The following is a 230,686-nucleotide window of genomic DNA, read 5'->3' on the forward strand; positions in this document are numbered from 1 at the left end:
GCCCCACCTGTTCCCATGCCGAACACAGCAGTTAAGCTCTCCAGCGCCGATGGTAGTTGGACTGACGTCCCGTGAGAGTAGGACGCCGCCGGGCAGTATACAATTTAATATTAAATGGAGAATTAGCTCAGCTGGGAGAGCATCTGCCTTACAAGCAGAGGGTCGGCGGTTCGAACCCGTCATTCTCCACCATTTAAATGCCGGTCTAGCTCAATTGGCAGAGCAACTGACTTGTAATCAGTAGGTTGGGGGTTCGATTCCTCTGGCCGGCACCATTTAATCAATATGATGAGCCATTAGCTCAGTTGGTAGAGCATCTGACTTTTAATCAGAGGGTCAGAGGTTCGAATCCTCTATGGCTCACATACGCGGGTGTGGCGGAACTGGCAGACGCACTAGATTTAGGATCTAGCGCCTTCGGGCGTGGGGGTTCGACTCCCTTCACCCGCATTATTTGCGGAAGTAGTTCAGTGGTAGAACACCACCTTGCCAAGGTGGGGGTCGCGGGTTCGAATCCCGTCTTCCGCTCCATTATTTCGCCGGGGTGGCGGAACTGGCAGACGCACAGGACTTAAAATCCTGCGGTAAGTAATTACCGTACCGGTTCGATTCCGGTCCTCGGCACCAGTATAGGAACATATCATAATGCGCCCGTAGCTCAATTGGATAGAGCGTTTGACTACGGATCAAGAGGTTAGGGGTTCGACTCCTCTCGGGCGCGCTTTATTACTTACGGGAAGTAGCTCAGCTTGGTAGAGCACTTGGTTTGGGACCAAGGGGTCGCAGGTTCGAATCCTGTCTTCCCGACTCTTAAGAAAAAAATGGGGGCTTAGCTCAGCTGGGAGAGCGCCTGCTTTGCACGCAGGAGGTCAGCGGTTCGATCCCGCTAGTCTCCACCATTTTACTTAAAACTATATTTTTCATGGCGGTGTAGCTCAGCTGGCTAGAGCGTACGGTTCATACCCGTGAGGTCGGGGGTTCGATCCCCTCCGCCGCCATATTGGACCTTTAGCTCAGTTGGTCAGAGCAAACGGCTCATAACCGTTGGGTCGCAGGTTCGAGTCCTGCAAGGTCCACCATCGTTTTATTTTCATATCATACGGAGGAATACCCAAGTCTGGCTGAAGGGATCGGTCTTGAAAACCGACAGGGGCTTAACGGCCCGCGGGGGTTCGAATCCCTCTTCCTCCGCCATTATTATTATCGCGGGATAGAGCAGTCTGGTAGCTCGTCGGGCTCATAACCCGGAGGTCGGTGGTTCAAATCCACCTCCCGCAATTTATTTTATTTATAAGTGGTCCCGTGGTGTAGCGGTTAACATGCCTGCCTGTCACGCAGGAGATCGCGGGTTCGATTCCCGTCGGGACCGCCATTTAAAATTCAAGTGGTTCAGTAGCTCAGTCGGTAGAGCATGTGATTGAAGCTCACAGTGTCGGCGGTTCGATTCCGTCCTGAACCACCATTTGTGTTGCCGGTCTAGCTCAATTGGCAGAGCAACTGACTTGTAATCAGTAGGTTGGGGGTTCGATTCCTCTGGCCGGCACCATTTTTTGCGGTATCATGGAGGGGTAGCGAAGTGGCTAAACGCGGCGGACTGTAAATCCGCTCCTTCGGGTTCGGCAGTTCGAATCTGCCCCCCTCCATATATAGGGGTATAGTTCAATGGTAGAATAGAGGTCTCCAAAACCTTTGATGTGGGTTCAATTCCTACTACCCCTGCCAATATGGCGGTTGTGGTGAAGTGGTTAACACACCGGATTGTGGTTCCGGCATTCGTGGGTTCGATCCCCATCAGCCGCCCCATTTTATTGGGCTATCGCCAAGCGGTAAGGCAACGGTTTTTGGTACCGTCATGCGCAGGTTCGAATCCTGCTAGCCCAGCTTCAAGGCGCCATAGCCAAGGGGTAAGGCCGAGGACTGCAAATCCTCTATCACCGGTTCAAATCCGGTTGGCGCCTCCATTTTCTTATTCCCATGCGGAAGTAGTTCAGTGTTCAGAACATGCTTCTACCTGAAGCAAGACATAGGTTCAAATCCTATCTTCCGCTTTATAATTTTATTAATACTGGGCCACCGTGGCGGAATTGGCAGACGCGCTGGACTCAAAATCCAGTTCCCATTGCGGGAGTGTCGGTTCGATCCCGACCGGTGGTATAACTTGTTTTCCAAAACAATATAAATGATATGTTTAATAATTGCCCGAAGGCAGTCAGAATGAATCATTTCATCTGGCTGCTTTTTTGCGTCCCAACAATACGAGGAGGAGATAGTACGAGTAACAACGACAAGACCAAGAACGTTGCAGTTCTTGTAAAAGAAATACTGCAGAGGAGATAATACCTTCCTCAACAGCAACCAACAACTAAAGAAGCCCTGCACTTCAATTTTCCTGAAGTGCGGGGCTTCTTTTACTCCCTGTAGATTACCAGGGCAGCGTATGAACTGCCATTGGAGAACTTGATGTCGAGGATCTCCAGCTGATGATTTTCATCGAGGAATGCATTCACTTTCTTTTCGAGACCCTTCTCCGTCATCGCGCTCAGTGTCTTGACTTTCATAATGGGATGCTCCCTTCATTAGTATTTGTCCCCATTATCATCCAAAGTTGACAGAAAAGTCGCTTAATATAGTAGAATGGGATGAAAGTCATAGATAAAGGGGAAAACATGATGGGGACATTCACCAAATATATGAATCTGAAATACAGTAGGGAAGAGAAGGCATTATACTTCATAAGCTGTGAAAGCGGCATGCACCAGCTGTGGAAGTACAATCCGTCAACAGGCAGGAAAATGCAGCTCACCAGGTTCGAACAGAACGTCAAGAACTATTGGCTTGAAGATGGACACATTACAATCGCAGCGGACTACCATGGAAACGAGCGGAACCAGTTCCACATGATGGATGGCGAGGACATCGGGACGCTGATTGAAGATCTCGACTACTTCCACCATTACGGGGAATATGATGATGATCAGAACATATATACCATGGTCCGCAACCACCATGAATCCTCCAATTTTGACCTTTGCCTTGTCCATGCCAAAGGTTCTGTCAGAGTGCTTCGAACTTTTGATGGACCAGTCCATTTCATTTCCGAACTCCCTGGGGACAGACTGCTGCTGTCGAAAGATGTGAATAACATTGATGAAGCGCTGATGATCTATGATATGGATAAGGATGAAATGGAGGATGTACCGTTGACCGAAGCCCGATTCTCCGCCTTCAAGTTCCATGAAGACAGGTGCCTGTGCCTCAGCGACATGCATGATGGATACATGAACGTCCATGAAATCAACGTGGAAGAGGGCAGTCATAGGCGACTCACCGCATTCGAATGGGACGTTGAACATTTCAAAGTATCCGCAGACAAGACGGAAGCAATTCTTTCGTGCAATGAGAATGGACAATCCGTACTCTATCGGATGGATCTTGAAACATCGTCGACCGAGAAACTGGAGGTCATAGACGATGGTGTCGTGCATTCTTTGGCCTACGGAGAAGGGCGTGAGCTGTTCCTGATCCATTCCTCGGTCGACCAGCCGCATCGTATATGCCGCCATTCACTTGAAACCGGTGAGATGGAAACTGTGCTCGGAAACACTGATCAGGCATCGGAAGTTTCGTGGCGCATATCATCCTACCGTTCATTTGACGATCTGGAAGTGCCATATTTCATATATGAGACGGACCAGGAAGGGAAGAAGACCGTCATCCATATACATGGAGGCCCGGAATCGCAGGCCAGACCGGAATTCAATGCGCTCTATTACCAGCTGAACAGAGCAGGTTTCCAGGTCGTTGTGCCGAATATCAGGGGCAGCAAGGGCTATGGTCGCAGCTATCTTAAAGCTGATGACAAGGAGAAGCGCCTGGATGCGATGAAGGATGTCATCGAACTGAGGCGTCATCTGATGGAGGGTGGAATGGCCGAAGACTCCCGAATCTCGGTGATGGGCAGGAGCTATGGCGGGCTGATGACGCTTCTTCTGGTTACCCATCATTCCGAACTTTGGGCCTCTGCAGTGGATATCGTCGGCATCTCGCACCTCAGGACCTTCCTAGATCATACACCGCCATGGAGAAGGGCGCTGCGTGCTGCAGAATATGGCTCGATAGAAGAATCAGGTGCGTTTCTGGACGACATCTCGCCCCTCTCGAGAAGCAAGGATATATCGGTGCCGCTGATGGTCTTCCACAGCCACCACGACGCCCGTGTCCCATACAGCGAATCGGTCCAGATGGTGGAGGCGATGAAGGAGAACGGGCAGTATGTCGGGTTCACGGCATATGAAAACGAGGGGCATACCTACATGCATCAGGAGAACATCGATGACATGAACAGCAAGATACTCGAATTCTTCAACCGGACATTACAGCATCCATAAAAATAAGGCCCTCAACGGGGCCTTATTTCTATTCTTCCAGAAGTTTCTCTGCAAGCGATACGATATATTCAAGCTTCTTCCACTGGGCATCTTCAGTAAGTTCATTGCCGTGGTGTGTAGAGGCGAAACCGCATTGGGGACTCAGGCAGAGCTGATCTTTGGAAACATATTTCGATGCTTCCGCAACGCGTTCCCTTATCACATCTTCATCCTCGAGCTCACCATGCTTTGAGGTGAACAGTCCAAGGACGACCCGCGGGCCTTCTTTAGGAATGTAGGAGAGCGGTTCGAAGTCTCCGGAACGGTCATCGTCATATTCGAGGAAGAATCCGTCAACCTTCTCTTTGGCAAAGAGCACGGGGGCGATTTTGGCGTAGCTGCCCTCGAATGCCCATTTCGACCTGTAATTTCCGCGGCATAAATGTGTGGTGATGACCATGTCCTCAGGTTTCTTTTCAAGTACGCCGTTCAGCACCCTCAGTGCCAGATGGATCAGGGATTCCCTGTCATAGCCGCTGTCATTGAATGGGATCTCCGGCGCATTGAGTCCGGCAATGTATACATCATCGAACTGGAGATAGCGGCACCCTGCATCATAGAACGCCTGTACCGCATCCTGATAGGCCTTGATGACGTCCTTGGCATATGCTTCGACATCGGGATATATATCCTGGTTCCGTATGCCGGCATTGAACATCTGGTTCGGGCTTGGAATCGTCTGTTTAGGTACCGCCCGGTCGCCCACGATCTCCTTGAATTCGATGAAGTCCTTTATATGCGGATGCTCTTTATTGAATGCGATTTTTTCTGTGACACGTACATCATACCGTTCGGTCTCGATGCCGTCGAACTGGAAGCCTGTATCGGGCACATATCCTTCCACGCCGTCCAGGTGTTCAAGGAAATCGGTATGCCAGAAGCGCCTTCTGAATTCGCCGTCGGTGACCGCCTTGAGTCCCACTTCAATCTGCTTGTCGACCACTTTCCTGATCTCTTCGGTCTCGATTTCCCTCAGCTGTTTATAGGAGATCCTGTCCTCCTGATGGTCTTTGCGCGCCCTATGTATGCTGTCGGGCCGCAGCAGGCTCCCCACGTGATCTGCCCTGAATGGTGCTTCGACTGCCGTTTTCGTCATGCTGATCCCTCTTTCCAATAATATTAATATAATAAAATCCCCAATTGTCCGAAGTGGATAAATTGGGGATGATGATCATCCATTCATCTCATCTTCGAGCAGTGCTCCTGGAATTAGCACGGTACCTGGGGTCCGCTGCTGAGGTTTCATCGGGCCAGTCCCTCCACCTCTCTCGATAAGAGTATCAATTATTATATTACATCATACTCTAAAGGATAAAGAATTTTCTGTCAAGTATCCTCCTGAGATCATTATTATATATATTTAATAATTAACTTGCATAAAGTAAGTAAGTGGTGTAAAATATAATTATCTTGAATTAGAGATAATATTATTGGAGGTTTTTAATGATGACAACGTTCGTAACAGATCCAGCCCACTCCGAAGTGGGATTCCAGGTAAAGCACATGATGGTATCAAAGGTGAAGGGGCACTTCGAAGATTTTCATTTTGAAGTGAAAACAAACAATCTCGAAACTTTCGAGGATGCCGAAGTTCATGCAGAAATAGATGTAAACAGCATAAGCACCAAAAATGAAGACCGGGACGCACATTTGAAATCAGAAGATTTCTTCAATGTGGAAAAGAATCCGAAAATCACGTTCAAATCGAGTAATGTCACTAAGTCCGGGGATACTGTATCGGTGACGGGTGAGACGACGATGAACGGCATCACGAAGGAAATGACAATCGACCTCCAGTACAACGGTAAGGGTACAAACCCCTGGGGCCAGGAAGTCCATGGCTTCGAAGCCGAGTTCACAATCAACCGTGAAGCATTCGGACTGACATGGAACCAGCAGCTGGAAACAGGCGGTGTACTGGTGAGCAAGGATGTAAAGGCACAGCTTGAGCTCCAGTTCTCCGAAAAAAGTGAATAGGCATAGAAGATGAAGATATTCCTTTCAGACCGGTCTGGAGCCAACTATTGGCTCCAGACCGTTTTTTCATAGTGAGAAGGTCGATATTGTAATTTACTATATATGCAAGCATTGCTATAATTTATGGGAATACATATATAAAGGAGATGAACTATGCCTTTCCATTATCGTAATATGGCCGCCGTTATCCTGGCCGCCACATTACTGATGCTCGCAGGATGCAGCAGCCCGGCCGAAAAGGCACAGACATCATTGTCAGACATAGAGGAACTGCAGACGTCAGTCATGGAATCATTCACACAGCTGGCTGATTTGGAAAATCGTCTGCAGACGGAATTTGAAGCCGCATTGACTGAAGATGAAAGTTTAAGCACATTATCTGATGGTTCTGCCGAGGTTCATGCAAATATAGAAGAAAGGCGGGAATTATTGGAAAAGCTGTCAGAAAGCAATGAAGAAACCCTCAGCCAGCACGAAGAGATGCTGCAGATCGACAATGATGAAATGCCAGCGGAGGCGTTCAACGGTGTGCTCGGTTCCCTCGACTCCATGACGGAATCACTTGATGCATTCACGGAGTCCTATGGAGCACAACTGGATTCCGAAAAGACATATTTTGAATCGCTGGGTCAGGACGAAGCGGACTATGAAACATTCCAGGATGGAATTGAACGCGTCAATGATGAAATGGAAGGCACCCGGGAAATCCGGAGGGAACTCGACCAGGCGTTCGTGGAACTGGAGGAAGCCCGCAATATGCTGAATGCACAGTTGGAGGAAGAAGCTGATGAATAGAATGAGCGATAGGGAGGCACAAGATGTTTAAACAGGGATTTATAGTGACCGTGCTATGCAGCAGCATGCTATTGGCCGGCTGCCGGGATGGTGGGGAAGCGGACATTGCGGATTCAGCTGAACAGGATGAAATTCAACGGGAACAAACGGTACAGGAGGAACAGGCTCCAGCATCGGATGACGGGATGGAAGAAGCAGAAGCGACACAGAAAGAAGAAGATGCTGAAGCGCCCGATTTCCAATACGAAGTCAACCCGGATACATATGCCATCCAGCCGATTGAAGGCAGCGGTGCAGACCCGCAGGTTGCCCTCCTGACCTATGATGATGCACCGGATGGCCACGCCGTGCAGATAGCAGAAATTCTTGCGGAACATGAGGCCCCTGCGATATTCTTCGTCAACGGGATGTACCTCGAATCGGATGAAGGTCAGGAAGCCCTCCGTAAAATCCATGGGATGGGTTTTGAAATAGGGAACCATACCGAGACGCATGCAAGCCTTCCCGAGCTGTCTGTTGAAGCGCAGCGTGAAGAGATTACAGCTACAAGTGAACGGGTTGAAGCGATTATAGGTGAGCGCCCCCGCTTCTTCCGGGCACCATTCGGGCAGAACACGGAAGCCTCCCGGGAAATCGCAGAGGAGGCCGGAATGAAACTTATGAACTGGACATACGGATATGATTGGGAATCGGAATACCAGGATGCTCCGGCATTGGCGGACATCATGGTCAATACCGAATACCTGAACCACGGAGCAAACCTCCTGATGCATGACCGCGCCTGGACACGGGATGCGTCGGCACAGATAGTGGAGGGCCTCAGGGATAAAGGCTATGCACTTGTCGATCCCGAGACCATTGCTTCCTCAGAGAAGGAGGCCGCACAATGAGACGGAAGATTTTCATCATCGGCCTCATCTATATGGCCGTTGCACTCCTCTTCCCCTCTGGAGCGTCAGCCGAAGAGACGCAGTTCATCAAGCTGAGTGACGCTCCATTGTTGAGCATGCCCGAGGAACTGCCGGACAAGTTCACATACGATGACGGTGTCGACATCGCCTATCCGGACGAAGGCGTCAAAGGCATCTACGTGTCCGGTTATTCAGCCGGTGGGGAAAGGATGGCGGATCTGACGGCACTTTTGGACGAGACGGAACTGAATGCGATGGTCATTGATGTCAAGGAGGACCATGGCAACATGATGATGGACCTCAATTCGGATATGGAAATGGTCCAGAATGCCTCCCTTGACCATATCGACCCTACAGTTCTGATGGAAAAAATGGAGGCGGCCCAGATCTATCCGATCGCGCGGGTCGTCGTATTCAAGGATTCACTGCTTGCCGCAGAACGGCCGGATCTTTCATTTACACATCCTGATGGCACCGTATGGAAGAACGGACGCGGAGAGAGCTTCGTCAATCCATTTTCCAGGGAAGTGTGGGACTACAATGTGGAAGTGGGCAAACAGGCTGCAAAACTCGGATTCAAGGAGATACAGTTCGACTACGTCCGCTTCCCGGAAGGGTTCGAACACCGTGCGGATACACTGGAATATACACGCGGCGGCTATGATGAGGGCGGCCAGGACGGCATCCAGCAGCGTGTCGATGCAGTGACCGATTTCGTCGCCTATGCCAAGGAGGCACTCAGACCATATGATGTGGATGTATCCGTGGATATATTCGGCTATGCTGCCACACAGGAGGAGGCACCCGGCATCGGCCAGAATTTCTCGAGGATATCGGAGAACGTTGACGTCATCTCCTCGATGATCTACCCGAGTCACTGGGGAGACGGCTACTTCGGAGCGGAAAAGCCCGATCTTGACCCTTACCGGGTCATCTCCGGCTATGCCCAGGTGGAGAATGAAGTGCTGGATGCGCTCGAAGACCCGCCGGTCTCGAGGCCATGGCTTCAGGACTTCACGGCTTCATATCTCGGCAGTGGGAACTACAAGCCATATGGGGCGGCTGAAGTGGAGGCGCAGGTACAGGCGCTCTATGATAATGGAATAGAGGAATTTCTGCTGTGGGATGCCTCCAACCGGTATTCACGCGGGGTGGACTATTCCAAGGAATAGTTCCGCTGTTCATTTCAAAACGGGATACGATGCTTTGGCATTGTTCCCGTTTTTTGTGGGACAACCCGGCACCGCAATCATGATATAATAGCCGGTGAATGAACCACTGCAGGTTCCAGCATGAAATTTGAAAAGGAGCATGGATTATGGATCACCACAGCATCATCGAAGAAGCAAAGGCACGGGTATATGAATTCCACGATTCGGACAGTACGGGACATGACTATTGGCATGTCATGCGTGTATATAATAATGCACGGATGCTCCAGGCAGAAGAGGGGGGAGACCGCTTCATAATAGAGGTGGCGGCCCTTTTCCATGACATGATCGACTATAAGCTGACTGATGACGAACATGCACAGATTGATGCCATAAAGGCATTCCTCGAAGCGCGCGGAGTCGGAGCAGATGTGATCGAACGCATCATCCACGCCATGCAGGCGGTCTCCTACAAGGGCGGGAACAATACCGTCGAAGTCGCCACTGTAGAGGATGCGATCGTGCAGGACGCCGACCGCCTTGATGCGCTCGGTGCTGTCGGTATTGCACGCACTTTCATATATGGCGGCAATAAGCGGCATGCACTCTATGACCCGGACCGGGCTGCACGCGAGGAGCTGACGTTCGAACAGTACAGCAGGGAAGATAATACAATGATCAACCATTTCTATGAAAAGCTGCTCAAGCTGAAGGGTCTGATGCATACGGACGCTGCAAAACGGGTGGCGGAAGCGCGCCATCAGTTCATGGAAATGTATCTGGAGCAGTTTTATGAGGAATGGGAAGGCAGGCGGTGACCTGCCGATCAAAGCAATGAAAGGAGGAAGACAAGTGAGAGTAGAACTGACCAAATTCAAGGTGAAGGCAAATAAAAGCCACAAAGTGGATGAATGGATGAAGTATATAGAGGAGAATATGGACGATGCGCTCCTTACGCTCGAGGGCGAGAAGATGTATGTAGAGACGATATTCAGGGAACAGGAAGGCAACCATGAATACCTCTACTGGTACAGTGTGCAGGAGAGTGATATGGAAGATGATGAAGATCTCAAGATCAACCAGCAACTGGTCGATTTCTTTGACGAGTGCATCGATAAGACTTTCCAGCCGCTCGACCTCGATGCATCCGTCGTGATGATGCCGAAGCGCATCAGAAATGCCATGTTCAACAGTGGACAGGAGGATGATTATGAAGAACCGGTTGATTGATCAGCATCCGATCATCGGCCAGATGGCTGCCGGCGAGTCGGTGTTCTGGAAGAATGAATACTATACGGCATTCGAAACGGATGCTCCAGACGCCTTTCTGAAGCGCGAAGACATCATGGAGGCAGACAGGCGGTTGAGCCGTTTTGCACGTTTCATGGAATCTGCCTTTCCGGAGACGAAAGCGCAGGACGGCATCATCGAGTCGCCATTGGTACATGCAGATGGGATGAAGGATTTTCTTGGCGAAAGGTATGGGACGTCCATAGCTGGACCGCTCTACATCAAGGCGGATGACAGTCTTACGGTGTCGGGCTCCGTAAAGGCGCGCGGCGGCATCTATGAAGTGCTGAAGCATGCCGAAGACCTTGCCCTGGAGCACGGGATCATCGACCAGACTCAAGACTATGCACAATTTGATTCAGAGAAGTTCAGGAAGTTCTTTTCGGAATACACCATCGTCTGCGGATCGACCGGGAATCTCGGCCTCTCCATCGGCATCATCGGTGCGGCCCTTGGATTCAAGGTCGTCATCCACATGTCGAGTGATGCGAAGCAGTGGAAGAAGGACATGCTGCGCCACAATGGCGTAAAAGTGGTCGAGCATGAGGACGACTACAGCAGAGCGGTGGAAGAGGGACGGGAAGAAGCCCTGCGGGATGATAAGGGCTATTTTGTCGACGATGAAGATTCAGAACCGCTCTTCCTCGGCTACGCTGTGGCCGCACTGCGTCTTGAAAAGCAGCTTGAGGCACAGGGCATCACTGTGGATGAAGCACATCCGCTCTATGTATATCTCCCATGCGGGGTTGGAAGCGCACCGGGAGGCATCAGCTTCGGCCTGAAGCATGTATTCGGTGATGCGGTCCACCCAGTGTTCGCCGAACCGGTACAGTCCCCATGCATGATGCTTGGAATGATCACGGGGATGCATGATGAAGTATCGGTGCGCGATATCGGCCTCGACAACAGGACCATTGCGGACGGGCTCGCAGTCGGGAGACCTTCAAAGTTTGCAGGGAAGCTTCTCTCAGGCAGCATCCACTCTTTCTATACCGTCCAGGATGCTGAAATGTACACGCTTCTGGCCGAACTGTACGACCGTGAGGGCATGAAGGTCGAGCCGTCTGCAGCAGCTGGCCTGCCAGGTCCTGCCATCCTCCACCAGAATACGGGGCGTCCTGGAATCCGGAACGCCACACATATCGTCTGGAGCACGGGCGGCAGCATGGTGCCTGAAGAGGAATGGCGGAAGGACTACTTGAGGGGCAGCCGCGGCTGATTGTCAAAAAGCGGGGCAGGTAGTATAATATCTAGTTGAATTTGGCTGCGGCCGAAGTTTTGAAAGCAGGTGAAGAGATGGAACGGTCCGAATTCAAAAAGAAAGTGGTCGACTATGCGCATTCGATAGGGATAGATCAGATCGGCTTCACCCATGCGGAACCTTTCACGGAATTCAGGGAGAAGCTCATCGACTATCACAGGAGGGGATATGCTTCCGGTTTCGAGAAGGGGTCGGTGGATGAACGGACGGAGCCCCGCCTCTCGCTCGGCTCGGCAAGGAGCATCATCTCCATTGCGGTCGGGTATCCGAACCGGCTGCCGGATGCACCCAAGAGCAGGAAGGGGGAGCGCCGCGGCATGTTCGCCCGGGCTTCATGGGGTGTCGATTACCATACATTGCTCAACAGAAGGCTCGCCAGACTGGAAGATTATATAAAATCGCTGGATCCTTCCATCGAGTGCAGGTCCATGGTGGATACAGGTGTGCTCAGCGACCGCGAAGTGGCGCGGCGCAGCGGCCTCGGCTACATCGGCAAGAATGGCTTTGTGATCAACCCGGAGCTCGGTACATACTCCTATCTTGGTGAAATGATCACGAGCTACCCCTTCCCACCCGACGAAGAGCTGATCGATTCCTGCGGCGACTGCAACCTGTGCGTCGACCGGTGCCCCACGGGAGCACTTGTCGGAAACGGTCAGCTGGATTCGCAGAAGTGCATCTCCTTCCTCACCCAGACGAAGGGATTCCTGCCGGATGAATACCGCGGCAAGATCGGCAACCGGCTGTACGGCTGCGACACTTGCCAGCAGGTCTGCCCGAGGAACAAGGGCATCAATACGGACCATCATGCCGACATTGTGCTCGAACCCGAAATATTGAAGCCTGAACTGACTGGCCTGCTTGAGATATCCAACAGGGATTTCAAAGAGACATACGGTCATTTGGCCGGTGTGTGGCGGGGGAAGAAGCCGATCCAGCGCAATGCCATCATCGCACTCGCCCATTTCAGGGAGGAGTCGGCTGTCGACACGCTGAAGCGTGTGGCGGAGAATGATCCGCGTCCGGTCATAAAAGGGACGGCATATTGGGCGATCGGGCGGATCCTCGGGGATCGCGCGCTTGATTATATAAGTGAAAGATATAAAATGGAGACGGACGAAGCAGTCAGGGATGAAATGCTGAAGGGCGTCCAGGAAGTCGCCTAGGAGGTTACAATGGCAAACCATATTGTTCTATACCAACCAGAAATACCATCGAATACAGGGAATATAGGCCGCACGTGTGCGGCCACGAATACCACACTTCATCTGATCAGACCACTTGGGTTCTCGACTGATGATAAAATGCTCAAAAGGGCGGGCCTCGATTACTGGCCCCATATCAATGTCGTCTATCATGATTCTGTGGAGGATTTTTTCGAAGCCACGGAGGGCACCTACTACCTGCTTACGAAATTCGCAGAAAAATCCTATGCGGACATGGATTTCAGCAGCCGTGAAGCGGAACACTACTTCATCTTCGGCAAAGAGACGTCCGGACTCCCGGACTGGATGAAGGAGAAGTACCGGGAAACGCTCCTGAAGGTGCCGATGAGCGGGAAAGTCAGGTCCCTCAATCTGGCCAACACCGCAGCCATTCTGATATACGAGGCGCTGAAACAGCAGGATTTTCCACAACTAAATTAGGAGGCAATACAATGAACCAAGTGATAGATCTATTGAAGAACCACCGTTCCATCCGCAAGTTCAAGGATGAGCAACTGGATCAGGATACAATCCGGGAACTGGTCACCGCCGCCCAGGCGGCGAGTACATCAAGCTATGTACAGGCCTACAGCATCCTCGGCGTCACGGATCCCGACAAGAAGGCGGCGCTCAGGGAGATCAGCACCCAGCCGTATGTGGAGCACAACGGGCACCTGTTCGTCTTCCTGATGGACTACAATCGTCATGTCGAACTTTCCAAGGAGAAGGGGACGCCGATCGATCATGACAAGACCGAGCAGCTCATCGTGGGCACTGTCGATGCGACACTCGCTGCCCAGAACCTCGCGGTGGCAGCTGAAAGCATGGGACTCGGCATGTGCTACATCGGCTCACTGAGGAATGATATGGCACGCGTCATAGAGATTCTGGAACTGCCGAAAGGAGTCGTCCCCCTGTTCGGTATGGTGGTCGGCATACCCGATCAGGAAGGCAGCCAGAAGGAAAGGCTGCCATTCGAAGCGGTCTACCACGAGAATACCTATACACCGGTCGCAGAGGTGAAGGATGCGATCGACAGTTATGACGCACGCATCAGTGCGTACTATAAGGAGCGCTCAGGCGGCAAGCGGGATGATTCCTGGAGCGACCAGGTCATCGGCATGCTCAGCAAGAAGCAGCGCCTTGATGTGGATCAGGTCCTCAAAGGACAGGGATTCCTCGGACAATAAAAAATAAAGCCATGCGGGATATCCCGCATGGCTTTATTTCTATTGACTGAGCTTTTCATCTCCGTCATCCTTGTAGCCCCATTCGGAGTCACGGCTTGAAGAGAGGATGGCGGTGATGAAGGATATGCTTACCATGAGTATCAGAAATGCTTTCATAAACTAGCGCCTCCTATATTTCCATACATATACACATTATAAACCATATGCTGAAAAGAAAAAAGCTGAAAAGGGGGAAAAGTTTTGTTAGAAATAGTTCCGATGAGGGTAGAATATAAAAGACATTGAGAAATCTAGGAGGAATCAACATGGCAATGAACTTTAAGATCTTCAAGGACAAGGAACTGGTCAGCATCTATCTTGCTGATATCATCAGAAAGCAGGTCCATAATAATCCAACCAGCGTGATGGGTCTTGAAATGAATGAAGAACTGGATTGGACCTACCAGAAATTTGTCGGCGAATCCAAACAGCATCCGGCTGATTTCTCACAGATATACCTCGTGACCATCAACAAGGATGGGGACACGGAAATATTCGAAAAACTGGATATCCCGGATAATCAGCTGAAGCGTGACGGTTCTGTGGATTCGATGAAAAAGGTGCTGGACGACAAGGACCAGCTGAATCTTGCAGTCCTCTCGATCGGTGCGAACAAGAATCTCGGCTACAATGATTCAGACGGCAACGACCACCTGTTCGACTCAAGGGAACTCATCCTTGTGGCTACAGGCAACGACAAGGCGGATGCCATCAGGGATCTTTATGATGCGGTCGAGAATGACAAGGATGACTTCGGCAAAGTGAAGAAGCACCGCATGGTGACGGTGGTCATGGATACTGAAGCGGCGTCCCGGCTCGACCAGGACATCGTCGACTACTACACTTCCGAATTCGCCTAGGAACGGGGGAGAACATGAAAAAGGACAAGGATATCGACTACAGGAACGACATTGAACCGGACGAAAATGAGATGACTGAAGATATGGAAGATGTGAAGGCGCTGGGGAAGGAAATGGAACAGCTTTCCCAGAACGCGGACTATCCGATTGATTCTTCCGATGATGAATCGCATGGTATGGAACCGGAAGACGGGGAAAATAATGAATAACAGATGAATCCTTCTGTAAATTAGTATAAAATATTCTATGAATACTAATTTTTCAGGAGGTTTTTTAATTGTCATATAGAATAGAGAAAGATACGATCGGTGAAATTAAAGTTCCTGGTGACAAATACTGGGCTGCACAGACGGAGAGGAGCAGACAGAACTTCCCAGTGGGCAAGGAGAAGATGCCGATCGAGGTCATCGTAGCATTCGCCCATCTGAAGAAGGCGGCTGCCGTATCGAACCATGATCTCGGAAAGCTTTCAGCAGACAAGAAGGAAGCGATCGTCCATGCCTGCGACAGGATCATCGCACGTGAACTAGACGAGCACTTCCCACTTGTCGTATGGCAGACGGGGAGCGGGACGCAGAGCAACATGAACGTCAACGAAGTGGTCAGCTATGTGGCAAATGAATATCTCGAGGAAAAGGGGAGTGGCGAAAAAGTCCACCCGAATGATGACGTGAACAAATCCCAGAGTTCCAACGACACCTACCCGACAGCAATGCATGTCGCGCTGTATCAGGCGGTCGAGGAGCAGCTTGTACCTGCACTCGGTGTACTCCGTTCGACCTTCGCGGACAAAGAGGCGCAGTTCAGGGACATCATCAAAATCGGCCGGACACACCTGCAGGATGCGACACCGTTGACGCTCGGCCAGGAAATCAGTGGATGGAGATACATGCTCGAGAAGTGTGAGACACTGGTGAACGAATCCAAGAGACAGCTTACAAACCTCGCAATCGGCGGTACGGCAGTCGGTACAGGCATCAACGCACATCCGGAATTCGGCGACCGCGTGGCTAAGGAGATCTCGAAGCAGACAGGCTATGAATTCGTCTCATCCGAGAACAAGTTCCATGCGCTTACTGCACATGATGAAGTGGTCTATCTCCATGGGGCGCTCAAGGCACTGGCGGCAGATTTGATGAAGATCGCCAATGACGTCAGATGGCTCGCCTCCGGCCCGAGGGCCGGCATCGCAGAAATTGAAATCCCTGCAAATGAGCCGGGTTCCTCGATCATGCCGGGCAAAGTCAACCCGACCCAGTCCGAAATGCTCACGATGGTCGCGACCCAGGTGTTCGGAAATGATGCAACCGTCGGATTCGCAGCCTCCCAGGGCAACTTCGAACTGAATGTCTTCAAGCCGGTCATCCTTTTCAACACACTCCAGTCGATCTATCTGCTGGCGGATGGCATGAACACGTTTAACGACAAGTGTGCAGTGGGAATAGAACCAATAGAAGAGAACATTGAACGCTTCCTGAACAATTCACTGATGCTGGTGACTGCACTCAACCCGCATATCGGCTATGAGAATGCAGCCAAGATTGCGAAGAATGCCCATGAAAAGGGGATTACACTCAAAGAGTCGGCAGTCGAATCCGGCCATCTCACTGAAGCGCAGTTTGATGAATGGATCAATCCGGAAGATATGATCCAATCCAAAGATTAGGAGCTTACTTATGAAAAGAATCGGACTTGTGGATATCGGTTCCAACACTGTACGCCTTGTACTTTTCGAATACAATGAAGAGACCGGACTGAAGGAGCTGCAGAACATCAAGACGCCTGCCAGGCTGGCCAGATATCTGGATGAAGACAATGTGATGGCCGAGGAGGGGATCGACAACCTCCTTTCCATCCTCGGCAGCTTCCAGAAGATCAGCGAGAAGTATGATGTGACGGAAATCTATCCTGTGGCGACGGCAGCGATCAGGCAGTCGGTCAACGTCGAGGATATTCTGGAGCGGACGAAAAACGAGGTCGGCATGGAGATCAAAGTCATTACCGGCAAGGAAGAGGCCTACTATGGCTACCATGCCGTCGTCCATACGATCAGCAACATGGATGCAGTGACGATTGATATAGGCGGGGGGAGCACCGAGCTTAACTTCTTCGAGAACAAGGAGCTCATCCATTCCGTCAGCCTGCCTTTCGGGGTCGTCACGTTGAAGTCCATGTTCTTCGAGGGCAAGGATCATAACGATGAAGATGCGCTTGAAGAGACCGAGAAGTATGTCAAGGAGCAGCTGAGATCGGTCAAATGGTTGGCCAAAAGAAGGGTGCCGATCCTGGCGATCGGCGGTAGTGCGCGTAACATTGCGCGCATCCACCAATCCTCCGTCAACTATCCGATCGCAGGCGTCCATGGGTATTCGATGGACCGCAATGACCTGCAGGATGTATACGACCTGCTGGAAAGCACCAAAGGCGACGACCTTGACGACATCGACGGCCTCAGCAAGGACAGGAGCGACATCATCCTGCCGAGTGCCATCGTCTTCAAGTCACTCTATGACCTCGTCAGGGCGGAAGAGTTCAAGTTCAGTCGCCAGGGGCTGCGTGAGGGTCTGGCCATGTCAATCATATCGAAGGATTATCCGGCCGCCTTCAACAAATACCATATTTTCAGGGATTCGCTGATGGAACTGGCGAGTGATTTCCATATCCTGAGAAGCGAAGGTGAAAAGCGGCAGGAGATTGCAGAGCGCATCTACCATGAACTTGCACGCTTCGATTTCATAAAAACGGGCAAGCATGAGAAGTATCTGATGAAGAATGCAGCGCATATCTTTTATCTTGGCGCATTCATCGACCGTGATGCGACGAGTCAGCACACGTATTATATAATTTCCAACAGCAACATCAACGGCATCGTACACGAGGATAGGGTCAGGCTTGCCCTGATGGCGAGCTTCAAGAACAAGACGCTGCTCAAGTTCTATGCCGAGGAGTCAGGGTGGTTCGACAGCAGCGACCTCGATGTACTGCTGACGCTCGGAAGCATATTGAAGTTCTCCAATGCATTGAACGTCTCCAACACGGGCATCGTCCAGGACCTCTACCTGGAAGAGGAGGGGGATGATATGGTCATGACGGTCAAATATAAAGGAGATCCGATTGCCGAGGAGTATCAGGCGACCAGACAGAAGAAGCATATAGAGAAAATTATGGATAAAGATTTGGATATAAGGTTCGTAGAAGTTTAATATTCATCTTTAATTTAGAGGGAGTAGGAGAATAGTGATGGCATATCGATTGAATAATAAGGAGTACTACAACAATCGAGAGTTGAGCTGGCTCAGATTCAATTACAGGGTCATTGAAGAAGCGGCGGACCCCAACAATCCGCTGCTTGAGAAATTGAAGTTTCTGGCGATAACCAGCTCGAATCTCGACGAGTTCTTCATGGTTCGGGTGGCTGGTCTGAAGGACCAGGTGAAGATGAACTACCATGAGCCGGATACTAAGACGCAGATGACCCCAGGGGAGCAGCTTGAGGGCATCAGTGAGCTGAACCGCGAGAACAGTGCTGTCCAGTACGATTATTTCCATCGTCTCATGGCTGAGCTGGAAACGTATGACATCTATCTGAAGCGGCCGTATGAACTCCCGGAGCATCTTCAGGATGAACTTGAAGAAATATTCGATACAGAAATATTTCCGTCTCTTACCCCTCTCGGAATCGACGCCTACCGTCCGTTCCCCAAGCTGATGAATAAAAAGATAAACATATTCATAAACCTGTCGAACGAATTGGGTGAGCAGGCTGCCATCGTCCAGCTGCCTACAGTCATCAGGCGCTATTATGAACTTGAAGATGCAGGCAGGACCTATATCGTACTGGCTGAAGACATCATTGAAGCACACATCAACAAGCTGTTCAAAGGGTATAGGATCGACCGGACATTCCCTTTCAGGATAACAAGGAATGCCGATTTGACGATACATGAAGAAGGAGCCGCGGACCTGCTGATCGAAATCGAAAGGTTCCTCAAGGAGCGGACGAAGGGGGCGGCAGTACGGCTTGAAATCGATATAAGCAGAAATGACACCATCAATGGTTCATTCCTGCGCAATGAGCTGGGGTTGTATGAGCAGGATGTCTACAAGTTCCACGGTCCGCTTGATCTGACTTTCCTGTTCGGGCTGACCGCCTCACTCGGCGACAGGTTCCCGCATTTGACGTACCCGCCGTTCACCCCCCAGGAGCCGAAATTCCTTTCCGGGGCGAACATATATGACAAGGCGCTGAAGGAGGACATATTCTTCCATCATCCTTTCGAAAGCTTCCAGCCGATCGTCGAATTCATGCGTGAAGCAGCCGAGAACCCCGATGTTCTCGCAATCAAGCAGACACTCTACCGTGTATCGAGCGATTCACCGATCATCGAAGCGCTGAAGCGGGCTGCAGAGAATGGCAAGCAGGTGACGGTGCTTGTTGAACTGAAGGCGCGTTTTGATGAGAAGAACAACGTGCAGTGGGCGAAGGAGCTTGAAGATGCGGGATGCCATGTCATATACGGCATGCATTACTTGAAGACGCACAGCAAGATCACGCTTGTGGTCAAACGGGTCGGCAAGAAGCTCGTCAGATATGTTCATCTGGGCACCGGAAACTACAACGATTCGACCGCGAAACTCTACACCGACATGGGTCTCGTGACGACCGATGAGGATATCGGTAATGATGCGATCAACTTCTTCAACTACTTGAGCGGCTATTCGCTGAAGCCGGACTACGAGTCATTGTATGTGGCGCCTTTCGACATACGCGATCTTTTTGCGGAATATATCGACAAGGAGATTGAACTGCACAGGATGCATGGCAAGGGCTATATATTCGCCAAGATGAACTCGCTGACCGACAAGAAGATCATCAACAAGCTGATGCAGGCTTCCCAGGAGGGCGTGAAGGTCGATCTTGTGATCCGGGGCATCTGCTGTCTGAAGTCGGGCATTGAAGGTGTAAGCGATAATATCCGGGTCATCAGCATCGTGGGCAGATTCCTGGAGCATTCCAGAATCTACTACTTCCATCACAACGGTGAAGAGAAGATGTTCCTCTCCTCCGCAGATATGATGACCCGCAACATGATCAAGCGGGTGGAGATCCTCTTCCCGATCAAGAGTACGGCAATCCTTGAAGAGATAAAGTCCATCAACAGGCTCTATCTGATGGACAACATCAAAGCACGTGTACAGAAGCCGGATGGCACCTATGAATATGTCGATAATGAGCATGAACCGAACAGCGCCCAGGTCGAACTGATGCGCCGCGCCGAGAGGAGCGGCAGGGAGCAGCTCGTCCAGAAGGAGAATCAGCTGCTGCTCAAAGTGAAGGACCGCTTCAAACGAAGAAAATAGAATGGATTTGAGCCGGGGACGGAAGTCTCCGGCCTCTTTGCAATTGACTTTGTTTTCTGAATTGTTTAGACTGTCTAGATATAACTAAAATAATGAGGTGAAGATATGACCACGTATGAGGAATTTTTGAAGGATGCCGGGAATCACCGCACTGTACCGGTGATCGAATCGTTCAGCACCGACCTGCTGACGCCTGTACAGATGTTTCATTCTTTGAAGGATGAGGCAGTCTATATGCTGGAAAGTCAGGAACCTGAATCAGCGTGGTCTAACTTCTCCTTCATCGGACTGGACCCGATGGTCGAAATCAGGGAAACCGGACGCCAATTCACCGTCCATGACCTTGAGCGGGGGAGCCGTCTGACGCTGCCTTCGTTCAAGGAGGCATTCGAAGAGACGCTCGGCCGTCTCGAGGTGAAGATACCCGAGATGGATATTCCCTTCAAAGGCGGCGGGGTAGGCTATATCAGCTATGATGCGATATCCGACTACGAACCGGTGCCTAGGGCACCGGAGGAGGCGGTGCAGATTGCGAACTACCACCTGCTCTTCTGCCGATCGCTGCTCGTATACAACCATAATTCAAAAGAGATCCACATCATCCATTTCGCCAGGGTCGATGACGACAGGGACAACGGAGAGATCTACGAGGAATCGATGGAGACGATCGAGCGCATCAGGACGCACCTTCTGCACGACAGCGACCTGTCCGATCTGCTGCTTCCCACTGCGCTGCCGATGACATCCGCCTTCGATCTTGAAAGCAACTACGAAAAGGGAAAGTTCCTATCCGACGTCGAAAAGATCAAGGAGTACATCGAAGCGGGGGACATACTGCAGGCGGTCCTCTCCCAGCGTTTCCACAAGAAGACGGAAAGAAGCGGCTTTGAACTCTACCGTGTGCTGAGGAAGGTCAACCCTTCGCCGTATATGTACTATTTGAAATTCAACGGGCTCGAAGTGATCGGCAGCTCCCCGGAACGGCAGCTGCAGGTACAGGACGGAAACCTTGAGATCCACCCGATTGCCGGCACGAGAAAAAGGGGTGCTACTAAAGAGGAGGACGACAGGCTTGCCAGGGAGCTGCTTGAAGATGAGAAGGAAATCGCCGAGCACCGTATGCTGGTGGACCTTGCGCGGAATGACATCGGCAGGGTCGCCGAATACGGTTCAGTGTCCGTCAGCGAGTATATGGTGATCGGCCGCTTCTCACGCGTGATGCACATCATCAGCAAGGTCAGGGGCAGGCTCAAGACGGGGGTTTCCCCGATAGACGCATTCATCTCCTCCTTCCCGGCCGGTACACTGTCAGGCGCCCCGAAAGTACGGGCGATGCAGATCCTGAGGGAACTTGAGCCGACAGCGCGGAACTTGTATGGCGGGAGCATCCTCTATCTTGGCTTCGATGGGAACATCGACTCCTGCATCACCATCCGCACGATGACATTGGTGGACCAGAACCTCTACATCCAGGCGGGGGCAGGTGTGGTTGCGGATTCGGATCCGGAGTCGGAATATCAGGAGACGATCAACAAGGCGAGCGCACTCGAGCAGACGGTGCACCTGACTGAAAAGATATTCAGCGATGGAAATATACTGAAAGTATAGGGGGAAGGAAAATGATATATATGATCGACCACTTTGATTCCTTCACCTATAATATCGTGCAGGCACTTGGCGAGATGGGTGAGGAAATCGTTGTGAGAAGAAACGATGCAATAGATTTCGACGAGATCGACAGGCTTGCACCGGACCTGATCTTCCTGTCACCGGGACCAAAGCGTCCTGAAGATACGGGGATGACCATGGAGGTCGTCCGCCGCTACAGTGGACAGATACCGATATTCGGCGTATGTCTGGGCCACCAGACCATCGCCCACGTGTTCGGGGGGAGTGTCAGACGGACAGGGAAACTGATGCATGGCAAGACCTCGGAACTCCATCACGGGGACACGGACATATACGCCGGAATATCCCAGGGGTCCGAAGTGATGAACTACCATTCCCTCGTCGTGGATGAAGCGACGCTGCCTGAGTGCATCGTGGTGACGGCGCAGTCGGAACTTGGAGAAATCCTCGGCATCAGGCATGAGTCCCTGCCGGTGGAAGGTGTGCAGTTCCATCCTGAATCCATCGGATCAGCAGAAGGACTGACACTGCTCCGGAATGTTCTGGAAAAGTATTGCAGAAACACAAAAACACCGCTGAAACAATGAAGTTTCAGCGGTGTTTTCTGATTTATAGTGTCTCCTTGTCCAGTTCCACACGTACCGTTTTCTGGAGCAGCGGGTGGATGAACTCTATCCTGTAGCTGAAGAGCTGGAGGTCCCTTAATGTCGAATTTCCATACAGCGGATCTCCGATGACCGGAAAGCCGACATGTGCAAGGTGCACACGGATCTGGTGGGTCCGGCCGGTCTCAAGTTCAATCTCAAGCTCACAGTATTCCGGTGTGACCCTCGATTCGATGACATGCGTGACGGCCGCCTTTCCTTTGGAGGTCACATGATACTTGTTGCGCTCCTTCGGGTTTTTGGCGATCGGTGCATCAATCGTCTGGGGCTCGAGCCGTTTCTTTGTATCCACCCTTGCGATGTAGGTGCGCTTGATGTCCCGTTCACTCAGCATATGGTCGAGCATCTTCTTGACAAGCGGGTTTTTGGCGATCAGGATCACGCCCTTGGTCTCCTGATCGAGCCGGTGTACAGGTTCCAGATAATCCGATTCGATCGTGTATACCGCATGGTTCATGAGCGTGTTCGTCTCGTTCATCTGGTTCGGGTGGGTCTTCACACCCCTCGGCTTGAAGAGCACGGCGAGGTACCTGTCTTCATAAAGTACATCACAGGTGCGGTAGCTCGGCTTGTACTGGCTCTCGGCTCCGGTGTCGGGCAGGACGACCGCATCCCCTGTGTGGATGGGTGCATTAAGTGGGGCCTGTTCCCCATTGATCGTGATGTCCTTCGACATGCGCAGGAAATGGAGCTCCTTCTTTGGAACGTGGAGTGACTTCAGCATGTCTTCAAGTGTCATGCCATCAAAATTTTCGTGGATGTTCACCTTCATCTATTCATCACCAGTCATGCTATTGATGAATTCCACGTAGTCGTCGGCATTGCCCGGGTTGCCCGTCAGCCGGTCGACTTCTTCGCCGTCCTCGAAGTAGGCGAGCGTCGGTGTGGCTTCAATGGCGTATTCGTTCCATGCCTGATCATATTCCAGTATGTTCAGCTGGGTCACTTCCTCGCCAGTCTCATCAAATGCATCCGTCAGGAATGGTGTGGCTGCGATGCAGTGTACACATGTCGGGCTCCAGAAGTAGACGAATTCTCCTTCGCCGCCATCTATGATCTCCTGGGTCTCGTCGAAAGTCTTGTTGTAGTGGTAGTTCTCGTCATCAAGCTTGTCGATCGTCGCACCTTCAAGTTCTTCCGGGTCCTTGTCCGTATACGGATAGTAGCCGGAGTCGCTCAAGTTTTCCGGATCGTTTGAAGCACTGTTCATATAGATGAAGATGCCGACGAAAGCGACGATGATCAGTGCGATGATGCCATAAAATAGTTTATTGCCCATGATTGAATCTCCTTTTTATTTTCTTTTTATCATAAATGATAATATAAAGATGAGTATGAAAGCAATGAGGGAGAGTAATGGTATCGTGATGAAGCCGAATATGTTGATGTACTGGACGGTGCAGGACACGCCCGTACATGCTGCGAAATTATCTCCCAGGAAACTGACCTTCTGCAGTGCATAGTGGTAGGAGGCAAGCAGTATGCCGAGTCCGCTCATAACGCGGATGTAGTATTTTGCTCCGTGGTCGTCACGGATGAATCCGATGATCGAGATGATGACGAGTGGGTACATCAGTATGCGCTGGTACCAGCAGAACTCGCAGGGGACGTACTGTCTGATCTCACTGAAATACAGGGAGCCGAGTGTGGCGACCAATGCAGTGAGGAAGATGAGCTGCATGAAAAGTTTATTGTTGGCCATGCCATCCCTCCTGTTTGCTTTTTTATTTCAAGGTCATACTATATCATTATAAGTGATAATGATATATGGATGGAAACGATTAATTTACAAAGTTATTAACTTTTTACAGAAAGGGTGTCACGATGAAGAGCAAACTGCAGCTTTTGAAGGATATCGCCGAGTTCCTCAATGAAGAAACCGACCGCAGCACGATGATCTACGGCGCCCTCAAGCTACTGATCGATTATTCGGAATTCGATACGGGCTGGATCTTCTTCATCAACAGTGAGGGCCAGCATGAACTGAGCGCACACTACCGGCTGCCGCCGTCGCTCGAAAAGGAGCAGTATCATCACCTGTGCGACGGAAAATGCTGGTGTGTGAACAAATACAACAACCGTGAACTCAAGACGGCGACGAATATATTCGTCTGTTCCAGGCTCGAGAAGGCAAGGATGGATTATCCCGGTGAGAACATGGGCATCACCCATCACGCGACGGTGCCGCTCATATCCGGTGAGGAATCATTCGGCCTCCTGAACGTCGCCAGCCCCTACAGGGAACAGTTCACACAGGATGAACTGGACCTGCTGGAATCCGTCGCATTCCAGATCGGTTCAACGCTAAAGCGCATAGAACTGACGGCGCAGGAGCAGGAGAACATGATCATCCGTGAGCGGCAGCGCCTTGCACGGGACCTCCATGATTCGGTGAATCAGATGCTATTCTCGATCGGCATCACCTCCCATGCGGCCAAATCCCTCGATGATCAGGGGAAGGTGCAGGATGCGTTCCAGTCGATCGAGCATACGTCGAAGCATGCGATGAAGGAGATGAAGGCGCTGATCTGGCAGCTCAAGCCGATCGGCCTTGAAAATGGCATCATCGATGCGGTAGAGAAGTACGCGGACATACTGGATCTCGGCATCACCATACAGGTCGACGGCTTCTACAATGTCTCCGACCGTGTGGAAATCGGCCTCTACAGGGTCATACAGGAAAGCCTCAACAACATCCGCAAGCACTCCGGCACGAATGCGGCCCGGATTGAAATGGTTGCGGGAACCGACATGCTGGAGGTTACAATAGTGGATGAGGGCCGGGGCTTTGAGATCGATGAAAGCAAGGGCTACAGCTATGGTCTTGCAAACATGAGGGAACGGATGCACAAGCTTGGCGGCAGTTTCGACATCATTACAAGAAAAGGCGGGGGCACGAAGATCGTGGTCAGCGTCCCGATGAAGGAGTGAGCATATGTACAGCATCATATTGGTGGACGACCATCACATCGTCAGGGAGGGGATGAAATTCCTCCTATCCACGACAGAAAGCATCGACGTGCTTGAGGATTTCGGTACCGGGCGGGAAGTATTGGACTATCTGGATGAAAAGCACCCGCAGGTGGATCTTGTACTGCTGGACCTCGTGATGCCCGAGATGGACGGCATCGAGGTGACCCGGGAGATCAAAAGCCATTACCCCGGCATCAAGGTGCTCGTGCTCTCCAGCTATACGAGTGAGGAGTACATCCGTCCGGTGTTTGCAGCACATGCCGATGGCTACATCATCAAAGAGATGGAGGCCGAGGAGCTGATCGATTCCATCATAAAGGTGATCGAAGGGGAGAAGGTGATCCACCCGAACATCCTGGAGGTGATCGACCGGGAGGGGGACATGCCCCACGAGAAGAATGCACTTTCGGCCCGGGAAGTTGAAGTACTGCGCGAAATCGTCAAAGGGAAATCCAATAAGGAGATCGGAGAGGCGCTGTATGTCAGCGAAAAGACGGTGAAGACCCACGTCAGCCATATCCTGAACAAACTTGAAGTTTCCGACCGCACACAGGCTGTCATCTATGCCATCAAATACAATATCGTGGAACTTTAGGAAAGTATAGATGACGCTGAGTAAACCGGTTACAAATAGCAGTTTACAAAAACTGTTACGAGGAAGTATAATGAATCAAGGAGTTTCAAAGTCTGGAGGGGTAATATGAAAGTGGGAAATAAACTGACAATACAGATCATCATCGCCCTGATCCTCGGCATCATCGTGGGCTCGGTGCTCAGTCCGATGGCTGATCAGAGCTGGGTGCAATGGGTTGACCAGTACATATTCAACCTGGTGGGGCAGCTGTTCCTGAACATGATCTTCATGATGGTGGTGCCGGTTGTGTTCATCTCCATCGTGCTCGGGGTCGTCAATGTCGGTGACCCGAAGATGCTCGGCGGCATCGGTCTCAAGACACTCGCATTCTATCTGGCGACTACAGCAATCGCCATCACCATCGCGATGATTGTGGCGAACGTCCTGAATCCTGGAGAGGGGCAGTCCCAGCTTCTGGATTCGCAAGAGGTGTCGGACTACCGTGAATCAGAGCTTGAAGGCGGTTCAACCGGTGAGGCTCTGCAGCAGGGATTCGACCAGACGGTCATCAACCTGATTCCGACGAACATCATCGAAGCGATGGGTACGCAGAACATGCTTCAGATCATCGCCTTTGCGATCTTCATCGGTGTCGCCATCATTGCGGGCAAGGAAAAGTCGGCACGGCTGACAGCACTATTCGAAGAGGCGAATGATGTCGTGATGTGGATTGTCATGGCCATCATGAAATACTTTGCGGCGATCGGCGCCTTCGGCCTCGTGGCCACTGCATTCGTGCAGGCTGGTTTCGGTGCCATCCAGCAGCTCGGCATGTACTTCATCTGTGTGCTGCTTGCACTGTTCATACATCTCGCACTTGTATATGGTTCAACCGTCCAGTTCCTGGCAAAGAAAAGCTTCGTATGGTTCATCAAGAACTTTGCGCCGGCGATGGGTGTGGCGTTCAGTACATCATCCTCAAGTGCGGTGCTGCCGATTTCACTCGAGACGGCACAGGATAACCTGAAGATACGAAAAAGTATATCCAGCTTCGTGCAGCCGCTCGGAGCGACCATAAACATGGACGGTACGGCGATCATGCAGGGTGTGGCGACGGTGTTCATCGCGCAGCTCTCCGGCATCGACCTGACGCTCATGCAGATGATTACAGTGGTCATCATTGCAGTGGTGGCGAGCATCGGTACTGCCGGTGTGCCGGGTGTCGGCCTTGTAATGCTGGCCATGGTATTGACGGCAGTCGGCCTCGATCCGGCGGCGATCGGTATCATCATTGGTATCGACAGGCTGCTTGATATGACCCGTACGATGGTCAACATCACGGGGGATGCTGCAATTGCGCTCGTCATCAACGAGCAGCAGACGCGTCGCGAAGAAACTGCAAAAGCTGAATCGTAAAGCTTTTCAGGCATTAAAACTGAATAGGGCATATATTGAACACTTGGTGAAATTCAATATATGCCCTTTTAATTTTAGCCGATCTATATTATTATATTAAAAGTGTATTATTATCGCATTTAAATTTTACAATACCCGATTTGAGTGAAAGGAAGAAAAGAATGGATAAACAGACTTTTACGGAGATGCTCCAGTCGAAGTTCAAGATGGTCAGGACGGAAGCTGGTTATACGCAGGACTCCATGAGTCAGACGATAGGGCTGTCTAAAAAGACCCTTGTGCAGATCGAAAAAGAACGCATCCTTCCGAACTGGACAACATGCATCTCCCTGTGTGCACTCTTCAGGGATAGTGAAGTCCTGACGAATTCATTCGGAGGTGATCCCCTTGAACTTGCCCAGGTGATATCCAGAGGGCATTGTGTCTACCCGAATTATGATGGCGAAGCGGTATATTGGGAGGATCTCGACAGAAAGAATGGTTTCCGTCTGCAATATAATAAAAGCAACAAAATATATAGAGTACTGAACGATTCGAACCGTCCAGTCCATGCCTCATATATTGAACGCGAAATCAGGACTTACTTCATGAGACAGACGGATCTGCAGCCTGTCTGATAAAACAGAAGCACCGTAAGGTGCTTTTTCTTTTGCATTGTTGTAGGATTAACGACAAGAGAAGGAGGGCTTTTCCTTGAACGATGGTTTTCAGATAATACTCATGGCCATAATCGGGGCGTTGATCGGCGGCCTGACGAATATGCTCGCCATACGCATGCTCTTCCGGCCGTATGAAACAAAATATCTCTTCGGCAGACGCCTCCCCCTGACGCCGGGCGTGATCCCACGGCGGCGCGAGGAGGCTTCCATAAAGATGGGTGAGATCGTCACCAGGCACCTGTTGACGCCTGACGCCTTCATCGAGAAGATAAAGAGCCGCGAAACCCAGAACTTCATCATGCTGTTCATCGACAGGCAGATCGAGACGATCGAATCCGAAAAGCTGACATTGCGCTATTTCCTTGAACGCATCAACGAAGGGCTGTCCGACAAGGTGGTCAAGGGCTTCAATGCCCAGTTGTCCGACAAGGTGACGGCGGAAGGCGCCAGGCTCTACCAGCAGGAGATCAGGAACCTCGTCCCGACGGATGCCATGGCGACGCTTGATGGGAAAATTGACACCCTGCAGCCGCAGATTACGCAGAAGATAGAGGAATACATCAATTCCGAGAAGGGCTACCAGGACCTCTACACGATGACCGACGAGTTCGTCGAGCATCGGGGGAGACTTGCCCGCTCGTTGAAGTATCTGATGTCGAAGGAGACGATTGTACAGAATATACGCAATGAGCTGAACAAGCTGATCCATCACCCGAAAATGACGGAGATACAGGTCCGCATCATCAATGATGAGTATGAACGGATCAAAAACAGCCGGGTGGATACCCTGATTTCCGAAAGGGACCAGCAGAGGCTGATAGACAGCGTCTATGATGTACTCAGGGAAAGGATAGACATCGAAGGCATACTCGATTATCCGATCGAGGACTTCAACCGTGAAATGTTCGAGTCATTCAAAACGCGCGGGAAGTACCAGCTCCGCGACAACATCATAGAATACCTCGGACAGAATACAGGAAGGATCGTCGAAAAGCTCCAGCTTGCCCAGGTGGTCAAAAAGCAGATCGACAGTTTCGAGCTCAGCCATATAGAAGATCTGGTGATGGAGATCTCGAGCAAGGAGTTCCGTATGATCACACTCCTCGGCTTTTTCCTTGGGGGTATGATAGGAATCGTACAGGGGCTCATCGTTGTGTTTTTATAAGTCGCGGTTTTATGTTACAGTAGATATATCTTTATAAAGGGAGTTTTTCAATAATGGCAGTTAATGTATACGATCAGGCGAATGCATTGGAAGATGCACTCCGCAACTCAGATGAATTTCAAAATATGAAGGATCTTTATGGTAAAGTGAATTCCAATCCGGAATCCAAGCAGCTGTTCGAAGAGTTCAGGGAAGTACAGATGGACTTGCAGCAGAAACAGATGCAGGGTGAGGAAATCAATGAAGAAGATGTTCAGAAAGCACAGAAATCAGCAGAAGATATAGAGAAGGACGAAAATATCAAATCACTGATGGAAGCAGAACAGAAAATGAGCGAACTCATTCAGGACCTGAACCGCGTCATCATGAAACCTATAGAAGAGCTTTATGGTCTGAACAACCAGAATTAATTACTGAAGAGGTCTATTATAGGCCTCTTTCTTTTGTGTTTTTTGGTATACTGAAAATATAATGCCCAGGAAAAGTCAGGTGAAATATATGGTTAAATTTATCCACAGCGCAGATCTGCATCTGGACAGTCCTTTCAAGTCCAGGTCCAAAATGCCTTCAGGCATATTGGATGTGCTCATGGAAAGTACATACAATAGTGTCACGAGGATGATGGATCATGCCATTGAAGAAAAAGTCGACTTCATCATAATTGCCGGGGATGTCTTCGATCAGGCGAACCGCACATTGAAATCCGAGATATTCATGAAACGCCAGTTCGAAAGGCTCAGGGAGGCCGGCATATTCGCCTACGTCATCCATGGGAACCATGACCCCCTGACGGACGGCATCAGGACCTCCTGGCCGGACAACGTCACGGTCTTTGGTGAGAATGTAGAAAGCTATGAGATGATCAGCGCGAAGGGGGAGAGTGTATTCCTTCACGGTTTCAGCTATTTCCTGGATGATACATACGAGAACAAGCTCGAGGATTATCCGGTGAATACGATGAATGACGGAATACATATCGGCATCCTGCACGGCACCTATTCGAAGAGCCAGTATGGCCAGGAGCGCTATACGGAATTCAATCTGGAAGTGCTGAACGAGAAATTGTACCATTACTGGGCGCTGGGCCACATCCATCAGCGGGAACAGCTCAGCGACCTGCCGCCGATTCATTATTCTGGGAACATACAGGGGCGGCACAAGAATGAATATGGGGAGAAAGGCTTTCTGATGGTGGAAGGGGATGATGTCTACCTCACCTCCCGTTTCGTGCCGGTCCAGGAACTCATCTTTTCGGAATACGACCTGGAAGTCCAGTCGCTCGCCAAACAGGACCTCTACCAGACGATCGTCGAATTCAAGCATCGTCTGAGGGAGAAGGGGCGACATATCATACAGCTCAATCTCGTGTATGATGGCGAAGAGGTGATATCGGACGCCGATTTCACTGAAGTGGTCGAGCTGTTGAAGGAGGACGAGAGGGATCTGAAGCAGTTCATATGGATCGACGACCTCCGCCTCAAATATCTCACCCAGGACAACATCGCCCTGCTCAATGATATAAAGGCGACCCATTCCGGAAACAGGGAGCTGTTCAAGGAAGCGGTCAATGCGCTTTATATGGATCCGAGGCTGAACAGATACTTGGAGCCCATCCAGGACATCGACCAGGAAGCGCTGCTCAAAGAAGGCGAAGAGCGCCTAAGAATGCTGATGAGGAAGTAGTGGACATATGAAGATAATTGCTCTGAACATATATGGATATGGAAAGATAACAGAAACTGAAATAGATGCCGACCAGCAGTTCATCCAGTTCTTCGGTGAGAACGAAGCGGGCAAATCCACGATGCAGTCGTTCATCCATTCGATCCTGTTCGGCTTTCCGACCAGGAAGGAACAGGAGCCGAGAAGGGAGCCGCGCATGCACAACCTGTATGGCGGGAAGATCACGGTGGAATTCCCGGATGAAGCGGGACCTGTGGAGATCGAACGCATAAAGGGGAAGGTCCAGGGCGACGTAAAGGTCTATCTGGCGGATGGTACCGTCAGAGGCGAAGACTGGCTGATCAAGAAGCTGAACTTCATCGACAAGAAGACATACAGGTCGATCTTCTCCTTTGATGTGCTGGGGCTCCAGGATATCCATAAGAATATGACCGAAGACAAGCTGCAGGAATACCTGCTCCGTGCAGGTGCCCTCGGCTCGCATGAGTATGATGAGATGCTCAGTGCCATAGATGCCGAGATGAAATCCATCTATAAGAAGAATGGCACGAATCCGGAACTGAACCAGGAAATGGATGAAATTTCCGGACTCAGTGAGAAGATCAGGGTGCTTGAACAGACGGAGGAGCGCTACAAGACGCTCATCAACGAAAAGATCAAGACCGAAGACAGTCTGAATGCGAAGCAGGATGCCTTGTTCCAGCTGGATATGGTCCGCAAGCAGAAGATGAAGGAAGTCATGTACCATAAGGACATCAAGGAATGGAAGACGCTTGAGGACAAGCTGAACATTGAACCCGTGGTCTTTCCGGAGCAGGGAATCGAAAGGTATGAGAAGCTGAGGCATCAGGTCCAGCAGACCGACCGCGACATCGCCCTGCGCACCGAGAAGCTCAAAGTCCTCAAAAATGAAATGGACGGTGTGACCCTGCCCGACAAGGACCGGCTCGCCTACCTGGAGGGCATCCAGAAGCGGGAGCCGGACATCAAGCAGAAGAATATGGAGCATTCCAGGCTCTCCGCTTCGATGGAGGCGCTGGAGGAGGAGATCGCCCAACTCAGGCGGGATATCGGCTGGCAGCAGGAGCACCATGAAGTCGATGATTCGAACATCGTCAAGGAGTCTGTGCAGACGGTCCTTTCGAAGCTGGACGAAGTCACTCTGGAAGAGCAGTTCCTCATCCGCGAGATCGATCAGCTGAAGAGTGACCTCAAGCAGTTCGACCAGGACATAGAGCGTCTCGAGCAGGAACAGATCAGCGACGAACGCATCCGTGTGAAGAAGGAAGTCATGGAACGGGAATTTGAACTGAAGGAAAAAGAGAAGATGTTCAGGCTCATCGAGAAGGATTATGAACGTGAGAAAAGGGAGCGGAACCGGGTCAAAAAAGGCCAGTCGACCCTCATCATAGGCATCAGTGTCCTCGCCCTCCTGATTGGCCTGTTCTACCTGATCAGCACCAATTGGCTGATGGGCGGCATCTTCACCGTGATCGGCGCGGTCACGCTGCTCCTCCTGATACTCACCAACCAGCGTGAAGAAGATGGACTGAAGAACGACTACCAGGATGAAGTCCGCGAACTCAAGGACGCGATCGAGACGATAAAGCGGAACAACAACGTCAATTTCGATCTGAATGATGCCAGGGACCTGAAGATGGATCTGAAGACCCAGCGGACGAAGCGGATCTCCACGAATGTCAGGCTGGAAGAATTGAAGGATACGCTCGCACTCAAGGAAACGCAGCATGATTCATTGAATACCCAGCTCGCTGCCATCAAGGAGGACCTGAAGGTCAATCCGGATATTGAAAATAAAAGCATCGTGGATGCCATCCACACGATCAGGGAAATCAAGCAGAAGCGGAACCAGATCAACAGGCACAGGATCGAGATGGACAACATCAACCGTGAACTCCAGCAGTTCAAGAAGACGGTCAAGGAAGATGTGGCGGCGTTCGGCATACATTATGACGACAGCACGATCTTCTATGATGTCAAAAGCCTGGTATCCGGCATGTATAAGGATGAAGCCCACTACAATAGGCTGAAGGATCAGATCAACCTGCTCGAGAATGAGATCAAGGTGCTGGCCGAAAGGAACGAAGCCGCCAGGCAGGAAACCGTACAGCTGCTCGACTATGTGGAGGCTGAAGACGAGGAAGAATATTACTACTACGCAAGGAAATACAAAGAGTACCAGGAGCACATGGAACGCTTCAAGGAACTGAGTGAAAAGCTTGAGGAGGAACACTTCGACTATGATGCAAGGAGTGAACTCTCCACCTATCTCCTCGCGGACCTGAAGGAGGAGGAAGAGGGCGTTGCTGAACAGATGGAGGCATTCAACAGCGAGCTGCAGCAGGAGCAGAAGACTCTTGCGGAGCTGAACTCCGAAATCAGCACCCTTGAAAGCGATGGGAAACTGAGTGAGGTCAACCACAAGTTCGAGATGAAGAAAACACTGATCCAGAACCTCTCAAAGGAATACATGTCGCTCAATTATATCCGCATCCTCATTGAAACCCATATCAAAGCCATCAAAGACGAAAGGCTGCCTGTGGTTATAGAAGAGGCGAGGAGCATTTTCGAGAAAGTGACAAGAGGACGCTACATCAATGTCACCTATGACGACAACGGCATCACGGTAAGGCATGTGAATGGCCAGCTCTTCCATCCGCTGGAACTCTCCCAATCGACGAAGGAGATGCTGTACATCAGCCTCAGGCTGAGCCTGATCAAAGCGCTGAAGGGTTACTATCAGCTACCGCTGATTATAGACGATGCATTCGTCCACTTCGACAAGGAGCGCAAGAAGATCATCATCGACTACCTGCGCAACGAAGTGGATGATCAGGTAATGTACTTCACATGCAATCTGGACAGCACCATCCCGTCCTCGCAGACAGTCAAACTTAAAGAAAGAGTAAAATGAGGTGACTATACTTGAATAACATATCGAAATTGAAACCAGGAGATTCGGTGGAAGCCTTCTACCTGATCAAAAGAAGCCAGCAGGGCGTGACATCCCAGGGAAAGCCCTATATGACACTGTTCCTGCAGGACCGCACAGGGGAGATCGAAGCCAAGCTCTGGACCGTATCGAAAGAAGATATGGAAGTCCTGAAGCCGGAAGTGCTCATCAAGGTCAAAGGGGACGTAATCGACTACCGCAACAAGAAGCAGATGAAGATCGCCGCGTTCAGGACAGCAACCGACTCCGACGGGCTGAATGCCAAGGACTTCGTAGAGAAGGCACCGATCGATGAAGAGACATTGTACGAGAGCATCATGGACTATGTCATCAAGATCGAGAACGGCAGCCTGCAGCGGATCGTCCGTCAGCTGCTCGGCAAGTACAGGAAGGAATTCCTGAGCTTCCCGGCGGCGATGACGAACCACCACGATTTCGTTTCGGGGCTGGCGTATCATGTGCACTATATGCTCAGGACAGCAGAGGCGTTGTGTGACATCTATCCGTCACTGAACCGCAGCCTGCTCTACAGCAGCATCATCCTCCATGATATCGGGAAGGTCAAGGAACTGTCCGGCCCGGTGGGGACGACGTATACGGTCGAAGGGAATCTGATCGGCCATATCGTCATCGCCAGTGAAGAGATTACGAGGGTCGCCCAGGAGCTGAACATCGATGGGGAAGAGGTCATGCTGCTCAAGCACATGATACTGAGCCATCACGGAAAACTGGAATACGGTTCCCCGAAGCCGCCGATGCTGAAGGAAGCCGAAATCCTCCATTTCATCGACAATATCGATGCGCGCATGATGATGATGGACAAGCATACATCGAAAGCGGAGAAGGGACAGTTTACAGAGCGGATCTTCCCGCTTGAGAGCCGCTTCTTCTACCGTCCGGAATCGCTGGATTAGGACTGGAGACATGAAAAAAGGACTTGTGAGTGCAACTCACAAGTCCTTTTTTCTTCTATTCGGCTGATTCTTCAGTGGATTCTTCTGTAGATTCTTCTGTAGATTCTTCAGTGGATTCTTCTGTAGATTCTTCAGTGGATTCCTCTGCAGATTCCTCATCACCACTGTTCAGATATGTTTCTTCAATGTATGTGCGGATCTCTTCATTTTCAAATTCGACATTGTACTCTTCGAGAAGATCATTATAGAATCCGAGCACCTGATCCTGGTTTTCCTGGATCTTCTGGCTCACGACCTGGCGTTTGACGCTATCCAGCTCTTCATCGATGTTCTCTTCTTCATGTCTTTTGATGATATGGTAGCCGAAGTCGGATTTGACCACATCGGATACCTCTCCTTTTTCAAGAGCAAATAGGGCCTCTTCGAATGGTTCCACCATCTCACCACGCTGAACGTAGCCGAGTTGGCCATTGTTTTCGGCACTGCCCGTATCATCTGATTCTTCAGCTGCGAGCTCACCGAAATCAGCACCATCTTCTATCTCCTGGTGGAGGGATTCAGCCTTCTTCTTCGCTTCTTCGTCGCTCAGGCCATCCTCCTCTTCGGAGACTTCGACTAGGATATGTGATGCTTCACGTACAGATTCTTTCGCCTCTTCATCCGTCACTTCGAATTTTTCAGCAAAGAATTTGTCGTGGTAGGCATTGTTGATGCGCTGTTCCTTATACTGCTCTACTGTCATGCCAGGCTGCTGCTGTTGGAGCATCATTGCGAACTGGTCTTCTCCGCCCATGCCCTCGATCTCTTCATCAATTTGGGACTCAATCTCTTTACGGTCGATTTCGTCACTGTATTTATCCTGAAGTATGGAATCCAGTGTCAGCTGGAAAGTACGGTTTGCGATGTTGTCCGTACCGAGTTCATTAAGTATATCGTCAGTGGTGACTTCTCCGGCATCGCTCGTTGCGAGCACATCACCGTATTCCGTTTCACCATTTTCACTGCCTGAGCCGTTTTCGCTGCTGCCGTCATCTGAACATCCAGCAAGACCGATGAGGCCCAGACCGACCACTATTGGCGCTAATTTTTTTCTCATTTCACAATTCTCCTTTAAATTTGGCTACAGGAAATAATATATCACACAAAAGTAGCGGGGTACAAATGATTGTACACCCGCTATCAAATGGTTATCAGTCTTTTGTGAATGTATTCTGAACTTCTTCAACCCTGTTCTGTATGTTTTCCACATTCTCCTGAATGTGCTCGATGTTCGGGTTGATGTCGGCCTTGTAGTTGCTGATCATCGTCTTGACTTCATCACCGAGCGTCTTGAACACTTCCTGCGATTCATGCTTAGTCTTCAGGAATGAGGATTTCACTTCATTGGCCTCTATCTTGAGCTGGTCCATCTGGGCCTTCATGTCCCCGGAACTGGATTTCAGCGAGGATTGCAGTTCACTTCCGGATTTCGGTGCATTCATCAGTGAGATCATTGTCCCTCCCGCTGCACCAACGAGAAAACCGACTGCAAAATTCTTGAACTTCATATCATGTCACTTCCTTTTTAATATACCAATACCCTGGTGTCCGGCAGGTTATGCATCCAGACGGGTGCGGATCGCATTTTCAATCTCCGCCTTCTCTTCGTCCGTGCGTTTCTTATCATCCTGCTCCCACTTGTAGCCGAAGCCATCATATTCTTCCTTGTAGCGTGGGATCAGGTGGAAGTGGATGTGATACACGGACTGGGAAGCGAATGCGCCGTTATTCTGTACAACGTTCAACCCTTCCGGTGAGAAGGCATCCCTGAGGGCATTGGCCACTTTCGTGACGACCTTCATCAGGTGGGCGCCTGTCTCCTCATCGAGGTCATAGATGTTTTCGATCGGCTTCCTCGGCACGACGAGCGTATGGCCCTTCGCCAGGGGGAAAGCGTCCATGAATGCAATGCAGACATCATCTTCATAGACGATGTTTGCTGGGATTTCACCATCTGCGATCTGTTCAAAAATAGTTTTACTCATTCGTTGTACCTCCATTGTTCTGTTATGATATATTTACTTAGTACAAGTATACAAATAATATATATTAAATAAAAGGAAGTCGAATATGGTACTCCAAATAGATGGACTGACAGGTGGATATTCAAAGACACCGGTAATACATGATATCTCCTTCAATATCGGGCATGGGGAAATCGTCGGGCTCATCGGCCTGAACGGGGCCGGCAAAAGTACGACGATCAAGCATATACTCGGACTGCTGCGTCCCCATTCGGGAGAGATCAGGGTAGGGGGGCTGACGGCTTCGGAGGATATCGAATCCTACCGGCGGCAGCTTGCCTATATCCCAGAAACACCGATACTATATGAAGAACTGACGCTGAAGGAGCACATCCAGATGACGGCGATGGCCTATGGCATCGATGAAGCCACGGCGATGTCACGTGCGGAGCGGCTCCTGAAGATATTCAGGCTCGAAACGAAAGTGGACATGTTCCCGACGCACTTCTCCAAAGGGATGAAGCAGAAGGTGATGCTCATCTGCGCATTCCTTTCGCATCCCGACCTCTACATCATAGATGAACCGTTCCTCGGCCTCGATCCACTCGGCATCGAATCACTGATCGAGCTGATGGTCGAAGAGAAGCGCAATGGCCGCTCGATACTGATGAGTACGCATATACTGGCGACGGCAGAACGGTACTGCGACCGGTTCGCGATCATCGATGACGGCCGCCTGATTGCGATCGGCAGCCTTGAAGCGCTCCGGGAGGAATTCGATATGCCGGGGGCCACATTGGATGAAGTGTACCTCATGATTACAGGGGGCGGCGTCACTCATGACTGAACGACTATTCAGGGAGAGAATGAATGCGGATATAGAAAGAAGAAGCTATTACGGCAAATTCATCTTCAACAGCCATTTCCTCATTTTCCTGACGATCGCCTCAGGTTTCTTCCTCTATTCACTGCTCAGCCTCGTCCAGACACTCGAGCCCTCCCTGTGGCAGGACATCGCTGCTGCACTTCTGGTGAGCGTCACGATCGTTCCTGCGTACCGGACGCTCCTGAAGCGGGCGGATGGCGTGTTCCTGCTGCCCTATGAGGCGAAGTTCGACAAGTATATGATTTCAGCCGACAGGTATTCCCTCACCCTCGGCCTTGCGAAACCGGCCATCGGCGGCATCGTTGCAGCCCTGCTCCTTACGGTGGGGCACGGCGTCGTCGAGATTGCGGTCTTCATTGCAGCCGGCATCATCTTCTATGTAATGAACTACCACATCAAGAAGGCCGCAATCCATTCGGAACTGTCCAATGCGGCAGTCATCGCCGGGATGATGCTTTTGAGCTTCGTATCCCTGCTGCTGATCCTCCAGCACCTGCTGTGGGCCATCCCAGCTGTAGCCGCCGTCTACATGGTGATGGGATACATGAAGAAGCGGCGGCATGACCAGCTGGACTGGAGTACACTGATCGATTATGAGGAAGCCCAGCTCAACAGGTACTATCAGAACGTGGCGCTGTTCACGAATGTCAGCCACATCGATAAGCAGTTCAAGCGGCGGAGGTACCTGGACCCATTCCTATGGAAGCCTAAGGGCGATGCCTTCGGCAAGGAACGGATGTACGAATACCTCTTCTACAGGACATTTGCCCGGGACCATGATCTGCCGATGATCGTCCTGCGGCTGATTCTGCTCTTCGGCATCGTGATGGTCTGGATCGGGAACCTCTACCTCTCCGTCATCATCGTGCTGTTCGGCATCTACATCATCGTCCTGCAGATGTCGCAGATCTATACGGCCCAGGCCTATCTGCTCTGGCCGAAAGTCTGGCCGGTGGACCGGCGCTTCATCCAGAAGAGCTATGTCACATACTCCCACAAGCTCGTCTTTGTGATTGCGGTCATCTTCAGCCTCATCTTCCTGGCGGTGCATATCGGGCACTTCTATCTGGTGCTGCTGTTCCCGCTGTGGGGCTACATCATCAACAGGACCTTGAGCAGAACCGTATATAAAAAGGAACAGCAATTAAGCGACTGAAATGTTCAGTCGCTTAAAATTCGTCTTCCGGATCTTCTTCATTGTCCTTGAGCGGCAGATAGAGCTTTGAGGAGATTGATTTGTGGAACAGCGATTCCGCCGTGCGGTACTTGGCGAGCGCCTCTGTGCTCAAATAGTTCTTATAGCTGTTCGTCTGCTTGAAGTCGTTGTAGGTCGATGTCTGTGCCCATTGGATGACTACGATGTATGCATCCTCACCCAGTGCTTCACCTATGCGGTGGGACTGGACACCCCGCGTTCCGAGCAGTATTTCATTCACGTCGGCAAGGTGGCCGTGAAGCGGTCCCTTCCGTTCATCCGGCACGGGGATGAAGTGCATCGATGTCGGATTGTTTTCGTCCAATGTGCCGGATGTGTACTGCACATCATAGGAATTCCGGGAACTGAAGATGCTGTCGGCACTGTCGCTTTCATAGTACAGGACGGCATCCTGGCCCATGGCGCCGATCTTGACGTCCCTGTGCTCCTTTTTCAGTCCCTGCATGTAGGTTATCGTACCTGTCGTCAAATGTAGTTTCATCATGTTCACCTCGTAAGTAGTCTTAATAGGTGTATACCTTAAAGCAGATAGGGGTAAACGTGCAAAAAATGAATCAAATTTTTGACATTGTGCCACTTATTAATAATTACTATCATCAATGTGTTAGAATATTGATGGATATTAAAAATTGGAGGAAAAAATTGTGTTCAATGATACGATAATTAAAGCGGCAAGAGGAGAAAAGACCGATTATACTCCTGTATGGTTCATGAGACAGGTCGGAAGAAGCCAGCCGGAATATAATAAGGTCAAAGAAAAGTACTCCCTGATGGAGATCACGCATCAGCCGGAACTGACTGCCTATCTCACTGCAACGCCAGTGGATAATTATGATGTGGACGCGGCTGTGCTGTACAAGGACATCGTCTCTCCTCTGGCGCCCCTCGGCGTTGATGTGGACATCAAACCAGGTGTCGGTCCTGTAATACAGAACCCGATCCGTGACATCAAGGACGTGGAGAAGCTGGGGGAACTCGATCCCTACAAGGATCTCGACTACATCTACAAGACGATCGAGATACTGACGAAGGAAAAATTGAACGTTCCGCTCATCGGCTTCTGCGGGGCACCTTTCACCGTAGCCAGCTATATGATCGAAGGCGGCCCGTCGAAGAACTACCACAAGACGAAGAAGATGATGTACAACCAGCCTGAAACCTGGTTCAGGCTGATGGATAAGCTGACCGACATGAGCATCCAGTATCTGCGGGCACAGGTCGAGTCGGGGGCGAGCCTCATCCAGATATTCGATTCGTGGGGCGGCGCATTGAGCCGTGAGGACTACGCCTATTACCTGTCCCCTTCAATGAACAGGATCATCAATAGTGTCAGGGAGATGGATACGCCGGTCATCGTATTCGGCATCGGCGCCTCCCATCTGATTCCGGAGTGGAACACACTCGATATGGATGTCATCGGTCTCGATTGGAGGACTTCAATTGATCAGGCGAGGGAGCTCGGCGTCAAGAAGGCGCTCCAGGGCAACCTTGATCCTGCATTGCTCCTGGCCGACTGGCAGGTGATCGAGGACCGGACGAAGGCCATCCTCGACCAGGGCAGGAACGAAGCCCACATATTCAACCTCGGGCACGGGGTCTTCCCTGAAGTGGACCCGGCCACACTCAAGCGATTGACTTCATTTGTACATGAATACAGTAAAGGAAAGTGATAGGAATGAAAGAGAAAAAAGGTCTACTCGTAATGGCGTATGGCACGCCGTATAAAGAAGAGGATATCGAACCATACTACACCCACATCCGCAGGGGCAGGAAGCCTTCAGAGGAGGCACTCCAGGATCTGAAGGACCGGTATGAGGCGATCGGCGGCATTTCTCCGCTGGCTGATACGACAAAGCGCCAGGCGGAAGCACTGGTAAGCCAGCTGAACCAATCCCAGGACGGAGTCGAGTATGAGCTGTTCATCGGGCTCAAGCACATCGATCCATTCATCGAAGACGCAGTCGAGGCGATGAATGACCACGGCATCAAGGAAGCGGTATCGGTCGTATTGGCACCGCACTATTCCAACTTCTCCGTCGGCTCCTACAACAAGCGGGCGAAAGAGGAGGCCGACAAGTACGGCATCACGATCAAATCAGTAGAATCATATTATGAGCAGCAGCCGTTCATCGATTTCTGGACGGAAGCGGTCAATTCCTCCCTCAGTGAAGTTCCGGAAACGGAGCGTGACGAGACGGCAGTCGTCGTAAGTGCACACAGCCTGCCGGAGAAGATCAAGGAGCATAATGATCCGTACCCGGATCAGCTCGAGGAGACGGCACAGCTCATCAAAGAGAATGCCGACCTCAAGAACGTCCATATCGGATGGCAGTCGGAAGGCAATACACCGGATCCATGGCTCGGCCCGGACGTGCAGGACCTGACGAAGGATCTGTATGACGAAAAAGGCTACAAGCACTTCATCTACCTCCCGGTAGGGTTCGTCTGCGAACACCTCGAAGTCCTCTACGACAATGATGTCGAGTGCAAGGATGTATGTGATGAAGTGGGCGCCGGATACCACAGACCGACGATGCCGAACACGGATGAGCGTTTCATCCAGGCAATGATCAACGAAATAAACAGACTGTAGTAAAGAAGGCTGATTATAGTGAAAAAGGTAGCAATCATAGGCGCAGGGATAACAGGATTATCCGCAGCCCATTACATGTCAAAGCAGGAAGATGTCGAAGTGGACCTCTTCGAGCAGAGTGACAGGGCAGGCGGCAAGATCAGGACGCACCAGCAGGACGGCTATACGATCGAACTCGGTCCCGAATCGTATCTCGCCCGAAAGAAGATACTCACTGAACTGGCCGAAGAGATCGGCCTCGGTGATGACCTCGTCCGCAACCAGACGGGGACTTCATACATCTATGTGAACAAAAAGCTGTCGCCCCTCCCGAAAGGGGCAGTGCTCGGCATGCCGACAGAACTGGTGCCTTTCCTGACGACGGACCTCATTTCAGCGCGGGCCAAGCTCAGGGCCGGCCTTGATTTCGTCAAGAAGCCGGTCAAAGTGCACACCGACATCTCCGTCGGTGAGTTCTTCCGGAGCAGGCTCGGTGATGAAGTGCTCGAGAACATCGTCGAACCATTGTTGTCGGGCATCTACAGTACAAACATCGATGAACTGAGCCTGCTGTCCACATTCCCGAACTTCAAGGATATGGAAGAGGAGCACGGCAGCCTCATAAAAGGTGTCTATCACCAGAAGAACAGTGCACCCAAAACTGCGCCGGGCAAGAAGCAGGGGCAGTTCCTCCAATTCAGGAACGGCCTGCAGTCGTTCATAGACAGGCTCCTCGAAGTGATCCGGGAGAACGGCGTATCGGTGAATTTCAACCATGATGTGACCGCCATCGACAAAGAGGACGGGAAATATACGCTCACCGTCAATGGTGAAACACGCACGTACGACAATGTCATCGTCACCACGCCGCACTTCCAGTACAAGAGATGGTTCCAGGATATGCCGCTCGAGTACTTCAAGCATATGAAAGCCACCAGCGTCGCAACGGTCGTGATGGCGTTCGACGGCCATCAGGTGGAGAATGAGATCGATGGTACAGGCTTCGTCGTAAGCAGGAAGATGGATACATCGATCACCGCATGCACATGGACCAACAAGAAGTGGGCCCATGCTGCACCGGAAGGAAAGACGCTTCTGCGTGCATATGTCGGCAGGCCGGGGGAATACATCGTTCAGGAGAAGGATGACGATGAGATCGTCCGCCTTGCCCGCAAGGACCTGGACAAGATCATGACGATCAATGGAGAACCTGAGTTCACCATCGTGACGAAGCTGAAGCATTCCATGCCGCAATACAAGGTGGGCCATAAGGAAATGATCCGCGGCATCCATGAGTATATGGCAGAACACTATCCAGGTGTTGTGCTGACAGGTGCCTCACACAGCGGCGTCGGTCTGCCGGACTGTGTCAGACAGGCCAAGGAAGCAGTGGAATCAATTACAGAATAGATGGAAAACCATGCCCTGAATGTTATCATATATAATATCAGGGCATTTTTTTAAGGAGGCTTTTATCAATGAAGTTCATTTCAAACAATAATATCACCGACCCGATGATCAACCTGGCAATGGAAGAGTACGTCCTGCGTGAAATCCCGACAGACGACTCGTACTTCCTGTTCTATGTGAACCAGCCATCCATCATCATCGGCAAGAACCAGAATACGATAGAGGAGATCAACGAATCGTATATCCGGGAGAACAACATCAAAGTCGTCCGCCGCGTCTCAGGCGGCGGCGCCGTCTATCATGACGAAGGCAACCTGAATTTCAGCTTCATCACGGAAGACGACGGGGAGAGCTTCCACAACTTCAGGAAATTCACCCAGCCGATCGTCGACGTGCTGCAGGATATGGGCGTCAATGCAGAACTTTCCGGCAGGAACGACCTTGAGATCGATGGCAAGAAGGTATCCGGAAACGCGATGTTCAGCCAGAAGGGCAGGATGTTCTCACATGGGACACTCATGCTCGACAGTGACATCTCCGAAGTGCAGAACGCACTGAAGGTGAATCCGAAGAAGATCGAATCCAAAGGCGTCAAATCCGTAAGGGGACGCGTCGGCAACATCAATGACTTCATGGATGAGGATCTCGATATCGATACGTTCAAGCAGAAGATTCTGGAATACATCTTCGGTGGCAGGGAGAACATCGAGGAGTATGTATTGACGGAGGAAGACTGGGAGAAAATATACAAGCTGTCTGAAGAGAAGTATCAGACTTGGGATTGGAACTACGGAAAAAACCCGAAATACAACTTCAATGCCTCCCATAAATTCGATGCCGGACTGCTTGATGTCAGACTCGATGTCAAAAAGGGCCGCATCCAGAATGCGAAGATATTCGGGGACTTCTTCGGTGTAGGGGAAGTCGATGTCATCGAGGAGAAACTGATCGGTGTCGAACACAACAGAGAAGCGATAGACAAGGCGCTCGAAGACGTCGACATCAGCTTCTACCTGGGCAGGATTACCAGGGAAGAATTCCTCGACCTCATTGCATAAAACATAAAAAATAGGCTGACCTTCAACTGTATGTACAATGTACAAGTTGAAAGTCAGCCTTTTTCACGTATATTAAGCGGCATCTTCATCTTCATCAGTCAATTCCTTTAGCAGTGATGTGTAGGTCATGAACTTCTCCTCGTCCTTTTCAATGAGGGCTTCTTCCACCTTTTCGGTGTATTGCTTACGATTATATTCATCCATGGCCTCTTGGAGCAATAGTTCAGCGGAAAGATCGTTTATCGTGTTGATGAAGACTCGCAACTGGTTAACCGGGTATACTTGTTTGTTCATCCCTAAATCCCCCTTCATCATTTGGTTGTTACAAATTATATAACACGAAAAGCACCAGGTCAAACTAAGTTTTGAATATTTAGACAATTTATTGTTGTAAATTTACATTTCATTAGTTTTAATTAACATTATTTAAAAATTAATTAACAAAATAATAAACATGTGATATAGTGTGAATATTGGAATATTTAAAAGGGGGAAGCACATGAACAGACTGCATTATCAGATTCATGAGGAGACGATGTACATCGTTCCGGTCAACAATGGCGGCTACATCGAGAGCAGGGTGGGGGAAACATATGGCGGAGGGATCGACTGCAGGCTCAATCCGAATAAATTGATCGAACGCAACTGCCGCAACCATTCACAGAACTATGCAGCACGGAAGGACCTCACCAAGACACTCACCGGCATCACCAGCAAACTGCCCGTCATCGTCGATCTTTTCGGCGCCTACATATACTTCTGCACCCATTCCGACCGGATCGCAGAGAACAACTGGTTCAACATCAGGCACGTGCAGTCCTACTGGAACGACGGCGGAATGACACGGGTGCAGTTCTCGAATAATGAAGAACGCATCATCGACATCTCCTACGCTTCCTTCAACAACCAGTATCTGAACGCACTCAAGCTGCACTACAAGTTCAACCAGCAGAAGGAGAAGTATCAGAAGAAGGAGATGAATATGCACTTCCAGTACCCCACACTCGGCAGGGGAGAAGTGGCTCAGATCAACGAAACCATCTACCATTCCTACATTAATTATATAAACGGACTGCAAATCAAGGATGAAGTGTAAATTTAACTTAAAACATGTTTAGAAACGGTTGAAAAAACGTGTGGAATTGTTATAATTGTAAATGTTCGATTGAAAACAACATTATTCCACAGTAGCTCAGTGGTAGAGCTATCGGCTGTTAACCGATCGGTCGTAGGTTCGAATCCTACCTGTGGAGCCATGGAGATGTACTCAAGTGGCTGAAGAGGCGCCCCTGCTAAGGGTGTAGGTCGTTCTGCGGCGCGAGGGTTCAAATCCCTCCATCTCCGTTATTTATCCCGTAACCTTTTAGGTTGCGGGATTTTTTGTTTTGAGATAGTTATAAACTTTTAATGTTTTATGTAGCAGGGGAGCCAGGCTCTTTCTGATTGCTAAATCTAAGTTTGCAACGCTAATGGCTATTTAGAGATGTAACGTTTATGGGTCTTGAACATAATTCCATCGCTACGTTAATATCGTGAAACTCGTACAGTCATAGCTTCTCTCCTTTTAGGAGAAAACGAACATTTTCCACGTCTAGCTATACTAAGCACTTCCTGGACATACGCACTAAATATTAAGAAGTGCAATTGCTTAGTTCCTACTATGACTATTATGCTAAGTGTTTAAACAAGAGTATAAGTTTTGTGTACTGATGAAATTATGATCTAATTTTGTATAAATCATAACTTTTGAGCTTTGTATAATTTCCTTCTTGAATTATCTATAAAACTTTTCATCACTGAGTTATCTAGACAGTCACCTTTTCTCGATATATTTTGACACACCTAATACTTTGAAAGTCATCTACTACAATTGGTGAATGGAAAACCAACCAATATGATACACAGTGGATTGAAGGTCGCGGTACCTTTACTGTCGGTGGTACACGAATCATGCCCTGTTTCGGTAGTTCATTCCTGTCAGACCGGAAGACGGCTACACAAAACCAGACTGGTCCATAGAGTGTGTAAAGATCATGCGACAGGATGGGCATATTTAGATAGGTTAGTATGTGAATGGTAACTATAAAACGCTACCGATTAAAATTTGGGAGAGAACGAGTGGTGAGGTGTTTGAAGACTGGAGTACATTTAGTTAGTAGAAATAAAATACCTCCCTCATTGAGGGAGGATACATGTAAAGAGTATTATTTTTTATTGTATTGTGAAACCAAATCATCCAGTATGTCTAGGAAGTTTTCAGGTATATTGTTGTTTTTTAGAATGAGTTGGTATACTTTATAGTTCTTTTCAGCTAACTTAGTAAATATTGTCCTTATTTCATTAATGAATCTACTGCGAACAGTGTTTCTGTGAGTAAACAAAATTGTAAGAGACATGAACAACCCGAGCAAGTCCCTGTGTCCAATTTTCTTCTCAAACATTTTCTTATTGTATACTCTTCCGTTAACGTACGAACAAAAGCTATGTTTATCCAATGGTTTTACCTGATCATAATTAGGTTCAAAATGAATAACTCTTTTATTATGGGCTATTTCATTGCGATAACAGTGGACCATATCTATTGCATAATTAAATGTTTTAATTGGGATTTCCGGATTTCCTTTTTCCTTATAAAACAAAAACCATTTAACTACTTCTAATTTTAAACTAACATCCTTCACGGGTCTTAATAGTCCATATAAATATTTTTTTGTACTCAAAGATAAAGAACCGCATACAACCCAAGGAGGAACATCTCCGTGTTTTTCCCGATAGTGTTTCATGGGTTGGTCAGTAGACTCGTTCTTTTCTTCTATGACTTTAATGGTGTGTTCATTTTGATATAAACCATTTCTTAGTTTATTGCCACGATTGTATTTATTGACGTTAAGATATTCAGATTCCAAATATCCATAATTCTTAGAGATAGTGTAACTCAAAGCGTTATTGAATGTGCCTTCGATGTTGAGTATATACTTAAAAAGAATATTTTTAAGTTCTTTATCGAAATCATAGACATCGTGTAGATCCTCGAAGAAGTTAGCCTGGTAATCGTCTTCTTCATCTTCATTAGTTTTTTCTTTTATAAAAAAATCCTTATATCCATTTATCAAACTGTAATATGTAATATTGCGTAGAACATAGTAAGCGTTGTGTTCGTCTTTGAATTTAAGGTTCCTAGTTTTTAATAATTCAATCTGTTCTTCGATTGTCCTAAAATATTTGGGCGACGACATAGAGACCTCCATATTATAAAAGCTCCCTCATTATAAATGGGGAGCCTCGCCACGTAGGGCCTAATGTTTTATACACTAATTATATACCCAAATTTATTGACAGTAAAGATATTTATGGAAACTTTTAAAGAAATATATGTTACTTATATCGTATATAAAATGAATTCATTGATAAATTACACTTTTTCATTTGAACAACGAAGAACCATGGAAACTTTTTGGGGAACGTATGTTTGCCATAGGTTAAGTTTTGCCGTATAATTAAAGTGTGTAGTCGAGTTGCCAGAGTTTCTCCGCTGGCGGTTCTTTTTAATCTAGCATTGCCTATTATAGTTAATATCTGTAATATTTAGATAACTACACATTATGAAATGGAGGATGAACTATGAGTAATGATAGAAGAGAAGTGAAATACAGAAAGGTTTCCTTTCAATTATTCTTCACTTGTTCTTATTTGTCTGATGCAGATGACGAGTACCCTGCTTATGAAAATATAAAACCATTATTTGATGAAATAAACGAATTGTATAAAAACGACAATACGTTTAAAGAAGTCTACAATTATAATATGGATCCTATAAGAATCAAAGAATTAACAGATGATGATATAAATGGTTATTACCATATTGTAATTGAAAGGTTAGATGATACTGTCCTATCAAAAACTACTATTTATGGAGAATCGGAAGACTTGCCTTTAGATGAAGAGGAATATATAGGTCATGAAATAAATATACTGTACGATTACCATAATGACCTGATGTTATTACAAAATAATGTAAGTTCATTGAGTAGAAAGGGTATTGAATTATTCATCAACTCTCTATTATTTAATTACAAAAAAGATGAAGATCTTGATATATACTTTTCATTAGTGCCAGCAATTGATAAGAATTCCTTTAGAAAAGCTAAAGATAAACAAGTATTCAGTACGTTAGGGGTTGAAATCACTGGTAAAGAAGACAATGAGTATGGATTGTTTAGCTTAGAGGAAGAGTTTGAAAACATTGGTAGTATTGAAATCACTATTAAATCCAAATCAAAAAAAGAACCACTAAAAAGAGAAACCACTGTAGATTTACTAGAAAGATGGTCTGGGTCAGAAATTCCAAAAAAGCTCTGGATAAAAGGGCGAGATGATGAAGATGATCAATTAGAACTTATAAACCTTTTAAAGCAAACCGTTAAATTTTATCATGACTTTGAATATGAAAAGGGTATAAGATTAAGTTCAAATAGTATATATTACGAAATGAAGAGAATGTATGATGAGTTCAAGGTTAATCTTGGTGATTTAAATTAAAAAATAAATGATGTGATAATAATGAAATTGGCCACTAATCCCAAATCAATTTTTGGTATAATTATAATTTTTAGTATAGGGATAAGTTTATTTGCGTATAAAAAAATACCTGATGACACCACTCTTCAAATTTTAATGAATGAAAACATTTTTGATAAAATTTTGAATTTAATTGGAATTACTTTTGGTTTTTTTAGTACAATTCTTGCCATTCTATTAAGTAATGAAAACATTTTAGTAAAAAGATTAAGGACGAGTAAAAATGTCAAAATAGAATTTTATGTTTTAATTTCATATATTATTTTTTCTTCCTTAGGAAATATGGTTATAATTGTTTTGCTTCAAATACTCAATTCTTTTGAACTTGAATGCACGATTATATTTCCTGTAATTTTATACCTTGTGTTTTCCTTTTACTTAAGTTTGATTATGTTCCTTTACGTTTTTGTAAATGTTATAAGTAGTAACGGTGATAGAAAGAAAAATAGAAGGACTATGGGAAAATATTAAAACTGTTTAAAGGAGGAGTAGAAATGATTCTTAAATAGAAAGAATTAGTAAGTTACCTAGGTGGTCTGTTTCTGAAGTAAGAACATACGTTCTATATAATCATCTTAAGAGGTGATGTCCATGGGACTAGACTATAGAGAAATGGACATATCAGAACTGGATTCGAACCTTCCGCAAGGTCGCAGCATAATTAAATGGTAGCCGTTTGCTACTATGCCGGAGCAGTATGAGCGTATTGCCCAGATGATTGATAGAAATTTGAAGTGCAATCCGCCTTCATTCGACAATGAAGTACGGTCGGTCACGCTCGAGGAGCGACTGCGCCAATCAATAGGGGAGACGGTCGTATTAAGTTACTGGAACGATGGATCTGCCGACACTGTATCAATTTCAATTTAAATGATTGGGAGTAAGTCCTTTTGGTCATCCCTGCCCTTAAGCCGTTCACACCATTTTGCTTGAATTGCGCCACCCAAGGCCTGATCAGACTGTGATGGATACACTATTTTCGCTAACAAGCGATGACGGTCGTTTCCATTTAAAGCTTCATCTGTGATTCTTAATTTAAAGTCTAATGAATGTTTCTTATTCATATTTGTTTAAGAGAATATTTGGCCCATTATTCATCCATTTACATTAAAAATATCATCCTACATATTTATGGCATGTTCTGTATCACTTGAAAACACTGATGTCATAGTTTATATATTTAAGAGAAAATCGCTTATCAAGATTCCCTCCACCTCAGTTATTTATCCCGTAACCATTATGGTTACGGGATTTTTATTATTTATTGGTATACTGAAGCCTATCATCGTTGATGAGGTCTTTGGTTATTGAACTAATTCATACAATTTTTAGTGCACACACTTTTAAGTAAACTTTTTTCAATTGAAAAATTAAGTTAAACACATAAGAAGAGCCACTCGTGATACACTCAAAATGAATTTTCGAATAAAGAAATCATAGGAGTGATCACGAATGAACTACACCCATCTTAGCACGGAAGAACTTGTTCTGATAGAATCCTACTTCCATCAGAACATCTCTGTATAGCAGAGTTTGAAACTGATTGGCTGTGCATGGTATACATCCATAAACTCGTCCCCTAGCTGAGAGGCAGCCATACAGCAATTGACTATTACCGTCGGTACAGGAAGAATAAAAAGCACTGCGCCCGGAAACAGACTGAACAGCCCGCAGACCAGTGTGCCTACGTGAAAGACAAAGTCGCTCAAGAGTGAACACCAGATGTGATTGTCGGTCGTCGTGAGCGTCATATCAACTGTTCCGGGCGGACATTGTATCGCATGTTCAGACGCAATGCTTTTGATATCTGCATGCTGCCGATGAAAGGCAAAAGAAAACCAAACGGTCATAAGGAACGCCAGGGCAGACAATCATTTACACGAAATATCTCGGAACGGGAGACGGATTACCCAGAATTCGGTCATATTGAGGGAGATTTCATTGTCGAGGTCCATCACAAAATTGTGGTCATCACGCTGTTGGAGTGTCTTTCCAAAGTCATCATCACACTCAATTCTGAAGGCAGGAGGGCGAAGGACATAGAAACAGCCATGAACCGCTGGTTCCATTCCGTACCGAGAAACCTGTTCAAGTACATCACATTTGACTGTGGCGAGGAATTCTCCAACTGACTGACCATTAGCAATGTGAATGATGTTTCGATCTACTTTGCTGACCCCGGTACATCTTCTCAGCGGAGATTACCTGCGGGGATTGATTAAACATTCCAATGGACTGTTTCGACAGGATGGGCTGCTCAAGGAAATGGATTTTAATCAAGTAGATCAGACATTCATCTCCTCAGTGTCAGCCAGAAGAAACTATCTCTCGAGAACATTTCTGGACCATCGCAGACCACTGGAAGTATTTTTGAGTTATGTAGGGATGGATAGTCTGTCTAGCTTATTTTGACAAATGAATGATAGAAATGGAGAACCCTACTTAGAATATCATCATGTGGACTAGTTTAGTCAGGGTGGAGAAAACAGTATAGATAATGCAGGGGCCCTTGATTATTTTTGTCATCGCAAGATGCATGAATTAGATTTGCAATTCGAAGTGAATTTCTTGAAATTAAAAATAGAAGAGTTTCGTAATATAGAGTAGTAAATTAATCTAGTATGGAAGAATATTCATATTTAGTTCTATTATAAGTAGTAGGTGTTAATAATAGTAAAGAAATTTGAGAGAATCAGGAGGAGAGATTTAATGGAGTCTAGGAAGGTTAGCATTCCAGTATTTATAGGTATAATAATTATCAGTATATTTATGTTCTTGTATAATATTGGTTGGGTTACAGTAACCACATTCTATGAGGATGCTAAAATCGGTAAGATCTTTATGATGGGGGTTGGACTGAGTGGGATAATATGGTCGTTCTTGGGACTGATGATAGCAATTTTAGGACAACAAAGATTTAATAATGGGATATATCTTAGAATGATAATACGAGGGATTTTTTACACACCATTATTATCATTTCCTATTGTATACGTATTCATTAATCATACTCCAGAAACAATATTAGAAACTGGTATTTTGGTTGTGGTTGTAACTTCCGTTGTGAAATTAATAATTAAAATTGATGAAAAAGTCATAGGCTTATATGGTTAACTTCCGGATATACTTTTCATAAACCACATCATGTAGTGATACTCTAAGAATAATCTTAAACTAAATATAAACGTACAATTTTCCCCTGAATTTGACAAAATACTGCTGAAACCATTCAAAATCTTATTCCAATAGTGTAAAATGATGTAAATTGCATGTATTGGAGGGGAATCAGTGGGAACTTTTGTAGGATTATTAATGTTTTTAGGTGTGGTTGCAACTATCACTCTTTTCGTGCTTGGTTTAATCCGGGAGAACAGAGGACAAGCGTATTATAGTACATGGAAAGCGGCACTTTATTCCTTCGTGGCGACTTGTCTGCTTGTGGTCCTTTTGGGGATAGTAAGCAGTGAGTATTCCTTGGCGGATATGGTTGGGATACTATGGTTTTTTGTATCAATTGTGATGTTTGTCTTCATTGCTCTGGCATTGAGGTCCAAGTCTAAAAACCAGAACCCCCGCAGGCATTTCAGAAGGGCGGGCATCGCATTTGTGACAGGTTTGGCATTGTTCTTCGTGACTGTTGCTGTCACGGATGAAGTGGAGGAGCCTGTCGACCAGACCGCTTCAGCGGATGAGGATGCTGAAAAGGTGACGGAAGAAGCGACAGAGGAAGAGATTGAAGAGGAATCGAAAGAGGATTCAGAAGAAGAGGAGGCAGCAGCTGAGGCGGAGAAGGAAAAAGAGGAATCCATCGAAGCTGAGAAAGAGGCCTCCATTGAAGCGGCTGAAAAAGAGAAGGAAGAGTCGATTGAAGCCGAAAGGGAGAAAGAGGAGTCGATCGAGGAAGCGTCCATAGAGGCTGAGAAGGAAAAGGAAGAATCCATTGAAGCTGAAAAAGAGGCTTCCATAGAAGCGAAGGAAGAATCGATTGAGAAGGCTGAAGCTGAGAAGGAAAAGTCCATCGAGGAAGCGGAGGCGAAAGCCGAAGCTGAAGAGGAACCGGTGGAGGAACCTGTAGCTTCCAAGGATGGCCTCATACCGGTCTCCCTCTATCGTGTAGTCGATGGGGATACGGTTAATGTCATTGATGACTCCGGCCAGGAATTGAAGCTGCGGCTGCTTCTGATCGACACGCCTGAAACGGTCCATCCGAATAAACCGGTGGAACCATATGGCAAGGAAGCGTCTGCAAGACTCACCGAACTGCTGAATGCGGCAGACCAGCTGTATATTGAATACGACAGCGGTGATAAGACGGATCACTATGACAGGCATCTGGTCTATCTGTACGCGGATGATGTGAGTGTCCACGAAGTGCTGCTTAAAGAAGGTCTTGCACGCGTGGGCTACATCTATGAACAGCAACGTTACCTGTCCGAATTCCGTGCAGCGGAACAGTACGCCAAGGATCGTGGGCTTGGCATCTGGTCCATCCCGGGCTATGTGAATGAAGGCGGGGAAGGATTCAACAGTGAAGAACCGGAACCTGAGCCGGAACCGACGAGCGAGCCGGCTACAAGTGAACCGGCCACTTCAGAACCGCAGCAGACGACTGAAAACTTCCAGAACTGCACAGAGCTGAAGAAGGTCTATCCGGACGGTGTGGCTTCTGACCATGCAGCGTACCAGTCAAAGATGGACAGGGATAAGGACAACTGGGCTTGTGAGTAGCAGGCAGCCATTTAATATGAAGAAACATGTTCTGGAGATATTGGCATCTCCGCGAGAGCTCCGCAGCCAGAATGGCTGTGGAGTTTTTGTGTTTGATGGAACATGAAAAGGCGCAGCTGAATTTAGCTGCGCTGGTGATTCATTATTGGATTCAATTTAATGTCTGTCGAGGAACTGTTCCTCTTCATCATCATGCTTCTTGAAGTACTCCTGTTCATCCTCTGTGACCATATCCGGGTTGTTGTCCTCGACTTCGAACATCGTACGGACGCCGGTGTTCACATCGACGACTTCCGTATCATATTCATCCCTCGGAACGACGTTGGTACCCTTCTCACTGGCTGTATCCTTGTTGGGAGAGTCTGTATCTTCCTGGTGGAGTCCTTCGAAGATGATGACTTCATCATTTTCATAGTGGTTCATGAGGTTCTTCTTGCTGCCTTCATCAAAGTCCAGCTTATCGATGTCACGGTCGGGATGATCGACGCTCCCATCGATGATCTTCAGGTCTTCAAACTTCGATTTGAGGCCAGAAAGGTCCTGCTTGGATATGACGACATAATTTTTAAGGTCGATGTAGTTGTCCAGATAGATTTCTGCATCTCGTTCAGTCTTGAATGGTTTGTATTGATTCTTATACATGTACTTATGACCCCCGTTTTTTAAATAGTTATTCCCTTTGGGGCAGGATTCAAACTAAAAAACCCGCAATACATGTATCGCGGGTTTTGAGGAATCATTCTGTTGTCAGGATTGCCTTGTTGCCTGAAGGGTCGTAGGAGACGGTTGTTCCATCTTTGGAAATGACTTCGTGGCCCAGGTCCTCAAGCCGTTTGGCAGCAGCATTGAGGGAAGCTTCATCAGGGTAGTTCATGATGAATTCGTTGAGGCCGACACTGCCAGGTTCGGGTTGCGGGGCACCGATGCCGTTCCATACATTGACGGCGATGTGGTGGTGATAGTCTTTAGAAGACATGAATGCAGCCTGTCCCGGGAATTCAGCTACAACCTTGAGCCCGAGCCCTTCCGTATAGAACTTCACAGCAGAAGGCATATCGGAGACGTGCAGGTGCAGGTGCCCCATGACCGTGCCTTCTGGCATGCCCTGCCATTCCTGGCCTTCCTCCAGTGATTCGACGAGATTTTCGAAATCCAGCGGATCGGTCGTCATTTCCACACGTGAACCATTCCAGCTCCATTCTTCGGGTTCCCGGTCCCGGTATACTTCGATGCCGTTCCCGTCAGGATCATTGAAGTAGAGGGCTTCACTGACGAGATGGTCGGAAGCACCGAGCCTTACATCATTTTTGGCGAGATGGATGGTGATTGCGGCGAGGTCTGCACGCTCAGGCAGAAGGATCGCGAAGTGGAACAATCCGGATGTGCGTTTCTTCTCGATGGGATTTTCCGGCTCATGAAGCGAAAGGATGCTTGTCTTATCGTCTGCCGTGAGCTGCACATCCTTCCCGTTCTGTTCGAGGACCTTGAAGCCCAGCAGTCCGGTATAGAAGTTCAGGGCCTCCTTCATGTCCGATACGTTGATCTTGACATGGGAGACATGTGTTGCGGGTGATTTATGGAAGTTCATAATTGCCTCCTAATAAAAGTTACTTTATGTAACTAAGTTTATATTAATAATTTATATATGTAAAGTAAAATCATATCTTTATGTTTAATGGTAACATATGGTATAATTACATTAAGGATGTGATACACGTTGAAACAATCTATTCTTTGTCCTAAATTCGAAAAGGCAGTATCACTGCTCAGCCAGAGATGGACGGCACTGGTCATCTATCAGATGCTCGAGTCACCACAGCGTTTTGGAGAAATACAGGCCGCAATCGGCATCAGCGGCAAAGTGCTTTCCGACCGGCTTAAGGATATGGAACAGGAAGGGCTCATAAAAAGGGATGTATACCCCGAGACGCCTGTAGTCATAGAATATTCACTTACAGAAAAAGGATGTTCCCTTGAAACTGTATTGAGAGATATTGAAAACTGGTCCCAGGACTGGATCGAAATCGATCGGCAGAGTGAAACGGGTTCCTAGCATATAAAAAGTGGGACGGAGGTCATAAGTGACCTCCGTCCCACTTTCATTTTCATCAGGCTATTTGTTCATGGCCTTTGCATTAACCGTAACCGGACGCCTGACCGGAACGGTTCTTTTCTGCTTTGTTCTCGGCTCATAAAGGTAGTCTTCCTTGTCGATGTCATCGACCTCATTTTTAAGGTAGTATTTTCCTTTTGTCAGAACAGCCATGAGTACTGTGAGTGCCGCTGCAAGTGCTGCTGCAAAGAAGGCTGCAGTATTCTCGAGGAATGTGCCCATGTAACCAAGTGCAGCTACGGTACCGAGAGAACTGGAGACGATGAGTGCCACGACGCCGACCGGATTCCACTTGTACAGGTTCTCTTGGCGGGCTTCATAGAATGCAGGGCCGATCTTGAGCATCATCTTGACGATGAGGGCGTCGGTAATCAGCACGGCGGCCCATGCCAGCAGGAACACACCCTGGAAGATCAATGCTGCATCCAGATGATCCACGATGCCGCCGAGCATGAGGACCATTGCAGTGACGCCTGCAACGACGATCCAGAACCTGCGCCCCGGTGTGAAACGGAACACATTTTCAAAGAAGTTCGATAGGGATAGGGAACTGCTGTAGATGTTCGTCACATTGATGCGGATCTGCGTGAGCATCGTGAATAGTGCACCGCCGATGCCGAGCAGCTGGACGATGTAGACGCCAGGATTCGGTTCCGCAAGGCGGACACCGAACCATATGCCGAGGCCGCCCATGACGCCGTAACAGAAGATCTGCGGGATGACACCGATCATGACGGATCCGACCTTAAGATGTTCCGGTTTCAGGAACCGTGCGTAGTCGGATGCGAGCAGTGCAGTCAGTCCCATGATTCCGTGCTGCATGCCGATGCACATCAGAAGTGCAGTGCCGCCGATCTGCACACCTTCGGGCATGTAGGTCCAGAAGCGGCCATCATATAGTGATGTAGTGAACAGTGCAACAGTAATTGCTGCGATAAGGAAAGCAAAGAATATCGGCAGAGACCATTTCTGCAGTTTATCCAGCTGCTTGATTCCGAACCAGTTCAATGGAATGACAAGTGTACCGAATACGACGATCAGCAGCCAAAGCGGAATGGCCGGGAAGAATTCATGTACAGCGTACACAAGGATCATGCCTTCGAACGCACAGTACATGATGAAGTTGGATGCGTAGATCAGGGAAGTCAATGAAGCGCCTATGTACCCGAATCCGCCGCCTCGCGACATCAGGTTGACGTTCATCCCGGATCTTGCAGATAAGTAGGAAATAATCGTACCCATGATACCTGCTACAATAATGGCATAACCAGCGGATATGAGCGCGTTCACTGCACCGAATTGAAGTGCCATGACACTGCCCAGCTGGAAGTAGAAGATTGCAGTTGCGATACCAAAGGTTATGTTGGTGATGCTGAACCAGCCCATGTTCCTTTCTTTGTAAGGAACTTTGTCCAAGGAGTAGTCATCTTCCTGTTCTTCAATCTCATGATCAATCTTTTGATCTGTCGCTTTCACAGATCCCATACATATCCTCTCCATTTCTATGAAATTTTCAAATTGCATGACTTTTACACTGTATACTTAATAGCCGAAAGAATCAACCTTTGCACCGCTTTATGCGACTAATATTGTGATTGAAAGCACTTTCTTTTATACATTTTTACCTTAATAAAATGAAACTATATTTAATTTTTATATGAAAATTAACTACATTAGTTTGATGGATTTGAAGGATGTGTACCCTTTGTGGGAGAAGGGGAGCCGACGGTTTGGGTGGGAATTTTGTCTGGATGAAAGAAGGCCTTCTAAATTATTCGGGCATAAAATAACACGGATGAATAACGAAGGGTAATCATTATTCATCCGTGTTTTGATAATTTTTTTATTTTTTTATGGTTCCATCAAAATGTAATCGCGTTAAACAGGAACGTTAATGCTATTCGTCATCCGTTTTTTTAATTTCCACATCAAGGTCTTCTGTAGCCGGTCCTTCGATGACATTACCTTTGAAGTTGAAGCGGGAGCCATGGCATGGGCAGTCCCATGTCCTGTCCTCCTGGTTCCAGCTCAGGCTGCATCCCATATGGGTACAGCGGTTGTCCACGACCAGGTACTCATTGCTGTCATCATCGCGGTACAGCCCTTTCTTCATTATGCCATCCTGGACGACTGCCCCTTCACCTGCAGAAAGGTTCGTCTCATTGATGTCCGGATAGTTCTTCAGCATATTCTTCGCTTCGACGCCGAGGCTCTCCAACGGTGTTGTGGCGAACTGCTTGAGCTGGGCGAATGTACCCTTCTTACGGTGTGGGCTGACCATATCATGATACCTGTTCTCATTGCCCGCGATCAGGTCGCTGATGATCATGGAGGAGAGGACGCCGTTGGTCATGCCGTATTTGTTGAATCCGGATGCGACGAACCGGTTGTCATGCTTCTGATCGAAATACCCGATGTAGGGGAGGGAGTCCACCGTCATCTGATCCTGTGCGCGGAAGGCATACAACCGCTCGTGGTTGGTCGTCTTCTGATCGGCGTAGAGCCTGAGTTTCTCCAACTGCCCGGTCATATCCTGTTCGTCATAGGACATATGCCCAAGTCCGCCAAAGAGGACGGTAGGGAGTTCCTTGTCCGGGTTGACAATATTCCTTGTCGTCAGCCCGGGACCATCGAACCCGTTCAATGACAGATCTTCGGATGGCGGGGTGGACGTCGTGACGACGAGGCCATAGGACCGGTTGATCTTGAAACTGTTGAAGTAGAACCCCTGATAATCGAGGAACGGGAAGTGGGTGGCGACGACGAGATGTTCGAAATCGATGCTTATCCCTTCCGATGTCTTCAATGTATTGCCTTCGACACCTTTGCCCATCACATGTTCATATATTTCGACGCCTTTCTCTTCGAGGACTTCCAGTATGCCCTTCAGGAACTTCAACGGATGGAATTCCCCCTGGTTCCTCATGACAAGCTGGGCGACGGTTTCAAAGGGGAGATCGAACTGTTCCTTCAATAGGGAGCCGTCGATATCGAGGTCCTCATAGACCTTGGCCTCTTTTTCCAGTTCTTTGACCGAGCTTTCATTTTCAGCATACATGACCCCGTCGACCCTTCTGAAGTCGCAGTCTATGTTGTGCTTTCTGCTGATCGATTCAATTTCATCTATGGCCGCCATCTGGGATTCATAATAGAGGCGGGCGGTCTCCTTGTCCTGCTGCTTGCTGATCTGGCTGTAGAGCGGACCCTGCTGTGCCATGAGGCGGGCAGTTGTATTCGCTGTCGTACCGGTGAGTACCTTATTGGCCTCAAGTACCATAACTTGGCGGCCCTGCATGGCAAGCTTATATGCATTCATCAGGCCGGTGATTCCGGCACCGACGACAAGCACCTCAGTACTCGTATCGTTTTCCAGCGTAGGGTAAGAGGGCAGGTCGACAGTATCAGTCCAAAAAGAGATGTTGTCATTGTTGAATTCGCTCATCAATTATCCTCCTCAAACATTTTTATATCTTTTACCCTCATTCCATATGAAATACTTATGGACAGCAAATTTTGTCCAAAGTGTAAATTTTACGTAACGAAATTAAAAAAACCGCTTGAAAATATTTCATAAAACGTATAGTATATGTATCAGGCGTTGAAAGCGCACAATAATATTACCGCGGGGTAGAGCAGTCTGGTAGCTCGTCGGGCTCATAACCCGGAGGTCGATGGTTCAAATCCATCCCCCGCAATATTTTTACATACAGGTCCCGTGGTGTAGCGGTTAACATGCCTGCCTGTCACGCAGGAGATCGCGGGTTCGATTCCCGTCGGGACCGCCATTATTTTTTTTTGACTATACATACCAAGGTTCAGTAGCTCAGTCGGTAGAGCATGTGATTGAAGCTCACAGTGTCGGCGGTTCGATTCCGTCCTGAACCATTCTAATAATATGGCGGTTGTGGTGAAGTGGTTAACACACCGGATTGTGGTTCCGGCATTCGTGGGTTCGATCCCCATCAGCCGCCCTTATTGGTTATGCGGGTGTAGTTAAATGGTATAACCCCAGCCTTCCAAGCTGATGTCGTGGGTTCGATTCCCATCACCCGCTCCATTTTATTATTCCACAGTAGCTCAGTGGTAGAGCTATCGGCTGTTAACCGATCGGTCGTAGGTTCGAATCCTACCTGTGGAGCCATGGCCCGTTGGTCAAGTGGTTAAGACACCGCCCTTTCACGGCGGTAACACGGGTTCGAATCCCGTACGGGTCATAACAGAAGTGAGCCTGCTCACTTCTTTTTCAATCATGGACAGTTGGCCGAGCGGCTTAAGGCGCACGCCTGGAACGCGTGTATACGGCAACCCCGTATCGAGGGTTCGAATCCCTCACTGTCCGTACTCACCCCTTGAAACCAGAAGGTTTCGAGGGGCTTTTTTATGATGATTTTAACCATATTATCGATGTCGTTAAACAATTACGGCATAATGAAACTGATTACGGGTAATTAATGGAATGAAGAGAAGTATATTTTATCCGCAATTTTGGTGCGTCTTAGGAGGATAAGATGGAAAGTTTGCTTACCTATATCATTAATAATTTCGGCCGTCTCGGCATCGCCTTTTTGATGGCTTTAGAAAATGTTTTCCCGCCCCTCCCATCAGAAGTGGTGCTGAGTTTCGGTGGTTTCATGACGACCCAGTCGAGTTTGGGGATGACCGGTGTCGTCATTTCAGCGACCATCGGTTCCGTGGGTGGCGCCACTGTCCTGTACTACTTCGGCAAGTTTCAAGCTCAGAAGCGGATGGAAAAGATCGTCGACAAGTGGGGGCATATCCTACCGATAGATAAGGAAGATATCTATAAAACCAATGACTGGTTTAGTAAATTTCAATCAGTGGCTGTGTTCATATGCCGCTTCATTCCTGTGATGCGCAGCATCATATCAATCCCTGCAGGGATGGTACACATGAACATCCTGTTGTTTCTTACATTGACTACAGTAGGTACTTTGATTTGGAATACTGTCCTCGTATACCTCGGTGCTTCTGCCGGTGGCTCGTGGCAGACAATTGTGGGATATATGGATATCTATTCAAAGATCATGTATGGCATTCTCATTGCAGTGGTGATCATCCTCATTTTCCTACTAATAAAGAAAAAGAAACGATGATTTCATCAATGTCATTAACTTAAGTGTCTTGACACTATTTAATAAGCAGACATTCATGTAAATGAACTATAACCCGAATAATGGACAGTTAATAAAAAACGTCCATTGTTCGGGTTTTTCTATGCCTACTCGATGATCTTGTTTATAAGTTTCATTCAATGACGCCGGCTGATTCTGTTTCTTTAAGGAAGCATCTATTAATCCACTACTTCAAATTCTGCTGATAACCAAATTGTTTCGGAGGTGGCTTCGTTGTTGAAGGCTTTGGCGATCCTGTATTTGCCAGGGTCAAAGGTGAATGCGTAGTTGCTCAGCACCAAGGTTTCTTCTCTACTTTCTCCGGGAGCGAGTCTGTATCCGTAGTTGTCGAATGATGAGAAGTCATTGAAATTGGAATCTTCGATTTCAAGCATGTACCATGTGTCTTCGACTACTTTTTCGATATAGAAGAACTCACCGAATGTATAGTAACTGGTTCCAGTATTGGTGATGTTGAGGTTCACTTTGTCTATAGGGAGAGAGTGGGTGGTCTGGGCTAGTGAAAATGTAATGTCTTCCGACTGAGGAAGTTCCTGTCTGGGTGAGGGGTCATCAAGCAGGTCGGGTGATGCAGGATGAAAGAAGGAGGGTTATGAAGGCTATTATGACAAATATGGAATTCTTGCTCATGGTAGGCACCTCCTTAATAGGAGGAAATATAAAAAGACAGGAGACTCATGGTTGGATGAGACTCCTGCCTGATGAAGGGCATTTTGATTATGCAGCATTTCTGCACGCTTCTGCACATTTGAAGCATGCTTCTGCACATTTCTGGCAGTGGTCATGGTCGTGCTTTTCACATTCCTTACCGCATGCTTCACAGATTGTTGCACATACGCCGGCGATTTCTTTTACAAATGGTGAATTCCTTGAAATTGCCTGTTCAAGATAACCGCACATATCCGCACATTCCCTGTCGAGGCGGATGCATTCGGCCATCATCTTGACGTCGTCTTCCTTGAGGCAGGCGTCGAAACAGTGGTTGCATTCTTCCATGCATTCATGCAGCGTTTCGAGCAGCTGTTGATGCTGTTCGTGTGCCATCAATGATCACTCCTAGGAATATTTTTATCTACATCTTTTTTATTCCCAGTCTCGGTCTCATTAAACATGGACTGCATCTTATCGCACAGCCTCATCCTGCACATCGATATACCCATAATGGAAGAGACTGGTCTTCCGCTTCACCTGCGTGAATCCAAGTTCACTGAATTTCGGGCTCTTCCAATGGTCCTTCATGACCACACGCCTTCTGGCGACGCGCCGGGCTTCGATGATGGTTTCCACATTGAGTCCGGACTGTTCGGTCTGATGGTGGATGGTGCGGATGGCGTTCGAGTTGTCGATGGCTTCACTGAACATGGGATCGAAGTAGATGATGTCATATGAATCATCGGGCTCTGATGCGAGGAATGCATGGTGTTCTGCGTTCATGGTGACAATACGGCGCATGGCTTCATTGATTTCCTGGTTCGAGGCAGGGAAGGACTGCAGTCCTTCTGCTGAAAGCAGGTGGAGCAGGGGGTCGGCTTCAAGGGCTGTGACCTGGCCTTCAGCTCCAGTGGCGAGACTGGCGATGATGCTGTCTGAGGCAAGGCCCATGGTGCAGTCGAGCACATGCATCCCGGGGGCGATTCCTGCAGTTTGAATCAAGGGGTCGGTCTCTCCACTCAGCATCCTTTTGGCGCGTACCATCGCCATGTTCGGATGGAATGTGAGCGGTTCCTCCTGGGAGAGGGGGTGGATGGCGATGCCGTTCCTGCTGACGACGATGATGTCTTCCTGGTAACTTTCCTTCAATTTGGTGATGGACCGCTTCGCCCGTTCGATATAGGGGGAATCATATGCTTCCGAGAGTGTCCGGGCATGGTCTATGGTCCGCTGATCGGTTCTTCCGCCTGTTGTGACTATCATGATATGCTCCTTAAATGAAATGACCCTGAACATTTTGTCAGGGTCATGATGGTGATATTATTCTTCAGAATCTTCCTCTGTTTCCTCTTCACTCGTCTCCTCTTCGGAGGATTCGGTGCTTTCGAGTTCAATCGTGTGGTCGAGTGGTTCGATCTCCTCTTCGGCCATCGGATTGTCGCGGCTCTGGAGGACGGTCTCAAGTTCAGGGTCGACCGGTCCATATGCGAGGACTGCAGTTGCCGTTTCACCTGGCTCGATCATTTCGGATGCGGCAGCTGCTTCCTCACTTTTTTCGTAGTCTTCAGGGAGATCCATCGTCAAGTTTTCGAGTGTGGTTTCCCCACCCTCCATGATCTGTCTGACGGCAAGGTCAAGACCGAACGCCTCCTGCGGTGCAGTGGCTACATCGGAGTTGTTCGTGAATTCGAATTCGATGGTGACGACTTCAGTCGGCTGAGGTTCTTCTGCCCCTTCCTCAGTCTCCTCCTCAGTCGTCTCCTCTTCGGATTCTTCCGGCTCGATTGTATACTGGCTGAATTCCGTCACCGTGTAGTCCCCGTATTCACCGGAATGGGTGACTTCGCCGTCTTCGGAGGAACCGCTGTCGGATTCTTCTGTCGACTCTTCTTCAGCCGTTGCGTCTTCACTTGTGTTTTCGGAATCCTCCTGGGCAGTTTCTTCTTCCGATGTTTCCTCTTCAGAACCGCCATCTCCACCACATGCTCCCAGAACAAGTACTGTTGACAGGCCGCCGGCGAGCAGATATTTTTTTAATGTCATGTGAAATTTCCCCCTATAAATATAAAGATACATGTCAATTATAGTGTAATTTTGAAAATAATCAATATTATTTCTATTCTCGAAATAATTTTTACGTATTTCTATTTTTATTGAAATTAATGTTGAACTCATATAAAATGAAGAAAACACTATGGGAAATACGGGGAAAACATATGATAGCCTATAATCATGTAAATGAATACTTGAATAATATAGAATTACCACGAAGTATAGAAGAGGTTCTCTCGGTCGAGCATGAACTTGACGGCAAGGAGCTCGAGTTCCTTCAAGTGGCGAAGCGCTTTCTTAAAGAAAACATCGATTTCGAGAGCTACCGTTTCAAGCAGGTCCACTGCATCGGGACATGCAAGATCAATCTCACGCGTACGGCGCTCTATTTCCTGCTGGATGACGAGATCATCAGTGTACATAAGTCCATCCTTAAGGATTTCAACGAGGAGGCGGACTGGACGATCACCCAATTCCGGCTGGATGAAATCAAGAACATGGACTTCGACAATGATGAATCAGGGGCCTCAAGGTATGAAACAGGGGTACTCTTCATGAAGATCCTGAACGAAAGGGGTGCTGTACGCAACCGTACACTGCGCCATCTGAATACGAATCATTTCCAGTGCTTCCGTGATTTCTATACAAATATGCAGCAGAATAGAATGGTTTAAAAAAGCTCTGGCGGTTTCGCCAGAGCTTTTATATTCCCGTAATCCCGTACAGCAGCAGGCCGATGGTCAGCAGCAGGCCGAACATGGTGTTCAGCTTACCCATGGATGCCATGGCCGGAATGAGCTCCTGGGGTGTACTGCCTTTCCACATCAGCTTGACTGTGCGTATGAAGATCGGCAGGGAGAGGAATGTCAGGATCATGAAGATGGAGCCGTAGGGTTTGAAGAAGGCGACCCATCCGATGAAGATGTATGAGAACAGGAGCAGCGCCGCAGTGGTGATGACGGCAATCGGTTTTCCGACCAGGATGACGAATGTCTTCCTGCCGCTTTCCTTGTCCTTTTTCCGGTCCCTTATATTATTCGCCATGTTCAGCAGGCCGATCGTTATGGCGATGGGTACCGACATCAGAAGCGGAAAGTAGTGCAGGATGCCCGTGTGGATGTAGAATGTGATCATGATGATTACGGTGCCCATGAAGAAGCCGGCGAAAATTTCACCGAATGGCGTCCATGAGATGGGGAAGGGCCCCCCTGTATAGAGGTATCCGACAGCCATTGAGATGATGCCGGCGACGAGCACCCATAAGGAGCTGTTCAATGTGATGTAGATGCCGATGAGCGCAGCAAAGATATAGAAGGTGACGGCGATATTGAGCACAGCCCGGGGCGACATGCCGTTCCGTACGATGGCGCCTGCAATCCCGACGGACTCCCGGCTGTCGAGCCCCTTCTTATAGTCGAAGTATTCGTTGAACATGTTTGTTGCGGACTGGATCAGCAGGGTGGCGATCAGCATCGCAAAAAACATATCCCATCTGATCGATGAGAACAGCAGTACACTTGCTGTGCCGACGAGCACCGGTACAAAGCCCGCAGTCAGGGTATGCGGCCGGGTGAGGCTTATATATTTTTTGATGCCTGTGTGTGTATCTGTTCCTTGCATGGCGATCTTCCTTTTCAAATGATGATGATAACAATTTTAGCACATTTGATTATATATCATACACAGGTAAATGAATAAATGATAAAATAGTATTAATTATGCGGAAAGAAGTGTGTAGTAATGAATTTGGAAGCATATCAAAACGTTCTGGATGATGTCAGGCTGGATTCGGACAGAGCCTACCTCAGTCTGCAGCTGCCCATTGATGGATATGATATAGATGAACAGAAGATATTTTCATATTTTCAGAAGGCGCAGGGGTCAAGGTACTGGTTCCGTTCCAAAGATGACAGGTATAATACCGTCGGTATCGAATACCTGGAAAGCATCAAAAGGGACAAGTACTCCTCCAAGGCGCTGGCCACCCAGAAATCCACATTGTATGACAAAATCCAGAAAGTACCGCTGGAAGAGGGGATGAAATCCTCCCTCAACCTGTTTGGAGGCACACGCTTCGATGACAAGGACACTTCTGACGAATGGAATGACTTCACCATGGTGGAATTCCATCTTCCGAAGTGGCAGTTCGACCTGGTCAATAAGGAGCTGTTCTATTCGGTTCCGCTCGCAGATGTGGACATGTCCACCATCCTTGGGACCATAACGGGCGAGCTTGAGAACATTTCAGCAGTTGAAGCCAAAGAATTTGAAGCACCCCAGATCAATATGGAGAAGGACATCTTTCCAGAGGAGTGGAAGTCCCTTGTCGATCATGCAGTAAGTGTATTGGATGACACGGAGTTCAGGAAAGTGGTGCTGGCAAGACAGCGGCTCCTGACATTCAAATCAACGATCGACCCGCTTTTCCTATTGAAGAGATTGAATGATGAGACCGGCACTTATACGATCTATTACGAAAAAGGGAAGTCCCTTTTCGTATCGAAGTCGCCTGAAAAGCTCTTCGATGTCCAGGGGGACACTTTGAGGACGAATGCGATAGCAGGGTCTTCCGAACGTACAGGGGACGTGGAGAAGGATGAAATGCAGAAGTCATTCCTTCTGAATGATGAAAAGAACCGGTATGAACATGAACTTGTCAGGGAGTCCATCGTCAGCGACCTCGAACCCTTCACGGACTGGGTGGAGTTCGGGCCGGAGCCCAACATACTGGAAAACAGATATATCTATCATCTTCATACGCCGATCAAAGCCGAGCTTTCAGATGATTCGGGCATATTCGAACTGCTGGATGCCATCCATCCGACGCCGGCTGTGGGCGGTATGCCGAAGGAACGGGCACAACAGTACATCATGGAGGAGGAGTACGGCACAAGAGGACTCTATGCCGCACCGATCGGCCTCATCCATGAAGACAATGAGAGTGAGTTCGTCGTGGCCATAAGATCCATGCTGCTGCACGCAAACAGTGCCACACTGTTTGCGGGATGCGGCATCGTCAAAGGGTCTTCCAGCGAGAAGGAATTTGAAGAGACGCGTGTCAAATTCACACCGATGCTTAATGTACTGGGGGTAGAGAACAGATGAATCCATCAGATCATCAGGAAGCATTGACGTACCAGGTATTTACGCTCATGGATCTGCTGCAGTCCTACGGGGTGCAGGAGATCGTCATCAGCCCGGGCTCGCGTTCTACGCCGCTCGCCCTGGCAGCAGAGCTTCACCCGGACATCCACACACATATCCACCCGGATGAAAGGAGTGCGGGCTTCTTTGCTTTGGGGCTGGCCAAGCTGGAACATACTCCTGTAGGGCTCATATGCACTTCCGGTACGGCTGCGGCAAACTATCTGCCGGCAATCGCTGAAGCGGATCTCAGCCATATTCCACTCGTCGCACTGACTGCAGACCGGCCACACGAGCTCCGGGATGTGGGGGCGCCCCAGGCGATCAACCAACAGAACATGTACCGCAATTATGTACGGTATTATACTGAGCTTCCGATTGCGGATGTACATGAATCGCATCCGAATCTGCTCGAAACGAAAGTCATGCAGTGTGTGCAGTATCTCAAGGGGGCGGAAATGGGCCCGGTGCACATCAACGTGCCGATCAGGGAGCCGCTCATGCCCGACATGACACGCACGGACTACTTCTTCAGGTCCGAGAAAGGGATGCAGCAGTACAGTATTGTGCCGGATGGGGACATCCACCTTGAAGGCCACGGCATCGTCCTGATCGGGGAGACGGTCGAATCGCTCGATTGCATCACGCCGATCCTCGACCGGGAAAATCTGACTGTGATTGCAGACCCCCGCCAGCATATCCGCCGGGATATGACCGGGGTCATCACACATCAGGATCTGATCTTCAACAGCATGGATGCGGACCAGTTCGACCGTCTTGAGCGTGAAGCCGACTTCATCGTGCGCATCGGCGAGCCACTCACTTCAAAGGCGACCAATAAGTTTCTGGCGCGGACGGGGATACCGCAATATGTGATCAGCGAGCACCAGGCACTGAAGACTTTCCCTGTGGCTCCAAAGGAAGCATATGTGGGCACCATCAGTGCCATCATGAAGTCGATCAGATTCACTTCCGCTGGCCGCGGCCCCAAGGAATGGCTGACGGCGCTTGATGGAAGGATCAGCAGGAGGATCGAAAAATATATCTCAGACTATGATGATGAAGGCCGCTTCATGTATGAGATCATGAGGCATACACCGGCACAGCGTGCACTATTCCTCTCCAACAGCATGCCGATCAGGGACGGGGAACGCTATGATCTGGAGAATACACAGCGTATATATGCCAACCGGGGTGCAAACGGTATAGACGGCGTGGTCTCCACGGCGCTCGGCATGGCGGTGAAGACGCCGCTCACCCTCGTCATCGGGGACATTGCACTCTACCATGATATGAACGGCCTGATCATGTCGAAGCTTGAAGACATCGACATCAACATCATCGTCTTCAACAACAATGGCGGCGGAATATTCAGCTTCCTGCCCCAGAACGACAACCAGGAGCACTTCGAGCGGCTTTTCGGGACACCGCTGGACCTCGACTTCAAACATGCTGCAGCACTTTACAACTTCAACTACATGCATACGGATAAGGTCGAAGACATCACAGACGGTCTCATGAACCGCAAGGGACGCAACATCATAGAAATAAAGACGGACAGGGTGGCAAATGCCGCATCCCACCAGGATCTGCGCAGACAGATTGAAGATGTGGTGAAATCCGTTGAAATTTAACCACCGGTTCGCAGATGACGGCAAGAGCCGGACGCTTCTGCTGCTCCACGGCTTCCTGTCGGATATGACGAGCATGGACAGGGTGGCGGGAGAGCTGTCGCCCCACTACAATATCCTTGCGGTCGACCTTCCGGGCTTCGGGGGGACACCAAGCGCCGGCATCGACTACGGCATGGAGGACATTGCAGAGGGTCTCCGCGAGCTCCTCGCATCTTTGGACCTCGATCAGGTGGATGTACTCGGCTATTCGATGGGGGGCAGGGCAGCCCTCTCCTTCATTGCGAACCATCCCGAATGCGTCGGACGCGCCGTGCTGGAGAGCACTTCCCCGGGCATCGCTTCGGAGAATGAGCGGGAGAAGCGGCGGAGTGTGGATGCTGCCAGGGCAGCGCACATCAATGAAGACTTCAAAGGATTCATTGCCGGCTGGGAGGACATGGGATTGTTCAGCAGCCAGCAGGCACTGTCTGAAAAGGTGCGGGAGCAGCAGCGGCTAAACCGCCTTTCCCAGCAGCCGGAAGAAGCTGCGGACAGCCTGGTGAAGTACGGCACGGGCGTCCAGCCTTCCTATTGGGAGGCACTCCGGCGCATCGACTGTCCCGTCCTGCTGCTGGCAGGAAAACGGGATGAAAAGTTCGTAGGAATCAACTCCAGGATGTCGGAACTGCTCCCGGATGCCCGTCTTGAAATCATCGATGGGGCGGGGCACAACATTCATATGGAAGCACCACAAAAATTTGTTACAATAGTGTTAGATTTTCTATTAGGAGGATAAAGCATGTCAAGAAAATGGGAAACAATCAAAGAATATAGAGAGATCAAGTATGAGTTCTACAACGGCATCGCCAAAGTGACGATCAACCGTCCGGAAGTACGGAATGCATTCACCCCGCTTACGGTCACTGAAATGATCGATGCCTTCACACGTGCGCGCGACGACCAGAATGTCGGGGTCATCGTCCTGGCTGGTGAAGGGGATATGGCGTTCTGCTCCGGCGGCGACCAGAAGGTGCGCGGCCATGGCGGCTATGTCGGTGAAGATGAGGTTCCTAGACTGAACGTACTGGATCTTCAGCGCCTCATCCGCGTCATCCCGAAACCTGTCGTAGCCATGGTATCCGGCTATGCAATCGGCGGCGGCCACGTCCTGCATGTCGTATGCGACCTGACGATCGCTGCAGATAATGCACGCTTCGGCCAGACCGGCCCTAAAGTCGGCTCCTTCGATGCCGGTTATGGCGCAGGCTATCTGGCACGTATCGTGGGCCACAAGAAGGCGCGCGAAATCTGGTACCTGTGCAGACAGTATAATGCGGATGAAGCACTCGAAATGGGTCTCGTGAATACGGTAGTCCCACTCGACGAGCTTGAAGACGAGACGGTCCAATGGTGTGAAGAGATGATGCAGCATTCACCTACAGCGCTGCGCATGCTGAAGGCGGGCATGAACGCAGACACGGATGGTCTTGCAGGCCTGCAGCAGATGGCAGGGGATGCAACACTGCTCTACTACACTACAGACGAAGCGAAAGAAGGCAGGGAAGCGTTCAAGGAAAAGAGGAAGCCTGACTTCGGACAGTTCCCAAGATTCCCATAAGCATTTATCAGCCCATCATCTGATGGGCTTTTTTAAAGGTGGAAGAGACTATGTACAATTGGTTGGAATCCCGGGCCCGGGAGATGCCTGAAAAACCGGCAGTCATATTCGAAGGCAAGGCGGTCACCTTCTTTGAGCTGCACGAAACGGCAGTTGAAATGAAGGGGCGCCTCATGGCGCTGGACCGGAGGCGCATAGCATTCTTCATCGGCAATACGCTGGATGCAGTATATGCAATCCATGGAGCCATGCTGGCCGGCATCGAAATTGTGATGATCAATACCCGTCTGACCGGGCGGGAGATCGCAGCCCAGCTGGATGGCATCGATGTGGATACGGTCGTGGCCACCGAGCCTGTCGTACTGGAAGGGTACAGGGTGTACACATGGGAGGATATCCGGAACATGGCGCCCGTTTCCGGCAGAAGCGGGGCATCATCCGGCAGTGGTATCCTGTCGATCATGTTCACATCCGGCACGACGGGCCGGGCGAAGGCCGTCACCCAGAGCTATGACAACCACTATGCTTCAGCGCTCGGCTGTGAGGACCGCTTCGGCTACACGGAGGACAGCATGTGGATGAACATCAATCCCATCTACCACATTTCAGGGTTCTCCGTGCTGCTGCGTTCGGTCATACGGGGCTGCACCATGGTGCTCATCGAAAAGTTTGAAGAGGAGAAGATCTGGCGGACCATTTCTGAATATGGTGTGACCCACACCAGCATGGTGCCGATCATGCTGAAGCGGCTGATGGACCATGAGATTCCGGACCACCGTCTGGAGGGCGTCCTCCTCGGCGGAGCCGGCGTCACGAGCGATATACTGCGCCGTGCACTTTCCATGGGACTGCCGGTCTACAACTCCTTCGGCATGACCGAAACTTGCTCCCAGATCGTCTCCATCGCCCCGGACGACCCGAAGATCCTCGACGGTACAGTAGGGAAGCCGCTCGGCAACATCGACATCAAGATCGATGACAGCAGTGATGGTGAACTGCTCGTGCGTGGCGGCCCCGTTACAGGGGGATACCTGAATGCCGGAATGGAAGTGTCTGACGGGTATTTCAGGACCGGCGACATGGGCCGGATCGATGAGGCGGGCTACCTCTATATATTGGACAGGCGTAAGGATCTGATCATCAGCGGTGGCGAGAATGTCTATCCGAAAGAGATAGAGGATGCCATCAACACCCATCCCGGCGTAGCGAATGCCGCAGCCGTCAAACGGAAGGACCCCGAGTGGGGGGAGGTTCCGATACTGCTTGTGGAACCCGTTGAAGGGTCGGTACTGAAGACTGCCGACCTGTTTGCCCATCTCGGCGAGAGGCTTGCCAGATACAAGCTGCCGAAGGAGATCCATCATGTCGACCGTATCATCATGACGTCGACGGGCAAAGTATCGAGGGCGCAGAACCAGCACGCCTATAATACGAAAAGGAGCAGCAACCATTAGGTCACTGCTCCTTTTTCTCATAGTTCTTCGGATTCAGCGGGACGGGGTCATATCCCCCCGGATGGAAGGGGTGGCACTTGAGGATGCGCTTGACGGCCATGAAGCTGCCCTTCAACGCCCCGTGTTCCTGCACGGCTTCAATCCCGTAGTTGGAGCATGTCGGGTAGAAGCGGCAGCTCGGCGGAAACATGGGGGAGATGGCCTTCTGGTAGAACCGCATCATATATAAAACCACTGTTTTCATTATTTATCACCCTATAGCATTTATAAGCATAATGATATAGGGTACACTGGATTTAAGCAAATTTGGAGATGATGCGATGCTTGAATTTAAAGACCAGAGCGGCCGAAAAGTGACGCTCGAATTCGAATATACAAACGACATGGATCATATCCTTGCCATCTGCATGATGGACGGCAAATATCTCTTCACCGACCACAAGGTGCGGGGCATAGAATTCCCGGGTGGAAAGATAGAGTCCGGGGAGAGTGCTGAGGAAGCGGTGCATAGGGAAGTCTTCGAAGAGACGGGCGCAAGCATCGGAAATATGCAGTTCATCGGAGTCTATACCGTCCATGATGAAGTCAGGCCTTTTGTTAAAGGGGTCTATCTTGCTGAAGTGGCGGACATGTTCTTCAAATGCGAATATATGGAGACATATGGGCCGGCCCTGTACAAGGCGGTCGAAGACATACCCGAGGAGCGCCGGAGCTTCCTCCTCGATGATCCATGCATCGACTATCTGTATCAGAAGAGTCGGAATGAAGACCAATTCAAATAAGGTAGCCGGACATCAGTGTACTGATGTCCGGCTACCTTGAAATTTTATTCCGTTATAGGATGAATCCGCCCTTTTTGGCGATGTCTTCGGATTCGGTACCGAACTTCTTGAAGTTTTCGATGAATGCTTCCTTGAGCTTAAGGGCCTTCTCATCGTAAGCTTCCTCAGACACCCATGTATTGCGTGGGTTCAGTATTTCCTTCGGCACACCGGCAACTGAAGTCGGGATGCTGAGGCCGAATGCGGTGTCCTCCTCGAATGCATTGAGGGCGAGTTCTCCACTGATGGCACGTCTTACCATGGACCGTGTGTACTTGAGGTCCATGCGTTTGCCGACACCGTATTCGCCGCCGCTCCAGCCGGTGTTGACGAGGTATACATTCACATTATGCTTGTCGATCAGGCCGCCGAGCATATCTGCATATGTCTTGGCATGCAGCGGCAGGAATGGTGAACCGAAGCATGTCGAGAATACAGGCTGTGGTGTCGTGATGCCGCGTTCCGTACCGGCAAGCTTTGAAGTGAAGCCGCTCAGGAAGTGGTACATCGCCTGCTCCCTGGTCAGCTTGGAGATTGGCGGCAGCACACCGAATGCATCTGCCGTCAGGAAGATGATCGTATTCGGATGTCCGGCGACGGATGGGATGCGTGCATTATCGATATGGTCGAGCGGGTAGGCGGCACGTGTGTTTTCCGTCAGGGAGCCATCATCATAGTCCGGCTTTCCCTCATCGTCGAGAGCGACGTTCTCCAGAACGGAGCCGAACTTGATCGCTTTGAAGATTTCAGGCTCCTTCTCGGGGGAGAGGTTGATCGTCTTCGCGTAGCAGCCGCCTTCGATGTTGAATACACCGTCTTCATTCCAGCCATGCTCATCATCGCCGATGAGTTCGCGCTGTGCATCGGCAGACAATGTCGTCTTGCCCGTGCCGGAGAGGCCGAAGAACAGGGCAACGTCCTTGTTTTCCCCTACGTTGGCGGAGCAGTGCATGCTCATTACACCCTGTTCTGGCAGCAGGTAGTTCATGATGGAGAAGATGGACTTCTTCATTTCTCCTGCATACTCCGTACCGCCGATCAGGATGATGCCCTTCTCGAGGGATACGATGACGAATGCTTCCGACTTCGTGCCGTCGGTTTCCGGGTCGGCCTTGAAGGTCGGTGCAGAAACGATCGTGAACTGCGCATCCATGCCGAGGGCTTCTTCCTTCGTTTCCGGACGGATGAACATCGTGCGTGCGAACATGCTGTGCCAGCTGAACTCGGTCACCACGCTGAGGTTGAGGCGCGTCTTCTCGTCAGCACCGGCATAGCCGTTGAAGACGAAGACTTCCTCCTTCTGTCCAAGGTAGTCGATGACCTTCGTGAACAGGTTGTCGAAGACTTCTTCGGAAATGGGCTGGTTGACCTCACCCCAGTCTACCTTGTCCTTTGAGGTGCCATCTTCGACGATGAAGCGGTCCTTCGGGCTGCGTCCGGTATATTTTCCGGTTTCAGCACGGAGCGCACCCGTCTCCGTCAATCTGCCTTCTCCCCTTTTCAAAGACTTTTCAACAAGCTGAGCAGTGGAAAGCTGGACATGCGAAGTATCCTTAGCCACCAGATTTTGAATGCTTTCGGAATGGTTTACCATAATTATTGCCCCCGTTTTATGTAGTATACAAAGTAATTGGTACTTTCACGAATTAGTATAACACATTGATAATTAATGTGACATAATAATTGTAAAATAATATTACCTTGATTTGAAACCCATCATCTAGTATATTATATGTTAAGTTATCTCTTATCAAGAGCCGGTGGAGGGAACATACCCGACGAAACCCAGCAACCTCTTTTCAACAAAGAAAGGTGCTAAAGGATGCAGAAGTTATTCTGATCGATAAGGGGAAGAGCGGAGCCTTTTCTCGTATTATTGGGAAAAGGCTTTATTTTTTGCTACTGGGAGATAGCTAATAATCATAAAGGAGATTTAATTAATGGCAGAGCGTAGACTTTTCACTTCCGAATCTGTAACGGAAGGTCATCCGGATAAGATCGCAGATCAGATATCCGATGCAATACTGGACGAAATACTGAAGGGGGATCCGCACGCACGGGTCGCCTGTGAAACTGTAGTGAATACCGGCATGGCATTGATCGTTGGAGAAATAAGCACAAACACCTATGTGGACATCCCGAAGATAGTGCGGGAGACGGTGAAGGATATCGGTTATGTCCTTGCCAAATACGGCTACGACTATAAGACGATGTCGGTCCTGACGGGCATAGATGAGCAGTCCTCGGATATCGCCCAGGGGGTGAACAACGCAGTTGAGACGCGGGAGACCGAGGCGGTCTCCACCGGAGCAGGGGACCAGGGTCTGATGTTCGGCTTTGCGTGTGATGAGACTGAAGAGCTGATGCCTCTGCCGATCGCCCTTGCCCACAAGCTTTCAAGGCGCCTCACTGAAGCGCGCAAGGAGAATATCATCGACTACCTGAGGCCGGACGGCAAGACGCAGGTCACCGTCGAATATGACGAGAATGACGAGGTCAAGCGGGTGGATACGATCGTCATCTCGACGCAGCACCATGAAGAGGTGGAGAAGGAGACGATCCAGCGTGATCTGATCGAGCACGTCATCCGTGAGGTCGTTCCGGCTGAACTGCTTGATGAAGAAACGAAATATATCATCAATCCGACAGGGCGCTTCGTCATCGGCGGCCCGCAGGGCGACGCCGGACTGACTGGAAGGAAGATCATCGTGGATACCTACGGCGGCTACGCACGCCACGGCGGGGGAGCCTTCAGCGGCAAGGACCCGACCAAGGTCGACCGCTCTGCAGCCTATGCAGCACGGTACATCGCCAAGAACATCGTGGCTGCAGGCATTGCTTCGAAATGCGAAATCCAGCTGGCATATGCAATCGGGGTCAGCGAACCCGTTTCAATATCCGTGGATACATTCGGCACCTCCTCCTACAGCGAGGCGGACATCGTCACGGTCATCAGAAGGCTCTTCAACCTTTCACCGGACGGCATCATAGACATGCTCGACCTGCGCCGTCCGATATACAGGAATACTGCAAGCTACGGCCACTTCGGCCGCGAAGATCATGATTTCCCGTGGGAAAAGCTGGATAAGGCAGCGCAGCTGAAAGAGGAACTCTCGACGATTAAGGTGAACTAGATACAACAAAGGCTCCGGAATATTCCGGAGCCTTTTTATGCATGATCTGCTACTCTGTATCCTGTTCTGTCGTGACTTCATCTTCCATCGTGGTTTCTTCCATCGTTTCTTCTTCCATTGTTGTTTCTTCAGTGGTGGTTTCTTCTTCCATCGTGTCCTCTTCGGCAGAGTCACCGCCGCATGCGCCCAGTACGAGAACTGAAGCAAATCCGCCGGCCATTAGATACTTTCTGAGTTCCATGATAAACCCTCCTGATTTCTAATAGTCTGCATGTTGGATTGCCTGCCAGTTTCTCTCTCTGCCCGGCAAGTTAATATATACTTACCCGGGGTGTGGATGGTAAAACCTATCAGGAGACAATATGCACTGAATTTCGAGTGCCGGGAGGCCTGGGAATTATAATGCATATTGTAGATTCACACGGATATGATAGATGGCAAATAGATTTTCATTAAAATATTTGTTTTTGACCGTAAACATATATTATTTTGGTATAATGAACAAAGTCTTAGGCAAGACGACAAAATTATAATATGGAAGGGAATTGAGAAGGAGCTATGAATACGGAAATTTTCACTGACCCAATCGTCATTGCGCTGGCGGTACTGCTGCTTGCCATTGCCATCGCTTTCCTGGTCTATTACCTCAAGCATAGAAACAGGGTCAACGCGCTCAAAGAGGAGTATGGCAAGGAAAAGGAAAGCCTCGTAGAGAAGTATGAATCCGACAATGAAGAGCAGCGTCTCGAGTATAGGAAGGAAGTATCTTCGCTGAACGAAAAGTACCATAATGATACGACCCTGCTCAACAACAAGCTCTCCAGCCTGCGTCAGTTCACGGTGGACAAGGGGGAGTACCTGACCGACCTCTCGCTGATCCAATTGAAAGATCGTCTTGTACGTGATGAGAAGATCAGGGAAACGGACATGTATATACTGTCCAACGTCTATCTGCCATCAAGGAACTATACAAATACACGCAAGATCGACCATCTAGTGCTTACACGCACCGGCATCTATCTGATCGATTCCAAGTATTGGAAGGGTCATATACTGCACGGCGTGGATGAAAGCAACTTCGAGCAGCTGCCATATATCGAGTCGTTCTTCGACCTTCTGGATCTCGACAAGTCGAAGGAGCAGACGCTGATCTTCGAAAAGTCGGATGATAAGAATGTATCGGTCAACTACTATAATGACACCATAGAAGAGACGAAGATTTCGGCCGAGAAGCTGAAGAACGTCTTCAAGCTCGAATATGATGTCGTGCCGATGCTGTACTTCAATCCGCAGGACAACGGAAACTACTCCATCAGCAACTACTCCAATGATCCATCCATAAAAGTCCTTGTCGGTGAGGAGGAGCTCGAGAACTTCTTCCTGAAGTATGTCTTCCATGGAAGGTTCCAGTACACCGTCAAAGATCTGGATGAGATTGCAGAGGCGATCTTCCAACTGAATCCGTAATCGTATTCTTTGTCTTGAATATGAAAAAGCCCTATAATTTTTTTATAGGGTTTTTATTTATTCCAAGGAGGCGTAGCAATGTCTGAAGAAATAATCGTGATGAACCCGGCTACCGGGGAAGAGGTTGATCGGGTCAAGAAGGAAAGCAGGGAAGACATCGAAAGGAAGATCGACAAAGCGCACGAGATGTTCAAGCAGTACAGGAAGAAGAATGCGCATGACCGCAGTGCACTGCTGGTCAGGTGGGCTGAACTCATCAGGGAGAATAAAGACGAAATCGCAGAATTGATCACAAAGGAGAACGGCAAGCCGCTCAAGGAAGCTGCAGGAGAAGTGGAGTATGCATGCAGCTATATCGACTACTATGCCGAAGAGGGGAAAAGGGTGTATGGCCGGACGATTCCACAGCACGAAGATGATGTCCGCCTGGTCGTCACCAAACAGCCGATCGGCGTGGTTGCAGCCATTACGCCATGGAACTTCCCCGTCGCTATGATGGCCAGGAAAGCCGCGCCGGCGGTGGCGGCAGGATGTACATTCATCGTCAAGCCCGCCAGTGAAACGCCGCTGTCCGCCATCAGATTCCTCGACCTTGCACTGGAGGCGGGCTTCGAGGAAGGGGTCATCCAGTATGTGACGGCATCCGGCAAGGACGTCGGAGAGGTATTCTCCCACTCGGAAAAAATTATGAAGCTGACATTCACAGGCTCGACCGCCGTCGGCAAGACACTGATGGAGGGCGCGGCATCCACAGTGAAGAACATCACGATGGAACTCGGCGGCCACGCCCCGCTTGTAGTCAACAAGGATGCAGACCTCGATATGGCTGTTGAGCACGCGGTGGCCACGAAGTTCAGGAATTCCGGGCAGACATGTGTCTGTGCCAACAGGTTCTATGTGCATGAAGATGTCGCAGAAGCATTCAGCCAGAAGTTTGCGGACCGTGTGAAGACGCTCAAGGTCGGCAATGGACTCGACGAAGGTGTTGAAGTGGGGCCGATGATCAATGAGGATGGTTACGATAAGGTCATGAGGCACATCAGTGATGCGAAGGATAAAGGCGGTCAGGTCACAGCCGGCGGCGAAGGCAGCAAGGATGCCGGATACTTCATCGAACCGACGGTCATTACAGGCGCTACGGACGATATGCTCATCATGAACGAGGAAACGTTCGGGCCTGTCGCGCCGATCCAGACATTCGCGACCCTCGATGAGGCAATAGAGAAGGCTAATGATACCGAATACGGCCTCGCGGCATACTTCTTCACTGAGAGCTACCGTGATGGCATCAGGTTGCAGGAAGGCCTTGATTTCGGTGTGCTCGGATGGAATAACGGGAAGCCGAGCGCAGCACACATTCCGTTCGGCGGCCTGAAGGAAAGCGGCATCGGCCGTGAAGGCGGACCGGAAGGCATCGAGCCGTATCTTGAAACAAAAATCACTTCAATGAAGATATAGAACATAATAAAGCCTGTATCATCGGATACAGGCTTTTTTTGATGGGATCAGAGGGAGACTCCGACCAGCAGTCCCAGTGCGAGGGCGACAAGGCAGAAAAACATCATCATGAAAGTGTATTTGATGAGCTTCCTGAATGCCTTCGCTTCGAACAGTCTGAGCTGGTCGAGGGTAAAGGCGGAGTAGGTGGTCAGCCCGCCCAGGAATCCGAATATGACCATGAAGTAGAGCAGACTGCCCTGTATGATGAGGGGCATGCTGAGCCCCATCAGAAATGCTCCGACGACATTGACGGTGAAAGTCCCATAAGGCAGGCTGAAGCGTTCGAATATCTTCAAAGAGACGATATAGGCCCTCACTGCAACACCAAGCGCGGCACCCAAGGCAAGGAGTATGATACCGATCATCTGGAGCCACCTGCCTTCCAGCCCAACAGGGCAAGACTGAATCCGCCGACGATATTTATGGTAAGGTAGGTGAGGAAGATGTAGTATTCTCCATAGGAGAGCAGCAGGTACTGCTCATAGGTCAGCATTGAGAATGTTGTGAAGCTGCCCAAAAGCCCGGTGATGAGGAAGTCGCGTAGATGCCCCTCCCTGGCATGGTACTTTCTGAGCACGACCCCGGCAATGAATGCCCCGAGCATGTTCACGATCAGCGTGCCCATGAAGAATGGACTGGCGGCAGCCATCGCAGCATAGGATATGGAGAATCTCAGCAGTGCCCCGATCATGGCGCCCAGTGATATGTATAGATACTTCTTCAATATGTGTCCTCCTTCGGAAATGGTTGGAGTATAATGCAAAAATCAAAAGATGTCTTTATAATATTAACATAAGAAAAGTTGGGAAGAGAGTGTGGACTGATGGAGAAAAGGCAGAATATAGCAATCATCGGCGGCGGAGTCTCATCCGTCTCCATATTGAATCATATGGTACATAACCCGGAGTTCGGTGAAGAACTCAGGATCGATATATATGATACGGAAAGGATGATGGGCAGGGGACCGGCCTATCAGGCAGACAGCAGGCATCTGCTGATCAATGTACCCACGGAGGAGATGTCACTCGGGAATGGCCACCCTTCCTACAGGGAATGGCTCGAATCCAATTCGCATGAACCCGTCACCTATACCAGCAGGCATCTGTTCGGGGAATACATGCGGGAACTGATGACATCGGTCGCAAAAGCGCATGACAATGTCCATCTGCATCATACCCTGGCGGATGACATCCAGTATGATTCGGAAAACGGCCGTTTCACCCTCCATTCGGGGGACGAAGTGAAAATCTACGACCAGCTGTTTTTGACGATCGGCCAGCTGAACTATTTGGACCCATACCAGTTGAAAGCCTCTGAAGGCTACATCTATGATCCCTATCCCCTGGATGAAGGTCTGTCCGATGTCGACGATGACAGGATTGGAATCGTCGGCTCGGGACTGTCGGCCATAGACTGCATCCGCTACCTGCTGATCGAGAGGGGAGTGCCGGAAGTCCATGCCTTTTCAAGAAGCGGTGACATGCCTTCCGTGAGGGGGACGCCGACTGATGTTGAGCTCTCGCATTTCACTTATGAAAAGCTCGAATCATTGAAGGTGAATGATGAAATCAGCCTGGAGTCCATCAAGGAGCTCTTCAGGAAGGAACTCGCGCATCAGGGTGTTGATGAAGCCCTGCTCGACCGGCGTACCGGGAATACACTCGCCGACCTTCGCTTCGATGTCAGCCATCTCGATGAAATCGGCCGCCTGCAGTATGTGATCATCAGCGTGAACCCCATATTCAGTGATGTCTACCAATATCTCTCCCGTTCCGACAAGGTTGAATTTCTGGACAAATATCATCCTCTAATAGAAGAAAACCATTCGCCGATGCCTCTCGAGGTTGCTGAAGACCTCATCAAATGGGCGGAGGCGGGGCAGCTCCATATTGTGGACGGAACCCGCAGCATAGAGAAGGAGGATGAATTCATTGTTTCAACAGATGAGGAGGAACAGTACTTCATCCGTACACTCATCAATGCGACGGGTCCGGAGAAGGACGTCAGGCAGGACGACACCGGCATCATCGGTGCACTCCTCAACCATCAGATTATTGCACCAAGTGAATTCGGCGGCATATTGGTCGATCAGAAGCGGCATGTCATCAGTCCCAAGACCGGGACGATTGAAAACATGTTCGTCCTCGGATCTTTGACGACCGGTGCCGATTACCTGTCCAATTCAGTACAGCTGCTGAACAGGAATGCACAAAAGATTGTGGGTCAGTTCTACAATCAGCTGAAATGAAAAAAGCGCAACTTGAAAAGTTGCGCTTTTAATATTGTCCGATCTATTTTCTTGTAAAGAATTTCAGGGCGGCGATTCCAATGGTCAATGCTCCTGCCGCTGCAGCACCGGCCTGGACTGTTGGGTCCTTGCTGAGGGATTTGACGACCAGATTGATGTTCTGCGGACGTTCCGCCAGTCTTCTCATGAAGTAGGCGTACCAGTCGGTGCCGAATGGGATGTAGACACATACATTGTATCCCCTGTCGACAAGCTCCCTCTGGAGTTCCTTGCGGAATCCGAAGAGCATCTGGAACTCGAACCTGTCGTTTGGAATATCGTTTTCCTTTATGAAGTCTATCATGTCTTCGATGATGTTGTGGTCATGGGTGGCTATGGAAGTGAAGCCGTCCCCTTTGGTCAGATGGAGCCTGATCAGCAGTTCCAGCGCCTTGTCGATATCCTCCTTGCTCTGGAGGGCGACCTGCGGCGACTCCTTATAGGCACCTTTGACAAAGCGGATCCGTCTGTCCTTGTATTTGTAGACATCGTCTTTCGCGGTGAACAGATAGGACTGAAGCACCGTGCCCACGTTGTCGTATTCCTCCATGAGCTGGTCGACGATGCGGATGGTATCGTCATAGGCTGCATAGTTCTCCATGTCGATGTTGACGAACATATTCTGCGCCTTTGCAGCATCCATGATTTCCCTGATATTGTCCATGCAGAAATCAAAGTCGATGTTGAGGCCGATCTGTGAAAGTTTGATGGAGGCTGAGGCATCCACACCTTCCTCCCCAATGGCCTGTATCATCTTCAGGATGAGGTTCTTTTCTTTTATGGCATCGGTCTTATTGGTGACGAATTCGCCAAGGTTGTCGAAGCTGACGCTCATACCCTGGGAATTGACATCCTTTATACGTTCGATCGTCTCTTCTACTGTAATGCCGCCGACCACTTTGTTGGCCCCGAACTTCAGGCCAATCTTCTTGCTGGCGTCGTTCAATACTGCATTTTCCGATAGTGCGATGAATACATCTCTTAATAATGGCATAATTTACCTCCCGAATCTTCGTAACAGTCTTGTACCCTTAATTCTTTCTTTTAGACATTAAATTCATGCAGTAACCATAATTTATTTGTAGTGCGGAATATGGTTGACATAGGTTTCATTGATTCTCTTCATTTCTTCCAGATCTTCATCGGTCAGGTCTCTGACGACTCTTGCCGGTCGGCCGAATGCCATCGTATTGGCAGGTATTTCAGTGCCGGGCGTTACGAGACTGCCTGCACCGATGAAGGCGTTCTCCCCAATCACTGCACCATCAAGCACAGTGGAATCCATGCCGATCAATGCATTTTCCCTTATTGTGCAGCTGTGGAGCGTCACCTTGTGTCCGACGGTCACATTGTCTTCGATGACAAGCGGCATATCCGGGGTTTCATGCAGGATCGAAAGATCCTGTATGTTCGTATGGCTGCCGATGCGGATGGGTGCAATATCCCCCCGCAGCACTGTGCCGAACCACACGGATGACTGCTCACCGATCTCTACATCACCGATCACTGTAGCATTCGGAGCGATAAAAGCGCTTTCATGAATCTGCGGCGTACTGCCTTTGTAGTCAAGTATCATTTCTCATGTCCTTTCTTCTAATGGATTGTTATAATAAGTTTATCATATAAGAATGAATTACAGTATGTTAGGAGCATTGCAATGTGGAAATGGGAAACGGACAAGCAGGCCAGGGGTGCAGTCGTCGTCATACATGACATGATGGAGCATCATGAATACTATGCGCAAGTGATATCCCAGCTGAGGAATTCAGGGTATCACGTCATCACGGGGGACCTCCCGGGCCACGGCCAGACCACACGCATGAATAAGGGGCACATCACTGATTTCACACAGTACCTGGACCGTGTCCACGAGTGGCACGAAGTAGCGCGGGCCTACCGGCTGCCGACGTTCGTGCTCGGCCAGGGTCTTGGCGGATTGATAGCGATCGAAGCTGTGCGGCAGAACCTGATCATGACCGATGGTCTGATCCTGCTGAATCCGCTGCTGGCATTCAAACAGTCCTTCATAAACAGAAAGAACACCATACGGACAAGCGTCCGGACATCGAGTGATGCTTCGCGGTTCGACCCGGGCATCCACTTCAGCTATTTGACCGAAGACAGGAAATTTCGGGACCAGTACGAAAATGACGAGATGCTTGTGCGCAAAGTCAGCTACCACTGGTACCGGACGGTGATCAACCAGATGAAATCAACGGCGGAGTCCATGGATGACTTCCCGGATGTACCGGTGCTGGCAATGCTGAGCAGGGAGAATGACATCATCGAACCCCATCTTACTGCAAAATACATCAAACAGATGAATACCGGAGAGCTCTCCTTCCATATGCTGGGAGGCATCGAACACAGCATCTTCCAGAGGGAACAGACTGCCGTTCCCTATTACCACCTGGAGCGCTTCCTCAGTGCCCAGCTGTTCAGGATCGGCCTCCTGAGATAGACAGACACGCCTGGCTTCAGGCGTGTCTGTTCTTTTCTATGCATAATAGGAACGGGGCATCGTTCTTCTGGTTGATGAACTGGTACTTGAGCACCTGTGCCTCCTTTTGGGACCACTGCGAAAGCTGCTCCATCAGCACATCCCGTTCAACCTTGCCGCCCGGATGTCCATGGTAGACGACGATGATGATGCGGCCGCCATCCACAAGGCGGTCGAAAAGCTTTTGTATGGCAAGTATCGTGGAGTCGGGCGTCGTCGTAATCGATTTGTCGCCCTTTGGGAGATAACCGAGGTTGAACATGGCAGCCTTCAATGCCCTGTCGCCGGTATAGCTGTCGACATCTCCATGTGAATCCAATATGAATTCTATATTATCATGGCCGCTGCACAGCGTGCGGGCATTCTCGATCGCTTCTGCCTGTATATCGAAGCTGTAGACCTTGCCTTCTGCACCGACGAGGCCGGCAAGAAACTTCGTGTCATGCCCGTTGCCGCATGTCGCATCGACTACAGCATCCCCCTCCTGTATGATCGCTTCAGCAAACGCCTTCGCCTGCGGGAGTACACGTCTAAGCATTGATCTTCTCCTTGTATCTGATTCCCTGGTGGGTATTTCTTCTTTTCAGCTCCGCGTCGATGCTGTTGAGCACATTCCACTTATCCGTGCTCCACATCGGGCCGATGAGCTGGTCGATCGGGCCATCACCTGTAATGCGGTGGATGATCATATCCTCTGGGAGAATCTCAAGCTGGTCGCACACGAGATTGACGTAGTCCGCCTGGTCCAGAAAGGAGACGAGCCCCTTTTCATACTGCTTGACCATAGGTGTGCCCTTCAGGAGGTGGAGCAGATGGATCTTGATGCCCTGTACGTCCATGCCTGCAACAGCTTCAGCAGTCTCCATCATCATTTTACGGTCCTCCTGGGGGAGCCCGTTGATGATATGGCTGCAGACATTGATGTCATGCTTCCTCAGCTTCTCAACACCCTCGAGGTAGCAGTCCAGGTCATGGGCACGGTTGATCAGCTTTGAAGTGCTGTCATGCACCGTCTGGAGACCAAGTTCGACCCAGAGGTAGGTACGTGTGTTCAGTTCCGCCAGGTATTCCACGACATCATCCGGCAGGCAGTCCGGGCGTGTGCCGATGGAGAGCCCGATTACGCCGTCTATTTCAAGCGCCGCTTCGAATTTTTCACGCAGCACTTCAAGGGGCGCATGTGTGTTGGTGAATGATTGGAAGTAGGCGATGTATCTGCCGTTCTTCCATTTTCGGCTCTGCATGTTGGATCTGATCTTTTCAAACTGTACGGAGATCGGGTCGACCCGGTCCCCGGCAAAATCACCGCTGCCGGCAACCGAGCAGAATGTACACCCGCCGTAGGAGACGGTGCCGTCCCTGTTTGGGCAGTCGAATCCGGCATCCAGGGCGACCTTGAAAATCTTTTCATTGAATGTATTCTTAAGATGATAGTTCAGCGTGTGGTAACGCTTATCATCAAAACTGTATTTGAAATCCGTCATATTCTTCACCTCTTGTTCATATTTGGCATTGTACCATATCACGGCGGGGGAATCGCATGTAGATTTGATGGACGGGGCGTCCCCCGGAAACTTTTCTGCCGGGTGCTGTTTGATGTATGATGGAGGAAGGAAAAAGTTTATGTGAGGCAGGGGATAATATGATCAAAGTGGACCGGTTGGGCAAGAGATACGGCACACACGAAGCAGTGAAGGATCTCGATTTTTCGGTGGGGGAAGGGGAACTGTTCGCCTTCATCGGACCGAACGGATCGGGGAAGTCGACGACCATCCGGATGATGACCGGGCTGCTCAAGCCGACCTCGGGGGCGGTTGAGCTTTTCGGGGAGGAGATGGGGATGGAGAGGATCCATCTTAAGAAGCGGATCAGCTTCGTCCCTGATACACCGGACCTCATCGGCAAGCTCACCGGGCGGGAATACCTCAACTTCATCTCCAGTGCCTACCGTATGGATGAGGCGGATTTCAGGGAGGAGCAGCAGAAGCTTGTGGAAATGTTCGAACTTGAAGGGAAACTCGACACGCTGGTCGAGGAATACTCCCACGGCATGAGGCAGAAGGTGGCGCTCATCGGCGCCCTGGTGCACAAGCCGGATATCCTTTTCCTCGATGAACCGACCGTGGGTCTCGACCCGAAAAGCAACAGGAACTTGAAGAACTATCTGCGCGACTACATCAAGCAGGGGAAGACGGTCTTCCTGACCACGCACAACCTTGCGCTTGCTGAAGAGATCGCGACGGATATACTGATCATATATAATGGAGAGAATCTGGCGCACGGCTCCCTGGGTGAGCTGAGGAGCCGCATTAAAGAACCGGATGCGACGCTTGAGGACATCTTCCTGAAATTGACTGGGGGGAGCTGATCATGGTCCGTCTGATACTAAAGACAGAACTGCGGTCCCTCTTCAACTATTGGAAGTCGCTCGGGGAGACGAAGATGGTGCTCTACATCATTCTCGGACTCCTGCTGCTGCTGTTTCCGCTGCCGATGCTCGTTTCCGTGGTGTTTTCCCTCACCCTCTCTGTCGAGGAAAGCATGCTGGATGGGTATATGCTGCTGCTGTCGATCACCGCTGCTATCATTCTGCTGCTGCTGTCGGTCCATTTCATCATCAAGGATCTGATACTGGATCGGAATGTGCAGCTCTACCTGTCATTCCCCATATCCTCAGCCGCACTGTTCTTTGCAAAGTTCATCAAACATGGCCTCATTTATACTGCATCCATCCTGATGCCCCTGGGAGTGGTCATTGGGATGGCGTTGTCGATAAGGTTCGGACAGTGGCTGCTGCTCGCAGACAGTCTGGTCTACTTTCTTGTACTGTCCACCGTCATCACCGCTTCGGCATATGCCTTCATCTTCCTGACGGCGAACATCCTCCCCGTCAGGAAAGTCAGTGAAATACTTTCGTTCCTCGGCGGCATTTCATTCATCCTGGTATATTTAGTATTGCTCCAGGTGGGAGGGTCTCTGGGCGGCGTACTGTCATTCCTGGCAGATCTGCCCATTACATTCAGCGGGTTCCTGTACGGCTATGAAGTGCTCCCGGGCACCATCGCTGCGGTGCTTCTCATTGCGGCTGCCGTGCTGGCCCTGAAGGCAGCCGAACTTGTATCGGTGCGCGCTCTTTCCCGTGGATGGGAAGCGGGCGGCCGCTCAGGCAGAAAGCACAGGATGACGGATGGCCGTGTGCGCCATCCCATCGGCTCACTCATGCAGAAGGACTTGAAGCTCACGACCCGGAACTTCAAGGAGATTGCCGCATTGCTGCCGTATTACCTGATGCCGCTGCTCTTCATCTACTTTTCCACCTCGGTGGATACCGGATCAGCTACGGAGGCGATCGGGGCAAGCCAGCTTCTTGTTACGGCGATAGGGGGGACGCTCGTCATCTCCCTCTTCATCGGCGCATACAATACCGCCCGGGATGCAGAGCATTTTGCGATGCTGAAGGCTTTGCCGCTCTCCGGGAGGCATATCGCCGGTGCAAAATATGGCTTCACCCTCCTCACGACCGCTCCCGTAGTAATGGCGGCCTTCACCGTCGCCTGGCTTTTTTCATCCGCAGGCATCGGGGTCCTGCTCCAGCTGCTGGTCTTCATCATCCTTATGTCGATGGCCGCAGTGCCTGTGGGGATGTATATCGGCAGTGCCAATCCGGTCGTCAGCAGCAAGAACCCGGTGAAAAGGCTGGACACTGCAAGCAACATTGTGATCACCATCGTAATCTTTGTTGTTCTAGTGCTGACCGCCATCATCCTGGGTGTAATCGGCGACGACGGGGTTTCAGCCATCCAGCTGCTTACAGCAGGGGGCATACTGCTTGTGATGGCCCTCTCGTCACTGTGGATGCTCAGGAAAGTCGGTGCACGCTATGACCAGGGATTTAAAATCACCTATAAGGACTGATAGATATGAAGGAAACCTATATTATGCAGACGCCGATCGGATGTCTCAAAATCGTTTCTGACGCAGACACCATCATCGTACTGGATCATGCTGATGAAGCCGCTGTCGTGGAAGGGGTTGATGGTCCCGAAGAAGCTTCCGGGGTCATCCGCCAGTGTGTCCGGGAGCTTGAGGAATACTTCGCCGGCAGCCGCCGGGATTTCGAGGTGCCGATCAGCCTGGAACATGAGGGGACGGCATTCCAGAGGAAGGTGTGGGACAGGCTCAGGGACATCCCGTACGGGGAGACGATCAGCTACAAGACACTCGCTGCCGACTGCGGCGGGCCGAACCACTCGCGTGCTGTGGCGAATGCGAACGGCAGGAACCCGATTTCCATCATCGTGCCCTGCCATCGGGTGATCGCCTCCGACGGGACGCTCGGCGGATATACGGGTGGTGTAGGGAAGAAACGGCTGCTGCTTGAGCTCGAAGGGCTCGATATCCGTCCGAAATGAATATACAGCTTGCTTATTGCCTGAATATATTCTATATTTATAAGTGTTGGAAATAGTAGTATGCGAGTCCATTCCAAGAGAGCTGGTGGATGCTGTGAACCAGTAGTGGATCCATATGAACTCATCCGGACTGAACTGAATCCCATCGAACGAAGTTGCACTTAACGGTGAATGCGGGTGGTACCGCGGTCGTATACATATATGATCGTCCCATGCTTATACAGGCATGGGATTATTTATATTCAAGGAGGATTTTTATGGCGTTCAATCATATGGACATCGAAAGAAAATGGCAAACCCACTGGGAGAACGAAAAGATATTCAAGACGGAGGACGAAATCGGCAAGAAGAAATTCTATGCACTCGACATGTTCCCTTACCCTTCAGGCGCCGGTCTGCACGTCGGGCACCCGGAAGGCTACACGGCAACGGACATCATTTCACGCATGAAAAGGATGCAGGGATATAATGTACTGCACCCGATGGGCTGGGATGCATTCGGGCTGCCGGCCGAGCAGTATGCCATCGATACGGGCAATGACATCAGGGCCTTCAATGAAAAGAACATCGACAATTTCCGCCGTCAGATCAAGGAGCTCGGATTCAGCTATGACTGGGACCGCGAAATCAACACGACGGATCCCGAATACTACAAATGGACACAGTGGATCTTCATCCAGCTGTACAACAAAGGCCTCGCCTATATTGATGAAGTGCCGGTGAACTGGTGTGAAGCGCTCGGTACGGTTCTCGCCAATGAAGAAGTCATCGACGGCCTCTCCGAGCGTGGCGGGCATCCTGTCGTCAGGAAGCCGATGAAGCAGTGGATGCTCAAGATCACGGAATATGCAGACCGCCTGCTGGAGGACCTGGATGATCTGGACTGGCCGGAATCCCTCAAGGATATGCAGAGGAACTGGATCGGCAAATCCGAAGGGGCGAACATCCGCTTTGAAATAGAAGGTACTGGAGAATCGTTCACGGCATTCACGACCCGCCCTGATACGATCCACGGTGCGACATATGCGGTGCTGTCTCCGGAGCATGAGCTGATCGATGTCATCACGACGGATGACCATCGTTCTGAAATCGAAGCCTATCAGGAAAAGGCCGCAAGGAAGAGCGAGCTTGAACGTACCGATCTCGCCAAGGAGAAGACGGGCGTATTCACAGGTGCCTACGCCGTCAATCCATTGTCGGGTGAAAAGATGCCGATATGGATTGCGGATTATGTACTGGCTTCCTATGGTACGGGAGCAATCATGGCCGTACCGGCCCATGATGAGCGTGACTATGAATTTGCACAGGAATACGACCTGCCGATCAAAGAAGTGGTTGCAGGCGGAGACGTTTCAGAAGAAGCCTATACGGGTGACGGGGAACACGTCAATTCCGGTGAACTGGACGGCCTCGGCAAGGAGGCGGCGATCGAGAAGTCGATCCGCATCCTGGAAGAGAAGGGTGCAGGGGAGCAGAAGACGACATACAAACTCCGTGACTGGCTGTTCTCACGCCAGCGCTACTGGGGCGAGCCGATTCCCGTCATCCATTGGGAAGACGGCACGATGAGCGTCGTGGATGAATCCGAACTGCCGCTGATGCTGCCTGAAATGGAGCAGATCAAGCCGTCGGGTACAGGAGAATCCCCGCTTGCCAACAACGAGGACTGGATAACGGTCGTCAGGGAAGATGGCGTGAAGGGCCGCAGGGAGACCAATACGATGCCGCAATGGGCTGGCAGCTGCTGGTACTACTTGAGGTTCATCGATCCGCACAATACGGAGGCCCTGGCATCAAAAGAGAAGATCGACCACTGGATGCCTGTGGACCTCTATATCGGCGGCGCGGAGCATGCGGTGCTCCACCTGCTCTATGCAAGGTTCTGGCACAAGGTGCTCTACGATATCGGCGTGGTCGATACGCAGGAGCCTTTCCAGAAGCTGTTCAACCAGGGGATGATCCTTGGTGAGGGCAACGAGAAGATGAGCAAGTCGAAGGGCAACGTCATCAATCCGGATGACATCGTCCGCTCCCATGGTGCAGATACGCTGCGCCTCTATGAGATGTTCATGGGGCCGCTCGAAGCGTCCGTCGCTTGGAACGACAACGGACTAGACGGTGCCCGCCGCTTCCTCGACCGCGTATGGAGGCTGCTCGTCGATGAAGAGGGCAGACTGAAGGGGAATGTGGCTGCACAGGAGACGCCGGCGCTCGATAAGGTCTATCATGAGACTGTCAAGAAAGTGACAGAGGACTTCGAATCGCTGAACTTCAATACGGCCATCTCCCAGCTCATGGTCTTCATCAATGAATGCTACAAGCAGGAGGCACTCGGCAGATCCCATATCGAAGGGTTCGTCAAACTCCTCGCTCCGGTAGCCCCTCATGTGGCAGAGGAACTGTGGGAGAAGCTCGGACATAATGAAACGCTTGCATATGAAGCATGGCCGCAGTTCGATGAATCCAAACTGGTCGAGAACGAGGTCGAAATCGTCATCCAGGTCAACGGCAAGGTAAAGGAAAAGATGAATGTGCCGACCGAAGCGACGAAGGATGATCTTGAACGCATTGCGATTGAATCCGACAGGGTGCAGGAAGCAATCCGTGAGAAGACCGTCCGGAAAGTCATCGTCGTACCGAACAAACTCGTCAATATCGTAGCAAACTAGAAGAACACCTCCCGTCAGGCTGTGTATCAGCCCATGGGAGGTGTTCTTTTGTGCATGCGTCCTAAAGCGTGGTGCTGTGCCCTGCCACGTAACCCGTGACGAGTGCGCTCGTTATATTGTAGCCGCCCGTATATCCATGTATATCAAGGACCTCTCCGGCAAAATAAAGCCCCGACACTTTGCGGCTCTCCATCGTCTGCGGTGTGATCTCCGAAAGCTTTACACCACCGCCGGTGACGAATGCCTTTTCAATCGATTGGGTGCCGTCGACATTGAACTCGAAAGCCTTCAGGAACTGGACGATCTTTTCGATATTCCCTCTGGATACATGGTGGCCGCTTGTTGCACCATCTATATCCAGGTGATCCAGCATGAAGAGGACAAGCCGTTCCTGCAGGAAGGTCTTCAGTGTATTCTTCAGGGAGCGGTCCCGGTTTGCACCGATGCTCTCTTCTATCATCGCACGGAGCGCCCCGGCACTTTCATCCGGAAAGAAGTCGAGGGACATGAGGATGCTTGCCTTCTTCTGCTTCTGCTTTTCCTTATGGACGAACTGGCTGCACCGGAGGGCGGCGGGGCCGCTGATGCCGAAGTGGGTGAAGATCATATCCATCCGATGGGCCACCCTCGGTTTCCCGTTCTTCTTCAGTACCGAAAGGGAGACGTCGGAGAGGCTCAGGCCCTTGAGGCGGCCTTCCTTTATGAAAGGCTCGGGGGAGGTGATGGGCACCTCGGTCGGGAACAGTTCCGTAATCGTATGGCCGGCGGATTCGGCAAAGCGGTGGCCGTCGCCTGTAGAACCGGTCTGGGGCACGCTCCTGCCTCCTGTGGTGACGATGACATTATCCGCCCGGATCATCGTTCCATCCGCCAGTTCCACGCCCTCAGCATGGCCATCCTCCACAAGCACCTGCCTGACGATGGTCTCCTTCCGGATTTCAACTGTGTTCCTTTCAAGGGCATCCAGGAATACGGTGAGGATGTCCTGTGCCCGGTCGGTGACGGGGAACATCCTGCCATGGTCCTCCTCCTTGAGGGAGACGCCCCGGGACTCGACGAATTGTATGATGCTTTCGTTGTCGAAGGTGCTGAAGGGGCCATAGAGGAATTTGCCGTTGCCCGGGATGTGGCTTATGATCTCCTCATAGGGAAGCCTGTTCGTGACATTGCACCGTCCGCCGCCCGAGATAAGCAGCTTCTTTCCGAGGGATTTATTCTTTTCTATGAGCAGGACGCGGCTGCCGTTTTCGGAAGCGGCATAGGCGGCCATGAGCCCGCTTACACCGCCGCCGACTACTATCGTATGGTACATGGGATGTTCTCCTTTTTGTTTAAAACTGATATGCTTTCGATTATAATGGATATTATTCTTAAAGTAAGAGGGTTATAAAATGTCTGATTCAAATAATCTGGTACGGGGTACGTTCCTGCTGACCATCGCAACATTCATCACGAAGCTTCTTGGAATGCTTTACCTCATTCCATTTTACAGCATAATGGGCGGCGAGGAAAACCTCGCCCTCTACGGATATGCCTATACACCATACACCATCATGCTGTCGATTGCAGCAGCGGGTGTGCCGGGGGCCGTATCCAAATATGTATCGAAATATAATGCGCTTGGGGCCTATGCCACAAGTCAGAAGCTCTACCGGTCGAGCCTGCTTGTGATGCTCGGCTCAGGTGTCATCGCCTTTCTCGCGCTCTTCATGGCTGCACCGTTCATTGCCGAACTGCAGATGCTCGCAGCTGGGGACGGCGCCCACCGCTGGTCGACTGAAGATGTCACGCGCATCATCAGGGTCGTCAGCGTAGCCGTCATCGTCGTGCCGTTCATGGCGACGTGGCGCGGCATATTCCAGGGATTCGAATCGTTCGGCCCGACAAGCGTCTCCGCAGTCATCGAACAGCTGATCCGGATCATTTTCCTGCTGGGTGGCGCATTCATCGTCATCTATATTCTGGATGGTACTGTCCAGACGGCAAATGAAGTGGCAGTCTTCGCCGCATTCGTGGGTGTCCTTGCCGCCATGGGAACGCTCTGGTATTTCTGGAGGAAACGGAAGGGGCATATCGACCGCATGATGGCGACGGATGACACCGATTATGATTTTTCATACCGTGAAATGTACTCAGAGATCATCCGCTACGGCATCCCGTTCATCATCGTGGGCATCAGCATTCCGCTGACGATGTTCATCGACCAGCTGACCCACAACAACGGCCTTGCCCTCGGCGGTGTGCCGGAGCAGTACCATGATGCATGGTTCGGCATGCTGAACTTGACGACGCACAAGCTGGTCATGATCCCGACGGCTTTCGCATCTGCATTTGCGATCACCATACTGCCATTCATCACGAAGAATTACCAGCGCGGCAAAATGGGGGATGTGCACGAGCAGATCAAGATGATGGTGCTCATGCTGCTCTTCTTCGTCATTCCGGCAGCCATCGGCATGATGATCCTCTCTGCACCGCTCTATACATCATTCTACAGCTACAATGAAATGGGCATAAAGATCCTGCTCTTCTATGCACCGGTGAGCATCGCAATCTCATTGTTCACGATCACATGCTCGATCGTCCAGGGCATCGACAAGCAGAACCTGACCCTGTACGTGGTCCTGATCATGCTGGCGATCAAGGCGGCGATCAACATTCCGCTCATCATGCAGTTCCAGACTGTCGGTGCTGTGATGGGGACGGGCATCGCACTCAGCATCGGCGTGCTGATCAACTTCATGATCATCAAGAAGTACGGGGAATTCCGCTTCAGGCCGCTCATAAGGCCGCTGGCTGAAATTGTAGTGTACAGCCTCGTCATGCTGCTCGTGGTGGAAATCATCTATTATATACTCATGTTCAATGTGGACATCTCCAGCAAAACCGGTGCAATCATCCTCATGGCGGTGGCCGTACCGATCGGTGGTCTGGTGTACATGCTGCTGTCATTCAAGACCGGGCTTGCCGATGAGATACTCGGCAGCCGGGCGGACAAGATCAGGAAGAGATTGAAGGTGCTTTAGATGAGACTGGACAAATATTTGGCGAATGCCGGGGCCGGCAGCCGCAGTGAAGTGAAGAACATGATAAAGAAGAAGCGGATCACAGTGGAGGGTGAAACCGTCACGGACCCGAAGACCAGGGTCTCCGCGGAAGATGATGTCCTGCTCGACGGCGGCCCTGTAGTGCTGGAGGAGGAAATCTACATCATGCTCAACAAGCCGCAGGGCGTCATCTCATCGACCGAGAAGGGTCCGACTCCGACGGTGATCGACCTGATCGACCACCCCCAGAAGGATCAGCTGTTTCCAGTCGGCAGGCTGGACAAGGATACTACCGGCCTGCTGCTCATCACCAACGACGGGAAGCTTGCACATGAACTGCTGAGCCCCAGGAGCAGGATAGGCAAGACATATGTTGCCGAACTCGAGAAGGAAGTGGCGGAAGCGGATATCTCACAGCTTGAATCCGGGATTCCCCTGAAGGAGTTCACGACAGCCCCGGCATCTGCAAAGAGGCTGGGCCCCCGCGAGGTGGAGCTGACGATTACGGAAGGGAAGTTCCACCAGGTCAAGCGGATGTTCCACCACGTGGGCAACGAAGTCACTGCACTCCACCGCATCAGGTTCGGAAATCTCGCACTCGATGAACACCTTGCACCCGGGGATTACAGAAGATTAGGTGAAAATGAAATCAAGTTGATCAAAAAGGTTTAAGGGTAATCTGATAGGGTAAATATGAATCAGATATCAAAACAAAATACTTAATAAGAGGTGTTGGAAATGGCTAGAAAAACTGGAGGACTACTGAAAGTCGCGGCTATGCTCGGGCTGGCAGTCGCTGCTAAGCAATTGTCCAAAAAAGAGAACCGTGATGTCGTCAAGAATGAATACAATAAAGTTAAGGAAGACCCTAAATCCTATGCTCAGAATGTTCAGGACAAATTGTCCCAGCAGGCTGGAGAGTATCAGGAAAAGGCGAAGAGTGAATATGACAGGGTGAAGCAGGATCCGAAAGGCTATGCTCAGAACGTCCAGGAGAAAGTGACCAAACAGGCGAGCGAGTATCAGGAAAAAGTGACGAAGCAGGCCGGAGAATATCAGGAAAAGGCTAAATCCGAGTTCAACAAAGCCAAGGAAGATCCAAAAGGCTACGCACAATCTGCACAGGAGAAGGCCAAATCCAGAATGGATAAGAACAACCAGAATGACAAGGTCTCCCCAAGCCAGGGCAAGAGCAGCGTGGACAGTGAGGGTGAGCATACCACCAAACCTGACAGGATGGATGCTGAAGGACAGCTCACTGCAGAACAGATGAACAATGAATGGATTTCAGAGGGCGGCCTCCATCCGGAAGAGCATCTGCAGGACGATGTTTCCTTTGGTGAACTGAATAAGGACCAAGCAAAGGACATTGATGTTGTGGACGACGAGGGTGAAAAGGACGGCAACCATAATATCCATGTCGTTACAGATGATGACGATTCAAACAAAAAGAAATAGAAGATATTTAATGAGGATAGGGCTGTTATTGCCCTATCCTCTTGTTTTTATGTCAATTTTTCTTTATTATTGAAAAAAAGATTCTGTTACATATGATGGGAGAGCATGCTCATGAATTATAAAGCGCTGGTTGAAGACTACAGGGAGCGCCTGATCGATGATCTGATGGGACTTCTGGAAATTGAAAGTGTAAAAGGCGAGCCGACCGGCAGCGCGCCGGTCGGCGCCGGACCGAAGGCGGCACTGGACTACATGCTGGAACTCGGCGCCCGTGACGGCATGGCCATAAAGGATGTGGACAACATTGCAGGCCATATCGAAGCAGGCGAAGGGGATAGGCTCTTCGGTGTATTGGGCCATGTGGATGTGGTGCCTCCCGGCAAGGGATGGGATACGGATCCCTTCGTCCCGGAAATAGTCGATGGGGAGATCGTGGCCCGTGGTGTACAGGACGATAAGGGGCCGACGATCGCGGCCTATTATGCGATGAAGATACTCCATGAAGAAGGGCTGCCCTTCAAATACCGGACCCGTCTGATTGTCGGAACTGACGAAGAATCCGATTGGCAGTGCACCGAGGCCTACTTCAAATCTGAGGAGATGCCTGATGCCGGCTTTGCGCCGGATGCGGCTTTTCCTTTGATCCATGGTGAAAAGGGCATTTCCACATTCAATTTCGTGCAGAAGCCGATGGCGCTTGATGAACATGAACCGAAAATAGAGCTGAAAGTGCTGATTTCCGGCGAACGGTACAATATGGTTCCGGAAGATGCAGAAGCGAAATTGAAAGTTCAGCAGAACATGAGTGAAGTGATCCAGTCATATGAAGATTTCCTGAGGGAAGTGGAGGCCGATGGGGCATACGAAGTGGACAACGGCTTCCTCAAGCTGAGTATGCAGGGCAGAAGTGCGCATGGCTCGACCCCGGAGGTCGGCGTGAACGCCGGTCTCATCCTCATACGCTTCCTGAACGGCCTGGCACTCGACAACAACGCTGCAGCCTTCACGGAATTTGCGATGGAGCGGCTCGTCGGCAGCACAGACGGCTCACTGCTTGGAATGGACTTTTCCCACCCAGAAATGGGGGAGACAAGCGTGAATGTCGGTATGATCAACTACACTGAAGTGGACGGCGGCATATTCGGAGTCAACTTGAGATACCCGAAGGGGCTCGACTTCGAATCGGGCATGACAGGCCTCAAGGAAGAAGTGTATGGACAGGGATTCACCGTCGAAGACCTCGACTACCAGCCACCCCATTATGTGGACAGGGAAGACCCGCTGGTGGACATATTGACCGATGCCTACCGCAACCATGTTGAAGATGATACGGAGCCGTTCACGATCGGCGGTGGGACATATGCCCGCACCTTGAAAAAGGGTGTTGCCTTTGGGGCGATGTTCAAGGATACTGTAGATACGATGCACCAGAAGAATGAACGCATGAAAATTGATGAACTGCTCATGGCAACCGAGATCTACCTTGAAGCACTGCATAGAATCTGTATAAAGGGTGAGATGGATGAAGATAAGCTACTATAATGGAGAATTCAAAAGTGACGACGAAATTTCAGTAGACTACAACGACCGTGCCTTCTACTTCGGGGATGGCGTGTATGAAGTGGTCAGAGTATACGACAACGCGTTCTTTACGCTCGATGAACACATGGACCGGCTGGTCAGGAGCGCATCGGAAATCGAAATCAACGGTCTTGACCGCGAGAAGCTCATCGACATCATCACCGAATTGAAGGAACAGAACAGCATCGAAAACGGATCCATCTACATCCAGGTGTCAAGGGGCATCAATCCGAGGAACCATGCCTATCCTGCAGGTGCCGAGCCGGTCATCCTCGCCTATATGAATGAAATGGCGCGTCCCTCCCATCAGATGGACAATGGCGTCGAGGTCATCACGGCAAACGACTACAGGTGGCTGAAGTGCCATGTCAAAAGTCTGAACCTGCTGGCGAACGTCATGGAGAAGGAGCGTGCAGTGCGTGCCGGTGCCCATGAAACACTGCTGCATCGAGATGGTGTGGTGACTGAAGGGTCCTCCACGAATGTATTCATCGTCAGTGATGGTGTGCTCAGGACCCATCCTGCAAACCACCTGATACTGAACGGCATCACCAGGCAGGAAGTGCTGAAGATTGCAGAGGCGCAGGGCTTGGAATATGCGGAGAAGGCCTTCACACTTGATGAACTGAAGTCGGCGGATGAAGTATTCATCACAAGCACTACACAGGAAGTGACGCCTGTATCACATGTCGACGGGGAAAAGGTCGGCGATGGTGCGAAGGGCAGCATCACACAGAAGATACAGGAAGAATTCGACCAGAGGATCCATGAATTAAATCTGGTTAAATAATGTTAACCTGAAAAATTACCCAAATAAATTTTAGCGGCTTCAACGCTTACACTGTATGGTTTCTTGAGTACGCAACGCGTGGTTGTCATGAAATCTGTGGATAATAGTCCTTGAAATAAACCTCAAAACCCTATAAAATTTATAACACGAACAGAAACTGGCGCTATCTTATTTTTAAATATTTAGCGCTTTTTTCTTTGATGACGAAAAGAGGTGTGGAATTTGGAGCATTTCTATCAGCTCGGCTGGACACTCGACCCCGTTGGTGGAGCATCTGGCGAAGCCTATAAGGCAGAGCAAGATGGCAGGAAGCTGTTCCTGAAACGTAATGCCAGCCCTTTCCTTGCAGCGCTGTCCGCTGAAGGTATTGTGCCGAAACTGGTCTGGACCAAGAGAATAGAGACCGGAGAAGTAGTGACAGCACAGCATTGGAAAAATGGCCGGGAGCTGACCCGTGAAGAAATGTGCTCGGAGAGGGTAGCCTCACTGATGAAGAAAATCCATACATCAGGTCCTCTTCTCACTATGCTGAAAAAACTCGGCATGAAGCCCATGCTGCCGGATCTGTTGCTTAACAAGATACAGACCTCACTATCCCCGAAAGTCAATGCCCATCATACAGTCCGCTCTGCAATCCAATACCTGGAAAATGAGATGCCCCTGATCGACGAAGCTTTCTGCACGGTGTGCCACGGTGATGTCAATCATAACAATTGGCTGCTTTCCGACCAGGATGAACTGTATCTGGTGGATTGGGAAGGCGCAATGATTGCGGACCCTGCGATAGACCTGGGTATGATCCTCTACACCTATGTGGAACCGGATGACTGGAAAGGATGGCTCGAAGATTACGGCAAGCCGCTCGACAGGAATCTGATGAAGCGCATGAAGTGGTATACGCTTGTACAGGCGATCACGATGATCCAATGGTATGAGGACCATAAGCGTTTCAAGGATATGAATGACTGGATCATCTTCCTCAACAAAGTAATACAGAGGGACCGTTTTATATAACATCAAATATTAAAGTGATATGAGTAACAGGTGGGAAACTTAAATGAGAATGCGCAACAAGCCCTGGGCAATGGAATTTCTGAATGAAAACAGCAATATCGTGGATACGGATGGGAGCTATTCCGGGAGGATCGGTGACTTCTTTCCCGAAAGCAGGCCACTTCATATAGAAGTCGGTACGGGGATGGGCACCTTCATAACGGAGCTTGCCGCCCGCAACCCGCATATCAACTATGTGGGCATAGAGCTGGACAAGAATGTGATGATACGTGTCGTGGAGAAGATCTTGGAGGCGGAGCTTCATAATGTCAGGCTTCTGCTGCTCGATGCACGTGAGATAGATACGTATTTCCACAAGGACGAAGTGGAAAGGATCTACCTCAATTTTTCCGATCCATGGCCGAAGAACCGGCATGAGAAGCGCCGTCTGACCCATGAAACGTTCCTTTCTAAGTACCGTTCCATCCTGGCCGAAGAGGGGCTCGTCCAGTTCAAGACGGATAACAGGGGGCTGTTCGAGTACAGCCTCGGGAGCCTGAACAACTTCGGCATGGTCTTCCATGAAGTGAAGCTCGATCTTCATGCAGGCGAACCGGAAGACAACATAAGGACGGAGTACGAAGACAAGTTTTCAGCCAAGGGAAATAAAATATACAGACTCAAAGCATCTTTCTGAAGGTGCTTTTTTTATGTCATGTATTTCACCCGGAAAGAATGATAAAATATACTTGGACAATATAAATTCTGGTCAGTTTGGAGGAGATCACTTGAGCAGTTTTGACTTCAATAGGCACACGACGAGGGAAGGTACATACAGCGTCCAGTACGAAGGGACGGAAAAGCTTTTCGGGACGGACGGTCTCGAGCCGTTCTGGATTGCAGACATGGACATCGAAACACCGGGGGCAGTCCAGGAAGCGATGAAAAGGCGGATCGACAACGGCATCTTCGGTTATACGAAGTGGCAGAATCCGAAGTTCTACGAAGCGGTGAAAGGCTGGTGGCATCGGAGGTACGGCATTGTCCTTGAGGATGATGAGATCCATTATGCGCCTTCCGTGATGTTCACGGTGGGTGAAGCGGTCAGACAGTTTTCGGAAGAAGGGGAGGGCGTCATCCTGACCATGCCCTCCTATAACGCATTCATAGGAATGGTGAAGGGGAACGGACGGAAGATCTTCGACTGCCCCCTGCTCGAAAATGATGATGGCTGGCAGTTCGACTTCGATCATTTCGAAGCTCTGTGCAGCCGGGAGGACGTTAAAGTATACATCCACTGCAATCCGCACAATCCCACAGGACGGGTGTGGAAGCGTGATGAACTGGAGAAGATCCGGGAAATCTGCCTCAGGACGGGCGTCTTTCTGGTCAGCGATGAAATCCATATGGATTTTGTGCGACCGAAAGGACAGTTCGTTTCGATGGTGGAACTGATGGCGGACGGTGACCCGATGCTGGTGACGACAGGACTTGGGAAGACCTTCAACCTCGCCAGCATCCCGCACTCCTATTTCATTACGAGGGATAAGGCGCTCCAAAAGAAGATCGCCCGCAACATTGCATCCAGATACGGCATGGGGGCTGCAAACAGCCTGGCGCTCGAAGCGATCCATGCTGCATATACGGAATGCGGGGCGTGGGTGGACGGGCTGAACAGCCACATCGAAGAGAACATGCAGCTCGTCGAAGACTACATCACTGCACACATGTCCGAATGGCTTGATTTCAAAAAGCCCGAGGCGACCTACCTGGCATGGATCAGCTTTGAAAAGAGCGGCCTTGCGGATGAGGAAGTACATAAGGCCCTAATCGACATCGGCGGTATCGCGGTGTCTCCTGGACACATATACGACATGAAAAAGAACCGGCATTTCCGGTTCAATGTCGCTTCAAGCCGTCATAGGGTCGAAGATGGGCTGGAGAGGATACACCGTACATTCAAAAAAATCACGAAATCTACAGTTCAGTAGCTTCCATGATTTCTCCAGTATATGCATCAGCGGTGAATTTATAGCGCTTCTTACCCGCATTTTCGTGCGTATGGAAGCGGCCTGTGAATACTTCGCGTTCAATGCCAAGGAACCTGTTCCTGTTGGCATGGTAGTCGATAGAAACGAATGAGATATCTTCATACTGCCTGTACAGCCGGTCGATGACCGTCTGGGGATGGATTGGCCTGTTCAGCCTGAACCAGACGACTACCGGAAGCAGGATGACTGATGAGATGAGCAGTGCTCTGACGATTTTGGATAGCATGTCATGACCTCCTTATCGCAATCAGTTTAACATATTTTATCAGTAGAAGGATTACAAAAAGGAGGATTTGAATGAAAATTGAAAAAAACACATTGGAAAGAATGAAGACTCTAACGGAACTCCATGGCGCACCCGGTTTTGAGGACCAGGTCCGCGACTATATGAGGAAAGAGATGGAACCCTTTGCGGATGAAATACTGCAGGATGGCCTCGGGGGCATCTTTGCGCTCAAGAAATCCAAAGTTGAAGGCGCTCCAAAAGTCATGATTGCCGGCCATATGGATGAAGTGGGCTTCATGGTCACGCAATTGACCGAAAATGGCATGATCAAATTCACCCCTCTCGGCGGCTGGTCGAATGATGTCCTGCTGAGCCACAAATTCAAGGTCAGGACGGCAGAAGACAGGCAGATTACCGGAATCATCGGAAGCGTACCCGTCCATTTCAGAAAAGGCGAGGGCAAGAACAAGTCGGTGGAATTGGATGATATGCTCCTCGATGTCGGGGCCGACAGCAGGGAAGACCTCGAGGCCATGGGAATCCGCCCGGGTGATTCCATCGTACCGGATGTCGAATTCGAAGTGCTGGAGCAGGAGAACAAGCTGCTCGCAAAAGCATGGGACAACCGCTATGGCTGTCTGATCGCCATAGAGACGCTGGAGGCCCTCGCTGATGTGGACCTGGGATGCGACCTCTATGTCGGGGCCAATGTCCAGGAGGAAGTGGGGCTCAGGGGGGCAAAAGTGAGTTCCAACCTGATAAAGCCGGATGTCGCATTTGCAGTCGACTGCTCCCCGGCAAATGATATGCTGGGCAAGAAGGATGACATCGGCAGGATCGGTGGAGGGACGCTCGTCCGCATCATGGACCGGACGATGATCCTGTCCAAGCCGATGCGTGACTATATGCTTGAGACGGCGGAGCAGCATGACGTCAAATACCAGTACTACCAGTCCCCGGGCGGCACGGATGCAGGCAGCATCCATGTTTCCAATGAAGGGGTGGTCAGTGCTGTTGTGGGCATCGTGGCCCGCTATATCCATACGAGCCACTCGATCATCAACTCCGAGGACTACATGCATGCGAAGAAGATGCTGATGGAACTCGTTAAAGGCATCGATGCCGACAGGGTCGAGCAGTTGAGGGGCCGTTGATGAGGCGCCTACTTAGAAGATGGTTCATTGATGGCATGAGCTTCATGGCACTCGGTCTGTTTTCTTCCCTCATCATCGGCCTCATCATTGATACGGTCGGGACTTATGTTCCCTACCTTGAAAGCCTGAAGGAGGTCGGAGCGGTGGCGATGGGCATGACGGGGGCGGCAATCGGTGCCGCCATCGCATATGGCCTGAAAGCCTCGCCGCTCGTCATATTTTCTGTAGTTGTCGTAAGCTACGCCGCCTACGATATGGGCGGAGCAGCCGGCAGCTACATCGCAAGCATCATCGCAATTGAAGTCGCACGCCTGTATGCGGGAAGGACCAAGATCGACATCATCGTCACCCCTTTCCTGACGATCGTGCTGGGCTATATCGTCGCCCGGTTCATCGGACCTGTCATCGGCGATTTCATGACGAGCATGGGCGAAGTGATCATCTTTGCGACAGAGCAGAGACCTTTCATAATGGGGATGCTCGTGGCAGTCATTTTCGGCATCACATTGACGGCGCCGCTCTCAAGCGCAGCACTTGCACTGATGCTCGACCTGAGTGGACTTGCCGCAGGCGCGGCAGTCATCGGCTGCTGCTGCCATATGGTAGGATTGGCTGTAACGGGGTATAGGGATAATGGATTTTCCGGATTGATATCCATCGGCATCGGCACTTCCATGCTGCAGGTCCCGAACGTACTTCTGAATCCATTCATCATCCTGCCGCCTGTTTTGGCAAGTGCCGTCATCGCTCCCATCATGACGGTCTTCTTCCCGATGGAAAACAATGCCGCCGGCGCGGGAATGGGCACAAGTGGCCTGGTCGGACAGATCATGACCATCGAAACGATGGGGCCTTCGCTCGAAGTATGGCTGCTCATCCTCGTGTTCCAAATCGTTTTACCTGCCCTGATAACTCTGTTATTCTATACTTTGCTGAAACGCGCAGGCCTGATCAAAGATGGCGATCAGAAACTAAGAATTGGTGCGAAAGAATAGAACTGGAGGCAATCTGATGAATATTTTCCAGCTAAAAAATAGAATCATAGAGAAGCTCAATGAAAAGCGCAATGATTTCCAGACTTCCTTTGACCGGGAAGAGGAGATGCTCAGGGTGGAACGCAATGATAACGGCAAAGGTCTCGACATCGCCCTGTCGAAAGCCGTGGATAAGGTCAAAAAAGACGAGAATTTCATAGAGGAAGTCGTCTACTATATAGATGAGACGCTTGAACGCATGAAGGAGGAGGAGATCTCCCTGGATGCATCGGCCGTCTATCCCGTCATCCGCTCTTCAAGCTTCCACAGGAAGAACAAGAAGGGGGACGCATTCGTCACGGATGACCATACGAATGAGACGCGCATATATTATGCAGTGGACTTCAAGAACAGCTACAGGCTGATTGATGAGCCACTCCTCAAGACGCTGGGGCTCGACAAGGAGGCATTGCGGAAGCTGGCGGATGAAAACATGAAGCGCCTTCCCGTCTCCTATAAGAAGGAGTCTATCCAGGAGAACGATTTCTATTTCATCAACCATAATGACGGCTATGATGCGACGCGGATCCTGAATACGCAGCTTCTTGATGAAATGCATGACGACTTCGATGGGGAAATGATGGTCGGACTGCCGCACCAGGATGTATTGATCATCGCCAATGTGAGGAACAGCGTAGGCTATGACATCATGGCACAGATGATGATGCAGTACTTCGCTGAAGGGCTGACACCGATCACTTCCCTCTCGTTTTCATACCGGGAAAAGAAACTGGAACCAGTGTTCATACTGGGCAAACAAAAGAATCATAAAAGAGGTAGAGATGAATGAAACTGACTTATAATTACCAGCACGTTGGAGATGTACTGCTCGTCACTTTGAAGAAAGCTGAAAACCCTGAATATGAATTCCATGAAGGTCTGACAGTGATCAGGGACGGTGACGAAATCATCGGCCTGAACATTTTTGAGGCCTCAAAGCACATCGAACTGCCGGATGCAGTGAATATCGAGGCGGATGAAAAGATTCTCGGAAGCATAAATGCACTGCTCGCGAGCAGGGGCGTCGCGAAAATTGATCCGGACCTGTCCCCGAAGTTCGTCGTCGGAAAAGTGACGGAGAAATCAAAGCATCCGGATGCCGACAAACTGAATGTCTGTAAGGTCGATGTCGGTGAAGAAGAGCTGCAGATCGTATGTGGGGCTCCGAATGTGGATTCGGGCCAGCATGTCGTTGTGGCAAAGGTCGGTGCGATCATGCCTGATGGCCTCTATATCAAGCCTTCTACGCTGAGAGGTGTGGACTCTGAGGGTATGATCTGTTCAAGGAAGGAACTGAACCTTGAAGATGACGGTGTAAAAGGCATTTATGTACTGGATGACAGTTATGAAGTAGCGCAACCATTTGAAGTGAAGTAAGGGTGAGGCGGATGGATAGATCAAGAAGGAGAAGACAATTCAATCGTAATCTTGAAGAGGGGCGTACCGGCAGGGAACGCTTCAGGTTTCCATTGGATATGGATGAAAAGGATGGCAGGGAAGCGCCTGCCAAGCCTGCCGAAAGGTCAGGGAAGACCCCTGAAGACAGCGACCTGATAAGAAGAGAGCAGCAGAAGTCACTGCTCGGGGAGAGCCGCTATTCCAGGAAGAGGCCGAGGAGGAACACGATCAGCAAGGCGCGGGCTGTGCCTTCCGCAATCCACGGTTCGAAAGGGAACCCGGATTCTGCAAGCCGGGATGAGACGGAATCCTCCTCCGGAGATCAGAAATCCGGATATTCATCACCAATTGTAGAGGAACTGAAAAGGGAGAGGGCCCAGCGGGAAAGAAAACAGCGGGAGCGTATGGAGAAAAGGGCAGAGGAGGCGGAAGCCGAACGATCTATCGGGGTCGTTACCGGCCAATCCGGCAAGGCGAAGTTGGAGCAGGAAATTGAGGCTGAAACCGATGCTGAAATCGATACCCAGGAGTCCGTCACCGATGCCCAGGAATCCGGCACCGGCAAGAAATCGACTTCCCCCTTCAATGTCATGATGACCCCCTACGATAAGAACAAGTACAGGGCGAAAACCAAGGCCCAGGCAAAACGCAGCGGGCCAAAAAACACTTTGCCGCCCCTACATATACTGGGGGACGGCCAGGACGGCAGCTATGACAGCGTGGATGAAGCGCTCGCTGATGAAGTGGCTGCAGCCTTCGACGCCATCGGTGTGCCCGTCAGGGTAGTTGCATACAGGACCAATGGCATCGTCGGCCGCTTTGAGCTCTCCATGAAGAGGAACTTCAGGCTGAATGTGGTAGGAAAGCTGAAAGAGCACCTGCTTTCTGTGATGCCGTTCGAAGACTTCAAACTGATTGTGCCCATTGCCGGGACGAGCAACATCGGTGTGGAGTTCATCCTGCCCGAGCCATACCCGATACCTTTCAGTACACTCTTCTCCTCCAGCAGCCTCAAGCTCAGAAAGAACGACTTCAAGTTTGTGGTGGGAAAAACAGTGGATGACCAGATCTTCAGCTTCCCGCTGAAGAAGGCCGGTCAAATACTGGTCTACGGTGGAGCGGAGGAATATTCATCTGCAGTGGTCGACAATATCCTCTTCTCCCTCATGATGAACCATAATCCAAGGGAGCTCCAGATCATGATTGCTTCCGACAAAGCCCATTACAGGGAATATGAAGGGCTGCCGCATATGTTCAGTACATCCAGGTCCATCACCGACAAGCATGTACTGAAGGATATCCTCGAAGAGCTGAACAACAGGCACAACCAATTCAGAAGGGCGCATGTACGCAATCTGGACAGCTTCAACCAACGGGTCGGCAATGACTCCAAAAAGAGTGTCATTGTTGTCGTCATCGACGACCTCGCAGACCTGTTCGAACATAATAATCCAGAAGCGATACGGGCCATCGTCCAGATCCTGAAGAAGGGAAAACCCCTCGGCGTACACCTCATCATGAACCATTCAAGGGACGACGTGGGCCTCCGTTTCGAACTGCTCCAGATGATGCAGACGCGCATCTCGTTCAAAGACGGCAAGTCCAAGGTCGTCGATGGGGCCAAGGAGCTTACTGAAGGCAACGACATGATGATCCAGATTCCAACATCCAATAAACCGCTCCGGGTGAACGCCGGGGTGCTGACTCAAAAAATCAAGGAAGATGTTCTTTCCCATCTGAAAGGGATATTCCGATGAATCCATTTTATGAAAGTATGGTGAGCCCATGGAAAAATATCATTTTATAGGAATAAAGGGCGCAGGCATGAGTGCGCTGGCCCAGGTGCTTCACGACCTTGGTAATGAAGTCCAGGGGTCCGACATAGAAAAGGAAGTGTTCACTGAGCACCAGCTCCGCGACAAGGGGATAAGCATCCTGCCCTTTGATGAGGCGAACATCGTTGAAGGTTATACCTATATTGCCGGCAATGCTTTTGGTGACGACCATCTCGAAATCAGTGCAGCAAGGGAAAAAGGCTATCCGGTCATACGCTATCATGAGTTCCTCTCACAATTCATGTCCCAGTTCACTTCCATAGCGGTCACGGGTGCGCATGGGAAGACCTCCACCACGGGTCTGCTCAGCCACGTGATGAATGGGGACGTGGACACGACATTCCTCATCGGGGACGGCACAGGATTCGGTCTTGAGGACAGCAAGTACTTCACTTTCGAGTCATGTGAATACAAGCGGCATTTCCTGAGCTACCATCCCGATTATGCCATCATCACCAATATAGATTTTGACCATCCGGACTATTTCAGGGACCTGCAGGATGTCATCGATGCATTCACTGAAATGGCCGGCCAGGTCAAAAAGGCGGTGATCGCCTATGGCGGGGACAGCCATACAAGAAAAATGTCCTATAATGTGCCGGTCTATTTCTATGGCATCGGCGAGGGATATGACATCAGTGCCTCCAACATTGAAGTCCTGTCGAAGGGGACACGCTTTGACGTCAGTGTGGAAGGGGAGCATCTGGACACGTTCACCATACCGATGTACGGCGACCATCATGTGCTGAACTCCCTTGCGGTGATAGCAGTGGGCTATCTGGAAGACCTTGATATGGGAAACATCAAGAAGGCATTCATGACCTTCGGCGGAGTGAAGCGCCGGTTCAGCGAAACTTTCAGGAACGGCATGGTCATCGTTGATGATTATGCACATCATCCGAAAGAGATACAGGCAACCCTGGAGACCGCACGGAAGAAATACAATGGTAGGGAAATCGTCACCGTTTTCCAGCCCCATACATTCTCCAGGACCGAAAAGTTCCTGAACGAGTTTGCAGAAGCCCTCTCCGGGTCGGATAAGGCGTACATCGTGGACATCTTCGGTTCGGCGAGGGAGGACGCAGGCGCCCTGACCAGCCGGGATCTGGTGGATCTGATACCGGACGCTGAACTGCTTGCAGAAGGAGATATCGAAAAGCTCAATTCACATGAAGAAGCCGTCATCATATTCATGGGGGCCGGAGACATCCAGAAATACGAGAAAAGATTTACCGAGCTATTATCCTGATAAAATGTTTATACCATAACCATTTGGGTTAATTTAAAGAGTGAATAACAAATAAAGATATAGATGGAGGCGTTAAAATGGATTGGCAAATAATTTTGTATATTGCCGCAGGTGTCGCTGCTATTGCCTTCCTGATTCTTTGTATCGCTTTGGCGGTCGTACTGTTCTCAGTCAAAAAGAATCTGGATCATGTAGCGAAGACACTTGATGGAGTAGAAGGACAAATTCAAGGTATCACAAGAGAGTCGACAGACCTCCTGCATAAGACGAACCGTCTTGCAGAGGATGTGCAGGGTAAATCTGCAAAACTCAATTCCGTTGTGGATGCTGTACAAGGTATCGGACATTCCATGAATAACTTGAACTCTTCTGTAGATAGGGTGACGAATTCAATCACTCACAACATATCACAGAATGAAGATAAGATTTCCCAAGTTGTACAATGGTCCAATGTTGCAATGGAAGTTGCCGACAAATGGCAGATGAGACAGAAGCGCAACAGTGCTTTCAACACCAAGTATTCCACAACAGCTGAAAATGATCCGGATAATCTGCCGGTAGCTGTAAACCAGTCGGTGACGACGAACGATAATCTTGATGAAGATCGTGTGAACGCCGGACTCGACAACGACAGCAAATAAGGGGAGGTTCTTACATGGAAACCTATAACCGTGACAGGCACCTTCATGGTGTCGAAGAATACGAGGAACAGGTCAATCAGACGACCGGAAGGGATTTCTCCATCGGTCTCGCCATTGGCCTGCTTATCGGAACGGTCGGCGGCCTGCTGCTTGCACCGAAATCCGGGGATGCGCTGAGGGATGATATTACAGAGCAGACCCAGAAGCTGTCCAAGAGCAAAGATGGCGGCAGCAGAGAAGGTGCAAACTTCAAGGAGAAGGTCCAGGAAAAGACCGATCAGCTGCGTGATAAGATGGAAGACAAGAAAGGCGACATTTCAGCCAAGAAGGGTGAAATGGATGAGAAGAAGAGGGTTAAATCCCTCGATGAATCTGCAGTCAAGGCTCAGAAGGATGCGATCCAGGAAGAAGTCAAGGAACCGCAGACCGATGACCCGAGAACTGTAGATATGTCGAAATACGCCGAAAAGCTTGACGACGACAAGAAATAGTAATAAAATGATATCATTATTTTTCAACCACATGCTCCGGCATGTGGTTGATTTTGTGAGGTGGACGCTATGACCGGAAATGATGGTTTGGACAGGGAAAAACTGATGGAGATCGATACGGCCCTACTGGAGCTCCTGGATTCGAGGGCTGCAGTAACCGGTCCTGTCGAGAAGAGGGTGGACAACGCAGAATACTACAGTAGGCTGCTTGATGAGTACGAAGGCGCATACGATACTGCTTTCATACAGGCGCTGCTGGAGGGTCTGACGGATGCATCGTCCAAGCAGGCTGATGCGGAAGAACCGCCGCCCCTGCTCGTGTCGAGAGCACATCAGAGTGCGGATACAATCGTCAGGATAGGAGAAGCCGAAATAGGCGGGGACGAACCTGCACATATATTCGGCCCCTGTTCAGTGGAATCCTACAATCAGGTTGCGGAAGTGGCGTCAGACCTTAAACGGAAGGGCTTGAAGATGATCAGGGGCGGGGCATTCAAACCCCGCACTTCGCCATACGACTTCCAGGGGCTGGGGAAGGAAGGCCTCGAAATACTGCTGGAAATAAAAAAGGCGCATGACCTTGCAGTAGTAAGTGAAATCGTTGCTCCGGAACACGTCAACCTGGCAGAGGCCCATCTGGATGCATTCCAGATCGGCGCCAGAAATATGCAGAATTTTGAACTGCTCAAGGCAGTCGGACGCTCCAGCAAGCCGGTGATACTGAAGCGGGGCATGAGTGCCACGATAGAAGAGTTCCTCTATGCCGCCGAGTATATACTGGCTGAAGGCAATGGCAATGTAGTCTTTTGTGAGCGGGGTATACGGACATATGAGAAGAGTACAAGAAATACGCTGGACATCTCGGCTGTGCCGCTGCTCAAGCAGGCGAGCCACTTGCCTGTCCTGGTGGATGTCACACATTCCACAGGCAGGAAGGAAATCATGGCCGACTGCGCCAAGGCAGCGCTTGCAGCAGGTGCTGACGGCATAATGGCCGAAGTCCATCCGGATCCGCCCACAGCTCTGAGTGACAAGGCCCAGCAGATGACCCTTGAGGAATTCGATAAATTTCATTTAAGTATCATTTAAGAATGACGAAACTTTGGTATTCATGTTATTATAGTACAAAAAGCGCTTTCAAAAAGCGTGCGGGGGTGCAATATGACGGTTACCATATATGATGTTGCCAGAGAGGCAAAAGTATCCATGGCAACAGTTTCCAGAGTGCTTAACGGGAATCCCAACGTGAAGCCGGAAACAAGAAAAAAAGTTAAAGATGTTATAGAAAGGCTGGACTATCGTCCAAATGCTGTGGCCCGCGGCCTGGCGAGCAAGAAGACGACTACTGTCGGCGTCATCATTCCCGACATTTCAAACTTGTATTATTCCTCCCTGGCCCGCGGCCTGGATGATATTGCAGAGATGTACAACTATCAGACCATCATTACGAACACAGACAATGACCCTGAAAAGGAAAGAGATGCCTTCCTTGGCCTCGTCAGCAAGCAGGTCGACGGTATCGTCTTCCTGGGTGGGGCATTGAATGAAGAGACGCTCAATGATATCAAGAGCTCACATCTTCCTGTAGTCATATGCGGCACCAGCGAAAAGGATGAAAACTTGCCGTCGGTGAACATCGACTACTTCGAAGCCATCAAGGAAGCTGCGTCCAAATTCCTTGAGGAAGGAGCTGAAAAAATCGCCTTCGTCAAAGCTTCATATTCGGAACAGCTGGAACGACACATCGAAGAAGGCATAAAAGCAGCCTATAAGGATCAAGGCAGGGAGTTCGATGAACAGTATCTCCTCTCTGCACCGGCAGACTACCAGGCCGGTAAATCCCTGTTCTCCCAAATTCGTGGGCTGAAGGCGGATGTCGTCGTTACAATGAGCGATGAAACAGCAATCGGAGTCCTGCACGGCGCGATGGACAACAATGTCCAGGTGCCCGAGGAACTGCAGATCATGAGCTGCAGCAATACAAGGTTTGTGAATATGGTGCGGCCACCGCTTTCCAGTGTAGCACTGCCGCTGTATGACATTGGTGCTGTCGGCATGCGTCTGCTGACCAAATACATGAATGAAGAGACTGTGGAAGAGGCGAATGTCATCCTTCCATACAAAATCGAATATCGTGCGACAACGAAATAGAAAAAGACGGACTCTGCAGAGTCCGTCTTTTTCTGTTTGCCATATTCTGGTGATCACTGCTCCTCCAGATGGAGCATGGCCCGAGTAAGCATGCTGCGGTTTTTTTCACTGATTTCCTCACGTCGGGGGATATCGTTGTAGTCCGTCAGCACATCCTCCCAATTTCGAGGAAAGTCCACGGGGCTTTTTGGACCATACTGATCCATGAAAGCTTCCGGCAGAGGACCCCGGGGAGCAGGTATGCCCTTCATGCTGAGCCATATCTGTGACCACATGCGGGGGACGACCTGCCATATGTTATAGCCGCCTCCGCCGACGGCAATCCATTTGCCATCCGTATATTTGTCCGCCATCTCATTGACGAAACGGGGGATCTCCTCGAACGTCCTGGAAGTCAGTGCGAGGTGCGTCATCGGATCCCTGAAATGTGCATCGACGCCATTCTGGCTGAATATCACATCCGGCTGGAATTTCCTGATTGCCGCCTCGAATGTCTCCTTGAATATCTCCAGGAAGGATTCATCTTCAGTAAAGGCATCGACGGGGAGGTTGACGGCGAATCCAAATCCTTCTTCGGTGCCCCTTTCAGTCAGGCTGCCTGTGCCGGGGAACAGATAGCGTCCTGTTTCGTGGATGGAGTAGGTCATGACTTCGTTCGTATCATAGAAGATCCATTGCACACCGTCGCCATGATGGGCATCCGTATCTATATAGAGTACGCGTTTGCCATACTTCTTCCGGATGTGCTCTATGGCGACGGCTGAATCATTGTAGATGCAGAAACCGCTTGCGCGTCCACTGAAGCCATGATGCAGGCCTCCGGCAAGGCTCAGTGCCTTATCCGTCCGTCCGTCCATTACAGCCTCCACAGCGCTCAATGTGGCGCCTACAAGCATGCGGCTCTTCTCATGCATCCCTTCGAAACTCGGGGTGTCCTCCGTATTGAGGCCGTAGCTCTCCATCTTTTCTTCAGACAGCTTTCCCTCACCCGCAAGCTTTACCGCTTCAATGAAGTCACTTTTGTGGACGAGTTCGAGCTCCTCGTCAGTCGCTTCGCGCGGTTTGATGATGTCAGAAGCGCTGAGATGACCCGACGCCATCAGTAGATCGGTCGTCATCTTCAGCCGCATCTGATTGAAGGGGTGTTTGGAATGGAACCGGTATTTGAGCAATGAATCATCATATACATAAAGTGGACTGGTCATTGGCCCATCTGCGAAGGTTCGAGTACGGTGAACCCTCTATCTTTGAGTGTATCGATGGCTTTTCTCGGATTCATCGCCTGTACCCGCAGTACGATCGTCTTGAACCCCTTCTTCTCCTTGTTCCTATAGACGGAGATGCTGACTATCTTAATGTTGAGCTCCTTGAAGACCCTGCCGATATCATAGATGACGCCGGTGCGGTCCTCCACCTCAACTTCTATCATCGAACCGGGCTCGGTAATTCCCGTCAGTTCCAGATAGGTGTTGAGCATATCCTTCTGGGTGATGATGCCTACAATCTTGCCGTTCCTGAGCACGGGTATCGCGCCGATTGCATAGTGATAGAAATCAAGAGCAATTTCTTCGACGAAATCCAGAGGGTGGCAATAGGTCACCCGCTTGCGCATGATCCTGGATATGGGCACCTTCAGTGTGAAATCGGGATCGTCATCCGAGAGTACAGAAGGCAGTGTCAGTTTTATGTCCCTGTCGGAGACGATGCCGACCAGGTTCTCCTCATCATCAACAAGCGGGATGTGGCGGAAAGAGTAGGTACTCATCATATTCAATGCATCTTCAATCGTGTGTTCGGGTGTCAGTGTCCTGACCGGACTGGTCATGATTCTTTCAACTAGCATTTCTCTCCTCCTAGAAAAAAAAGCGGTTTTTAAATCTCAGCTTATCAAAAGCTATCATCTGTTCCTCTTTGATGTTCCTGCCTATGCGTGCCATGAGTGTATTGGCGGGGTGGCCGGTGATTTCCGGGTCGTTCGTCTGAAAGACCTCGAATCCGACGCTTGCCATCAGCCTGATCATCAGATCTTTATATTCATACACATCGAGACCGCTGTTCTTAAGATCCCAATGCCAGTAGTATTCTGTTGTGATAATGATGTAATTTTCCATGAACGCATCCTGCATGGAAAGGCTCAGCAGGCGTTTGCCGAGACCGAAACTGCGGTAGTCCAGACTGATCTCAATGGCACCGAGCTCCATGATATAGGGGAGATTGCCATCAGACCAGCGTTCCATGGGATCCGGGTGGAGGTAGGTCACATAGCCGATAATGTGATTCCCCTCCCTGATAATCAGGATCCGACCTTCTTCCAGTTCGGCGATTTCCTTTATCGCTTCGAACTGCTCAATGGGTGGGCGGAAAGCATCAAGACCATCATCAAATGTGAAGGCGGAAAGCTCTTTGGCGGTCAGGGGTCCTTCAAGTATAAATGAGTGATTTTCCGTCTCGTACTCTTCTTTATAATAAGTCTTTGTGTGATGCAAAAAGAAGCCCTCCTGGATTTTATTTTAATTATTTTGAAAAATGGTTCTATTCTATTATATAATAAGAAGTGTAAAAGAGAAAACACAAAAGGGGAGTTATTATTATGAAGGTAGAACTTTACGAAGCAACGGATCAGAATCCTAACTTGAAGGATTATGACGAGGCGGTGAAAAACCACGATTGGACAGAAGTGGAGAAGCAATTCTCCTGGTATGAGACCGGGAAATACAACATGGCCTATGAGTGCATAGACAGGCATGTTGAGGATGGTCGTGGTGATAAAGTCGCACTTCACTATAAGAACGGAGATAAGAAACTCTCCTATACATTTGAGGACTTGAAGAAAGCATCCAATAAAGCCGCCAACGTGCTCAAGGATGAAGCAGGAGTCGTCAAAGGGGACCGCGTATTCATTTTCATGGCAAGAAGCCCTGAACTCTATTTTTCACTGCTCGGTGCACTGAAGATTGGTGCAATCGTCGGTCCGCTGTTTGAAGCATTCATGGAGAAGGCGGTAAGGGATCGTCTGGAGAACAGTGATGCCAAAGTCATCATTACGACGCCTGAGCTGCTGCCGAGGATTCCGGTGGATGATCTGCCAAATCTTGAAAAAGTCGTCGTCGTCGGAGATGGTTCCGATGAAAGGTATATCGATTTCGACGCGAGCTATGAGAAGGCAAGTGATGAATTCGATATAGAGTGGCTGGAAAAGGAAGACGGCCTGATCCTGCACTATACGAGTGGATCGACAGGTCAGCCGAAAGGGGTTCTGCATGTCCAGCATGCCATGGTCCAGCACTATATCTCAGGGAAATATGTGCTCGACCTCAAAGAGGACGATGTCTACTGGTGTACAGCGGACCCAGGCTGGGTGACGGGTACATCATATGGTATATTCGCACCATGGCTGAACGGGGCAACGAATGTTGTAGTGGGTGGCCGCTTCTCCCCTGAATCATGGTATGGAGCCATTCAGGATCTGAACATCACAATCTGGTACAGTGCGCCGACGGCATTCCGTATGCTCATGGGGGCGGGGGACGAAATCGTAAACGACTATGATCTGTCTTCACTCCGCCATGTACTGTCCGTCGGTGAGCCACTCAATCCGGAAGTGGTCAAATGGGGAATGAAGGTGTTCAACCTGAGAATACATGATACTTGGTGGATGACCGAGACAGGGGCACATATGATCGTCAACATGCCTGCAATGGATATCAAGGGTGGTTCCATGGGCAAACCGCTGCCTGGCGTCGAAGCGGCAATCATAGATGATGAAGGTAACGAACTGCCGCCAAACCGCATGGGCAACCTGGCCATGAAACGTGGATGGCCTGCGATGATGCGCAAGATCTGGAAGAATGATGCCAAGTACGATTCCTACTTCATCGGCGACTGGTATGTATCCGGTGACTCCGCTTATAAGGATGAAGATGGCTACTACTGGTTCCAGGGCCGTGTGGATGATGTCATCATGACCGCCGGTGAACGTGTGGGACCATTCGAAATAGAATCCAAGCTCGTGGAGCATCCAGCTGTTCAGGAAGCAGGGGTGATCGGCAAGCCGGATCCAGTACGGGGTGAAATCGTCAAGGCATTCATCGCGCTCAGGGAAGGCAACGAGCCGACGGATGAACTGAAAGAAGAGATCCGCAAGTATGTCAAGGAAGGTCTTGCAGCACATGCTGCCCCAAGAGAGATCGAATTCAAGGATAAACTGCCTAAGACAAGAAGTGGTAAGATCATGCGCCGCGTGCTGAAAGCATGGGAACTTGACTTGCCGACAGGCGACCTGTCATCCATGGATGACGATTAAAAAACTTGATTGCCCCTAATAAATGTTAGGGGCAATTTTCTGTTTATTATGGCATAATGGAAGGGTAGGAATCCTAATAATAAAAAGGAGATGACAAGGTGGCACATTTGACAGACCAGGAAATTGCTGCGAAAGCAGACATCAAACCTATTGAGGATATTGCACAAAAGGCGGGCATTCCGCATGATGCTTTGGAGATGTATGGAAAATATAAGGCAAAAGTCGACATACATAAGATTGAAGGCAACGAAAAGCAGTCCAAAGTCGTACTCGTATCTGCAATGAATCCGACACCGGCAGGTGAAGGCAAGTCCACTTGTACAGTCGGATTGGCTGATGCGTTCAACCAGCTCGAAAAGAATGTAATGGTGGCGCTCCGCGAACCATCCCTCGGCCCGGTTATGGGCATCAAGGGCGGCGCGACAGGCGGCGGCCGTGCACAGGTACTTCCTATGGAGGAGATCAACCTCCACTTCAACGGAGACCTGCATGCGATCACTACAGCAAACAACGCACTTTCAGCATTCATCGACAACCATATCCATCACGGCAACAAGCTGAACATCGACCCAAGACGTGTAACTTGGAAACGTGTACTGGACATGAATGACCGGGCGCTCCGCCAGGTTGTAGTAGGACTCGGTGGACCGACGCGCGGTGTTCCAAGGGAAGACGGATTCGATATTACAGTAGCGAGTGAGATCATGGCAGTGCTGTGTCTTGCGGGCGACATAATCGATCTCAAGAAAAAGCTTGCTGACATCGTCATCGGTTACACTTATGACAGGGAACCGGTTACAGTCGGACAGCTTGAAGTGGAAGGTGCGCTTGCACTTCTCCTCAAGGAAGCAATCAAGCCGAACCTTGTCCAGACGATGGAAGGCACTCCAGCGCTCATCCATGGTGGGCCATTCGCGAACATTGCACACGGATGTAACTCACTCATCGCAACGAACACTGCAAGGAAACTTGCTGACATCGTCGTTACAGAATGTGGCTTCGGCTCCGACCTCGGTGGAGAGAAGTTCATGAACATCAAGGCGAGAAAAGGTGAATTCGCGCCTGATGCGATTGTACTTGTAGCAACAATCCGTGCACTCAAGATGAATGGCGGCGTAGCCAAGAAGGATCTTGGTGAAGCAAACGTGGATGCACTGAAAGAAGGCATCGCAAACCTTGAGAAGCATATCGAAAATGCACGCAAATTCGGCATCGAACCGGTTGTTGCACTCAACGACTTCGTAACCGATACTGATGAGGAAAGGGATTTCGTCCTCAACTGGTGCAAAGATCAGAACGTAAGAGTTTCCCTGACTAAAGTATGGGAAAAAGGCGGCGAAGGTGGTAAAGACCTCGCCGAGAAAGTACTTGAAGTACTCGACGAGCCACAGAATTTCAAGCACCTTTATGAGAATGAACTTCCGATCGACCAGAAGATCGAAAAAATCGTCACTGAAGTCTATGGTGGTGACGGTGTCATCTTCACCGACAAGGCCAAGAAGCAGCTTGCTGAAATCGATCGCCACGGCTGGGGAGGCTTCCCGGTATGTATGGCGAAATCACAGTACTCCCTGAGCGATGATCCTACTCTGCTGGGCCGTCCAACAGGCTTCAAAGTTACTGTAAGGGAAGTTGTCGCCAAAGCAGGCGCAGGTTTCGTAGTTGCCCTGACAGGTGATATCATGACAATGCCTGGACTGCCTAAAGTCCCTTCTGCAGTACACATGGATGTGGATGCAGATGGCAACTCCAAAGGCCTCTTCTAAGGCCAAAAGAATATAGAGACAAAAAGATCGCCCCTATCAATTGATAGGGGCGATCTTTGGTTACTGCTCTTCTTCAGCTTCTTCTTCATCATCATCGGAACTGGAGCTGTCTCCAACACGATAGCGGTCATCATAGGAATTGGTCACCGTACCGCGGAGGTCTGAAGTGCTGAGTTCGGAATCGAAGTCCTCACCCATCCGCTGCATGATTTCGGAGTCGCTCAGGCCATCCTTATCGTTAAGGCGTGTGTCTTCTGCAATGAGGCCTTCACGTACTTTGTCTACATCCTTTTCGCAATCATCTTCCATCTCCATGGTAAGTGCGCAGAATTCGACTTCCCTGACGGAGGATGGTCTGCTGAACCGTTCATTGGCACCCATCTGCTCCGGTGCGGCCTCGCTTAGGGCCTGGGCAATGTCACGCCAGTTATAGATGTGCAGATGCTGCTCGCTGTCCTGGTTGGCCACTTGTGGAATATTGCGGTCATAGCCCATCCACACTCCGAGTGTGACTTTTGGATTGTAGCCCATGAACCATGAGTCCACAAACCCATTCGATGTCCCTGTCTTGGCTGCCCAGTCATAAGTGCTGTTTACACTGTTGTAGTAGTCCTGGATGTAGTAGGCGGATCCTGTCTGGAAGGTCTCCTTCAGAATGTCCGTCATCAAGTATGCTGTAGAGTCCTTGAAGACCTGCGTCGCCTCGCTTTCATGTTCATAGATGACTTCACCTGTCGGGCTGGTGATCGATTCTATCATGTAGCTGTCGACCAGCTCTCCGTTATTGGCAAAAGTGGAGAATGCATTGGTGTTGTCCTCGACGGACATATCATTCGAGCCGAGTGGTAGGGAAGGGACAAGTGTGTTCTCATCGGCATAGTTGTTGCTTGAAAGCGGCATTCCCATCTTCTCGAAATACTCCTGTGGGTTATGCTGTCTGACGTCTGCCCACAATCTCAGCGTGCTCAAGTTGTATGAGTTGCTGAGTGCGTGCTTGGCGGAGACGAGCCCGAATTCTTCATCGACATCGTAGTTGCGGGGGCTGTAGTCATCACCGAAAGGATTGGGTATGGTGAATATTTCATCCAGCAGCACAGTGTCGGGAGTAATGAGTCCCTTATCAATAGCGGGCCCATAGGTGATCAGCGGCTTCATGGTCGAACCGGCCTGGCGGCTGGTCTGGGTGGCATGGTTGATCGAGGACCGTTCATGATCGCGCCCCCCGATGAACCCGAGGATCTTGCCGGTCTGGTTATCCTTCAGCATTGCGCCGAGTTCGTGCTCGAACACTTCATCGCTTGATTCCTGCTCTTCTTCCGATGCATCCTGGGCCTCCTCGATGTTTCTTGAACCATAATAGTAGCTCGAGTTATCCTTTACATCCTGCATCGTATCGTAGATCGTCTTATCGATCGTCGTATCGATATGATATCCCTGGTTTCTCAAAGCAGTGTTGGCAAGACCTGTGTACTCCTGGTTGATCAGAGGGGTGGAATCGACATCTTCGCGTGTCAGACCATCCTCTTCAGCCAGATGGTACTTAAGTATGTCTATACTGCGCCTTTCGACTTCATCAGTCAGGAATGGATAATTCTGGTTTGGTACAGTCACACTGTCGGTGAGGTTGGCGTACAGATCATACTCGACTGCCTCATCATACTCTTCCTGGGTGATCTTGTCTTCAAGGAGCATCCTTTCGAGTACGAAGTGCTGCCTGTTCAATCCTGCCTGACGCAGGTCCTCATCCTTGACCGTGCCTCCCTGGAGGAATGGGGTGTAGGCATAAGGGTTCTGCGGGATACCTGCGATGAAGGCACTCTCCGCAAGATTCAATTCAGATGCGTCCTTGCCGAAGATTCCTTCTGCAGCAGCCTGTACACCGGCGATGTTCTGACCGTTGGCATTACGGCCGAAGGATACGGCGTTCAGGTAGGCTTCTAAGATCTCCTCCTTGGACAGGAGCTTCTCTACACGGAATGCAAGCAGCAGCTCCGTCGCCTTCCTGTCGAAGGTCGTTTCATTCGTCAGCAGCTGGTTCTTGACGAGCTGCTGCGTCAGCGTGCTTCCGCCTGTACCCGATTCCGAGCCGCCGAGCTGCTGGAGGGTGGCTCTGATGAAGGCTTTCGGCACGACGCCGTTATGTTCATAGAAATATTCATCCTCGGTGGCTATGAGTGCTTCTGTGACATATGGTGAAATGTCGTCATAGTCCACTCGCTCCCGTATGAGGTCGGCCCTTAATGTACCGAGCGATTCGCCGGAGCCGAAGGCGACGGTGGTGCTCTCGGTCATCTCCGTGAGTGCCGTCTCCACCTCATCGGCAGGCTGGATCTCTTCATCATTTACGAGGGCTGCGAAATAGCCCACACCGATGCTGAATGCCAGTATGCCCACCAGAGTGGCTGCAAGCACGGTAAAGAGGATGATGTTCCAGATTGTGTCATAGGCAGTAAAAAAGGAGACCCTGAGCGGGGAACCGGCTTTTTTGAAACGCGCGATGACACTATTGAATTTCTCTTTGAAGGTCGAACCTTCAATGAAATCCTTTTTTGTATCTTTGCGTGAAAATAGGTTTTTAATATAGTTTACAAAGTCATTATTCTTCATTGCTACCTCCTATCCTCGGTCATTATAACACAGAAAAAACAATAAGAGTTAGTGATAAAAGACGGTCATGGTGGACGCCGCCACTCAAATATGAATGGTCGCAGGAGAGGGGAGTTTTGCCCTATGGACGGATCAGCCCTTGACTTTTTTCCGGTAAAAATATATCATTCCTATAAATTGATATTATTCGAATGGCAGACAAGTAATTGGTTTGGCGGAATAAAGAGAGCTGATGGGTGGTGGAAATCAGTGCACGCGTCCAATGAATACACTGCATCAGTTATTCGATCGTCGGGGTGGACGTTCCTGCCCATAAAGTGAAACTGTATGGTGGTACCGTGTACTCAAGCACCCTTACTTTTGTAGGGGTGCTTTTTAATTTGTAAAAATTATACATAACATTAGGAGGAAAAGACATGAATGCACTGCTGGAAGACTTGAAATACAGAGGAATCATCTATCAGATGACGGATGAAGAGAAGATTACAGAACTGCTCGACCGCGGGCAGCTCTCATTATACTGCGGGGCCGACCCGACGGCGGACAGCCTTCACATCGGCCACCTGGTGCCCTTCCTGACACTCAGACGGTTTCAGGATCACGGACACCGGCCAATCGTCCTGATCGGCGGGGGGACAGGCATGATCGGGGACCCTTCCTTCAAAAGCGAGGAGCGGAAGCTTCAGACGGAGGATCAGATCGATGACAACGTCCGTGGCATAAAGAAGCAGATGGAACGCATCTTCGACTTCTCTGATGAAAACAGTGCATTGCTGGTCAACAACAAGGACTGGCTTCAGGAAATCAGTCTGATCAGCTTCCTGAGGGACTACGGGAAGCATGTCAGCCTGAACTACATGCTCGCAAAGGATGCCATCCAATCCAGACTGGAGACGGGGATTTCATATACCGAGTTCACATATACGATCCTTCAGGCGATCGACTTCGGCCACCTGAACCGCCACTATGACTGCAGGATGCAGATCGGCGGCTCCGACCAGTGGGGCAACATCACAAGCGGCCTCGACCTGATGCGGCGTGTATATGGTGAAACGGAAGCAGAAGGCATGACGATTCCACTCGTGACGAAAGCGGATGGCAAGAAATTCGGCAAAACGGAGTCCGGCAACATATGGCTCGACCCGAATCGCACTTCCCCATATGAGTTCTATCAGTTCTGGATCAACCAGAGTGATGCGGACGTCATCAGATTCATCAAACTCTTCACCTTCCTGGAGAGGGAGGAGATAGAATCGCTTGAGGAATCGGTCAGGACTGAACCGCACTTGAGGAAGGCGCAGAAGCGCCTGGCCGAGGATATCACGGCCTTCATCCACGGCGAGGATGCTTTGGCCGAGGCACAGCGCATCACTGAAGCGCTCTTCAGCGGGGATATCAAGTCCCTGTCAGTCGACCAGATCAGGGATGCCTTCAAGGATGTGCCGTCGGCAAGCTATCCGGATGACGACATGAATCTCGTCAAAGTACTGGTGGAGACGGGCATCTCCCCGTCACGCAGACAGGCGAGGGAAGACATCAAGAATGGCGCCATCTACATCAATGGGGAGCGCCAGCAGGATATCGACTATGAAATCCATGAAGATGACAAGCTTGACGGTGCCTTCACCGTCGTCAGAAGAGGCAAGAAGAAATACCATATGGTCAAATATTCATAACAGGAGGGACTGGTGCATTGCACTGGTCCCCCTTGTCATATACCAAGGTTTGAAATGAAATGATTAATGGTAAGATAGAGGTATAAATAAGTGCAGAACAGGAGAAGAAAAATGAGAAAACTACTTATTCCATTAGGCATCATCGTCGGATTCTTCATCATTCTGGCAATCATATTCGCCCCGAAATACAACCAGTTCGTCAACCTTGAGGAGGAAGTGAACCAGAAGGAGGCCCAGATTGAAACACAGCTGCAGAGGCGGGGCGACCTGATTCCGAACCTTGTAAATACGGTCCAGGGTTATGCTTCCCATGAAGAGGAGATATTTACGGACATCGCCGATGCAAGAAGCCGTCTGTCCGGTGCAGGGAATGTCGAAGAGATGGCCGAAGCGAACAACGAAATGACTTCGGCACTGTCAAGGCTGCTGGCCATTTCGGAAAACTATCCGGATCTCCAGGCGAGCGAGCAGTTCACAGGGCTCCGCGATGAGCTCGCAGGAGCTGAGAATCGCATTGCGGTCGCCCGTCAGGACTACAATACAGCTGTACAGGAGTTCAACAGGAACACCAGGACCTTCCCGGGCAACATGGTTGCAGGAATGTTCGGATTCTCCGAAAAGCCATACTTTGAAGCGGACGAGACGAGCAGGGACGTCCCTGAAGTTGAATTCAACACCGATCAGGATGAAGAATGATGAAACGCCTGATCATGCTCATGCTGATCATGTTCGTATTTTCCAGCCTCCCTGCCGAGGCGCGTGTGGCCCTGCCATCCCTCGACACCAGCCATTACTTCATTCAGGATAATGCAGGAGTGCTGAGCGAATCGTCGATTGAGGAGCTCAATCAGATGGGGACGCACCTGGAAGAGGGGACAGGCGTTGAAATGCTGCTGCTCACCATGCCCTCGACCGGTCAGGAGCATCGGCAGGACTATGCCCTCAAGGCACTGCGTGAATATGGCGTCGGCAAACAAGAGGAGGATAATGGCATCGTCATCCTACTCAATCTGGACAATGGCAACGAATACAACAACCGCGGTGTCGAAGTCCAGGTCGGCTACGGGATCGAAGGATACCTGAATGATGCAAAGATCGGCAGGATCATCGATGACGTGGCCATGGAGCATTTCGTCGCAGCGACCGAGGCCGAGGAGGGCTCTGAAGCTGCAGCCTCAAGCTATGAGCAGGGGCTTTCCAACCTCTACCAGGCGCTCTACGAGGAATCTCTTGATGCATATGGATATGAAGAAGGCGAGTTCACCCGGGACACGCCGGAAGCAGACACCACCATGGGGGCGACGGACGGTGAGACCCTTGGTGCAGGCGAGTCCATCTTCCGCCTCATCTTCGCGATGGTCGTCATCTACCTGTTGTTCAAACTCATGGGTGGCGGCGGCAAGCCTCCAAGAGGCGGCGGACGTCGTGGACGCAGACGTGGACCTGTCGTGTTCTTCCCGCCATCCGGAGGCGGTGGACGCGGCGGCGGATTTGGTGGCGGTGGCTTTGGCGGCTTCGGGGGCGGCTCCGGAGGCGGAGGCGGTGCCGGACGCGGCTTCTAAGAGATAATCCGATATAAAATTGAGAAGCGCCTCTGGTCATACCGACCAGAGGCGCTTCTTTTCATCTTTTCATCTTTTCATTTTAGAAGAATATATGCGCGATCACTACGATGACCGGCAGTGTTATCGCGGTACGGAGCAGGAAGATGACGAATAATTTTCCGATGCCGACCGGTATTTTGGAGCCGAGTATGACCCCACCGACTTCGGAAAGGTAGATCAGCTGCGTGATGCTCAGTGTACCGATGATGAAGCGGGTCATATCGGAAGAGACGCCTTCAATCAGTATGGCGGGAAGGAACATATCGGTGAACCCGATGAAGAGCGATTCTGAAGCGGCCTGTGCCTCCGGCACATTCATCAGTTCGAGAACCGGTACGAAAGGTGCGCCGATCCATGTGAACACGGGTGTGTACTCCGCAAATATCGTACCGAGTGTCCCGATTGCCATGACAATCGGGAGCACCGCAAACCACATGTCTCCGACGGTCTTCACACCATCTTTCAGGAAGTCCCTGAAGCCCTCTGCTTCATGTGCCCGGTCGAGGGCCTTCTTGTAACCCCAAGTGACCGGATTGTATCCTGAAGGGACGGTTTCATCTATGGCGCTCCCCTCTACATAATAGTCATCCTTGATGCGGGAAAGGGGCGGAATCCTTGGCATGATCAATGCGGCGATGATGCCCGCGATGATGATCGTCATGTAGAACAGCAGGAAACGGTCCATCAGACCGATCAGGTCAAGTATGACGATCGAGAACGTGATGGATACTACAGAGAAGGTCGTCGCAATGACCGCAGCTTCCCTTTTCGAGTAGTAGCCATTTTCATACTGGTTGCTCGTCAGCAGGACACCAACCGTACCGTCTCCGACCCATGATGCCAGGTTATCGACTGTGGAACGGCCCGGGAGGGTGAACAGCGGACGCATGATTTTGGCGAACATCGTACCGACGAATTCGAGCAGACCATAGTTGAGCAGGAGCGGCAGCAGTATGCCGGCAAAAAGGAATATGGCAAACAGTGTCGGCAGCAGATCATAGAGCATCAGTCCGCCTGTGTTTTCAGAATTTATGAACTCTGGACCGAAGACGAAATATGCCATCAGCGAGAATACTGCACCCAGCACACGCAGGATGACCCATACTGCATTTACACGGAACAAGTTCCTGAAAAACTCTTGGGCAGGATTGACCACCCAGCTGAAGAGGATGGTCAATAAAGCGGAAATATTTATCAGTATGATGACGATGAGGACAACATTGTCGTAACCGATCAGTTCATTGAGTGCATCTGCAAGGTATGCGACGGGTATCGTCGTGTCTCCATCGGCATTCTTCATGGGGAAGAGGAACATGAACACCCCAATCAGTGAAGGGATGAGGAATTTAAATAAAGTTGCACGTTTATGCATAATAAAGCCTCCTTATTAAATAATTATACATGCCAATCTAAACTTGTAAATCTTAAAGATTAAAGAAAACGTTTTCAAACACTCAATTTATTTTATACAACTATTAATAGTTATGCAAATCAAGTCTTTCCATATCGATTCAAGATGGGCGTAATTATTGGTATACTCGCAGAAAAGGAGGAAATCTGAATGAAAATCATCGATACACACTGTGATGCACTGCTGAAGCTTCAATCCGACTACAGGGAGAGCTACCGCAGCCAGGAACGTGTCCTGGATTTCAAAAATGGCGGAGACCTCAATGCCAGTGCCGAAAAGTTGAGGAGGGGAGGCGTCAAGGTCCAGTTCTTCGCCATCTTCATCCCGCCGATGCTGCCGGATAACGAAAAATGGCAGCATGCACTCGAACAGGTGGATTGCTTCTATAATGAAGTGCTGGCGGAAGAGGGTTTCGTGCATATACGGAACTTCGAGGATATCGATTATCTGGAAGAAGGGGAGATCGGTGCGGTGCTTGCTCTGGAAGGGGCGGATGCGATAGGGAATGATCTGATGAAGCTGAGGACCCTGTTCAGGCTGGGTGTGCTGTCCGTCGGCCTTACATGGAACGATGGCAATCTTGCTGCCGACGGTGTAGGCGAGCACAGGGGCACCGGCCTGTCTAAATTCGGGTTCAATGTAGTGGATTGCTGCAACCGCCACAATGTCCTGGTGGATGTGAGCCATCTCAACCCTGAAGGCGTGGATGATGTCATCAGGAGTGCCGAGCGCGTCATCGCAACACATTCGAATGCAAGGGAAATATTCGACCATCGGAGAAATCTCCATGATGCGCAGATAAAAGCGCTGATCAATAAAGACGGCATGGTCAACATCGTCTTCAATCCGCCCTTCATCGAGGATGGGACTCCCGGTATAGAAGCACTTTTCGCGCACATAGACCGGATCATCGAGCTTGGAGGTGAGCAGGCCATCGGACTCGGCTCGGATTTCGACGGCATCGCATCATATGTGGAGGGACTTGAAGACGCAGGGAAATACCAGAACCTTGTAGAAGCGCTCGTCGAGAGGTATGGTGAAGACTTTGCTGAAAGGATCACTCATCTGAACTTCATGGAAAGGTACGTAAAAAAAGACTTGTCCTAACTTGGACAAGTCTTTCTATGAGCCTTCATCGGGAGTAAGCTCCCCATAATGGTCCTGGATTTGATTATAGCGTTCATCCACCAGCTCCTCTTGGGATTCTATTTCGGCAAGCATCGCATCGACTTCCTCTTTGAATTCGGAATCCCCGAGCGGGTTATAGTTGATGACGGTACGGCTGAACTCCCCGTTCAGTTCAACGAGCGTCTCCAGGGAATCGATATAGGTGAGCATCTCTTCCTTGAGCTGTTCATGCTCTGATCCGGTGACCGAATAATTATGGATGGTCCGCCTGAAATCTTCAATTGCCGGAAGCATCTCATCGTAGATCAGCTTGAGCTGTGCTTCCCGGTCTGCCTCACCGCTGTCCTCCATTTCCTCGAGCATAGTGGAGAATTCGATTTCCAGTTCATCATGATTCCTCTCGAAAGCTTCGTAAAGTTCGTCCAGGGCATCCTGGTCAGCCTGCGTACACCCTGCAAGAAGGAGAAATATGAGCAATGGAAGCAATTTTTTCATAATACCACCTCATACTCATTTTAACACGTATCAGTTTGATTGAATCGTGATATGTTGTATAATAATCAGGTTGACTTTTTGAATGGGTGGTTATAATGAATAGAAAATTATTGGTGACATTTACCGTCGGCGTCTTTCTTCTTGGCATGATGGAACTCATCATTTCGGGTATATTGGAGCTGATGAGTTCGGATCTCGGCATTTCGAATGCCCTGACAGGACAGCTGATTACAGTATATGCAGTGAGCTTTGCGGTTTTTGGTCCCATACTCGTCAAAGCAACTGAAAAATTAAGGCCCAAACCCGTCATCCTTGTTTCCCTGATTGTCTTCATTCTCGGGAATATAATCTTCGGATTGTCCAGTACATTCATGATGCTGGCATTGGGTCGGGTCATCACAGCACTTGCAGCAGCAGTGTTCATCGTCAAGATTATGGATATGACTGTGCTGCTTTCGGAACCGGCCATACGCGGACGTATGATTGCACTGGTTTATATGGGCTTCAGTGCAGCAAATGTCTTCGGCATTCCAATCGGAACAATCATCGGACAGCAGTTCGGCTGGCGGGTCATTTTCTGGCTTGTTATTGCCATTGCAGTTATAGTAGGATTAGGCATCATTGCCCTGGCCCCGAATAAAAGGGGAGAGGATCTGGGTGATCCTGTTCCGGACAAGATACTGGACAGAAGGAACATCGTACTCTACATAGGGGTGACGATGTCTGTACTGATCGGAAACTATATCGTCCTCGGCTACATTTCACCACTGATGACCACCAATGGCTACAGTATAGAAAACGTCTCCATTGCACTGCTGATTGCCGGTGTAGGCGGCATGCTTGGAACCATCCTTGGCGGCAATCTGGTCGATAGGATTGGTACACGACGAACCTTGATGATCATGCTGTCGCTGTTCATCATATCGATGGCGGCGATGCCGCTGATATATGGCATTCCGGTGCTGTTCTATATCAACCTGTTCCTCTGGAGCCTCTTCCAGTGGAGTACAAGCCCGGCTGTGCAAAGCGGCCTGGTCGAGAATGTACAGGGTTCTGCAGCTGTGGTCTTCAGCTGGAACATGTCCGGCCTCAACCTCGGCATCGGCATCGGGGCCGTCATCGGCGGCATCTACATCAGCCAGTTCGACATCGGATATGCACCATGGCTCAGTGTATTCATCATCGCCATGGGTCTCCTGTGCGCCGTATTCGTCAAGGAGACGGAAAAATCCTACCAATAATGCCAGTAAAAGGGTGTGAGTTCAAATGTTCATCAGATTGATACTGATTATTGCACTGTCATTTTTCGTCATATATGGACTCAACTATCTGGATCTCGCAGATATCGGCTACAGTTTCCAGACTGTGGCTGTGACAGCCATCGTACTGATTGTGCTCGGGATTCTTTACCGCGTATTTACGAAATTCCTGAAAGTGCTGCTCTTCGTGTTCGTATTTCTGCCGCTCGTGGCACTGCTCATATATTATCTCTACTCCTTTGTTACAGGCACTCCGATGGAGATGCCTGATATGGATTGGATCGAAAAGGGAACTCAATGGCTTTGAGTTCCCTTTTACTATTGAAACGATGTATTATAATCGTAAATGGTATAATCGAATAAAGAATTCTCTAGTTCAGGAGGCATGCTATGCAACACGACTATTCGCCTGTGCAGTCATCAACCAGGGTGTTCGAAATTGATGCGGTACGGGGCTTTGCACTTTTTGGCATATTGATGATGAATATCATGAGTTTTGCCGGCCCACATATGGAAGATCAACTGACGATGAATACGAGTGATATCTATTCCGGTACCAATTCAATCGTCATATTTCTGATCAATACGCTTGTAACTTCCAATTTCTATACGATGTTTTCCTTCCTTTTTGGGCTCGGCTTCTACATCTTCCTATCCCGGGCCGAAAAGAAATCAGGGTCTACATATCTATTATTCATTCGCAGGATGATCATCCTGCTTGTCATCGGCATCATTCATGCTGTATTCATCTGGTATGGTGATATCCTTACCGTCTATGCAATCACAGGACTGCTGCTTATTTTCTTCTATCGTCTGCCTCCGAAGTTCAACCTTGCCATCTCGTTTGTGATTCTTCTGCTCGGCACTGTATTCGTACTGCTGCTCACGCTTCTGATGTTTTCAATACGGGATGTCGACATGGGTGCACTTCCTGCCTCTGGTTACGGTGTGGATATGATGGCCGCAGCTGCGGGGTCCTATGGTGAGATCATTTCACTGAATATATCCATATTCGGACTGATGATGACGAATAATATAGTGATGGTGCCACTTGTACTCGCCATTTTCCTCATCGGTCTTTATGCCGGGCAGAAAGGCTATTTCGAAAGACTGTCTTCCATCCGTGGAATGCTGTGGAAAGTAGCTGTTTTGGGCATCGGCATCGGTCTGCCGATAAAACTGGCTACCGGATATGGGATGACATACGGCATGGATGACCCTGTATGGTCTATTGCCACGATGCTCGCATATACAGCAGGAGGACCATTGATGTCACTTGGATACATCGCACTCCTCCTTCTTATACTCGGACGTTTTGAAGGGCTCACCAGGCTGCTTCAGCCGGTGGGGCAGATGGCATTGACGAACTATATCATGCAGAGCGTACTCATGATCGTCCTGTTTTTCGGGTTCGACCTCTTCAATACGATCGGGGCGGTATGGTTCCCTCTGATTGTACTTTCAACATTCATGCTGCAGATTGTTCTCAGCCACATATGGATGAAGGCATTCAGCTATGGTCCGCTCGAGTGGATCTGGCGCATACTGACATATGGCAGAATATTGCCGATAAAAAAATAAGACCCGATGGGTCTTATTTTTTTACTTCCCTGAACAGCCGGTCCAAGCTTGGCTCATCGGATTGATTGCTGATGACGGAAATGCTGCCGTCGGTTTCAAGGACGACCGCCATGACTTCCGACATGTCATCCTTGCCGCTTGAGCGGGCCGCCTGCCTGATTTCAATTTCCAGCACGCGTTCCTTCTTCATGTTCTGTGTCAGGAATTCCCCATTATAATAGAGGAGGGCGGGCTGTGATTTGATCAGGCTGCTGAAGGCCCGGCTCTTTACAGAGAGTTTGGTGAAGATGTACTGCATGATGACAAGGACAAGGAATGCAGTCAGTCCCTGGGCAATTGTAATGTCCTTGCTCGTGATGATGCTGGCAAGGATGGAACCGAGTGCGATCGTCACGATGAAGTCAAAGGCGTTCATCTTGGTCAGGGTCCGCTTGCCGCTCACGCGGAGGATGACCACGAGTGAGAGGTAGGCCATGATGCCGACCAGTACCGTCCGGATGATGACCTCAAAGTCATTGAATATAATCTTATCGAATTCGAGGATGATATCCACCTCCCTGGAATTAGATTCTGGATTTCAACTGCCAGTCGGCGCTTGTGAAGCTGAGGTCAGTATCGATTTTTCCATTAAGCTTTGTTTCTGTAATGCCTGTGCCATCCAGCCAGGCTGCAAAATCAAATTCATGCATTTGTCCCTCTCCGCCTAGACGGATGCCGGCCTTCAAGTTCTTCCGGTCATATATGGATGTATGGATGGTGCCGGCCCAGCTTTTGTAGTTGTCCACAAAAAGGCCGTGTACCGGATCGGTGAAGCGTGTGAGGAGTTCTTCCCTTGATGGTGAATGTATGTCCTGCAGTATATCAAGGCGCTCCTTCGAATCGACGAGGTATCTCCGATTTTCATGCGCCAGCTTTTCATAGTGGTTGGTGCAGATCTGCGCTTCACGGAATTCCATGCCGCGTGCTGAAGTTTCCGCAATGAAGGAATGATTCTCCCTATCCTGGATGATGTAGCTGAAGCCGCCGCGATGGGGGAGTTCCTTAAGCAATGCAGCCGCTTCTTCCGTTGTCCTGCACAATTCGAGGATGAAGCGGCCGATGATGAAGCACGTGAACCCATCGAAAGGCTGTTTCCTGTTCATGAAATTGTAGGCCATGACGAGGCCATGTTCATTCATGCCGTCCATTCTACCCGTTACCCTGGATGCGGGTCCGATATGCGCATATCCATGACCGGGCTTGAAAAGTTTATACATTCCATCATAAGTATTGGGATGATAGTCATAGTTCCTGATGAATATGTCGTCATCCATGTAGACGCTGCATCCGTTGTCCCGCGGTGATACCCTGTAGTGGGCAAGATTAAGGAGGACTTCGCGGTCTGTGATTTCAAGGGATTCCTGAAGGCCCATGATCTCCTCCCAGATATGAGGAGCGAAATGCATATAGAGCTGCTTTGTTTCATCGTAGTCGAGGTCGAACTTCGGCCGGCGTTTTATCCACTCGTAGTTCCTGTTCTGCATATAGTGTGTCTGCTTGAGCCACTCCCCCTGCTGCACCCCATAGTCGAAATGAGTGCCTCTGAAGGGCTGGACGGCCGCGTGTATCTTCTGCATATGATCAATGCTCCTTTATCCATTATGCTCTTCCTGTCTGCCCTCTGTATACGTCGGTACGTTATATGTGTGCACATGCCATTCGGAATCGATGAATTCGATGTGGCTCAAGCTGCAGTTGTCGAGCTTAGTCCTGAGCATATCGATTTCATCGCTGTATAGTGCAAGTATGGACTTGATCGTCCGAGAGTGGGCAGTGAGCAGCACATACTGACCCTCGAACTGTTCATGGATATATTTTATGGCTTTTTCAGCACGGGCGGACAGTGCTGAAAATGTCTCAGCACCGGGAAGCTCACCATTCGGATACTTTTCGATGATATGGTCGATGTGGCTCCCTTCAAGCGTGCCGAAGTGCTGTTCTTTCAGTTCCTCCATCGTATGGATCGGAAGGTGATGGTGCTGGTTTATGATTTCCGCTGTGCGGTAGGCGCGGCCGAGCGGACTTGAAACAATCGTGTCGAAGGGTTCATCCATTAATTTTTCAGCGGCACACTGCGCCTGATATTCCCCTTCAGCATTCAGGGGGATGTCTGAAGAACCCTGGAGTTTCCTCAGATGGTTATATTCCGTGAGGCCGTGCCTCACTAGGCAGATTCTGGTCATGGTACACCTCATTATTATTTTACATATATGATAACATGAGAATGAAATGATAGGTGAACGAAGGAACTTTTGTTAAAATGGAACATAAGAGTGGAAAGTAATGGAGGGTATGGACATTGAAGAGAAGGATGGCGGTCATCGCCGATATACATGGCAACTATGATGCGTTGTCAGAGGTGATGAAGGATATGGAAAAGTTCGATATTGATGCGGTCTACTGTCTGGGGGACATCGTTTCGCTGGGCCACCAGACCAATGAAGTTCTGGAACTGCTTACGGGGCTTCCGAACCTCACAATCATCCGCGGCAACCACGATGAAGAGGTATTGAAGGCTTTCCGGCACATACCTTCTGAAGTCACCGGTCCCGAGCATGATCACCACGTGTGGGTGGCAGAGCATCTGGATCCGGTGTATGAACAGTACCTCGCAACGCTTCCCCTCACACAGACGCGGGAAAAGGGAGGCAGACAGATCCTGCTTACACATTACCATCTGGAATCGGACGATACATATAGTGCGATTGACCCTGCACCATCTGTGGAGAGCCTGGCGTCCATCTACGGGGGTAGGGGGCATGACATCGTCCTTTTCGGCCATGATCATATGAGACACCATTTCGAACATGGCCATCAGCTATTCCTGAATCCAGGAGCGCTTGGGGTCACACCCAAAGCCTATGCCCCCTACATGATCATCGAAATCGAGGATGACGGCGCGGTGCACATCACCCATAGGAACATCCATTACGACCGCAGTGCCTTCATTGATGGACTCAGGAAAGAAAATCCACCAGCGCTTGATTTCATATTGAATGTACTGCTTAAGGAAAGGAGGTAGAGTATGGAAATCCGTGCGATAGAAATGCGGGATATTGAACAGTTCCTGAACCTGCTTGTGACATTGGAGGAGAACAGCAAAGATGACCTGTACGAAGATCAGCCCCTCAACATTTCAAATACCGAGACGCTGCTCTCTTCAGTACTGCAGAACGCTAAACGTCAGATCTTCGTCGCCAGAGACAACCAGAGGATTGTAGGATACATCAGTCTGGCGGGGAACCATAATGAAATGACGGCGCACCGGGCCAACGTGTCACTGGGGGTACTCCAGACGGACCAGCAGAACAGCATCGGCAGAAATCTGCTGAATGCAGCCATACATTGGGCGGAAGAGAATCGCATCCACCGACTTGAGCTTTCCATACGGGATGATTTTGCTGAAGAAATCGAGCTGTATAAAGCACTTGGCTTCAAGAAGGAGGGTGAACGGGTCGATGCCCTGTTCATCGACGGGAAGTACAGGAACGAAATATACCTTTACAGGCTGATCAATTGAAATGATGGGGGAGACACATGAATCTGCAAAGCTTTTATATTGGTGAAAAACATGCTGAAGTGACGATGATGCTTGGGGAAAGTGCAGTACATGAGAAGGAGGGCAGGCCGGCAGTGGTCATCTGCCCGGGCGGGAGCTATATGTATGTATCCGAAAGGGAAGCGGAACCTGTAGGATATGAGTTTCTGGCTAAAGGCTATCATGTATTTATACTCAGATATTCTACAATCGGTTCGGCCATGCGCAGGGAAGGCAGGCAGACCAACAGGGATGAACTGTATCAGATAGCATCCATGGTGGAGCAGGACGAGGTGCTCGGATCGGAATTCCCAGGGCCTCTTGTGGAATTGGCTCAGACGATCACCTTCATCCGCGAAAACTGTCATGAATTCAACGTGAACCCCGACCAGATCGGCGTCGTCGGCTTCTCTGCCGGTGGGCACCTGGCTGCAAGCCTTGGCGTCCACTGGAATTCCGATTGGTTGAGCAGCCTTACAGGACAGGAACCGAGATGGTACCGTCCGAACTTCCAGGTGCTGGCCTATCCGATACTGGACTATATGCTGAACAGGGATATAGCCGAGGAACGCGGCATCGGCGATCCGAAGTACATGACGACCGCTTCAAGGATGGTATTCGGACACGCTGCGGAAGACGAAACCATCGATCGTGCAGACCTCAAGGCCCATGTGTCCAAAGATACACCGCCGACCTTCATCTGGCATACCGTTGAAGACCGGCTCGTCTTTGTACAGAACGCCCTGGATTTTGCGAAGGCGCTCGAGAAGTTTCAGATACCGTGGGAGCTCCATACTTTCAAGAGCGGCAGCCATGGGCTGAGCCTTGCCACAGAAGTGACCGGCAGGGTGGACTTACGCGCTTCCCAGTGGACCGGACTCATGTTCAGCTGGCTTGATGAAGTGCTGGAAAAAAATTAGAGGACGCTGCTTTCAGCGTCCTCTGGTATAGTTGATCTTGAATTGTGTGAATGTTTCTGTATGCCCGGGATAGATGAACTGGATGAATTTATCATCTTCTGGAGTTGTCTCCTGGAGAATGTATTCCGATTTATCAAATTCATTCACTTTATCATTCCGGATATACTTGAAATCCGTACTGTCGTTCGTGCTGTCCTTAACCTTTACCAAGATTGCCATATGCACCAACTCCTCACTATGTATATATCCACAGCGCCATGGGCTCAAACGTGACTTAGTGAGCATATTATAAATAAAAAGGATGATTTGATGGATTTTAAAACGCTGCATCTCGGAGACCTGCCGGAACTGCTTTCTCTTCAGAACATGGTATACGAAGGCCTCGAGGACAAGGAAGTCCTTCAGACACTGACTGAGAGGGAGTTCAAGGAAATTATTGCACAGGGCTTCATAATCGGGGCTGTTGATGACGGCCACCTCGTAGCTTCCAGGGCCATGTATGTTCCGACACCCGATGAAGAGGAGCATCTGGCGGACGAAGTGGGACTGAAGGACAAAGAAAAGGTGATATATTCTGAGATCAGCTTCATCGCACCGTCCCATAGGGGCAGGGGTCTGCAGACGAGCATGGGGAGACATCTGATTGAAATGGTAAAGGCGGATGGCAGGTTCCATGATGTCCTCACTACCGTAATGCCTGAAAACGTGCCGAGCCTAAAGGATAAATTCAGGCTGGGCTTCAAAATAAGGAAGACTACATATAAATATAATGGCAAAAAGCGTCATGTGATGCACCTCCACCTTTGGGAGCCATATGTCCGCTCCGGTGAAGCCACAAGGATCCACTATACGGATACCGATTGGATGCTTGAACATGGTGCAGATTATGTAGGCAATGATTTCGATGGGGAGTATATTTCCTACTACAGGAAATGAAAGTACGAGGGGCCGGCACTCTGCCGGTCCCTCGTATTTGATTCCATGAATCTCCCCGTCTTCTATGGCTGATGTTTCCATTTAACCAAAAAGGGTAGCGGTCTATAAAAACACAATTCGTGAGAGGTGATACTATGATGAAACTTGAGGAAACAAAATATCCGAATGTGGTATATATCGAAGTGGATGGAAAAGTGACTGAGGAGGACGCTGAGAAATCGGAAGCCTTCATCAAGGAGCACTATGGAAATGAAAAGAAGCTAAACGCAATGGTATACATTAAAGATATGGAAGGGACGGATCTCGGTGGCATCCTGAAGGGCAGCCTCATTGATATCAAGCACTGGGAACAGTACGGGAAGTTTGCACTCATCGCGAATCCGGCCTGGATTGAAGGGGGCGCAGCTGTGGCAGATGTCATGCCAGGCATAGAAGTGCGGCAATTTGACAAGGCACAGATGGATGAGGCCTGGGAGTGGCTTCAGGAATAGGTTTCAGGAACGGTACGCTGCAGCGGCCAGAAGATGACGTCGAGTGTGGCAAGCATTGGTTCTGCAGGCTTTGAAAAGGGTTTTTATCTTCCTTTGAAATAGGGTGTTGAACCGTGCTGGCGGCGGCTGTGATAATGGATCCAGCCGTCCTTTTTGGCTGCTTTTCAAACCATGATTACTGTATCAGGCATCCTGGCCAACAACTTAAGAAAAGGTGAAGCTAATGGAAGATATGCTTACTTATGTGGTCAAACTTACGACCGGCCTGATTGGTGTCATCATAGTACTCAGGCTGCTCGGCAAGAAGGAAATGGCCCAGATTACACCTCTTGATTTCGTCTATGCATTGATTCTCGGCAGCATTGTAGAAGAGGCCCTGTATGAAACGACGATGCCCTTCTATGAGATGCTATTCGCGCTCGCCTATTGGGCACTGCTTATATATGTAATTGAAAAGGTCGCCTTGAAGAATGAGCGTTTCAGAAGGGTGATGAAAGGAAGGCCTGAGCTATTGATCAATGATGGCATCATTGATGTTGAAGTGATGGACAGGAATAACATGGATGTGGATGAAGTACGGGAACTCTTGCGGCTGCAGCAGATCTTTTCTCTGAAGAGTGTAAAGTATGCGGTGCTTGAGAACAGCGGTATGCTGTCTGTCATACAATATGCAAGTGAAGAGCCTGCGCTCAGGCGGGAACTGAAGGATGATGACGAGTATGACGAGAATGAGATCAACTACCTGTTCGTCGACGCCGGGAAGATAGAATACGAGGCACTCGAACGGGCTGGGTTTGATGAGGAATGGCTCCGTGAAAAGCTCAAAAAGGATACTGAATATGATGTGGATGATGTATACTTTGCAGAATGGAACAAGAATACCGGATTCTTTGCCCAAGGTAAACGTAAATAGGGCTTGAAATGCAAAATCATGTCTTCCTGTTGTGGTAAGATTTAAAGTATCTTCTTGCAAATAAAAAGTGAAAGGTGTTTTTAGGATGACACTCGATTCCCGCATAGTGGAAGAAGTTGTTGAATTCAGGAGGCTGTTGCACAGGAATCCCGAACTGAGTGGAGAGGAGCAGGAGACTTCACAGCGTATACAGGAGAAGCTGGATGAAATCGGTGTCCCTTACGAGACGGGGTTCGCAAGAACCGGAATCCTCGGTATCATCGAAGGAGAGAAATCAGGACCCACCATCGGACTCAGGGCCGACATCGATGCCCTGCCGATCATGGAGAGTTCAGGTGAGGATTTTTCCTCTGAAAATGACGGGGTGATGCATGCATGCGGCCATGATGCCCATACCGCGATGCTCTTCGGGACCGCGAAATATCTGCTCCAGCGCCGGGATGAAATAGAGGGCAGGATTCTGCTCATTTTCCAGCCGGCAGAAGAACAGTCGCCGACGGGCGGGTCGAAGCAGATGATGGAGGATGGTGTCTTCGATGAATACGTGCCGGAAGTGCTGATTGCCCAGCATGTATGGCCGCAGCTGCCTGTAGGGCAGTTCGGGGTGATGACCGGGCCAATCATGGGCAACTCGGACCGCTTCAAGATCAAAGTGACCGGATCGGGCGGCCACGCCTCCATGCCGCATGACACCATCGATGCGATCGTCGCCGCCAACCAGATTGTGACAAGTCTGCAGACCATCGCCAGCCGGAATGCCAATCCATTCGACCCCGCAGTGGTGACTGTTGGAAAGTTCAATGCCGGGTTCCAGTATAATGTCATTGCTGAAACTGCAGAACTGGAAGGGACGATCCGGACACAGAGTGATGAGATGAAGCAGAAGGTGAAGCGGCGGTTCTTTGAAGTCGTTGAAAACGTCGCTGAGGCAATGGATGCCAAAGTTGAAATCACCTATCTCGACGGATATCCCGCCACCGTCAACGATGCCGAATGGGCGGAACAGGTCCATACGACTGTAGAAGAAATGTATGGAGAGGAAGCACTGCCTGCATTGACCCCGAGCCTCGGTGGAGAGGATTTCAGCAGATTCCTGCAGAAATATCCGGGCGTCTACTACTGGCTGGGAAGTTCTGTCGGAGAAGGACAGAAGCCGCTTCACAACCCTTCCTTCAGATTCAACGAAGAAGCGATTCCTTACGGTATCGAGGCGATGAGCCAGGTTGCGATCGATACACTCCAGACACTCAAGAATAAGGGATAGCCAGTATATTCATACCTGCATGATGAAAGCCACCTGTGAAGGTGGCTTTTGCTGTGTGGATTTCAAATAGTCTTTCAATTTCCCGGTCTGGTGTCATGCGGGAAGAATCGTCCTCGACTTCCTCATCTTTCGATCCGGGCGCCTGATCTTCAGTGATTTCTTCGTCCTGCTCGTCACCGAAGAAAAGACCGGTACAAGATCCGAGGAAGAAGATCAGAGCAATGATGGCGACCGTCAGAAGCAGACATCCATTGATGCCGGTCCTTTTATTCGCTTCGTATCTTCCTTCCTCACCAGACTGCCTCTTTGCCCGCTTCTTCTCCCTTATCGTCTCCTCATCGTCATTTTCATAGACGTTGGCATCATCTTCCCAGTTTATCTCCTTATCGTCGAACTGATCCCTCTTGCCATCCATCCAGAACCCCCCTAAACATTTTTGTATTATAATACCCTCATATTCCGATAAAAAGCATGGAAACTGAATATTGAGGCATCTATTGAAGGGAGGAGAAAGGACTGCATTAAAAAAAGCCGCAGAAGCGGCCTGATTCCAAAAAGGCTACATGCCTTCTTTCTCGAAACGGTCTATATCATCATTACGTCCGATGATGATCAATGTATCGCCTTCATGTATGACTTCATCTACAGGCGGCGAGATGTTGAATTCCGTGCCTCTCTGGATCCCGACGATTGTACAGCCATATCTCACACGCAAGTTCAACTTTTGCAGGGTGAGGCCGTCAATCTTGGGCGTCGCCTCGATCTCGACGATACTGTATCTGTCCGACAGTTCTATGAAATCGATCATCTTGTCGGAGACGATATGTTTCGCAATACGCTTGGCGACATCGTGGGAAGGCTGGATGACCCGGTCCACACCGATCTTTTCCAGGACTTTCGTATGATGGGCATTCTGCGACTTCGTCCATACTTTGGGGACCCCCATGTCCTTCAGGAGCAGGGAAGTCAGTATGCTCGCCTGAAGATCGTCACCGAATGAAACGAAGGCGTGATTGACATTTCTGACCCCCATATCGTTCAAAGTCGTCTCATCTATCTGGGAGATGCGTACTGCGTACGTTGCCAGATCGGAGTACGCCTTGATCTTGTCTTCATCCTTATCCACAGCGATGACTTCTATACCGCTCTCATGGAACGCCTTGACGAGCGTGCCGCCGAACCGCCCCAGGCCGAACACAGCAAAAGATTTATCCATGCCTTCTCCTCCAGTCCTCATATTGGTTTCCTTATTCGTCAGTCATCTTACTCCCACCGCGTGCTTTTGTAAAGGAGAATATTATGTTCTCTTCAATATTGTGTTCAAAGAAACTATCCAAAAAGGAAAAGCTCCAAACCCTCATGTGAGGATCTGGAGCTTTAAGATACTGTTTCAACCTATTATCTGGAGTAGTACTCGACGATAAGCTGTTCGTTGATTTCAGCAGCGAGCTCGGAACGCTCTGGCTGACGTACGAAAGTACCTTCCATTTTTTCTTCGTCGAATGTAAGGTATTCAGGTACGAAGTTGTTGTACTCGATCGCTTCTTTGACGATGTCGAGGTTGCGGGATTTCTCACGCAGGCCGATAGTCTGGCCAGCTTTGAGCGTGTAGGATGGGATATCCACACGTTTGCCATCTACAGTCACGTGACCGTGGTTGACGAGCTGACGTGCTTGACGGCGTGTTCTTGCAAGTCCGAGCTGGTATACGACTGCATCCAGACGGGAAGCGAGAAGGATCATGAAGTTTTCACCATGAACACCTTTCATTTTTGCAGAACGGTCGAAGATTGTACGGAACTGGCGCTCAGTGATTCCATACATGAAACGGAGCTTCTGCTTCTCCTGAAGCTGCATTCCGTATTCGGAAAGCTTTCTTCTTTGTGTTGGTCCGTGGTCACCAGGGGCGTACGGACGGCGTTCGAGTTCTTTGCCTGTGCCACTCAGTGAAATTCCGAGACGGCGGGACTTTTTCCAAGTTGAACCTGTAAAACGAGCCATTTTGACTCCTCCTTATTGTTTTGTCTATGCAAAAGACATCATAAGGGTGATAACCACTTACATGGGCATGCGATTTTAAGTGCCTTCGCCTTATAGCATCAGTTACGCAGCACACCCCGCGAGGGAACCGCATGCTGACACGTAATGGTCATCCGCTACTTAATCCGTTCATTTACACAATTACTGATTATACACAAACTGCTGTTGCTTGTCAATGGCGTACTCTCTAGATATACTGTTTCAGTACTTCCACGAATTCACTGAGACCCCTGCGGTCTTCCTCCGTGAAGCGGTCGAAGGTAGGGGAGTCGATGTCGAGTACGCCGATTGGTGTTCCATCCTTATATATCGGCACGACGATTTCGGACCGGCTGTTTGCATCGCAGGCGATGTGGCCGGGGAATTCTGTAACATCATCGACGATGAATATGTCATTGCCCCTGAAGGCGAGGCCGCATACACCCTTGCCGTTCTGGATCCTTACACAGGCGGGCAGGCCCTGGAAGGGGCCAAGAACGAGTTCGTCGGCCGCTTCATCATAGAGGTAGAAGCCGACCCAGTTGATATCTTCGAGAAATACGTTGAGCAGGCTTGAAGCATTGGACAGATTGGCGATGCGGTCCGTCTCGTCTTCGATCAGGCCCTTGAGCATCTGGTTCAGTTGTGTGTAGTCCTTAATTCTGGTTTCTGTAAACATTTGATCACCCTGTCTATATTAAATATTAATGAATTATACATTTATATGTTTTTTCTTTCAATTTTTTAAGCTATAATCTAATTATATACTTAGGAGGTAGCTGTATGTGGGTCTATGTTTTAATCATTGTCATACTGGCTGTCGTGATCGCGATCGGCACGCTGTTATATATGCGCAACATCAGAAAAGATGATATAAAGACGCAATATGTAAAACTCGAGGGGATACGAAATCTGCCGTTTCAGGATGAGCTCGTCAAAGTCAAGGACTACAACCTCCACGGCGAGGCGCAGTTACTGTACAAGACTTGGCAGTCGGACTGGCAGAACGTACTTAAACACTCTCTGGTAGAGGCCCAAAATGACCTGGATCAGGCTACTGAAGATGTTGAAAAATTTCGTTTCAACGACAGTCGTGCCAAGACTGAAAGTGCAAATGCGAAACTGGAGAGTGTCGAGGAGAAGTACAAAGCGCTTTCCGGTGAAATCCATCAACTGATCGATGCGAACGAGGAGGGCGAGCGGAAGTACAGTGAGGCGGAGCAGCTGTATCGTGAGTCGAAACGCGATGTACTTGCGAACGGGCATCAGTTCGGTGATGCACAGCCACACCTGGAAAAGCTCATTGAAACATATGAACCTGAACTGAAAGACTATGAAAAGCAGGTGAACCAGGGCAACTATGTCACTGCCAACAAGGAGATAGACGAAGTCCATGAGGAGCTCTCCATACTCAAGGAGAACATGGATGAAATACCGCTCCTGATCAAGGAGGTCCAGAAGGATCTGCCCCAGCAGTTCCAGGAAGTGCGCTTCGGATGCCGTGACTTGAAGGCGGATGGGTATGACCTCGAACATATCAAGGTGGAGGGCAAGCTGTCCACACTCAAAGGGAAGCTCAACCTGGTTGAACCGCTGATCACCCGTCTTGAACTTGATGAGGCCAGGGACATCCTGGAGGACATCAATACCCAGCTGGATGACATGCTTGAACTTGTTGAGCATGAAGTCATGGCGAAAACGAAAGTCGACCATGAAAAGGACATCATTACGGATGACCTTTTCCATGCGAAGGACATGAACTACACGCTGCGTACTGAAATCGACTATGTGAAAGAGCAGTTCCATATCAATGAAACGGATATCCATCAGGTGCAGAAGTACGAACATGAGATCGAGGGCATGATCGAAATCTATGATGAGATCATCTCCGAAACATCCAAATCGATGGCGCGGTACAGCGAAGTTCTGGATAATCTGGAGTACATCAAGGATAACATCGGCTCCATCAATGAAGAACAGCAGCAGATCCAGCAATATCTGATCAATCTGCGTGAAGATGAGGCGGAAGCCCGTGAGAATGCCCTCCTGATACAGGACCGCAAAGAGGAAATCTACAGGGAGCTTCTTGGATCGAACTTGACGAGTGTTCCGGAAAAGTTCCTGGTCATGAAGAACGAACTCGACATAGACGTCAAAGAGATCAACAAGTACTTCAAGCGGCGTCCCCTGAATGTCCAATACATCAAGGACAAGGTGAACCGTACGGTGATTCTGATGAACAAATATGAGCAGGAAGCATACGAGATACTTCAGGCGGCACGGCTCACTGAAGTGATGATCCAGTATGGCAACCGCTACAGGAGGGACGACCCGGATTTCAACCATAAGTTGAATGAAGCGGAACGCCTCTTCAGGGAAAACCGCTACAAGCGTGCCCTTGAGATCGTCCGGGCGGCCTTGGACAAAGTGGAACCGGGAGCAGCAGAACGTATTGAGAAAGAATTTGATAAGCGCTAGAATAGGAGACTTGGGATGACAGATCCCAAGTCCCTTTTGTGTGAGGAGTGATATATTTTGATATACATGGATAACGCAGCAACGACACGTCCATACGACGACGTGCTGGAGACATATATGAACGTCAATAAGATGTATTATGCCAATACGTCAAGCATCCACCAGGCGGGGCGGGAAGCGGCAAAGCTGCTGGAAGCCTCAAGGCGGCAGATCCTCGACCTGATGGGTCTCGAAGGATATGACTGCATTTTCACTTCAGGTGCGACGGAAAGCAACAATATCGCCATCCAGAGTGTGCTCCGCCATAAGAAGCCTTTCGGCAGGACGGTGCTCCTCAGTGAACTTGAACATCCAAGTGTCATCAATGTGGGGGAAGTGATGAAGGACGAGGGCTTCAATGTCCGCTATATCCGCACCCTGCCTGATGGCACGGTCGATATGGCGCACCTCGGGGAGCTGCTCGATGATGACGTCGTCTTCGTCACTGTGATGGCGGTCAACAATATCGTCGGCACCATCCAGCCGATAAGAGAAATGATTGGGATGCTGAAGGCATACCCGAAGGTGCATTTTCACGTCGATGCCACACAGGCTGTCGGCAAAATGAGGATGGATTACAGAGGGGTGGATTCCCTCAGCATCAGTGCCCATAAATTCCATGGAGTAAAAGGCATCGGGGCGCTTATTGCTCGCGAAGCGGAGACGCTGTCCGCCATTGCATACGGGGGTGGTCATGAAAGGAACATCAGAAGCGGTACCGTCAACCTGCCGGGAGCCGTCTCGATGGCGCGGGCGCTGAGGAACAGCGATGAAACGCTGGATGCAGCGGAGAAACGGGTATATGCCTATAACAGGAAGGTGAAGGAGGCGGTCTCGGGGCTCCATGCGGTACAGGTGCAGCCTGGTGGCGTGCCCCATATCATGAACCTCTCATTCACCGGTGCCAAAGGTGAAGTTGTAGTCAATGCGCTCGGTACCCATGATATATTCGTGTCGACGACGAGTGCATGTGCATCAAAGCTGAAAAAGCTGAATGAAACATTGCTCGCGATGGGAAGCGACCAGCCAGTGATAGAAGGCAGCATAAGGATTTCCTTCAGCAGCCAGACTGAAGAAGCGGAAGTGGATAGACTGATCACCGCGCTCTATGCGGTGCATACTGAAATAGGAGATGTTTTGAAATGATATATGACCATATTCTGGTGAGGTACGGTGAAATTACCCTGAAGACGCGGAACAGGAAGATGTTCATCAACGCATTGCGGCAAAATATGAAACGTGCACTGACGGGTTTCAGCATTGAACTCGCTGCACAATGGGACCGGGCCTACATCACTTTGAACGGGGAGGATCCTGATGCAGTGATGGATGCCATCGAGAATGTGAATGGGATATTGAGTGTCTCGCCCGTGGCGAAGCTCGAGAAGTCCGAAGAAGCAATGAAGGATACGGCCGTCCACTTTGCGGAAGAATTCACCAAGGGGGAGACCTTCAAGATTGAAGTGCGGCGTGCAGACAAGAGCTATCATCTGAAGACATTCGACATACAGTACATGCTCGGCGGATATGTCCTGGAAAATGTGCCGGATCTGAAAGTGGATGTGAAGCACCCCGACCATCAGATCATGGTGGAAGTAAGGACCGACGGGATCTATATGTACCATGAAGTAAGACAATGCATCGGCGGGCTGCCGATCGGCACAGGCGGCCGCGCGCTGCTGATGCTCTCGGGCGGCATCGATTCACCGGTTGCCGGGCTGGAAGTGATGAAGAAGGGGGTCGAGATTGAAGCGGTCCATTTCCATTCGCCCCCTTATACGAGTCCCGAGGCGACTGAAAAGGTCAAGCATCTGGTCGATATCATGTCGAAACGGACCGGAGCGGATATAAAGCTCCACATCGTCCCCTTCACGGAACTCCAGACGAAGATATATGACTGGATTCCGGACAACATGTCCATGACGACGACGCGCCGGATCATGCTTATCATTGCAGAACGGCTGGCAGAACGCATTGATGGGAAGGCGATCGTCAATGGTGAAAATCTCGGACAGGTAGCCTCCCAGACACTCACCAGCATGCATGCGATCAACGCGGTCACAAACTTTCCCGTGCTCCGTCCGCTGTTGACGCTGGAGAAGAATGAAATCGTTGAAATGGCACGCAGATACGGCACCTACGAGACATCCGTGCTGCCGTTTGAAGACTGCTGCACCATCTTCAAGCCTAAATCTCCGAAGACGAGGCCTTTGGTGGAGAAGGTCGAGAAGTTCGAATCCAAGGTTGATTTCGAGCCGATGATCGAAAAGGCACTCGAGGGTATTGAATGCTATTCTGTGAATGAGGCAGAAGAAAAAGAAGCATTCAGTTCGTTGCTGTAGAAGATGGCGGATATTGAACTTTCCGCTCTGCTGCTGGTCATCGCGCTCGGTTTCCTGGCAGCATTCATTGATGCCGTAGTGGGTGGGGGCGGGCTGATTTCAATTCCTGCCCTGCTGGCTACAGGCATGACGCCTGCGACTGCACTCGGCACGAATAAGCTTGCTTCCGCCTTCGGTTCACTGACCAGTTCACTGAAATTCCTGAGGGCCCGGCATGTGGATTTCAGGATGGTGATGAAGCTCTTCCCATTGAGCTTCATCCTCTCCGTATGCGGAGCCCTTGTGGCAGTCCGGATGCCGGGTGAGGTGCTGAAGCCGCTCGTTCTAATCATGCTGATCTTCGTGCTCATCTACACCTTGGTGAAGAAGGATTGGGGCGGTATCGAGAAGAAGGCGGTGTTCACGCGGGAAAAGATCGTCTTCTTGGTGGTCTTCGTCATGCTCATCGGGTTCTATGATGGATTCATGGGTGGCGGCACGGGGTCGTTCCTGATGTTTCTGATGCTTTTTTCCGGCTTTGATTTCCTGAGGTCGGCCGGGAATGCCAAAGTACTGAACTTCGGCAGCAACATCGGGGCGCTGCTGCTCTTCATCCTCATGGGGGAAGTGAATTACACCTATGGACTCGCCATGGGAGCGAGCATGATCCTCGGCTCCTATGCTGGTGCCCATATGGCCATTTCAAAGGGTGTGGGCTATGTGAAGGCATTGTTCATCATCGTCACTTCCATACTCATCCTCGCCAACCTGTATGATTTTTTCCGATAGACGTAAAGAAACTTCCTCTGAGGGCTCAGAGGAAGTTTCTTTGTGTTTTATGCCAGAATGTGTTGTTCTTCAATTTCAGCGTCTTGATGAGCTTATCACTCATCCTCAATTCGACTTTTTCGGTGTTGCGTACGCTCAAGGCTTCATTGTCCAGCGACATGACCGGATAGTAGTCGGTATTCTTGTCGATCAGCAGTGTCAGCGGCCGGTCCTTGTTCAGCAGGAAGCTTGTGCCCAGAGTCCGGTGCGTATTGTTGTTGACGCTCGCCAGTTCGGTAACCTGCATGGCATGGATCAGCGGATCGACCACTGCGCCCCCGATCGACTTGTTGTAGCCGGTGGAGCCTGTCGGGGTGGAGACAAGGATGCCGTCGCCGTTGAACTGTTCAAAGAGGAAATCATTGATGTATACGTCCATCTTTATGGTCCTGACGATGCTCGAGCGGAGTGTGAATTCATTCAGGCAGTAGCTCGGGTTGTTGTCATTCACCTTCACTTCAAGGGCAGGATAGTTCCTGACATCGATGTCATCCCTTTCAAAGGCCTCTTCAAGGCTCTTTATATCCTGATAGTGGAAGTCCACGTAGAAGTATCTGGCGCTATCGATTGCGATGCCAAGGTAGACGCAATCATCCCTGAAATTGCTGCGCCTCACTGCCTGCAGGAAGGCGCCGTCCCCGCCGAGGGAGGCGATTATATCAGCTTCCGCATCGGATTCGACGGTACTTATGCCAAGACGGTTGAAAAGCTCTGAAAGCTCTTTCCTGATTTCTTCAGTTTCTTCCCCATGAGGGGCGTAGAAGTAGACGCTCTTATAATTGATCACTCAGTTCACTCCCGTTTCCTGTTGATAATAAGTATATGGTATCATAAAAGCAGCATACAGTATAATCAGAAAGGGATGTTAATGTGAAAAGGATAATAGCAGTTGTTATTGCATTGGCCCTGCTTGTCTTCGGTGTCATGGCATCGATTTTCAATGCCCTGTGGGCGAGCAATTGGGAAGACGTGTTCGAGGACTATGCAGGCAGTGAATACCCACCTTCCTTTGTGGTGGAGGCGGGCGATGCAAACAGCAGGATCGCCATCCTCAACATAGAGGGGACGATCGTGGATTCAGGATCGTCGAACATGTTCGGCACCGAAGCGTATGATCATACATTGACGGTGGAAGCCTTGAAGGAGATCATCAATGACGACAGCATCAAAGGGGTGCTCCTCAATGTCGATTCTCCGGGCGGGGGCGTATATGAAAGCGCCGAGATACATAAGTATCTGGTGGAAGCCAAAGAAGCCGGCAAGACCATCTACAGTTCGATGGCGGGCATGGCGGCTTCAGGCGGCTATTACGTATCCGCGCCCGCAGATGAGATCTATGCTTCCGACGAGACGCTTACCGGATCGATCGGCGTAATCATGCAGAGCATCAACTACAGCCAGCTTGCAGAAGACTACGGCATCGAATTCGAAACATATGCAAGCGGCGATATGAAGGAAATGCTCGGCGGACATAAGGATCCATCCCAGGAAGAGGAACAGTATGTCCAGGGCATGGTCGACAGCATGTATCAGGACTTCGTCGGTGTCGTTGCGGAAGGCAGGGACATGAGTGAGGGGGAAGTCGAGAACCTTGCTGACGGCAGGATCTATCTCGGGGAGGACGCGATGGAGAATGGTCTCGTCGACCAGATGGGCTATCTTGAAGACGCGTTGGCAGGCCTCAAGGAGAATGTCGGCGGCAACCCTGAGGTCATCGAATATGGACGCGGTGGAAACAACCAGATCTCCTTCAGCTATAAGGCAAAAGAGTTCATAAACGGCCTCTTCGGGGATACCGAAATTGCGCAGATAGAGTCACTACTCAAGAACAGACAGGGCGTCCAACCGATGTACCTGTATGAACAGTAAGGAGGGGTCTGTTTGGAATATAATGAAAGATATGGACCGGAACACGATACACTGTTCGACAAACTCGACTATATGGCTACAGCGCACTTCTTTACGAGACTCGTCAGCTATATCATCGACATCATCATACTATGGTCGGTGTCACAGATTCTCGTCTATCCGATCCTGAATGTATTTGAAATCAGCGATGCATATTTCTGGATACCATTCTTCAGTATTGGTAACATCATGACAGCGGTCATATACTTCACCTATTTTGTGCTGATGACGCATTTCTTCCAACAGACGCTCGGCAAGATGATCACCGGCATCAGCGTCATCTCCCAGGACGGCAGAAAATTGACATTTTCCCAAGTGGTCTATCGTGAACTGGTTGGACGGTTCATCAACAACCAGCTCTTCTATCTGCCATACCTGATGATCATCTTCACAGAGAACAGGATAGGGCTGCATGACTTCTTTGCTGACACATATGTGGTCAAGAACAGCTACGAGAACTACAAGAAAATGATTAAATCCCGCTATTTAAGGGAATCATATGATGGACAGTAATTATACCAGGAGGATGATTGAACATGGCAAACGTAACATTTAAAGGCAACCCGATGACTTTGAGGGGCGAAGAATTGAAAGTTGGAGACCAGGCACCGGACTTCACAGCACTCAATACAAGCCTGGAGCAGGTCAGCCTCAGCGATTTTGAGGGTAAGAGGAAACTCATCAGCGTCATTCCTTCAATCGATACAGGCGTCTGCAGTACACAGACCAAGACCTTCAACGAAAGGGCAGCAGGAGTCGAAAATGTCGAGGTGCTGACAATCTCCAATGACCTGCCGTTTGCACAGAAGAGATGGACTGCCGATGAAGGACTTGAAAATGCAGTTACACTGAGTGACCACAGGGACCTTTCCTTCGGTGAAAACTACGGCGTCGTGATGGAGGAGTTGAGACTGCTCGCACGCAGCGTGTTCATCCTGGATGAGGACAACAAGGTTGTATATGTCGAATACGTACCGGAAGGCACAGATCATCCGGATTACGACAAAGCGATTGAAGCATTGGAAGCAATGTAATATAATAATAAAAAGATTCTGGACTGCCGCTTATTGGCAGTCCATATTTTATGGCAATGAGGAGATTTTATGGAACAGACAAATATGGAAAAAACGTATCAGAAACTCGTACAGGAGACAGACCAGCTGATAGAGGAGAACCCTGATGCCTCAAGACTCGAAGCGCTCGGGGAAGCACTTTTGTATGTAGAGGGTGAGGGCTCATTTGACGAACGGAGGAAAGCATTCCAGTTCGCCTACCTCCAGCAGGTACAGAAGGAGCAGGTCCAGCCCAACCACCAGCTCACCCCCGATTCCATCGGTTATATGGTCGCCCATCTCGTCCAGCTCTTCCATGGAAGCTCCGTGGAGGTCCTGGATGCAGGAAGCGGTACGGGACATCTGTCCATGACGGTGAAGGAACAGGTGGAGGAGGCGCAATTGAATGGGATTGAAGTGGATCCTGTATTGGCCCGGCTGAATGCCAACCTGTGCGAATTCCTGGAGGTTCCGATGAACATCTACCCGCAGGACATCATCGAGCCGGCACGTATAAACCAGGTTGATGCAGCCATCGGGGATCTGCCCGTCGGCTATTATCCACTGGAAGTGGAGGGATTCACCACCGCGTTCAAAAAAGGCAGGAGCTTCGCCCATCTTCTGATGCTGGAGAGCGCCATGACCTACGTCAAGGATGACGGCCTCGGTGTATTCGTCGTACCATCGGACATGCTCGAGAAGGACAATGAGACGATCAAGCAGTACTTGTCTGAAAGCGCGACACTGCTCATGTTCCTGAACCTGCCGAAGAGCATCTTCAAGACCGAGAATCAGCGGAAATCCATCATCGTGATGAAGAAGAACTTCTCGCCGCTCAAGAATAACGAAGTCCTCATCGGGGATGTTCCGGATTTCAAGAATACGTCACAGATGAAACGCTTCTTGGAACAGACGGAATCGTGGTATGATAGTTATGCCAGGAATTAAAATATCGGGAGGAAGTTATGTCTAAGATTATTGCTATAAATGCAGGCAGTTCATCTTTTAAATTCCAATTGTTTGAAATGCCCGAAGAGAAAGAGATCGCAAAAGGACTCGTGGAACGGATAGGGCTTGAAAACGGCATCTTCTCCATCACCATCGATGGGGAAAAGCATAAACTGGAGCAGGATTTCAAAGACCATGAAGAAGCTGTGAACCTTATGCTGAAGAAGCTTGTAGAATACAGGGTCATCAAGGATATCAATGATATCGAAGCAAGTGGCCACAGGGTCGTCCATGGGGGCGAGACATTCGATGATTCGGTTCTGATCGATGATGAAGTCGTACGCCATATCCATGAGCTCAGTGAGCTTGCACCACTGCACAACCCGGCAAACCTGATGGGCATCAACGCATTCAGGGAGCTGCTTCCTCATGTTCCACATGTGGCAGTCTTCGATACTTCATTCCACCAGACCATGCCAGAAAGCTCGTATCTGTACAGTCTGCCGTACCATTACTATAAGGATTACGGCATCAGAAAATACGGCTTCCACGGAACGAGCCATAAATATGTGACGCAGCGTGCCAGTGAGCTCCTCGGAAGACCCCTTGAAGAGCTCAGGATGATCAGCTGCCATCTCGGTAATGGAGCAAGTATCGCTGCGGTCAAAGGCGGGAAATCCGTCGATACTTCCATGGGCTTTACACCACTTGCGGGTGTGACAATGGGAACGCGCTCCGGCAACATCGATCCGGCGCTCATTCCCTACATTATGGAGAAGACCGGAAAATCTGCAGTGGAAGTACTCAATGTACTCAACAAGGAATCCGGCCTCCTCGGAGTGAGCGGTTTCTCCAGCGACCTGCGTGATATTGAAAATGAAGCACAGAAGGGCAATGAAAGAGCCATTCTGGCGCTTGAAGTCTTCGGTGAGAGGATCCACAAGTACATGGGTTCATACGCCACCCGTATGGGCGGACTCGATGCCATCATCTTTACAGCCGGTGTCGGGGAAAATTCTAATATCGTCCGCGAAAAGGTCATCGAAGGCCTCGAATTCATGGGTGTCTATTTCGACCCTTCAATGAATAATGTACGGGGAGAGGAAAAGTTCATCAACCATCCGTATTCTCCGGTCAAGATCATCATCATTCCTACAGACGAGGAAGTCATGATCGCCAGGGATGTCATGAGGATTGCTGGACTGTAAAGGAGCATATACGATCTAGAGGCGTAGGACACGTCCAACCACCCTTCATCACACGATGAGGGGTGGTTTTTTATTGTATAATATTGGTAAAAAGGTGGAAATTTACGTCACTATAATATAGGCTGAATATACAGAAAAATATATTCAATTAATAATCCTAATGATAGGAAATTCCATTTTAAATTTATTATGGCAGAAGGGGAGGAGAGGAATGAAAAGATACTTGTTGATGCTTGGTATTTCGACAACAATGCTGTTGTCGGCATGTGGGGAAGAAGAAGTGAGTTCTGAGACGGCATCTAACGATGAGGTGAAAGTTGTACAGGAGGAGAATGAAGCACTTAAAGAAAGGGTTTCAGAGTTGGAAGGGGAGCTGGAAACAGCTGAAGAAATGGAGAATTCCGAAATTGATGAGGAAGAGATGAGGAAACTTGAGAAAGAAAACGATCAGTTGAATTCCCAGGTTTCCGAGTTGGAAGAAGCGCTTTCTTCAGAAGAGGATCAGGAAGAGGAAGTTACTGCATTGAAGGAAGAGAACGAAACGCTTCAATCTGAACTTGCCGAAACTGAAGAAGAATTGGCCTCGACCCGGCAAGAAATTGAAGATGATACAACTGAGGAAGTTACAGAAGAGCCCGAAGCAGCAGAGGAAGAACAGACTGGAGAGGTTGCTGCAGGAGAGGATGATGTTCCGAGAGAATGGGAATCTGCTTTAAACAGTGCATATAACTATGCTGAAATCATGTATATGTCCAAAGCCGGCATATATGATCAGCTGGTTTCTGAATATGGAGAGAACTTCCCGGAGGAAGCGGCACAATATGCGATAGACAATATTGAGTATGACTGGAAGAGTAATGCTTTGGAATCTGCCAGGTCCTACCAGGATCTGATGGATATGTCCCATGCTGCCATATATGATCAATTGATATCGGACTATGGTGATAAGTTTACGGAAGAAGAGGCTGCCTATGCCATTGAAAATCTGGAGTAGATTTGCGGCAGTAAACTTAATACCCCCTGGATGCTCAGCATCCAGGGGGCTTTTTCAATCATGATCATTTGTTTTCGTTCATGAACTCCTCTGTAGCAACAACAGGTTCGAAATCATCAGGCAATGTCTCTGTTCTGACAACCAATACATCGCAAGGTGCATGGCGTACGATGGCTTCCGATACGGAGCCGATGATGAAGCGTTCAACTGCGTTGAGACCTGTGGCACCACAGGCGATCAGGTCGGCGCCCGTCTTCTTGACAGCTTTCTTAGGGATGATGGATTTCGGGGAACCGTAGTCGATGATCTTGTCGACTTCCTGAACCCCTCTGTCGAGGGCAAGTGCTTCGTAGCCATCCAGCAGCTTTTGCGCAAAATCATTGGCGCGTTGTGAAATCGTGCGGTCATAGGCTTCGACTGATGCGAAGGAGCGCGTATCGATCACGTTGATGATGGAAAGTTTGGAGTTGTTACGCTTGGCGATATCGATTGCTTTGTGGAACGCCCATTCAGCTTCACGGGACCCGTCTACTGCGATTAGAATGTTGTCATACTTAAGCATTTTAAATACCCCTTTCCTTGCTGTATCGCTTTCATGTATATTATACCACAATTTGAGAAATTTATAACTTTTTGAAAAAGAAGTTCATGACTAATTTGTTAACTTTATGATACAATTGTCCCGTTGCTAAGTATACAATTGAAAGGGGTTTCAAAAAATGAAGATTGGTGTGCCTAAGGAAATCAAGAACAACGAGAGCAGGGTCGGTCTGACACCGGGCGGGGTGCATGCTTTTGTTGAAGCAGGCCATACTGTTGTAGTGGAGAAGAATGCAGGGGGAGGCTCCTATTTTGAAGATGTGGATTATACCGATGCAGGAGCGGAAATTGTAGATACTGCAGGGGAGGCATGGGACGCGGAGATGGTCGTAAAGGTCAAGGAACCGCTGCCCGAGGAATTCGGACATTTCAAGGAGGAAATGATCCTGTTTACATATCTTCACCTGGCTCCTGAAAAGGAACTGACACAGGCGCTCCTTGAAAAGAAGGTTACGGCAATCGCCTATGAAACGATACAGCTGCCGGATGGTTCCCTTCCCCTGTTGTCACCGATGAGTGAAGTGGCCGGGCGCATGGCGACACAGATCGGTGCAGAATATCTGCAGAAGATCAAAGGGGGCAAAGGGGTCCTGCTGAGTGGTGTGCCGGGTGTTTCCCGCGGTAAGGTGACGATCATCGGAGGCGGCATGGCTGGAACGAATGCTGCCAAGATGGCTGTCGGACTGGGAGCGGATGTAACGATCCTGGACCTTAACCCAAAACGTTTGAGGGAGTTGGATGATCTTTTCGGCACAAGTGTCCAGACCCTCATGTCATCTCCTCTGAATATTGCACAGGCCGTCAGGGACAGCGATCTCGTCATTGGTGCAGTGCTCATTCCGGGCGCAAAGGCTCCACGTCTTGTCACTGAAGAAATGATCAGCTCCATGAATGCAGGGTCGGTAATCGTAGATATCGCCATCGACCAGGGCGGCATCTTCGAGACGACTGATAAAGTGACGACGCATGATGATCCGATCTACTTCAAGCACGATGTCGTACACTATGCTGTGGCGAACATGCCGGGCGCAGTACCGCGTACGTCCACGATTGCTTTGACGAATGCGACCATGGCCTACGGTCTGCAGATTGCGAACAAGGGCTACAGGGAAGCGGCAAAGTCGAACCCATCACTGCTCGGAGGCTTCAATACACTTGACGGTCATGTGACCTACAAGGCTGTGGCGGAAGCACAGAACCTCGAATACAAAGATGTGAATGACCTTCTGTAAAATAGAGTCATTCAACGGAGAAAGCCCTGCAGAGCACTTGCTCTGCAGGGCTTTCTTCATTCTCCATCCTATGGCTTCATGACTACTTTTATGCAGTCATCTTCGTGGCCATCGAAAATCTTATACATCTTTTCAGCTTTTTTAAGGGGTACTTTATGGGTGATGATATCAGTCGGATCGATTTTACCATCTTCCACCATCCTGTACAGTTCAGGCATGAAGTGTATGACTGGGGCCTGTCCTGCTTTTACTGTAATGTTCCTGGTGAAGATCTTCGGCAGTGGGAAGCCTGCAGCAGGCGCACCATAGATGCCGGTCAATTGGATGGTTCCAAATTTCTTGACCGAGTCTGCAGCAGTGATGATCGGGTCGATTGTGCCGATCTGTCCGCCGAGCGTCTTGATGCGGTCCTTCGCTGTAATTTCTCCATCCATGCCGACGCAGTCGATGACGACTTCGGCACCGCCCCTTGTGGATTCATGGAGATATTTGCCGATATCATCGTATTCCTTGTAGTTGAAAGTTTCGACATTGTTTGTACGTTTGGCATGGTTCAGCCTGACAGGGTCATGGTCGACTGCAATGACACGCTTTGCACCTTTCATCCAAGCGAATTTCTGTGTCATCAGGCCGACTGGACCGGAACCGAGGACAATCACGGTATCCCCATTTTTGACGCCGCTGTTTACGACGCTCCAGTAGGCTGTAGGCATCACATCAGAGAGGAACAGAAGACTTTCGTCTTCAAGTTCGCTTTCTTCCGGTACGACGAACGAAGTGAAGTCGGCATAGGGTACCCTTAAGTATTCCGCTTGTCCACCCGGATAGTTTCCGAACTGCTCGGAGAAACCGAAATAGGCGCCGGTGTCACCGTGTGGATTTGAAACGTCACATTGACTTTCCATCTGATTCTGGCAGAAGTGGCATTCGCCGCAGCTGACGTTGAAGGGGATTACTACGCGGTCCCCTTTTTTGATCTTCTGGACACCGGGGCCGACTTCCTCTACGATACCCATCGGTTCATGTCCGATGATGTAGTCATTTGATATTGGCATGGTTTTTCTGTAAAGATGCAGGTCTGAGCCGCATATCGCTGTCGAGGTAACGCGTATGATCATGTCTGTTCCTTCTTGGATTTCAGGCGCTTTCATCTTCTTGACTTTGACTTTGTTTTTTCCCTGTACAGTTACAGCTTGCACAATTGACACATCCTTTACATGAGTGTTGCATACTTTATTCCCCAATAGGGGGGTCGTAAACATCACCCTGCAATACAGACGACCTCAAACGGGATGTTGCGCGTCAATGCCTTCTTCTGGGCTTCGTCTTTGACGACCGGAATGAGGGCGATGCGCTTTTTCGCATGAATCTTGAGTTTTGCAAGTGGCTGCAGTGCATTGAAGTCGTCCGGATCGATATCCCTCACATCATACATCACGCCGGATACATCGTGTGAGACGAGTTCGTCGAGCAGACGGCTCTGAAGGAAGGGCGGCACGCTGCTGAAGCTCGGTCCGGCGATGAAATGACGGCTGCCGATGAGATTTGAGAGTTCACTGACGAACTGGAGGTTGATGTGATGATGCCGGTCTTCAAAGATCTGGTCCGTGATGAAGCCATCTGCATCCGCCAGCATGCGCACGGTCTCAACGATGATGTTGTGGTGTAGGAAGGGGTCCGTCTCCTCCCAATGGTTCAGGGAAACGAAATGTTCACTTCCTGGATACAGCGCCTTCTTCATGCCCGGCAGGACCAGGTTCGGGGTGCTGAAATCCGGTTTTGCCAATATTTCTGATGTATAGTTTTTTGATAGTTCATGATTCAGATGAATCGTTTTCATATATTTCACCTCATAAAAATTGTATCATAATAATGAATGAACCGAAGCGTTTCGGGTAAAGGAATGACATGCAATCATCATTCAAGGAAGGAAGGATTACATGAAACTAAGCTATCACGGCCATTCAATCATCCAACTCGAAAATAATGATACGAAAGTCATCGTGGATCCGTTCATCAACGGTAATGAACTGACGGATCTCGATGCAGGTGAAGTCAAGGCGGACTATATCCTGCTGACACACGGACATAACGATCATGTGGGGGATACAGTCGAGATTGCGAAAAACAATGATGCGACGGTCGTCGCCCCTGTCGAGCTTGCCGGCTATCTGGAAGGCCAGGGCCTTGAGACGATAGGAATGAACATCGGCGGCAGGAAGTCGTTCGAGTTCGGCTCCATAAAATTCGTGCATGCATTCCACAGTTCCAGCTTCACGGATGATGATGGTAAGGTACATTATACTGGAATGCCGACCGGCATCATCATCGAAGCAGGGGAGAAGAAAATCTATCATGCCGGCGACACAGGCATCTTCGGCGACATGAAGCTCATCTCCGACCTCAACGGCCCGTTTGATGTGGCGTTCGTGCCGATCGGCGATCACTTCACGATGGGGATCGAGGATGCGGCCTACGCAACAGACGAACTGATCCGTCCAAAAGTTGCGGTACCGGTGCACTACGATACTTTCCCACCGATCAAGCAGGATGCTGAAACATTCAAAAACAGTGCCAAAACTGAGGTTCAAGTATTGAAACCGGGAGAGACGGTGGATTTCCAATAGAAATTCCGAATATAATGGGAGAGGGACACCAGAAATGGTGTTCCTCATTTTTATAATTTGAATGCCGGGTGATCATATGTCAAAACACGATGAAATCATTGAATATATATACAGCCTTCCGGAAGGGGCCAAAATTTCGGTCAGGCAGATATCCGCCCATCTCGGCGTGTCGGATGGGACAAGCTACAGGGCGATAAAGGATGCGGAAACGGAAGGGCTGGTCAAAACGATAGAAAGGGTCGGTACAATCAGGGTTGCACCGAAGGAGCAGTACATAGAAGGCAACCTGAGCTTCGAGCAGGTGAACAGGGTGATAGAGGGTAAAGTGCTGGCCGGGGCGGAAGGCCTGGACCGGGAAATCAGCAAGTTCATCATCGGTGCCATGCGTACGGATGCGCTCGAGACCTATCTGGAGGAGGGGGCCCTGCTGATCGTGGGCAACCGGGAGGATGCCCAGTGGCGTGCACTTGAGAACCACTCCGGGATACTCATCACCGGCGGTTTCGGCGCGGATGCCGCTATACTGGAGAAGGCCGATGCGCTGGCGCTGCCGGTCATATCGACCACATCAGATACATTCTCGGTCGCATCGATCATCCAGAGGGAGCTCTACAGCATGCTCATGATGACGAATGTCATCACTGCAGGCGACCTTGTCATCAGACAGGATGAGTATGTCCATGATATCAAGCGGGATGCCGGGAAGGAGTATTTCCCGGCGGATGATATTACAGTGCTTACTGAAGATGGAAAGTACATCGGTGTGATCAAGTCCTCGGAACTGCCGAAGCTGGATGACAGGGTACCGGGTGCGCTCGCTTCCGATATCGTCGCCACACCATCCAGTACATTGCAGCGTCTCAGACAGCTGATGAGCTGGCATCAGCTCAACATCGTACCGGTCGTCGAGGAGGACGGAACGCTTGCAGGCATCGTGCACCGCCGTGAGGTGTTCAAGCAGAGGGAGTCCAGCAAACTTGGCAGCGGTCTCTCATCGGACACACTGATGGACCGTGAGATAAGGATTGATGAGAATAAAGTCCATATCAAAGTGATGCCCTTCATGACCGATGAGCATGGCAGCATTGCCCAGTCCGAATTCATGCGTCTCATCGAACGGCTTGCCCAAGTGGTGCTCAACAACAATGGAATCTACAGCTATCATATCGACACGCTCAATGTGATGAACATCAAACTCGTCCAGATGCACCAGGAGCTTGTCATCGAGGGCCGTATACTGGATCTCGGGGACCAGTTTCTGAGACTTGAGGTAGAGGCGCTCTCAAATGGGGAGACGTACTCGAAGGCGATGCTGCTCATCCAATACTACAAAGAAAAATAGACAAGTGGATTCCACTTGTCTATCATCTATTTCCCAGACTTGCGATTGAACTCTGCCCAGGCCTCATCCTCAATCGGCAGATTGCCTTTGAAGTATTTCCTTGCAGCATTGAAGTGCCATATATTATATGCACCGACTGCAATGAACAGTGCGCCGATAATATACGAAACGGCTGTAGGAAACTGTACAATTGTATTGAGGCCGAACGACAGGATCAATATGCCAAGCCAGATCCTTGATATGCTGTTGTAGTATGCCTTTCTGACATCGCGCCCGCTCCTTACCATCCTCACCTTGTAGAGGAGGAACATGAAAAGGCTGAGGAGGAGCACAGTGACGAGAAAGGAGACAGCAATCTGATATAACATTTCCATCGGATACAACTCCATTCCATAATGTAGTATAATTTATTATACTGACCAAGTAAATCCAAATAGAGGGAGATTTTTAATTGTTCACAGAATATATAAATAGGTTTCCAACCTTGAAAAGCAACCACAAGGCACTTCTTAACATGATAAACGAATACGACGAAATAATCATTCTGAGGCATGTCAGACCGGACCCTGATGCAATCGGAGCCCAGCTCGGCCTCAAAGCGATATTGAAATCAATCTTTCCGAACAAGAAGGTGACGGCCCTTGGGGAGACGGAACCTTCCCTTGCATTCCTTGGAGAAATGGATACTGCGGCAGCAGTGGAGAAGCCGCTTCTCATCGTAGTGGATACTGCAGGCGTCGACAGGATTGATGGGGACCTGTCCCTCGGCGATAAGGTCATCAAGATCGACCACCATCCGAATAACGATCCATTCGGGGACATCAATATTGTGGAGACCGGTGTATCATCCACTTCGGAACTGATATTCCTGCTGTCCTTCATATGGGGCTTCGACAACGACTACATCAATGATGTTTCAGCGAGGCTGCTGTTTGCAGGCATCGTCGGCGATACCGGCAGATTCCTGTTCGACAACACGAGCAGCATGACCCACCTGGTTGCATCCGAACTGAAGAAGTTCAATTTTGATGCGACGAAGGACATGAGTGACATGAACAGGCAGTCCATCAGACAGTTCAAATTCAAAGGCTACCTCATCGACAACTTCGACATGACCGACAAGGGTGTCCTTTCCGTGTGGGTCCCGAAAGAGGTGCTTGAAGAATATGACATCAACAGCAATGAGGCAAGCATGCACGTCAACCTCTACAGGGAGATTGAAGAGGCTGCCGTATGGTTCATGGCCGTCGAAGAGGAGGGTGAAATCCGTGTCAGGCTGCGTTCCAGGAAAACCGTCATCAACGATGTGGCAGAAAGGTTCGGCGGGGGCGGACACCCGCTTGCGAGCGGAGTGAGCCTCGCATCCAAGGACGAGCTGGGAGCATTGATCAAAGCATTGGAGAGCAAACTTTAAAAGGGGGCGGCCCTATGATCAACTTGAATGTTCACAGCTGCTACGAATTTTTGAATAGCAATATCAGGATTGATCAGCTGCTTAAGAAAGTATCTTCTGATGGGCAGACGGCTGTGGCACTGACCGACTTCAACCGTCTGCACGCCATCTACCAGTTCGTCAGCCGCGCGGAGCATTTCGGCGTGAAGCCGCTGATCGGCATGGAAATCGCGGTGGATGACCAGCTGGATGGCATCCCCCTGGTCTTGATCGCAAAGAATACTTCGGGCTACCGGGAGCTGATCCGGCTCTCGGCCATGCTTTCCTACAAGGACCTGCACTACACACCTCAAAATTTCCTGACTAAAAACATCCACAACTGCCTCGTGATAGCAAAAGGCGCTTCAGGCATTGATGTGCTGGAGGCGGTGCCCGTCGACCCGGCGGACAAATATGCAAGCCACGAGGTCTCGGATTCTCCATTTGAACGTGTATTCATGAGGCGGTCCCACTACATATCCCCGGAGGACCTGCCTGCAAAGGAAGTGCTGAATGCCATCCGCGACAACGGCAGGATCGACCCGGAGGAGATCCGCAATCTGCGGGGAGCGGACTATGTAAGGACCTACGATGACCTGGATGAAGCGGAAAGGCAGTACTTGGGAAATAATGAATCACTGGCCGGGAAATGTGATGTCACGCTGCCGAGGGCGGAAAGGACACTGCCGCATTATCCCCATGCAGACAATCATGATTCGAAAGCTTTCCTGTGGAACATGCTGAAGGCACAGCTTGAATCGAAGACCGATGGCAGTGAGCCCTATGCAAAAAGGCTTGAGTACGAATATGAAATCATTGTGGAGATGGGTTATGAGGACTACTTCCTGATTGTGCAGGATGCCGTCAACCACGCAAAACAGCAGGGGATATATGTCGGGCCCGGCAGGGGGTCTTCAAGTGCGAGCCTGGTCTCATTCCTGCTGAACATCACCGAGATAGATCCGCTCAAATACAATCTGCTGTTCGAACGCTTCCTGAATCCTGAACGTGTCACGATGCCGGATATTGATATAGACTTCGAGGATACGAGAAGGGATGAAGTGGTGTCGTACCTCATCGAGAAATATGGGGAGATGAATGTCGCCCATATCGTGACCTACGGGACGCTGAGTGCCAAGATGGCTGCGCGCGATGTGGGGCGGGTGCTCGGTTTCAGTGACGACGAATTGAAGATGATTTCGAACATCATCCCGGATACCCCCGGTACAAGACTGGAAGAGGCGTTTGCCACAGATGCGTTCCAGTCACTTGTGGAGGCGGATGAAAGATACAGCCTCTATGCATCCATGTGCCGTAAGATAGAAGGATTGCCGCGGCATACGTCGACCCACGCTGCAGGTGTGCTGCTCAGTGAGGACAGGCTGACGGACAATGTGCCGGTCATCTTCAGCGAAGGGCACACCCTGAGCCAGTGGCCGATGAATGAAGTCGAGGGTTCGGGACTGCTCAAGATCGATATACTCGGCCTGAGGAACCTGTCGCTGCTCAAAAATATGGTGACCCGGATAAAAAGGGAGGACGGCGGATTCAGTCTGGCCGACATCCCCGACGACCCCGACGTGTACCGGCTGCTCGGCCGCGGCATGACACTGGGGGTATTCCAGCTCGAGTCCGACGGCATCCGGAAAGTCATCAGGGAGATGAAGCCGGAGCAGTTTCTGGACATCGTCGCCGTCAATGCCCTCTACCGTCCCGGACCGATGAAGGAAATCCCAAATTTCATCGCCGGCAAACGGAACCCTTCCACCGTCAAGTATCCCCATGATGACATCAGGGACATCCTGAAGGAGACATACGGGGTCATCGTCTATCAGGAGCAGATCATGCAGATCGCCTCCAGGATTGCAGGATACTCCTATGCGGAAGCGGATATTCTGAGGCGTGCAATGAGCAAGAAGGACAGGGAGACGCTCGAACGGGAGCGCGGACATTTCGAGCAGGGTGCTTTGGAGCGCGGCTACAGCAGTAATGTAGGCCGCCATATCTTCAACCTGATCCTCGAATTTGCAGATTACGGCTTTCCGAAGAGCCATGCCGTCGCCTACAGCAGAATTTCCTACATGCTCTCCTACATCAAGACGAAGTTTCCGGAAATATTCTACTCGGTCATACTGTCCCATCACTACGGCAATGACATGAAGGTCAAGCAGGTCATCAATGAGGTGAAGCAGAGGCAGATCAGTATGCACCCGCCGGACATCAACCGTTCGGTCTGGAGCAACAGGAGCGAGGATGGCATCCAGCTCGGCTTTTCGATGATCCGGGGTGTGACATTCCGGATGAGTGAGGCGATAATCGAAGCGCGCAAAGAAGGACCATTCGAGGACATATATGACCTCAAGACGCGTGTAAAGGATGTGGTGCTGAACAGGAAGGTGCTGACACAGCTCATTTTCTCCGGGGCACTGGACTGCTTTGAGGAGAACCGGAAGACATTGCTCCAATCCCTTCCCATGCTCGATGAGCTGAATTCTGAAGAATATGCGCACGACTCATTCCTCAGCACGCTGGGTTTCAACATAAAAAAGGAATACAATTATGCGGATGAAATGGATGATATCGAGAAGATAGAAGGGGAGAAGGAAGTCTTCGGTTTCCACCTGTCGGATCATCCCATCATCTCGTTGCAGAAATCCCTGCAGTACATCCCGTTTTCCCTCCTCCATCAGAAGAAGCAGGGGACCTATCTCGTCTTTTTTGAGAACATCAAGACGATACGCACAAAAAATGGACAGAATATGGCCTTCGTCAGAATATCCGACGGATACCAGGAGATGGAGGGCGTCATCTTCCCGAAGGTCTATTTCACTGCACATCCCAAGCTGTCTCACAGGATCGTTGCGGTGAGCGGGAGGATCGAGGTCAGGAAGTCCCAGCCGCAGCTGATCATCGATTCTGTGGAAGATGTGGAGACTTTTCGTGATCAATACATCCATAAGTCGAAAAGTGTCGTCATACGCAACGCTGCAAACTACGACATATCGGAGCTGCTTGGTGCAGAAGGCATACCCGTCCATGATTTCGACCGGAAGGAAAAGCTCGGCAATGTTGAAAAATCAAATATCCATAAGCTGCTTGAGCACATCGACCTGGCTGATATCCGCCTGCTTGCGTGAATCTGTTGTCATGGAAATTGGATAATGTTAATATAATTGGTGGTATGACCACTCAAGAAAGGAAGATCATATTGTCCCTAAGAGATGATGCACTAGAAATGCATAGAGAAAAGCAAGGAAAACTTTCCGTAAATTCCAAAGTGGAGATAAAAGACAAGGAGGCGCTGAGCCTCGCCTATTCGCCGGGTGTGGCCGAGCCCTGCAAGGAAATCTATGAAGATGAACGCACGGTCTTCGACTATACGATAAAAAGCAATACCGTCGGCGTCATCACAGACGGCTCAGCTGTACTCGGCCTGGGCAATATCGGTGCGATGGCAAGCCTCCCTGTAATGGAAGGCAAAAGCGCCCTGTTCAAGAATTTTGCCGGAGTGGATTCCTTTCCGCTGGCTCTCGACACGAATGATGTCGATGAAATAGTCAGGACGGTCAAACTGCTTACACCCGTCTTCGGCGGCATCAACCTTGAAGATATTTCCGCTCCAAGGTGTTTCGAGATTGAAGAGCGTCTTGGCCGTGAAACGGACATCCCCGTCTTCCATGATGACCAGCATGGTACGGCAATCGTCACCCTGAGCGGCCTGATGAACGCCCTGAAGCTGACCGGCAAATCCCTCAACCAGATCAAGGTGGTGCTGAACGGCGCAGGTGCTGCCGGAGTGGCGATCGTCAAGCTGCTCCATAGTTTCGGTGTGAATGAGATGGTCATGTGTGATTCCAGAGGCGCCATATATGAAGGCAGACCGAACGGCATGAATGATGTGAAGAAGGAAGTCAGCCGATTCACCAACTATGATCATGAGGAAGGCGATCTCAGCGATGTCATCAAAGATGCTGATGTATTCATCGGTGTATCGGTTGCGGGCGCATTGACGAAAGAGATGGTTGAGAGCATGGCCGACGATCCGATCATATTCGCCATGGCCAATCCGAATCCTGAAATCATGCCGGAGGACGCGAAGGCTGCAGGTGCACTTGTCGTCGGTACGGGTCGGAGCGACTTCCCGAACCAGATCAACAATGTTCTGGCCTTCCCGGGCATCTTCAGGGGCGCACTCGATGTCAGGGCCACACATATCAATGATGAAATGAAGAAGGCTGCCGTCCTTGCGATTGCGGACCTGATCGATGAGGGCGATCTGCACAGCGACTATGTCATCCCAGAGCCGTTCAATAAGGAAGTGGCACCGAACGTGGCACGGGCTGTGGCGGCAGCTGCGATGGAGACGGGCGTAAGCCGCATCAAGGTGGATCCTGATGAAGTCTATGATAAGGCGCGGAGGCTGACGCTATAGTGTCTGATGAAATGACAGGAAAAAAAGGTCTGGAAAATATTATTGAAGAAATTCACAATCTCATCGAATCGGAAAACATCCAGGTTGGTGAAAAACTGCCAAGTGAAAGATATCTGAAAGAAAAACTGAATGTGAGCAGGCAGAGTGTAAGGGAAGCTCTGAGGGCGCTTGAACTGCTCGGCATCATCTATGTCCGGCGTGGAGAAGGGACATTTCTGGCTGACATCGACAGCCACCAGCTTTTCCAGCTCATCGGCAGATATCTGATACGGACGGAAAGGCAGCAGAATGAAATAGTTGAAATAAAACAGGTGATCGAGGCCTATGTAAAATCAAAGCATCAGGATGATACAGCGACAGTGCTCGATGATGACAATCAGATCATGAAGAAGATCTACATCCTGCTTGACAAATATTCAAAAGCTTTCAAATCGTAAAGAAGCAAGGGGTTTATTATGCTAAAAGACTTGTTCTCCAAACTGAATAAAAAAGTCAATGAAACCGACCAGAATGATGGCACTTTCGAAAACAGCGAGTCCATCATGACGAAGTGTCCGAACTGCAAAAAGATACTGTACTCGAAGGAACTCTATAAGCGGCTGAATGTCTGCACGAACTGCGAACACCATCTTCCGATAACCGCTCCGGACCGTATGGAGGCGCTCATGGATGAAGGGACGGTCAAACCGATCCTGGAAAACATCACTTCCGCCAATCCCCTGAACTTTCCGAACTATGAATCGAAGCTGAACAAGGATAAGGAGAAGACGGGATTGAATGAAGCGGTCATCTGTGCAGAAGGGACCATCGACGGCACGCCAGCTGCAGTGGCCATCATGGATTCCAGGTTCAGGATGGGCAGCATGGGTTCTGCCGTCGGCGAAAAGCTGGCCAGGACATTCGAATATGCTACAGAGCGCCGCCTGCCAGTGATCATCTTCACTGCAAGTGGCGGCGCGCGCATGCAGGAGGGCATCATCTCACTGATGCAGATGGCAAAGGTGAGTGTGGCCATCGAACGCCATAACTTGGCAGGCCTCCTCTACATCGCCTATATGACCAATCCGACGACCGGTGGTGTGTCTGCCAGTTTCGCCTCTGTCGGCGATATCAACCTTGCTGAACGGGGCGCGCTCATCGGGTTTGCCGGCAGACGTGTGATAGAGGAGACGATAAAGGAAAAGCTGCCGGACGATTTCCAGACAGCTGAATTCCTGCTGAAGCACGGGCAGCTGGATGAAGTCGTCAACCGCAGGGATATGAAGAGCTATCTCGGAAGAATACTGAAATTGCATAGTGGGGTGTGACCATGGCGTTTGAATTTGAAAAGCCGATTTATGAGCTGGAAGATAAAATTGGGGAACTTGAGAAGTATGCCGCAAAGAACAAGCTGGATCTGACGAAGGAAATCAGTTTCCTTGAGAAGAAGGTCAATGACAAGAAGGATGAGGTCTACAGCAATCTGACCCCATGGCAGCGCGTCGAAATAGCGAGATATGTAAAACGCCCGACGACGCTGGAATACATTGAGAAAATGTTCGATGATTTCATCGAGTTCTTCGGGGACCGAGTGCACAGTGATGACGCTGCCATCGTAGGTGGAATCGCATCATACCACGGCACTCCTGTTACGGTCATCGGACATCAGCGCGGACGAGACACGAAAGGCAATATCCACAGGAACTTCGGCATGGCGCATCCGGATGGCTACCGCAAGGCACTGCGCCTGATGAAGCAGGCGGACAAGTTCAACCGCCCGGTCATCTGCTTCATCGACACGAAGGGTGCGTACCCGGGAAAAGCAGCTGAAGAGCGCGGACAGAGCGAGTCCATCGCACGTAACCTTGTTGAGATGGCCGGGCTTAAAGTGCCGGTGATCAGCATCGTCATAGGAGAAGGGGGTTCCGGCGGCGCGTTGGCGCTCGGCGTATGCAACCGACTCCTGATGCTTGAGAATGCGACATATTCCGTCATTTCACCGGAAGGAGCAGCGAGCATACTCTTCAAGGATGCATCCCTCAAGGAGATTGCTGCGGAATCCCTGAAGATCACTGCTGCAGACCTGAAATCATTCGGCATCGCGGATGAAGTCGTCATGGAACCAAAAGGCGGCGCCCATAATGACAGGGAGTCAGTGATCTCCTCGCTTGATGAAGCAATCGGAAGGCATCTGGATGAACTGCGGGCCATGGATGGCCAGGCATTGATGAATGACCGTTATGACAAATACATGAATATCGGCATTTTTACTGAACAGTCCTGATCCAGACTGTTCTTTTTTGGCTCTAAAACGGTTTCAACCATTCAAATTATGGCTAAGGATAAGCAGTTGTGCTATTTTAAAGATAAGATCACATTTAACGGAGGGAACTATGAAGAAAATTGCAGTACTGACAAGCGGCGGCGATTCTCCCGGCATGAATGCCGCAGTAAGAGCCGTCGTAAGAAAAAGCATATATGAAGGCATAGAAGTCCATGGTGTATACCAGGGCTACCAGGGCCTCGTCACCGACAATATAAAGAAACTCGAACTGGGGGATGTCGGGGACATCATCCAGAGGGGCGGCACGAAGCTCTATTCTGCAAGGTGTCCGGAATTCATAGAGCCCGACGTCAGGAAAAAGGCCATTGGAAATCTCCAGAAGCGCGGTATCGACTCCCTTGTGGTCATCGGTGGGGACGGTTCCTACAGGGGCGCCCAGCGTCTGGATGAAGAGGGTATCCATACAGTCGGCGTACCGGGTACGATAGACAATGACATCAACGGCACGGACTATACGATCGGCTTCGATACGGCCCTCAATACCATCATCGACGCGGTCGACAGGATCAGGGACACTGCGACGAGCCACGAAAGGACCTTCATCATCGAGGTGATGGGACGCGACGCCGGTGACCTCGCACTCTGGGCCGGGGTGGCAGGCGGGGCTGAGACGATCCTCATTCCGGAAGCCCCGTCCGATATCAAAGAAGTTGCCGAAAGGATCGAAACCGGCATGAAGCGCGGCAAGAAGCACTCCATCATCATTATTGCAGAAGGTGTGATGAGCGCCGCGGAGTGTGCTGAGGAACTGCGGAAATACATCAATGTAGATACGCGTGAGAGTGTACTTGGGCATATGCAGCGTGGCGGAAAACCGACGGGCAGCGACCGTGTCTTGGCCTCCCGCCTGGGGGCGTATGCAGTCGAACTGCTCCTGAATGACATTCACGGACACGCGGTCGGCATTGAAAACAACCGCATGACGAAGACGAGTTTCGACAAGGTTTTCGAAGAAACCCACAAAATAGACGAAGGTCTATACAGGCTCTCAAGAGAGCTATCCATATAGGAGGAATTGACATGCGCAACACTAAGATAGTATGTACGATAGGACCGGCTTCCGAATCACCTGAAATGCTGGAACAGCTGATGAATGCAGGGATGAACATCGCCCGCCTGAACTTTTCCCACGGTGATCATGAAGAACATCGGGCAAGAATCGCGAACATTAGGAAAGCGGCGGACAAGCTCGGCCATACAGTAGCCATACTGCTCGACACGAAAGGACCCGAAATCCGTACGCATACGATGGAAAATGGAGAGATCGAACTGTCCAAGGGGCAGAAGATCACTGTATCCATGGAAGAGGTTGTCGGGACGCCTGAGAAGTTTTCCGTAACATATGCAGGGTTGATAGATGATGTCGATACAAAAGACCGCATCCTGCTCGATGACGGGCTGATCGAGCTGAAGATCGATGACATCGACCATGAAGCGAAAGAAATACACTGCCATGTCCTGAACGATGGCGTGCTGAAGAACAAGAAGGGCGTCAATGTACCGGGGGTATCCGTAAAACTTCCAGGCATCACCGAGAAGGACCGCGAAGACATCATCTTCGGCATCGGGGAAGGTGTCGATTTCATTGCAGCGAGCTTCATCCGTACGAACAGCGATGTGCTGGAGATACGTGAGCTGCTCGAAGAGCAGTCTGCCGAATACATCAAGATCATTCCGAAGATCGAGAACCAGGAAGGCATCGACAACATTGATGAAATCCTGGAAGTATCGGACGGCCTGATGGTGGCGCGTGGAGACATGGGTGTTGAAATTCCGCCCGAGTCGGTACCGATGGTCCAGAAGGACCTCATCAAAAAATGTAATATGCTCGGTAAACCGGTGATCACTGCCACCCAGATGCTGGATTCCATGCAGTACAACCCGCGCTGTACGCGTGCTGAAGCGAGTGACGTGGCCAATGCCATCTATGATGGGACGGACGCTGTCATGCTGAGTGGTGAGACGGCTGCCGGGGACTATCCATTGGAATCCGTACAGACGATGGCCAGCATCGCAGTTTCTGCTGAGGAGGCACAGGACTACAAGAAGCTCCTCTCTGCACGGACCAAATCACTGCAGACGAACCTTGTCACTGCCATCGGTGTATCCGTGGCCCATACAGCCCTCAATCTCCAGTGTCGTGCAATCGTGGCGGCCACCGAATCCGGCCATACGGCGCGGATGATTTCGAAGTATCGTCCGCATGCCGACATCGTCGCCGTGACGCCGCATGAACATGTGGCCCGTCAGCTTCAGCTCGTCTGGGGTGTGCATCCCGTCGTCAAGGAAGGGGAGCGGGACACTGATGAACTGTTGAACGTATCCGTATCTGCGGCGATGGAAAAAGGCTTTGCCACACACGGTGATCTGCTGATCATCACTGCAGGGGTGCCGGCTGGTGAAGCCGGGACGACCAACCTGATGAAACTGCACATCGTCGGTGATGTCCTCGTTCGGGCCCAGGGGATCGGCCGAAGGAGTACAGTAGGCGAAGTCCTCATGGTGGATGGTGCAGATGACCTTTCCAAAAAGGATCTTGAAGGCAAGGTCATCGTCGTCCAGTCCGTTGATGCCGACATGACGCCTTATCTCGAAAAGGCCGCTGGTCTCGTAACCGTAGAAGGAGGACTCACTTCCCATGGTGCCATCGTCGGGCTGAACCTGAATCTGCCGACAATTGTCGGCGCTAAAGATGCACTTGGAGTCCTTGAAGAGGGCATGACGATCACTGTTGATTCGGAACAGAACTGCATCTTCAGCGGCCATGCCAATGTACTATAGGCACCATTCAGGAAAGGGTACTGTAAAAGTGCCCTTTTCGTTGTTGTAGAGCAAAGGAACGGCCGGTATAATGTAGATGAGGTGGCGGAGATGAAAAAATTACTATTGTTGGCAGTCATGCTGTTGCTGGCTGCATGCGGCAATGAAGCCGATGAGTCCGGAGCGCAGAATCCGGAGGGACAGAATGAAGAAACGGTGGAATCTCCTGAAGGGGAGTCCCAACCTGAAGAGGAAGAGGAAAGTTCGATGACTGCTTCCGAACTGCTGGATGAGGCATCTTCTGCATGGGGGGACACTGTGAGCTATGAAGCGAGGCAGACATCCACCATTTCTTCAGGTGAAAGCCAGTATGTGGTCAGGACCATCACGACGAGAAGCGAAGCGGATGAAATCAAAGTGGAAGTCGATGATGGGGAAGAAATCAAAACACACTATATCGTTGAAGGTGAGCATTTCATCTATCAGGGAGGCAGTACCGAAGCCCAGGATACGCCGCGTGAAATCGGCGGCAGCGAATACGGTGTACTCATCTCCGATCTTGAGCCCTATAGGGAAGGGACGCTGACGGAGGTCGAGTCCGGGTATGAATTGCGCTATACCATGGATGAAAAAGCAGATGCCGAGCCATTTTTTAATGACGGTATGGCAGATATGCTCGATGACGTCGATACATTCAGCGGCCAGGTGACGCTGCAGTTCAATGATGAATATCAGTACACCGGTGCCAAGTTCACCCTGACGGTCGGTGCAGGTGAGGAAGAGATGAATGTCATCTCGAATATCACCATGGATAGGATTGGGGAAGTGGACAGGATTGAAAAACCGAAAAATATGTAGCAGAAGCAGCCGTTCAGGAATGGACGGCTTTTTTTCATTATTTATGGTAAGCGCTTACATATTGTGTAAATATATACGATTTTAATTATTCAAAAAATTGACATTATTATACACCCCCCATAGAATGTTAGTTACAAGGGGGAATTGAAATGTCAAATATTGATTATAAGAAGATTTCTGATCAGCCTGAATTCGAGGCGCTTCTCAGAAAGCGGAATAAGTTCATTCTGCCGATCAGCATCTTCTTCATCATCGCTACGCTTATTTTTCCGGTACTGACGGGATACACCAACCTGCTCAATTATGAGGCGTTCGGTAACATTTCATGGGCGTGGATCTACGCAATTATGCTTTTCATCATGGTCTGGACACTTGTCACGATCTACATGAAAAGGGCGAAGGAGTTCGACAAGGAAGCCGATGAAATCATCAGAAAGTACAGGGAAGGGGAATACAAATGAATTTAACAGTCATCATCATGTTCCTGGTGTTTGTTGGGGCAACATTGGTAATTACATATTTTGCTTCCAAGCGCACACAGTCCACGAATGACTTCTATACCGCAGGCGGAGGCCTGACAGGCTGGCAGAACGGCCTGGCAATTTCAGGTGACTATCTGTCAGCGGCTTCATTTCTGGGTATCGCCGGTGCAATCGCCCTGTGGGGATTTGATGGGTTCTTCTATAGTGTGGGCTATCTGACGGCCTATCTGGTCGTTCTTTATATAGTCGCAGAACCACTCAGGAATCTGGGTAAATACACAGTTGCGGATATGATAGCCGCAAGGTTTGAAATGAAGAAAGTTCGGGCCTTTGCTGCCCTTTCATCCATCACGATCGTCATCTTCTATATGCTTGCCCAGCTTGTCGGCGCAGGCGCACTGATACAGCTTCTATTTGATATACCATACAGTATCTCAGTCATCCTTGTGGGTATCATGATGACGATCTATGTACTGTTCGGCGGAATGACGGCGACGAGCTGGGTGCAGATGGTCAAGGCGGTACTGCTCATGATCGGTACCCTCATCATCTCTTTTCTGGTACTGCTCAACTTCAACTTCAATATATTCACGATGTTCGGGGAGATGAAGAACGTTACGGCACCGGAATTGGAAGGTCCATTCCTCAACCCGGGATCCCAGGGCAGTTCGCCCCTCAATAACATTTCACTCATCGTCGCGCTGCTGTTCGGTACTGCAGGGCTGCCGCACATCCTCATGAGATTCTTCACCGTCAAGGATGCGAAGACGGCGAGGAGTTCCGTCATGTGGGCAACCTGGATCATAGGGATCTTCTACATCCTGACGATCTTCCTCGGTTTCGGCGCTGCTGCACTGTTGACGCGTGAAGAGATCATCGCTGCGAACCCTGCAGGCAACATGGCTGCACCGCTCCTTGCTGAAAGGCTTGGGGGAGACTTCCTCATGTCCTTCGTCGCCGCGGTCGCATTCGCAACGATCCTCGCTGTAGTAGCCGGGCTGGTGCTCTCCGGTGCAAGTGCATTTGCACATGATATATACGGCCAGGTGATAAAGAAGGGCAAGATGACGGATAAGGAGCAGATGCTTGCCGCAAGGACAGCAGCTTTGAGCGTCAGCATACTGTCCATAATCCTTGCGCTCTTCGCGCAGAACCAGAACGTGGCATTCCTGGTATCGCTGGCATTCTGTGTGGCCGCCAGTGCGAACCTTCCTGTCATCATCTATACGATCTTCTGGAAGCGTTTCAACACCCAGGGGGCGATCGCCGGAATCATCACCGGCCTTGTCGTATCACTTGTACTCGTCATACTGAGTCCGAATGTAATGGACCCATCCGGGAATGCGTTCATTGCCATGGAACCGATCTTCCCATTGGATAACCCTGCACTGATTTCTGTACCTGCAGGCTTCATCGGTGCTTTCCTCGGGACGTTCCTCGGCAAGGCGGAGTCCCATGAGAAGTATCGGGAGGTCAAGGTCAAATCGGTCACGGGCATATCCACTTCGGATGTATCCCACTAAATATAAGGTTAACTTATATGAATCAATAAGATAATTAATTGTTTCTTATGAAAGCGGTAATTCTTACAGATTACCGCTTTTTCCTTTGTGTAAGGGCTTTCGAGCATGATAACGGTAGGTTTTTCACAATATAATATATTTTCTTGATTTATTCACAAAGTTCTTGAATTTGATATAATGGGGTAGAAGCCGAAGTGGCTATTCTATGAATTAATAAGAAGGAGAGTCAATATGTCTGACAAAAAAGGTTTAGAAGGTATTGTAGCGGCCGAGTCCCGCATCAGCTCCATCATTGGTTCACAGCTGACTTATTGTGGCTATGAAATCGATGACCTTGCTGAAAATGCATTGTTCGAGGAAGTCGTCTTCCTGCTTTGGAACGATAGGCTCCCGAACCAATCAGAACTGGATGATTTCCAGGCGAAACTATTCGAGCATATGACACTCAACCCGAGAGTCTACACTCATTTCGAAGAATATGCTGCAGATAAGGTCCACCCGATGACGGGCATCCGTACTGCACTGTCATACCTTGCGCATTTCGACCCGAATGCTGAAGATATGAGCGAAGAGGCGAACCAGGAAAAGGCGATCCGCATCCAGGCGAAGGTTGCATCCCTCGTTTCTGCATTCTCAAGGATCCGCAACGGTCAGGAAGTCGTGAAGCCGAAGGAAGGCCTGAGCTATGCAGCCAACTTCCTGTATATGCTTAATGGGGAAGAACCGAATGACACTGAAGTTGAAGCGATGAACAAGGCGCTTGTACTTCACGCGGACCATGAGCTGAATGCCTCCACATTCACTGCACGTGTATGTGTAGCGACATTGTCCGATGTATATTCCGGTGTTACTGCGGCAGCCGGTGCCTTGAAGGGGCCGCTCCATGGTGGCGCCAACGAACGTGTGATGAAGATGCTTTCTGAAATCGACTCCTCTGACGATGTGGAAGACTACCTCAAAGAGAAATTCGAGAACAAGGAAAAAATCATGGGCATGGGCCACCGTGTATACAAAGAAGGGGATCCACGCGCCAAATACTTGAGGGACATGTCCAAGAAGCTGACAGAACAGATCGGCGAACCGGACCTCTACGAAAAGTCCATCAAGATAGCTGAAATCGTAGAGAAGGAGAAAGGGCTCCTTCCAAACGTCGACTTCTTCAGTGCATCCGTCTATCACTCGCTCGGCATCGATCACGACCTGTTTACACCGATCTTTGCGATGAGCCGTGTTTCCGGATGGCTTGCACACATCCTTGAACAGTATCAGGACAACCGTCTGATCAGGCCAAGAGCAGAATATGTTGGCCAGACTGACAGGAAATACGAACCGATTGAAGAAAGATAAATGATCAAGATAAATAATTGGAGGAATAAATTCTATGGCTAGTCAAAAAATCACTACAGACAACGGGGTACTCAACGTACCGGATCAACCTGTCATTCCATTCATCGAAGGGGACGGCATCGGCCCTGACATCTGGAGCGCAGCAAGCAAAGTGCTTGATGCAGCAGTTGAGAAAGCATACGACGGCAAAAAAGGCATCGAATGGAAGGAAGTTCTTGCGGGACAGAAAGCCTACGACAAGACTGGCGAATGGCTGCCGCAGGAAACGCTCGATACAATCGATGAATACCTGCTGGCCATCAAAGGCCCATTGACAACGCCAATCGGCGGCGGCATCCGTTCCCTCAACGTTGCGTTGAGACAGGAATTGGATCTCTTCACTTGCCTTCGTCCGGTAAGGTATTTCGAAGGCGTACCTTCCCCGCTGAAGCGTCCGGAAGAGACTGACATGGTCATTTTCCGTGAAAACACTGAAGATATCTATGCGGGCATTGAATTCCAGGAAGGTACTGATGATGTCAAGAAAGTCATCGATTTCCTGCAGAATGAAATGGGTGCAAAAAATATCCGTTTCCCTGAAACTTCCGGAATCGGCATCAAGCCAGTATCCAAAGAAGGAACGGAAAGGCTCGTCCGCTCTGCGATCAACTATGCGATCGACAACAACCGTCCGTCTGTAACGCTTGTCCACAAAGGGAACATCATGAAGTTCACTGAAGGGGCATTCAAGGCATGGGGCTATGACCTCGCTGAGCGCGAATTCGGAGATAAGGTCTTCACATGGAAAGAATATGACAAGATCGTCGAAGATGAAGGCAGAGAAGCAGCTGACAAAGCGCAGTCTGAAGCTGAAGCAGCAGGCAGGATCGTCATCAAGGACGCAATTGCAGACATCTTCCTGCAGCAGATCCTCACACGTCCGAAAGATTTCGGTGTCGTAGCAACGATGAACCTGAACGGCGACTATGTTTCTGATGCACTTGCAGCGCAAGTCGGCGGAATCGGCATTGCACCTGGTGCAAACATCAACTACGAGACTGGCCATGCCATCTTCGAGGCGACACATGGTACTGCACCTAAATATGCAGGACAAGATAAGGTGAACCCTTCTTCAGTCATCCTCTCCGGCGTATTGATGCTTGAGCATATCGGATGGCAGGAAGCAGCCGACCTCATCACCAAATCAATGGAGAAGACGATTGCTTCCAAAGTGGTCACTTACGACTTTGCACGTCTGATGGATGGCGCAACAGAAGTGAAATGTTCCGAATTCGGAGATGAACTGATCAAAAACATGTAATCATGTTTGATGACAAGGAGCGTGGACAGCATGAACAGGAAGAAGATTTCAGTCATCGGTGCCGGTTTCACCGGTGCCACGACAGCTTTCATCGCTGCATCAAAAGCATTGGGTGATGTTGTACTGGTTGATGTCCCACAGGCAGAAGACCCGACCCGGGGCAAGGCGTTGGATATGTCTGAAGCGGCACCTGTACTCGGTGTGGATGTGGATATTACAGGTACGTGCGACTATGAAGACACAAAAGACTCCGACATCGTCATCATCACAGCAGGCATAGCAAGAAAGCCGGGCATGAGCAGGGATGATCTTGTGAAGACCAACCAGAAGGTGATGTCTGCGGTCACACGTGACATCGTCAAATATTCACCGGACTGCTCAATCCTCGTCCTGACCAACCCGGTGGATGCCATGACCTATACTGTATACAAGGAGTCGGGCTTCCCTAAGAACAGGGTGATCGGCCAATCCGGTGTTCTTGACACGGCAAGGTTCAGAACATTCATCGCCGAAGAGCTGAAGCTCTCCGTGCAGGATGTGCAGGGCTTCGTGCTCGGCGGCCATGGTGATGATATGGTGCCATTGATACGCTATTCAAACGTAGGGGGCGTCCCTCTTACAAGCCTGCTTAGCCAGGATAAGATCGATGCCATCATCGAACGTACACGGAAGGGTGGGGCGGAAATCGTCAACCTGCTGGGCAGTGGTTCTGCATATTATGCGCCTGCCGCAGCTCTTGTGGAAATGGCCGAAGCCATCCTTTCGGATCAGAAACGCGTACTTCCGGCAATCGCATACCTTGAAGGTGAGTACGGCTATGAGGACATCTATCTCGGAGTGCCTACAGTGCTTGGTGCAGAGGGTATCGAGCGCATCATTGAACTGGAACTGACCGACGAAGAAAAGAGCGAGCTGGATAAATCCAGGGACTCTGTGACGAATGTCATGAACATGTTGAAATAATATTTGTAAAATTCAAGTACGGGTATTATACTGAAAAGGCTGCCAATTGGCGGCTTTTTCGGTTTATATTTTTTAATGGGAGGAAATTTTTGGAATGGAAAATGGTAGGAAGAAAAATGGTATTTTTCAGAAATTTCTTGATTTTGTAGAGTGGCTTGGCAATAAGCTGCCTCACCCGGTAACCCTGTTTGCGCTGCTTGCAGCGTTGACTCTGGTAGCATCCGCCGTTTTGGCGATGTTCGAGATTACGGTGGAACACCCGGGAGAAGATCAGGAAACTGTTTCAATCAACAATCTGCTGGACAGTGAAGGAATAAGCTACATATTCTCAAGCATGACCGACAACTTCATCAATTTTGCGCCGCTTGGCGTAGTACTTGTCACGATGCTTGGGATAGGTGTTGCTGAAAGGTCCGGACTGATCAGTGCTGCATTGCGCGGCTTCGTGCTGTCCATACCGAAGCAGCTGATCACTGCCGGGCTGGTATTTGCCGGCATCATGTCATCGCTTGCATCTGATGCAGGATATGTCGTGCTGCCGCCGCTTGGGGCGGTGCTGTTCCTCGCGCTGGGAAGGCATCCGCTGGCAGGACTTGCAGCAGCATTTGCCGGTGTTTCTGCCGGCTTCTCTGCCAACCTGCTCCTCAGCGGAACAGACGCGATGCTTGCGGAACTTTCGATCGCAGCTGCATCAGTCATAGATCCCCAATATGCAGAGGGCATGAACGTGGCGATGAACTACTTCTTCATTGCAGCGAGTGTGTTCCTGCTCACGCTTGTAGGGTGGTTCGTCTCAGATAAGATCGTCGAGCCGAGGCTTGGAAAGTTTAATCCACAGAACGGCGATTCGACTGCAGTGGAGAACACTGATGATATGAACCCGCTCAAACCTGTCGAGAAGAAAGGTCTGATCTGGGCAATCGTTTCAGCGGTTGTGGGCATTGGACTCGCACTGCTTCTCGTCGTACTGCCGAACTCACCGATGCGCGGTGACGATTCAATCGGCAGCTACATGGACACCATCGTCCAATCACCATTCATGAGTGATGGGCTGGTGCCGGTCATTGCGATCCTCTTCTTCATACCGGGGCTCGTCTATGGACTGATCACACGCAGCATCAAGAACGACAAAGATGTCGCCAACCAGATGACCGAAACGATGGCTGCCATGGGCATGTTCATCGTCCTGGCATTCACTGCCGGACAGTTCGTTGCATACTTCGCAGAATCCAACATCGGCCTCGTAATCGGCGTGTATGGTGCAGAGCTGCTTGAAGCACTCAACCTTACCGGCATTCCATTGATCATCGGCTTCATGTTCGTAACGGCCGTGGTCAACCTCTTCATCGGAAGTGCCAGCGCCAAATGGGCGATGATGGCACCGATATTCGTGCCGATCATGATGCAGCTCGGATATTCTCCGGAACTGACGACCATGGCATACCGTGTTGCGGATTCATCCACGAACATCATCACACCACTGATGACATACTTTGCGATCATCATCGCCTTTGCCCAGCAGTACGATAAGAACATCGGAATTGGTACACTGATTTCCGTCATGCTGCCATATTCCATCTTCTTCTTCGTTACATGGGCACTCATGCTCATCGTATGGATGCTTTTCGGAATTCCGCTCGGACCGAATGCACCAATCGAATATACCGGATAACAACAAGGCGCAGCCCAGGCTGCGCCTTTTTCTATGGATTAAACCGCCCTGGAAATGTATAATCTGATATGAAGAGGCTGAGTTGGAGCGGCCGGGACGATTCAGCAGAGAGGAGATATTATAATGAAGAAACTGATTCTGATAGATGGAAACAGCGTCGCTTTCCGTGCATTCTATGGACTGCCGCTGTTGAGCAACCAGAGCGGCCTGCATACGAATGCCATTTTCGGCTACGCAAGGCTTTTGGAGAAATTGATTGCAGATGAGGCACCCACCCATTTCCTCGTTGCCTTCGATGCAGGAAAATCAACTTTCCGGCATAAGCAGTACGAAGAGTACAAGGGGGGCAGGCAGAAGATGCCGCCTGAACTGGGTGAACAGCTCGCCCCGATCCGCAGACTGATCGATGCGTACGGCATCAAAAGGTATGAACTGGACGAATATGAAGCGGACGACATCATCGGTACCATGAGCAGGAAAGCGGATGAAGAAGGCTTCGAAACGATCATCATCACCGGAGACAGGGACCTCACCCAGCTGGCCAGTGCCAATACGGTCATCTATTATACGAAGAAGGGCATATCGGATATCGATAAATACACCCCGGAATATATCGAGGAGATATATGGACTCGATCCGGAACAGATCGTCGATCTGAAGGGCCTGATGGGGGACAAGTCCGATAATATACCTGGCGTGCCGGGCGTAGGCGAAAAGACGGCGCTTAAACTGCTCAAGAATCATGGCAGTGTGGAAGAAGTGCTGGAGCATCTGGATGAAGTCAAAGGGAAGAAGCTCAAGGAGAACCTCACTGCACACAAAGAGGATGCACTGATGAGCAAATCCCTCGCTACCATCCACCGTGCCGTGCCCGTCGATTTCGGAATGGACGACCTGAAATTCACTAATGATAATGAACAGGAGAAGTATGAACTCTTCAAGGAGCTTGAGTTCGACTCCCTGCTCAAGAACATGGAAGCCAGTGAAACGGAAGACAAGGTCGAGTTTTCCGACGAACGTGTGACGGACATGGAGGCGCTTCGGGAGGATATATCCTTCCATCTGGAAGTGCGGGCGGACAACTACCTGGTCCACAAGCCGGAATATGTTGCGGCCACCGATGGTGAACGCACTTTCGTCAGCCATATGGATGATGTGGATCCAGGGCAGCTTGAAAGTTTCCTTGAGTCTAGAAGCACGATCAATGTGTATGACATCAAGCGCCAGATGGGTCTTCTCAGGCACCTGGACATCCATTTTCAGGATTTCGATCATGACATCATGCTGGGCAGCTTCCTGCTTGATCCGTCCAAGAAGATCATCGACGTAGCAGAGACGGCGGCCCAGTTCAACATCAATATAGACAGTGATGACTATCACTACGGCAAGGGACGCAATGCCAAGGAACCGACGGGGGAGGCGCATTTCAAGTTCCTGAATGACAAGGTCATGGCTGTGCATAACGTGAGGAACAAAATGGATACTTCATTGGCAGAGGATGAAATGCTCGATCTGTGGAAAGATCTCGAAATTCCCCTGGCCAAAGTCCTTTCCGAGATGGAATACCGCGGCATCAGGGTGGATGCTTCACGCCTCAAGGAAATGGAGTCGGGAATAAAGGAACGGCTCGAGGAAATAGAAGAACGGATTTATACACTTGCAGGTGAGGAATTCAACATCAACTCGCCGAAGCAGCTCGGCCACATCCTTTTTGAAAAGCTGGAGCTTCCGGTCATCAAAAAGACGAAGACGGGCTATTCGACAGCAGTCGATGTACTGGAAGAGCTTCAGGATAAGCATGAGATCATCAAATATCTCCTGGATTACCGGACCCTCGCAAAACTCCAGTCCACCTACGTCGTCGGGCTCCAGGGGGAGATAAAGGAAGATTCGAAGATCCACACGCGCTTCAACCAGACGCTGGCACAGACGGGCCGTCTGTCATCCGTGGAACCGAACCTCCAGAACATACCCATCCGTATAGATGAGGGCAGGCGGATCAGGAAGGCATTCGTCCCAAAGGATGATGCGCACGTACTGCTGGCGCTCGACTATTCTCAGATTGAACTGCGGGTGCTTGCACACATCACAGGGGACGAGACGATGACAAGCGCATTTACGAGTGATACTGACATCCACACAAAAACGGCAATGGAAGTCTTCAATGTGGAGCGTGAGGATGTCACATCCGAGATGCGGCGGAACGCCAAGGCCGTGAATTTCGGCATCGTCTACGGCATCAGCGATTATGGTCTCAGCCAGAACCTCGGCATCACACGCAAGGAGGCCAAGACGTTCATCGACAATTACCTGGATTCCTTCCCTGAGGTGAAGGGCTTCATGAAGTCCATCGTACAGGATGCCAAACGCGACGGTTATGTGAAGACCCTGCTCAATCGCAGGAGATATATCCCGGATATACACAGCCGCAATTTCAATGCGAGAAGCTTTGCGGAACGGACGGCCATGAATTCGCCGATACAGGGAAGTGCGGCGGACATCATCAAACTCGCCATGGTCAAGTACGAACAATCGGAAGCAGCACAGAAATTCAACGCCGAATTATTGCTCCAGATCCACGATGAGCTGATCTTCGACATTCCAAGAGATGAAGTGGAAGATTTCATTCCGGTCATCAAGGAAATCATGGAGAATGCGATGGAACTCCGGGTTCCGCTCAAAGTGGATTATGGATATGGCAATGATTGGTACGAAGTGAAGTAGGTGAAGAAATGCCGGAATTACCGGAAGTGGAACTGGTGCGGCGGTCCTTGGAGAAGGAGGTCGAAGGTGCAGCCATCGAGGCGGTCGCCTTTTCGGACTTCGTGAAGAAGGGCCACGCAACCAGTCGAAAGACAATTGTAAAACAGGAACTTGATGCCTTCAGCAGAAATGTCGAAGGGGCGACGATAAGCAAAGTCGGCAGGCGTGGAAAATATTTGTATTTCATCATGGAGAAAACCGGCGGCATTTTCCATATGATCTCCCACCTCGGCATGTCCGGTGCGTTCTTCGTCACAGACTCGATCGACGGGATAACAGACAGCAACTACAGGAAGCATTGGCAGGTCGCCTTCAGGCTTCAGGATGGACGCACCTTATCCTATTGCGACATCAGACGATTCGGGGAGATGCTGACGATCGGCAGGATGGCGGACTTCCCGCCGTTCAACCGCATGGCGGTTGAATACACCCACCCGGACAGCCTCCCCGACTTCATCGACAGGGTGCGGGCGCCGGCCAACAGGAAGAAGGCGATCAAAGCGGTGATCATGGACAGCACCGTGATACCGGGAGTCGGAAACATCTATGCCTCAGAAGCCCTGTTTGCTTCAGGGATACTGCCGACGAGGAAAGCCGGGAACGTCTCAGTGAAGCGGCTGATGGCACTCCATAAGGCGATTGCAGAAGTATTCGACCTTTCCATAGAAAGCGGCGGCTCCACCATATCCGACTACCGGGGCGTGTCGGGGGAGAAGGGGAGCATGCAGGACCGTTTCCATATCTATCAGAAGAAATCCTGTTCCTCGTGCGGCGGACCGGTCAAGACGAAGACGATCGCAACACGGAACACATTCTACTGTACCAAATGCCAGAGGTGATGAAATGAATTATGTAATCGGTCTGACAGGCGGGATTGCCAGCGGCAAATCCACCGCCTCGGACTATATCAGATCAAAAGGATATCCGGTCCTCGATGCGGATACCTATGCGAAGAAGGCAACCGCCAAGGGCGGACCCGCATATCAGGGGATCATCAATCATTTCGGCGCAGAACTCCTGCAGGATGACGGGGAGATCGACCGGCGGAAACTGGGGGCCATCGTCTTCAATGATGACGGAGAGAGGAAGGTCCTGAACCAGCTGGTGCATCCGGAAGTGCGGCGGATGATGGATGCAGACAAAGATCGTCTGGCTGAAGAGGGCCATGTATTCCTCGATATCCCGCTGCTTTTCGAAAATGGACTGGACCGTCAATGTGACATCACATTGACGGTATATGTGGATCAGGAGACACAGATTGAAAGGCTGATGGAAAGGAACGGGTTCTCCCATTCCGAAGCCCTGTCCAGGATAAACAGTCAGATGCCGCTTTCCGAGAAGCGTGACAGAAGTGATGAAGTACTTGACAACAGTGGTTCAAAAAATGAGCTGTATGCGCAGATTGAAGACTTTTTGGCGAACATTGAAAAGTAGACAATTTATACTAAATACTCCTTTTAATCAAAAGTTAATATGTTATACTAATTATTGAAAAGTATAGCATAAAGGGGCTAATGTCATGAAAAAAGTAGCAATCAACGGTCTTGGAAGAATAGGGAGAATGGTATTCCGCATTGCGGCCGCTTCCGATGAATTGGAACTTGTAGCAGTCAATGCCAGCTATCCGGCAGAAACGCTTGCGCATCTTCTCAATTATGACACTACCCATGGCAAGTGGGAAAAGCATGTGGAGGCTAAGGAAGGCAAGCTCGTCATAGATGGCAGCGAAGTTCAGATCACCAATGAAAGAAACCCTGAAAACCTGCCGTGGGAATCCATGGGTGTAGATCTTGTCATAGAGGCGACAGGTGCATTCAATCACGGCGACAAAGCCATAGCCCATGTCAAGGCGGGCGCAAAGAAAGTACTGCTTACTGCACCGGCCAAAGGCGGAGATGTGCAGACGGTCGTACTCGGCGTCAATGATGAGGCCCTCGACCTCAATACATATGATGTGTTTTCAAATGCTTCATGTACGACAAACTGTCTGGCGCCCGTCGCAAAGGTGCTCGATGATGAGTACGGCATAAACAACGGCCTTATGACTACGGTCCATGCCTATACAAATGATCAGAAGAACATCGATAACCCCCACAAGGACCTGAGAAGGGCGCGGTCTTGCGCAGATAACATCATCCCGACTTCGACCGGAGCGGCAAAGGCACTTGGCGTCGTGTTGCCACAACTGAACGGCAAGCTCCATGGTCTGGCGCTCCGTGTACCTGTCTCCAATGTTTCCCTCGTGGACCTGGTGGTGGACCTGGACAAGCCGGTCACCAAAGAGGAACTCAATGCAACATTTGAAAAGTATGCACAAGGCGAGCTCAAAGGTATACTCGGTGTCACAGACGCGCCGCTCGTCTCGAGCGACTTCAATACTGACAGCAGAAGCTCCATCATCGATTCCTCCCTCACCATGGTCATGGATGACAGGAAGGTGAAGGTGCTTGCGTGGTACGACAACGAGTGGGGCTACTCCACACGTGTCGTCGAACTTGCTGAAAAGATCGTTTCGGAAATATAAATGTTTTTTTAAAGAAGAAACTTCTGTTTCTTCTTTTTTTATTCCTGATATATTATAATGGTATACTAATCCCTGGAAGTGAGGTGGTCATATGAGATGTCCAAACTGCCAGCATACGAGTTCCAGAGTGGTCGATTCCAGGCATACGGATGAGCTGTCCGCCATCCGCAGACGCAGGGAATGTGAGGAGTGCGGTTTCAGGTTCACCACTTTTGAACGCATGGAACTGTCTCCACTCGTCGTAGTAAAAAAAGATGGCAACCGAGAAGTCTTCAGTCGGGACAAGCTCATGGACGGACTGCTTAGAGCATGTGAGAAGCGTCCGATCCCATACGAAGCATTGGAAAAAACGACTGCACGCATAGAATCTGCGCTCAGAAACCTGAACAAGCCAGAGATATCAAGCAATGAAATTGGTGAATTTGTGATGAAGGAATTGATTACACTGGACCAGGTGGCCTATGTCAGGTTCGCTTCGGTCTATAAGGAATTCAAGGATATCGACCAGTTGATGGATACACTGAAGCACCTCGCCAAAGGCAGGGATGATGATGAACTTCAATGAACGTCTGAAACCGAATACCGAGTTCATGATCTATAACCCCTCCGATTTTGAAAAGTCCCACCTGAATGTGCTGAATGAACTCTATCTCCCCCTCATCCATCAGGATGCTGCGATGGCATACATCTATCTGCAGGAGTCCTCCCTGCATCACGGGACGCTCGAGATCAGGTTCCATAAGGAGATCATGGATGAACTGAACATGCCCCTGTCCACATTTTCTGCGCTTCTGGAGAAATTGGAGGGCATCGGCCTCATAAGGACCTTCGTCTCCAATGAGGAGCACGATGACCTGTTCATCTATGAACTGCTACTTCCGCTTACCCCGGAAGACTTCTTCAAGGATCCCATGCTGAGCCTTTACCTGTACAGTCATATCGGTCCGAATGCATACAAGAAGAAGAAGGAGCGGCTGACATATCCGATGAAGCCGAAGAACATCACCGAGGTGACGCGGAAGTTCACTGAAGTGTTCCAGGCAGGGAGCGGCGAAGGATTCACCGTACCCGATGCCTCATTCAAGAGGGAGAATGTCTCCGCCGGGTCGAACCTTGATATCGAAGACTTCGACTTCGATGTACTCTTCACACACTTGAAGGGCACGAAGATCGACAGGTCCTTCTTCACAAGGGAAGTCAGGATGCTGATTGTGAAGTTGAGTGTGCTATTCAACCTGAATGCATATGATGTGAAACAGATCCTGCTGTCATCGACGACACAATATGCCGGCATCGACATGGAGCAGCTGAAATACGAGGCGAGAAGGTACTATCAGAAGGAGAGCCGGGGGAAACTCCCGGCGATATCAAAACCCCAGGTGGCGGAGAGGGAGACGGAGCAGGATTCCTATATCGACCGGCTCGAGTCGATCAGTCCGCTTGATAGGCTGAACGACATCAGGAACAATCAGCCAAGCGACAACGACCTCAAACTTGTGACCGATATCATCGCCAGGACCAGCCTGCCGAACGGGGTGATCAACCTCCTGCTTGAATATGTCTATCAGCAGAAGAACGGGGACCTCGGGTACAATTATACGATGAAGATCGCAAGGGACTGGGAGGACAAGGGAATCCGTTCCGCCAAAGAGGCCTACCAGTCCATAATGGACTACAGGAAACAGATGAATGCAAAGCGCAAAGGACCGAAAGACCGCCAGGGTGAACGCAAGCCATCCTGGATGGACGGCGGCCGGAAGCGGGCTGAAAAGAAAGAAGCGGAGCAGCCTGCGCCCCGGAAGGAAGCTGTCCAGAAGACGGCCAAGGACGATCCTGAGATCCAGAAAATGATAGACGACTTTAGAAAGTCCAGGTGATATGAATGGAACCCATCAACCAGTTCTTGAAGAACTCGAAAAAAATAAAAGATAATAACGACAAACTCTATGACTCCCTGATCCAGCACCCGAGGATCATAGAGCTGATAGAGAACAGTGATTTCGAAATCACCCGTTCGATGATCCGGAACGACCTGCTTCAGCTGAAGCGGTACACCGAACAGTCGCTGGCATGCGAGAAGTGCAGCTCACTTGGTGAATGCATCAACCACCCGCAGGGATATGTCCCATCCATTGATGTCAGAGGCGGAAGGATCCATATCATCTATTCCCCATGTCCGACAAAGATCAAAGATGATGCATTCCGCGAAAAGGAGAAGATGATCGAATCCTACCATGTGCCGAAGGATGTCAAGGATGCGACATTCGAGACGGTGTTCCTCGATCCGGATTCGAACAGGCAGGAGATCATCAAGCGCGCCATCGGGACAAGCAAGAAGATCATCGAAGGCATCGATACGAAGGGGCTCTATATACACGGCAGCTTCGGCATCGGCAAGTCCTATCTGCTCGGCTGCATCGCAAATGAACTGAAGGACCAGTCGGTATCCTCGATCATCGTCTATGTACCGGAAATCATCCGCGACCTGAAGGCGGGGTTCAAGGATGGAACAACGGATAAGAAGTTCAATACCATCAAGAATGCCCAGGTACTCATGCTGGATGACCTCGGTGCGGAGGATGTGACCCCGTGGGTGCGGGACGAAATCATTACCGGTATACTGCATCACCGTATGGTCGAAGGGCTGCCGACCTTCGTCAGCTCCAACTATTCCATCGAGGAGCTGGAGTACCGCTACAGCAGGACGAAGGAGAACGGCATCGAGGAGACCAAGGCGCGCCGTATGACGGAGCGGCTCCGGGCGTTGTGCGAGGAAGTGCAGCTTGAAGGCAGCAACTACAGGAACAATTGATGCTTGATTAATGGATGTCCCTAAAGTATAATCTATGTATAATTTCATTAATTAAATTCCAAGGACAATACTTTTTCTCGTCTGTTCAAAGAGAGTGCATGAATGGTGGGACATGCATAACAGACCGTCTGAGTTACTCCCTTGATATATGCTGGCTAATACCCAGACGGATCGGACCGTTATTTCCGGCTGAAGGCAGGTCCTGGACCTGCAAATCAGGGTGGTACCGCGGTGAAAGTCGCCCCTCTATCAGAGGGGCGACTTTTTTATTACAATAAACCAATAATTGGAAAGGGTGGAGAAGATGAGCGAAATAGAAATCAAATTTCCCGATGGGAATGCCAAAAGTTTCGATGAAGGTGTAACAGCTGAGGAGATAGCACACTCGATCAGTCCGGGCCTCAGGAAGGCGGCACTTGCTGCGAAGGTGGATGGTGAGATGTACGATCTGAGGCGGCCGATCGAAACGGACAGTGAAATAGAGCTGATCACGAACAAGAACGAGGAGGGGCTTGAAGTACTGCGCCACTCCACGGCACACCTAATGGCCCAGGCGCTCAAGCGCCTGTACGGCGATGTGAAGTTCGGCGTCGGCCCCGTCATCGAAGAGGGCTTCTACTACGACTTCGATATGGATGAGAAGATCTCCTCCGATGACTTTGAGAAGATAGAGAAGGAAATGAAGAAGATCATCGACGAGAATGTTGAAATCGAGCGCAGGGAACTCTCAAGGGACGAAGCGAAGGAGCTGTTCAAAGATGATCCCTACAAGCTCGAACTCATTGATGCGATTCCAGAGGATGAGACGGTGACCGTATATTCACAGGGCGAATTTACGGACCTGTGCCGCGGTGTGCATGTACCGTCGACATCGAAGATCAAGTCGTTCAAGCTGCTGTCTACAGCCGGCGCCTACTGGCGTGGGGACAGCGACAACAAGATGCTCCAGCGGATATACGGCACTGCCTTCTTCGACAAGAAGGATCTGAAGGCATACCTCAACCTGCTCGAAGAAAGGAAGGAACGCGACCACAGGAAGATCGGCCGGGACATGGAACTCTTCCAGAACAACCAGCTGATCGGGGCAGGGCTGCCGCTGTGGCTGCCGAATGGTGCGACGATCCGCCGTGAGATCGAACGCTACATCGTGGACAAGGAGATTGCACTTGGCTACGATCATGTCTATACACCGGTGATGGCAAACGTGGACCTGTACAAGACGAGTGGCCACTGGGAGCACTACCAGGATGACATGTTCCCGCCGATGGACATGAACGGTGAGGAGCTGGTACTCCGTCCGATGAACTGTCCGCACCACATGATGATCTACAAATCGAGTAAGCACTCCTACAGGGAACTGCCGATACGCATTGCGGAACTCGGCATGATGCACCGCTATGAAGCGAGTGGTGCGGTCAGCGGCCTGCAGCGTGTAAGAGGGATGACGCTCAACGATGCACATGTATTCGTGCGCCCGGACCAGATCAAGGAAGAGTTCAAGCGCGTGGTCCAGCTGATCATCGATGTGTATGAAGATTTCGGCTTCGAGAACTATTCATTCCGCCTGAGCTACCGCGATCCTGAGGATACGGAGAAATATTTCGATGACGATGAAATGTGGAACAAGGCGGAATCCATGCTGAAGGAAGCGGTCGATGAAATGGCGCTCGACTATACTGAGGCTGACGGGGAAGCGGCGTTCTATGGTCCGAAACTCGATGTCCAGGTACAGACGGCGCTCGGCAAGGAGGAGACGCTGTCCACAGTGCAGCTCGACTTCCTGCTCCCTGAGAGGTTCGATCTGACATATACGGGCAGTGACGGGGAACTGCATCGTCCTGTCGTCATCCACCGTGGTGTCGTCTCCACGATGGAACGTTTCGTTGCATTCCTGACAGAGGAGTACAAGGGAGCCTTCCCGCTCTGGCTTGCGCCACAGCAGGTGGAGATCATACCGGTCAACCTAGACCTGCATTATGATTACGCAAGAGCCCTTAAAGATGAGATGAAGAGCCATGGCATCCGTGTCAACATCGATGACAGGAATGAAAAGATGGGCTACAAAATCAGGGAGGCCCAGATGAGGAAGGTGCCTTATCAAGTCGTCATCGGCGACAGGGAGATTGAAGAGAACCAGGTCAACGTCAGAAAGTATGGGCAGAAGGACCAGAACACCTTCGACCGGGATGACTTCATATGGCAGATCGTGGATGAAATCAGGCTGAAGAAATAGATGCTTGACATTCACGGTACAAACGTGTAGTATATTAAGAGTTGATAAGAACGGACAAGAAGAAGCTCCCGCTTCTCACCCGCAAGCGTCCAATGTGGCAGCGACCGGGTTTGTACAGTGAGAATGGAATGCAGAGTGCCAGGCACTTCTGCATGTATCTCAATGCTGGTTGGCGGGCGCATAATGTGCCCGCCCTTTTTGTTCGTCTTCAAAATTTATGGAGGTGTCAAAGATAGCAAAAGACCAAACATTAATCAATGACAGGATTCGTGCTAAAGAAGTGCGCCTTATTGGACAGGATGGTTCCCAGCTCGGAATCAAATCCAAAAAGGATGCACAGGAAATGGCAGACCGTGTAGAACTTGATCTTGTACTCGTTGCACCGAACGCAAAGCCGCCGGTCGCACGCATCATGGACTACGGCAAGTACAGATACGAACAGCAGCGTAAAGAGAAGGAAGCACGCAAAAAACAGAAAGTGGTCAACGTCAAGGAAATCAGACTTTCCCCGACAATCGAAGACCATGATTTCAACACCAAGTTGAAAAATGCCAAGAAATTCCTGGCAAAAGAAGACAAGGTGAAGGTTTCAATCCGATTCCGCGGCCGTGCAATCACGCACAAGGACATCGGACGCAAAGTATTGGAGCGGTTCGCAGACGAACTTTCCGAAGTTGCAACAGTTGAACAGAGACCGAAGATGGAAGGTCGTTCAATGTTCCTCGTGGTTGCCCCAATCACTGAAAACAAATAATAATCCGGAGGTTAGACCCATGCCAAAAATGAAAACTCACAAAGGTTACGCCAAACGTGTAAAGCGTACTGGAACAGGTAAATTCAAACGCAACAGCGCGTTCACTTCCCACCTGTTCGCCAACAAATCCACTAAACAGAAACGTCACCTGAGGAAAGCATCCCTAGTGGCTAAAGCTGACCAGAAGCGCATCAAAAAACTACTATCATACGTAAAATAATCGAACGATTAAGGAGGAGCACACATGGCACGTGTTAAGAATGGTTTGACGTCCCGTAAAAGACGTAAAAGAGTATTGAAGCAGGCAAAAGGATATTTCGGTGCGAAGCGCACTCTCTATAGAACAGCAAAACAGCAGGTTATCAAATCCGGTCAGTATGCATACCGTGACCGCCGTCAGACAAAACGCGAATTCCGCAAGCTTTGGATTGCGCGTATCAATGCGGCAGCCCGCCAGAATGGCATGAGCTACAGCCGTCTGATGAACGGCCTGAAGACTGCCGGCATCGACATCAACAGAAAAATGCTTTCAGAAATCGCCATTTCTGATGAAAAGGCATTTGCTGAAATCGTCAGCCAGGCTAAAAATGCTCTGGAAAAATAAGGATGAATAAAAAAGGAGCCACTCATAGAGGAGTGGCTCCTTTTTTAGATATGTCCGGAGAGTTCCTCGAGCAGCGGCTCGGAGAATTCAAAATAACATTCCTTCTGCTCCTTGTTGTCCTCATCAGTCTCCTGTTCCGGGACGATATCCAGCCGGATCAGTTTTTCCCCTTCATCAAAGAACGGGAGGGTCTGGTCGGCATATTCATCGGTAAGTCTGTTATAGAGGCCCACTGCCTTGTCGTCTTCATAAGTGCTGCTCTTCACCAGCACTTCCTGACCGGATTCTTCCACTTTTGATATCGTAATATTCATCAAGGTAACGCCTCCTAGAGTGTTTCTATATTTCTATCTATATTGATGATATCAACTTATCTGAAATATGTGTATCAATATGGATTATATTACGGAAACTGAAATAGTTTATGGTAGAATGGAATTATCTTAATAAAAGACAAGGAGATTGATTATGGACAAGCAGCTTCAAATGATGAAAAGCCTTACGGATGCCCATGGCATTTCCGGTTTTGAGTATGATGTGAAGAAAGTGATGCAGGGGTACCTCGAGCCCGTGAGTGATGAACTCGTACAGGATAACTTGGGCGGAATCTTCGGCAAGCGCAATGCCAAAGAAGGGTCGCGCACACTGCTCATCGGCGGCCATCTTGATGAGATCGGCTTCATGGTCACAAGGATTGATGACGAGGGATTCATCCGCTTCACGCCGATCGGCGGATGGTGGAACCAGGTCATGCTTTCACAGAGGATGAACGTCGTGACCGGATCAGGTGTACTGACGGGTGTCATCGGCTCCAAGCCGCCCCACGTGCTCTCCCAGGAAGCGCGCAAGAAGCCTGTGGATATGAAGGACATGTTCATCGACATCGGTGTCGCTTCGAAAGAGGAGGCGGAAGAAGCGGGTGTGAAAGTTGGCGACATGATCACGCCGCATTGCGACTTCACAGAAATGGCCAATAAGGATTATCTGCTGGCGAAGGCATGGGACAACAGGTTCGGCTGTGGTGTCGCGATTGAAGTGCTCGAATCACTGAAGGATGAAGATGTGAACATCAATGTCGTCAGTGGTGCGACAGTGCAGGAGGAAGTCGGTCTCCGCGGTGCGAAGGTCGCTGCGAACAAAGTGAAGCCGGACCTTGCGATTGCAGTGGATGTCGGCATCTCCTGGGATACGCCGGGTATGAGCGAAAAGGATGGCACTGGCAAGATGGGCGACGGCCCGCTCGTGCTTCTGCTTGACGGCTCCAATATCGGACATGTCGGCTTCAGAAGGCATGTCGAGCAGCTGGCCAAGGATAAGGATATTCCGGTACAGTGGTCTGCCATCACAGGCGGCGGCACCGATTCAGGTGCCTTCCACGTCTCCAACGAAGGGGTACCGTCCATCTCGATCGGTGTGCCGCTCAGATACATGCACTCCAATGTTTCCATATTGAACCGCAATGACTACAACAATGCGGTGCGCCTCGTCACTGAAATCGTCAGGTCGCTCGACGACAGCAAGGTGGAAGAGATCATTTGGTAGCACCGAAACATATTGCGTCAAAGGACAACAGGCGCATCAAAGATCTGAAGAAGCTTCAACAGAAGAAGTACCGCAGAAAGCAGGACCTCTTCCTGATCGAAGGTGCGCATCTGGTAGAAGAAGCACTCAATCACGGTCAAAAAGTGCAGACACTCATTGCGCTCGAAGACTATGACTACAGCCCCTACGCCGCAGCTGACATGGAAGTGATCACTGTCGCCCCGGGCGTGATGAAGCTCCTTTCTTCACTCGAGACGCCTCCCGGCATCATGGCTGCGGTCTCCTACAGGAAGCCGTCGTCAGAGGGCCGCCGTGTTCTGCTGCTTGACGGCATCCAGGACCCCGGTAATCTGGGGACGCTTCTGCGTACCGCAGATGCCTTCGGCTTCGAGCGGGTCATCCTGTCGCCGGATACCGTCGACGCCTTCAGTGATAAGGTGCTCCGGAGCGCACAGGGCAGTACCTTCCACATTGAAATTGCTGTGGCGGATGCCGTGCAGTCTGTCCGTGAATTCGACGGAACGGTGCTCGGGACTTCGCTTGAAGGCGCGTCTTCACTGGAACAGCTGGAACTTCCGGAGGGACCGCTCATGATCGTCCTCGGCAATGAGGGCCGGGGCGTTTCGGAGGAAGTGCTCTCCAATGTGGATGTGCGGATGAAGATAGAAATGCCCGGCCAGAGCGAAAGTCTGAACGTCGCGATTGCCGGCGGCATCATCATGCACCATTTCAAAGCTTGATTTTTAATAACTTTGATTTATAATAATGCTATAGATGAATATCAAGCTTCAGATGAAGCCGGACATAAATGGTCCAGGAATCCGAGACAGGGAGTGCAGCACATGGACTGGAATGCTGTGCACGGATGGGACCAGGGTTCACCTGGCAGATGGAGCAGTGGGATAATCCCTTATCTTTCCAGAAGTGTCTGTATTTGTTATGCAGAAAATCAGGTGGTACCGCGGAAACTCCGTCCTTTGATACAAGGATGGAGTTTTTTATTTATATTGGAGGAGTGGAGAAGATGGATACAGCAGGAATCTTGGAAGTCAGGCAGTCGTTCGATGACGCGATATCGGACGTCGATAATCTGAATGCACTACAGCAGTTGAAGGTGGAATACCTCGGCAAGAAGGGCAAGGTCACTGGTCTCATGAAGGAGATGAAGAACCTCTCCAACGAGGAGCGCCCGGAATACGGTGCGAAAGTGAATGAAGTCCGCACACATATTACGGAAGCGATCGAGCGACGGGGTGAAGTGCTGGAAGAAGCGGCACTTGAAGAGAAGCTTCGGGAGGAGACGATCGATGTCACCCTGCCGGGCCGTACATTCAGTCTCGGAAGCCCGCATCCGCTCAGCCGGACGATCGAGGACATCGAAGACTTCTTCCTCGGGCTCGGCTATGAGATAGCGGAAGGCTATGAGGTTGAGACCGACTACTATAACTTCGAGGCGCTCAATCTGCCGAAATCCCACCCTGCACGGGATATGCAGGATACGTTCTACATCTCCGAGGAGACGCTGCTCCGCACACATACTTCGCCGGTACAGGCTCGGACAATGGAGGCGCAGGAAGGCCGGGGGCCGGTCAAGATCATCTGCCCGGGCAAGGTCTACAGGCGGGACAGCGATGATGCCACCCACAGTCACCAATTCACGCAGATCGAAGGGCTGGTCGTGGATCGGAACATCCGTATGAGTGACCTTAAGGGTACGCTCGAGCTATTTGCCAAGGAGATATTCGGTGCAGAACGCGAAATCAGGCTGCGCCCAAGCTATTTCCCGTTCACGGAACCAAGTGTGGAAGTGGACATCTCCTGCTTCAAGTGCAAAGGGGCAGGCTGCAACGTCTGCAAGGGCACTGGATGGATAGAGATCCTCGGCGCTGGCATGGTCCATCCGAACGTGCTGGAAATGGCCGGTTTCGATCCGGATGAATATTCCGGCTTCGCATTCGGCATGGGGCCCGACAGGATTGCGATGCTGAAGTACGGCATCGAAGACATCAGACATTTCTACACGAATGACTTAAGGTTTATCAATCAGTTCAAAGCGACAGAAGATGGTGGTGCGACAAATGAAAGTATCTAAAGAGTGGTTGAATGAATGGATCCAGATAGATGTGCCGATTGATGAATTGGCCGAAAAGATCACGCGCGGGGGCATCGAGGTTGATGATGTCATCGACTACACAGCCGAGGTGAAGCATCTCGTCGTCGGTTATGTAGAGCGCGTCGAACAGCATCCGGAAGCGGACCGGCTGAAGATATGCCAGGTCGATACGGGCGGGGAAACAAACCAGATCATCTGCGGTGCCCCGAATGTCGAGGCGGATTCCTATGTGGTCGTCTGCAAAGTGGGCGGACGCCTGCCGGGCGGCATCAAGATCAAACGTGCAAAGCTCCGCGGGGAGGTTTCGGAAGGCATGATCTGCTCCCTTGAGGAATTGGGCATTCCGGAAGACTATGTCCCACAGGAGTACCAGAACGGCATCTTCATGTTCCCGGAAGAGAAGACGGCCGGCAGCAATGCGCTCGAAGCTCTGCTGCTCGATGACCAGGTCATGGAATTCGATCTGACACCAAACCGGAAGGATGCCCTCAGCATGGCGGGGGCGGCCTATGAGGTGCGCGCACTGTTCGGCGGCGAAGTGGTTCTGCCTGAACATGAAGTGACTGAAAAGAATACGGCTGAAGACGGCGCGCTCGAAATCAGGAATGAGGATGCGGCCGCTGTACCATACTATGGTGCACGTGTCGTCGAGAACGTGAAGATCGCGCCGGCACCGGCATGGATGCAGCTGCGCCTCATCAAGGCCGGCATCCGTCCGATCAACAACGTCGTCGATATCTCGAACTATGTGCTGCTTGAATTCGGACAGCCCCTCCACATGTTTGACCGCGACCATATCGGATCGGACCAGATTGTGACGCGCTATGCCGAAGAAGACGAAAAGATGACGACGCTTGATGGGAAGGAACGGCATCTTGAAAGCCAGGACATCGTCATCACCAACGGCACGGAACCGATCGCGCTCGCTGGCGTGATGGGCGGAGCGTTCTCGGAAGTGACGGATGAAACGACGAATGTCGTAATCGAATCCGCCGTATTCAACCCTGTCTCCATACGCAGGACGAGCAGCCGTCTGAACTTGCGGAGCGAAGCTTCCACACGGTTTGAAAAGGGCGTCTCCCACGAATTCGTGCTCAAGGCGCTGGACCGTGCAGCACTGCTGCTTGAGCAGTATGCAGGCGGCACCGTCTCGACGCCTGTGATCTCCGACGGGGCGCTTGAACTTGAAGATACGTCGATAGATATCTCAGAGCATTTCATCAATGCCCATCTCGGCATGAGCCTCACGACTGAAGAGATCCAGGAAAGTCTGTCGAAACTCGGTCTGAAGGCAACAGCGAAGGGGGAAGGGCTCGAAGTGTCCATTCCATCCCGGAGGGATGACCTGAAGATCAAAGAGGACATCACTGAAGAGGTGGCACGCATCTACGGCTACGACGCCCTGCCGTCCTCCCTGCCTGAGTACACGAAGATCACACCCGGCAGACTGACGGATGAACAGACTAAGGTCCGCATCATCCGCCACCAGCTCGAATCACTGGGGCTGTCGCAGTCGATCAACTATGCACTGACGAGCCGGGAGAAGGCAGCCCAGTTCAGCGGCCCGGAAGATGCGCTTGAACTTCTCATGCCGATGAGCGAGGACCACGCGGTGCTCAGGAAGAGCATGATCCCTCATCTGGTGGACAACGTCGTCTACAACAAGAACCGTCAGCAGAAGAATGTCCAGCTCTATGAGATCGGCAAGATCTTCGTTTCCAACGGCACGACGGTGCTCCCGGATGAAGAGGAGATGCTGGCCGGAATCCTGACAGGGGATATGAACCGGACGGACTGGCTCGGAACGAAAGTCCCTGCAGATTTCTATGCAGCCAAAGGCATCGTGGAGAGCATCCTTGAAAAACTGGGCCTTGAAGGCAATGTCCGCTATGAGCAGGTCGCAAGGTTCGATGAACTGCATCCGGGCAGGTCGGCGGATGTCCTGCTGGACAATGAAACGATCGGCTTCATCGGTGAACTGCACCCCAAATATGCAAGGGAGAACGATCTTGAGCGGACAGCGGTCTTCGAAGTGAATCTGGATCGTCTGCTTGCCGTCAAACAGGGCAACGTCGTCTATGAACAGCTGTCCAGATATCCATCCATCACACGTGACATCGCCCTGGTCGTCGACGCATCCGTCGCGGCGGATACACTTGTCCGGACCATTGAGGCGGCGGCGCGGAAATATCTTGTGGATGTCTATGTGTTCGATGTCTATGAAGGTGAAAATATGGAAGCGGGCAGGAAGTCCGTGGCACTCCGCCTCACCTACCTAAATAAGGAGAATACACTGACGGACGAGGAAATAGAAAAACTGCATACACCTGTTCTGGAAGCACTTGAAGAGAGCGGTGCACAGATCAGATAGAAAAAAGGACGATCACATAAAGATGTGATCGTCCTTTTCATGTCTGTTCTATTTGGCGAATACGACATCCCAGCCGTCTTTTTTGGCGAGCATATTCCGGGCAATCTCCTTGGCGCCTTCCAGGCTGTGGCTCGCTGCCCAGCCGCACTGCACTTCATTGCATGCAGGGACTTCATCTGCTTCGAGCACATCATCGAGTGTCTTTTCCACCACTTCCCGGATATGGTCGAAGTCATCATCGTTCAGCACGGCAAGGTAGAAGCCGGTCTGGCAGCCCATCGGGCTCAGATCGACGACCTTGTCATGATGGTTCCTGATGTTTTCTGCCATCAGGTGCTCGAGTGAGTGCAGCCCCGGCATTTCCATATGCTCCTTGTTCGGCTGGCAGAACCTTATGTCGTATTTGTAGATGACGTCCCCATGCTCACCTTCACTCTTTCCGGCGAGGCGGATGTAGGGCGCATCGACTTTCGTATGGTCGAGGTTGAAGCTTTCGACATTCATTTTCGGCATTTTAAAGACTCCTTTAACTGATTGATTATTCCCATAATAAAGGAAAAGCCATTGATTCTCAAATGTATCGGATCTACATGGAGCCTTTCTTCCTGAGCAGGTCCATCACCTTCTGCCTCGATTTGAAATGCTTCTTCGTCATATTATCGAGGTAGTCCATGCCATGACGGTCTGCGATCTTTGCTGCAAATGCATCCGTCTTTCCGCTGGCGCCCCGCGGCACCGTGGTTTTCAGATTGCGGTTCAGATTTTCCATCTGCTCCAGATATTTGCTCCGTGCAAGTATGCTGGCACAGGCGACGGCGATCGATTTCGACTCGGCCTTCGTCTCCTGATGGATCAGTTCCGGCCTGAACGGATCGGGGACATATTTCCTGTAGGCATTCTCCGTCGTGAACTGGTCGATGACGATTGCCTGGACATCCTGCTGCGCCCCGTCATCAAGCTTTTCATATACATTGCGGATGCAGTGGTCGTGCAGGACCGCCTTCAGCTTGACGATGTTCCATCCTGCATCGATCTTTTCATTGTAGGATGGATTGTCGAGTATGACGAGTGAGTAGGGGATGATATGGATGATGTCACGGGCCAGTTTATCGACCGTCCCGTTCGAGAGGTTTTTGGAGTCCTTCACCCCAAGTTCCTTCAGGAGGGCCACTTTATCCGCGGGGACGTGGGCCGCACATACCGTCATCGGGCCGAAGTAGTCGCCGACACCGGCCTCGTCACTGCCTATAGTATTCAGTTGATCATAGTTCATATTTACCCGTTCCTTTATGTTTTTTCGTATGCATATACTTGTATAACCACTGGTGGATAAGTATAATAAATTAATGATAACATAAAGAGCTGAAACTTTTGATAGGGAGGCAATGTCAGATGGCAGAATACAGAAACCGCATTGCTGTCGAAATAAATGATCAGCAGTATACGCTGGTCGGCGAAGATGATCCGGAACACATCCGTTATGTGGCCAGACTCGTCGATGAAAAGATCAAGGAGATCGGTATGAAGAGTGCAGGGCTTGATACCACCAGGAAAGCAGTGCTTACGGCAGTGAATGTCATGGATGAATACGTGAAGCTGGTTGAAAAGCATGAGGCATTATTGAAAGAAATGGACCAGCAGGGTAATTGATGCCATGACACTACTTCTACTGATACTGCTTGTCATTGGGATGGTCATCGGCTACCGGAGGGGCGTCATTCTGCAGTCCCTTCATCTGATCGGTACGATTTCGGCCATCATCATTGCTGCCATGAACTACGAAAAGCTCGCCTCTCGCTTCGATATGGTGATGCCCTATCCGTCAACTGCAGAGACACTTACGAATCCGCTGCTCCCTGAAGTGGATAATGCAGAACTCGCCTTCTACAGGATGGTCGCGTTCTTCATGATATTCGTGGTGGCGAAGATTGTGATACAACTGATCGTCAGCGCATTCGACTACCTGCAGCAGATCAACGCGTTCGGCACCGTCGGTGATGTCCTTGGCACGATACTCGGCGTCATAGAGATGATGTATATACTGGTTGTCCTTCTGATGATGGCAGCCGTAATACCGCTCGAAGGTGTGCAGACGATGATGGAGAATTCCGGATTGGCACAGTTCCTCATGGAGAACACCTTCATCATTTCTGATAAATTCATAGAATGGTTACAAACTGAGTCATAGCGATATGGCTCTTTTTTTGGAGGACAATATGACTAAAAAAGATATAATCAACCTGCTTGAAACGATAGCCACATACATGGAGCTCTCCCTGGAGAACCCGTTCAAGGTCTCCGCCTACCGGAAGGCGGCTGGAGCGATCGAGAGGGATCCGAGGTCGCTTGCAGAGATCGATGACTTCTCCGAAATCAAGGGCATCGGCAAAGGCGTGAACGAAGTCATCACTGAATATGTCGGGAAGGGGGAGTCGTCCGTACTCGGCGAATTGAGGGAGTCGGTCCCGGCACCGCTCATCCAGATGCTCAAACTGCCGACGCTCGGCCCCAAAAAGATTGCGAAACTCCATAAGGAGCTCGGCGTCGTCTCGCTTGAATCCCTAAAGGCGGAATGTGAAGCGGGCAGGGTGAGTGAACTGAGCGGCTTCGGCAAGAAGACGGAGGAGAACATCTCCAAGGCCATCGATGAGCTGCTCACACGTCCGGAACGGTATCCGATCGAAAAGGTGCAGCAGTTCAGGCGGCTCATCGAAGCGTCATTCGAGGATATGGAAGGCATCAGCCGCTATGATAATGCAGGCAGCGCCAGACGTTTCAAGGAAACGAGCAGGGATCTCGACTTCATCGTGGAGACCAGGGATGCAGCCGGCGTGACGGAAAAATTCATCGGCCTGCCCTTTGTGAAGGAGGTCGTGGCGAAGGGGGAACGGAAACTCTCCGTCGTGATCGAACATGATTTGGATCAGATCGGTGTCGATATACGTTTTGTGACGCCTGAAGCCTATGCGACGACCCTTCATCATTTTACCGGTTCCAAGGATCATAACGTGAAAATGCGGCAGATCGCCAAAACCCGGGGCGAGAAGATCAGTGAATACGGTGTGGAGAAGGATGGCGGGGTACTCACATTCGATTCCGAAACGGATTTCTTCAGCCACTTCGACCTTCCCTATATTCCGCCGGCAATGCGGGAGACGGGGGAAGAGACGGACGTTGATGTATCCGGCATCGTCACACTGGAGGACATCCGCGGGGACTTGCATATGCACACGGTCTACAGTGACGGCGCCTATTCCGTCCGTGAGATGGTGGAGGCCTGCATCGCCAAAGGCTATGAATACATGGTCATCACCGACCATTCCAAAAGTCTCCGTGTCGCAAACGGCCTCGACGAGGCGCGGCTGCGCCGTCAGATCGAAGAGATAAAGGCGCTCAGGCCGGAGTACCCGGAAATAGACATCTATACAGGTACGGAAATGGACATCCTGAAAGATGGCACACTCGACTTCCAGGATGATATGCTTGAGGAACTCGATTATGTCATCGCGGCCATCCACTCGAGCTTCCAGCAGACGGAGGAGGAGATCATGCACCGTCTGCAGATGGCATGCGAGAATCCGCATGTCAGGCACATCGCCCATCCGACGGGCAGGCTGATCGGCAGGCGGGAAGGCTACGCGGTCGATATGGAAAGGCTGGTACAGATAGCGAAGGATACGGGAACAGTGCTTGAAGTGAATGCCAATCCAAGGCGCCTCGACCTATCATCGGATGTCATCAGGAACTCGGGGCTCATGTTGATGGTGAATACGGATGCACACCATTCCAGCCATCTGGATTTCATGGATTACGGAGTAGCGACCCTGCAGAAGGGTCTGATAGAAAAAAATAAAGTGGTCAACACTCTCTCCCGTGAGAAGTTCAGAGAGTGGGTCCAAAAAGGGAAATAGAGGGTTTTGAATGAATGAAAGAACGATAAATACATTGGAGTTCAATAAGATACTTTCCCAGCTTTCTGCCTTTGCAGAGAGCGGGAAGACGAAGAAAGCGATCACTGCCGACATCGTCTCGACCGATCTTGAAGAAGTGCTGCAGATGATCAATGAGGTCGATGATGCTTCGACGATGCTGAGGTACAGGGCGGTTGAACTCGGCGGCATCACGGACATCAAAAGGCATGTCAGGCGTGCAGAGATCGGAAGCATGCTCGGTGTGGCGGAGCTGAATGAAATCAGGACGATACTCAGCCGCAAGCATGCCCTGAATGCGGTGTTCAATGATTTCGAGGAAGATGAGGTCATGCTCCCGAACCTGCCTGTCTATATCAACGGGCTGCCGGACATCCATTTCCTGTACAGGCGGATTACGGAGACGATCGACGAGAGCCAGGTGCTCGACCATGCTTCGGAGGCGCTGCTCCGACTCAGACGGAAGATCAAATCCGAGGAAGGCAGGATACGGGACCGTCTGAATGACATCATCCGCGGCGGCAGCCAGAAGAAGCTGTCGGACAGCCTCATCACGATGCGGAACAACCGCTATGTGGTCCCGGTCAAGGTGGAGCACCAGGGCGAATTCAATGGCATCGTGCACGACATGTCCTCAAGTGGACAGACGGTCTATATGGAGCCGATGGCCGTCGTCCAGATGACCAATCAGATCCAGAGGCTGAGGGAGGAGGAACAGTCGGAGGTTGAACGCATCCTCTACCAGCTGTCATCCGAAGTCGCCGAAGTATCAGAAGAGCTCGGCATGACCGATGATGCGCTGCACCATATAGACATGGTGTTCGCCAAGGCGAAGTATGGGGCGAAGATCCGGGGATCGAAACCCGAAGTGATGGCCTCGGGCGGCATCTATCTGCCCGCCGCCTTCCACCCGTTGATTCCAGGCGATGAAGTCGTTAAGAACGACATCGAGATGGATGAGGAGACACTGGCCGTCATCATCACCGGGCCGAACACCGGCGGGAAGACCGTGACGATCAAGACCATCGGCCTCAGCGTGCTCATGGCCCAGGCAGGGATCCCTGTGCCGGCCCGTGATGGCAGCCGCCTGCGGCTGTTCGAAAAGGTCTACAGTGACATCGGTGATGAACAGTCCATCGAGCAGTCCCTCTCGACCTTCTCGAGCCATATGACGAACATCACCGGCATCCTCGAAGAGGCGGATGACAACAGCCTCGTCCTGCTGGATGAGCTCGGGGCGGGGACGGATCCGGAAGAAGGTGCAGCGCTGGCGATCAGCATTTTGGAATATCTGCTCGACAAACACACTACGGTCGTGGCGACGACGCACTACCCGCAGTTGAAATCCTTCAGCTATACACGGGAGGATACGGTCAATGCCAGTGTGGAATTCGATGTGGAGACGCTGTCGCCGACGTACCGTCTGCTGATGGGCATTCCAGGAAAATCCAACGCTTTTGAAATATCAAACAAGCTCGGCCTCGACAGCACGGTCATCGACCGGGCAAGGAAACTCGCAGGGCGGGATTCCACAGATGTCAACGATATGATTTCAGCCCTTGAGCGGCATACGAAGACCGCCCAGGATAATGAGCGGGAAACGCATGAACTGCTCAGGGAATCCGAAAGGCTCAACAACGAGCTGAAGTCCTATATGAACGATTATGAAGCCTATAAGGAAAAGCTCAGAAAAGAAGCGCGTGAAAAGGCGAACCGGGTCATAAAGGATGCCGAGGCGAAGGCGGATGACATCATACGTACCCTTGAAGATATGAAGAAACTCGGCGCCGACATCCAGGAGCATGAACTGATCGACCAGAAGAAGGCGCTGTCCGACAGCTATCAGCAGGAGGATATACGCAAAAAGGAGCGGGCGGAAAAGATCGAACAGATATCCCCGGGGGATGAAGTCGATGTGCTCTCCTATGGCCAGAAGGGCGAAGTGATTGAAGTGAAGGACGATTCCATCACCGTCCAGATGGGCATCATTAAGATGAAGGTCGGCAAGGATGAAGTGAAGCGGCGCAAGAAGGAGAAGCAGAAACGCACTGTATCGAGGCGGATCGGCAAATCTCCGGTGAAGCGGGAGCTCGACCTCAGGGGAGAGCGCTATGAGGAGGCCATCCAGAAACTGGACAGGTATCTGGATCAGGTGATACTCTCGAACTATAATGAAGTGGAGATCATCCACGGCAAGGGGACGGGTGCGCTGCAGAAAGGCGTGCAGCAGTTCCTGAAGTCCCATTCCAAAGTGAAGTCATTCAGGGGCGGCATGCCGAGCGAAGGCGGCTTCGGAGTGACCATAGTTGAAATGAAGTAGGTGTCCGGATGGATAATTTTGATATGTATAAGCTGGCGAAGATACTGATAGCAGCAGGCATCCTCATGTTTCTGAGCGGTGTCATCTATCTGATGTTCTTTGCCTAAGCAGTAAAATTGAGGACAAATATATCCTCATGCTATACTTGTTTCATAACTTAACCTAATGGAGGTATTTTATATGGCTATTATAGAAGTGAATGATCAGAATTTTAAAGAAGAAGTGGGAAGCGGCATCAAATTGGTGGACTTCTGGGCACCTTGGTGTGGACCTTGTAAGATGATCGCACCGGTTCTTGAAGAAGTGGCACAGGATGTCGAAGGGAAAGCGGACATCGCAAAACTGAACGTCGACGACAACCAGGCGACGGCCAGCGAGTACGAAGTCATGAGCATTCCAACACTCATCCTGTTCAAGGATGGCCAGCCGGTGGATAAAGTGGTCGGCTTCCAGCCTAAAGAGCAGCTCGTTTCACTTATCGAAAAACATGCATAATTGATACAGCCGCCCTCGGGCGGCTTTTTTATCATGAAATATAGAGGGATCGCTATGGAAGAACTCAAATTGAAACTGTCGGTATTGCCGACTGAACCGGGATGCTACCTGATGAAGGACAGGCATGGAATCGTCATCTATGTGGGCAAGGCCAAAAACCTCCGGAACAGGGTGCGGTCATATTTTACCGGAGCGCATGATGAGAAGACGATGCGGCTCGTCAAGGAGATTACGGATTTCGACTTCATCGTGACAAACTCCGAGGTGGAGTCGCTGCTGCTCGAACTCAACCTGATCAAGAAGCACTATCCGCGGTACAATATACTGCTCAAGGATGACAAGAGCTATCCATTCATCAAGATCACAAAGGAAGAGCATCCGAAACTCATCGTCACAAGAACGGTGAAGCCCGCTACAGGGACCTATTTCGGGCCCTACCCGAACGCCTACAGCGCACATGAGACGAAGAAGCTGCTGGACCGCATATACCCCCTCAGGAAATGCAATACCATGCCCGACAAGCTGTGTCTCTATTATCATATCGGGCAGTGCCTGGGACCGTGCGTCTATGATGTGCAGCAGGAACAATACAAGGAAATGATCGATGGCATCACCCGTTTTCTGAATGGCGATACGAAGCAGATCACCGATGAGCTGAAGGAAAAAATGAATGCCGCTTCGGAAGCATTGGAATTTGAGAAGGCGAAGGAGTACCGGGATCTTCTCGGACATATCGAGGCGACCATGAACAAGCAGAAGATGATGACCAAGGATATGACTGCAAGAGACTGTTTCGGCTACAGCGTTTCCAAAGGATGGATGGCGATTTCTGTGCTGCTCATCAGAAACGGCAACCTGATTGAAAAGAAGGCGGACATGTTTCCGATCAATGATGATGTACAGGAGGAGTTCTTCCGGTACATCGCACAGTTCTATGACCTGAAATCCAACCTTCTGCCTAAGGAAGTCCATATCGCCAAGGGGCTGGATCAGAAGATCATAGATGAATATCTGCCGGTGGCGGTCGTCCAGCCCAAAAAGGGCCAGAAGAAGGAAATGGTCGACTTGGCGATCAAAAATGCGGAGATTGCGCTTGAAAACAAGTTCGAGATGATCGACAAGGATGAAGCGCGGACGGTCAAGGCGATAGAGTCCCTCGGGGAGGTGCTCAACATCGAGACGCCGATCCGCATAGAGGCCTTCGACAACTCGAATATACAGGGTGTCGACCCGGTCAGCGTCATGGTGGCCTTCGTGGACGGCCGCCCGAGCAAGCGGGACTACCGCAAGTACAAGATCCGCACGGTGACCCAGCCGGATGACTATGCATCGATGGCAGAGGCAGTCAGGCGCAGATACACACGGGTGCTGAAGGAAGGGCTCCCATTGCCGGACCTGATCATCGTCGATGGCGGCGTCGGCCACATGAATACGGTCAAATCCGTACTGATGGATGAATTGTCACTGGACATCCCCGTGGCAGGCCTCGCGAAGAATGAAAAGCACAAGACGGCTGAACTGCTCTACGGCGACCAGGCGTCCATCGTGCCGCTCAAGAAGAATTCGCAGGAATTCTACCTGCTCCAAAGGATCCAGGACGAGGTCCACCGGTTCGCCATCAGCTTCCATAGGAATACACGCCGGAAGACATCAGTCACATCGAAGCTCGATGGCATCGAAGGTGTGGGGCCGAAGCGCAAGCAGAAGCTGTTGAGCCATTTCGGGTCCATAAAACGGATGAGCGAAAAGGAAATAGAGGATTTCACAGAAATAGGGATTCCGGCGCCGATCGCAAAAAGGATTTTGGAGGCTTTGAGGGCCTGATCGACACGTTTGAATTTTCACAATCTTTTTTTGTGCAAGAACCCAAGTTGTCTTGATTTATGCATACCTTGAGAGTAAAATGATGGATGTGTAAACTTATTTCATTGGAGAGTTAGGGGGGAATTCGAGTGTCGAAACAAGATTCAAGTTTTGCGATCAGGCGCCTTCATTCTTTGCTGGGGGTCATTCCTTTAGGTGTCTTCCTGATACAGCACCTATTGGTCAACCATACGGCTACAAGAAGTGAAGAAGCGTTCAACGCAGCATCAGAGTTTATGGGTAATCTGCCTTTTGTACTATTTTTGGAGATCTTCATCATCTATATTCCAATTCTATTCCACGGTATCTACGGCATCTACATTGCATTTACTGCAAAGTACAATGTCGGACACTACAGTACATACAGGAACTGGATGTTTCTTCTTCAGAGGATCAGCGGCGTGATTGCATTCATCTTCATCGCCATCCACGTGTATCAGACGCGTGTTCAGGTGTTCTTTGGTGAAGAGGTCAACTTCGATATGGTGCATCAGATTGTTACGAACCCGGCATGGCTGGTGTTCTACATCATAGGTATCATCGCGACCGTCTACCATTTCGCCAATGGTCTCTGGTCGTTCATGGTGACATGGGGCTTCACACAGTCCGACAAGTCACAGCGTGTGATGAGCTACGTGACTGCTGTCGTTTTCGTAGTAGTCAGCTTCATCGGCGTACAAGCAATATTGGCATTTATTTAATAAGGAGTGGACAGAATGGCTAATGATAAAATCATCGTTGTCGGTGGCGGACTCGCCGGATTGATGGCAACGATAAAAGCAGCTGAGACAGGCGCCGAGGTGGACCTGTTCTCAATTGTGCCCGTAAAACGTTCTCACTCCGTATGTGCTCAAGGCGGAATCAATGGAGCGGTCAACACGAAAGGTGAGGGCGACTCTCCAGCAATCCACTTTGATGACACAGTCTACGGTGGGGACTTCCTGGCCAACCAGCCTCCGGTCAAAGCAATGACGGATGCTGCGCCTCAAATCATCCACCTGCTGGACCGCATGGGTGTCATGTTCAACAGGACGCCGGAAGGTCTGCTTGACTTCAGGCGTTTTGGTGGCACGCTGCACCACAGGACTGCATATGCAGGGGCGACGACTGGGCAGCAGCTGCTGTATGCCCTGGATGAGCAGGTCAGGAAATATGAAGTGGATGGTCTTGTCCGCAAGTTCGAAGGCTGGGAATTCCTTGGTGTCGTCCTCGATGACGAAGGACGCGCACGCGGAATTACGGCACAGCAGATGACCAATGCTGAAATAGAGACGTTCAAATCGGATGCTGTGGTCATGGCGACAGGCGGTCCGGGAATCATCTTCGGCAAATCTACAAACTCCATGATCAATACAGGATCTGCTGCATCCGTCGTATACCAGCAGGGTGCCATCTATGCGAATGGTGAGTTCATCCAGATCCACCCGACGGCGATCCCTGGTGATGACAAGCTCAGACTGATGAGTGAATCCGCCCGTGGTGAAGGTGGACGCATATGGACATATAAGGACGGCAAACCATGGTACTTCCTTGAAGAGAAGTATCCGGATTACGGAAACCTCGTACCAAGGGATATCGCCACACGTGAAATATTCGACGTCTGTGTAAACCAGAAGCTCGGCATCAATGGTGAGAACATGGTCTATCTGGACCTCTCCCATAAGGATCCGCATGAGCTTGACGTCAAACTCGGCGGCATCATTGAAATCTACGAAAAGTTCACAGGGGACGACCCGCGCAAAGTTCCAATGAAGATCTTCCCTGCAGTCCACTATTCAATGGGCGGCCTGTACGTCGATTTCGATCAGATGACGAATATACCTGGACTCTTTGCAGCCGGAGAGTGCGACTATTCACAGCATGGTGGAAACCGTCTCGGTGCGAACTCACTGCTCTCAGCCATCTATGGCGGCATGGTCGCAGGACCGAACGCCATCGAATACGTTAAAGGCCTCGAGACTTCGTTCGAAGATCTGGATGATTCCATCTATGAGAAGCACACGAAGGCAGAACAGGAGAAATTCGACAACATCATGAGCATGGACGGCGATGAGAACGCCTATGTCATCCATAAGGAGCTCGGTGAACTGATGACGGACAACGTCACTGTCGTGCGTCACAACGACAAGCTTCTTGAGACGGATAAACGCATCGTTGAACTCATGGAGCGCTATAAGCGCATCAACATCAACGACACCAAGAAGTGGAGCAACCAGGCGGCATTCTTCACCCGCCAGCTCTGGAACATGCTTGTCCTTGCACGTGTCATCACGATCGGCGCCTACAACCGGAATGAATCCCGTGGTGCCCACTACAAGCCTGAATTCCCTGAACGTAATGATGAGGAATGGCTCAAGACGACAAAAGCACATTTCGAAGGGCCGCACGAAGCGCCACGCTTTGAATATGAAGATGTTGATGTCAGCCTCATCCCGCCACGTAAAAGAGACTACTCTACAAAGTCGGAAGGGAGTGCTAAAAAGTAAATGAGTGAAAAAACAGTAATATTCAATATAAAACGTCAGGAAAATACTGAATCAAAGCCATACTGGGAAGAATTTGAAGTTCCATACCGCGAGAACATGAACGTGATCAGCGCATTGATGGAAATCCAAAGGAACCCGGTGAATACCAAAGGCGAGAAGACGACACCGGTCACTTGGGACATGAACTGTCTTGAGGAAGTCTGTGGTGCATGTTCAATGGTCATCAACGGCAACGCCCGCCAGTCCTGTACAGCACTGATCGATCAGCTCGATCAGCCGGTCAAGCTGGAGCCGATGTCCACATTCCCTATCGTGAAAGACCTTCAGGTCGACCGTTCATTCATGTTCGACAGCCTGAAGCGCGTCAAGGCATGGGTGCCGATCGATGGTACTTACGACCTCGGTCCAGGACCACGCATGCCTGAGAAGAAACGTCAGACAGCCTATGAACTTTCAAAATGCATGACGTGCGGCGTGTGCCTTGAAGTATGCCCGAACGTCAATGACAGCTCCAAGTTCATGGGTGCTGCACCGATCAGTCAGGTCAGACTGTTCAACCTGCACCCGACAGGCAGCATGAACAAGAATGAAAGGCTCGATGCCCTCATGGGCGTCGGCGGTGTCGCTGAATGCGGCATGGCACAGAACTGTGTCAAAGCATGCCCTAAAGGCATCCCGCTCACCACTTCCATTGCTGCAATGCAAAGGGAGACGAACTTCCATATGTTCAAATCCTTCTTCGGAAGCGACCATGAAGTAGAATAATCTGAAATGGGAAGAGCGCTGCTCTTCCTATTTTTTTATTTTCAAGTACGTTATAATGAAGGAAATAAGCGAGAAGGACTGGGGTTAATGAGTGATAGGGAATCGATCATATCGATAGAGAAATCAATCAGATACATATCCGCCCATGTCAAAAGCCATGGACGGGAAATATTGAAGAAATACGAACTTTCACCTCTTCAGTTCGTCGCCCTGCAGTGGGTGGATGACAAGGAGGGCATCACCATCGGGGAATTGTCGAACAGGCTGGATCTGGCGCATTCAACCACCACCGACATCGTCGATAAGCTTGAGAATGGTGCATTCGTAAAAAGGCAGAAGTATGAAAAGGACAAGAGGATTGTGCTGGTGCTGATGCAGGACAAGGGACATCAGATCATCAAAGAGGTCATCGCCAAACGCATCTCCTATATTTCGGAAATCACATCACATCTCTCGGCCGATGAAAAGGAGATGCTTCCGGTCATGCTGGAGTCGATTCTGCAGGAAAGTGAAAAACGGAGCCATGAGTAGACCGATCGGTGTGATGGATTCTGGTGTCGGCGGCCTCACGGTGGCTAGCGAGATCATGAGGCAGCTGCCTGACGAATCGATCATCTATTTCGGAGATCTCGACCGATGTCCTTATGGCAGCCGTCCGATGGAGGAAGTGAGGCGGTTCACAATAGAAGTGGCCGACCATCTCGTGGACCGGGGCATAAAAATGCTTGTCGTGGCCTGCAATACTGCGACTGCGGCAGCGCTTGATACGTTGAAGGACCGATATGACATACCGGTGATTGGCGTCATAGAGCCGGGAGCAAGAAGTGCGATACAGGGCAGTACGAACCAGAATGTCATCGTGCTGGCGACGGAAGGGACAGTCCAGTCAGGGGCCTACCCGGAAGCGATACGGCACATCAACCGCAATTTCAGCGTCCAGAGCACCGCATGCCCGAAATTTGTCCCACTCGTCGAAGAATTGCGGTACAAGGACCGTGTGGTGGTCCGGGTCGTCCTCCACCAGACTTTGAAGCATCTGGCGGATTCCAGGGCGGATACCGTCATATTGGGGTGTACACACTATCCCCTGCTGGCTGGTGAAATCAGGGACTATTTCGATGGCAGGAAGAAAGTGATCGATTCCGGGTACGAAACCGCACGGGAAGTTAGCGCCATACTGACGCTCTTCGATTCGCATGCGCCACCTGGATCGGAGCCGCATCACCTGATGATTGTAAATGGGGAGACGTCCCGTTTCGAGTATATACTGAAGGACTGGATGCCCTTCATGAAGTACACATTGGAACAGGTTGAACTTTAAGGAGGAATGCATGATGGTCAGAATAGTGGTCGCCAGCGGAAACGAAGGGAAGATCAATGATTTCAGGGCGATATTCCCCGATGATGAAATCATCGGCATAAAGGAGATGCTGCCCGGTTTTTCGGTGGATGAGACAGAGGATACATTCAGGGGCAATGCCATACTCAAGGCGGAAGCAGCTGCAGAGGCGCTCGACATGCCCGTCCTGAGTGATGATTCGGGCCTCAGTGTCGATGCGTTGGACGGTGCGCCGGGCGTCCATTCGGCAAGATTTGCCGGAGTGGATGCGACGGATGAGGAGAACAACAGCAGGCTTCTGTCCGAACTCGAAGGTGTCGGGGACCGCACTGCACATTTCACATGTGTCATCGCCCTCGCCATGCCGGGCCGGGAGACGCGGACGTATGAAGGGAAGCTCCAAGGTGAAATCCTCGAATCCCCGCAGGGTGGGGGTGGATTCGGATATGACCCCCTCTTCCGGACGGAGGATGGCAGGCTGCTCGGCATGGTTAGTGCCGAGGAAAAAGGGGAAATAAGCCATAGAAGAAATGCATTGGACCGGCTTCGGGAAGACACCGAATTATTCGATGCATTAATACACTTTGATGGAGATGATGGCAATGAGGATTCTGATCGTAAGTGACAACCATGGTGAAAAGGGGATCGTATATGAGGCATATGGCAGAAATGCAGGCGATCTGAACATCCACCTTGGGGATAGTGAGTTCAACTACGACGATACCGAGATGGTGCATTTCGAACGTGTCAGGGGAAATGTGGATACGGACAGCCGCTACCCTGTAGAAGGGCATCACGAAACATCAGGCGTCTTCTATACACATGGACACTACTACGATATCAAGAAGGGCCGGGAGGTGCTGGCAGACCGCGCCAAGGAATACGATGCGACGTATGCATTCTACGGCCATTCGCATGTGGCGAAGGCCGAAGCCGTGGGCGGCGTCTACTGCATCAACCCGGGAAGCATCTCGAACTCCAAGGGTGAACTCGTGGAGTCATATGCGGTGCTCGACACATCCAGCAATGTCGTCACCTTCCTGGACAGGGAGCATGAGGTCATCAAGGAAGTGGATCTGGATACGCTCTAGGCCATGAGCGCAGTCATGAGCATCAGTACTGTAAGCATGAGCATCGCCCATTCGACTGTCCCCCGTCCGTGGCTCTCCCGCATGGCAGAACCGAGGAAGACGAGCAGTACGATGGACAGGAGGATGAAGATCGGGGGATGCATTTCAAATGTCGTATATCTTCCGGTCAGGTAGAGTATGGAGAGTGCGGTGAAAAACGTGGCGAGAAATATTCTGCCTGGATTCTTCATAGGCATGATGCATCCTTTCCCAATGAGTTTGAAAGTCAGGAGGGTCAAATATGAATATACTTTATTTCGATGACGATTGCATCATCTGCAACCGTTTTGCGAAGATCATCACTGCCCTGGACCGGAAGGACACCATACACTTCAGCTCCATAAAGGCGCTGGAGGGAATTGTGCCGGAGGACATCGATTCCGTCGTGTACTACTCCGACGACATGTACATCCATTCCGATGCCGTCATCGAAGCGGCCGCCGATGCGACAGGCTTCAGGGCCGTCAGACTGCTGAAGGCCATTCCCGTCTGCTGGCGGAACGCCCTCTACAGGCTGATTGCAAGGAACAGGTATCGGCTGAACGACAGGATGTCATGCACCATCGACCCGGAAGTGAGAAGAAAGATCATCTCATAGGTTAATATATGGCCAAAATCGACTAATCATGACAGAGGGATCATAATATGGTGAGGATAAAAGTGGATGCGGATATAGAACTGAAGGCCATGGAACAGCGTGACCGGGCGATGGTATTCGATACAGTGGACCAGAACCGCGGCCATCTCAGAAAGTGGCTGCCATGGGTCGACTACATGACCAGTGCAGAGGACTATATCGGCGTGATAAAAGCATGGCAGGAGGATATCGACAACGGCGTCGGCCTGCAGCTCGGCATCTTCCATAAGGGAAAATTCGTCGGCATGTGCGGATATAATGAAATATTCTTCCTCAGCAGGCGCGGCCAGCTCGGCTACTGGATCTCGAAGGAGGGGGAGGGGAAGGGGATCGTCATGCGGTCCGTCCGAAAGCTTGTGGAATACGGATTCAGCAGACTCGAACTGAACCGGATAGAGATCATCTGCGGAGAATACAACTACAGGAGCCGGGCCCTGCCCGAAGCGATGGGATTCACGAAGGAAGCTGTACTTGCAGACTACGAGTTCCTGTACGACCATTATCACGACTGCATCATGTACCGGCAGCTGAAAAGGGAGTACGATGCAGGGCAGCCTTGAAGGGGAATATCCGCTGGTGTAATAAAACATGAATTATTTCAAATAGGTGTTTGACTTAGAGGGGACATTTTGATTATAATTGTATTTGTCCGATTCAGTCCTGGTAGCTCAGCCGGATAGAGCAATAGCCTTCTAAGCTATCGGTCGGGGGTTCGAATCCCTCCCAGGACGCTATGAAAGAACCCCCTTGAGTGGGGTTCCTTTTTTTATCATTCCAAATGATGTCCCAGTAGCTCAGCAGGATAGAGCGACAGCCTCCTAAGCTGTAGGTCGGGGGTTCGACTCCCTCCTGGGACGTAACCGCCCTCCCTCGTGGAGGGTTTTTTTATTTTACAAACAAAACAGGCTTCTATAAAATTATTATGACTTCATATAAAGGAGAATTATGATGAGCAAATTTGATGAACCTATTCTCGTAGTACCGAGGGATGTTCTTTTTAATGATGAGGCGGATGCCTTCAATGGTTTCATTGGCATGAACGACAGAAGGTACGAAAACATTGTTTCAACCTTTCCGAAGTTCGAAGTGAAGCGGCGGGGGGACATGGAGGAGGATCCGGCGTACAAGCAGCTGGTCGGTTATGTCATAATCACTTCCGACAATGGAAAAACACTCGTCTACAAGCGCCTGGATGGCGGTGGTGAAGCACGTCTGCACGGCATGCTGTCGATTGGCGTCGGCGGGCATATGAATGACGTGCCGGATGCTTCCGGCATCGAGGAGAAGCTTTATATCAATGCAGGCCGGGAACTTTCTGAGGAAGTGGGACTCTCCCAGGAACAGCTCGAAGATATAGAAATCGTCGGCCTGATCAACGACGATGATAACGAGGTGGGCCGTGTCCATATCGGTGTCGTATTCAAGGTGACGGTCGAAGAAGCGGATGTTGCCTCCCATGAGGAGGATACACTTGAGCTCATCTGGGAAAAGGACGACCAGCTGGCGGAGCGGTCCCCTTACGAATCATGGAGCGAACTGATCATCAAGGATGCCTATGGACGATAAGGTCATCTCCCACCGCCGGTTCCTCGGCAAGATGGAACGCGACATGGAAGCCGACCGTCAGAATGACGATCATGCGGCATTCGTCGACAAGTTCAGAAGATACGAAGCACTTCTGGAGCCGGACATCGGCCTGATCGAACAGTTCTACCGGGCGCTCTTCGCCATCGGAAAGCATGAGGAGATCATCGACTATGCCCTGCTGCAGATGAATGCCGGGCGTGGACATTATGATGTGCACATGCGCCACCTGCTCGAAGGACTCCTGAGCCAGGAGCGGTATTTCGAGGTGGTCGAATTCTCCGACCATCTCATGAAGGAGGAAATCCCCCATGACTTCCGGATTGAAGTGGCGGCGCTCCGCCACCGGGCGAAGAAGGCAATTGACGAGAAGAAAGAGGCTCCGATGTCTGAAATGCCGGAAGTCGATGCCGACTCCTACAATGATATGCAGTCCTATGAACGGATGGATTTCCTGAAGCGGATCATTGAAGAGGCGGATGACCGATACCGGGAGCTCATCCGGAACGTGGCGGCGGCGGAGGATAACCCTGAACTGCTGACGTTCATGCTACTGTATCTAAGGACGGCCGGGGACGGAAATGTGCTCGTCGTCCATAAGATGGGTAAAAGGATAGAGGTCGTCCCCGGAGAACTGCATGACCTTGAGGAAGGTCCCTTCAGGTCGATCAGTGCGCGTGTCATGGATGAAGTGGAGGACAGGATTCCGCAGTTTGCCGAGTCGGCGGCTGCCATGCTGATGTCGCATATGCTCTACTGCTACCCGGTCGAGCCGCCTTTTGGGACAGAGGATATGGTGGCTGCATATCTGGAGGAGATACTCGGTATGGTGAACATCGAGTATGAAGTCGCGGCCAACCCCCAGGCAGTCTCCTGGATCCGGGCGCTCGAGCAGTCGATTGCCGGGGAATGAAGGCTGGAAATCAAATGTTGGATATGAAAAAGTGATATGTTATACTATATTGGTTGATTGAAATCATGGACTAACGGAGGAATAAGAATATGTCTCAAAAGTGGGAAAAACAAGAGGGTAACGAAGGAGTTCTGACTGTCACAGTCCCTGCAAAGGAAGTTGACGGTGCTCTCAATGAAGCATTCAAGAAAGTTTCAAAAGATGTAAGCATTCCAGGATTCAGAAAAGGCAAAGTGCCGCGCCAAATGTTCGAAAAGCGTTTCGGTGTAGAATCCCTTTACCAGGATGCACTGGATATCCTGCTTCCAAAAGCTTACACAGAAGCTGTAAATGAAGCGGACATCAATCCTGTGGATCAGCCTGAAGTGGACATCGAGCAGATGGAGAAGGGCAAGGACCTCATCTTCACTGCGAAAGTCATCGTGGAACCTGAAGTGAAGCTCGGCGAATACAAAGGGCTTGAAGCTGAAGAGCTTGACACGGAAGTGACTGACGAGGATGTTCAGAAGGAAATCGACAACATGCTCGAAGCACATGCCGACATGGTTGTTAAGGAAGATGGAAAAGTTGAAGAGGGAGACGTCGTCAACCTCGACTTCGACGGCTATGTAGATGGCGAACAGTTCGAAGGCGGCCAGGCTGAAGGCTATGAACTCGAAATCGGTTCCGGCAGCTTCATCCCAGGCTTCGAAGAACAGGTAGTCGGCATGGGTGTTGAAGAGGAGAAGGACGTCAACGTCACTTTCCCTGAGGAATACCATGCAGAAGAACTTGCTGGCAAAGAAGCGACTTTCAAAGTCAAAGTCAACAGCATGAAATCCAAGGAGATTCCTGAGCTCGACGACGAACTCGTCAAGGAACTCGATCAGGATGTAGAGACTGTGGACGCTTTGAAGGAGAAGGTCGAAAAAGACCTCAAAGAAGCGAAGGAAAATGAAGCGGATGTGACCATGAAGGAACAGCTCATCGAGCAGGCTGCAGATAATGCAGAAATCGATGTGCCGGAAGCGATGGTCAAGACCGAAACGGACAGGATGCTCCAGGAATTCGAACAGCGCCTCTCCCAGCAGGGCATCAACATGGAGATGTACCAGCAGCTGTCCGGCCAGGACGAAGATGCACTCCGTGAACAGATGAAGGACGATGCACAGAAGCGTGTACGTACGAACCTCGTGCTCAAGCAGATTGCTGTCGACGAGGACATCGAAGTGACTGAAGCGGACATGGACAAAGAGCTTGAAAAGATGAGCGAACAGTTCGGCATCAAAGTGGAAGACATCAAATCCACTCTCGGCGACCTCTCCATGCTCCAGGACGACCTCAAAGTACAGAAGGCAATCGACGTACTTGTAGACAACAGGAAACAGAAGTAGAACAGGCATAAGAGTACAAATGAATCAAGAGCTCTGCAACAGGTCGTTGCAGAGCTCTTAGCTTTATGGCCCTCCGAGACTGTATATTTGATTTTAAAGATGATTTCTAGTATATTTTACAGGAATGAAAAAAGAGGTGTTGAAAATGTTTAAATTTAATGAAGACGACACAAATCTCACTTGTTCCTTCTGTGGCAAGGATCAGGAACAGGTGAAGAAATTGATCGCAGGCAGTGGTGTCTACATTTGCAACGAATGTATCGAACTCTGCCATGAAATCATCGAAGAAGAGCTGAAGTCCGAAAAGACGGAAGTGTTTACAGAAATACCGAAGCCGCAGGAAATACTTGAAGCGCTGAATGACTATGTCATCGGGCAGGACAATGCCAAGCGTGCGCTGAGTGTGGCTGTATATAACCACTATAAACGTATCAACCAGAACCAGGAAGACGGCGTGGAAATCTCGAAGAGTAACATCGCGCTGATCGGGCCGACAGGAAGCGGTAAGACACTGCTCGCCCAGACGCTGGCCAGGACACTCAATGTGCCGTTTGCCATCGCCGATGCAACAAGCTTGACTGAAGCGGGCTACGTCGGGGACGATGTCGAGAACATCCTGCTCCGTCTGATCCAGGCAGCGGATTTTGATGTAGAACGTGCTGAACAGGGCATCATCTATGTCGATGAAATCGACAAGATTGCACGCAAGAGCGAGAACACTTCCATCACAAGGGATGTTTCCGGTGAAGGCGTCCAGCAGGCACTTCTTAAGATTCTCGAAGGAACGACTGCAAGCGTTCCGCCACAAGGCGGCAGGAAACATCCGAACCAGGAATCCATCCAAATCGATACGAAGAACATCCTCTTCGTCCTCGGTGGTGCCTTCGACGGTATGGATGAGATCATCAAGAGGCGCATAGGCGAGAAGGTCATCGGGTTTGGCGGTGCATCCGACAAATCAAACGACAAGGATGAGATCATGAAAAAGGTCCGTCCGGACGATCTTCAGAGCTACGGCCTGATTCCGGAATTCATCGGACGTGTACCGATCATCAGCTATCTTGAGGAACTTGATGTCGATGCACTCAATTCCATTCTGACAGAGCCGAAGAATGCGCTCGTCAAACAGTATCAGAAGATGCTCGAGATCGACAATGTGGAACTGGAATTCGACAAGGACGCACTGAATGCCATCAGTGAACTTGCGATCGAAAGAAAAACAGGAGCGCGTGGCCTCCGTTCGATCATTGAGGAGCGCATGGTCGACATCATGTTCAATGTGCCTTCCAATGAAGAAATCCGCAAGGTGAAGATCACAAGAGCGACAATTGAAGAGGAAGCAGAACCCCTGCTCTTCGATGAAAACGGGGAAGAGATTCAACTGAACCGTAAAAGTGCATAATACCTGAAAGAGCTGTCTGAACCATGGACAGCTCTTTTTACTGAAAGGGAGAAGAGCGATGAGAATCAATCCAAACAATGTAGAAATACTCATCTCTGCCGTAGGCAGTGACCAGTATCCGAACACCGGCCTGCCGGAGATCGCTTTGAGCGGCCGCTCGAATGTCGGCAAGTCCTCCTTCATCAATGCGGTGGCCGGCCGGAAGAATATCGCAAGGACTTCCTCCAAGCCGGGGAAGACGCAGACGCTGAACTTCTATAATATGGACGATCAGTTCATATTCGTGGACGTCCCCGGCTACGGCTATGCCAAGCAGTCGAAGAAGTCCCGTGAAGAGTGGGGCCGGATGATTGAGAGCTACCTGGCGGAAAGGCAGGAGCTGGCGGCTGTCATCCAGCTGGTCGACTTGAGGCACAAACCGACGGAAGATGATGTGCTGATGTATAATTATCTGAAGCATTTCGAGATTCCGGTGATCATGATATGCACCAAGATGGACAAGATTCCGAAAAGTAAGCTTGAGAAGCATCTGAAAGTAGTCAGGGAGACGATCGACTTTGAAGAGGGAGATGTGATGATCCCCTTCTCTGCAGTGGACAAGAAGAACCTCCCCAAGGCAATGGATGCCATTTCACAGTATATGTAGGATTGTTCACAAAAAATACTTATTTATAATTGATATAAATAAGATTGTGCCGTGGATTATAGGCCTGCAATCTGTTAAAATAATAATTATTGAAAGTGTCCAAAGACGAGGCATAATAGGATAGTGGGGGGCAATTCGGATGCATGTCATCGCATTGAGTCTGAATTACAGGAAAGCGAGTGTCGAAGAAAGAGAAAAGGTAGCGTTCAAGGATGAGGAAGTCATCCCGGCGCTGCATAGGCTGAGGGAGCAGAAAAGTGTGCTTGAAGCCGTACTTCTGTCCACATGCAACAGGACGGAAGTGTACGTCGTCAGCGACCAGGTGCATACAGGGAAGTATTATTCCCAGATGTTCCTTGCCGACTGGTTCGACCTGGACCTGGCATCGGTCAAGAGGATCACGGACATCAAAGTCGGAGATGAGGCGGTCGAACATCTTTACCGTGTCGCTTCTGGCCTGGAATCCATGGTACTCGGCGAGACCCAGATACTTGGCCAGATCAGGGAGGCGTTCTTCACCGCCCAAAATGAGCATACCACGGGAACCATCTTCAACAAGCTTTTCAAGGAAGCCATTACAGTGGCGAAGCGTGGACATAGTGAAACGGATATTTCAAAGAATGCCATATCCATCTCCTATGCTGCAGTGGAGCTTGCAAAGAAGATATTCTCACGTGTAGGTGACAGCAGGGTGCTGGTCATCGGGGCGGGGGAAATGGCTGAACAATCCCTGTTGAACCTGACTTCGAATGGCATCAGGAATGTCACGGTCGTCAACAGGTCTGAAGAGAAGGCTGAACATTTGGCAGGCCGGTTCAATGGTAAAAGTGCCTCCATCGAAAGTCTGGAGCAGGAACTTGCAGGTGCCGACATCGTAATTTCGAGCACTGCTGCACGGAACTACGTCATTACCGAGGAACTTGTCTCGGAAGCGATGGCGGGCCGTAAAGGAAAGCCGCTCATCATGATGGACATCGCGCTGCCGCGTGACATCGACCCGACCGTGGGTGGAATGGATAATGTATACATGTACAACGTGGACGACCTCCAGGGACTGGTTGACGCCAATCTGTCTACACGCCAGGAGGAAGCTGCAAAAATTGAAGGCATGATCGCCGAAAGCATGGACAAGTTCACCGAGTGGGTGAACATGCTTGGTGTGGTGCCGGTCATCCAGGCGCTCCGTTCGAAGGCGCTCTCCATCCATGAAGAGACTTTCCAGAGTGTTGAACGGAAGATGCCGGATATGACCGATCGTGAACGTACGGTGATATCCAAGCACATGAAGAGCATCATCAACCAGATGCTCAAGGATCCGATCATCTACACCAAGGAGATTTCAGGTGACAGGAAAGCAAGTGCAAAACTTGAAGAAATAGAACAGCTCTTCGGCATCGAAGAAGAAGTGGATGCCATCCGCCAGCAGGAAAAAGAGAAGCAGCATCAGAAAAGATTGGCAAGGAAGCAGGAGCTGGCTCTGGATTAAGGTGGAAACCATATGGATATGATGTTCCGCAGTCATGAATTTATATTGTTATTATACTTTTTGAGCCTTTCTGTGCTAAGCTACGATCTGTTTTTCAGGAATCGGCTGGCCAGGAAGGTTTCCTTTTATCTTGTCGTAATTGCCGCCGTGCTGCAGGTCGCCACATTCATATATATCGGGGTGAACCTCGGCCGCATTCCCATCCAGACGACGTTCGAAGGGATATATGTATTTTCCGCCCTTGTTGTGATCATAGGCCTGGTACACTACAGCCGGAGCGATTCGGAAATCGCCTTTTCGCTCTATGTATTCTGTGCCTTTATACTTTTTTCCATATATACATTTGCACCTGTCGCCTACAACAGGGTGACCGAAGTTTCAGCCATCATGAATGAACTGCTCGTCATCCACATCGTATTGGCGCTGTTTGCCTATGTGCTGTACTTCATTTCGGTGATACATGCCGTGATATATATCATCCAATATGATAATCTGAAAAAGAAGCGTTTCAATCGCCTATTCTTCTCACTCTTCAGTGTGGAGAAAGCGAAGAAGACGATGATACGTACGCTCGTGCTCGGGATGCTGTTCATGCTGATCAGCATATCTCTTGGAACTCAGTGGGGAGTATATATATTCGGAACTGAAATATTCCAGGACTTCAAGGTGCTGGGCACCCTGTTCGTACTCATGCTGTATGCAGCGCTTTTCTTCCATCTGAAGATAAGGAAGGACATATACCAGTTTGCCTGGTTCAACATACTGATCTTCATCATATGCATGTTGAACTATCTATTCATTACACAACTTTCCAGTTTTCACTTCTGGAGCTATTAAAGGAGACGCAAAATGAGAAAATTTATCGTTGGTTCAAGACGCAGCGGCCTGGCGATGACCCAGTCCAGACAGTTCATCGACAGCCTCAAATCGCATTATCCGGACATGGATATCGAAATCAAGGAAATAGTGACCAAAGGGGACAGGATCGTGGATGTCCAGCTGTCGAAAGTCGGCGGCAAAGGCCTTTTCGTCAAGGAGATCGAGCAGGCGCTCGCCGACAAGGAGATCGACATGGCGATCCACAGCCTGAAGGATGTGCCGAGTTCCATGCCGGAAGGCTTCACCATTGCGTGTGTGCCTGAACGGGAAGATATGCGGGATGCCTTCCTGGCCAACAACAAAGTCCACTTCAAGGATCTGCCTGCAGGCAGTGTCGTGGGTACAAGCAGCCTGAGGCGCGGCGCCCAGCTGCTTGCGATGCGTGATGATATAGAAGTGAAGTGGGTGCGCGGCAACATCGATACACGCATCAAGAAGATGGAATCCGGTGAATATGATGCAATCGTGCTTGCAGCTGCCGGCCTCAAACGCATGGGCTGGTCCGACAATATCGTCACGGAATACTTCGATCCGGAATCATTCATTCCGGCCATTGCCCAGGGCGCCCTCGGCATCGAGTGCCGTTCTGACGACAAGGAGCTGATCGAAATGCTGCAGAAGGTGCATTCGGATGTGGATGCGACGTGCACGTCTGCTGAACGTGCCTTCCTGAAGCGCATGGATGGCAGCTGCCAGGTGCCGATTGGCGGTTATGCAGCCTATGAGGACGGGGAACTCTATCTGACAGGACTCATCATGCCTGAAGACGGCAGTGAGCAGTATATCGTCAAGAAATCCCATCAGGATCCGGATACGCTCGGCAACCTCGTCGCTGATGAAATGGAGCGCATCGGTGCAAAGGATATCATCGACCGCATCAATGAATCGCTCTAGACCTTTCCTCATCATGACGCAGAGCAGGGAGCAGGAATGCCGGTCGGACAGGTTTGTGCTCCATCATGTACCGTTGATTACAACCGAACGGCTGTCTTTTGATGCATCACTGCTGGAAGATGAATATGACTGGCTTGTGCTCACAAGCCGCAATGCGGTGGAGCACTTCCTGCCGTATATGGACTCCGTCAAATTCGACAGGCTGGCGAGCATCGGCAGAAAGACGAGTGAAAGCCTGGAGGCCCATGGCTTTACGGTGGACTTCGAGCCGCCGGATTATTCACAGGAAGGTTTCATGGCGCATTTTACAGCCCAACCGGGTGACCGTGTGCTCTATCCCGTCAGTGAGCGGGCACGCCCGCTCCTTTATGAGCATTTGGGCAGACAGGGATGTACGGTGACACGCATCGCCCTCTATCGGCCCACAGACAACGGTGCTTCAAGGAAAGTGCTGCAGGAGCTGCTTATGGAGAAACCGTATGGCATCACATTCTCGAGCCCGTCGGGGGTCCGGACCTTCATGAAATGGTTTGCTCCCGGCATGCTCAAAGGCATGACTGTCGCTGCAATCGGACATGTGACGGCGGAAGCTTTGGAGGAGTACGGCGTATCCTCCATCCAGCCCGCGAAGGAAACGGTGGAGGATATGATCCTGATGCTTGAAGAAAGAATAGATAGGGGAGTATAAAATGAATTTCGATAGACATAGACGTCTGAGAAGGACAGAATTTATGAGGGATATGGTCAGGGAGACGAAAGTTGCAAAGGAAGACCTGATCTACCCGATCTTCGTAGTGGAAGCAGATGATGTGAAGGAGGAAGTGCCATCGATGAAGGGGGTCTTCCAGATTTCACTGAACCGCCTCCATGAAGAGCTGGAAGAGGTGAAGGCAGCCGGAATCAAATCCGTCATCTTCTTCGGCATACCGGACGAGAAGGACCCGGAGGGCCATGGTGCCTACCATGACCATGGCGTCGTCCAGGAAGCCTGCAGAATTTCAAAGGGACTGTATCCTGAAATACTGGTCATCCTGGATACATGCCTGTGCGAATATACAGATCACGGCCATTGCGGCCTTATCGACCCGGACACGAAGGATGTCGACAACGACAGTACACTGCCGCTCCTGGTCAGGACGGCCGTCTCGCAGGCAAAAGCCGGCGCCGATATCATCGCACCGAGCAATATGATGGACGGTTTCGTCACGGAAATAAGGAAGGGGCTCGATGACAACGGCTACAGCCATATACCGATCATGAGCTACGGAATCAAATATGCCTCCAAATTCTATGGGCCATTCCGCGATGCGGCGGATTCCACACCATCCTTCGGCGACCGCAGGACTTATCAGATGGACCCTGCAAACCGTCTGGAGGCACAGCGCGAACTGGAAAGCGACCTCGAAGAGGGATGCGACATGATGATCGTCAAACCGGCGCTATCCTATCTTGACATCATCAGGGATGTCAGGAACAATACCAATGTACCGGTAGTCGCCTATAATGTCAGTGGAGAATACGCAATGACGCGCACCGCAGTCGATATGGGCCTTCTCGAGGAGTCCGTCATCATGGAGCAGATGGTTTCCATGAAGCGCGCCGGTGCGGATATGATCATCACATACTTTGCCAAAGACATATGCCGAATGCTTGATGAAGGGATGAAATGAAATGTACGAAAAATCGAAAGCACTCTATGAAAAAGCAAAAGACCTCATGCCCGGCGGGGTGAACAGTCCTGTCAGGGCTTTCAACTCCGTTGGTATGGACCCGGTATTCATCGATCACGGGAAAGATGCGAGGACCTATGATGTGGACGGCAATGAATACATCGATTACGTGCTCAGTTTCGGTCCACTGATCCTTGGACACAGTGACAGGACCGTAGTCGATGCCCTTACTGCGGCCGCACAGAAAGGCACGAGCTTCGGTGCGCCGACGGCACTTGAAAATGAACTGGCGGAACTCGTCATCGACCGTGTGCCTTCAGTCGAGATGCTCCGCATGGTCTCTTCCGGTACGGAAGCGACGCTTGCTGCGCTGAGGCTGGCGAGAGGTTTTACGGGAAAGAATAAAATACTGAAATTCGAAGGCTGCTACCACGGCCACAGCGACTCCCTCCTGATTAAGGCGGGCAGCGGCGTTGCGACGCTTGGATTGCCGGATTCCCCGGGTGTGCCGGAAGGGACGGCGGCGAATACCATCACCGTACCGTACAACGATGAAGAAAGCCTTTCCGAGGCATTCGACAAGTTTGGTGACGACATTGCTGCAGTCATCATGGAGCCGGTCGCCGGCAACATGGGCGTAGTGCCTCCGAAAGAAGGGTTCCTGAAGTTCGTCCGTGAGATTACGGAGCAGAATGATACACTGCTCATATTCGATGAGGTCATGACCGGTTTCCGTGTCGACTACAACAGTGCCCAGGGACATTATGGCATAACACCTGACCTGACCTGCCTCGGCAAGGTGATCGGCGGCGGACTGCCTGTAGGGGCCTATGGCGGCAGGCGCGACATCATGGAGCGCATTGCACCCGTCGGGGACATCTACCAGGCCGGTACACTGTCCGGGAACCCCCTCGCGATGACGGCAGGGCTCGAGACGCTCAAACAGCTGACGCCGGAAAGCTATGAACATTTCAATAAGCTCGGCGACATGCTTGAAGTCGGCCTGAAGGAGATATTCAGCGAAAAAGGCTACCCGATCACCGTCAATCGTGCCGGCTCGATGATCGGCTTCTTCCTTACCGAAGGACCAGTCGTGGATTTCGACAGCGCCAACACGAGTGATCTGGAGCTTTTCAAAAATCTGTACCAGGAACTGCTCAAGGAAGGCGTCTACCTGCCGCCTTCCCAGTTTGAAGGCATGTTCCTCTCTACCAAGCATACAGAGGAAGATATACGGAAGACGCTGGATGCATTCAGAAATGCACTCGACCGCGCAGCGGACAGGTAAGACATGAATTTTGATTTTATCTGTACTGAATAAAGTGTATAATGGAAGAGAATATACAACGGGAGGTAGTTTGAATGGCCAAGGACAAGGATAAGCACATATCCGACAAGGATATGAACATGAAAGGCGAAAGAGATGAAGATAAAGTCTACATCGAAGGTCAGAACAGGGAAATGATCGAGCACAAAGAGGACAACAAGAAGAACCCGCTCATGTGGATCATTCCAATCGTCATCGTCCTGTTGATTCTTCCACTGATCATCAACCAGTTCAGTGGCGGTGGAGATGAAGAGGATGGTTCGACATCGACCACTTCCGGAGAAGAGGAGACACAGGAAGAGGGGATGACTGAAGAGGAGAGCACGGAAGAAGGCTCCGGTTCAGAAGGATCTGAAGAAGAGGAAAGTACTGAAGAGGACGCATCCGGTGATTCAGAGGAAGAAACTACAGAAGAGGATTCTGGATCTGGTGATTCAGAGGAAGAGACCTCTGAAGGCAACTAGAATGAATCCTGATACAACCCCGCAGCAGTGGATACTGGGCGGGGTTGCATTATGCGTGGATATTGTTTTGGATTCCGAAATAATCAAGGGGAGGGGGCAGGTCCGATGAAATATATGAACCTGGTCTTCCTGTTCATCGCTGCAATCGTCCTGTCTGCCCTGCTCCAGTGGGTGGGCATGGTGCTGCCATGGCTTTTCGGAGCAATGATGGCAACAGTCCTGTTCTACAGGCTGGTGACGAAGGCGTTCCATTATCCGAGATGGCTCGGCAACGTCGGCCTCGTCATCATCGGGGCGGAGATCGGATCCGCCTTCACTCTGCAGACACTCAGTGATATGGCAGACGACTACATGAACATCATCCTGATTTCACTGTTCATCATCATTCTGAGCCTGATTCTGGCGCGGTTCTTCATGAAGATGACCGGCTGTACAATGGAGACGGCGGTCCTTTCCTCGATTCCGGGGGCATTGTCACAGATGATTGTGATGGCAGAGGAGGAGAAGCGTGCAGATCTGCTGCTCGTCACGATGACGCAGATGTCCCGCATCGTACTCGTCGTCATATTCGTACCGCTGATCGCGAGCCTCACGAAAGGGCAGGGAACTTCTGAACTGAATGAAACTGCTGCACCCCTCCTCTCAGTCGTGACATGGGATATGCTCTGGATCATTGCAGCGGTTCCCGTCATCATCCTCATACTGATGAAATTGAAGTTCCCCGTCCCATTCATGATGGGGCCGATGCTGGCCATACTCGGCTGGAACATGGCCACGGACTATACATTTTCGGTCGACACGGAGTTCATGTATGCAGCACAGCTGTTCTTCGGCATCCGGATCGGCGTCCAGCTGTCGGCGCTCATCACCCAGCTGAACAGCCGGATGATCGCCGCCATGTTCATACAGAATGTACTGGTGATTGCAGGGACGATGGGCATCGTGCTGATGTTCCTGCTCGTAACAGACCATAATTTCACCGATCTGTTCCTCAGTGCGGCACCCGGCGGCATCGGACAGATCATCATCGTAGCTGTTGAAATGGGGGCGAACACGGCGATGATCTCCAGCTATCACATATTCAGGATCTTCTTCATCCTCCTGATCATCGCCCCCCTCATAAACTATCTTCTGAGGCGGAACAGGCGCCGGCGCCAGCATGCGGATGATGGGGCTTGACAGCGCCCGGGTGTTGGAATACTATAAAATTAATGCAATAGATGAAGGCAGGAGAGTAGTGGTGTACGGGTTACAGAGAGCATGTGGATGCTGTGAACATGCCGAAGTATGCCATGAAAGTAGTCTGCATAGATCAGTCCTGAACCAAAGTAGGGCCTGACGTGGGATGAGCGTTAATCGTCTCGAGTGCAGCATTTCATGCTGAATCTAGGTGGTACCGCGGAGCTTCCGTCCTATAGTCATGGACAGGAAGCTTTTTATTTTGTCTAAAGGAGAGAATGTTATGGAAATGTCCAAGAAGTACGATCCAAAAACGGTTGAAGAAGGTAAATATGAAAAATGGGTGGAAGCCGGATATTTCAAGTCCGATGCGTCTTCAGACAAGCCGCCGTACTCCATCGTCATTCCGCCGCCGAATGTGACGGGGAAACTGCACCTCGGCCATGCCTGGGATACGACACTGCAGGATATCATCACGCGCATGAAGCGCATGCAGGGCTATGAGGTCCTCTACCTGCCCGGCATGGACCATGCAGGCATCGCTACACAGGCGAAGGTGGAAGCACGCCTGCGCGAGCAGGGCGTCACCCGTCATGAGCTCGGCAGGGAGAAGTTCCTTGAACGGGCATGGGACTGGAAGGAGGAGTATGCCGATTTCATCCGCAGCCAGTGGGAGAAGCTCGGCCTGGGCCTCGATTATGACAAGGAGCGCTTTACGATGGATGAAGGCCTGTCGAAAGCGGTGCGGAAGGTCTTCGTCGACATGTACAACAAGGGGATGATCTACCGCGGTGAATACATCATCAACTGGGACCCGGCAACACAGACTGCCCTGAGTGACATCGAGGTCATCCATAAGGAAGTTGAAGGGAACTTTTATCATGTGAAGTATCCGCTGCCGGACGGCAATCATCTTGAAATCGCAACGACACGTCCCGAGACGATGCTCGGTGATACGGCGATCGTCGTCCACCCCGACGATGACCGATACAAGGAGTACATCGGCAAGACCGTGACGCTGCCGATCATGGAACGCGAACTGCCGATTATCGCAGACCCGTATGTCGACATGGAATTCGGCACCGGTGTGATGAAGGTGACGCCGGCACACGACCCGAACGACTTCGTGCTTGGCGAACGCCATGAGCTGAAGCGAATCAATGTCATGAATGAGGACGGTTCGATGAACGACCTTGCAGGCAGATATGCAGGCATGGACCGTTTCGAATGCCGCAAGGCACTGGTCAAGGATCTCGAGGCGGAAAGCTACCTGATCAAGGTGGAGCCGCATATCCACTCGGTCGGACATTCCGAGCGCAGCGGAGCTGTCGTCGAGCCCTACCTGTCCACACAATGGTTCGTCAAGATGGACGACCTTGCCAAAAAGAGCCTGGACAATCAGGATTCCGATAATGCGATCAACTTCGTACCCGAGCGCTTCGATGCGACATTCCGCCGCTGGATGGAAGATATCCGCGACTGGTGCATTTCCCGCCAGCTCTGGTGGGGACACCAGATTCCGGCCTGGTATCATAAAGACTCCGGAGAGATGCATGTCGGCATGGAACCGCCGGCGGACTTAGACAACTGGGTCCAGGACGAAGATGTGCTGGATACATGGTTCTCAAGCGCACTATGGCCGTTTTCCACGATGGGGTGGCCTGAAGAGACGGAAGATCTGAAGAAGTTCTTCCCGACCAACGTACTTGTAACAGGGTACGACATCATCTTCTTCTGGGTGGCGCGGATGATCTTCTCCTCCCTTGAGCATACAGGTGAGAATCCGTTCGATGATGTACTGCTCCATGGTCTGGTGAGGGATGAGCAGAACCGGAAGATGTCCAAATCCCTCGGCAATGGTGTCGATCCGATGGATGTCATCGAAAAATACGGAGCAGATGCCCTGCGCTACTTCCTGTCCACAGGAACAACACCGGGACACGATCTCAGATATTCCGACGAAAAAGTCGAATCCGTCTGGAATTTCATCAATAAAATTTGGAACGCCTCGCGCTTCAGCCTGATGAATATCGGTGAGGACTTCGGCATGGACGACATCAATCTCGAAGGTGAAAAATCATTGGCCGACGAATGGATACTGACGCGGCTGAATGAAACGATCGGCAACGTCACCCAGCTGTCCGAACGCTACGAATTCGGTGAAGCAGGGCGTCTGCTGTACAACTTCATCTGGGATGACTTCTGTGACTGGTACATCGAAATGGCGAAAGTGCCGATGACTGAAGGTACTGATGCAGAGAAGGCGATGACACGCTCCGTGCTGCTTCATACACTGGACAATATACTGAAGATGCTCCATCCGTTCATGCCATTTGTGACGGAGGAGATCTACCAGACGATAGAGCCGGGCAGGACGATCGTCACAAGCGAGTGGGCGAAGGCGCATACACACCTCAGCAATCCGACTTCCGAGGATGCCATGGCACTGCTCGTCGACATCATCAAATCCGTCCGCCAGACGAGAAATGAAGTCAACACACCGCTGTCGAAGCCGATTGACATATCCATAGAAGTCAAGGACGCGGCACGTCGGGAACTCATCGAGAACAACAGGCACTACATCGAAAGGTTCTGCAACCCGTCGTCCCTCGAAATCTCTTCTGAGATCGTGTCTGAAGAGGATGTGAAGACGGATGTAGTGAACGGCGCGACCATCATACTGCCATTGTCCGGCCTGATAGATATGCAGGAGGAGATTGCACGCCTCGAAGGCGAGCTGAAGCGCCTTGAGGGTGAACTGAAACGTGTCGACGGCAAGCTCTCCAACGAAAAGTTCGTTGCGAACGCACCGGCGGATGTAGTGGAAAAGGAAAAAGAGAAACAGATCGGTTACCAGTCCCAGTTCAATGAAGTCAGGGAAAGGCTGGATAATCTGAAAAGAAAGGGATAGGTAATGAGCTACCAAGAAGGATTGAATTGGATTCATGAAAGAATGAAATTCGGCATCAAACCGGGTGTTCGCCGCATGGAGTGGATGCTTGAACGTCTGGAGAATCCGGAACAAAACATCAATGGCATACATGTAGTGGGCACCAACGGCAAGGGATCCACGGTGTCCTACATGCGGAATGCACTGAACCATAATGGCTACACTGTAGGGACGTTCACCTCTCCATACATCGAGACATTCAACGAACGGATTTCAGTGGACGGCACGCCGATACCGGATGATGACATCGTCGCTCTGGTCGAAATTGTCAAACCGGTGAGTGAAGCGCTGGAGGCCGAGACGGATCTCGGCACCGCAACAGAGTTTGAAATCATCACGATGATGATGTTCATCTATTTTGGAAAGATGCATTCGGTGGACTACGTGATCGTTGAGGCCGGGCTTGGTGCAAAGAACGATTCGACAAACGTATTCCAGCCGATCATGACGGTATTGACAAGCATCGGGCTTGATCATACGAGCATACTTGGGGACAGCCTGCTGGATATCGCCAAGGACAAGAGCGGCGTCATCAAGCCGGGGATCCCGCTCGTCTTCAGCATCAAGGATGATGTGTCGCGCGAATACATCCATAAGGTGCTTGAAGAGAATCATGCGAAGGGGATCGAACTGAACCGGGACATCATCATGATTCCCGAGAATGGCGAGTTCCAGTTCCAGTATGGCACCTATGATTTCCAGGACATCCGCCTGAGCATGGCAGGCAGGCATCAGAAAGAGAATGCCTCCCTCGCCATAGCTGCCCTGATCGAACTGCATGAAAGGGGGAAGGCCGTCCTCGACTGGAACCTGATGATCCGGGCCATGGAAGAGACCACATGGCCTGGACGCATCGAGACCTTGAGCGAAGATCCGCTGGTGATCATAGACGGCGCCCATAATAATGAAGCTGTCGAGGCCCTGGTGGAGACCATCGGCAGGCAGTATCCGGACAGGGAGATTACTGTGCTCTTCTCTGCGATAGAAGGGAAGCCGCTCTCTACGATGGTGGAGAAGCTTGAAGGGATTGCGGATGCGTTCAGCGTCACGGACTTCGATTTTCCGAAGGCGCTGCCGAAAGAGGAGATCTATGACAAGGTGAAGCATCCGAACCGGTCGATGGTGGATGACCACATCCAGTTCATTGAAGCGTTCGAGGGGGATATTCTGCTTGTGACGGGAAGCCTCTACTTCATCAGTGAAATCAAGCAGCACTACAATGCAAAAAGACGATGATCCATTAGGATTATCGTCTTTTTCTATGCTAGAAGGGCCCGTAGCCGATCCAGAGGCTGATGACCATGAAGGCGGAACATGCAATGATCCATACGAGCATGATCGGCCAGACGAACCTGAGCCATTTCTCATATGGGATATTGGCGATGCTGAGTCCTGCCATCAGTATGGCCGAAGTCGGGAACAGGTAGTTCGACAGCCCATCCCCCATCTGGAATGCGAGGACCACCGACTGTCTGGGCACACCCACGATATCCCCGATGGGCGCCATCAGCGGGATGGTGGTGGCCGCCTGCCCGGAACCGGACGGGATGAAGAAGTTGATGATGAACTGGGTGAAGAACATGCCGACTGCCGCTATGGAGGCAGGCAGCCCCTCCAGGATGGAGCTGACGGAGAAGATGACCGTATCGATGATGGTGCCGTCCTCCAGTATGAGCAGGATGCATCTCGCCAGCCCGACGATGAGCGCACCGAATGTGACTTCCTTAGCGCCCTTGATGAAGTCTTCGGCGATCCCGTTCGGGGTGTTGCCTCCGACCAGTCCGGAGAAGATGCCCATGGCAAGGAATATTGCTGCAAGATCAGTGCCCGTCGACCAGCCCTGGACGACCCCATAGATGATGAGACCGAATCCGGCCAGTATGATCAGGAGGACGAATATATGCCTTGACGTCAGCGTCTTGAATTCGTAGGATTCCGCCTGTGCATTCTTCTCAAGTCGATATACATAGCTGTTGTTCATGTCGCGTTGGACACGTTTGCCGTACCGGTATACGAAGAAGGCGGCAATGATGACGAATACGACCTGGATGATGATCCTGTAGAACATCCCTGAGAACAGGGGCAGGCCGGCGACTTCCTGTGCCACACCGACCGTGAATATGTTCATGAACCCGCCTGCAAATCCTGCTGCGGCCCCGAGTGCGACCATGGCCATGCCGGTCATCGCATCCATGCCGAGGGAGCGTGCAAGCATGATGCCCATCGGAATGAATATCAGGGTGGATTCGGCCATGCCAAATGTGGCGCCGCCCAGTGAGAATATGAGCATCGTCAGTGGTATGAGTATGATTTCGCGGTTCTTGAGCAGCGAGACCACCTTGTTGATGCCTGCTTCTATCGCCCCGGTGCCATTGATCATCCCGAATGCGCCGCCGATGATGAAGATCAGGAATATGATGCCTGCAGCATCCGTCATGCCTGCAGGGACGACGCGGAATATTTCAGTCCAGTGGACGGGGCTCTGTTCAGTGAACTCGAAAGAAGTTTCGTCCACCACGAGGATGCCGTTCTCATTCTCCGTCCGGTCGTATTCCCCAGCCGGGATGATGTAGCTGAGGAGCATCGCCAGAATGACGATGGAGTAGATGAGGACGAATGCATGAGGTACTCTTATGTATTTCAATCTTGATGCCTCCTTTATTTTGATGACGTTAATTATACCGGACTGATGGGAGAAGGCAAGCGCACAAATATCAAGGTCAAACAATTCAGTCTTTTTATATTTTGCAATAAATGTATAATGGAATCATCAGAATTTGGAGGGAGATCATATGGATAAAGAAGAAAAAACAGAACAGAGGCCTGCGGGATTCAGGTTTCCGCATACTTATGCAATTCTATTTTCAGTCGTCATCATTGCAGCAGCACTCAGCTATGTCATACCAGCCGGGGAATTCGAACGGGTCGAGGTGGGGGATCGGACGGAAGTCGTGCCCGGAAGCTATACGGGTGTAGAGCAGAGCCCGGTTTCATTCTTTGAACTGTTCAAGGCCATCCCGACAGGCCTGATCGATGGGGCGAACATCATCTTCTATATATTTCTGGTCGGTGGCGCCTTCGGCATCATCCGGGCGACAGGGGCCATCGAAGCGGCCATCCAGAAGGTGATGGTCATGGTCAAGGGGAATGAGAGGTTGATGATACCGGTCATCATGCTCGTATTCTCCATTTTGGGCTTCACGACGGGCATGGCGGAGGAGGCGATCATATTCGTTCCCATCGGCATCGTGCTGGCGACAGCCCTCGGATACGATGCGATGGTGGGGACCGCCATGGTGACGCTTGGAGCGGCTTCAGGCTTCATCGGCGGCATGCTCAACCCGTTTACGGTGGGGATTGCGCAGGAGATCGCCGAATTGACCATCTTCTCGGGCTGGCAGTTCCGGGGTGTCGTCTATTTCTTTGTGCTGGGCCTCGCCATCCTTTATGTCATGCATTATGCGAAAAAGGTGAAGCGGAAACCGGAGTCGAGCCTGGTCTATGAGGAAGCGCAGAAGGGGCACGTGAACTTTACGGATGATGTCATGAATTTCGACGAACTCAAAAAACGGCACATCATGATCCTCATCACGTTTACAGCCGGAATCATCATCAATATCTATGGTATATTCCAGCATGGGTGGTTCCTGACCGAACTTTCCGCAAACTTCTTTGTGATCGGCCTCATCGCCGGCCTTGTCGGCGGCATGAAGATCAACGACATATTCGATGCATTCATCGACGGCATGAAGCTCGTCGTCTATGGAGCGATCATCGTAGGTTTTGCAAGGGCCATTGTGGTGGTGCTCGAGTCCGGCGTCATCATAGATTCGGTCATCAATGGAATGAGCGGTGTGCTCGACTTCCTGCCGCCGTCCATTACGGCACTCGGGATGCTTGTCATACAGGTCGTGATCAACTTCTTCATCCCGTCCGGGTCCGGCCAGGCGATGACGACGATGCCGATCATGACGCCGATCGCCGATCTGCAGGAAATTCCGAGGCAGGTCGCCGTACTTGCCTATCAATACGGGGATGCAATCACGAATACGATCATACCGACGTCGGCCTCGCTCATGGGGGTTCTGGCCGTTTCAGGCATCCCATACATCAAATGGGTCCGGTTCGTCTGGAAATTGACGCTGATGTGGCTCATCATCGCTGCCGCAGCACTCGTTGCTGCAACGATCCTCGGCATCTCATAGTACATGAAAAGGCCGGCGGTTACGCCGGCCTTTTCTGATGGATCATGAACTTGCGTCTTCCTTTTTCAGTGCGTCCCTGATCTCCCTGAGCAGCACCGTCTGCTCATCTTCGGCCGCCTCCTCGACGAAGCGGTTCCGCGTCAGGAGATTGACGGCTTTGATGAATACGAATATTGCTGCTGCTATGATGAGGAAGTCTATGATCGCCTGGATGAAGACGCCATAGGTGATCCCCTTGTATGCCCATTCCGATGTGAAGTCGGTGTTGCCGAATATCAGTGCAATCGACGGCATGATGATGTTTTCTACGAGTGCAGTGACGATTTTGCTGAATGCCGCACCAATGACGACGGCGACTGCAAGATCCAGTACATTGCCCCTGAGTATGAAGTCCTTGAATTCCTGCCACATGATGATTCCTCCGAATTTTTATTTATCGGTCCAGCATCCATCATACAGTAAAAGTCCGTACTTGCAAGAGGGCATAATACTTTATTTACAGCGCTGTTGATATATACTTGAATGTAGAGTGGATGTATATTTGCTAGACTCCGGATGATGTGCTAACATCAATAATTGTTTTGTAAGTTGCGTTACAAAAAGTAATTAAAGGGAATAACCCATCTAAAGGAGGAGTAGAATGGAAGAGAATCAAAAATCAAGATTAACTCCAGTTTTCTGGATTGCACTTGCCATCGTTTCCGCACTTGTACTCTATGGCGTGTTCTTCTCAGAAAACTTCGAAAGTGTCACAGGTGTGATGCAGGGGTTCATTACGAGCAACTTCAGCTGGTACTATGTTTCACTCACAACCATATTCATCGCTTTCTGTCTAATATTCGTATTTACACCGATGGGGCAGATCCGTCTCGGCAAGCCGACGGAAAAGCCTGAATTCAAGACCGCTTCATGGTTTGCGATGCTGTTCAGTGCCGGTATGGGGATTGGGCTGGTCTTCTGGGGGGCGGCTGAACCGATCAGCCACTATTTCACCCCGCCGACAGCCGAACCAGGCACAGATACCGCAATGAAGGAAGCACTCAGGCGGTCATTCTTCCACTGGGGCTTCCATGCTTGGGCTGTCTATGCTGTAGTCGGCTTGGCACTTGCGTTCGCCCAGTTCAGAAGAAATGAACCGGGTCTGATTTCAAGCACCCTGAGGCCGATACTCGGCAAGCATGTGGATGGACCGATCGGTACAGCCATTGATGTACTCGCGGTATTCGCGACGATTGCCGGTGTTGCGACATCACTTGGTCTTGGTGTCATGCAGATCAACGGCGGACTGACTTATCTGTTCGGCATCCCGAATAACATCTATGTGCAGATCATCATCATCGCCGTAATCACTGTACTGTTCATGTACAGTGCATGGACAGGCCTGTCAAAAGGCATCCAGTACCTCAGTAATGCAAACATGATACTTGCCGGCCTGCTGATGATATTCACACTGGTACTCGGACCGACCGTACTCATTCTGAACATGTGGACGGATACATTCGGCGGAATGGTGAGCAACTTCATCAACATGAGCTACGATGTTGCGCCACTGAACCAGGAGAAGAACGACTGGCTTGGTGCATGGACGATCTACTACTGGGGCTGGTGGATGGCATGGAGTCCGTTCGTCGGCATCTTCATCGCCCGTGTCTCCCGTGGACGCACAATCCGTGAATTCGTCCTCGCGGTCATGGTCGGCCCGGCAGTCGTCAGCTTCCTATGGTTCAGCATATTCGGCGTCACTGCCATTGAATCCGACAGGGCGAACGGCGGATTTGCAGACCTTGCGACTGAAACAGTATTGTTTGAAATGTTCAATAACATGCCGCTCGGCTTCATCGTTTCACTCGTAGCCGTGCTGCTGATCGGGACGTTCTTCATCACATCTGCAGACTCCGCTACATTTGTACTGGGCATGCAGACGACGAATGGTTCCCTGACACCATCCAACAGGGTCAAGATGATCTGGGGTGTCGCCCAGGTGATGATTGCTGTCGTACTCCTTATGGGTGGCGGCCTGACGGCATTGCAGGCATCTTCAATCATCTCGGCATTCCCATTCTCGCTCATTCTGATACTCATGATGATTGCGACATACAAGGATATCGCAAAAGAGCAGAGGTCATTGAACCTCCTCATCGAGCCGAACTACAAAGGT

At 50.4% G+C, this 230,686-nt stretch carries 222 protein-coding genes, 35 tRNA genes, 1 rRNA gene, 1 pseudogene, 2 riboswitches and 1 other annotated feature (1 of these 262 cut by a window edge); of the genes and pseudogenes, 202 read left to right on the forward strand and 57 right to left on the reverse strand.

The annotated features are described in order from the left end of the window. From rrf to EDC33_RS00120, 24 genes are all read left to right on the forward strand, one after another. A 5S ribosomal RNA gene (gene rrf, locus EDC33_RS00005) occupies positions 1-94 on the forward strand; the annotation flags it as partial. A 22-nt stretch (positions 95-116) separates the two neighbouring features. Further along, positions 117-192 (forward strand) — tRNA-Val (locus EDC33_RS00010). A 7-nt stretch (positions 193-199) separates the two neighbouring features. Further along, a tRNA-Thr gene (locus EDC33_RS00015) sits at positions 200-275 on the forward strand. A 15-nt stretch (positions 276-290) separates the two neighbouring features. Beyond that, positions 291-363 (forward strand) — tRNA-Lys (locus EDC33_RS00020). A gap of 5 nt (positions 364-368) precedes the next feature. Continuing rightward, positions 369-450 (forward strand) — tRNA-Leu (locus EDC33_RS00025). Positions 451-456: 6 nt separating this feature from the next. Beyond that, positions 457-531: transfer RNA gene (locus EDC33_RS00030), tRNA-Gly, on the forward strand. Positions 532-538: 7 nt separating this feature from the next. Continuing rightward, a tRNA-Leu gene (locus EDC33_RS00035) sits at positions 539-627 on the forward strand. Positions 628-647: 20 nt separating this feature from the next. Continuing rightward, positions 648-721, forward strand: a tRNA-Arg gene (locus EDC33_RS00040). Positions 722-733: 12 nt separating this feature from the next. Continuing rightward, a tRNA-Pro gene (locus EDC33_RS00045) sits at positions 734-807 on the forward strand. 16 nt (positions 808-823) lie between these two features. Next, positions 824-899, forward strand: a tRNA-Ala gene (locus EDC33_RS00050). A gap of 25 nt (positions 900-924) precedes the next feature. Beyond that, positions 925-998 (forward strand) — tRNA-Met (locus EDC33_RS00055). Between the two features lie 4 nt (positions 999-1,002). After that, positions 1,003-1,079, forward strand: a tRNA-Ile gene (locus EDC33_RS00060). Positions 1,080-1,101: 22 nt separating this feature from the next. Further along, positions 1,102-1,194: transfer RNA gene (locus EDC33_RS00065), tRNA-Ser, on the forward strand. Between the two features lie 10 nt (positions 1,195-1,204). After that, positions 1,205-1,278, forward strand: a tRNA-Met gene (locus EDC33_RS00070). A gap of 18 nt (positions 1,279-1,296) precedes the next feature. Then, a tRNA-Asp gene (locus EDC33_RS00075) sits at positions 1,297-1,372 on the forward strand. A 14-nt stretch (positions 1,373-1,386) separates the two neighbouring features. Next, positions 1,387-1,462: transfer RNA gene (locus EDC33_RS00080), tRNA-Phe, on the forward strand. A gap of 8 nt (positions 1,463-1,470) precedes the next feature. Continuing rightward, a tRNA-Thr gene (locus EDC33_RS00085) sits at positions 1,471-1,546 on the forward strand. Positions 1,547-1,562: 16 nt separating this feature from the next. After that, positions 1,563-1,643: transfer RNA gene (locus EDC33_RS00090), tRNA-Tyr, on the forward strand. A gap of 5 nt (positions 1,644-1,648) precedes the next feature. After that, positions 1,649-1,722: transfer RNA gene (locus tag EDC33_RS00095), tRNA-Trp, on the forward strand. 5 nt (positions 1,723-1,727) lie between these two features. Beyond that, a tRNA-His gene (locus EDC33_RS00100) sits at positions 1,728-1,803 on the forward strand. Positions 1,804-1,809: 6 nt separating this feature from the next. Continuing rightward, positions 1,810-1,881 (forward strand) — tRNA-Gln (locus tag EDC33_RS00105). A gap of 6 nt (positions 1,882-1,887) precedes the next feature. Continuing rightward, positions 1,888-1,961: transfer RNA gene (locus EDC33_RS00110), tRNA-Cys, on the forward strand. A 15-nt stretch (positions 1,962-1,976) separates the two neighbouring features. Further along, positions 1,977-2,048: transfer RNA gene (locus EDC33_RS00115), tRNA-OTHER, on the forward strand. Between the two features lie 21 nt (positions 2,049-2,069). Continuing rightward, positions 2,070-2,154: transfer RNA gene (locus tag EDC33_RS00120), tRNA-Leu, on the forward strand. A gap of 254 nt (positions 2,155-2,408) precedes the next feature. On the opposite strand, the gene EDC33_RS00125 is transcribed toward EDC33_RS00120, so the two are convergent. Continuing rightward, complete coding sequence (locus EDC33_RS00125) at positions 2,409-2,558, reverse strand: sporulation protein Cse60 (protein WP_124009807.1); 150 nt, start codon at positions 2,556-2,558, stop codon at positions 2,409-2,411. A gap of 81 nt (positions 2,559-2,639) precedes the next feature. On the opposite strand from EDC33_RS00125, the gene EDC33_RS00130 reads away from it, so the two are divergent. Continuing rightward, positions 2,640-4,388: an alpha/beta hydrolase family protein gene (locus EDC33_RS00130; RefSeq protein WP_124009808.1), complete on the forward strand. Its 1,749-nt coding sequence runs from the start codon at positions 2,640-2,642 to the stop codon at positions 4,386-4,388. 28 nt (positions 4,389-4,416) lie between these two features. On the opposite strand, the gene EDC33_RS00135 is transcribed toward EDC33_RS00130, so the two are convergent. Then, complete coding sequence (locus tag EDC33_RS00135; protein WP_124009809.1) at positions 4,417-5,523, reverse strand: 5-methyltetrahydropteroyltriglutamate--homocysteine S-methyltransferase; 1,107 nt, start codon at positions 5,521-5,523, stop codon at positions 4,417-4,419. 85 nt (positions 5,524-5,608) lie between these two features. Further along, positions 5,609-5,705, reverse strand: a riboswitch (SAM riboswitch). A gap of 168 nt (positions 5,706-5,873) precedes the next feature. Between EDC33_RS00135 and EDC33_RS00140 the strand changes: the two genes are divergently transcribed. The 17 genes from EDC33_RS00140 to EDC33_RS00220 all read left to right on the forward strand — a co-directional run bounded on the left by EDC33_RS00140 (position 5,874) and on the right by EDC33_RS00220 (position 22,683). Beyond that, positions 5,874-6,404 carry a YceI family protein gene (locus tag EDC33_RS00140; RefSeq protein ID WP_094906025.1) on the forward strand — a complete coding sequence of 177 codons (531 nt, stop codon included), beginning with the start codon at positions 5,874-5,876 and terminating at the stop codon, positions 6,402-6,404. A 153-nt stretch (positions 6,405-6,557) separates the two neighbouring features. Beyond that, complete coding sequence (locus EDC33_RS00145; RefSeq protein ID WP_124009810.1) at positions 6,558-7,199, forward strand: YkyA family protein; 642 nt, start codon at positions 6,558-6,560, stop codon at positions 7,197-7,199. Between the two features lie 23 nt (positions 7,200-7,222). Continuing rightward, positions 7,223-8,089, forward strand: a complete 867-nt coding sequence (locus tag EDC33_RS00150) for a polysaccharide deacetylase family protein (protein ID WP_124009811.1) — start codon at positions 7,223-7,225, stop codon at positions 8,087-8,089. Further along, a complete protein-coding gene (locus EDC33_RS00155; RefSeq protein WP_124009812.1) occupies positions 8,086-9,282 on the forward strand; it encodes a putative glycoside hydrolase in 1,197 nt (398 codons plus the stop codon). The genes EDC33_RS00150 and EDC33_RS00155 overlap by 4 nt, the downstream gene beginning before the upstream one ends. Positions 9,283-9,428: 146 nt before the next feature. Next, positions 9,429-10,079, forward strand: a complete 651-nt coding sequence (locus EDC33_RS00160; RefSeq protein ID WP_124009813.1) for an HD domain-containing protein — start codon at positions 9,429-9,431, stop codon at positions 10,077-10,079. A gap of 34 nt (positions 10,080-10,113) precedes the next feature. Further along, positions 10,114-10,491, forward strand: a complete 378-nt coding sequence (locus EDC33_RS00165) for a DUF6176 family protein (protein ID WP_084217809.1) — start codon at positions 10,114-10,116, stop codon at positions 10,489-10,491. Further along, positions 10,466-11,770 carry a D-serine ammonia-lyase gene (gene dsdA / locus EDC33_RS00170; RefSeq protein ID WP_371868312.1) on the forward strand — a complete coding sequence of 435 codons (1,305 nt, stop codon included), beginning with the start codon at positions 10,466-10,468 and terminating at the stop codon, positions 11,768-11,770. The genes EDC33_RS00165 and dsdA overlap by 26 nt, the downstream gene beginning before the upstream one ends. 77 nt (positions 11,771-11,847) lie before the next feature. After that, on the forward strand, positions 11,848-12,978 hold the full coding sequence (queG, locus tag EDC33_RS00175; RefSeq protein WP_124010622.1) for a tRNA epoxyqueuosine(34) reductase QueG: 1,131 nt from the start codon (positions 11,848-11,850) through the stop codon (positions 12,976-12,978). Positions 12,979-12,987: 9 nt separating this feature from the next. Beyond that, a complete protein-coding gene (trmL, locus tag EDC33_RS00180) occupies positions 12,988-13,458 on the forward strand; it encodes a tRNA (uridine(34)/cytosine(34)/5-carboxymethylaminomethyluridine(34)-2'-O)-methyltransferase TrmL (RefSeq protein ID WP_124009815.1) in 471 nt (156 codons plus the stop codon). A gap of 11 nt (positions 13,459-13,469) precedes the next feature. After that, a complete protein-coding gene (gene nfsA, locus EDC33_RS00185) occupies positions 13,470-14,207 on the forward strand; it encodes an oxygen-insensitive NADPH nitroreductase (protein ID WP_124009816.1) in 738 nt (245 codons plus the stop codon). Between the two features lie 305 nt (positions 14,208-14,512). Then, positions 14,513-15,106 (forward strand): 6-phosphogluconolactonase, encoded by a 594-nt coding sequence (locus tag EDC33_RS00190; protein ID WP_124009817.1) that lies wholly within the window; start codon positions 14,513-14,515, stop codon positions 15,104-15,106. 14 nt (positions 15,107-15,120) lie between these two features. After that, positions 15,121-15,315: an SAS053 family DNA gyrase inhibitor gene (locus EDC33_RS00195; protein WP_094905300.1), complete on the forward strand. Its 195-nt coding sequence runs from the start codon at positions 15,121-15,123 to the stop codon at positions 15,313-15,315. Between the two features lie 68 nt (positions 15,316-15,383). Then, positions 15,384-16,772: a class II fumarate hydratase gene (fumC, locus tag EDC33_RS00200; RefSeq protein ID WP_124009818.1), complete on the forward strand. Its 1,389-nt coding sequence runs from the start codon at positions 15,384-15,386 to the stop codon at positions 16,770-16,772. Between the two features lie 10 nt (positions 16,773-16,782). Continuing rightward, complete coding sequence (ppx, locus tag EDC33_RS00205; RefSeq protein WP_094905302.1) at positions 16,783-18,309, forward strand: exopolyphosphatase; 1,527 nt, start codon at positions 16,783-16,785, stop codon at positions 18,307-18,309. 37 nt (positions 18,310-18,346) lie between these two features. After that, positions 18,347-20,467: an RNA degradosome polyphosphate kinase gene (locus EDC33_RS00210; RefSeq protein WP_124009819.1), complete on the forward strand. Its 2,121-nt coding sequence runs from the start codon at positions 18,347-18,349 to the stop codon at positions 20,465-20,467. Positions 20,468-20,572: 105 nt separating this feature from the next. Next, on the forward strand, positions 20,573-22,075 hold the full coding sequence (trpE, locus tag EDC33_RS00215) for an anthranilate synthase component I (protein ID WP_094905304.1): 1,503 nt from the start codon (positions 20,573-20,575) through the stop codon (positions 22,073-22,075). Positions 22,076-22,086: 11 nt separating this feature from the next. Next, a complete protein-coding gene (locus EDC33_RS00220; RefSeq protein ID WP_040106516.1) occupies positions 22,087-22,683 on the forward strand; it encodes an anthranilate synthase component II in 597 nt (198 codons plus the stop codon). 22 nt (positions 22,684-22,705) lie between these two features. Here the strand turns inward: EDC33_RS00220 and EDC33_RS00225 are convergent, their stop codons facing one another. The 3 genes from EDC33_RS00225 to EDC33_RS00235 are packed head-to-tail and all read right to left on the reverse strand — an operon-like array spanning position 22,706 to position 24,463. Continuing rightward, positions 22,706-23,533, reverse strand: coding sequence for an RluA family pseudouridine synthase (locus EDC33_RS00225; RefSeq protein WP_040106517.1), 828 nt, complete (start codon positions 23,531-23,533; stop codon positions 22,706-22,708). Further along, positions 23,534-24,040: a thioredoxin family protein gene (locus EDC33_RS00230; RefSeq protein WP_124009820.1), complete on the reverse strand. Its 507-nt coding sequence runs from the start codon at positions 24,038-24,040 to the stop codon at positions 23,534-23,536. Between the two features lie 15 nt (positions 24,041-24,055). Further along, complete coding sequence (locus EDC33_RS00235; RefSeq protein WP_124009821.1) at positions 24,056-24,463, reverse strand: disulfide oxidoreductase; 408 nt, start codon at positions 24,461-24,463, stop codon at positions 24,056-24,058. Between the two features lie 122 nt (positions 24,464-24,585). Between EDC33_RS00235 and EDC33_RS00240 the strand changes: the two genes are divergently transcribed. The 9 genes from EDC33_RS00240 to yhaM all read left to right on the forward strand — a co-directional run bounded on the left by EDC33_RS00240 (position 24,586) and on the right by yhaM (position 35,119). Further along, the gene (locus EDC33_RS00240; RefSeq protein ID WP_094905308.1) at positions 24,586-25,692 is read left to right on the forward strand and encodes a GAF domain-containing sensor histidine kinase; all 1,107 of its coding nucleotides are present in this window, start codon (positions 24,586-24,588) and stop codon (positions 25,690-25,692) included. A 4-nt stretch (positions 25,693-25,696) separates the two neighbouring features. Further along, positions 25,697-26,329: a response regulator transcription factor gene (locus EDC33_RS00245; protein ID WP_040106521.1), complete on the forward strand. Its 633-nt coding sequence runs from the start codon at positions 25,697-25,699 to the stop codon at positions 26,327-26,329. Between the two features lie 105 nt (positions 26,330-26,434). Continuing rightward, the gene (locus EDC33_RS00250; RefSeq protein WP_124009822.1) at positions 26,435-27,724 is read left to right on the forward strand and encodes a dicarboxylate/amino acid:cation symporter; all 1,290 of its coding nucleotides are present in this window, start codon (positions 26,435-26,437) and stop codon (positions 27,722-27,724) included. Positions 27,725-27,885: 161 nt separating this feature from the next. Further along, the gene (xdrA, locus tag EDC33_RS00255; protein WP_094905310.1) at positions 27,886-28,341 is read left to right on the forward strand and encodes an XRE family transcriptional regulator XdrA; all 456 of its coding nucleotides are present in this window, start codon (positions 27,886-27,888) and stop codon (positions 28,339-28,341) included. A 76-nt stretch (positions 28,342-28,417) separates the two neighbouring features. Then, positions 28,418-29,548, forward strand: a complete 1,131-nt coding sequence (locus EDC33_RS00260; RefSeq protein ID WP_124009823.1) for a DUF445 domain-containing protein — start codon at positions 28,418-28,420, stop codon at positions 29,546-29,548. Between the two features lie 53 nt (positions 29,549-29,601). Beyond that, positions 29,602-29,958, forward strand: a complete 357-nt coding sequence (locus tag EDC33_RS00265; RefSeq protein ID WP_040106525.1) for a YlbF/YmcA family competence regulator — start codon at positions 29,602-29,604, stop codon at positions 29,956-29,958. Between the two features lie 88 nt (positions 29,959-30,046). After that, positions 30,047-31,231: a metallophosphoesterase family protein gene (locus EDC33_RS00270; RefSeq protein WP_124009824.1), complete on the forward strand. Its 1,185-nt coding sequence runs from the start codon at positions 30,047-30,049 to the stop codon at positions 31,229-31,231. A 7-nt stretch (positions 31,232-31,238) separates the two neighbouring features. Next, positions 31,239-34,166, forward strand: a complete 2,928-nt coding sequence (locus EDC33_RS00275; RefSeq protein ID WP_124009825.1) for an ATP-binding protein — start codon at positions 31,239-31,241, stop codon at positions 34,164-34,166. 11 nt (positions 34,167-34,177) lie between these two features. After that, entirely contained in the window at positions 34,178-35,119 is a 942-nt protein-coding gene (yhaM, locus tag EDC33_RS00280; RefSeq protein WP_124009826.1) for a 3'-5' exoribonuclease YhaM, read from the forward strand. A 55-nt stretch (positions 35,120-35,174) separates the two neighbouring features. Here the strand turns inward: yhaM and EDC33_RS00285 are convergent, their stop codons facing one another. From EDC33_RS00285 to EDC33_RS00295, 3 genes are all read right to left on the reverse strand, one after another. Beyond that, the gene (locus EDC33_RS00285; protein ID WP_124009827.1) at positions 35,175-36,215 is read right to left on the reverse strand and encodes a peptidylprolyl isomerase; all 1,041 of its coding nucleotides are present in this window, start codon (positions 36,213-36,215) and stop codon (positions 35,175-35,177) included. A gap of 94 nt (positions 36,216-36,309) precedes the next feature. Continuing rightward, complete coding sequence (locus EDC33_RS00290; RefSeq protein WP_040106530.1) at positions 36,310-36,666, reverse strand: YtxH domain-containing protein; 357 nt, start codon at positions 36,664-36,666, stop codon at positions 36,310-36,312. A 48-nt stretch (positions 36,667-36,714) separates the two neighbouring features. Continuing rightward, a complete protein-coding gene (locus EDC33_RS00295) occupies positions 36,715-37,143 on the reverse strand; it encodes an HIT family protein (protein WP_040106531.1) in 429 nt (142 codons plus the stop codon). 85 nt (positions 37,144-37,228) lie between these two features. Between EDC33_RS00295 and EDC33_RS00300 the strand changes: the two genes are divergently transcribed. Beyond that, on the forward strand, positions 37,229-37,969 hold the full coding sequence (locus EDC33_RS00300; RefSeq protein WP_124009828.1) for an ABC transporter ATP-binding protein: 741 nt from the start codon (positions 37,229-37,231) through the stop codon (positions 37,967-37,969). Beyond that, a complete protein-coding gene (locus EDC33_RS00305; protein WP_094905317.1) occupies positions 37,962-39,164 on the forward strand; it encodes an ABC transporter permease in 1,203 nt (400 codons plus the stop codon). Before EDC33_RS00300 ends, EDC33_RS00305 begins: the two co-directional genes overlap by 8 nt. A gap of 13 nt (positions 39,165-39,177) precedes the next feature. Here EDC33_RS00305 and EDC33_RS00310 read toward each other — a convergent pair whose 3' ends face one another. Then, positions 39,178-39,705: a hypothetical protein gene (locus EDC33_RS00310; RefSeq protein ID WP_170156320.1), complete on the reverse strand. Its 528-nt coding sequence runs from the start codon at positions 39,703-39,705 to the stop codon at positions 39,178-39,180. A 163-nt stretch (positions 39,706-39,868) separates the two neighbouring features. Here EDC33_RS00310 and hemE point away from each other — a divergent pair, with 163 nt between their 5' ends. The 4 genes from hemE (at position 39,869) to lplA (ending at position 44,264) form a co-directional block, all read left to right on the forward strand. Continuing rightward, positions 39,869-40,894 carry a uroporphyrinogen decarboxylase gene (hemE, locus tag EDC33_RS00315; protein WP_040106535.1) on the forward strand — a complete coding sequence of 342 codons (1,026 nt, stop codon included), beginning with the start codon at positions 39,869-39,871 and terminating at the stop codon, positions 40,892-40,894. Between the two features lie 5 nt (positions 40,895-40,899). After that, positions 40,900-41,817, forward strand: coding sequence for a ferrochelatase (gene hemH / locus EDC33_RS00320; RefSeq protein ID WP_124009830.1), 918 nt, complete (start codon positions 40,900-40,902; stop codon positions 41,815-41,817). A 15-nt stretch (positions 41,818-41,832) separates the two neighbouring features. Then, positions 41,833-43,206 (forward strand): protoporphyrinogen oxidase, encoded by a 1,374-nt coding sequence (gene hemY / locus EDC33_RS00325; RefSeq protein WP_268234092.1) that lies wholly within the window; start codon positions 41,833-41,835, stop codon positions 43,204-43,206. Between the two features lie 68 nt (positions 43,207-43,274). Beyond that, complete coding sequence (gene lplA, locus EDC33_RS00330) at positions 43,275-44,264, forward strand: lipoate--protein ligase (protein WP_094905321.1); 990 nt, start codon at positions 43,275-43,277, stop codon at positions 44,262-44,264. Between the two features lie 72 nt (positions 44,265-44,336). On the opposite strand, the gene EDC33_RS00335 is transcribed toward lplA, so the two are convergent. Then, positions 44,337-44,558 carry an IDEAL domain-containing protein gene (locus EDC33_RS00335; protein ID WP_040106539.1) on the reverse strand — a complete coding sequence of 74 codons (222 nt, stop codon included), beginning with the start codon at positions 44,556-44,558 and terminating at the stop codon, positions 44,337-44,339. Between the two features lie 205 nt (positions 44,559-44,763). Here EDC33_RS00335 and EDC33_RS00340 point away from each other — a divergent pair, with 205 nt between their 5' ends. The 3 genes from EDC33_RS00340 (at position 44,764) to EDC33_RS00350 (ending at position 45,608) form a co-directional block, all read left to right on the forward strand. Next, positions 44,764-45,360 carry a competence protein ComK gene (locus tag EDC33_RS00340; RefSeq protein ID WP_094905322.1) on the forward strand — a complete coding sequence of 199 codons (597 nt, stop codon included), beginning with the start codon at positions 44,764-44,766 and terminating at the stop codon, positions 45,358-45,360. 85 nt (positions 45,361-45,445) lie between these two features. Continuing rightward, positions 45,446-45,520, forward strand: a tRNA-Asn gene (locus EDC33_RS00345). A gap of 1 nt (position 45,521) precedes the next feature. Further along, positions 45,522-45,608 (forward strand) — tRNA-Ser (locus EDC33_RS00350). 860 nt (positions 45,609-46,468) lie between these two features. Here EDC33_RS00350 and EDC33_RS00355 read toward each other — a convergent pair. Then, the gene (locus EDC33_RS00355) at positions 46,469-47,512 is read right to left on the reverse strand and encodes an Abi family protein (RefSeq protein ID WP_124009832.1); all 1,044 of its coding nucleotides are present in this window, start codon (positions 47,510-47,512) and stop codon (positions 46,469-46,471) included. Positions 47,513-47,885: 373 nt separating this feature from the next. Here EDC33_RS00355 and EDC33_RS00360 point away from each other — a divergent pair, with 373 nt between their 5' ends. Further along, the gene (locus EDC33_RS00360; protein ID WP_124009833.1) at positions 47,886-48,803 is read left to right on the forward strand and encodes a DUF6731 family protein; all 918 of its coding nucleotides are present in this window, start codon (positions 47,886-47,888) and stop codon (positions 48,801-48,803) included. A gap of 753 nt (positions 48,804-49,556) precedes the next feature. Next, positions 49,557-49,712, forward strand: coding sequence for a hypothetical protein (locus EDC33_RS12590; protein ID WP_170156321.1), 156 nt, complete (start codon positions 49,557-49,559; stop codon positions 49,710-49,712). Here EDC33_RS12590 and EDC33_RS12595 read toward each other — a convergent pair. Beyond that, the gene (locus EDC33_RS12595; RefSeq protein WP_124009834.1) at positions 49,709-49,906 is read right to left on the reverse strand and encodes a hypothetical protein; all 198 of its coding nucleotides are present in this window, start codon (positions 49,904-49,906) and stop codon (positions 49,709-49,711) included. The genes EDC33_RS12590 and EDC33_RS12595 overlap by 4 nt on opposite strands. Before the next feature lie 388 nt (positions 49,907-50,294). On the opposite strand from EDC33_RS12595, the pseudogene EDC33_RS00370 reads away from it, so the two are divergent. The 3 genes and pseudogenes from EDC33_RS00370 to EDC33_RS00380 all read left to right on the forward strand — a co-directional run bounded on the left by EDC33_RS00370 (position 50,295) and on the right by EDC33_RS00380 (position 53,570). Next, a pseudogene (locus EDC33_RS00370) lies at positions 50,295-51,254 on the forward strand (IS30 family transposase). Positions 51,255-51,551: 297 nt separating this feature from the next. Continuing rightward, a complete protein-coding gene (locus EDC33_RS00375) occupies positions 51,552-51,956 on the forward strand; it encodes a hypothetical protein (protein ID WP_124009835.1) in 405 nt (134 codons plus the stop codon). Positions 51,957-52,361: 405 nt separating this feature from the next. Continuing rightward, the gene (locus EDC33_RS00380; RefSeq protein WP_170156322.1) at positions 52,362-53,570 is read left to right on the forward strand and encodes a thermonuclease family protein; all 1,209 of its coding nucleotides are present in this window, start codon (positions 52,362-52,364) and stop codon (positions 53,568-53,570) included. A 156-nt stretch (positions 53,571-53,726) separates the two neighbouring features. Here the strand turns inward: EDC33_RS00380 and EDC33_RS00385 are convergent, their stop codons facing one another. Next, a complete protein-coding gene (locus EDC33_RS00385; protein WP_094905333.1) occupies positions 53,727-54,212 on the reverse strand; it encodes a hypothetical protein in 486 nt (161 codons plus the stop codon). A gap of 94 nt (positions 54,213-54,306) precedes the next feature. Then, the gene (locus EDC33_RS00390) at positions 54,307-55,158 is read right to left on the reverse strand and encodes a VOC family protein (protein ID WP_124009837.1); all 852 of its coding nucleotides are present in this window, start codon (positions 55,156-55,158) and stop codon (positions 54,307-54,309) included. A 129-nt stretch (positions 55,159-55,287) separates the two neighbouring features. On the opposite strand from EDC33_RS00390, the gene EDC33_RS00395 reads away from it, so the two are divergent. Beyond that, complete coding sequence (locus EDC33_RS00395; protein ID WP_124009838.1) at positions 55,288-55,623, forward strand: winged helix-turn-helix transcriptional regulator; 336 nt, start codon at positions 55,288-55,290, stop codon at positions 55,621-55,623. Between the two features lie 60 nt (positions 55,624-55,683). On the opposite strand, the gene EDC33_RS00400 is transcribed toward EDC33_RS00395, so the two are convergent. Both EDC33_RS00400 and EDC33_RS00405 read right to left on the reverse strand, forming a co-directional pair. Beyond that, entirely contained in the window at positions 55,684-57,168 is a 1,485-nt protein-coding gene (locus EDC33_RS00400; RefSeq protein ID WP_124009839.1) for a purine-cytosine permease family protein, read from the reverse strand. A gap of 412 nt (positions 57,169-57,580) precedes the next feature. Next, positions 57,581-59,125, reverse strand: a complete 1,545-nt coding sequence (locus EDC33_RS00405; protein ID WP_124009840.1) for an FAD-dependent oxidoreductase — start codon at positions 59,123-59,125, stop codon at positions 57,581-57,583. A gap of 179 nt (positions 59,126-59,304) precedes the next feature. On the opposite strand from EDC33_RS00405, the gene EDC33_RS00410 reads away from it, so the two are divergent. The 9 genes from EDC33_RS00410 (at position 59,305) to EDC33_RS00450 (ending at position 60,797) form a co-directional block, all read left to right on the forward strand. After that, positions 59,305-59,378: transfer RNA gene (locus EDC33_RS00410), tRNA-Met, on the forward strand. Between the two features lie 14 nt (positions 59,379-59,392). Next, positions 59,393-59,468 (forward strand) — tRNA-Asp (locus tag EDC33_RS00415). Positions 59,469-59,495: 27 nt separating this feature from the next. Further along, a tRNA-Phe gene (locus tag EDC33_RS00420) sits at positions 59,496-59,568 on the forward strand. Positions 59,569-59,581: 13 nt separating this feature from the next. After that, positions 59,582-59,654: transfer RNA gene (locus EDC33_RS00425), tRNA-His, on the forward strand. 12 nt (positions 59,655-59,666) lie between these two features. Beyond that, positions 59,667-59,740, forward strand: a tRNA-Gly gene (locus EDC33_RS00430). A 9-nt stretch (positions 59,741-59,749) separates the two neighbouring features. Then, a tRNA-Asn gene (locus tag EDC33_RS00435) sits at positions 59,750-59,824 on the forward strand. 1 nt (position 59,825) lies between these two features. Beyond that, positions 59,826-59,897: transfer RNA gene (locus EDC33_RS00440), tRNA-Glu, on the forward strand. Between the two features lie 37 nt (positions 59,898-59,934). Further along, positions 59,935-60,022, forward strand: a tRNA-Ser gene (locus tag EDC33_RS00445). Between the two features lie 169 nt (positions 60,023-60,191). After that, the gene (locus EDC33_RS00450) at positions 60,192-60,797 is read left to right on the forward strand and encodes a DedA family protein (RefSeq protein ID WP_124009841.1); all 606 of its coding nucleotides are present in this window, start codon (positions 60,192-60,194) and stop codon (positions 60,795-60,797) included. A 197-nt stretch (positions 60,798-60,994) separates the two neighbouring features. On the opposite strand, the gene EDC33_RS00455 is transcribed toward EDC33_RS00450, so the two are convergent. From EDC33_RS00455 to EDC33_RS00470, 4 genes are all read right to left on the reverse strand, one after another. Beyond that, the gene (locus EDC33_RS00455) at positions 60,995-61,396 is read right to left on the reverse strand and encodes an immunoglobulin-like domain-containing protein (protein WP_346255831.1); all 402 of its coding nucleotides are present in this window, start codon (positions 61,394-61,396) and stop codon (positions 60,995-60,997) included. Between the two features lie 157 nt (positions 61,397-61,553). Next, positions 61,554-61,880, reverse strand: coding sequence for a four-helix bundle copper-binding protein (locus EDC33_RS00460; protein ID WP_124009843.1), 327 nt, complete (start codon positions 61,878-61,880; stop codon positions 61,554-61,556). 78 nt (positions 61,881-61,958) lie between these two features. Then, positions 61,959-62,750 carry a class I SAM-dependent methyltransferase gene (locus EDC33_RS00465; RefSeq protein WP_170156324.1) on the reverse strand — a complete coding sequence of 264 codons (792 nt, stop codon included), beginning with the start codon at positions 62,748-62,750 and terminating at the stop codon, positions 61,959-61,961. A gap of 57 nt (positions 62,751-62,807) precedes the next feature. Further along, positions 62,808-63,530 carry a DUF5067 domain-containing protein gene (locus EDC33_RS00470; protein WP_124009845.1) on the reverse strand — a complete coding sequence of 241 codons (723 nt, stop codon included), beginning with the start codon at positions 63,528-63,530 and terminating at the stop codon, positions 62,808-62,810. A 203-nt stretch (positions 63,531-63,733) separates the two neighbouring features. Between EDC33_RS00470 and EDC33_RS00475 the strand changes: the two genes are divergently transcribed. After that, positions 63,734-64,213: a hypothetical protein gene (locus EDC33_RS00475; protein WP_170156325.1), complete on the forward strand. Its 480-nt coding sequence runs from the start codon at positions 63,734-63,736 to the stop codon at positions 64,211-64,213. A gap of 28 nt (positions 64,214-64,241) precedes the next feature. Here EDC33_RS00475 and EDC33_RS00480 read toward each other — a convergent pair whose 3' ends face one another. Then, positions 64,242-65,159: a 1,4-dihydroxy-2-naphthoate polyprenyltransferase gene (locus EDC33_RS00480; RefSeq protein ID WP_124009847.1), complete on the reverse strand. Its 918-nt coding sequence runs from the start codon at positions 65,157-65,159 to the stop codon at positions 64,242-64,244. A 120-nt stretch (positions 65,160-65,279) separates the two neighbouring features. Between EDC33_RS00480 and EDC33_RS00485 the strand changes: the two genes are divergently transcribed. Genes EDC33_RS00485 through menE form a run of 5 tightly spaced genes read left to right on the forward strand, consistent with a single transcriptional unit; the run spans position 65,280 to position 71,368 of the window. Beyond that, positions 65,280-66,644 carry an isochorismate synthase gene (locus tag EDC33_RS00485; RefSeq protein WP_124009848.1) on the forward strand — a complete coding sequence of 455 codons (1,365 nt, stop codon included), beginning with the start codon at positions 65,280-65,282 and terminating at the stop codon, positions 66,642-66,644. Beyond that, a complete protein-coding gene (gene menD / locus EDC33_RS00490) occupies positions 66,641-68,317 on the forward strand; it encodes a 2-succinyl-5-enolpyruvyl-6-hydroxy-3-cyclohexene-1-carboxylic-acid synthase (protein ID WP_124009849.1) in 1,677 nt (558 codons plus the stop codon). Before EDC33_RS00485 ends, menD begins: the two co-directional genes overlap by 4 nt. Beyond that, entirely contained in the window at positions 68,307-69,092 is a 786-nt protein-coding gene (gene menH, locus EDC33_RS00495; RefSeq protein WP_040106607.1) for a 2-succinyl-6-hydroxy-2,4-cyclohexadiene-1-carboxylate synthase, read from the forward strand. Before menD ends, menH begins: the two co-directional genes overlap by 11 nt. A gap of 3 nt (positions 69,093-69,095) precedes the next feature. Next, positions 69,096-69,914 carry a 1,4-dihydroxy-2-naphthoyl-CoA synthase gene (gene menB / locus EDC33_RS00500; protein WP_094905347.1) on the forward strand — a complete coding sequence of 273 codons (819 nt, stop codon included), beginning with the start codon at positions 69,096-69,098 and terminating at the stop codon, positions 69,912-69,914. A 50-nt stretch (positions 69,915-69,964) separates the two neighbouring features. Next, on the forward strand, positions 69,965-71,368 hold the full coding sequence (gene menE / locus EDC33_RS00505) for an o-succinylbenzoate--CoA ligase (protein ID WP_124009850.1): 1,404 nt from the start codon (positions 69,965-69,967) through the stop codon (positions 71,366-71,368). A 1-nt stretch (position 71,369) separates the two neighbouring features. On the opposite strand, the gene yidD is transcribed toward menE, so the two are convergent. After that, the gene (gene yidD / locus EDC33_RS00510) at positions 71,370-71,612 is read right to left on the reverse strand and encodes a membrane protein insertion efficiency factor YidD (protein ID WP_040106610.1); all 243 of its coding nucleotides are present in this window, start codon (positions 71,610-71,612) and stop codon (positions 71,370-71,372) included. A 76-nt stretch (positions 71,613-71,688) separates the two neighbouring features. Here yidD and ytkD point away from each other — a divergent pair, with 76 nt between their 5' ends. Beyond that, positions 71,689-72,150, forward strand: a complete 462-nt coding sequence (gene ytkD, locus EDC33_RS00515) for an RNA deprotection pyrophosphohydrolase (protein ID WP_094905349.1) — start codon at positions 71,689-71,691, stop codon at positions 72,148-72,150. A gap of 52 nt (positions 72,151-72,202) precedes the next feature. Here ytkD and pckA read toward each other — a convergent pair whose 3' ends face one another. Continuing rightward, positions 72,203-73,783 (reverse strand): phosphoenolpyruvate carboxykinase (ATP), encoded by a 1,581-nt coding sequence (gene pckA / locus EDC33_RS00520; protein ID WP_124009851.1) that lies wholly within the window; start codon positions 73,781-73,783, stop codon positions 72,203-72,205. A 150-nt stretch (positions 73,784-73,933) separates the two neighbouring features. Then, positions 73,934-74,039, forward strand: a riboswitch (SAM riboswitch). Positions 74,040-74,129: 90 nt separating this feature from the next. Between pckA and metK the strand changes: the two genes are divergently transcribed. Next, positions 74,130-75,323 carry a methionine adenosyltransferase gene (gene metK, locus EDC33_RS00525; protein ID WP_040106613.1) on the forward strand — a complete coding sequence of 398 codons (1,194 nt, stop codon included), beginning with the start codon at positions 74,130-74,132 and terminating at the stop codon, positions 75,321-75,323. 49 nt (positions 75,324-75,372) lie between these two features. On the opposite strand, the gene EDC33_RS00530 is transcribed toward metK, so the two are convergent. Next, positions 75,373-75,564: a hypothetical protein gene (locus EDC33_RS00530; protein ID WP_040106614.1), complete on the reverse strand. Its 192-nt coding sequence runs from the start codon at positions 75,562-75,564 to the stop codon at positions 75,373-75,375. Positions 75,565-75,881: 317 nt separating this feature from the next. Here EDC33_RS00530 and EDC33_RS00535 point away from each other — a divergent pair, with 317 nt between their 5' ends. Together EDC33_RS00535 and EDC33_RS00540 are read left to right on the forward strand one after the other, a co-directional pair. Then, positions 75,882-76,790, forward strand: a complete 909-nt coding sequence (locus EDC33_RS00535) for a nuclease-related domain-containing protein (RefSeq protein ID WP_040106615.1) — start codon at positions 75,882-75,884, stop codon at positions 76,788-76,790. Between the two features lie 78 nt (positions 76,791-76,868). Continuing rightward, positions 76,869-78,248 carry an NAD-dependent succinate-semialdehyde dehydrogenase gene (locus EDC33_RS00540; RefSeq protein ID WP_124009852.1) on the forward strand — a complete coding sequence of 460 codons (1,380 nt, stop codon included), beginning with the start codon at positions 76,869-76,871 and terminating at the stop codon, positions 78,246-78,248. A gap of 47 nt (positions 78,249-78,295) precedes the next feature. Here EDC33_RS00540 and EDC33_RS00545 read toward each other — a convergent pair whose 3' ends face one another. Together EDC33_RS00545 and EDC33_RS00550 are read right to left on the reverse strand one after the other, a co-directional pair. Then, the gene (locus tag EDC33_RS00545) at positions 78,296-78,655 is read right to left on the reverse strand and encodes a fluoride efflux transporter FluC (RefSeq protein WP_124009853.1); all 360 of its coding nucleotides are present in this window, start codon (positions 78,653-78,655) and stop codon (positions 78,296-78,298) included. Beyond that, the gene (locus tag EDC33_RS00550; protein WP_094905353.1) at positions 78,652-79,014 is read right to left on the reverse strand and encodes a fluoride efflux transporter FluC; all 363 of its coding nucleotides are present in this window, start codon (positions 79,012-79,014) and stop codon (positions 78,652-78,654) included. The genes EDC33_RS00545 and EDC33_RS00550 overlap by 4 nt, the downstream gene beginning before the upstream one ends. A 99-nt stretch (positions 79,015-79,113) precedes the next feature. Between EDC33_RS00550 and EDC33_RS00555 the strand changes: the two genes are divergently transcribed. Beyond that, positions 79,114-80,538: an FAD/NAD(P)-binding protein gene (locus EDC33_RS00555; protein WP_124009854.1), complete on the forward strand. Its 1,425-nt coding sequence runs from the start codon at positions 79,114-79,116 to the stop codon at positions 80,536-80,538. A gap of 43 nt (positions 80,539-80,581) precedes the next feature. On the opposite strand, the gene EDC33_RS00560 is transcribed toward EDC33_RS00555, so the two are convergent. Beyond that, entirely contained in the window at positions 80,582-81,571 is a 990-nt protein-coding gene (locus tag EDC33_RS00560; protein WP_124009855.1) for a proline dehydrogenase family protein, read from the reverse strand. Positions 81,572-81,652: 81 nt separating this feature from the next. After that, positions 81,653-82,153 (reverse strand): gamma carbonic anhydrase, encoded by a 501-nt coding sequence (locus EDC33_RS00565; protein WP_040106621.1) that lies wholly within the window; start codon positions 82,151-82,153, stop codon positions 81,653-81,655. Positions 82,154-82,234: 81 nt separating this feature from the next. On the opposite strand from EDC33_RS00565, the gene EDC33_RS00570 reads away from it, so the two are divergent. Beyond that, positions 82,235-83,038, forward strand: a complete 804-nt coding sequence (locus EDC33_RS00570) for an alpha/beta fold hydrolase (RefSeq protein ID WP_094905356.1) — start codon at positions 82,235-82,237, stop codon at positions 83,036-83,038. A 16-nt stretch (positions 83,039-83,054) separates the two neighbouring features. Here the strand turns inward: EDC33_RS00570 and mnmM are convergent, their stop codons facing one another. Further along, positions 83,055-83,615 carry a tRNA 5-(aminomethyl)-2-thiouridylate-methyltransferase MnmM gene (mnmM, locus tag EDC33_RS00575; protein WP_124009856.1) on the reverse strand — a complete coding sequence of 187 codons (561 nt, stop codon included), beginning with the start codon at positions 83,613-83,615 and terminating at the stop codon, positions 83,055-83,057. Beyond that, positions 83,608-84,561, reverse strand: coding sequence for a tRNA modification radical SAM protein MnmL/YtqA (gene mnmL / locus EDC33_RS00580; RefSeq protein ID WP_124009857.1), 954 nt, complete (start codon positions 84,559-84,561; stop codon positions 83,608-83,610). The genes mnmM and mnmL overlap by 8 nt, the downstream gene beginning before the upstream one ends. Positions 84,562-84,719: 158 nt before the next feature. Here mnmL and EDC33_RS00585 point away from each other — a divergent pair, with 158 nt between their 5' ends. The 4 genes from EDC33_RS00585 (at position 84,720) to leuS (ending at position 90,158) form a co-directional block, all read left to right on the forward strand. Then, positions 84,720-85,445, forward strand: a complete 726-nt coding sequence (locus EDC33_RS00585) for an ABC transporter ATP-binding protein (protein ID WP_124009858.1) — start codon at positions 84,720-84,722, stop codon at positions 85,443-85,445. Positions 85,446-85,447: 2 nt separating this feature from the next. Further along, positions 85,448-86,992 carry a hypothetical protein gene (locus tag EDC33_RS00590; protein WP_124009859.1) on the forward strand — a complete coding sequence of 515 codons (1,545 nt, stop codon included), beginning with the start codon at positions 85,448-85,450 and terminating at the stop codon, positions 86,990-86,992. Positions 86,993-86,997: 5 nt separating this feature from the next. Next, a complete protein-coding gene (locus EDC33_RS00595; protein WP_124009860.1) occupies positions 86,998-87,489 on the forward strand; it encodes a methylated-DNA--[protein]-cysteine S-methyltransferase in 492 nt (163 codons plus the stop codon). Between the two features lie 257 nt (positions 87,490-87,746). Continuing rightward, positions 87,747-90,158, forward strand: a complete 2,412-nt coding sequence (gene leuS / locus EDC33_RS00600) for a leucine--tRNA ligase (RefSeq protein ID WP_124009861.1) — start codon at positions 87,747-87,749, stop codon at positions 90,156-90,158. 61 nt (positions 90,159-90,219) lie between these two features. Here the strand turns inward: leuS and EDC33_RS00605 are convergent, their stop codons facing one another. Then, positions 90,220-91,470 (reverse strand): BaiN/RdsA family NAD(P)/FAD-dependent oxidoreductase, encoded by a 1,251-nt coding sequence (locus EDC33_RS00605; protein ID WP_124009862.1) that lies wholly within the window; start codon positions 91,468-91,470, stop codon positions 90,220-90,222. Positions 91,471-91,549: 79 nt separating this feature from the next. On the opposite strand from EDC33_RS00605, the gene EDC33_RS00610 reads away from it, so the two are divergent. From EDC33_RS00610 to EDC33_RS00645, 8 genes are all read left to right on the forward strand, one after another. Next, positions 91,550-93,184, forward strand: coding sequence for a putative polysaccharide biosynthesis protein (locus EDC33_RS00610; protein WP_124009863.1), 1,635 nt, complete (start codon positions 91,550-91,552; stop codon positions 93,182-93,184). Next, positions 93,185-93,877 (forward strand): pseudouridine synthase, encoded by a 693-nt coding sequence (locus EDC33_RS00615; RefSeq protein WP_094905365.1) that lies wholly within the window; start codon positions 93,185-93,187, stop codon positions 93,875-93,877. A gap of 66 nt (positions 93,878-93,943) precedes the next feature. Continuing rightward, entirely contained in the window at positions 93,944-94,663 is a 720-nt protein-coding gene (locus EDC33_RS00620) for a hypothetical protein (RefSeq protein WP_124009864.1), read from the forward strand. Between the two features lie 111 nt (positions 94,664-94,774). After that, positions 94,775-96,205 carry a dipeptidase PepV gene (gene pepV, locus EDC33_RS00625; RefSeq protein WP_124009865.1) on the forward strand — a complete coding sequence of 477 codons (1,431 nt, stop codon included), beginning with the start codon at positions 94,775-94,777 and terminating at the stop codon, positions 96,203-96,205. Beyond that, entirely contained in the window at positions 96,186-97,034 is an 849-nt protein-coding gene (gene dat / locus EDC33_RS00630; RefSeq protein ID WP_124009866.1) for a D-amino-acid transaminase, read from the forward strand. Before pepV ends, dat begins: the two co-directional genes overlap by 20 nt. 222 nt (positions 97,035-97,256) lie before the next feature. Further along, positions 97,257-98,048, forward strand: coding sequence for a phosphotransferase family protein (locus EDC33_RS00635; RefSeq protein ID WP_040106634.1), 792 nt, complete (start codon positions 97,257-97,259; stop codon positions 98,046-98,048). A gap of 43 nt (positions 98,049-98,091) precedes the next feature. Continuing rightward, positions 98,092-98,724, forward strand: a complete 633-nt coding sequence (gene trmB, locus EDC33_RS00640; protein ID WP_124009867.1) for a tRNA (guanosine(46)-N7)-methyltransferase TrmB — start codon at positions 98,092-98,094, stop codon at positions 98,722-98,724. A gap of 91 nt (positions 98,725-98,815) precedes the next feature. Further along, on the forward strand, positions 98,816-100,018 hold the full coding sequence (locus EDC33_RS00645) for a MalY/PatB family protein (protein ID WP_124009868.1): 1,203 nt from the start codon (positions 98,816-98,818) through the stop codon (positions 100,016-100,018). Here EDC33_RS00645 and EDC33_RS00650 read toward each other — a convergent pair. After that, positions 100,005-100,304, reverse strand: a complete 300-nt coding sequence (locus tag EDC33_RS00650; protein ID WP_094905371.1) for a hypothetical protein — start codon at positions 100,302-100,304, stop codon at positions 100,005-100,007. The genes EDC33_RS00645 and EDC33_RS00650 overlap by 14 nt on opposite strands. Before the next feature lie 71 nt (positions 100,305-100,375). Between EDC33_RS00650 and EDC33_RS00655 the strand changes: the two genes are divergently transcribed. From EDC33_RS00655 to ccpA, 10 genes are all read left to right on the forward strand, one after another. After that, on the forward strand, positions 100,376-101,458 hold the full coding sequence (locus tag EDC33_RS00655) for a M42 family metallopeptidase (protein ID WP_124009869.1): 1,083 nt from the start codon (positions 100,376-100,378) through the stop codon (positions 101,456-101,458). Further along, positions 101,458-102,453 (forward strand): PTS sugar transporter subunit IIC, encoded by a 996-nt coding sequence (locus EDC33_RS00660; RefSeq protein WP_124009870.1) that lies wholly within the window; start codon positions 101,458-101,460, stop codon positions 102,451-102,453. The genes EDC33_RS00655 and EDC33_RS00660 overlap by 1 nt, the downstream gene beginning before the upstream one ends. 16 nt (positions 102,454-102,469) lie before the next feature. Further along, a complete protein-coding gene (locus tag EDC33_RS00665; RefSeq protein WP_124009871.1) occupies positions 102,470-103,282 on the forward strand; it encodes a DUF1444 family protein in 813 nt (270 codons plus the stop codon). Then, positions 103,279-103,869 carry a YtpR family tRNA-binding protein gene (gene ytpR / locus EDC33_RS00670; protein ID WP_094905375.1) on the forward strand — a complete coding sequence of 197 codons (591 nt, stop codon included), beginning with the start codon at positions 103,279-103,281 and terminating at the stop codon, positions 103,867-103,869. Before EDC33_RS00665 ends, ytpR begins: the two co-directional genes overlap by 4 nt. An 11-nt stretch (positions 103,870-103,880) precedes the next feature. After that, positions 103,881-105,647 carry a DNA translocase FtsK gene (locus EDC33_RS00675; RefSeq protein WP_124009872.1) on the forward strand — a complete coding sequence of 589 codons (1,767 nt, stop codon included), beginning with the start codon at positions 103,881-103,883 and terminating at the stop codon, positions 105,645-105,647. Between the two features lie 28 nt (positions 105,648-105,675). Continuing rightward, positions 105,676-106,974 carry a UDP-N-acetylmuramate--L-alanine ligase gene (murC, locus tag EDC33_RS00680; RefSeq protein WP_124009873.1) on the forward strand — a complete coding sequence of 433 codons (1,299 nt, stop codon included), beginning with the start codon at positions 105,676-105,678 and terminating at the stop codon, positions 106,972-106,974. Positions 106,975-107,051: 77 nt separating this feature from the next. Then, positions 107,052-107,615, forward strand: coding sequence for a DUF948 domain-containing protein (locus EDC33_RS00685; RefSeq protein WP_094905378.1), 564 nt, complete (start codon positions 107,052-107,054; stop codon positions 107,613-107,615). Positions 107,616-107,629: 14 nt separating this feature from the next. Next, positions 107,630-108,106, forward strand: a complete 477-nt coding sequence (locus EDC33_RS00690; protein ID WP_124009874.1) for a YtxH domain-containing protein — start codon at positions 107,630-107,632, stop codon at positions 108,104-108,106. 69 nt (positions 108,107-108,175) lie between these two features. Beyond that, on the forward strand, positions 108,176-109,195 hold the full coding sequence (locus EDC33_RS00695) for a bifunctional 3-deoxy-7-phosphoheptulonate synthase/chorismate mutase (protein ID WP_124009875.1): 1,020 nt from the start codon (positions 108,176-108,178) through the stop codon (positions 109,193-109,195). A 72-nt stretch (positions 109,196-109,267) separates the two neighbouring features. Beyond that, complete coding sequence (ccpA, locus tag EDC33_RS00700) at positions 109,268-110,257, forward strand: catabolite control protein A (protein WP_124009876.1); 990 nt, start codon at positions 109,268-109,270, stop codon at positions 110,255-110,257. Positions 110,258-110,310: 53 nt separating this feature from the next. Here ccpA and EDC33_RS00705 read toward each other — a convergent pair whose 3' ends face one another. The 3 genes from EDC33_RS00705 to EDC33_RS00715 are packed head-to-tail and all read right to left on the reverse strand — an operon-like array spanning position 110,311 to position 112,743. Next, positions 110,311-111,462: an acetoin utilization protein AcuC gene (locus EDC33_RS00705; RefSeq protein ID WP_124009877.1), complete on the reverse strand. Its 1,152-nt coding sequence runs from the start codon at positions 111,460-111,462 to the stop codon at positions 110,311-110,313. Next, positions 111,459-112,100, reverse strand: coding sequence for a CBS and ACT domain-containing protein (locus tag EDC33_RS00710; RefSeq protein WP_040106649.1), 642 nt, complete (start codon positions 112,098-112,100; stop codon positions 111,459-111,461). The genes EDC33_RS00705 and EDC33_RS00710 overlap by 4 nt, the downstream gene beginning before the upstream one ends. A 10-nt stretch (positions 112,101-112,110) precedes the next feature. After that, complete coding sequence (locus EDC33_RS00715; protein WP_124009878.1) at positions 112,111-112,743, reverse strand: GNAT family N-acetyltransferase; 633 nt, start codon at positions 112,741-112,743, stop codon at positions 112,111-112,113. A 104-nt stretch (positions 112,744-112,847) separates the two neighbouring features. On the opposite strand from EDC33_RS00715, the gene acsA reads away from it, so the two are divergent. Both acsA and EDC33_RS00725 read left to right on the forward strand, forming a co-directional pair. Continuing rightward, positions 112,848-114,560 (forward strand): acetate--CoA ligase, encoded by a 1,713-nt coding sequence (gene acsA, locus EDC33_RS00720; protein ID WP_124009879.1) that lies wholly within the window; start codon positions 112,848-112,850, stop codon positions 114,558-114,560. Between the two features lie 98 nt (positions 114,561-114,658). Then, positions 114,659-116,326, forward strand: a complete 1,668-nt coding sequence (locus EDC33_RS00725; RefSeq protein WP_124009880.1) for a formate--tetrahydrofolate ligase — start codon at positions 114,659-114,661, stop codon at positions 116,324-116,326. Positions 116,327-116,386: 60 nt separating this feature from the next. Here EDC33_RS00725 and EDC33_RS00730 read toward each other — a convergent pair whose 3' ends face one another. Further along, a complete protein-coding gene (locus tag EDC33_RS00730; protein ID WP_124009881.1) occupies positions 116,387-118,933 on the reverse strand; it encodes a transglycosylase domain-containing protein in 2,547 nt (848 codons plus the stop codon). Between the two features lie 416 nt (positions 118,934-119,349). Here EDC33_RS00730 and tyrS point away from each other — a divergent pair, with 416 nt between their 5' ends. From tyrS to EDC33_RS00745, 3 genes are all read left to right on the forward strand, one after another. Then, positions 119,350-120,609, forward strand: coding sequence for a tyrosine--tRNA ligase (gene tyrS / locus EDC33_RS00735; RefSeq protein ID WP_124009882.1), 1,260 nt, complete (start codon positions 119,350-119,352; stop codon positions 120,607-120,609). Positions 120,610-120,720: 111 nt separating this feature from the next. Then, complete coding sequence (locus EDC33_RS00740) at positions 120,721-121,305, forward strand: LemA family protein (RefSeq protein WP_094905388.1); 585 nt, start codon at positions 120,721-120,723, stop codon at positions 121,303-121,305. Beyond that, positions 121,305-122,171, forward strand: a complete 867-nt coding sequence (locus EDC33_RS00745; RefSeq protein WP_170156326.1) for a TPM domain-containing protein — start codon at positions 121,305-121,307, stop codon at positions 122,169-122,171. The genes EDC33_RS00740 and EDC33_RS00745 overlap by 1 nt, the downstream gene beginning before the upstream one ends. Positions 122,172-122,253: 82 nt before the next feature. Here the strand turns inward: EDC33_RS00745 and EDC33_RS00750 are convergent, their stop codons facing one another. Next, positions 122,254-123,585 carry a YjiH family protein gene (locus EDC33_RS00750; RefSeq protein WP_124009884.1) on the reverse strand — a complete coding sequence of 444 codons (1,332 nt, stop codon included), beginning with the start codon at positions 123,583-123,585 and terminating at the stop codon, positions 122,254-122,256. A 189-nt stretch (positions 123,586-123,774) separates the two neighbouring features. On the opposite strand from EDC33_RS00750, the gene EDC33_RS00755 reads away from it, so the two are divergent. Next, positions 123,775-124,731, forward strand: coding sequence for a dipeptidase (locus EDC33_RS00755; protein WP_124009885.1), 957 nt, complete (start codon positions 123,775-123,777; stop codon positions 124,729-124,731). 15 nt (positions 124,732-124,746) lie between these two features. On the opposite strand, the gene EDC33_RS00760 is transcribed toward EDC33_RS00755, so the two are convergent. Continuing rightward, positions 124,747-125,247, reverse strand: coding sequence for a hypothetical protein (locus EDC33_RS00760; protein ID WP_124009886.1), 501 nt, complete (start codon positions 125,245-125,247; stop codon positions 124,747-124,749). A 95-nt stretch (positions 125,248-125,342) separates the two neighbouring features. Here EDC33_RS00760 and EDC33_RS00765 point away from each other — a divergent pair, with 95 nt between their 5' ends. The 3 genes from EDC33_RS00765 (at position 125,343) to EDC33_RS00775 (ending at position 128,087) form a co-directional block, all read left to right on the forward strand. Next, on the forward strand, positions 125,343-126,488 hold the full coding sequence (locus tag EDC33_RS00765; protein WP_124009887.1) for an MFS transporter: 1,146 nt from the start codon (positions 125,343-125,345) through the stop codon (positions 126,486-126,488). A gap of 25 nt (positions 126,489-126,513) precedes the next feature. Further along, a complete protein-coding gene (locus EDC33_RS00770; RefSeq protein WP_094905393.1) occupies positions 126,514-126,813 on the forward strand; it encodes a hypothetical protein in 300 nt (99 codons plus the stop codon). An 83-nt stretch (positions 126,814-126,896) separates the two neighbouring features. Then, the gene (locus EDC33_RS00775; protein ID WP_124009888.1) at positions 126,897-128,087 is read left to right on the forward strand and encodes a DUF418 domain-containing protein; all 1,191 of its coding nucleotides are present in this window, start codon (positions 126,897-126,899) and stop codon (positions 128,085-128,087) included. Between the two features lie 13 nt (positions 128,088-128,100). Here EDC33_RS00775 and EDC33_RS00780 read toward each other — a convergent pair whose 3' ends face one another. The 3 genes from EDC33_RS00780 to EDC33_RS00790 are packed head-to-tail and all read right to left on the reverse strand — an operon-like array spanning position 128,101 to position 130,309. Next, on the reverse strand, positions 128,101-128,613 hold the full coding sequence (locus tag EDC33_RS00780) for a DUF421 domain-containing protein (protein ID WP_094906028.1): 513 nt from the start codon (positions 128,611-128,613) through the stop codon (positions 128,101-128,103). Between the two features lie 37 nt (positions 128,614-128,650). Next, positions 128,651-129,703, reverse strand: a complete 1,053-nt coding sequence (locus tag EDC33_RS00785; protein WP_124009889.1) for a C45 family autoproteolytic acyltransferase/hydrolase — start codon at positions 129,701-129,703, stop codon at positions 128,651-128,653. Positions 129,704-129,718: 15 nt separating this feature from the next. After that, entirely contained in the window at positions 129,719-130,309 is a 591-nt protein-coding gene (locus EDC33_RS00790; RefSeq protein WP_170156327.1) for a histidine phosphatase family protein, read from the reverse strand. Between the two features lie 116 nt (positions 130,310-130,425). On the opposite strand from EDC33_RS00790, the gene EDC33_RS00795 reads away from it, so the two are divergent. From EDC33_RS00795 to EDC33_RS00805, 3 genes are read left to right on the forward strand one after another with little or no spacing between them, the layout of a single operon-like run. After that, entirely contained in the window at positions 130,426-131,148 is a 723-nt protein-coding gene (locus EDC33_RS00795; RefSeq protein WP_124009891.1) for a metallophosphoesterase family protein, read from the forward strand. A 3-nt stretch (positions 131,149-131,151) separates the two neighbouring features. Further along, complete coding sequence (locus EDC33_RS00800; RefSeq protein WP_229716670.1) at positions 131,152-131,646, forward strand: GNAT family N-acetyltransferase; 495 nt, start codon at positions 131,152-131,154, stop codon at positions 131,644-131,646. Between the two features lie 17 nt (positions 131,647-131,663). Further along, a complete protein-coding gene (locus EDC33_RS00805) occupies positions 131,664-132,584 on the forward strand; it encodes an alpha/beta hydrolase (RefSeq protein WP_124009892.1) in 921 nt (306 codons plus the stop codon). A gap of 12 nt (positions 132,585-132,596) precedes the next feature. On the opposite strand, the gene EDC33_RS00810 is transcribed toward EDC33_RS00805, so the two are convergent. Continuing rightward, a complete protein-coding gene (locus tag EDC33_RS00810; RefSeq protein ID WP_124009893.1) occupies positions 132,597-132,803 on the reverse strand; it encodes a hypothetical protein in 207 nt (68 codons plus the stop codon). A 90-nt stretch (positions 132,804-132,893) separates the two neighbouring features. Between EDC33_RS00810 and EDC33_RS00815 the strand changes: the two genes are divergently transcribed. The 4 genes from EDC33_RS00815 to EDC33_RS00830 all read left to right on the forward strand — a co-directional run bounded on the left by EDC33_RS00815 (position 132,894) and on the right by EDC33_RS00830 (position 136,188). Continuing rightward, complete coding sequence (locus EDC33_RS00815) at positions 132,894-133,520, forward strand: GNAT family N-acetyltransferase (RefSeq protein ID WP_124009894.1); 627 nt, start codon at positions 132,894-132,896, stop codon at positions 133,518-133,520. 134 nt (positions 133,521-133,654) lie between these two features. Then, on the forward strand, positions 133,655-134,011 hold the full coding sequence (locus EDC33_RS00820; protein WP_124009895.1) for a SpoIIAA family protein: 357 nt from the start codon (positions 133,655-133,657) through the stop codon (positions 134,009-134,011). Positions 134,012-134,243: 232 nt separating this feature from the next. Then, the gene (locus EDC33_RS00825; RefSeq protein WP_170156328.1) at positions 134,244-134,924 is read left to right on the forward strand and encodes a DUF421 domain-containing protein; all 681 of its coding nucleotides are present in this window, start codon (positions 134,244-134,246) and stop codon (positions 134,922-134,924) included. 85 nt (positions 134,925-135,009) lie between these two features. Next, positions 135,010-136,188, forward strand: a complete 1,179-nt coding sequence (locus EDC33_RS00830; RefSeq protein WP_124009897.1) for a M20 metallopeptidase family protein — start codon at positions 135,010-135,012, stop codon at positions 136,186-136,188. On the opposite strand, the gene EDC33_RS00835 is transcribed toward EDC33_RS00830, so the two are convergent. The 4 genes from EDC33_RS00835 to EDC33_RS00850 form a co-directional block, all read right to left on the reverse strand. Beyond that, positions 136,172-136,603: a hypothetical protein gene (locus tag EDC33_RS00835; protein ID WP_124009898.1), complete on the reverse strand. Its 432-nt coding sequence runs from the start codon at positions 136,601-136,603 to the stop codon at positions 136,172-136,174. The two genes, EDC33_RS00830 and EDC33_RS00835, sit on opposite strands and share 17 nt — an antisense overlap. Before the next feature lie 144 nt (positions 136,604-136,747). Further along, the gene (locus EDC33_RS00840) at positions 136,748-137,404 is read right to left on the reverse strand and encodes a potassium channel family protein (protein WP_040106673.1); all 657 of its coding nucleotides are present in this window, start codon (positions 137,402-137,404) and stop codon (positions 136,748-136,750) included. A gap of 182 nt (positions 137,405-137,586) precedes the next feature. After that, complete coding sequence (gene rpsD / locus EDC33_RS00845) at positions 137,587-138,189, reverse strand: 30S ribosomal protein S4 (protein WP_031544473.1); 603 nt, start codon at positions 138,187-138,189, stop codon at positions 137,587-137,589. A gap of 226 nt (positions 138,190-138,415) precedes the next feature. Beyond that, positions 138,416-138,886, reverse strand: coding sequence for a GAF domain-containing protein (locus EDC33_RS00850; protein ID WP_040106721.1), 471 nt, complete (start codon positions 138,884-138,886; stop codon positions 138,416-138,418). Positions 138,887-138,990: 104 nt separating this feature from the next. Here EDC33_RS00850 and EDC33_RS00855 point away from each other — a divergent pair, with 104 nt between their 5' ends. The 4 genes from EDC33_RS00855 to EDC33_RS00870 all read left to right on the forward strand — a co-directional run bounded on the left by EDC33_RS00855 (position 138,991) and on the right by EDC33_RS00870 (position 143,834). Further along, positions 138,991-140,685 carry a septation ring formation regulator EzrA gene (locus EDC33_RS00855; protein ID WP_124009899.1) on the forward strand — a complete coding sequence of 565 codons (1,695 nt, stop codon included), beginning with the start codon at positions 138,991-138,993 and terminating at the stop codon, positions 140,683-140,685. Positions 140,686-140,751: 66 nt separating this feature from the next. Next, positions 140,752-141,870 carry a cysteine desulfurase family protein gene (locus tag EDC33_RS00860; protein WP_229716686.1) on the forward strand — a complete coding sequence of 373 codons (1,119 nt, stop codon included), beginning with the start codon at positions 140,752-140,754 and terminating at the stop codon, positions 141,868-141,870. Further along, positions 141,867-143,066, forward strand: coding sequence for a tRNA uracil 4-sulfurtransferase ThiI (gene thiI, locus EDC33_RS00865; RefSeq protein ID WP_124009901.1), 1,200 nt, complete (start codon positions 141,867-141,869; stop codon positions 143,064-143,066). Before EDC33_RS00860 ends, thiI begins: the two co-directional genes overlap by 4 nt. Positions 143,067-143,069: 3 nt before the next feature. Further along, a complete protein-coding gene (locus EDC33_RS00870; RefSeq protein WP_124009902.1) occupies positions 143,070-143,834 on the forward strand; it encodes a TSUP family transporter in 765 nt (254 codons plus the stop codon). Positions 143,835-143,859: 25 nt separating this feature from the next. On the opposite strand, the gene EDC33_RS00875 is transcribed toward EDC33_RS00870, so the two are convergent. Further along, entirely contained in the window at positions 143,860-144,660 is an 801-nt protein-coding gene (locus tag EDC33_RS00875) for an NAD kinase (RefSeq protein ID WP_040106726.1), read from the reverse strand. Positions 144,661-144,743: 83 nt separating this feature from the next. Between EDC33_RS00875 and sppA the strand changes: the two genes are divergently transcribed. The 6 genes from sppA (at position 144,744) to EDC33_RS00905 (ending at position 149,983) form a co-directional block, all read left to right on the forward strand. Beyond that, positions 144,744-145,742, forward strand: a complete 999-nt coding sequence (sppA, locus tag EDC33_RS00880) for a signal peptide peptidase SppA (RefSeq protein ID WP_124009903.1) — start codon at positions 144,744-144,746, stop codon at positions 145,740-145,742. 12 nt (positions 145,743-145,754) lie between these two features. Then, positions 145,755-146,294, forward strand: a complete 540-nt coding sequence (locus EDC33_RS00885) for an RDD family protein (protein WP_124009904.1) — start codon at positions 145,755-145,757, stop codon at positions 146,292-146,294. A 23-nt stretch (positions 146,295-146,317) separates the two neighbouring features. Continuing rightward, positions 146,318-146,815: a thiol peroxidase gene (gene tpx, locus EDC33_RS00890; protein WP_094905414.1), complete on the forward strand. Its 498-nt coding sequence runs from the start codon at positions 146,318-146,320 to the stop codon at positions 146,813-146,815. An 84-nt stretch (positions 146,816-146,899) separates the two neighbouring features. Then, a complete protein-coding gene (locus EDC33_RS00895) occupies positions 146,900-147,781 on the forward strand; it encodes a class I SAM-dependent methyltransferase (RefSeq protein ID WP_249036063.1) in 882 nt (293 codons plus the stop codon). Between the two features lie 17 nt (positions 147,782-147,798). Next, complete coding sequence (locus EDC33_RS00900; RefSeq protein WP_124009905.1) at positions 147,799-148,989, forward strand: acetate kinase; 1,191 nt, start codon at positions 147,799-147,801, stop codon at positions 148,987-148,989. A 211-nt stretch (positions 148,990-149,200) separates the two neighbouring features. Then, positions 149,201-149,983, forward strand: coding sequence for an Ltp family lipoprotein (locus tag EDC33_RS00905; RefSeq protein ID WP_229716669.1), 783 nt, complete (start codon positions 149,201-149,203; stop codon positions 149,981-149,983). Positions 149,984-150,047: 64 nt separating this feature from the next. Here EDC33_RS00905 and EDC33_RS00910 read toward each other — a convergent pair whose 3' ends face one another. Further along, positions 150,048-150,545, reverse strand: coding sequence for a universal stress protein (locus tag EDC33_RS00910; protein WP_040106732.1), 498 nt, complete (start codon positions 150,543-150,545; stop codon positions 150,048-150,050). Between the two features lie 157 nt (positions 150,546-150,702). Here EDC33_RS00910 and ald point away from each other — a divergent pair, with 157 nt between their 5' ends. Then, complete coding sequence (gene ald, locus EDC33_RS00915) at positions 150,703-151,815, forward strand: alanine dehydrogenase (protein ID WP_124009906.1); 1,113 nt, start codon at positions 150,703-150,705, stop codon at positions 151,813-151,815. Between the two features lie 68 nt (positions 151,816-151,883). Here ald and EDC33_RS00920 read toward each other — a convergent pair whose 3' ends face one another. Together EDC33_RS00920 and EDC33_RS00925 are read right to left on the reverse strand one after the other, a co-directional pair. After that, a complete protein-coding gene (locus EDC33_RS00920; RefSeq protein ID WP_094905418.1) occupies positions 151,884-153,014 on the reverse strand; it encodes an alcohol dehydrogenase catalytic domain-containing protein in 1,131 nt (376 codons plus the stop codon). A 62-nt stretch (positions 153,015-153,076) separates the two neighbouring features. Continuing rightward, complete coding sequence (locus EDC33_RS00925) at positions 153,077-153,655, reverse strand: hypothetical protein (RefSeq protein WP_094905419.1); 579 nt, start codon at positions 153,653-153,655, stop codon at positions 153,077-153,079. Between the two features lie 100 nt (positions 153,656-153,755). Here EDC33_RS00925 and EDC33_RS00930 point away from each other — a divergent pair, with 100 nt between their 5' ends. Further along, a complete protein-coding gene (locus tag EDC33_RS00930) occupies positions 153,756-154,442 on the forward strand; it encodes a metal-dependent hydrolase (RefSeq protein ID WP_094905420.1) in 687 nt (228 codons plus the stop codon). 76 nt (positions 154,443-154,518) lie between these two features. Beyond that, positions 154,519-155,784 (forward strand): DRTGG domain-containing protein, encoded by a 1,266-nt coding sequence (locus EDC33_RS00935; protein ID WP_124009907.1) that lies wholly within the window; start codon positions 154,519-154,521, stop codon positions 155,782-155,784. A 26-nt stretch (positions 155,785-155,810) separates the two neighbouring features. Here the strand turns inward: EDC33_RS00935 and EDC33_RS00940 are convergent, their stop codons facing one another. After that, entirely contained in the window at positions 155,811-156,158 is a 348-nt protein-coding gene (locus tag EDC33_RS00940) for a YtpI family protein (protein WP_094905422.1), read from the reverse strand. 140 nt (positions 156,159-156,298) lie between these two features. Here EDC33_RS00940 and EDC33_RS00945 point away from each other — a divergent pair, with 140 nt between their 5' ends. The 26 genes from EDC33_RS00945 (at position 156,299) to rplT (ending at position 186,566) form a co-directional block, all read left to right on the forward strand. Further along, on the forward strand, positions 156,299-157,198 hold the full coding sequence (locus tag EDC33_RS00945; RefSeq protein ID WP_040106815.1) for a DHH family phosphoesterase: 900 nt from the start codon (positions 156,299-156,301) through the stop codon (positions 157,196-157,198). A 14-nt stretch (positions 157,199-157,212) separates the two neighbouring features. Next, the gene (locus EDC33_RS00950; protein ID WP_124009908.1) at positions 157,213-160,353 is read left to right on the forward strand and encodes a DNA polymerase III subunit alpha; all 3,141 of its coding nucleotides are present in this window, start codon (positions 157,213-157,215) and stop codon (positions 160,351-160,353) included. A gap of 71 nt (positions 160,354-160,424) precedes the next feature. Next, complete coding sequence (ystJ, locus tag EDC33_RS00955; protein WP_094905425.1) at positions 160,425-161,648, forward strand: NADP-dependent malic enzyme; 1,224 nt, start codon at positions 160,425-160,427, stop codon at positions 161,646-161,648. An 11-nt stretch (positions 161,649-161,659) separates the two neighbouring features. Beyond that, positions 161,660-162,085 (forward strand): FadR/GntR family transcriptional regulator, encoded by a 426-nt coding sequence (locus tag EDC33_RS00960; protein WP_124009909.1) that lies wholly within the window; start codon positions 161,660-161,662, stop codon positions 162,083-162,085. Positions 162,086-162,103: 18 nt separating this feature from the next. Continuing rightward, positions 162,104-162,955 (forward strand): acetyl-CoA carboxylase, carboxyltransferase subunit beta, encoded by an 852-nt coding sequence (accD, locus tag EDC33_RS00965; RefSeq protein ID WP_124009910.1) that lies wholly within the window; start codon positions 162,104-162,106, stop codon positions 162,953-162,955. A 2-nt stretch (positions 162,956-162,957) separates the two neighbouring features. Further along, a complete protein-coding gene (locus EDC33_RS00970) occupies positions 162,958-163,911 on the forward strand; it encodes an acetyl-CoA carboxylase carboxyltransferase subunit alpha (protein WP_124009911.1) in 954 nt (317 codons plus the stop codon). A 109-nt stretch (positions 163,912-164,020) separates the two neighbouring features. Beyond that, a complete protein-coding gene (gene pfkA, locus EDC33_RS00975; protein WP_124009912.1) occupies positions 164,021-164,980 on the forward strand; it encodes a 6-phosphofructokinase in 960 nt (319 codons plus the stop codon). A gap of 11 nt (positions 164,981-164,991) precedes the next feature. Continuing rightward, complete coding sequence (gene pyk, locus EDC33_RS00980; protein ID WP_124009913.1) at positions 164,992-166,752, forward strand: pyruvate kinase; 1,761 nt, start codon at positions 164,992-164,994, stop codon at positions 166,750-166,752. 90 nt (positions 166,753-166,842) lie between these two features. Continuing rightward, positions 166,843-167,589: a hypothetical protein gene (locus EDC33_RS00985; protein ID WP_124009914.1), complete on the forward strand. Its 747-nt coding sequence runs from the start codon at positions 166,843-166,845 to the stop codon at positions 167,587-167,589. A 149-nt stretch (positions 167,590-167,738) separates the two neighbouring features. Further along, positions 167,739-168,050 (forward strand): DUF485 domain-containing protein, encoded by a 312-nt coding sequence (locus EDC33_RS00990; protein ID WP_094905431.1) that lies wholly within the window; start codon positions 167,739-167,741, stop codon positions 168,048-168,050. After that, entirely contained in the window at positions 168,047-169,594 is a 1,548-nt protein-coding gene (locus EDC33_RS00995; RefSeq protein ID WP_094905432.1) for a solute symporter family protein, read from the forward strand. The genes EDC33_RS00990 and EDC33_RS00995 overlap by 4 nt, the downstream gene beginning before the upstream one ends. A gap of 231 nt (positions 169,595-169,825) precedes the next feature. Continuing rightward, a complete protein-coding gene (locus tag EDC33_RS01000) occupies positions 169,826-170,941 on the forward strand; it encodes a citrate synthase (RefSeq protein WP_124009915.1) in 1,116 nt (371 codons plus the stop codon). 34 nt (positions 170,942-170,975) lie between these two features. Next, a complete protein-coding gene (gene icd, locus EDC33_RS01005) occupies positions 170,976-172,241 on the forward strand; it encodes an NADP-dependent isocitrate dehydrogenase (protein ID WP_040106749.1) in 1,266 nt (421 codons plus the stop codon). Between the two features lie 9 nt (positions 172,242-172,250). Next, a complete protein-coding gene (mdh, locus tag EDC33_RS01010) occupies positions 172,251-173,204 on the forward strand; it encodes a malate dehydrogenase (RefSeq protein ID WP_170156329.1) in 954 nt (317 codons plus the stop codon). A gap of 94 nt (positions 173,205-173,298) precedes the next feature. Further along, positions 173,299-174,876, forward strand: coding sequence for an AbgT family transporter (locus EDC33_RS01015; RefSeq protein ID WP_040106751.1), 1,578 nt, complete (start codon positions 173,299-173,301; stop codon positions 174,874-174,876). A gap of 123 nt (positions 174,877-174,999) precedes the next feature. Further along, positions 175,000-177,600, forward strand: a complete 2,601-nt coding sequence (polA, locus tag EDC33_RS01020) for a DNA polymerase I (RefSeq protein WP_124009917.1) — start codon at positions 175,000-175,002, stop codon at positions 177,598-177,600. A gap of 8 nt (positions 177,601-177,608) precedes the next feature. Then, on the forward strand, positions 177,609-178,478 hold the full coding sequence (gene mutM / locus EDC33_RS01025) for a bifunctional DNA-formamidopyrimidine glycosylase/DNA-(apurinic or apyrimidinic site) lyase (protein WP_124009918.1): 870 nt from the start codon (positions 177,609-177,611) through the stop codon (positions 178,476-178,478). Positions 178,479-178,482: 4 nt separating this feature from the next. After that, positions 178,483-179,073, forward strand: coding sequence for a dephospho-CoA kinase (gene coaE, locus EDC33_RS01030; RefSeq protein WP_124009919.1), 591 nt, complete (start codon positions 178,483-178,485; stop codon positions 179,071-179,073). Between the two features lie 85 nt (positions 179,074-179,158). Further along, on the forward strand, positions 179,159-180,163 hold the full coding sequence (locus EDC33_RS01035) for a glyceraldehyde-3-phosphate dehydrogenase (RefSeq protein WP_124009920.1): 1,005 nt from the start codon (positions 179,159-179,161) through the stop codon (positions 180,161-180,163). Between the two features lie 91 nt (positions 180,164-180,254). Continuing rightward, positions 180,255-180,728, forward strand: coding sequence for a transcriptional regulator NrdR (gene nrdR / locus EDC33_RS01040; protein WP_040106756.1), 474 nt, complete (start codon positions 180,255-180,257; stop codon positions 180,726-180,728). After that, the gene (locus EDC33_RS01045) at positions 180,715-182,040 is read left to right on the forward strand and encodes a replication initiation and membrane attachment family protein (RefSeq protein WP_124010625.1); all 1,326 of its coding nucleotides are present in this window, start codon (positions 180,715-180,717) and stop codon (positions 182,038-182,040) included. The genes nrdR and EDC33_RS01045 overlap by 14 nt, the downstream gene beginning before the upstream one ends. Positions 182,041-182,045: 5 nt before the next feature. Then, on the forward strand, positions 182,046-182,975 hold the full coding sequence (gene dnaI, locus EDC33_RS01050) for a primosomal protein DnaI (protein WP_040106758.1): 930 nt from the start codon (positions 182,046-182,048) through the stop codon (positions 182,973-182,975). 304 nt (positions 182,976-183,279) lie between these two features. Continuing rightward, a complete protein-coding gene (gene thrS / locus EDC33_RS01055) occupies positions 183,280-185,208 on the forward strand; it encodes a threonine--tRNA ligase (RefSeq protein WP_124009921.1) in 1,929 nt (642 codons plus the stop codon). Between the two features lie 223 nt (positions 185,209-185,431). After that, the gene (gene infC, locus EDC33_RS01060; protein ID WP_040106817.1) at positions 185,432-185,962 is read left to right on the forward strand and encodes a translation initiation factor IF-3; all 531 of its coding nucleotides are present in this window, start codon (positions 185,432-185,434) and stop codon (positions 185,960-185,962) included. A gap of 19 nt (positions 185,963-185,981) precedes the next feature. Further along, positions 185,982-186,182, forward strand: a complete 201-nt coding sequence (gene rpmI, locus EDC33_RS01065) for a 50S ribosomal protein L35 (protein ID WP_031544559.1) — start codon at positions 185,982-185,984, stop codon at positions 186,180-186,182. A gap of 24 nt (positions 186,183-186,206) precedes the next feature. Continuing rightward, entirely contained in the window at positions 186,207-186,566 is a 360-nt protein-coding gene (gene rplT, locus EDC33_RS01070) for a 50S ribosomal protein L20 (protein ID WP_031544561.1), read from the forward strand. A 44-nt stretch (positions 186,567-186,610) separates the two neighbouring features. Here the strand turns inward: rplT and EDC33_RS01075 are convergent, their stop codons facing one another. Beyond that, positions 186,611-186,880, reverse strand: coding sequence for a hypothetical protein (locus tag EDC33_RS01075; protein ID WP_229716664.1), 270 nt, complete (start codon positions 186,878-186,880; stop codon positions 186,611-186,613). Between the two features lie 154 nt (positions 186,881-187,034). On the opposite strand from EDC33_RS01075, the gene EDC33_RS01080 reads away from it, so the two are divergent. The 4 genes from EDC33_RS01080 (at position 187,035) to pheT (ending at position 192,592) form a co-directional block, all read left to right on the forward strand. After that, positions 187,035-188,108 carry a M42 family metallopeptidase gene (locus EDC33_RS01080; RefSeq protein ID WP_040106761.1) on the forward strand — a complete coding sequence of 358 codons (1,074 nt, stop codon included), beginning with the start codon at positions 187,035-187,037 and terminating at the stop codon, positions 188,106-188,108. Continuing rightward, entirely contained in the window at positions 188,102-188,848 is a 747-nt protein-coding gene (locus EDC33_RS01085; RefSeq protein ID WP_094905442.1) for a TrmH family RNA methyltransferase, read from the forward strand. The genes EDC33_RS01080 and EDC33_RS01085 overlap by 7 nt, the downstream gene beginning before the upstream one ends. Before the next feature lie 284 nt (positions 188,849-189,132). Continuing rightward, positions 189,133-190,200 carry a phenylalanine--tRNA ligase subunit alpha gene (pheS, locus tag EDC33_RS01090; RefSeq protein ID WP_040106763.1) on the forward strand — a complete coding sequence of 356 codons (1,068 nt, stop codon included), beginning with the start codon at positions 189,133-189,135 and terminating at the stop codon, positions 190,198-190,200. After that, positions 190,187-192,592 carry a phenylalanine--tRNA ligase subunit beta gene (pheT, locus tag EDC33_RS01095; RefSeq protein ID WP_094905444.1) on the forward strand — a complete coding sequence of 802 codons (2,406 nt, stop codon included), beginning with the start codon at positions 190,187-190,189 and terminating at the stop codon, positions 192,590-192,592. Before pheS ends, pheT begins: the two co-directional genes overlap by 14 nt. A 48-nt stretch (positions 192,593-192,640) precedes the next feature. On the opposite strand, the gene EDC33_RS01100 is transcribed toward pheT, so the two are convergent. Together EDC33_RS01100 and rnhC are read right to left on the reverse strand one after the other, a co-directional pair. Continuing rightward, positions 192,641-193,105, reverse strand: coding sequence for an S-ribosylhomocysteine lyase (locus EDC33_RS01100; RefSeq protein WP_040106765.1), 465 nt, complete (start codon positions 193,103-193,105; stop codon positions 192,641-192,643). Between the two features lie 73 nt (positions 193,106-193,178). Then, positions 193,179-193,994: a ribonuclease HIII gene (gene rnhC / locus EDC33_RS01105; RefSeq protein WP_333907757.1), complete on the reverse strand. Its 816-nt coding sequence runs from the start codon at positions 193,992-193,994 to the stop codon at positions 193,179-193,181. Between rnhC and zapA the strand changes: the two genes are divergently transcribed. The 13 genes from zapA to EDC33_RS01170 all read left to right on the forward strand — a co-directional run bounded on the left by zapA (position 193,985) and on the right by EDC33_RS01170 (position 206,880). After that, positions 193,985-194,242: a cell division protein ZapA gene (gene zapA / locus EDC33_RS01110; RefSeq protein ID WP_040106767.1), complete on the forward strand. Its 258-nt coding sequence runs from the start codon at positions 193,985-193,987 to the stop codon at positions 194,240-194,242. The two genes, rnhC and zapA, sit on opposite strands and share 10 nt — an antisense overlap. A gap of 4 nt (positions 194,243-194,246) precedes the next feature. Next, on the forward strand, positions 194,247-194,780 hold the full coding sequence (locus EDC33_RS01115; protein ID WP_124009924.1) for a CvpA family protein: 534 nt from the start codon (positions 194,247-194,249) through the stop codon (positions 194,778-194,780). Between the two features lie 28 nt (positions 194,781-194,808). After that, positions 194,809-196,503 carry a DNA polymerase/3'-5' exonuclease PolX gene (polX, locus tag EDC33_RS01120; protein ID WP_124009925.1) on the forward strand — a complete coding sequence of 565 codons (1,695 nt, stop codon included), beginning with the start codon at positions 194,809-194,811 and terminating at the stop codon, positions 196,501-196,503. A 10-nt stretch (positions 196,504-196,513) separates the two neighbouring features. Continuing rightward, positions 196,514-198,841, forward strand: coding sequence for an endonuclease MutS2 (locus tag EDC33_RS01125; RefSeq protein WP_124009926.1), 2,328 nt, complete (start codon positions 196,514-196,516; stop codon positions 198,839-198,841). A 180-nt stretch (positions 198,842-199,021) separates the two neighbouring features. Further along, on the forward strand, positions 199,022-199,336 hold the full coding sequence (gene trxA / locus EDC33_RS01130; protein WP_031544591.1) for a thioredoxin: 315 nt from the start codon (positions 199,022-199,024) through the stop codon (positions 199,334-199,336). Between the two features lie 54 nt (positions 199,337-199,390). Further along, positions 199,391-201,160, forward strand: a complete 1,770-nt coding sequence (gene uvrC / locus EDC33_RS01135; RefSeq protein ID WP_179287211.1) for an excinuclease ABC subunit UvrC — start codon at positions 199,391-199,393, stop codon at positions 201,158-201,160. Between the two features lie 128 nt (positions 201,161-201,288). Next, a complete protein-coding gene (locus EDC33_RS01140; protein ID WP_124009927.1) occupies positions 201,289-201,900 on the forward strand; it encodes a succinate dehydrogenase cytochrome b558 subunit in 612 nt (203 codons plus the stop codon). A gap of 15 nt (positions 201,901-201,915) precedes the next feature. After that, on the forward strand, positions 201,916-203,685 hold the full coding sequence (gene sdhA / locus EDC33_RS01145; protein ID WP_124009928.1) for a succinate dehydrogenase flavoprotein subunit: 1,770 nt from the start codon (positions 201,916-201,918) through the stop codon (positions 203,683-203,685). Continuing rightward, positions 203,686-204,450, forward strand: coding sequence for a succinate dehydrogenase iron-sulfur subunit (gene sdhB, locus EDC33_RS01150; RefSeq protein WP_040106774.1), 765 nt, complete (start codon positions 203,686-203,688; stop codon positions 204,448-204,450). Positions 204,451-204,537: 87 nt separating this feature from the next. Then, positions 204,538-204,981, forward strand: a complete 444-nt coding sequence (locus EDC33_RS01155; protein WP_094905453.1) for a MarR family winged helix-turn-helix transcriptional regulator — start codon at positions 204,538-204,540, stop codon at positions 204,979-204,981. Next, entirely contained in the window at positions 204,974-205,771 is a 798-nt protein-coding gene (racE, locus tag EDC33_RS01160) for a glutamate racemase (protein WP_124009929.1), read from the forward strand. Before EDC33_RS01155 ends, racE begins: the two co-directional genes overlap by 8 nt. 13 nt (positions 205,772-205,784) lie before the next feature. Then, positions 205,785-206,414 (forward strand): RdgB/HAM1 family non-canonical purine NTP pyrophosphatase, encoded by a 630-nt coding sequence (gene rdgB / locus EDC33_RS01165; protein WP_124009930.1) that lies wholly within the window; start codon positions 205,785-205,787, stop codon positions 206,412-206,414. Further along, the gene (locus EDC33_RS01170) at positions 206,392-206,880 is read left to right on the forward strand and encodes a metallophosphoesterase family protein (protein WP_229716663.1); all 489 of its coding nucleotides are present in this window, start codon (positions 206,392-206,394) and stop codon (positions 206,878-206,880) included. Before rdgB ends, EDC33_RS01170 begins: the two co-directional genes overlap by 23 nt. On the opposite strand, the gene EDC33_RS01175 is transcribed toward EDC33_RS01170, so the two are convergent. Beyond that, positions 206,877-207,110, reverse strand: a complete 234-nt coding sequence (locus EDC33_RS01175) for a hypothetical protein (RefSeq protein WP_124009931.1) — start codon at positions 207,108-207,110, stop codon at positions 206,877-206,879. The two genes, EDC33_RS01170 and EDC33_RS01175, sit on opposite strands and share 4 nt — an antisense overlap. A 50-nt stretch (positions 207,111-207,160) precedes the next feature. On the opposite strand from EDC33_RS01175, the gene EDC33_RS01180 reads away from it, so the two are divergent. The 19 genes from EDC33_RS01180 to EDC33_RS01270 all read left to right on the forward strand — a co-directional run bounded on the left by EDC33_RS01180 (position 207,161) and on the right by EDC33_RS01270 (position 225,559). Beyond that, positions 207,161-207,517 (forward strand): thiol-disulfide oxidoreductase DCC family protein, encoded by a 357-nt coding sequence (locus EDC33_RS01180; protein WP_124009932.1) that lies wholly within the window; start codon positions 207,161-207,163, stop codon positions 207,515-207,517. A gap of 47 nt (positions 207,518-207,564) precedes the next feature. Next, positions 207,565-208,116, forward strand: coding sequence for a GNAT family N-acetyltransferase (locus tag EDC33_RS01185; protein WP_124009933.1), 552 nt, complete (start codon positions 207,565-207,567; stop codon positions 208,114-208,116). Positions 208,117-208,213: 97 nt separating this feature from the next. Beyond that, positions 208,214-208,287 (forward strand) — tRNA-Arg (locus tag EDC33_RS01190). Positions 208,288-208,339: 52 nt separating this feature from the next. Next, positions 208,340-208,413: transfer RNA gene (locus EDC33_RS01195), tRNA-Arg, on the forward strand. Between the two features lie 91 nt (positions 208,414-208,504). Further along, positions 208,505-209,122 carry an NUDIX domain-containing protein gene (locus EDC33_RS01200; RefSeq protein WP_124009934.1) on the forward strand — a complete coding sequence of 206 codons (618 nt, stop codon included), beginning with the start codon at positions 208,505-208,507 and terminating at the stop codon, positions 209,120-209,122. Continuing rightward, positions 209,112-210,053, forward strand: coding sequence for a hypothetical protein (locus tag EDC33_RS01205; protein ID WP_124009935.1), 942 nt, complete (start codon positions 209,112-209,114; stop codon positions 210,051-210,053). Before EDC33_RS01200 ends, EDC33_RS01205 begins: the two co-directional genes overlap by 11 nt. 89 nt (positions 210,054-210,142) lie before the next feature. After that, positions 210,143-211,426, forward strand: a complete 1,284-nt coding sequence (gene tig, locus EDC33_RS01210) for a trigger factor (RefSeq protein WP_124009936.1) — start codon at positions 210,143-210,145, stop codon at positions 211,424-211,426. A gap of 145 nt (positions 211,427-211,571) precedes the next feature. Then, positions 211,572-212,828, forward strand: coding sequence for an ATP-dependent Clp protease ATP-binding subunit ClpX (gene clpX, locus EDC33_RS01215; protein WP_094905462.1), 1,257 nt, complete (start codon positions 211,572-211,574; stop codon positions 212,826-212,828). Between the two features lie 58 nt (positions 212,829-212,886). After that, entirely contained in the window at positions 212,887-213,474 is a 588-nt protein-coding gene (gene yihA / locus EDC33_RS01220) for a ribosome biogenesis GTP-binding protein YihA/YsxC (protein ID WP_124009937.1), read from the forward strand. A gap of 139 nt (positions 213,475-213,613) precedes the next feature. Beyond that, positions 213,614-214,960: a glutamyl-tRNA reductase gene (gene hemA / locus EDC33_RS01225; RefSeq protein WP_124009938.1), complete on the forward strand. Its 1,347-nt coding sequence runs from the start codon at positions 213,614-213,616 to the stop codon at positions 214,958-214,960. A gap of 12 nt (positions 214,961-214,972) precedes the next feature. Then, complete coding sequence (gene ccsA / locus EDC33_RS01230; RefSeq protein ID WP_094905464.1) at positions 214,973-215,797, forward strand: cytochrome c biogenesis protein CcsA; 825 nt, start codon at positions 214,973-214,975, stop codon at positions 215,795-215,797. 12 nt (positions 215,798-215,809) lie between these two features. Further along, positions 215,810-216,733, forward strand: a complete 924-nt coding sequence (gene hemC / locus EDC33_RS01235) for a hydroxymethylbilane synthase (RefSeq protein ID WP_124009939.1) — start codon at positions 215,810-215,812, stop codon at positions 216,731-216,733. Further along, entirely contained in the window at positions 216,720-217,421 is a 702-nt protein-coding gene (locus tag EDC33_RS01240) for a uroporphyrinogen-III synthase (RefSeq protein WP_124009940.1), read from the forward strand. Before hemC ends, EDC33_RS01240 begins: the two co-directional genes overlap by 14 nt. A 1-nt stretch (position 217,422) precedes the next feature. Then, the gene (hemB, locus tag EDC33_RS01245) at positions 217,423-218,403 is read left to right on the forward strand and encodes a porphobilinogen synthase (RefSeq protein WP_124009941.1); all 981 of its coding nucleotides are present in this window, start codon (positions 217,423-217,425) and stop codon (positions 218,401-218,403) included. Between the two features lies 1 nt (position 218,404). Next, the gene (gene hemL / locus EDC33_RS01250; protein ID WP_124009942.1) at positions 218,405-219,691 is read left to right on the forward strand and encodes a glutamate-1-semialdehyde 2,1-aminomutase; all 1,287 of its coding nucleotides are present in this window, start codon (positions 218,405-218,407) and stop codon (positions 219,689-219,691) included. A 74-nt stretch (positions 219,692-219,765) separates the two neighbouring features. Continuing rightward, complete coding sequence (locus tag EDC33_RS01255; RefSeq protein ID WP_094905469.1) at positions 219,766-220,194, forward strand: hypothetical protein; 429 nt, start codon at positions 219,766-219,768, stop codon at positions 220,192-220,194. A 105-nt stretch (positions 220,195-220,299) separates the two neighbouring features. Continuing rightward, positions 220,300-221,373 (forward strand): AbrB family transcriptional regulator, encoded by a 1,074-nt coding sequence (locus EDC33_RS01260; RefSeq protein WP_124009943.1) that lies wholly within the window; start codon positions 220,300-220,302, stop codon positions 221,371-221,373. Positions 221,374-221,405: 32 nt separating this feature from the next. Further along, positions 221,406-221,612 (forward strand) — a binding site (T-box leader). A 44-nt stretch (positions 221,613-221,656) separates the two neighbouring features. Further along, positions 221,657-224,284 (forward strand): valine--tRNA ligase, encoded by a 2,628-nt coding sequence (locus EDC33_RS01265; RefSeq protein WP_124009944.1) that lies wholly within the window; start codon positions 221,657-221,659, stop codon positions 224,282-224,284. Between the two features lie 3 nt (positions 224,285-224,287). Continuing rightward, positions 224,288-225,559: a bifunctional folylpolyglutamate synthase/dihydrofolate synthase gene (locus EDC33_RS01270; RefSeq protein WP_094905472.1), complete on the forward strand. Its 1,272-nt coding sequence runs from the start codon at positions 224,288-224,290 to the stop codon at positions 225,557-225,559. A 28-nt stretch (positions 225,560-225,587) separates the two neighbouring features. Here EDC33_RS01270 and EDC33_RS01275 read toward each other — a convergent pair whose 3' ends face one another. Further along, complete coding sequence (locus EDC33_RS01275) at positions 225,588-226,967, reverse strand: YfcC family protein (RefSeq protein ID WP_211328322.1); 1,380 nt, start codon at positions 226,965-226,967, stop codon at positions 225,588-225,590. Between the two features lie 148 nt (positions 226,968-227,115). Here EDC33_RS01275 and EDC33_RS01280 point away from each other — a divergent pair, with 148 nt between their 5' ends. Further along, positions 227,116-228,528, forward strand: a complete 1,413-nt coding sequence (locus tag EDC33_RS01280; protein WP_124009945.1) for a YfcC family protein — start codon at positions 227,116-227,118, stop codon at positions 228,526-228,528. 42 nt (positions 228,529-228,570) lie between these two features. Here EDC33_RS01280 and mscL read toward each other — a convergent pair whose 3' ends face one another. Next, a complete protein-coding gene (mscL, locus tag EDC33_RS01285) occupies positions 228,571-228,939 on the reverse strand; it encodes a large conductance mechanosensitive channel protein MscL (RefSeq protein ID WP_170156330.1) in 369 nt (122 codons plus the stop codon). Positions 228,940-229,168: 229 nt separating this feature from the next. Here mscL and EDC33_RS01290 point away from each other — a divergent pair, with 229 nt between their 5' ends. Next, on the forward strand, positions 229,169-230,686 hold the 5' portion of the coding sequence (locus EDC33_RS01290; RefSeq protein WP_124009947.1) for a glycine betaine uptake BCCT transporter. 66 nt of this gene lie beyond the right edge of the window; 1,518 of the gene's 1,584 nt are visible here — the first part of the coding sequence; it begins with the start codon at positions 229,169-229,171; the stop codon falls past the right edge of the window.

Origin of the sequence: Salinicoccus roseus (genome assembly GCF_003814515.1) — a bacterium.
In the GTDB taxonomy this organism is placed as follows: Bacteria; Bacillota; Bacilli; order Staphylococcales; family Salinicoccaceae; genus Salinicoccus; species Salinicoccus roseus.

Bases quoted from the DNA above. Each gene is read 5' to 3' on its own strand.
- EDC33_RS00125 (WP_124009807.1), bottom strand. From the start codon at position 2,558: ATGAAAGTCAAGACACTGAGCGCGATGACGGAGAAGGGTCTCGAAAAG.
- EDC33_RS00130 (WP_124009808.1), top strand. From the start codon at position 2,640: ATGAAAGTCATAGATAAAGGGGAAAACATGATGGGGACATTCACCAAA.
- EDC33_RS00135 (WP_124009809.1), bottom strand. From the start codon at position 5,523: ATGACGAAAACGGCAGTCGAAGCACCATTCAGGGCAGATCACGTGGGG.
- EDC33_RS00140 (WP_094906025.1), top strand. From the start codon at position 5,874: ATGACAACGTTCGTAACAGATCCAGCCCACTCCGAAGTGGGATTCCAG.
- EDC33_RS00145 (WP_124009810.1), top strand. From the start codon at position 6,558: ATGCCTTTCCATTATCGTAATATGGCCGCCGTTATCCTGGCCGCCACA.
- EDC33_RS00150 (WP_124009811.1), top strand. From the start codon at position 7,223: ATGTTTAAACAGGGATTTATAGTGACCGTGCTATGCAGCAGCATGCTA.
- EDC33_RS00155 (WP_124009812.1), top strand. From the start codon at position 8,086: ATGAGACGGAAGATTTTCATCATCGGCCTCATCTATATGGCCGTTGCA.
- EDC33_RS00160 (WP_124009813.1), top strand. From the start codon at position 9,429: ATGGATCACCACAGCATCATCGAAGAAGCAAAGGCACGGGTATATGAA.
- dsdA (WP_371868312.1), top strand. From the start codon at position 10,466: ATGATTATGAAGAACCGGTTGATTGATCAGCATCCGATCATCGGCCAG.
- queG (WP_124010622.1), top strand. From the start codon at position 11,848: ATGGAACGGTCCGAATTCAAAAAGAAAGTGGTCGACTATGCGCATTCG.
- trmL (WP_124009815.1), top strand. From the start codon at position 12,988: ATGGCAAACCATATTGTTCTATACCAACCAGAAATACCATCGAATACA.
- nfsA (WP_124009816.1), top strand. From the start codon at position 13,470: ATGAACCAAGTGATAGATCTATTGAAGAACCACCGTTCCATCCGCAAG.
- EDC33_RS00190 (WP_124009817.1), top strand. From the start codon at position 14,513: ATGGCAATGAACTTTAAGATCTTCAAGGACAAGGAACTGGTCAGCATC.
- EDC33_RS00195 (WP_094905300.1), top strand. From the start codon at position 15,121: ATGAAAAAGGACAAGGATATCGACTACAGGAACGACATTGAACCGGAC.
- ppx (WP_094905302.1), top strand. From the start codon at position 16,783: ATGAAAAGAATCGGACTTGTGGATATCGGTTCCAACACTGTACGCCTT.
- EDC33_RS00210 (WP_124009819.1), top strand. From the start codon at position 18,347: ATGGCATATCGATTGAATAATAAGGAGTACTACAACAATCGAGAGTTG.
- trpE (WP_094905304.1), top strand. From the start codon at position 20,573: ATGACCACGTATGAGGAATTTTTGAAGGATGCCGGGAATCACCGCACT.
- EDC33_RS00220 (WP_040106516.1), top strand. From the start codon at position 22,087: ATGATATATATGATCGACCACTTTGATTCCTTCACCTATAATATCGTG.
- EDC33_RS00225 (WP_040106517.1), bottom strand. From the start codon at position 23,533: ATGAAGGTGAACATCCACGAAAATTTTGATGGCATGACACTTGAAGAC.
- EDC33_RS00230 (WP_124009820.1), bottom strand. From the start codon at position 24,040: ATGGGCAATAAACTATTTTATGGCATCATCGCACTGATCATCGTCGCT.
- EDC33_RS00235 (WP_124009821.1), bottom strand. From the start codon at position 24,463: ATGGCCAACAATAAACTTTTCATGCAGCTCATCTTCCTCACTGCATTG.
- EDC33_RS00240 (WP_094905308.1), top strand. From the start codon at position 24,586: ATGAAGAGCAAACTGCAGCTTTTGAAGGATATCGCCGAGTTCCTCAAT.
- EDC33_RS00245 (WP_040106521.1), top strand. From the start codon at position 25,697: ATGTACAGCATCATATTGGTGGACGACCATCACATCGTCAGGGAGGGG.
- EDC33_RS00250 (WP_124009822.1), top strand. From the start codon at position 26,435: ATGAAAGTGGGAAATAAACTGACAATACAGATCATCATCGCCCTGATC.
- xdrA (WP_094905310.1), top strand. From the start codon at position 27,886: ATGGATAAACAGACTTTTACGGAGATGCTCCAGTCGAAGTTCAAGATG.
- EDC33_RS00265 (WP_040106525.1), top strand. From the start codon at position 29,602: ATGGCAGTTAATGTATACGATCAGGCGAATGCATTGGAAGATGCACTC.
- EDC33_RS00270 (WP_124009824.1), top strand. From the start codon at position 30,047: ATGGTTAAATTTATCCACAGCGCAGATCTGCATCTGGACAGTCCTTTC.
- EDC33_RS00275 (WP_124009825.1), top strand. From the start codon at position 31,239: ATGAAGATAATTGCTCTGAACATATATGGATATGGAAAGATAACAGAA.
- EDC33_RS00285 (WP_124009827.1), bottom strand. From the start codon at position 36,215: ATGAGAAAAAAATTAGCGCCAATAGTGGTCGGTCTGGGCCTCATCGGT.
- EDC33_RS00290 (WP_040106530.1), bottom strand. From the start codon at position 36,666: ATGAAGTTCAAGAATTTTGCAGTCGGTTTTCTCGTTGGTGCAGCGGGA.
- EDC33_RS00295 (WP_040106531.1), bottom strand. From the start codon at position 37,143: ATGAGTAAAACTATTTTTGAACAGATCGCAGATGGTGAAATCCCAGCA.
- EDC33_RS00300 (WP_124009828.1), top strand. From the start codon at position 37,229: ATGGTACTCCAAATAGATGGACTGACAGGTGGATATTCAAAGACACCG.
- EDC33_RS00305 (WP_094905317.1), top strand. From the start codon at position 37,962: ATGACTGAACGACTATTCAGGGAGAGAATGAATGCGGATATAGAAAGA.
- EDC33_RS00310 (WP_170156320.1), bottom strand. From the start codon at position 39,705: ATGAAACTACATTTGACGACAGGTACGATAACCTACATGCAGGGACTG.
- hemH (WP_124009830.1), top strand. From the start codon at position 40,900: ATGAAAGAGAAAAAAGGTCTACTCGTAATGGCGTATGGCACGCCGTAT.
- lplA (WP_094905321.1), top strand. From the start codon at position 43,275: ATGAAGTTCATTTCAAACAATAATATCACCGACCCGATGATCAACCTG.
- EDC33_RS00335 (WP_040106539.1), bottom strand. From the start codon at position 44,558: ATGAACAAACAAGTATACCCGGTTAACCAGTTGCGAGTCTTCATCAAC.
- EDC33_RS00340 (WP_094905322.1), top strand. From the start codon at position 44,764: ATGAACAGACTGCATTATCAGATTCATGAGGAGACGATGTACATCGTT.
- EDC33_RS00355 (WP_124009832.1), bottom strand. From the start codon at position 47,512: ATGGAGGTCTCTATGTCGTCGCCCAAATATTTTAGGACAATCGAAGAA.
- EDC33_RS00360 (WP_124009833.1), top strand. From the start codon at position 47,886: ATGAGTAATGATAGAAGAGAAGTGAAATACAGAAAGGTTTCCTTTCAA.
- EDC33_RS12590 (WP_170156321.1), top strand. From the start codon at position 49,557: ATGATTGATAGAAATTTGAAGTGCAATCCGCCTTCATTCGACAATGAA.
- EDC33_RS12595 (WP_124009834.1), bottom strand. From the start codon at position 49,906: ATGAATAAGAAACATTCATTAGACTTTAAATTAAGAATCACAGATGAA.
- EDC33_RS00375 (WP_124009835.1), top strand. From the start codon at position 51,552: ATGGAGTCTAGGAAGGTTAGCATTCCAGTATTTATAGGTATAATAATT.
- EDC33_RS00380 (WP_170156322.1), top strand. From the start codon at position 52,362: ATGTTTGTCTTCATTGCTCTGGCATTGAGGTCCAAGTCTAAAAACCAG.
- EDC33_RS00385 (WP_094905333.1), bottom strand. From the start codon at position 54,212: ATGTATAAGAATCAATACAAACCATTCAAGACTGAACGAGATGCAGAA.
- EDC33_RS00390 (WP_124009837.1), bottom strand. From the start codon at position 55,158: ATGAACTTCCATAAATCACCCGCAACACATGTCTCCCATGTCAAGATC.
- EDC33_RS00400 (WP_124009839.1), bottom strand. From the start codon at position 57,168: ATGGGATCTGTGAAAGCGACAGATCAAAAGATTGATCATGAGATTGAA.
- EDC33_RS00405 (WP_124009840.1), bottom strand. From the start codon at position 59,125: ATGAGCGAATTCAACAATGACAACATCTCTTTTTGGACTGATACTGTC.
- EDC33_RS00450 (WP_124009841.1), top strand. From the start codon at position 60,192: ATGGAAAGTTTGCTTACCTATATCATTAATAATTTCGGCCGTCTCGGC.
- EDC33_RS00460 (WP_124009843.1), bottom strand. From the start codon at position 61,880: ATGGCACACGAACAGCATCAACAGCTGCTCGAAACGCTGCATGAATGC.
- EDC33_RS00465 (WP_170156324.1), bottom strand. From the start codon at position 62,750: ATGATAGTCACAACAGGCGGAAGAACCGATCAGCGGACCATAGACCAT.
- EDC33_RS00470 (WP_124009845.1), bottom strand. From the start codon at position 63,530: ATGACATTAAAAAAATATCTGCTCGCCGGCGGCCTGTCAACAGTACTT.
- EDC33_RS00480 (WP_124009847.1), bottom strand. From the start codon at position 65,159: ATGCAAGGAACAGATACACACACAGGCATCAAAAAATATATAAGCCTC.
- EDC33_RS00485 (WP_124009848.1), top strand. From the start codon at position 65,280: ATGAATTTGGAAGCATATCAAAACGTTCTGGATGATGTCAGGCTGGAT.
- menD (WP_124009849.1), top strand. From the start codon at position 66,641: ATGAATCCATCAGATCATCAGGAAGCATTGACGTACCAGGTATTTACG.
- menB (WP_094905347.1), top strand. From the start codon at position 69,096: ATGTCAAGAAAATGGGAAACAATCAAAGAATATAGAGAGATCAAGTAT.
- menE (WP_124009850.1), top strand. From the start codon at position 69,965: ATGTACAATTGGTTGGAATCCCGGGCCCGGGAGATGCCTGAAAAACCG.
- yidD (WP_040106610.1), bottom strand. From the start codon at position 71,612: ATGAAAACAGTGGTTTTATATATGATGCGGTTCTACCAGAAGGCCATC.
- ytkD (WP_094905349.1), top strand. From the start codon at position 71,689: ATGCTTGAATTTAAAGACCAGAGCGGCCGAAAAGTGACGCTCGAATTC.
- pckA (WP_124009851.1), bottom strand. From the start codon at position 73,783: ATGGTAAACCATTCCGAAAGCATTCAAAATCTGGTGGCTAAGGATACT.
- metK (WP_040106613.1), top strand. From the start codon at position 74,130: ATGGCAGAGCGTAGACTTTTCACTTCCGAATCTGTAACGGAAGGTCAT.
- EDC33_RS00530 (WP_040106614.1), bottom strand. From the start codon at position 75,564: ATGGAACTCAGAAAGTATCTAATGGCCGGCGGATTTGCTTCAGTTCTC.
- EDC33_RS00535 (WP_040106615.1), top strand. From the start codon at position 75,882: ATGAATACGGAAATTTTCACTGACCCAATCGTCATTGCGCTGGCGGTA.
- EDC33_RS00540 (WP_124009852.1), top strand. From the start codon at position 76,869: ATGTCTGAAGAAATAATCGTGATGAACCCGGCTACCGGGGAAGAGGTT.
- EDC33_RS00545 (WP_124009853.1), bottom strand. From the start codon at position 78,655: ATGATCGGTATCATACTCCTTGCCTTGGGTGCCGCGCTTGGTGTTGCA.
- EDC33_RS00555 (WP_124009854.1), top strand. From the start codon at position 79,114: ATGGAGAAAAGGCAGAATATAGCAATCATCGGCGGCGGAGTCTCATCC.
- EDC33_RS00560 (WP_124009855.1), bottom strand. From the start codon at position 81,571: ATGCCATTATTAAGAGATGTATTCATCGCACTATCGGAAAATGCAGTA.
- EDC33_RS00565 (WP_040106621.1), bottom strand. From the start codon at position 82,153: ATGATACTTGACTACAAAGGCAGTACGCCGCAGATTCATGAAAGCGCT.
- EDC33_RS00570 (WP_094905356.1), top strand. From the start codon at position 82,235: ATGTGGAAATGGGAAACGGACAAGCAGGCCAGGGGTGCAGTCGTCGTC.
- mnmM (WP_124009856.1), bottom strand. From the start codon at position 83,615: ATGCTTAGACGTGTACTCCCGCAGGCGAAGGCGTTTGCTGAAGCGATC.
- mnmL (WP_124009857.1), bottom strand. From the start codon at position 84,561: ATGACGGATTTCAAATACAGTTTTGATGATAAGCGTTACCACACGCTG.
- EDC33_RS00585 (WP_124009858.1), top strand. From the start codon at position 84,720: ATGATCAAAGTGGACCGGTTGGGCAAGAGATACGGCACACACGAAGCA.
- EDC33_RS00590 (WP_124009859.1), top strand. From the start codon at position 85,448: ATGGTCCGTCTGATACTAAAGACAGAACTGCGGTCCCTCTTCAACTAT.
- EDC33_RS00595 (WP_124009860.1), top strand. From the start codon at position 86,998: ATGAAGGAAACCTATATTATGCAGACGCCGATCGGATGTCTCAAAATC.
- leuS (WP_124009861.1), top strand. From the start codon at position 87,747: ATGGCGTTCAATCATATGGACATCGAAAGAAAATGGCAAACCCACTGG.
- EDC33_RS00605 (WP_124009862.1), bottom strand. From the start codon at position 91,470: ATGTACCATACGATAGTAGTCGGCGGCGGTGTAAGCGGGCTCATGGCC.
- EDC33_RS00610 (WP_124009863.1), top strand. From the start codon at position 91,550: ATGTCTGATTCAAATAATCTGGTACGGGGTACGTTCCTGCTGACCATC.
- EDC33_RS00615 (WP_094905365.1), top strand. From the start codon at position 93,185: ATGAGACTGGACAAATATTTGGCGAATGCCGGGGCCGGCAGCCGCAGT.
- EDC33_RS00620 (WP_124009864.1), top strand. From the start codon at position 93,944: ATGGCTAGAAAAACTGGAGGACTACTGAAAGTCGCGGCTATGCTCGGG.
- pepV (WP_124009865.1), top strand. From the start codon at position 94,775: ATGAATTATAAAGCGCTGGTTGAAGACTACAGGGAGCGCCTGATCGAT.
- dat (WP_124009866.1), top strand. From the start codon at position 96,186: ATGAAGATAAGCTACTATAATGGAGAATTCAAAAGTGACGACGAAATT.
- trmB (WP_124009867.1), top strand. From the start codon at position 98,092: ATGAGAATGCGCAACAAGCCCTGGGCAATGGAATTTCTGAATGAAAAC.
- EDC33_RS00650 (WP_094905371.1), bottom strand. From the start codon at position 100,304: ATGCTATCCAAAATCGTCAGAGCACTGCTCATCTCATCAGTCATCCTG.
- EDC33_RS00655 (WP_124009869.1), top strand. From the start codon at position 100,376: ATGAAAATTGAAAAAAACACATTGGAAAGAATGAAGACTCTAACGGAA.
- EDC33_RS00660 (WP_124009870.1), top strand. From the start codon at position 101,458: ATGAGGCGCCTACTTAGAAGATGGTTCATTGATGGCATGAGCTTCATG.
- EDC33_RS00665 (WP_124009871.1), top strand. From the start codon at position 102,470: ATGAATATTTTCCAGCTAAAAAATAGAATCATAGAGAAGCTCAATGAA.
- ytpR (WP_094905375.1), top strand. From the start codon at position 103,279: ATGAAACTGACTTATAATTACCAGCACGTTGGAGATGTACTGCTCGTC.
- EDC33_RS00675 (WP_124009872.1), top strand. From the start codon at position 103,881: ATGGATAGATCAAGAAGGAGAAGACAATTCAATCGTAATCTTGAAGAG.
- murC (WP_124009873.1), top strand. From the start codon at position 105,676: ATGGAAAAATATCATTTTATAGGAATAAAGGGCGCAGGCATGAGTGCG.
- EDC33_RS00685 (WP_094905378.1), top strand. From the start codon at position 107,052: ATGGATTGGCAAATAATTTTGTATATTGCCGCAGGTGTCGCTGCTATT.
- EDC33_RS00690 (WP_124009874.1), top strand. From the start codon at position 107,630: ATGGAAACCTATAACCGTGACAGGCACCTTCATGGTGTCGAAGAATAC.
- EDC33_RS00695 (WP_124009875.1), top strand. From the start codon at position 108,176: ATGACCGGAAATGATGGTTTGGACAGGGAAAAACTGATGGAGATCGAT.
- ccpA (WP_124009876.1), top strand. From the start codon at position 109,268: ATGACGGTTACCATATATGATGTTGCCAGAGAGGCAAAAGTATCCATG.
- EDC33_RS00705 (WP_124009877.1), bottom strand. From the start codon at position 111,462: ATGACCAGTCCACTTTATGTATATGATGATTCATTGCTCAAATACCGG.
- EDC33_RS00710 (WP_040106649.1), bottom strand. From the start codon at position 112,100: ATGCTAGTTGAAAGAATCATGACCAGTCCGGTCAGGACACTGACACCC.
- acsA (WP_124009879.1), top strand. From the start codon at position 112,848: ATGAAGGTAGAACTTTACGAAGCAACGGATCAGAATCCTAACTTGAAG.
- EDC33_RS00730 (WP_124009881.1), bottom strand. From the start codon at position 118,933: ATGAAGAATAATGACTTTGTAAACTATATTAAAAACCTATTTTCACGC.
- tyrS (WP_124009882.1), top strand. From the start codon at position 119,350: ATGAATGCACTGCTGGAAGACTTGAAATACAGAGGAATCATCTATCAG.
- EDC33_RS00740 (WP_094905388.1), top strand. From the start codon at position 120,721: ATGAGAAAACTACTTATTCCATTAGGCATCATCGTCGGATTCTTCATC.
- EDC33_RS00745 (WP_170156326.1), top strand. From the start codon at position 121,305: ATGAAACGCCTGATCATGCTCATGCTGATCATGTTCGTATTTTCCAGC.
- EDC33_RS00750 (WP_124009884.1), bottom strand. From the start codon at position 123,585: ATGCATAAACGTGCAACTTTATTTAAATTCCTCATCCCTTCACTGATT.
- EDC33_RS00755 (WP_124009885.1), top strand. From the start codon at position 123,775: ATGAAAATCATCGATACACACTGTGATGCACTGCTGAAGCTTCAATCC.
- EDC33_RS00760 (WP_124009886.1), bottom strand. From the start codon at position 125,247: ATGAAAAAATTGCTTCCATTGCTCATATTTCTCCTTCTTGCAGGGTGT.
- EDC33_RS00765 (WP_124009887.1), top strand. From the start codon at position 125,343: ATGAATAGAAAATTATTGGTGACATTTACCGTCGGCGTCTTTCTTCTT.
- EDC33_RS00770 (WP_094905393.1), top strand. From the start codon at position 126,514: ATGTTCATCAGATTGATACTGATTATTGCACTGTCATTTTTCGTCATA.
- EDC33_RS00775 (WP_124009888.1), top strand. From the start codon at position 126,897: ATGCAACACGACTATTCGCCTGTGCAGTCATCAACCAGGGTGTTCGAA.
- EDC33_RS00785 (WP_124009889.1), bottom strand. From the start codon at position 129,703: ATGCAGAAGATACACGCGGCCGTCCAGCCCTTCAGAGGCACTCATTTC.
- EDC33_RS00790 (WP_170156327.1), bottom strand. From the start codon at position 130,309: ATGACCAGAATCTGCCTAGTGAGGCACGGCCTCACGGAATATAACCAT.
- EDC33_RS00800 (WP_229716670.1), top strand. From the start codon at position 131,152: ATGGAAATCCGTGCGATAGAAATGCGGGATATTGAACAGTTCCTGAAC.
- EDC33_RS00805 (WP_124009892.1), top strand. From the start codon at position 131,664: ATGAATCTGCAAAGCTTTTATATTGGTGAAAAACATGCTGAAGTGACG.
- EDC33_RS00810 (WP_124009893.1), bottom strand. From the start codon at position 132,803: ATGGCAATCTTGGTAAAGGTTAAGGACAGCACGAACGACAGTACGGAT.
- EDC33_RS00815 (WP_124009894.1), top strand. From the start codon at position 132,894: ATGGATTTTAAAACGCTGCATCTCGGAGACCTGCCGGAACTGCTTTCT.
- EDC33_RS00820 (WP_124009895.1), top strand. From the start codon at position 133,655: ATGATGAAACTTGAGGAAACAAAATATCCGAATGTGGTATATATCGAA.
- EDC33_RS00825 (WP_170156328.1), top strand. From the start codon at position 134,244: ATGCTTACTTATGTGGTCAAACTTACGACCGGCCTGATTGGTGTCATC.
- EDC33_RS00830 (WP_124009897.1), top strand. From the start codon at position 135,010: ATGACACTCGATTCCCGCATAGTGGAAGAAGTTGTTGAATTCAGGAGG.
- EDC33_RS00835 (WP_124009898.1), bottom strand. From the start codon at position 136,603: ATGGATGGCAAGAGGGATCAGTTCGACGATAAGGAGATAAACTGGGAA.
- EDC33_RS00840 (WP_040106673.1), bottom strand. From the start codon at position 137,404: ATGGATAAATCTTTTGCTGTGTTCGGCCTGGGGCGGTTCGGCGGCACG.
- rpsD (WP_031544473.1), bottom strand. From the start codon at position 138,189: ATGGCTCGTTTTACAGGTTCAACTTGGAAAAAGTCCCGCCGTCTCGGA.
- EDC33_RS00850 (WP_040106721.1), bottom strand. From the start codon at position 138,886: ATGTTTACAGAAACCAGAATTAAGGACTACACACAACTGAACCAGATG.
- EDC33_RS00855 (WP_124009899.1), top strand. From the start codon at position 138,991: ATGTGGGTCTATGTTTTAATCATTGTCATACTGGCTGTCGTGATCGCG.
- EDC33_RS00860 (WP_229716686.1), top strand. From the start codon at position 140,752: ATGGATAACGCAGCAACGACACGTCCATACGACGACGTGCTGGAGACA.
- thiI (WP_124009901.1), top strand. From the start codon at position 141,867: ATGATATATGACCATATTCTGGTGAGGTACGGTGAAATTACCCTGAAG.
- EDC33_RS00870 (WP_124009902.1), top strand. From the start codon at position 143,070: ATGGCGGATATTGAACTTTCCGCTCTGCTGCTGGTCATCGCGCTCGGT.
- tpx (WP_094905414.1), top strand. From the start codon at position 146,318: ATGGCAAACGTAACATTTAAAGGCAACCCGATGACTTTGAGGGGCGAA.
- EDC33_RS00895 (WP_249036063.1), top strand. From the start codon at position 146,900: ATGGAAAAAACGTATCAGAAACTCGTACAGGAGACAGACCAGCTGATA.
- EDC33_RS00900 (WP_124009905.1), top strand. From the start codon at position 147,799: ATGTCTAAGATTATTGCTATAAATGCAGGCAGTTCATCTTTTAAATTC.
- EDC33_RS00905 (WP_229716669.1), top strand. From the start codon at position 149,201: ATGAAAAGATACTTGTTGATGCTTGGTATTTCGACAACAATGCTGTTG.
- EDC33_RS00910 (WP_040106732.1), bottom strand. From the start codon at position 150,545: ATGCTTAAGTATGACAACATTCTAATCGCAGTAGACGGGTCCCGTGAA.
- ald (WP_124009906.1), top strand. From the start codon at position 150,703: ATGAAGATTGGTGTGCCTAAGGAAATCAAGAACAACGAGAGCAGGGTC.
- EDC33_RS00925 (WP_094905419.1), bottom strand. From the start codon at position 153,655: ATGAAAACGATTCATCTGAATCATGAACTATCAAAAAACTATACATCA.
- EDC33_RS00930 (WP_094905420.1), top strand. From the start codon at position 153,756: ATGAAACTAAGCTATCACGGCCATTCAATCATCCAACTCGAAAATAAT.
- EDC33_RS00935 (WP_124009907.1), top strand. From the start codon at position 154,519: ATGTCAAAACACGATGAAATCATTGAATATATATACAGCCTTCCGGAA.
- EDC33_RS00940 (WP_094905422.1), bottom strand. From the start codon at position 156,158: ATGGAAATGTTATATCAGATTGCTGTCTCCTTTCTCGTCACTGTGCTC.
- EDC33_RS00945 (WP_040106815.1), top strand. From the start codon at position 156,299: ATGATAAACGAATACGACGAAATAATCATTCTGAGGCATGTCAGACCG.
- EDC33_RS00950 (WP_124009908.1), top strand. From the start codon at position 157,213: ATGATCAACTTGAATGTTCACAGCTGCTACGAATTTTTGAATAGCAAT.
- EDC33_RS00960 (WP_124009909.1), top strand. From the start codon at position 161,660: ATGACAGGAAAAAAAGGTCTGGAAAATATTATTGAAGAAATTCACAAT.
- accD (WP_124009910.1), top strand. From the start codon at position 162,104: ATGCTAAAAGACTTGTTCTCCAAACTGAATAAAAAAGTCAATGAAACC.
- EDC33_RS00970 (WP_124009911.1), top strand. From the start codon at position 162,958: ATGGCGTTTGAATTTGAAAAGCCGATTTATGAGCTGGAAGATAAAATT.
- pfkA (WP_124009912.1), top strand. From the start codon at position 164,021: ATGAAGAAAATTGCAGTACTGACAAGCGGCGGCGATTCTCCCGGCATG.
- pyk (WP_124009913.1), top strand. From the start codon at position 164,992: ATGCGCAACACTAAGATAGTATGTACGATAGGACCGGCTTCCGAATCA.
- EDC33_RS00985 (WP_124009914.1), top strand. From the start codon at position 166,843: ATGAAAAAATTACTATTGTTGGCAGTCATGCTGTTGCTGGCTGCATGC.
- EDC33_RS00990 (WP_094905431.1), top strand. From the start codon at position 167,739: ATGTCAAATATTGATTATAAGAAGATTTCTGATCAGCCTGAATTCGAG.
- EDC33_RS00995 (WP_094905432.1), top strand. From the start codon at position 168,047: ATGAATTTAACAGTCATCATCATGTTCCTGGTGTTTGTTGGGGCAACA.
- EDC33_RS01000 (WP_124009915.1), top strand. From the start codon at position 169,826: ATGTCTGACAAAAAAGGTTTAGAAGGTATTGTAGCGGCCGAGTCCCGC.
- icd (WP_040106749.1), top strand. From the start codon at position 170,976: ATGGCTAGTCAAAAAATCACTACAGACAACGGGGTACTCAACGTACCG.
- mdh (WP_170156329.1), top strand. From the start codon at position 172,251: ATGACAAGGAGCGTGGACAGCATGAACAGGAAGAAGATTTCAGTCATC.
- EDC33_RS01015 (WP_040106751.1), top strand. From the start codon at position 173,299: ATGGAAAATGGTAGGAAGAAAAATGGTATTTTTCAGAAATTTCTTGAT.
- polA (WP_124009917.1), top strand. From the start codon at position 175,000: ATGAAGAAACTGATTCTGATAGATGGAAACAGCGTCGCTTTCCGTGCA.
- mutM (WP_124009918.1), top strand. From the start codon at position 177,609: ATGCCGGAATTACCGGAAGTGGAACTGGTGCGGCGGTCCTTGGAGAAG.
- coaE (WP_124009919.1), top strand. From the start codon at position 178,483: ATGAATTATGTAATCGGTCTGACAGGCGGGATTGCCAGCGGCAAATCC.
- EDC33_RS01035 (WP_124009920.1), top strand. From the start codon at position 179,159: ATGAAAAAAGTAGCAATCAACGGTCTTGGAAGAATAGGGAGAATGGTA.
- nrdR (WP_040106756.1), top strand. From the start codon at position 180,255: ATGAGATGTCCAAACTGCCAGCATACGAGTTCCAGAGTGGTCGATTCC.
- EDC33_RS01045 (WP_124010625.1), top strand. From the start codon at position 180,715: ATGAACTTCAATGAACGTCTGAAACCGAATACCGAGTTCATGATCTAT.
- dnaI (WP_040106758.1), top strand. From the start codon at position 182,046: ATGGAACCCATCAACCAGTTCTTGAAGAACTCGAAAAAAATAAAAGAT.
- thrS (WP_124009921.1), top strand. From the start codon at position 183,280: ATGAGCGAAATAGAAATCAAATTTCCCGATGGGAATGCCAAAAGTTTC.
- rpmI (WP_031544559.1), top strand. From the start codon at position 185,982: ATGCCAAAAATGAAAACTCACAAAGGTTACGCCAAACGTGTAAAGCGT.
- rplT (WP_031544561.1), top strand. From the start codon at position 186,207: ATGGCACGTGTTAAGAATGGTTTGACGTCCCGTAAAAGACGTAAAAGA.
- EDC33_RS01075 (WP_229716664.1), bottom strand. From the start codon at position 186,880: ATGAATATTACGATATCAAAAGTGGAAGAATCCGGTCAGGAAGTGCTG.
- EDC33_RS01080 (WP_040106761.1), top strand. From the start codon at position 187,035: ATGGACAAGCAGCTTCAAATGATGAAAAGCCTTACGGATGCCCATGGC.
- pheS (WP_040106763.1), top strand. From the start codon at position 189,133: ATGGATACAGCAGGAATCTTGGAAGTCAGGCAGTCGTTCGATGACGCG.
- pheT (WP_094905444.1), top strand. From the start codon at position 190,187: ATGAAAGTATCTAAAGAGTGGTTGAATGAATGGATCCAGATAGATGTG.
- EDC33_RS01100 (WP_040106765.1), bottom strand. From the start codon at position 193,105: ATGCCGAAAATGAATGTCGAAAGCTTCAACCTCGACCATACGAAAGTC.
- zapA (WP_040106767.1), top strand. From the start codon at position 193,985: ATGGCAGAATACAGAAACCGCATTGCTGTCGAAATAAATGATCAGCAG.
- EDC33_RS01115 (WP_124009924.1), top strand. From the start codon at position 194,247: ATGACACTACTTCTACTGATACTGCTTGTCATTGGGATGGTCATCGGC.
- polX (WP_124009925.1), top strand. From the start codon at position 194,809: ATGACTAAAAAAGATATAATCAACCTGCTTGAAACGATAGCCACATAC.
- EDC33_RS01125 (WP_124009926.1), top strand. From the start codon at position 196,514: ATGAATGAAAGAACGATAAATACATTGGAGTTCAATAAGATACTTTCC.
- trxA (WP_031544591.1), top strand. From the start codon at position 199,022: ATGGCTATTATAGAAGTGAATGATCAGAATTTTAAAGAAGAAGTGGGA.
- uvrC (WP_179287211.1), top strand. From the start codon at position 199,391: ATGGAAGAACTCAAATTGAAACTGTCGGTATTGCCGACTGAACCGGGA.
- sdhA (WP_124009928.1), top strand. From the start codon at position 201,916: ATGGCTAATGATAAAATCATCGTTGTCGGTGGCGGACTCGCCGGATTG.
- sdhB (WP_040106774.1), top strand. From the start codon at position 203,686: ATGAGTGAAAAAACAGTAATATTCAATATAAAACGTCAGGAAAATACT.
- EDC33_RS01155 (WP_094905453.1), top strand. From the start codon at position 204,538: ATGAGTGATAGGGAATCGATCATATCGATAGAGAAATCAATCAGATAC.
- racE (WP_124009929.1), top strand. From the start codon at position 204,974: ATGAGTAGACCGATCGGTGTGATGGATTCTGGTGTCGGCGGCCTCACG.
- rdgB (WP_124009930.1), top strand. From the start codon at position 205,785: ATGGTCAGAATAGTGGTCGCCAGCGGAAACGAAGGGAAGATCAATGAT.
- EDC33_RS01170 (WP_229716663.1), top strand. From the start codon at position 206,392: ATGAGGATTCTGATCGTAAGTGACAACCATGGTGAAAAGGGGATCGTA.
- EDC33_RS01175 (WP_124009931.1), bottom strand. From the start codon at position 207,110: ATGAAGAATCCAGGCAGAATATTTCTCGCCACGTTTTTCACCGCACTC.
- EDC33_RS01180 (WP_124009932.1), top strand. From the start codon at position 207,161: ATGAATATACTTTATTTCGATGACGATTGCATCATCTGCAACCGTTTT.
- EDC33_RS01185 (WP_124009933.1), top strand. From the start codon at position 207,565: ATGGTGAGGATAAAAGTGGATGCGGATATAGAACTGAAGGCCATGGAA.
- EDC33_RS01200 (WP_124009934.1), top strand. From the start codon at position 208,505: ATGAGCAAATTTGATGAACCTATTCTCGTAGTACCGAGGGATGTTCTT.
- EDC33_RS01205 (WP_124009935.1), top strand. From the start codon at position 209,112: ATGGACGATAAGGTCATCTCCCACCGCCGGTTCCTCGGCAAGATGGAA.
- tig (WP_124009936.1), top strand. From the start codon at position 210,143: ATGTCTCAAAAGTGGGAAAAACAAGAGGGTAACGAAGGAGTTCTGACT.
- clpX (WP_094905462.1), top strand. From the start codon at position 211,572: ATGTTTAAATTTAATGAAGACGACACAAATCTCACTTGTTCCTTCTGT.
- yihA (WP_124009937.1), top strand. From the start codon at position 212,887: ATGAGAATCAATCCAAACAATGTAGAAATACTCATCTCTGCCGTAGGC.
- hemA (WP_124009938.1), top strand. From the start codon at position 213,614: ATGCATGTCATCGCATTGAGTCTGAATTACAGGAAAGCGAGTGTCGAA.
- ccsA (WP_094905464.1), top strand. From the start codon at position 214,973: ATGGATATGATGTTCCGCAGTCATGAATTTATATTGTTATTATACTTT.
- hemC (WP_124009939.1), top strand. From the start codon at position 215,810: ATGAGAAAATTTATCGTTGGTTCAAGACGCAGCGGCCTGGCGATGACC.
- EDC33_RS01240 (WP_124009940.1), top strand. From the start codon at position 216,720: ATGAATCGCTCTAGACCTTTCCTCATCATGACGCAGAGCAGGGAGCAG.
- hemB (WP_124009941.1), top strand. From the start codon at position 217,423: ATGAATTTCGATAGACATAGACGTCTGAGAAGGACAGAATTTATGAGG.
- hemL (WP_124009942.1), top strand. From the start codon at position 218,405: ATGTACGAAAAATCGAAAGCACTCTATGAAAAAGCAAAAGACCTCATG.
- EDC33_RS01255 (WP_094905469.1), top strand. From the start codon at position 219,766: ATGGCCAAGGACAAGGATAAGCACATATCCGACAAGGATATGAACATG.
- EDC33_RS01260 (WP_124009943.1), top strand. From the start codon at position 220,300: ATGAAATATATGAACCTGGTCTTCCTGTTCATCGCTGCAATCGTCCTG.
- EDC33_RS01265 (WP_124009944.1), top strand. From the start codon at position 221,657: ATGGAAATGTCCAAGAAGTACGATCCAAAAACGGTTGAAGAAGGTAAA.
- EDC33_RS01270 (WP_094905472.1), top strand. From the start codon at position 224,288: ATGAGCTACCAAGAAGGATTGAATTGGATTCATGAAAGAATGAAATTC.
- EDC33_RS01280 (WP_124009945.1), top strand. From the start codon at position 227,116: ATGGATAAAGAAGAAAAAACAGAACAGAGGCCTGCGGGATTCAGGTTT.
- mscL (WP_170156330.1), bottom strand. From the start codon at position 228,939: ATGTGGCAGGAATTCAAGGACTTCATACTCAGGGGCAATGTACTGGAT.